The sequence below is a fragment of the Niastella populi genome (genome assembly GCF_002078015.1).
Taxonomy (GTDB): domain Bacteria; phylum Bacteroidota; class Bacteroidia; order Chitinophagales; family Chitinophagaceae; genus Niastella; species Niastella populi.
The window spans coordinates 1-230,686 of record NZ_LWBP01000243.1; the positions used below are offsets into that span (position 1 = coordinate 1).

The 230,686-nt window shown below is 45.6% G+C and carries 188 protein-coding genes, 1 tRNA gene, 1 pseudogene and 1 riboswitch; of the genes and pseudogenes, 107 read left to right on the forward strand and 83 right to left on the reverse strand.

The genetic code is table 11. The features are described 5' to 3' along the window. The first annotated feature begins 232 nt into the window (after nt 1-232). Nucleotides 233-679 (forward strand): hypothetical protein, encoded by a 447-nt coding sequence (locus A4R26_RS31020; RefSeq protein WP_081170500.1) that lies wholly within the window; start codon nt 233-235, stop codon nt 677-679. Between the two features lie 41 nt (nt 680-720). On the opposite strand, the gene A4R26_RS31025 is transcribed toward A4R26_RS31020, so the two are convergent. From A4R26_RS31025 to A4R26_RS35280, 3 genes are all read right to left on the reverse strand, one after another. Next, a complete protein-coding gene (locus tag A4R26_RS31025; protein ID WP_081170502.1) occupies nt 721-1,371 on the reverse strand; it encodes a putative polyvalent protein kinase domain-containing protein in 651 nt (216 codons plus the stop codon). 580 nt (nt 1,372-1,951) lie between these two features. Further along, nucleotides 1,952-3,205: a site-specific integrase gene (locus tag A4R26_RS31030; RefSeq protein ID WP_081170504.1), complete on the reverse strand. Its 1,254-nt coding sequence runs from the start codon at nt 3,203-3,205 to the stop codon at nt 1,952-1,954. 276 nt (nt 3,206-3,481) lie between these two features. Next, a tRNA-Arg gene (locus A4R26_RS35280) sits at nt 3,482-3,553 on the reverse strand. Between A4R26_RS35280 and A4R26_RS34685 the strand changes: the two genes are divergently transcribed. Further along, complete coding sequence (locus A4R26_RS34685; protein ID WP_133054838.1) at nt 3,539-4,135, forward strand: hypothetical protein; 597 nt, start codon at nt 3,539-3,541, stop codon at nt 4,133-4,135. The genes A4R26_RS35280 and A4R26_RS34685 overlap by 15 nt on opposite strands. Before the next feature lie 267 nt (nt 4,136-4,402). Here the strand turns inward: A4R26_RS34685 and cobC are convergent, their stop codons facing one another. From cobC to A4R26_RS31090, 10 genes are all read right to left on the reverse strand, one after another. Beyond that, nucleotides 4,403-5,011: an alpha-ribazole phosphatase gene (cobC, locus tag A4R26_RS31045; protein ID WP_081170506.1), complete on the reverse strand. Its 609-nt coding sequence runs from the start codon at nt 5,009-5,011 to the stop codon at nt 4,403-4,405. 45 nt (nt 5,012-5,056) lie between these two features. Continuing rightward, nucleotides 5,057-5,869, reverse strand: coding sequence for an adenosylcobinamide-GDP ribazoletransferase (locus A4R26_RS31050; RefSeq protein WP_081170509.1), 813 nt, complete (start codon nt 5,867-5,869; stop codon nt 5,057-5,059). A gap of 122 nt (nt 5,870-5,991) precedes the next feature. After that, nucleotides 5,992-7,092 carry a nicotinate-nucleotide--dimethylbenzimidazole phosphoribosyltransferase gene (gene cobT, locus A4R26_RS31055; protein ID WP_081170511.1) on the reverse strand — a complete coding sequence of 367 codons (1,101 nt, stop codon included), beginning with the start codon at nt 7,090-7,092 and terminating at the stop codon, nt 5,992-5,994. Nucleotides 7,093-7,123: 31 nt separating this feature from the next. Next, entirely contained in the window at nt 7,124-7,915 is a 792-nt protein-coding gene (locus A4R26_RS31060) for a Dph6-related ATP pyrophosphatase (RefSeq protein WP_242675064.1), read from the reverse strand. A gap of 93 nt (nt 7,916-8,008) precedes the next feature. Then, complete coding sequence (cobU, locus tag A4R26_RS31065; protein WP_081170513.1) at nt 8,009-8,575, reverse strand: bifunctional adenosylcobinamide kinase/adenosylcobinamide-phosphate guanylyltransferase; 567 nt, start codon at nt 8,573-8,575, stop codon at nt 8,009-8,011. Beyond that, on the reverse strand, nt 8,562-8,786 hold the full coding sequence (locus tag A4R26_RS31070) for a cysteine-rich CWC family protein (protein WP_081170515.1): 225 nt from the start codon (nt 8,784-8,786) through the stop codon (nt 8,562-8,564). The genes cobU and A4R26_RS31070 overlap by 14 nt, the downstream gene beginning before the upstream one ends. Next, nucleotides 8,779-9,717 (reverse strand): ABC transporter substrate-binding protein, encoded by a 939-nt coding sequence (locus tag A4R26_RS31075; RefSeq protein WP_107685927.1) that lies wholly within the window; start codon nt 9,715-9,717, stop codon nt 8,779-8,781. The genes A4R26_RS31070 and A4R26_RS31075 overlap by 8 nt, the downstream gene beginning before the upstream one ends. A gap of 225 nt (nt 9,718-9,942) precedes the next feature. Continuing rightward, nucleotides 9,943-10,518, reverse strand: a complete 576-nt coding sequence (locus A4R26_RS31080) for a DUF6580 family putative transport protein (RefSeq protein ID WP_081170519.1) — start codon at nt 10,516-10,518, stop codon at nt 9,943-9,945. 26 nt (nt 10,519-10,544) lie between these two features. Next, the gene (locus A4R26_RS31085; RefSeq protein ID WP_081170521.1) at nt 10,545-12,434 is read right to left on the reverse strand and encodes a TonB-dependent receptor plug domain-containing protein; all 1,890 of its coding nucleotides are present in this window, start codon (nt 12,432-12,434) and stop codon (nt 10,545-10,547) included. Between the two features lie 113 nt (nt 12,435-12,547). Beyond that, a riboswitch (cobalamin riboswitch) is annotated at nt 12,548-12,840 on the reverse strand. Nucleotides 12,841-12,891: 51 nt separating this feature from the next. After that, nucleotides 12,892-14,973: a TonB-dependent receptor family protein gene (locus tag A4R26_RS31090; protein WP_081170523.1), complete on the reverse strand. Its 2,082-nt coding sequence runs from the start codon at nt 14,971-14,973 to the stop codon at nt 12,892-12,894. Between the two features lie 54 nt (nt 14,974-15,027). Between A4R26_RS31090 and A4R26_RS31095 the strand changes: the two genes are divergently transcribed. The 5 genes from A4R26_RS31095 to A4R26_RS31115 all read left to right on the forward strand — a co-directional run bounded on the left by A4R26_RS31095 (nt 15,028) and on the right by A4R26_RS31115 (nt 22,101). Beyond that, nucleotides 15,028-16,368, forward strand: coding sequence for an APC family permease (locus tag A4R26_RS31095; protein ID WP_081170525.1), 1,341 nt, complete (start codon nt 15,028-15,030; stop codon nt 16,366-16,368). 6 nt (nt 16,369-16,374) lie between these two features. After that, nucleotides 16,375-17,541, forward strand: coding sequence for a trans-sulfuration enzyme family protein (locus A4R26_RS31100; protein ID WP_081170527.1), 1,167 nt, complete (start codon nt 16,375-16,377; stop codon nt 17,539-17,541). 378 nt (nt 17,542-17,919) lie between these two features. Next, a complete protein-coding gene (locus A4R26_RS31105; protein ID WP_081170529.1) occupies nt 17,920-19,380 on the forward strand; it encodes a TolC family protein in 1,461 nt (486 codons plus the stop codon). A 107-nt stretch (nt 19,381-19,487) separates the two neighbouring features. Then, nucleotides 19,488-20,864 (forward strand): efflux RND transporter periplasmic adaptor subunit, encoded by a 1,377-nt coding sequence (locus A4R26_RS31110; protein WP_081170531.1) that lies wholly within the window; start codon nt 19,488-19,490, stop codon nt 20,862-20,864. Nucleotides 20,865-21,063: 199 nt separating this feature from the next. Next, the gene (locus A4R26_RS31115; RefSeq protein ID WP_081170533.1) at nt 21,064-22,101 is read left to right on the forward strand and encodes an NAD(P)H-dependent glycerol-3-phosphate dehydrogenase; all 1,038 of its coding nucleotides are present in this window, start codon (nt 21,064-21,066) and stop codon (nt 22,099-22,101) included. 357 nt (nt 22,102-22,458) lie between these two features. On the opposite strand, the gene hemW is transcribed toward A4R26_RS31115, so the two are convergent. Beyond that, a complete protein-coding gene (hemW, locus tag A4R26_RS31120; protein ID WP_081170535.1) occupies nt 22,459-23,583 on the reverse strand; it encodes a radical SAM family heme chaperone HemW in 1,125 nt (374 codons plus the stop codon). Between the two features lie 49 nt (nt 23,584-23,632). Between hemW and A4R26_RS31125 the strand changes: the two genes are divergently transcribed. From A4R26_RS31125 to porN, 8 genes are all read left to right on the forward strand, one after another. Continuing rightward, nucleotides 23,633-25,504, forward strand: a complete 1,872-nt coding sequence (locus A4R26_RS31125; protein ID WP_081170537.1) for a BamA/TamA family outer membrane protein — start codon at nt 23,633-23,635, stop codon at nt 25,502-25,504. 62 nt (nt 25,505-25,566) lie between these two features. Next, a complete protein-coding gene (locus tag A4R26_RS31130; protein WP_165760480.1) occupies nt 25,567-26,631 on the forward strand; it encodes a DUF4271 domain-containing protein in 1,065 nt (354 codons plus the stop codon). Nucleotides 26,632-26,656: 25 nt separating this feature from the next. Further along, the gene (locus A4R26_RS31135) at nt 26,657-27,457 is read left to right on the forward strand and encodes a uroporphyrinogen-III synthase (protein WP_081170541.1); all 801 of its coding nucleotides are present in this window, start codon (nt 26,657-26,659) and stop codon (nt 27,455-27,457) included. 394 nt (nt 27,458-27,851) lie between these two features. Beyond that, nucleotides 27,852-29,909 (forward strand): thioredoxin domain-containing protein, encoded by a 2,058-nt coding sequence (locus A4R26_RS31140; protein WP_081170543.1) that lies wholly within the window; start codon nt 27,852-27,854, stop codon nt 29,907-29,909. A 154-nt stretch (nt 29,910-30,063) separates the two neighbouring features. Further along, nucleotides 30,064-31,338 (forward strand): T9SS ring complex lipoprotein PorK/GldK, encoded by a 1,275-nt coding sequence (gene porK / locus A4R26_RS31145; protein WP_242675065.1) that lies wholly within the window; start codon nt 30,064-30,066, stop codon nt 31,336-31,338. Nucleotides 31,339-31,472: 134 nt separating this feature from the next. Then, entirely contained in the window at nt 31,473-32,243 is a 771-nt protein-coding gene (gene porL, locus A4R26_RS31150; RefSeq protein WP_081170547.1) for a type IX secretion system motor protein PorL/GldL, read from the forward strand. A gap of 88 nt (nt 32,244-32,331) precedes the next feature. Continuing rightward, nucleotides 32,332-33,876, forward strand: coding sequence for a type IX secretion system motor protein PorM/GldM (gene porM, locus A4R26_RS31155; RefSeq protein WP_081170549.1), 1,545 nt, complete (start codon nt 32,332-32,334; stop codon nt 33,874-33,876). A gap of 25 nt (nt 33,877-33,901) precedes the next feature. Then, on the forward strand, nt 33,902-34,939 hold the full coding sequence (gene porN, locus A4R26_RS31160) for a type IX secretion system ring subunit PorN/GldN (RefSeq protein WP_081170550.1): 1,038 nt from the start codon (nt 33,902-33,904) through the stop codon (nt 34,937-34,939). 462 nt (nt 34,940-35,401) lie between these two features. Here the strand turns inward: porN and uvrC are convergent, their stop codons facing one another. The 4 genes from uvrC to A4R26_RS31180 all read right to left on the reverse strand — a co-directional run bounded on the left by uvrC (nt 35,402) and on the right by A4R26_RS31180 (nt 40,131). Further along, entirely contained in the window at nt 35,402-37,246 is a 1,845-nt protein-coding gene (uvrC, locus tag A4R26_RS31165) for an excinuclease ABC subunit UvrC (protein WP_081170552.1), read from the reverse strand. 6 nt (nt 37,247-37,252) lie between these two features. Next, a complete protein-coding gene (locus A4R26_RS31170; protein ID WP_081170554.1) occupies nt 37,253-37,858 on the reverse strand; it encodes a hypothetical protein in 606 nt (201 codons plus the stop codon). Nucleotides 37,859-37,979: 121 nt separating this feature from the next. Further along, entirely contained in the window at nt 37,980-39,449 is a 1,470-nt protein-coding gene (locus A4R26_RS31175; protein WP_081170556.1) for a hypothetical protein, read from the reverse strand. A 67-nt stretch (nt 39,450-39,516) separates the two neighbouring features. Continuing rightward, on the reverse strand, nt 39,517-40,131 hold the full coding sequence (locus A4R26_RS31180; protein WP_242675066.1) for an RNA polymerase sigma factor: 615 nt from the start codon (nt 40,129-40,131) through the stop codon (nt 39,517-39,519). A gap of 428 nt (nt 40,132-40,559) precedes the next feature. On the opposite strand from A4R26_RS31180, the gene A4R26_RS31190 reads away from it, so the two are divergent. Next, nucleotides 40,560-42,383, forward strand: a complete 1,824-nt coding sequence (locus A4R26_RS31190) for a cytochrome c oxidase subunit I (protein WP_081170559.1) — start codon at nt 40,560-40,562, stop codon at nt 42,381-42,383. A gap of 201 nt (nt 42,384-42,584) precedes the next feature. On the opposite strand, the gene gpmI is transcribed toward A4R26_RS31190, so the two are convergent. Next, a complete protein-coding gene (gpmI, locus tag A4R26_RS31195; protein ID WP_081170561.1) occupies nt 42,585-44,108 on the reverse strand; it encodes a 2,3-bisphosphoglycerate-independent phosphoglycerate mutase in 1,524 nt (507 codons plus the stop codon). A 140-nt stretch (nt 44,109-44,248) separates the two neighbouring features. Here gpmI and A4R26_RS31200 point away from each other — a divergent pair, with 140 nt between their 5' ends. The 4 genes from A4R26_RS31200 (at nt 44,249) to A4R26_RS31215 (ending at nt 46,422) form a co-directional block, all read left to right on the forward strand. Beyond that, on the forward strand, nt 44,249-44,638 hold the full coding sequence (locus A4R26_RS31200) for a DUF4783 domain-containing protein (RefSeq protein ID WP_165760481.1): 390 nt from the start codon (nt 44,249-44,251) through the stop codon (nt 44,636-44,638). Nucleotides 44,639-44,795: 157 nt separating this feature from the next. Beyond that, nucleotides 44,796-45,650, forward strand: a complete 855-nt coding sequence (nadC, locus tag A4R26_RS31205) for a carboxylating nicotinate-nucleotide diphosphorylase (RefSeq protein WP_081170565.1) — start codon at nt 44,796-44,798, stop codon at nt 45,648-45,650. A 49-nt stretch (nt 45,651-45,699) separates the two neighbouring features. Beyond that, nucleotides 45,700-46,044 (forward strand): translation initiation factor, encoded by a 345-nt coding sequence (locus A4R26_RS31210; protein ID WP_081170567.1) that lies wholly within the window; start codon nt 45,700-45,702, stop codon nt 46,042-46,044. Between the two features lie 153 nt (nt 46,045-46,197). Beyond that, entirely contained in the window at nt 46,198-46,422 is a 225-nt protein-coding gene (locus tag A4R26_RS31215; RefSeq protein WP_081170569.1) for a hypothetical protein, read from the forward strand. 58 nt (nt 46,423-46,480) lie between these two features. On the opposite strand, the gene A4R26_RS31220 is transcribed toward A4R26_RS31215, so the two are convergent. After that, nucleotides 46,481-47,932 (reverse strand): isocitrate/isopropylmalate family dehydrogenase, encoded by a 1,452-nt coding sequence (locus A4R26_RS31220; RefSeq protein ID WP_081170571.1) that lies wholly within the window; start codon nt 47,930-47,932, stop codon nt 46,481-46,483. A gap of 247 nt (nt 47,933-48,179) precedes the next feature. On the opposite strand from A4R26_RS31220, the gene apaG reads away from it, so the two are divergent. Continuing rightward, the gene (gene apaG, locus A4R26_RS31225; protein WP_081170573.1) at nt 48,180-48,566 is read left to right on the forward strand and encodes a Co2+/Mg2+ efflux facilitator ApaG/CorD; all 387 of its coding nucleotides are present in this window, start codon (nt 48,180-48,182) and stop codon (nt 48,564-48,566) included. 200 nt (nt 48,567-48,766) lie between these two features. Here apaG and A4R26_RS31230 read toward each other — a convergent pair whose 3' ends face one another. Beyond that, nucleotides 48,767-50,572, reverse strand: a complete 1,806-nt coding sequence (locus A4R26_RS31230; protein WP_081170575.1) for a peptide MFS transporter — start codon at nt 50,570-50,572, stop codon at nt 48,767-48,769. 558 nt (nt 50,573-51,130) lie between these two features. Between A4R26_RS31230 and purD the strand changes: the two genes are divergently transcribed. The 8 genes from purD (at nt 51,131) to A4R26_RS31270 (ending at nt 61,342) form a co-directional block, all read left to right on the forward strand. Further along, nucleotides 51,131-52,414 (forward strand): phosphoribosylamine--glycine ligase, encoded by a 1,284-nt coding sequence (gene purD, locus A4R26_RS31235; protein ID WP_081170577.1) that lies wholly within the window; start codon nt 51,131-51,133, stop codon nt 52,412-52,414. A gap of 131 nt (nt 52,415-52,545) precedes the next feature. Beyond that, on the forward strand, nt 52,546-53,604 hold the full coding sequence (locus A4R26_RS31240; protein ID WP_081170579.1) for a tryptophan 2,3-dioxygenase family protein: 1,059 nt from the start codon (nt 52,546-52,548) through the stop codon (nt 53,602-53,604). 827 nt (nt 53,605-54,431) lie between these two features. Continuing rightward, entirely contained in the window at nt 54,432-55,457 is a 1,026-nt protein-coding gene (locus tag A4R26_RS31245) for a rod shape-determining protein (protein WP_014223005.1), read from the forward strand. A gap of 72 nt (nt 55,458-55,529) precedes the next feature. Beyond that, entirely contained in the window at nt 55,530-56,384 is an 855-nt protein-coding gene (gene mreC / locus A4R26_RS31250; RefSeq protein WP_081170581.1) for a rod shape-determining protein MreC, read from the forward strand. After that, nucleotides 56,381-56,914, forward strand: a complete 534-nt coding sequence (locus tag A4R26_RS31255; RefSeq protein WP_081170583.1) for a rod shape-determining protein MreD — start codon at nt 56,381-56,383, stop codon at nt 56,912-56,914. Before mreC ends, A4R26_RS31255 begins: the two co-directional genes overlap by 4 nt. A gap of 186 nt (nt 56,915-57,100) precedes the next feature. After that, nucleotides 57,101-59,185 carry a penicillin-binding protein 2 gene (gene mrdA, locus A4R26_RS31260; protein WP_081170585.1) on the forward strand — a complete coding sequence of 695 codons (2,085 nt, stop codon included), beginning with the start codon at nt 57,101-57,103 and terminating at the stop codon, nt 59,183-59,185. Then, a complete protein-coding gene (gene rodA / locus A4R26_RS31265; protein ID WP_081170587.1) occupies nt 59,182-60,519 on the forward strand; it encodes a rod shape-determining protein RodA in 1,338 nt (445 codons plus the stop codon). Before mrdA ends, rodA begins: the two co-directional genes overlap by 4 nt. 85 nt (nt 60,520-60,604) lie before the next feature. After that, the gene (locus A4R26_RS31270) at nt 60,605-61,342 is read left to right on the forward strand and encodes an MBL fold metallo-hydrolase (protein WP_081170589.1); all 738 of its coding nucleotides are present in this window, start codon (nt 60,605-60,607) and stop codon (nt 61,340-61,342) included. 142 nt (nt 61,343-61,484) lie between these two features. Here the strand turns inward: A4R26_RS31270 and A4R26_RS31275 are convergent, their stop codons facing one another. The 3 genes from A4R26_RS31275 to A4R26_RS31285 are packed head-to-tail and all read right to left on the reverse strand — an operon-like array spanning nt 61,485 to nt 63,710. After that, nucleotides 61,485-61,913, reverse strand: a complete 429-nt coding sequence (locus tag A4R26_RS31275) for a hypothetical protein (protein ID WP_081170591.1) — start codon at nt 61,911-61,913, stop codon at nt 61,485-61,487. A gap of 8 nt (nt 61,914-61,921) precedes the next feature. After that, complete coding sequence (locus A4R26_RS31280; protein WP_081170593.1) at nt 61,922-63,124, reverse strand: hypothetical protein; 1,203 nt, start codon at nt 63,122-63,124, stop codon at nt 61,922-61,924. A gap of 34 nt (nt 63,125-63,158) precedes the next feature. After that, nucleotides 63,159-63,710: an RNA polymerase sigma factor gene (locus tag A4R26_RS31285; RefSeq protein ID WP_207625864.1), complete on the reverse strand. Its 552-nt coding sequence runs from the start codon at nt 63,708-63,710 to the stop codon at nt 63,159-63,161. A gap of 221 nt (nt 63,711-63,931) precedes the next feature. On the opposite strand from A4R26_RS31285, the gene A4R26_RS31290 reads away from it, so the two are divergent. Next, nucleotides 63,932-64,519 (forward strand): hypothetical protein, encoded by a 588-nt coding sequence (locus A4R26_RS31290; protein WP_081170595.1) that lies wholly within the window; start codon nt 63,932-63,934, stop codon nt 64,517-64,519. An 85-nt stretch (nt 64,520-64,604) separates the two neighbouring features. Here the strand turns inward: A4R26_RS31290 and A4R26_RS31295 are convergent, their stop codons facing one another. The 5 genes from A4R26_RS31295 to A4R26_RS31315 all read right to left on the reverse strand — a co-directional run bounded on the left by A4R26_RS31295 (nt 64,605) and on the right by A4R26_RS31315 (nt 69,766). After that, nucleotides 64,605-65,564 carry a transketolase family protein gene (locus A4R26_RS31295; RefSeq protein WP_207625865.1) on the reverse strand — a complete coding sequence of 320 codons (960 nt, stop codon included), beginning with the start codon at nt 65,562-65,564 and terminating at the stop codon, nt 64,605-64,607. A gap of 140 nt (nt 65,565-65,704) precedes the next feature. Next, nucleotides 65,705-66,760, reverse strand: a complete 1,056-nt coding sequence (gene galE, locus A4R26_RS31300) for a UDP-glucose 4-epimerase GalE (RefSeq protein ID WP_081170597.1) — start codon at nt 66,758-66,760, stop codon at nt 65,705-65,707. Between the two features lie 116 nt (nt 66,761-66,876). Continuing rightward, nucleotides 66,877-67,746, reverse strand: coding sequence for a glucose-1-phosphate thymidylyltransferase RfbA (rfbA, locus tag A4R26_RS31305; protein WP_081170599.1), 870 nt, complete (start codon nt 67,744-67,746; stop codon nt 66,877-66,879). 284 nt (nt 67,747-68,030) lie between these two features. After that, nucleotides 68,031-69,101 (reverse strand): inorganic phosphate transporter, encoded by a 1,071-nt coding sequence (locus A4R26_RS31310; protein WP_081170601.1) that lies wholly within the window; start codon nt 69,099-69,101, stop codon nt 68,031-68,033. 35 nt (nt 69,102-69,136) lie between these two features. Then, nucleotides 69,137-69,766, reverse strand: a complete 630-nt coding sequence (locus A4R26_RS31315; RefSeq protein WP_081170603.1) for a DUF47 domain-containing protein — start codon at nt 69,764-69,766, stop codon at nt 69,137-69,139. A gap of 367 nt (nt 69,767-70,133) precedes the next feature. Between A4R26_RS31315 and A4R26_RS31320 the strand changes: the two genes are divergently transcribed. From A4R26_RS31320 to A4R26_RS31335, 4 genes are all read left to right on the forward strand, one after another. After that, nucleotides 70,134-71,432 carry a putative porin gene (locus tag A4R26_RS31320; protein WP_242675067.1) on the forward strand — a complete coding sequence of 433 codons (1,299 nt, stop codon included), beginning with the start codon at nt 70,134-70,136 and terminating at the stop codon, nt 71,430-71,432. A 241-nt stretch (nt 71,433-71,673) separates the two neighbouring features. Next, on the forward strand, nt 71,674-74,496 hold the full coding sequence (locus tag A4R26_RS31325) for a TonB-dependent receptor (RefSeq protein WP_133054839.1): 2,823 nt from the start codon (nt 71,674-71,676) through the stop codon (nt 74,494-74,496). Between the two features lie 97 nt (nt 74,497-74,593). Continuing rightward, nucleotides 74,594-75,925: a beta-helix domain-containing protein gene (locus A4R26_RS31330; RefSeq protein WP_081170610.1), complete on the forward strand. Its 1,332-nt coding sequence runs from the start codon at nt 74,594-74,596 to the stop codon at nt 75,923-75,925. 82 nt (nt 75,926-76,007) lie between these two features. Continuing rightward, entirely contained in the window at nt 76,008-76,463 is a 456-nt protein-coding gene (locus A4R26_RS31335) for a hypothetical protein (RefSeq protein ID WP_081170611.1), read from the forward strand. 183 nt (nt 76,464-76,646) lie between these two features. Here the strand turns inward: A4R26_RS31335 and A4R26_RS31340 are convergent, their stop codons facing one another. The 3 genes from A4R26_RS31340 to A4R26_RS31350 form a co-directional block, all read right to left on the reverse strand. Continuing rightward, nucleotides 76,647-77,846 carry a hypothetical protein gene (locus A4R26_RS31340; RefSeq protein ID WP_081171014.1) on the reverse strand — a complete coding sequence of 400 codons (1,200 nt, stop codon included), beginning with the start codon at nt 77,844-77,846 and terminating at the stop codon, nt 76,647-76,649. A gap of 581 nt (nt 77,847-78,427) precedes the next feature. After that, nucleotides 78,428-79,462 carry a glycosyltransferase family protein gene (locus tag A4R26_RS31345; protein ID WP_081170613.1) on the reverse strand — a complete coding sequence of 345 codons (1,035 nt, stop codon included), beginning with the start codon at nt 79,460-79,462 and terminating at the stop codon, nt 78,428-78,430. Between the two features lie 24 nt (nt 79,463-79,486). Then, nucleotides 79,487-80,317 carry a UDP-2,3-diacylglucosamine diphosphatase gene (locus A4R26_RS31350; RefSeq protein WP_081170615.1) on the reverse strand — a complete coding sequence of 277 codons (831 nt, stop codon included), beginning with the start codon at nt 80,315-80,317 and terminating at the stop codon, nt 79,487-79,489. Between the two features lie 487 nt (nt 80,318-80,804). On the opposite strand from A4R26_RS31350, the gene A4R26_RS31355 reads away from it, so the two are divergent. Next, a complete protein-coding gene (locus tag A4R26_RS31355) occupies nt 80,805-82,094 on the forward strand; it encodes a DUF5690 family protein (protein WP_081170617.1) in 1,290 nt (429 codons plus the stop codon). A gap of 42 nt (nt 82,095-82,136) precedes the next feature. Here the strand turns inward: A4R26_RS31355 and A4R26_RS31360 are convergent, their stop codons facing one another. The 3 genes from A4R26_RS31360 to A4R26_RS31370 form a co-directional block, all read right to left on the reverse strand. Then, nucleotides 82,137-83,306: a choice-of-anchor E domain-containing protein gene (locus tag A4R26_RS31360; protein WP_081170619.1), complete on the reverse strand. Its 1,170-nt coding sequence runs from the start codon at nt 83,304-83,306 to the stop codon at nt 82,137-82,139. A 196-nt stretch (nt 83,307-83,502) separates the two neighbouring features. Then, nucleotides 83,503-84,549, reverse strand: coding sequence for a sensor histidine kinase (locus tag A4R26_RS31365; RefSeq protein WP_081170621.1), 1,047 nt, complete (start codon nt 84,547-84,549; stop codon nt 83,503-83,505). 92 nt (nt 84,550-84,641) lie between these two features. Continuing rightward, complete coding sequence (locus A4R26_RS31370) at nt 84,642-85,319, reverse strand: response regulator (RefSeq protein WP_081170622.1); 678 nt, start codon at nt 85,317-85,319, stop codon at nt 84,642-84,644. A gap of 696 nt (nt 85,320-86,015) precedes the next feature. Between A4R26_RS31370 and A4R26_RS31375 the strand changes: the two genes are divergently transcribed. From A4R26_RS31375 to atpA, 7 genes are all read left to right on the forward strand, one after another. Next, a complete protein-coding gene (locus A4R26_RS31375; protein ID WP_133054840.1) occupies nt 86,016-88,223 on the forward strand; it encodes a hypothetical protein in 2,208 nt (735 codons plus the stop codon). A 199-nt stretch (nt 88,224-88,422) separates the two neighbouring features. Continuing rightward, a complete protein-coding gene (locus A4R26_RS31380; protein ID WP_081170626.1) occupies nt 88,423-90,249 on the forward strand; it encodes an ABC transporter ATP-binding protein in 1,827 nt (608 codons plus the stop codon). A 509-nt stretch (nt 90,250-90,758) separates the two neighbouring features. Beyond that, on the forward strand, nt 90,759-91,964 hold the full coding sequence (gene atpB / locus A4R26_RS31390; protein ID WP_081170630.1) for a F0F1 ATP synthase subunit A: 1,206 nt from the start codon (nt 90,759-90,761) through the stop codon (nt 91,962-91,964). A gap of 34 nt (nt 91,965-91,998) precedes the next feature. Next, nucleotides 91,999-92,238, forward strand: coding sequence for an ATP synthase F0 subunit C (gene atpE / locus A4R26_RS31395; protein WP_014223036.1), 240 nt, complete (start codon nt 91,999-92,001; stop codon nt 92,236-92,238). Between the two features lie 101 nt (nt 92,239-92,339). Continuing rightward, entirely contained in the window at nt 92,340-92,834 is a 495-nt protein-coding gene (gene atpF, locus A4R26_RS31400; protein WP_081170632.1) for a F0F1 ATP synthase subunit B, read from the forward strand. A gap of 167 nt (nt 92,835-93,001) precedes the next feature. After that, the gene (atpH, locus tag A4R26_RS31405) at nt 93,002-93,565 is read left to right on the forward strand and encodes an ATP synthase F1 subunit delta (RefSeq protein ID WP_081170634.1); all 564 of its coding nucleotides are present in this window, start codon (nt 93,002-93,004) and stop codon (nt 93,563-93,565) included. A 34-nt stretch (nt 93,566-93,599) separates the two neighbouring features. Further along, nucleotides 93,600-95,180, forward strand: coding sequence for a F0F1 ATP synthase subunit alpha (gene atpA, locus A4R26_RS31410; RefSeq protein WP_081170636.1), 1,581 nt, complete (start codon nt 93,600-93,602; stop codon nt 95,178-95,180). A gap of 603 nt (nt 95,181-95,783) precedes the next feature. On the opposite strand, the gene A4R26_RS35940 is transcribed toward atpA, so the two are convergent. Further along, nucleotides 95,784-95,915: a hypothetical protein gene (locus tag A4R26_RS35940; RefSeq protein WP_278248463.1), complete on the reverse strand. Its 132-nt coding sequence runs from the start codon at nt 95,913-95,915 to the stop codon at nt 95,784-95,786. A gap of 1,107 nt (nt 95,916-97,022) precedes the next feature. Here A4R26_RS35940 and A4R26_RS31420 point away from each other — a divergent pair. Continuing rightward, nucleotides 97,023-98,342, forward strand: coding sequence for a T9SS type A sorting domain-containing protein (locus tag A4R26_RS31420; protein WP_081170640.1), 1,320 nt, complete (start codon nt 97,023-97,025; stop codon nt 98,340-98,342). Between the two features lie 242 nt (nt 98,343-98,584). Here A4R26_RS31420 and A4R26_RS31425 read toward each other — a convergent pair whose 3' ends face one another. Further along, a complete protein-coding gene (locus A4R26_RS31425) occupies nt 98,585-100,936 on the reverse strand; it encodes a T9SS type A sorting domain-containing protein (RefSeq protein ID WP_081170643.1) in 2,352 nt (783 codons plus the stop codon). Between the two features lie 197 nt (nt 100,937-101,133). Beyond that, on the reverse strand, nt 101,134-101,388 hold the full coding sequence (locus tag A4R26_RS31430; RefSeq protein WP_133054841.1) for a hypothetical protein: 255 nt from the start codon (nt 101,386-101,388) through the stop codon (nt 101,134-101,136). Between the two features lie 337 nt (nt 101,389-101,725). Between A4R26_RS31430 and A4R26_RS31435 the strand changes: the two genes are divergently transcribed. From A4R26_RS31435 to A4R26_RS31450, 4 genes are all read left to right on the forward strand, one after another. Further along, nucleotides 101,726-103,996: a TonB-dependent receptor gene (locus tag A4R26_RS31435; protein WP_081170647.1), complete on the forward strand. Its 2,271-nt coding sequence runs from the start codon at nt 101,726-101,728 to the stop codon at nt 103,994-103,996. A gap of 54 nt (nt 103,997-104,050) precedes the next feature. After that, entirely contained in the window at nt 104,051-104,689 is a 639-nt protein-coding gene (locus A4R26_RS31440; RefSeq protein ID WP_081170649.1) for a hypothetical protein, read from the forward strand. Nucleotides 104,690-104,797: 108 nt separating this feature from the next. Then, the gene (locus A4R26_RS31445; RefSeq protein ID WP_081170651.1) at nt 104,798-105,394 is read left to right on the forward strand and encodes a hypothetical protein; all 597 of its coding nucleotides are present in this window, start codon (nt 104,798-104,800) and stop codon (nt 105,392-105,394) included. Between the two features lie 54 nt (nt 105,395-105,448). After that, nucleotides 105,449-105,745, forward strand: a complete 297-nt coding sequence (locus A4R26_RS31450) for a winged helix-turn-helix domain-containing protein (RefSeq protein ID WP_081170653.1) — start codon at nt 105,449-105,451, stop codon at nt 105,743-105,745. Nucleotides 105,746-105,793: 48 nt separating this feature from the next. On the opposite strand, the gene A4R26_RS31455 is transcribed toward A4R26_RS31450, so the two are convergent. After that, the gene (locus A4R26_RS31455) at nt 105,794-107,206 is read right to left on the reverse strand and encodes an Ig-like domain-containing protein (RefSeq protein WP_081170655.1); all 1,413 of its coding nucleotides are present in this window, start codon (nt 107,204-107,206) and stop codon (nt 105,794-105,796) included. A gap of 470 nt (nt 107,207-107,676) precedes the next feature. On the opposite strand from A4R26_RS31455, the gene A4R26_RS31460 reads away from it, so the two are divergent. Further along, nucleotides 107,677-108,618 carry an ABC transporter ATP-binding protein gene (locus A4R26_RS31460; RefSeq protein ID WP_081171016.1) on the forward strand — a complete coding sequence of 314 codons (942 nt, stop codon included), beginning with the start codon at nt 107,677-107,679 and terminating at the stop codon, nt 108,616-108,618. Continuing rightward, nucleotides 108,596-109,468 carry an ABC transporter permease gene (locus A4R26_RS31465; RefSeq protein WP_081170657.1) on the forward strand — a complete coding sequence of 291 codons (873 nt, stop codon included), beginning with the start codon at nt 108,596-108,598 and terminating at the stop codon, nt 109,466-109,468. The genes A4R26_RS31460 and A4R26_RS31465 overlap by 23 nt, the downstream gene beginning before the upstream one ends. Nucleotides 109,469-109,507: 39 nt before the next feature. Here A4R26_RS31465 and A4R26_RS31470 read toward each other — a convergent pair whose 3' ends face one another. The 3 genes from A4R26_RS31470 to A4R26_RS31480 form a co-directional block, all read right to left on the reverse strand. Continuing rightward, nucleotides 109,508-111,502 (reverse strand): ATP-binding protein, encoded by a 1,995-nt coding sequence (locus A4R26_RS31470; RefSeq protein ID WP_081170659.1) that lies wholly within the window; start codon nt 111,500-111,502, stop codon nt 109,508-109,510. Nucleotides 111,503-111,786: 284 nt separating this feature from the next. Then, nucleotides 111,787-113,133 (reverse strand): Gfo/Idh/MocA family protein, encoded by a 1,347-nt coding sequence (locus A4R26_RS31475; protein WP_081170661.1) that lies wholly within the window; start codon nt 113,131-113,133, stop codon nt 111,787-111,789. A 63-nt stretch (nt 113,134-113,196) separates the two neighbouring features. Beyond that, nucleotides 113,197-114,159 carry a formylglycine-generating enzyme family protein gene (locus A4R26_RS31480; RefSeq protein WP_081170663.1) on the reverse strand — a complete coding sequence of 321 codons (963 nt, stop codon included), beginning with the start codon at nt 114,157-114,159 and terminating at the stop codon, nt 113,197-113,199. A 363-nt stretch (nt 114,160-114,522) separates the two neighbouring features. Here A4R26_RS31480 and A4R26_RS31485 point away from each other — a divergent pair, with 363 nt between their 5' ends. Both A4R26_RS31485 and A4R26_RS31490 read left to right on the forward strand, forming a co-directional pair. Then, nucleotides 114,523-115,455 carry a hydroxypyruvate isomerase family protein gene (locus A4R26_RS31485; protein WP_081170665.1) on the forward strand — a complete coding sequence of 311 codons (933 nt, stop codon included), beginning with the start codon at nt 114,523-114,525 and terminating at the stop codon, nt 115,453-115,455. A 65-nt stretch (nt 115,456-115,520) separates the two neighbouring features. Next, nucleotides 115,521-116,222 carry a LolA family protein gene (locus tag A4R26_RS31490; protein WP_242675068.1) on the forward strand — a complete coding sequence of 234 codons (702 nt, stop codon included), beginning with the start codon at nt 115,521-115,523 and terminating at the stop codon, nt 116,220-116,222. A 672-nt stretch (nt 116,223-116,894) separates the two neighbouring features. Here the strand turns inward: A4R26_RS31490 and pdxA are convergent. Next, entirely contained in the window at nt 116,895-117,995 is a 1,101-nt protein-coding gene (pdxA, locus tag A4R26_RS31495; RefSeq protein ID WP_081170669.1) for a 4-hydroxythreonine-4-phosphate dehydrogenase PdxA, read from the reverse strand. Between the two features lie 437 nt (nt 117,996-118,432). On the opposite strand from pdxA, the gene A4R26_RS31500 reads away from it, so the two are divergent. The 6 genes from A4R26_RS31500 to A4R26_RS31525 all read left to right on the forward strand — a co-directional run bounded on the left by A4R26_RS31500 (nt 118,433) and on the right by A4R26_RS31525 (nt 124,154). Next, nucleotides 118,433-120,409 carry a T9SS type A sorting domain-containing protein gene (locus A4R26_RS31500; protein WP_081170671.1) on the forward strand — a complete coding sequence of 659 codons (1,977 nt, stop codon included), beginning with the start codon at nt 118,433-118,435 and terminating at the stop codon, nt 120,407-120,409. A gap of 142 nt (nt 120,410-120,551) precedes the next feature. After that, nucleotides 120,552-121,019: a hypothetical protein gene (locus A4R26_RS31505; RefSeq protein ID WP_133054842.1), complete on the forward strand. Its 468-nt coding sequence runs from the start codon at nt 120,552-120,554 to the stop codon at nt 121,017-121,019. Between the two features lie 165 nt (nt 121,020-121,184). Then, nucleotides 121,185-121,964 (forward strand): 16S rRNA (adenine(1518)-N(6)/adenine(1519)-N(6))-dimethyltransferase RsmA, encoded by a 780-nt coding sequence (rsmA, locus tag A4R26_RS31510; RefSeq protein ID WP_242675069.1) that lies wholly within the window; start codon nt 121,185-121,187, stop codon nt 121,962-121,964. Between the two features lie 71 nt (nt 121,965-122,035). After that, nucleotides 122,036-122,959, forward strand: coding sequence for an NAD(P)-dependent oxidoreductase (locus tag A4R26_RS31515; RefSeq protein ID WP_081170675.1), 924 nt, complete (start codon nt 122,036-122,038; stop codon nt 122,957-122,959). Nucleotides 122,960-123,215: 256 nt separating this feature from the next. Beyond that, the gene (greA, locus tag A4R26_RS31520; RefSeq protein ID WP_081170677.1) at nt 123,216-123,689 is read left to right on the forward strand and encodes a transcription elongation factor GreA; all 474 of its coding nucleotides are present in this window, start codon (nt 123,216-123,218) and stop codon (nt 123,687-123,689) included. Between the two features lie 69 nt (nt 123,690-123,758). Beyond that, on the forward strand, nt 123,759-124,154 hold the full coding sequence (locus A4R26_RS31525) for an HIT family protein (RefSeq protein ID WP_081170679.1): 396 nt from the start codon (nt 123,759-123,761) through the stop codon (nt 124,152-124,154). Nucleotides 124,155-124,407: 253 nt separating this feature from the next. Here the strand turns inward: A4R26_RS31525 and ruvC are convergent, their stop codons facing one another. Next, nucleotides 124,408-124,983: a crossover junction endodeoxyribonuclease RuvC gene (ruvC, locus tag A4R26_RS31530; RefSeq protein WP_081170681.1), complete on the reverse strand. Its 576-nt coding sequence runs from the start codon at nt 124,981-124,983 to the stop codon at nt 124,408-124,410. Nucleotides 124,984-125,021: 38 nt separating this feature from the next. On the opposite strand from ruvC, the gene A4R26_RS31535 reads away from it, so the two are divergent. Together A4R26_RS31535 and A4R26_RS31540 are read left to right on the forward strand one after the other, a co-directional pair. Then, nucleotides 125,022-126,017: a lysylphosphatidylglycerol synthase domain-containing protein gene (locus tag A4R26_RS31535; protein WP_165760483.1), complete on the forward strand. Its 996-nt coding sequence runs from the start codon at nt 125,022-125,024 to the stop codon at nt 126,015-126,017. A gap of 50 nt (nt 126,018-126,067) precedes the next feature. After that, the gene (locus A4R26_RS31540) at nt 126,068-126,862 is read left to right on the forward strand and encodes a DUF3108 domain-containing protein (RefSeq protein WP_081170683.1); all 795 of its coding nucleotides are present in this window, start codon (nt 126,068-126,070) and stop codon (nt 126,860-126,862) included. A 3,031-nt stretch (nt 126,863-129,893) separates the two neighbouring features. On the opposite strand, the gene A4R26_RS31550 is transcribed toward A4R26_RS31540, so the two are convergent. The 5 genes from A4R26_RS31550 to A4R26_RS31570 all read right to left on the reverse strand — a co-directional run bounded on the left by A4R26_RS31550 (nt 129,894) and on the right by A4R26_RS31570 (nt 134,621). Then, complete coding sequence (locus A4R26_RS31550; protein WP_081170687.1) at nt 129,894-130,733, reverse strand: MBL fold metallo-hydrolase; 840 nt, start codon at nt 130,731-130,733, stop codon at nt 129,894-129,896. A gap of 188 nt (nt 130,734-130,921) precedes the next feature. Beyond that, entirely contained in the window at nt 130,922-132,277 is a 1,356-nt protein-coding gene (locus tag A4R26_RS31555) for an MFS transporter (protein WP_081170689.1), read from the reverse strand. A 169-nt stretch (nt 132,278-132,446) separates the two neighbouring features. After that, the gene (locus A4R26_RS31560) at nt 132,447-133,241 is read right to left on the reverse strand and encodes an undecaprenyl-diphosphate phosphatase (protein WP_081170691.1); all 795 of its coding nucleotides are present in this window, start codon (nt 133,239-133,241) and stop codon (nt 132,447-132,449) included. A 90-nt stretch (nt 133,242-133,331) separates the two neighbouring features. Continuing rightward, complete coding sequence (locus A4R26_RS31565) at nt 133,332-133,586, reverse strand: DUF3098 domain-containing protein (RefSeq protein ID WP_081170693.1); 255 nt, start codon at nt 133,584-133,586, stop codon at nt 133,332-133,334. A gap of 159 nt (nt 133,587-133,745) precedes the next feature. Continuing rightward, nucleotides 133,746-134,621: a cell division protein FtsX gene (locus A4R26_RS31570; RefSeq protein ID WP_081170695.1), complete on the reverse strand. Its 876-nt coding sequence runs from the start codon at nt 134,619-134,621 to the stop codon at nt 133,746-133,748. Between the two features lie 327 nt (nt 134,622-134,948). Here A4R26_RS31570 and A4R26_RS31580 point away from each other — a divergent pair, with 327 nt between their 5' ends. Further along, nucleotides 134,949-138,062, forward strand: coding sequence for a leucine--tRNA ligase (locus tag A4R26_RS31580; protein WP_081170698.1), 3,114 nt, complete (start codon nt 134,949-134,951; stop codon nt 138,060-138,062). 114 nt (nt 138,063-138,176) lie between these two features. Here the strand turns inward: A4R26_RS31580 and A4R26_RS31585 are convergent, their stop codons facing one another. Continuing rightward, the gene (locus A4R26_RS31585; RefSeq protein WP_081170700.1) at nt 138,177-139,217 is read right to left on the reverse strand and encodes a hypothetical protein; all 1,041 of its coding nucleotides are present in this window, start codon (nt 139,215-139,217) and stop codon (nt 138,177-138,179) included. A gap of 191 nt (nt 139,218-139,408) precedes the next feature. Between A4R26_RS31585 and A4R26_RS31590 the strand changes: the two genes are divergently transcribed. Continuing rightward, on the forward strand, nt 139,409-139,897 hold the full coding sequence (locus A4R26_RS31590; protein WP_081170702.1) for a hypothetical protein: 489 nt from the start codon (nt 139,409-139,411) through the stop codon (nt 139,895-139,897). Nucleotides 139,898-139,901: 4 nt separating this feature from the next. On the opposite strand, the gene A4R26_RS35945 is transcribed toward A4R26_RS31590, so the two are convergent. Further along, complete coding sequence (locus tag A4R26_RS35945; protein WP_278248464.1) at nt 139,902-140,036, reverse strand: hypothetical protein; 135 nt, start codon at nt 140,034-140,036, stop codon at nt 139,902-139,904. 234 nt (nt 140,037-140,270) lie between these two features. On the opposite strand from A4R26_RS35945, the gene A4R26_RS31595 reads away from it, so the two are divergent. Both A4R26_RS31595 and A4R26_RS31600 read left to right on the forward strand, forming a co-directional pair. Beyond that, nucleotides 140,271-140,978: a peptidoglycan DD-metalloendopeptidase family protein gene (locus tag A4R26_RS31595; protein WP_081170704.1), complete on the forward strand. Its 708-nt coding sequence runs from the start codon at nt 140,271-140,273 to the stop codon at nt 140,976-140,978. A gap of 84 nt (nt 140,979-141,062) precedes the next feature. Further along, nucleotides 141,063-141,542 carry a DUF1203 domain-containing protein gene (locus A4R26_RS31600; protein WP_081170706.1) on the forward strand — a complete coding sequence of 160 codons (480 nt, stop codon included), beginning with the start codon at nt 141,063-141,065 and terminating at the stop codon, nt 141,540-141,542. A gap of 52 nt (nt 141,543-141,594) precedes the next feature. Here the strand turns inward: A4R26_RS31600 and A4R26_RS31605 are convergent, their stop codons facing one another. Both A4R26_RS31605 and A4R26_RS31610 read right to left on the reverse strand, forming a co-directional pair. After that, nucleotides 141,595-141,879: a hypothetical protein gene (locus tag A4R26_RS31605; RefSeq protein ID WP_081170708.1), complete on the reverse strand. Its 285-nt coding sequence runs from the start codon at nt 141,877-141,879 to the stop codon at nt 141,595-141,597. Nucleotides 141,880-141,924: 45 nt separating this feature from the next. Then, entirely contained in the window at nt 141,925-142,575 is a 651-nt protein-coding gene (locus tag A4R26_RS31610) for an NADPH-dependent F420 reductase (protein ID WP_081170710.1), read from the reverse strand. A gap of 146 nt (nt 142,576-142,721) precedes the next feature. Here A4R26_RS31610 and ruvB point away from each other — a divergent pair, with 146 nt between their 5' ends. After that, nucleotides 142,722-143,756: a Holliday junction branch migration DNA helicase RuvB gene (ruvB, locus tag A4R26_RS31615; RefSeq protein ID WP_081170712.1), complete on the forward strand. Its 1,035-nt coding sequence runs from the start codon at nt 142,722-142,724 to the stop codon at nt 143,754-143,756. Between the two features lie 310 nt (nt 143,757-144,066). On the opposite strand, the gene A4R26_RS31620 is transcribed toward ruvB, so the two are convergent. Next, nucleotides 144,067-144,768, reverse strand: coding sequence for a response regulator transcription factor (locus A4R26_RS31620; RefSeq protein WP_081170714.1), 702 nt, complete (start codon nt 144,766-144,768; stop codon nt 144,067-144,069). 203 nt (nt 144,769-144,971) lie between these two features. On the opposite strand from A4R26_RS31620, the gene A4R26_RS31625 reads away from it, so the two are divergent. The 3 genes from A4R26_RS31625 to A4R26_RS31635 all read left to right on the forward strand — a co-directional run bounded on the left by A4R26_RS31625 (nt 144,972) and on the right by A4R26_RS31635 (nt 147,899). Then, nucleotides 144,972-145,343 (forward strand): co-chaperone GroES, encoded by a 372-nt coding sequence (locus A4R26_RS31625; RefSeq protein ID WP_081170716.1) that lies wholly within the window; start codon nt 144,972-144,974, stop codon nt 145,341-145,343. Between the two features lie 302 nt (nt 145,344-145,645). Next, the gene (locus tag A4R26_RS31630) at nt 145,646-147,211 is read left to right on the forward strand and encodes a helicase HerA-like domain-containing protein (RefSeq protein WP_081170717.1); all 1,566 of its coding nucleotides are present in this window, start codon (nt 145,646-145,648) and stop codon (nt 147,209-147,211) included. A 139-nt stretch (nt 147,212-147,350) separates the two neighbouring features. Next, the gene (locus tag A4R26_RS31635) at nt 147,351-147,899 is read left to right on the forward strand and encodes an ester cyclase (RefSeq protein WP_081170719.1); all 549 of its coding nucleotides are present in this window, start codon (nt 147,351-147,353) and stop codon (nt 147,897-147,899) included. 91 nt (nt 147,900-147,990) lie between these two features. On the opposite strand, the gene A4R26_RS31640 is transcribed toward A4R26_RS31635, so the two are convergent. The 3 genes from A4R26_RS31640 to A4R26_RS31650 all read right to left on the reverse strand — a co-directional run bounded on the left by A4R26_RS31640 (nt 147,991) and on the right by A4R26_RS31650 (nt 152,671). Next, nucleotides 147,991-149,895, reverse strand: a complete 1,905-nt coding sequence (locus A4R26_RS31640) for a RecQ family ATP-dependent DNA helicase (RefSeq protein ID WP_081170721.1) — start codon at nt 149,893-149,895, stop codon at nt 147,991-147,993. Between the two features lie 198 nt (nt 149,896-150,093). Next, nucleotides 150,094-150,372, reverse strand: coding sequence for a four helix bundle protein (locus A4R26_RS31645; protein WP_081170723.1), 279 nt, complete (start codon nt 150,370-150,372; stop codon nt 150,094-150,096). Between the two features lie 178 nt (nt 150,373-150,550). Beyond that, nucleotides 150,551-152,671, reverse strand: coding sequence for a heavy metal translocating P-type ATPase (locus A4R26_RS31650; protein WP_081171022.1), 2,121 nt, complete (start codon nt 152,669-152,671; stop codon nt 150,551-150,553). A 143-nt stretch (nt 152,672-152,814) separates the two neighbouring features. Here A4R26_RS31650 and tsaE point away from each other — a divergent pair, with 143 nt between their 5' ends. The 4 genes from tsaE to A4R26_RS31670 all read left to right on the forward strand — a co-directional run bounded on the left by tsaE (nt 152,815) and on the right by A4R26_RS31670 (nt 157,664). Continuing rightward, a complete protein-coding gene (gene tsaE, locus A4R26_RS31655; protein ID WP_081170725.1) occupies nt 152,815-153,222 on the forward strand; it encodes a tRNA (adenosine(37)-N6)-threonylcarbamoyltransferase complex ATPase subunit type 1 TsaE in 408 nt (135 codons plus the stop codon). A gap of 162 nt (nt 153,223-153,384) precedes the next feature. Beyond that, nucleotides 153,385-154,599: an alanine dehydrogenase gene (locus tag A4R26_RS31660; RefSeq protein ID WP_081170727.1), complete on the forward strand. Its 1,215-nt coding sequence runs from the start codon at nt 153,385-153,387 to the stop codon at nt 154,597-154,599. Nucleotides 154,600-154,896: 297 nt separating this feature from the next. Beyond that, a complete protein-coding gene (locus A4R26_RS31665) occupies nt 154,897-156,159 on the forward strand; it encodes a hypothetical protein (RefSeq protein ID WP_081170729.1) in 1,263 nt (420 codons plus the stop codon). 242 nt (nt 156,160-156,401) lie between these two features. Then, entirely contained in the window at nt 156,402-157,664 is a 1,263-nt protein-coding gene (locus A4R26_RS31670; RefSeq protein ID WP_081170731.1) for a hypothetical protein, read from the forward strand. 247 nt (nt 157,665-157,911) lie between these two features. On the opposite strand, the gene A4R26_RS31675 is transcribed toward A4R26_RS31670, so the two are convergent. From A4R26_RS31675 to A4R26_RS31695, 5 genes are all read right to left on the reverse strand, one after another. Further along, the gene (locus A4R26_RS31675; protein WP_081170733.1) at nt 157,912-158,646 is read right to left on the reverse strand and encodes an ABC transporter ATP-binding protein; all 735 of its coding nucleotides are present in this window, start codon (nt 158,644-158,646) and stop codon (nt 157,912-157,914) included. Further along, the gene (lpxA, locus tag A4R26_RS31680; RefSeq protein WP_242675071.1) at nt 158,627-159,490 is read right to left on the reverse strand and encodes an acyl-ACP--UDP-N-acetylglucosamine O-acyltransferase; all 864 of its coding nucleotides are present in this window, start codon (nt 159,488-159,490) and stop codon (nt 158,627-158,629) included. Before lpxA ends, A4R26_RS31675 begins: the two co-directional genes overlap by 20 nt. A 170-nt stretch (nt 159,491-159,660) precedes the next feature. Then, nucleotides 159,661-161,064: a bifunctional UDP-3-O-[3-hydroxymyristoyl] N-acetylglucosamine deacetylase/3-hydroxyacyl-ACP dehydratase gene (locus A4R26_RS31685; protein ID WP_081170735.1), complete on the reverse strand. Its 1,404-nt coding sequence runs from the start codon at nt 161,062-161,064 to the stop codon at nt 159,661-159,663. Between the two features lie 345 nt (nt 161,065-161,409). Continuing rightward, nucleotides 161,410-162,465 carry a UDP-3-O-(3-hydroxymyristoyl)glucosamine N-acyltransferase gene (gene lpxD, locus A4R26_RS31690; protein WP_081170737.1) on the reverse strand — a complete coding sequence of 352 codons (1,056 nt, stop codon included), beginning with the start codon at nt 162,463-162,465 and terminating at the stop codon, nt 161,410-161,412. Between the two features lie 149 nt (nt 162,466-162,614). After that, nucleotides 162,615-163,835, reverse strand: coding sequence for an HD domain-containing protein (locus A4R26_RS31695; protein WP_081170739.1), 1,221 nt, complete (start codon nt 163,833-163,835; stop codon nt 162,615-162,617). A 401-nt stretch (nt 163,836-164,236) separates the two neighbouring features. Here A4R26_RS31695 and porX point away from each other — a divergent pair, with 401 nt between their 5' ends. The 3 genes from porX to A4R26_RS31710 all read left to right on the forward strand — a co-directional run bounded on the left by porX (nt 164,237) and on the right by A4R26_RS31710 (nt 167,220). After that, nucleotides 164,237-165,793 (forward strand): T9SS response regulator signal transducer PorX, encoded by a 1,557-nt coding sequence (gene porX, locus A4R26_RS31700; protein WP_081170741.1) that lies wholly within the window; start codon nt 164,237-164,239, stop codon nt 165,791-165,793. 243 nt (nt 165,794-166,036) lie between these two features. Beyond that, nucleotides 166,037-166,324, forward strand: coding sequence for a hypothetical protein (locus A4R26_RS31705; protein ID WP_081170743.1), 288 nt, complete (start codon nt 166,037-166,039; stop codon nt 166,322-166,324). Between the two features lie 119 nt (nt 166,325-166,443). Next, a complete protein-coding gene (locus A4R26_RS31710) occupies nt 166,444-167,220 on the forward strand; it encodes an MBL fold metallo-hydrolase (protein ID WP_081170745.1) in 777 nt (258 codons plus the stop codon). A gap of 169 nt (nt 167,221-167,389) precedes the next feature. Here A4R26_RS31710 and A4R26_RS31715 read toward each other — a convergent pair whose 3' ends face one another. Both A4R26_RS31715 and A4R26_RS31720 read right to left on the reverse strand, forming a co-directional pair. After that, nucleotides 167,390-168,898 carry an ATP-binding protein gene (locus A4R26_RS31715; RefSeq protein WP_081170747.1) on the reverse strand — a complete coding sequence of 503 codons (1,509 nt, stop codon included), beginning with the start codon at nt 168,896-168,898 and terminating at the stop codon, nt 167,390-167,392. An 18-nt stretch (nt 168,899-168,916) separates the two neighbouring features. After that, entirely contained in the window at nt 168,917-169,537 is a 621-nt protein-coding gene (locus tag A4R26_RS31720) for an FIST N-terminal domain-containing protein (RefSeq protein WP_081170749.1), read from the reverse strand. A gap of 198 nt (nt 169,538-169,735) precedes the next feature. Here A4R26_RS31720 and A4R26_RS31725 point away from each other — a divergent pair, with 198 nt between their 5' ends. From A4R26_RS31725 to A4R26_RS31735, 3 genes are all read left to right on the forward strand, one after another. Next, nucleotides 169,736-170,653 (forward strand): ComEA family DNA-binding protein, encoded by a 918-nt coding sequence (locus A4R26_RS31725; protein ID WP_081170751.1) that lies wholly within the window; start codon nt 169,736-169,738, stop codon nt 170,651-170,653. A 171-nt stretch (nt 170,654-170,824) separates the two neighbouring features. Further along, nucleotides 170,825-171,967, forward strand: coding sequence for an acyl-CoA dehydrogenase (locus tag A4R26_RS31730; protein ID WP_081170753.1), 1,143 nt, complete (start codon nt 170,825-170,827; stop codon nt 171,965-171,967). Nucleotides 171,968-172,161: 194 nt separating this feature from the next. Then, a complete protein-coding gene (locus A4R26_RS31735; protein ID WP_081170754.1) occupies nt 172,162-172,635 on the forward strand; it encodes a c-type cytochrome in 474 nt (157 codons plus the stop codon). A 2-nt stretch (nt 172,636-172,637) separates the two neighbouring features. Here the strand turns inward: A4R26_RS31735 and A4R26_RS35285 are convergent, their stop codons facing one another. From A4R26_RS35285 to A4R26_RS31750, 4 genes are all read right to left on the reverse strand, one after another. Further along, a complete protein-coding gene (locus A4R26_RS35285) occupies nt 172,638-172,811 on the reverse strand; it encodes a hypothetical protein (RefSeq protein ID WP_165760484.1) in 174 nt (57 codons plus the stop codon). Between the two features lie 172 nt (nt 172,812-172,983). Continuing rightward, a complete protein-coding gene (gene clpX / locus A4R26_RS31740; protein ID WP_081170756.1) occupies nt 172,984-174,222 on the reverse strand; it encodes an ATP-dependent Clp protease ATP-binding subunit ClpX in 1,239 nt (412 codons plus the stop codon). Between the two features lie 123 nt (nt 174,223-174,345). Next, a complete protein-coding gene (locus A4R26_RS31745) occupies nt 174,346-174,987 on the reverse strand; it encodes a ClpP family protease (protein WP_207625866.1) in 642 nt (213 codons plus the stop codon). Nucleotides 174,988-175,065: 78 nt separating this feature from the next. After that, nucleotides 175,066-175,761, reverse strand: a complete 696-nt coding sequence (locus tag A4R26_RS31750) for a ClpP family protease (protein ID WP_081170760.1) — start codon at nt 175,759-175,761, stop codon at nt 175,066-175,068. A gap of 638 nt (nt 175,762-176,399) precedes the next feature. On the opposite strand from A4R26_RS31750, the gene A4R26_RS31755 reads away from it, so the two are divergent. The 10 genes from A4R26_RS31755 to A4R26_RS31800 all read left to right on the forward strand — a co-directional run bounded on the left by A4R26_RS31755 (nt 176,400) and on the right by A4R26_RS31800 (nt 190,370). After that, nucleotides 176,400-177,092 (forward strand): phosphoadenylyl-sulfate reductase, encoded by a 693-nt coding sequence (locus tag A4R26_RS31755; protein ID WP_242675072.1) that lies wholly within the window; start codon nt 176,400-176,402, stop codon nt 177,090-177,092. 30 nt (nt 177,093-177,122) lie between these two features. Next, nucleotides 177,123-178,031, forward strand: coding sequence for a sulfate adenylyltransferase subunit CysD (gene cysD / locus A4R26_RS31760; protein ID WP_081170762.1), 909 nt, complete (start codon nt 177,123-177,125; stop codon nt 178,029-178,031). A gap of 81 nt (nt 178,032-178,112) precedes the next feature. Next, nucleotides 178,113-179,351, forward strand: coding sequence for a sulfate adenylyltransferase subunit 1 (locus A4R26_RS31765; protein WP_081170764.1), 1,239 nt, complete (start codon nt 178,113-178,115; stop codon nt 179,349-179,351). Between the two features lie 41 nt (nt 179,352-179,392). Beyond that, nucleotides 179,393-180,220 (forward strand): serine O-acetyltransferase EpsC, encoded by an 828-nt coding sequence (gene epsC / locus A4R26_RS31770; RefSeq protein WP_081170766.1) that lies wholly within the window; start codon nt 179,393-179,395, stop codon nt 180,218-180,220. A gap of 13 nt (nt 180,221-180,233) precedes the next feature. Then, the gene (gene cysK, locus A4R26_RS31775; protein WP_207625867.1) at nt 180,234-181,208 is read left to right on the forward strand and encodes a cysteine synthase A; all 975 of its coding nucleotides are present in this window, start codon (nt 180,234-180,236) and stop codon (nt 181,206-181,208) included. 11 nt (nt 181,209-181,219) lie between these two features. Beyond that, a complete protein-coding gene (gene cobA / locus A4R26_RS31780; RefSeq protein WP_081170768.1) occupies nt 181,220-182,083 on the forward strand; it encodes a uroporphyrinogen-III C-methyltransferase in 864 nt (287 codons plus the stop codon). Beyond that, nucleotides 182,067-183,812, forward strand: a complete 1,746-nt coding sequence (locus A4R26_RS31785; protein WP_081170770.1) for a diflavin oxidoreductase — start codon at nt 182,067-182,069, stop codon at nt 183,810-183,812. The genes cobA and A4R26_RS31785 overlap by 17 nt, the downstream gene beginning before the upstream one ends. Before the next feature lie 52 nt (nt 183,813-183,864). Then, nucleotides 183,865-185,553 carry an NADPH-dependent assimilatory sulfite reductase hemoprotein subunit gene (locus A4R26_RS31790; RefSeq protein ID WP_081170772.1) on the forward strand — a complete coding sequence of 563 codons (1,689 nt, stop codon included), beginning with the start codon at nt 183,865-183,867 and terminating at the stop codon, nt 185,551-185,553. A gap of 15 nt (nt 185,554-185,568) precedes the next feature. Continuing rightward, complete coding sequence (locus tag A4R26_RS31795) at nt 185,569-187,101, forward strand: TSUP family transporter (RefSeq protein WP_081170774.1); 1,533 nt, start codon at nt 185,569-185,571, stop codon at nt 187,099-187,101. 233 nt (nt 187,102-187,334) lie between these two features. Continuing rightward, complete coding sequence (locus A4R26_RS31800; protein WP_081170776.1) at nt 187,335-190,370, forward strand: TonB-dependent receptor; 3,036 nt, start codon at nt 187,335-187,337, stop codon at nt 190,368-190,370. Nucleotides 190,371-190,628: 258 nt separating this feature from the next. On the opposite strand, the gene chrA is transcribed toward A4R26_RS31800, so the two are convergent. Both chrA and A4R26_RS31815 read right to left on the reverse strand, forming a co-directional pair. Beyond that, nucleotides 190,629-191,792 (reverse strand): chromate efflux transporter, encoded by a 1,164-nt coding sequence (chrA, locus tag A4R26_RS31810; RefSeq protein WP_081170778.1) that lies wholly within the window; start codon nt 191,790-191,792, stop codon nt 190,629-190,631. Between the two features lie 98 nt (nt 191,793-191,890). Further along, nucleotides 191,891-192,253: a DUF6223 family protein gene (locus tag A4R26_RS31815; RefSeq protein WP_133054843.1), complete on the reverse strand. Its 363-nt coding sequence runs from the start codon at nt 192,251-192,253 to the stop codon at nt 191,891-191,893. A 35-nt stretch (nt 192,254-192,288) separates the two neighbouring features. Here A4R26_RS31815 and A4R26_RS31820 point away from each other — a divergent pair, with 35 nt between their 5' ends. Genes A4R26_RS31820 through A4R26_RS31830 form a run of 3 tightly spaced genes read left to right on the forward strand, consistent with a single transcriptional unit; the run spans nt 192,289 to nt 194,260 of the window. Then, nucleotides 192,289-192,501, forward strand: a complete 213-nt coding sequence (locus A4R26_RS31820) for a hypothetical protein (RefSeq protein WP_081170782.1) — start codon at nt 192,289-192,291, stop codon at nt 192,499-192,501. A gap of 38 nt (nt 192,502-192,539) precedes the next feature. Continuing rightward, complete coding sequence (locus A4R26_RS31825) at nt 192,540-193,556, forward strand: sensor histidine kinase (protein ID WP_081170784.1); 1,017 nt, start codon at nt 192,540-192,542, stop codon at nt 193,554-193,556. A 2-nt stretch (nt 193,557-193,558) separates the two neighbouring features. Continuing rightward, a complete protein-coding gene (locus A4R26_RS31830) occupies nt 193,559-194,260 on the forward strand; it encodes a LytR/AlgR family response regulator transcription factor (protein WP_242675073.1) in 702 nt (233 codons plus the stop codon). A gap of 5 nt (nt 194,261-194,265) precedes the next feature. On the opposite strand, the gene A4R26_RS31835 is transcribed toward A4R26_RS31830, so the two are convergent. The 3 genes from A4R26_RS31835 to A4R26_RS34690 all read right to left on the reverse strand — a co-directional run bounded on the left by A4R26_RS31835 (nt 194,266) and on the right by A4R26_RS34690 (nt 197,170). Then, nucleotides 194,266-194,487, reverse strand: coding sequence for a hypothetical protein (locus tag A4R26_RS31835; RefSeq protein ID WP_081170788.1), 222 nt, complete (start codon nt 194,485-194,487; stop codon nt 194,266-194,268). A gap of 174 nt (nt 194,488-194,661) precedes the next feature. Then, nucleotides 194,662-196,818 (reverse strand): TonB-dependent receptor, encoded by a 2,157-nt coding sequence (locus A4R26_RS31840; protein WP_081170790.1) that lies wholly within the window; start codon nt 196,816-196,818, stop codon nt 194,662-194,664. A gap of 43 nt (nt 196,819-196,861) precedes the next feature. After that, nucleotides 196,862-197,170, reverse strand: a complete 309-nt coding sequence (locus A4R26_RS34690; protein WP_133054844.1) for a hypothetical protein — start codon at nt 197,168-197,170, stop codon at nt 196,862-196,864. Nucleotides 197,171-197,310: 140 nt separating this feature from the next. Here A4R26_RS34690 and A4R26_RS31850 point away from each other — a divergent pair, with 140 nt between their 5' ends. Then, the gene (locus tag A4R26_RS31850; RefSeq protein WP_081170794.1) at nt 197,311-197,802 is read left to right on the forward strand and encodes a GNAT family N-acetyltransferase; all 492 of its coding nucleotides are present in this window, start codon (nt 197,311-197,313) and stop codon (nt 197,800-197,802) included. A 7-nt stretch (nt 197,803-197,809) separates the two neighbouring features. On the opposite strand, the gene metX is transcribed toward A4R26_RS31850, so the two are convergent. Next, on the reverse strand, nt 197,810-198,823 hold the full coding sequence (gene metX / locus A4R26_RS31855; protein WP_081171032.1) for a homoserine O-acetyltransferase MetX: 1,014 nt from the start codon (nt 198,821-198,823) through the stop codon (nt 197,810-197,812). A gap of 70 nt (nt 198,824-198,893) precedes the next feature. On the opposite strand from metX, the gene A4R26_RS31860 reads away from it, so the two are divergent. The 3 genes from A4R26_RS31860 (at nt 198,894) to A4R26_RS31870 (ending at nt 201,821) form a co-directional block, all read left to right on the forward strand. Further along, the gene (locus A4R26_RS31860) at nt 198,894-199,337 is read left to right on the forward strand and encodes an OsmC family protein (RefSeq protein WP_081170796.1); all 444 of its coding nucleotides are present in this window, start codon (nt 198,894-198,896) and stop codon (nt 199,335-199,337) included. Nucleotides 199,338-199,603: 266 nt separating this feature from the next. Beyond that, nucleotides 199,604-200,767, forward strand: coding sequence for an O-succinylhomoserine sulfhydrylase (locus A4R26_RS31865; RefSeq protein WP_081170798.1), 1,164 nt, complete (start codon nt 199,604-199,606; stop codon nt 200,765-200,767). Nucleotides 200,768-201,008: 241 nt separating this feature from the next. Continuing rightward, nucleotides 201,009-201,821 carry a CHAD domain-containing protein gene (locus tag A4R26_RS31870; RefSeq protein ID WP_081170800.1) on the forward strand — a complete coding sequence of 271 codons (813 nt, stop codon included), beginning with the start codon at nt 201,009-201,011 and terminating at the stop codon, nt 201,819-201,821. Nucleotides 201,822-202,772: 951 nt separating this feature from the next. Here the strand turns inward: A4R26_RS31870 and A4R26_RS31875 are convergent. Both A4R26_RS31875 and A4R26_RS31880 read right to left on the reverse strand, forming a co-directional pair. Continuing rightward, a complete protein-coding gene (locus tag A4R26_RS31875) occupies nt 202,773-204,053 on the reverse strand; it encodes a UDP-N-acetylmuramoyl-tripeptide--D-alanyl-D-alanine ligase (protein ID WP_081170802.1) in 1,281 nt (426 codons plus the stop codon). 234 nt (nt 204,054-204,287) lie between these two features. Beyond that, nucleotides 204,288-205,871: an SUMF1/EgtB/PvdO family nonheme iron enzyme gene (locus A4R26_RS31880; protein WP_081170804.1), complete on the reverse strand. Its 1,584-nt coding sequence runs from the start codon at nt 205,869-205,871 to the stop codon at nt 204,288-204,290. 339 nt (nt 205,872-206,210) lie between these two features. Between A4R26_RS31880 and porU the strand changes: the two genes are divergently transcribed. From porU to A4R26_RS31915, 7 genes are all read left to right on the forward strand, one after another. Beyond that, entirely contained in the window at nt 206,211-209,639 is a 3,429-nt protein-coding gene (gene porU, locus A4R26_RS31885; RefSeq protein ID WP_081170806.1) for a type IX secretion system sortase PorU, read from the forward strand. A 181-nt stretch (nt 209,640-209,820) separates the two neighbouring features. Continuing rightward, nucleotides 209,821-210,996, forward strand: a complete 1,176-nt coding sequence (porV, locus tag A4R26_RS31890) for a type IX secretion system outer membrane channel protein PorV (protein ID WP_081170808.1) — start codon at nt 209,821-209,823, stop codon at nt 210,994-210,996. Nucleotides 210,997-211,112: 116 nt separating this feature from the next. Beyond that, nucleotides 211,113-211,589, forward strand: a complete 477-nt coding sequence (gene ispF, locus A4R26_RS31895; RefSeq protein WP_081170810.1) for a 2-C-methyl-D-erythritol 2,4-cyclodiphosphate synthase — start codon at nt 211,113-211,115, stop codon at nt 211,587-211,589. 139 nt (nt 211,590-211,728) lie between these two features. Next, nucleotides 211,729-212,172, forward strand: a complete 444-nt coding sequence (dut, locus tag A4R26_RS31900) for a dUTP diphosphatase (RefSeq protein WP_081170812.1) — start codon at nt 211,729-211,731, stop codon at nt 212,170-212,172. A gap of 3 nt (nt 212,173-212,175) precedes the next feature. Continuing rightward, a complete protein-coding gene (lolB1, locus tag A4R26_RS31905) occupies nt 212,176-212,997 on the forward strand; it encodes a lipoprotein insertase outer membrane protein LolB1 (RefSeq protein WP_081170814.1) in 822 nt (273 codons plus the stop codon). A gap of 95 nt (nt 212,998-213,092) precedes the next feature. Further along, on the forward strand, nt 213,093-214,499 hold the full coding sequence (locus A4R26_RS31910; protein WP_081170816.1) for a murein hydrolase activator EnvC family protein: 1,407 nt from the start codon (nt 213,093-213,095) through the stop codon (nt 214,497-214,499). A 103-nt stretch (nt 214,500-214,602) separates the two neighbouring features. Beyond that, on the forward strand, nt 214,603-215,823 hold the full coding sequence (locus tag A4R26_RS31915) for a murein hydrolase activator EnvC family protein (protein WP_081170818.1): 1,221 nt from the start codon (nt 214,603-214,605) through the stop codon (nt 215,821-215,823). A gap of 78 nt (nt 215,824-215,901) precedes the next feature. Here A4R26_RS31915 and bshA read toward each other — a convergent pair whose 3' ends face one another. Next, on the reverse strand, nt 215,902-217,041 hold the full coding sequence (gene bshA, locus A4R26_RS31920; RefSeq protein WP_081170820.1) for an N-acetyl-alpha-D-glucosaminyl L-malate synthase BshA: 1,140 nt from the start codon (nt 217,039-217,041) through the stop codon (nt 215,902-215,904). Nucleotides 217,042-217,133: 92 nt separating this feature from the next. On the opposite strand from bshA, the gene A4R26_RS31925 reads away from it, so the two are divergent. Then, nucleotides 217,134-218,501 carry a M20/M25/M40 family metallo-hydrolase gene (locus A4R26_RS31925; protein ID WP_081170822.1) on the forward strand — a complete coding sequence of 456 codons (1,368 nt, stop codon included), beginning with the start codon at nt 217,134-217,136 and terminating at the stop codon, nt 218,499-218,501. 130 nt (nt 218,502-218,631) lie between these two features. Further along, the gene (locus A4R26_RS31930) at nt 218,632-219,006 is read left to right on the forward strand and encodes a hypothetical protein (RefSeq protein WP_081170824.1); all 375 of its coding nucleotides are present in this window, start codon (nt 218,632-218,634) and stop codon (nt 219,004-219,006) included. Nucleotides 219,007-219,165: 159 nt separating this feature from the next. On the opposite strand, the gene A4R26_RS31935 is transcribed toward A4R26_RS31930, so the two are convergent. Both A4R26_RS31935 and A4R26_RS31940 read right to left on the reverse strand, forming a co-directional pair. Beyond that, a complete protein-coding gene (locus tag A4R26_RS31935; protein ID WP_081170826.1) occupies nt 219,166-219,876 on the reverse strand; it encodes an SAM-dependent methyltransferase in 711 nt (236 codons plus the stop codon). A 19-nt stretch (nt 219,877-219,895) separates the two neighbouring features. Next, nucleotides 219,896-220,672, reverse strand: a complete 777-nt coding sequence (locus A4R26_RS31940; RefSeq protein WP_081170829.1) for an EI24 domain-containing protein — start codon at nt 220,670-220,672, stop codon at nt 219,896-219,898. A gap of 281 nt (nt 220,673-220,953) precedes the next feature. On the opposite strand from A4R26_RS31940, the gene A4R26_RS31945 reads away from it, so the two are divergent. Next, nucleotides 220,954-221,565 carry a DNA-3-methyladenine glycosylase gene (locus tag A4R26_RS31945; protein WP_081170831.1) on the forward strand — a complete coding sequence of 204 codons (612 nt, stop codon included), beginning with the start codon at nt 220,954-220,956 and terminating at the stop codon, nt 221,563-221,565. Nucleotides 221,566-221,715: 150 nt separating this feature from the next. Then, nucleotides 221,716-223,176 (forward strand): SLC13 family permease, encoded by a 1,461-nt coding sequence (locus A4R26_RS31950; protein WP_165760485.1) that lies wholly within the window; start codon nt 221,716-221,718, stop codon nt 223,174-223,176. A 298-nt stretch (nt 223,177-223,474) separates the two neighbouring features. Here the strand turns inward: A4R26_RS31950 and A4R26_RS31955 are convergent. Together A4R26_RS31955 and upp are read right to left on the reverse strand one after the other, a co-directional pair. Beyond that, nucleotides 223,475-224,443, reverse strand: a pseudogene (locus A4R26_RS31955) (PorP/SprF family type IX secretion system membrane protein); the annotation flags it as partial. Between the two features lie 186 nt (nt 224,444-224,629). Then, nucleotides 224,630-225,280 carry a uracil phosphoribosyltransferase gene (gene upp, locus A4R26_RS31960; protein ID WP_081170837.1) on the reverse strand — a complete coding sequence of 217 codons (651 nt, stop codon included), beginning with the start codon at nt 225,278-225,280 and terminating at the stop codon, nt 224,630-224,632. Nucleotides 225,281-225,377: 97 nt separating this feature from the next. On the opposite strand from upp, the gene A4R26_RS31965 reads away from it, so the two are divergent. Continuing rightward, nucleotides 225,378-226,481 carry an anhydro-N-acetylmuramic acid kinase gene (locus tag A4R26_RS31965; RefSeq protein WP_081170839.1) on the forward strand — a complete coding sequence of 368 codons (1,104 nt, stop codon included), beginning with the start codon at nt 225,378-225,380 and terminating at the stop codon, nt 226,479-226,481. Here the strand turns inward: A4R26_RS31965 and A4R26_RS34695 are convergent. Next, complete coding sequence (locus tag A4R26_RS34695; RefSeq protein WP_133054845.1) at nt 226,423-227,127, reverse strand: hypothetical protein; 705 nt, start codon at nt 227,125-227,127, stop codon at nt 226,423-226,425. The two genes, A4R26_RS31965 and A4R26_RS34695, sit on opposite strands and share 59 nt — an antisense overlap. Nucleotides 227,128-228,286: 1,159 nt before the next feature. On the opposite strand from A4R26_RS34695, the gene A4R26_RS31975 reads away from it, so the two are divergent. Beyond that, the gene (locus tag A4R26_RS31975; protein ID WP_081170843.1) at nt 228,287-230,014 is read left to right on the forward strand and encodes a M28 family peptidase; all 1,728 of its coding nucleotides are present in this window, start codon (nt 228,287-228,289) and stop codon (nt 230,012-230,014) included. A 138-nt stretch (nt 230,015-230,152) separates the two neighbouring features. Here A4R26_RS31975 and A4R26_RS31980 read toward each other — a convergent pair whose 3' ends face one another. Further along, nucleotides 230,153-230,560, reverse strand: coding sequence for a hypothetical protein (locus A4R26_RS31980; protein ID WP_081170845.1), 408 nt, complete (start codon nt 230,558-230,560; stop codon nt 230,153-230,155). Nucleotides 230,561-230,686 lie beyond the last annotated feature (126 nt).

Genomic DNA, 230,686 nt, shown 5'->3' on the forward strand with positions numbered 1-230,686 from the left:
TCTACTTTTAAGCATTTATACCAATACAAAATCAATGATTTATATCGGGTGAATTAGTGGTTCACCTCGATGGTCACCTTGAAAAATGCAGTAAATGGGAGAACTTGAGTGACTCGAAGGTAGAGAATTTTTATTTTTCAGGTAAGGTTTTTCTGTTGTTGTGAACTGTAGAAAGTAGTAAAGCTAGTAATTGATTTAATAGCTAATTTGGGTGAAAATTTGAAATTAGTTTATGGGCTATGATTTGCATATTACCCGAAACGTTTATTGGTTCGAGGGAGAACAAAATTCCAATGATATTTCATTAGACGAATGGTTGTCTTATATTCACATTGATGGATCTGAATTGGAATTGGTAGACACTCATGGAGTAAAGGTGCCCGAAGCAGAAGCAAAGTTACAGGTGCCGCCTGGGTTTTGTGAATGGACTTCACATCCTGAAAATGAACGGCCCTGGTTCGATTATTCTAATGGGAACATTAGTACAAAAAATCCTGATGAACCAACTATAATGAAGATGATTTCGATGGCTAAGGAGTTAAAAGCTAAAGTGCAGGGCGATGATGGTGAAGTGTATGAATTATCTGCAAGCAAGGAGATAATTTCAAGGCATATGGGGCCAGGGTTGGAAGATGAGAATAAAAGTAAAAAAGAAAAACCTTGGTGGAAGTTTTGGTGAGGCAGGTAAAATAGAGTAAAGATGTTATATAACCTCAAGGTTTATGAAGGAACAACTGTATAAAACACAGTGTCAATAAAGAATAAGGTTTCAGCGTTTACCAACACATTTTCATCATGCATGTCCTCAAGGATTAGTCCCAGTTCTTTATGGATGTAATCATTCCTTCGGTTATTTTCAAAGCCATTAAAGGTCAAAAGCTTCTTTATATCATTTAAATCAACCTGCGCATCTGAAGTGATAAACGGCTGTTTTAATACTGCATACAGAGTAGTGCCTTCTTTCACAAAACCTATTAAAGAGTAAGCTGTATTGGAGAAAATAAGATTGTGTAACAGGATGCTATTAAAGAACTCCAGCCACGTTGCATAATAAACACCGTCATTTAATTTAATTACGTGCTTATTGTCAGAATGAAGATATACACGAGCCTCACCGCCTCTGGTTAAATACCGATCTTCCCCGGGAAGATCGGTAACCCATAAATTATTTTGATTACAGAAGTTTTCTAAAAAAGCTACCTGCTTTTCTTTGAGGACTGATTTACCTTCGAAGTCTTCTTTAACCGTTGTACTTGTTGGAAAGCTTGTACAAAGGAGATTTCTGATTGTTGCGCAATGATCTTGGCTCCCTTCAATGACAGTTCCTGTAGTGATATTTTTAATTTTGCTTCGGGTATCATTGGGTAACATTTGATGTAAAATTAATGAAAAATTAGAAAAACAAAAATCACCTCAAATCCAGGGATTTAAACGCGATCTGGGTCGATTTTCGAAATACTTACGTAGCTGGAAGATAGAGAATAATTAGGGTACTTGGTTACAGAATCCGCCAGCTGGCGGATGAAGGAAAAAGGTTTTGGTCCGACCAAAACATAGCTAGCTACTAAAAACTTAAATCAGTCTTATTGATATAAGGCCTTGCCCAGGTATTAAAAAAAAGGGGTTTTTAGTTCATTGAATGGCCGCCGGCAAAACGGATTTTAGGTCCCGCTTTTACTTTCTTTTGGCCAGCAAAAAATTGTGTTATGGCTAGAGAAATGCAATCATTTTGTTAAAGCCATTGTTCGCGGGCCAAAAGAAAAAGATGTTATGTTTTGAATGTCTGGTACAATTCGAAAGGAAGTGCTATTGCAAAATGGGTATGTAGACATATGTTACAAGATTTCAAATGAATGTAATTTATAACTCTGACCAGGAAGGAGCATACAATATTACAGGCCCCTTTTTCAAATCGAAGGAGCCTGTAAACGAGAGATAAACGCGATGTCCATTAATTATTACCTGTCTTTACCTCTCTTTTTACGCTCGCCAACTTCTCCTTCAACACCCTCATATTCTCACTCACCTTCTTCTGACTCACCTTAGCATAAATCTGCGTTGTCTTAATGCTCTTATGGCCTAACAGCATGCTCACCGTTTCAATAGGCACATCATGTTCCAGCGTAATGGTAGTCGCAAAAGTATGGCGGGCCATGTGGGTGGTTAAATGCTTTTTAACGCCGCATATGCGGGCTATTTCTTTCAGATAGCCATTGTAGCATTGATTGCTGTTAACGGGTAATAATCGGTTCTTATCAATGCACCAGGGATGGTTTTTGTATTTCTCCAGTATGTCAAGCGCAATGGGTAGGAGGGGAACCCGTTCCGGCGTACTGGTTTTGGTCCGGTTCTTTACAATCCATTTTTCGCCGTCAATGCCGGTGATAATGTCATCTGCTGTTAAGCTGAATACATCCTGGTAAGCAAAGCCAGTATAACAGGAAAAGATAAATACATCTCTTACCTCAGTTAATCTATCTACATCGAATTCCTTTGTGTATATGGTGACCACTTCTTCCATCGTTAGTCTTTCGCGTGCTGGTTCCTTGTAAGTGCATTTGAAAGTTGCCAGGGGATGGGCAGGAAGCCATTCCTGGTCAACGGCGAACTTCAGTATCCGTTTCAGTATGCGGATATACTTCATGGCGGTATTACTGCATCCTTTTTCATGCGTCATCAGGAAATGTTCAAAATCTCCGGCAAAGGATGACTTAATTTCCTTCAGCTGCATATCTGTGCGCTTAAATTGATGCTTTAAAAACAACTTCACTTTTTCACGGGTGGTGTACACGCATTTTAGGGAGTGCTTCGATTTTTGGCCGCTGGTAACCTTTTCGCCAAAGCGGTCATAATAGAAGTTCATTACTTCCAATAATGATTTCTGGTTTTCGTCTACTCCCAGGTACAGGTTCTTTAAAATTTCTGCGGTAATGGGTTTCCCTAAGGCTTCCAGTTGGAGATGCTTTTTGTTCAACTCTGCTTTAATTTGGGTGAGCCGCTGGTTGATCGCTTTTACTTCTTCCGTTTTCCCTTTTACAAATTGCCCTTCTGCATCCCACACACTGGGGTTAACATGCAGGTTGGTTGACAATTCCGCTCTTTTCTTGTTAATGGTAAGGCGTAAATAAATGGCTGATTTGCCGTTTTTGGCTTTTGTTTTCTTTAGCCAATAGAGAATGAACAGGTTTTGGGTTCCCTTTTTCATACTTCACTCGTTTTGGTAACCGAATATTATTTCCTTCGCTCAAGTCCTTCACATCACTGCTTTAATCCGGTGAAACCCAGTTCCAGCAAGCTTTTCAGGAGTCCGAGGTGACCAAATTTAGAAAATAAGGCTGGTCACCTCGGAGGTCACCTTGAAACACTTGTACGAACAGGTGAATCCATGTCAAACCATGCCACCCAAAAACAAAAAACCCATACAAAACCAAAGTTTTATACGGGCTTTATGCTTTTCGTTACTTTCAAATAAACGTGAGAGTGGTCTCGTCCAGAATCGAACTGGAATATCAAGTTCCGGAGACTTGCGTACTATCCATTGTACTACGAGACCAGTATCTTAATTAAGAACTTACTTTCGCCTTTCGCCTTTCGCCTTTCGCCTTTCGCCTTTCGCCTTTCGCCTTTCGCCTTTCGCCTTTCGCCTTTCGCCTTTCGCCTTTCGCCTTTCGCCTTTCGCCTTTCGCCTTTCGCCTTTCGCCTTTCGCCTTTCGCCTTTCGCCTTTCGCCTTTCGCCTTTCGCCTTTCGCCTTTCGCCTTTCGCCTTTCGCCTTTCGCCTTTCGCCTTTCGCCTTTCGCCTTTCGCCTTTCGCCTTTCGCCTTTCGCCTTTCGCCTTTCGCCTTTCGCCTTTCGCCTTTCGCCTTTCGCCTTTCGCCTTTCGCCTTTCGCCTTTCGCCTTTCGCCTTTCGCCTTTCGCCTTTCGCCTTTCGCCTTTCGCCTTTCGCCTTTCGCCTTTCGCCTTTCGCCTTTCGCCTTTCGCCTTTCGCCTTTCGCCTTTCGCCTTTCGCCTTTCGCCTTTCGCCTTTCGCCTTTCGCCTTTCGCCTTTCGCCTTTCGCCTTTCGCCTTTCGCCTTTCGCCTTTCGCCTTTCGCCTTTCGCCTTTCGCCTTTCGCCTTTCGCCTTTCGGCCTGCTAAGCGGGCGGCAAATTTACATTAAAATTGCCAAATCTCCTTACCATTGACAATTAATGCGATATTAACGAAAAAATGCCTCCAAAAACCCTTTTTTACCGTGTTATGAGCCCTTTCCCGGCTAAACCCCGTCAGCAAATCCGGCTCAGAACGCTGCACTTCTTCCCTTCAGCTACCATTGCCACCCCATAGAAGTCCGAAAAATAACGGATGGAATTTGCATCGCTGTTTCGCCGGCAGCCTGCTACCCGTGAACATGCGATCACTCACCTACCTTTTAAAACTACTTGGTTTGTGCTGCTCCTTTTCCGTTGTTACACTATGCAGTATCGTATGCTGAAGCCCCGCACTGGTTGCCTGTAGCTGCATTACACAACCATAGGTGATCTTGAAAGCCCCAAACGAATCTGCCAGCGGCGTTTTCGTAATATGCGCCAGAATACTCCTGATAACACCGCCATGGGTTACGATGGCCACCGGTGTCGGTCCTTCCGCAATCCGGGTAAAACACTCGGTCACCCGCTTATGCATCTGCACATAACTCTCGCCACCGGGAATGCAAATATTCACAAAATCTTTCATCCATGGGTCTATCACCTCCGATGGAATGGCATCCCAATGGATCCCTTCCCATTCGCCGCAGGCCAGTTCCATCAGGCTTGGCTCCAGCGAAATTTCATGAGCGGGAAATAAATAGCTGGCCAGTTTGTGGCATCGGATGAGCGGACTGCTATACACCTGTTCAATTTCCTCTGGCAGCGCCTTTTTTATCAGTTTCGCTTCTTCATGAAAAGAATCCGTAACATCGATGTCCAACTGCCCGTAGCAAAGCCCTTTTTCAATGAGTGGCGTAGTATGTCGTATAAGATAAATTGACATGCGGCAAATTTCGGAATTTAATTCTCAACATCGCAGAATGAGCAATCAAATAACATACCGCCAGATGATGATCATGCTTAAATAGAAACACAATTCGCTTACCTGCTGAATGGCGCCCAGGCAATCGCCCGTATAGCCGCCGATCCATTTTTTGAAATACCGGGCCAGGCTGAACGCCCCATACACTACAGGGATAACCACAAGTACGAACTGCCAGCTCATAAACACAAACGGCAATAATGCGGTAATGGTGGGAACTATCAAAAACAAGATCGTAGGTTTTCTGCTGGCCACCGGTTTCGATTTGCTGCCATCGGGATCCGTAACATAATCATAATAACGCATTACCCATACCGGCATAAGCCGGCTTACACCATGCGCAGCAACCAGCGTCAATAACAAGTAGCGGTAATTATAGAAGATATTGACAGAAGGCGTTTGCAGATCGGGTGTAAATTTCGGCAGCTCCTTCAGTAAAAGGAACTTACACAACAGCACCGACATCATGCCAATGACACCATACGAACCCAGCCTGCTGTCCTTCATGATCAGCAGGATCTTTTCTTTTGTCCAGCCGCCGCCAAAGCCATCGCACACATCGGCAAACCCATCTTCATGAAACGCGCCTGTTGTTAAAAGACCTGCAATGATCGAAGCTGCAATTGCAATGTCTTCACTAATGTACTTATTGAAGATCAGAAAAGTGAGACCGCTGATGCCTGCAACCATCCAGCCGATCAATGGAAAATACTTTACCGATCGCTCGAGGTAATCAGCTGAATGATCGGTAAATCGCGGTACCGGTAACCGTGTCAGGAACATCATGGCGGTGAAAAATATGCGTAGCTCTTTTTTCATGATCTGAATCTTTTTAGGCGTGCCACGGATAACCTGGCTTTGCAAACGAACCGTTACACGCCTCCTGAGTGGTGAAAAAAACGTAGCAGGTTACTGACAGGGACCGAACCATGCGGTTTGCATTAAGCGTTTGGCGTTTGATGTTCGGCGTTGCTTACGCCGGCACTCTCGAAGCTGGCCATTTCATTCAGAAAGTTTACCGCCGATTGTATCATGGGCATCGCCAGCGCCGCACCGGTTCCTTCGCCCAATCGCATCGATAAACTTAACAATGGCGAAACCCCCAGGTGCTTTAATATTTTTTCATGACCGGCTTCCTGGCTGGTATGCGCAAAGATGCAATGATCTGTGAGGGTCGTCCAGCCCGATACCAGCGTCCTATGTTTTTCGGCAATATAAATGGCATTGGCAATCATCAACGCGGCCGTAGCAATAAAGCCATCTACCAAAACGATCATTTTTAGTTTAACGGCTTCGAGGTAAGCGCCTGCCATCATCGCAATCTCAAAACCGCCCACGCGCGATAACAATTCAATTGGCTGTTCACCCAGTGTATTCAGCGCATGTTTTTCAAACACCTGTTGCAGCGTGTTGATCTTTGTTTCCAGCTGCTCGTTGTTCAATCCTGCCCCCCGGCCGGTAAATTCAGTAACGGGTAACCCGGTTATCGCGCTCATAATAAGCGTAGCCGCCGAGGTATTGCCGATGCCCATTTCGCCAAAGCCTATACAATTGCATCCGGCAGCGGCTATCTGGTTAACGATATTTCTTCCTTTATCGATGGCCTGAATGGCATCATACACGCTCATGGCCGGTTCGGTAAGATAATTCTTTGTGCCATATCCCACCTTGGCGGTGATAAGGTTAGTTGGGTTTGAAGTAAAATCAAAATTTACGCCTGCATCAACCACCCGTAGCGTGAGCTGATGCTGCCGGCAAAATACATTGATAGCTGCTCCGCCATGTATAAAGTTCAATACCATTTGTGCGGTCACTTCCTGCGGATAAGCGTTTACCAGTCCGGTTTTCGCAATGCCATGGTCGCCCGCAAAAACAACAATATGTGGTTGCTGAATAACAGGCCGGGTAGTTTGTTGTATCAGTCCGATCTGCAATGCCAGTTCTTCCAGCCGCCCCAGTGCACCCCGCGGCTTGGTTTTGTTATCGATAATTTGTTGTAGCTGTTGCTGTAGGTTTGAGGACATAAATGCAATATGAGAAATATAATGAGATTAGCAGCCCGGGATTACTTTTTTATTTCTCCTGCGGAAGCAGATCGCAAAAATAGAATCCATATTCAGATGGCTGGTTCATTGGGTTACAGGTGTCCTGCGCCTGTTGCGGCGCCTGGTATGTTCTGTACACGATATCGCCTTTGCTAAATGGCACGGGAAATTTAAAAATGGGACCGTCAAAAACGAAGGAATGGTATTCGCCGTTTTCGCCGCATACATCAACATTCTCCGGCAGATCGCGTACAAACGATTCATCGATCAGGCGGCCGCAAAAGCTTTTATCGAGATATTTTGTATTTACACAAACAATGATGGCTTTAAAACCCAGTTGTAAAAACTCCTGCATAAGCTGTTTGGTAGACATTTTCCATAGCGGAAATACGCATTGGATGTCAACCGTTGCCAGTTTTTCTTCGCGGTAACGTTTCAGGTCTTCCAAAAAAATATCGCCGAATACGGCATTGGTGTAACCGTCGTTTTTTAGTGCCGTCACTTTGCTCATCATAGCCTGTTCATATTCCTGCATCCCCGGCTGTTCGGGCAGTTCAATGGTTTGCAATGGCAAACCGATCGACATAGCCTGGTGCTCGAGCAGTCTGCGCCGCACGCCATGCATCGAGATGCGGTCATGAGCGGCATTTACACTGGTAAGCAAACAATCGACATGATATCGTTTATCCTGTTGTATGTAATGCAAACAAAGCGATGAATCCTTTCCGCCGCTCCAGTTCATATAGGACCTTAACCCTGGCCCTTTCAAAGGGGCGGATGATGATTGTTCTATTGAGATGGGTTGAATATTATTGTTCATTTTGTATTAAGCATTTGTGCGCAAAGGAAAGCTGTCGTTGGTAATGTGTTCGAACTTTGAGCCATTGACCATTCACCATTGACCATCCACTATTCACCCCTTTATTGCCACCGGTATCCCGCTCACCATAAACACCACTTTATCTGCCTGCTTAGCAATGTACTGGTTCATCCAGCCCTGCAGATCGGTAAACTTTCTGCCGATTTCGGTTTCGGCATGCATGCCCATGCCCAGTTCATTGCTGATTATAATAAATGTATTTTCAGCCCTGTTCAGTTTATCTATTTCCTGTTTGCATTGCTGCAGGCAGGCGTCAATATCGTATTTGTTATCAGTAAAAAAATTGGTAAGCCATAAGGTTACACAATCCACAACCACCACGTTGTTTAAAAAAGAAAGGCCGCTGATATTTTTTTCCTCTTCAATGCTCGTCCAGCGTTCATCGCGTTCTGCCTGGTGGCGTTGAATACGTTTTTCAAAATCATCGTCCCAATGACGGGCGGTTGCCAGGTAAACCGGGGTGTTGCTCAATTGCAGCGCCAGTTCCTGTGCATACCGGCTTTTGCCGCTTCGCGCGCCGCCGGTGATAAAAACAAGTCCAGGCCTCCCTCTTACTCCTTCCGGTGTAGGGGAATTGTTGGCCTTTTCATCTGGTACCATTGTTGAAATATTTTTCCTTGAATAAAGTATACCGTTGTTTTAGTTCGAGCAGGCAGTTACGGCAAAGGCAATCGGTATAACGTTCTTCTATAAATGATCTTTCTTCGACAGTGAACGTGAGCCCATAACATTGGCAATGCATTACATCGCCCACTTTGCATTCAAAAGGGGCCTGGCAGCGCGGACAGGTTTTTTGCTCATGTTTACACATAGGCAGGTGATGATTGAAGAAGCGGTTCGTATTTATGTTGCAAATGCGCAGGCACGGTGAACAGGGTAGGGTGAAATAAAGCGGATAATAATTCAATACCGTCTGTTAGCGTACTGGCGCTGGGTTGCGTGAAAAGATCGTAATCGGCCATAAACACCGCGTTGTTGCGCACCGCCGTCAACTGCGCCCATTCTTTTTTCTCAGTTAGTAAATGAATTTCTTCAGCAGTTCTGGAAATGGTAAAACCACAGGGCGCTATCACCAGTACTTCCGGGTCATATTTCACGATCTTTTCCCAAGGGGTAACAATACTGTCGCCGCCGGGATTCGATAACATATCGATACCGCCGGCATAAGCAACCTGGTAGGGGATCCAGTGGCCGCAATTGTAAACCGGCGCCAGCCATTCCATGATCATCACCCGTTTGGGCGGCGCTTTGTGTTTGCGCAGATCATCGGTGATGGCATCGATCCTTTTTTGTAAACCGGCCAGGTAAGTATAAGCCGCTTCTTCATTGCCCATGGCCGACGCAATGGTGATGGCCGTATTGAAAACATCGTGCAGGGTGTTTGGTGTAAGCGCAATAAGTTTAGGTTGTTTTTCGAGTTTGGCTACCGCCGCAGCTGTGCAGGCCGTATCTATCTGGCATACCTCGCAAACATCCTGGGTGAAAATAATACCGGGTGAAATGGCTTGCAGCAGGGGCTCATCTACATAGTACAAACTTTTGCCCTGCGCTTTGGAGGCCGAAAATATTTTATCTATTTCCATGCTGCTGTAGGAATGTCCTTCCAGCACACAGCGAACTACTTTTTGTTTTTCTGCCAGCGCCTGCGGCGGGCACTCGAAGGTAATGCCCTGCAACAGGTGCTGCAGGTTCATATCATAGATCATTTGTGTGGCGGCGGGAAGGAAGGAACTGGTGATCATGGAAATGAGAAATTAGAAATGAATGAAAAATGAGAAAGTAAAGAAGGATTACAGGTTACGGGGTAGCTATTTATTGAACAAACCCTGTAACCTGCAACCGGAACCCGGTAACCAGTAACTAACAGGCTTGAGCTTCAACTTGCGGAAACCCACCTGCAACTTGGAATCTGTAACCTGCAACAGCTTATTTAAAATCGGGAGATTATTGTTTTACAACATTCAATCTTAATAAACCGGCTTCAATGCAGTATACTTCGTTTGCAACCATTCGAACAAACCAAACAGTAAAGCGCTGTAGAAGGCAGTTCCACCGAGGAAACGCAACTCGTACGGAATGGCGGTGATCAAACGTTGTATGTATACTGAGAGGGTTAATTTATTTTCGGCCAGGCAGCCGCCGATATCGCTTACCAGCCAGTGGATCAGTGTTGATACCACCACCGCGATCGCAATATTCTTAACGTTGATATCGCGAATGATGAGTTTACCGGCAATGGCCATCAGGGCAAAGGCGCCGTAGGTCCATACCCAGCCACTGTATAAGATACCGGTACGGTATTCAGAATCGGTAAAAAAAGTGAGCATAACTATTACGTCACTGATGAACAACGTTAGTAAGGGAAATGCAAATGGTTTTACATTGCCATTGAAATATGCGCCGCCAAACAAAGCCATAGCGCCAATGGGAGTAAATACGGTAAGAGGGCCCCAGCCGCTGAACGAGGCTATACGCAGGATCGCCATCGCCACAATGATTAACAGTAACACCGCGTTGCGTGGATTGATCTTCAGAACTGACATAGTGTGTTTTTTTTGTATGAATAAATTTACATGTTTATACGGAAGCCGCCATTGATTGTGAAACCCGGCGTATTATATCCGTATACCTCTGTATATTTTGTATCGGTAATGTTTTTTGCATCGGCAAATAGCCGCAGTTTGCCATCCAGAAGTTTATACTCGGCATAAGCATTCAGCAATGTATAAGCTTTTAGGTCAACGGTACTGCTGGCAAAAGTATTGGGGTCAAAGAAAATGTCATTTCTTCTACCCAGGCTTTGGGCTGTTAACGCAAGATACAGTTGTTTGGTTGCCTGGTAACCCACAGTGCCGGTGATGGTATGTTTGGGCCTGCGCAACAGGTTATAATAGCTGGTATCTTTTCCATTGCGCGTTTGATGAATGTCGCCCGTTACATACATGTACGATGCTTTCACCGTCCATTTATCAGTGGGGGTAAAACCAGCCTCTAGTTCAAAACCTTTGTCTTTTTGTTTGTCTACATTGATGAGGCGGTTGCCTACATAGGCAATCAGGTTTTTGATATCGCGGTAAAAACCGGTAGCTGTTACCTGCAGTTTTTTATCGATGGCTGCAAATTGCACTCCGGCCTCTAGGTTGTTCGATTCTTCGGGTTTCAGCTCAGGATTGCTGCCATAGAACGTAGGGCCGAACAGATCGGTTACGGTAGGCGCCTTGAATCCGCTCGATACATTGGCGAAGAACTTATAGTTGTTGGCTACCAGGTAAGATAAACTCACGTTATAGGTAAAACGGTCGCCGAATTCGGAGTGATGGTTGTAACGGCCACCCAGCTCGAGGCTAAGGCCATCCAGGTCGAGCACACTCATCGACAGGTATGGACTAACAATATTTACCTGCGGGTTCTTCTTTGCAAGCGTGGTATCGAGCAGGCGATAGGTTTGGTAGTTGGCGCCTGCCATTAATTTTACTTTTTCAATGAGGTCGTGCACGAGATATATTTCACCGCTGTTGAATTGTCCCCTGAAGAAAGAAGTGCCCCAGTCGGTTACATACTTTCTTTTGCTGTACGTATAACCATAGTTGGCGGTAATGGTACCGTGGGGAAGCGTATAGGTGGCAATGGCGCCGGTATTGTTCAGCATGGAATTGAATATACTTCCACCATCGGTAAAAGCATCGGCATCGAAATTGCCATCAAAAAAGCTATACCGGTAATAGGGCGAAATTTTCAGGTGTTTGCCTGCCCTTACGGTAAGGTTGCCCTGAATGCTATGCCGGGTAAAACCATCTTTGTCGAAATTCGCCCTGTGCGTAGTGTCAAGCGCTTCCGAAATACCATCTGTATGTTCGTAATTATAATTTATATTATAATCTACAATGTTTGTATGGCCGTTAACGCCCGCACTTCCGTTAAATGAGTTGAAGGAGCCATAAGTGGCGCCGCCGTTGAAGCCGAAAGGCTTTTTGCCCGCTTTACGGCTGATGATATTGATAACACCGGCAATTGCGTCAGAACCGTATAAAGTGCTTTGGCTGCCTTTCAGTATTTCAATATGATCGATCTGGTCAACCGGGAATGACCGCAGGTCAAATGCGCCGCCCGAACCTGATGGGTCGTTCACCGGAATGCCGTCGAGCAGAATGAGCGTATAGTCATTCGATGCGCCGCGCAGATACAGTGATTTGTCTTTGCCGGGGTTGCTGTTGGCGCCGTTAACAAGAATGCCTGTTTGTTCGGTCAGGATCTGCGATAAACTTTTGCCGTGGCTTTTTTCAATTTGTTCATGCGTTACCACGGTAACTACTTTACCTGTCTGGCTTAATTTAACCGGGTACTTGGTAGCAGTGATAACAACTTCATCGAGTTGTTTTGTTTTGGTAGAATCCTGCGCCTGGCTTTGCATGGCGGCGAATAATACCGGGAAGGGGAGTAACTTTTTGATCATGCTCATAGTTGCGTTTTGATTAACTATGAACCTTCGGAATAATGAAATACTAACTGAAATGAAATAATCTTGTAAGGAAAGACTGATTTCATCCCGGCTTTTCACCCGAAAGCTCGTTGATGTAAAAACTGCAACTGGCAGGTCTTCTGGCTCGTTCTCTGTTGTCAGACCTTCCCATTCCGGTATTGGCGGAACAGTGGTGTGGAGTAACAACAGTCGTGAAGTTTGCCTTTTGTCAGGCTGATGAAATGGCGGGTACGTATTTCACGTTTGCCGTTTCATGGCTTGTCCCGACTTTAGTCGGGATTTCACGATAATGAACTTACAGCTACGGGGATAGCACCGGATTTTCACCGGTTTCCCTTTTAACCCCCGACGGTACCGTCGGGAGACCAATTACGGCGCAAAAATAGGGGGAGCGGGTGGGAAAGAAAAATATGTAATTATTTGATTGTAAATCAATTTATTGCTTCTGTGTGAACCGGTACCGGAACGATACCCCGCCAAAATAGTTAACACCGGGAGCCGTATTATAATACCGGCCGCCGGCAGCATTGATATCATTGCCGAGGCTATAGCTAACATCGAACAAATTGTCAACGCCGGCAAACAGGTCCATCATAATAGATTTGCTTAACGGCGTGCGCCAGCCGGTTCTTCCCCCCACCAGGTTATAGGACGCGGCCATTTCGGTATTGGCATCGTTCAATGCGGTAGGGTCGCTGTAAAACCACGTAAGGTTCATATACAGGCCGGGGCGTGTAGTTATGTCGAGGCCGGCGGTTAGTATATGTTCAGCAATGCCGGGCAGGTGCTTCCCCGAAAAATCGGTAGCGATCACTTTAAAGTTTTGGTAACGGAATTTATTCCAGGTATGACTTGCCCACAGGCGTACATTGCTCATAAAGCGATTGCTATTGGGCAGCAATTGGTAGCTGGCCTGCGATTCAATGCCCTGTTGGCGGGTGCTGCCTGCATTTTCAAAATAATCGGCCCCGCTGGCATCGCGCCGCTGTACAATGGCGTTCTTCAACTGGTAATGAAATGCGTTCACTTCAACATACAAACGTTGTTGCAACCAGCTGCTTTTAAAACCGGCTTCATAGTTTACACCATGTTCGGCCTGTAAACTGGTATTGATGATACTGGTAGAAGGTAATATTTCACCGGTACCGGGGGGCGAAAAACCTAACGACACGCTGGCGTACACCAACACCCCGGGCATTAAACTTTTTGAAATGGCCAGCCGCGGCGCCCATTCGCTGTTGAAGTTAGCGGTCAATTTCCCGGTTTGCGCACCGGTGAGCCGGGTAATAGTTACAGATGATTTATTAATGCTTACACCGGCGCTTACCGACCAGTTGCCTGGCAGGTGAATATCGCCCTGTACAAAACCAGAATATATATAGTTATCGATATCGTCATCGGTTTGCACCGTATCGGGGTTGCCGCCTGCATTCGCAAATGTTTTGGTATTGAAGAACCCGCGTTGCCCTTCCCCACCGAACGAGATCTGTAAACTGCTTTCTTCCCATTGTTTGTCGAACGTGAAAACGGTACGGCCGCCGAAATGAGGCTCCGTTCTTCTTTCATAATTACGGAAGGTAGGGTTCTTTATACTGGAGAAAGCGCCATACACTACCGTAGTGTTCTGCAGGTGTTCGGTAAACCGGTACCGGTGGTTGATGCCAGCCAGGAATGTTTTCTGATAGATGGCTGCCTGCGCGCCATCTGCGCTGGGGAAAGCACCTGCCGCCGGCCTTGCCGAACGGGGATTGTTTTGAAACTGGGTGGTCGTGAGCCCGCCCGGGGTCTGGTAGTAAAGGTCGCCATACAACACCGAAGCAGAAAGCTGTTGTTTTTCATTTGCGATGGCCTGCGTTTCCCAGGTGGCCACATCGCGCCGCATACGGGTATGATCGCGATAGCCATCGCTTGTTTGATGCGTATAGCTGAATGTATTATTATGATCGGCATCACCCGTGGTCACCTGCGCGTTGATGTTTTGCAAATTAAAACTGCCGGTGCTGTATTGCAGGTTTATGCCGGGTTCCCTTTTGTTGCTTTGGCTGTTGATAAGCACAGCCCCACCCGTACCGGCGCCGTATAAACTGCTGGCCGGCCCTTTCAGCACTTCAATGTTTCTTACATTGAAATAGCTAAGCTGGTTAAGATAGGTATTGCCACCGGGGTCGGTGAAGGGGATGCCGTTCCAGTACACTTTTACATTGCGTACACCAAACGGCGAGCGCAGGGTACTGCCGCGTATGTTTAACCGGTAGCTGCCGGGTGAACGTTCTTCCATATGCACGCCTGGCGTGGCATTCAGCGCAGGCAGTAAACTGGTATTGTTGTACCGCTCCAACTGGGCGGTGTTTATAACATTTATGGCTGCAGATACTTCCTGTAGCTGCCGGTTTTGCTCATAAGCCTTCACGATCACCGTTTGTAAGGTTGATGCCGAGTCGTGATGGGGACTGTTCTGTGCATGAGCAGTTCCGGTTGCTAAAATTGCTAATGAGATAAGGAGCCAGGTTTTCAGCATTGTTCAATGAATTATCCCTAAAGGTAAATGCAAATATTATTTTAACTTTCATTAATGAAGTCTTCTTCGAGGTTAAATTTATTCGATCTGTCTATGATCGTCGTAAGCCTTGTAATAGGTATGGGTATTTTCCGCACGCCGGTGAATGTGGCTAAACAGGCGGGCTCTGCCGATATGTTCTTCCTGGCCTGGATAGTGGGTGGGCTGATTGCATTATGTGGGGCATTGACCTACGCCGAGATCGGTTCACGTTACCCGGTCACCGGCGGTTATTATAAGATTTTCTCCTATTGTTATCACCCTTCCATAGCATTTGCCATCAATTGTATCATCCTGGTGTCCAATGCCGCTTCGCTCGCCGGCGTGGCATTGATAGGGTCTGAATACCTGGCCAACGTGTTTTTCAAAGGCAGTAGCGGGGACCTGAGCTTTATAAAACGCATCATTTCAACCGCTGCCGTGATCATTTTTTATGGGGTTAACCTGCTGGGCCTTAAAATGAGCTCCCGAACCCAGAACGTACTAACGGTAATAAAGATAGGCCTGGTGTTATTTTTGATAAGCACATTGTTCATCGGCGATTATGCTACCCCGTTGACGCCGGCAGCAGCTGCGGAACCCGGTCTCATGACTACGCTGAAGGCCTTTGGCGCCTGCCTGGTGGCGGTAAGTTTTACATATGGCGGCTATCAACAAACGATAAATTTCGGGGGCGAAGTGAAGAACCCGTCAAAAATTTTACCAAAAGGGATATTTTTTGGCATAGCTATCATAATGTTGCTGTATATTACAATTAATTACACCTATTATAAAGTGATAGGTTTTGAAAACCTGAAAGGGGCGCAATCCATTGCTGCCATCCTTGCCGGTAAATTATTTGGGGAAAAAGGATTTACAATTTTATCGGTGCTGTTATTCCTTTCTGTGCTTGCTTATGTAAATGTATTGCTGATGAGCAATCCCCGTGTTATGTATGCTATGAGCGATGAAGGTGTATTACCGGCTGTTTTCAAAAAAGTGACCTTGAAAAGAAACGTAATTGTGGTGTCGCTCAGTGCATTTGCCGCACTTTGCCTTATTACCTTATGGTATGGCGAAACATTTGATAAAATTCTCGATCACACTATATTTTTAGATTCCATTGGCATGGCCACTTCAACCGCTACGATATTCATTTTGCGAAAAAGGGGCGTTGGAGAGGATGTAAAAGATAGTTATCGGATGAAACTGTTTCCCTTGCTGCCGCTGATATTTATTGCAGCCTATATTTTCCTGGCTACCAGCATTGCAATAAATACCCCAAAAGCAGCGTGGGTAAGTACTTTGGTATTTGCAGTATTTTTCGCTTTGTATTTTGTTTTACGCGCTTTCAGGAAATCTTCTCAACCAAACTAACGTCGCATGATTGACCTGTCGTATATTTTAAATGAATTAGGCGAAGACCGGGAACAGTACTTCCGCGCTATTTCTCCCCCCATTATGCAAACCAGCAATTTTGCATTCAAAAAGGTTGATGAGTTGCGTAAAGTGTTCGAAGATGAGTTCAGCACCTACCTGTATAGCCGCGGTTTAAATCCAACAGTTGATATCCTGCGCCAGAAACTGGCCGCCCTCGATGAAGCGGAAGACTGCCTCGTGTTCAACAGCGGCGCTTCGGCCATCTTTGCTTCGGTATTTTCGAATGTGCAATCGGGTGATCATATCGTTTCGGTTCGTAACCCCTATACCTGGGCGCAGAAAATGTTCGATAACATCCTTCCCCGTTTTGGCATCAGCACTACCTATATAGATGGCACCAACATCGAAAATTTCGAGCGGGCCATTCTTCCCAATACCAGGATCATTTACCTTGAATCGCCCAACAGCTGGGATTTTGTTTTGCAGGACCTGCAGGCCGTTGCTGACCTGGCAAGAGCTGAAAATATTATAACTATTTGCGATAACAGCTACTGCACCCCATTGTATCAACGCCCAATTGCCATGGGTATCGATATGGTATTGCAGTCGGCCACCAAGTTCATAGGCGGCCATAGCGATGTAGTGGCGGGGGTATTATCGGGTACCCGCCAGATGATGAAGAAGATCTTCGACAATGAACTGCTGAACATGGGTAATGGCATAACGCCATTCAATGCCTGGCTGCTGATCCGCGGCCTGCGTACCCTGCCGGTTCGGCTCGAACGCATTTCAGCTACCACTATAAAAGTGGTGGAATATCTCAAAAACCACCCCCAGGTGGAGGAAGTGATCTTTCCATTCGACCCCTCTTTTCCACAATACGACCTGGCCCGCAAACAGATGACCGGGGCCTGCGGCCTGCTTACGATAGTAATGAATGCAGAAAAAATGCAACAAATTGTAACCTTCTGCGAATCTTTGCGACACATTCTTATGGCCGTGAGCTGGGGTGGCCATGAAAGCCTGGCCATTCCGCGTTGTGCTTCCATATTACCGGAAAATTTCGACGCAGGCAACCGGGCTCATAAAATGATCCGTTTTTATGTAGGCCTCGAAGACCCGGATTACCTGATCGCCGATTTTGAACAGGCATTTGCCAAAAGCCGGTAAATTTTACCTTGCCCGCCAGGGCCGGGCCAAAAGCCGGAAAACAGGTGCGAAGGCAAGGGAAAGCATAGTGAAAAAGATAATATTTCGGTTAGGGTAGGTGACCACCAGCTGAACCGCATGTTGAGAGCCATTTTTCAGCAGCGGGCATCGGCATGTATATACCATTCACCTGTGGCTGTTAATTCATTATTTTAACTGACCGTTTATCAAAAACCAGTTCTTTCACCTCTCATTACAATTACTTTTGGACCATGAAACATCCATAAAAAATAATTCATCATCGTCTCCGGGCAATGAAAAATATTTTATAGTGAGTTCCCCGTCCTGACCGTTCATTCGGGCGGGCATCTGGCCATTAATAATAAATTATAAATTTTGATGAAAAACAATAAGGCCCTGATATTAATTACTTTCCTTGTTGGTTGCCTTGTGTTCAATGCATCTGCACAGGACAAATGGGACCTGCGCCGCTGTGTTGAGTATGCGTTGGCCAATAACATCTCCGTTCAGCAAACCGATCTGCAGGCACGGCTGGCCGATGTAAATCAGCAACAGGCAAGATGGTCGCAGTATCCTAATGCCGACTTCAGCACCAATACCGGGTTACAATGGGGACGGTCAATTGACCCCACCACCAACCAGTTCACCAGTAATCAGTTGTTGTACCAGGGCTATAACCTGAGCGCCGGGGTAACCGTATTTAACTGGCATCGCATCCGCAACAATATCGTGGCTGCCGGTTTCAGTTCCGATGCTGCCAAAATGGATGTGGAGAAGATCAAGAATGATATTTCACTCACCGTAGCCACTTATTATTTGCAGGTACTGTTATCGTATCAGCAAATTGCGATAGCCAAAACGCAAATGCGGCAAACATTTAGCCAGTGGGACTTGGTGAAGAAAAGAGTGGATGCAGGCGCTGCGCCCGAACTGGAGGCCACAACGCTGGAAGGACAATACTTTACCGACAGCTCCAATTACATTACCGCCAAAGCAACAGCCGATCAAAACCTGTTGCAACTGAAACAGGTTTTAAACATCGATGCGGGCAAGGCTTTCGATATTGCCGAACCGCCGGTTGAACAAATACCGGTAGAACCTATTCTGCAGTTGCAACCCGAAACTGTTTTCCAGATCGCTATCCATAACCAACCTGCGCAAAAAGCCAATTTGTTAAGACAGCAATCGCTGGAAGCATCTTTACGCGCAAGCCGCGCGGCCATGTACCCTACTATTTCGGTTGGTGGTACATTGGGTACGAACTTTTCAAGCGCCGACAAAAAAGTGACCGGCATAACAGTGAACGGTTTTACACCCAGCGGCGACGTGGTACGTTTATCGGGCGCCGAATACCTTGTGTATACGCCGAATGTATCGGTAAACCAGGGCAAGAAAACATTTAGCGAACGTTGGGATGGATGGGGTACACAGATCAATAATAACTTCAGGCAAAGCCTCGGGCTTAGCATTGCGGTGCCTATCAACAGCGGCGGCAACGCCCGTTTCAACTATCAGCGATCGAAGCTCGATCTTAAAAATGCAGAGCTTACCCGCTCACTCGCCGATCAAACGTTGAAGAACGATATTTATAAAGCATATTATAATGCATCGGCCGCTCTTGAGAAATTCAATGCTGCGAAGAAAACGTATGAGGTAACCCAAAAGGCCTTTGAATTTGCACAGAAAAGATACGACCTTGGCCTGTTAAATTCATACGATTACCTGATAAGCCAGAATAATATGAACCGCGCCCAACTCGATATGACCTCAGCACAGTTCGATTACGTGTTCAAGATGAAAGTGCTGGAGTTCTATAAAGGGCAGGGTATAAAATTATAAAGTGCCGCAGCGTAAGGTGTGCCACACTTACTGCTGGTATATTATAACAAAACGTGGCACATCTGTTAAATTGTTCATGAGATTCTAAACCGCGACAACCATTCAGTATGAAGAAGAAAAAATTATTGTGGATCACGCTGGCTCTTGTGATCCTTGTATTGGCGCTGTTAGGCCTTAAGGGCGCCGGCGTTATCGGAAAAGAGGAAGGCTTAAAGGTGGCCACGGAAAAAGTAGAGCTGCGTACTATTACCGAAACAGTAAATGCCAGCGGTAAGGTTTATCCCGAAATAGAAGTGAAAGTAAGTCCCGACATCTCTGGTGAAATTGTAGACCTGCAGGTAAAAGAAGGCGATAGCGTTCGCAAGGGACAGGTGCTGGCAAAGATCTATGCCGATATTTATTCTACCCAGCGTAACCAGGCCGCTGCGGAAGTAAACCGCCAGCAGGCATTGGTAGATAACAGCAGGGCGCAGCTAAAGAGCCTGGAGAGCGCACTCGAACTGGCCAAAACCACTTTCGAACGCCAAAAGCAATTGCGGGGAGAAAAAGTGATTTCCCAGGCGGAATTTGAGCAGGCGCAAAACTCACTGCAGTCGGCCCAGGCAAATTACAACGCCGCTTTACAAAACATTCGCAGTGGCGAAGCCGGTATTGCCGGTTCGCGTGCCAGCCTCGAAAGAGCCAATAAAGACCTGAGCCGTACGGCCGTGCTGGCGCCGATGAGCGGAGTGGTATCGTTACTGAATGTAAAGGCGGGTGAAAGGGTGGTAGGTAACTCTATGATGGCAGGTACCGAAATGATGCGCATTGCCGATATGAGCATTATTGAAGTACAGGTGGAAGTAGGAGAGAATGATATTCCCAAAGTTAAACTCGGCGATTCAGCCCTGGTAGAAATAGATGCATACAATAACCGTAAATTCAAAGGGGTGGTAACGCAAATTGCCAGCAGCAATACCATGGCCAGCGCTGCCGCTTCTACATCGAACGATGTAACGAATTATAAAGTGCACATCAGGTTATTCCGCGAGTCATATGCCGATCTGTTCGATAAACAACGCCCAAGATATTTTCCTTTCCGCCCCGGTATGAATGCCAGCGCCGATATTCAAACGCGCACAAAGGCCAATGTTCTTTCAACTTCTATCAATTCGGTTACCACCCGCGAAAAAGGAACCGACAACGTAGTGGGTAACGATAAGGACAAGGAAGAAAGGAACAAAGACAAAGGTGCGCAGGAAGAATCCAAATCAACCTCATCGGATCTCGACGAAGTGGTGTTCGTTTTGCAAAAAGACGGAACGGTGAAAAAACATGTGGTTAAAACCGGTATTCAGGATATAAACAATATTGAAGTTACCCAGGGCCTCAAAGCAGGCGATGAAGTAGTGATAGCTCCTTATAATGTCATTAGTAAAACATTAAAAAATGGCACCAAAGTGAAGGTGGTACCGAAAGATAAATTATTTGAAGTGAAGAAGTAAGTTGACGAGTTAACAGGTTAACCGGTTGACATGGTGTCTCAATTTTCAGACTCGCGATAAATAGCTGCTACAAGCCATAAGCTTTAAGCCGTTCGCATTGTGCGGGCGGCTTTTTTTAACTGTTTTCTGTATTTGCTTACAGCTTACCACTTATGGCTTTAAGCTGTATTCCTTACTTTTGGGGCAAACAAATAACTACATGCAACTGGGAATAATAGGGAGTGGCAGCTGGGCTACGGCATTGGCGAAAATTTGTACAGATAATAAACAATCGTTGAACTGGTGTGTACGAAGTGAGGAAATTGTACATCACCTGCAGCATCGGCATCACAATCCCGGTTATTTAAGCTCGGTATATTTCGATACCAATCTTCTCACCCTGGGCACTGATATCGCAGGCACAATAGCCGCCAGCGACTGTGTACTGATAGCTGTTCCTTCTGCCTATGTAACGGCATCACTGGCCGGTTTGCCTGCAAATGCTTTCGAGGGCAAAAAAGTGATCTCCGCGGTAAAAGGTATTCTTCCCGATAATAATTTATTACTGAACGATTACCTGAAAGAGCATTTCAACCTGCCTTTGTCTGATTATTTTACGGTAATGGGGCCCTGCCATGCAGAAGAGGTAGCTTCTGAAAAATTATCGTACCTCACTTTTTCGGGCGTTGATGTGGCCATGGCTGAAAAGATAGCGGCCTGTTTTACTACCGAATACCTCAATACGATCGTAAACAGTGATGTGTACGGTGTGCAATATGCCGCCGTACTGAAAAACATCTATGCATTGGGCGCCGGTATTGCGCACGGGCTTGAATACGGCGATAATTTCCTGAGCGTATTGATCGCCAATTGCGCCGATGAAATGGCCGGCTTCTTAAAGAAAGTAGGTATAAAACATATTGAGGTGGGGGTGCATGAAGGCGAGGATCCCATTACGCACAGGCAAAATCAGAACTATGCGGCTTCGGTTTACCTCGGCGACCTGCTGGTAACCTGTTATTCCCTGTACAGCCGTAACCGCACTTTTGGTAATATGATCGGTAAGGGATACTCGGTAAAGGCCACCCAGCTCGAAATGAACATGGTTGCCGAAGGCTATAATGCCAGCAGGTGTATCTATCTCGTTAATAAACAAATAGGTGCCGAAATGCCCATAGCCGAAACCGTTTACCGCATTTTATGGGAAAATGTTAAACCCCGCAAGGGCTTTAATCTTGTAGAAAAAACACTGGTCTGATAAACAAATACGGGAGGCGGTTGTAATAAATACAGCTTCTTTGCGACGAACAGGAAATGCGCTGATGGAAAATTGCCTGTATTCATTATCTCATTATCACATTATCAAATTATCACATTAGTTTTAAATGCCATTCTCATTAGGACCATATGGAGTTACTGCAATGCTGGTGCTGGCCGGTATTGTGATCATCAATGAGGTTATAAAATACCTGAAAAAAGACCATCACTCGGTCTAAATCAACTATATAGAACTGATTATCAATGATGCGTTCCGCCGGAACGCATTTTTTGTGCGGCATAATTTATTGAGATGCAGGGATTGACTTCCACATTCTTCATTCAACATTTCCCGGGGTCAGGAGGCAAACAGCTCCGCTGCAATTCCATCCGCAAACAGCTTGCCCTCCTTTGTCAGTTGTAAATGGTTATGGCTCCATTGCATTTTTCCGGCGCCGATAAATGGCTGGGCTTCCAGTTTCAATTTCGCGGCTGCCTTTTCGCCAAACCGGCTGGCCACAAATTCAACATGCAAACCTTCCATTGTTCGCAGGGAGGTCATGATGTATTCGTTCAACCGTTGCGTTTCGGTGAGGGTTTCAATTTCAAACGGTACTTTATCTTCTTTCAGCGATTTTATATACAGGGCATTGTTGGCAATATTCCATTGCCGCGATTTCCCGTTGAATGAATGGGCCGATGGGCCCAAACCCAGGTACGATGCCCCCTGCCAGTAAGAACTGTTATGTCGGCTACGCATACCGGGCAGCGCAAAATTCGAGATCTCGTAATGCTCGTAACCGGCAGCCTGCAACCAGTCTATCAGCAACAGGAACTGCCGCGCCTGGTCTTCCGTATTTACGTCAGTAGTCTTGTATTTATTGATCATGGAGGCCAGCGCCGTGCCGGGCTCTACGGTAAGCGCATAACACGAGAGGTGTGGAATACCCAGCGCAATGGCCTGTTGCACGTTGTGCTGCCATTTATCATCGGGCAGGGTAGGTGTACCATAAATAAGATCGATGGTAATATTATCGAAATACTTTTTTGCCAGCTGCAGATTATCTATCGCCTGTTGGGCCGTGTGCGCCCGGTTCATCCAGCGCAGGTCATCTTCAAAGAACGATTGCACGCCGATGCTTAACCGGTTTATGCCGGCCTGCCGCCATTCCTTTAATTTTTCTTCACCCAGGTCATCGGGATTGGCCTCCAGTGTCACTTCGGCATCGTCGGCTATGGTGAATTGTTGCCGCAGGGTTTGCAGAATGCCGGAGAGCTCATCGATGGTAAGCAGGGAAGGGGTGCCGCCGCCGAAATAAATAGTGTTCACCGGTTCGGCGGGCAGATAATTCTGTTGCAGGCTTATTTCCTTCAATAAAGCCTGTACAAATTCGTTCTTTAGCTTCAGTGAAGTGGAGAAATGAAAATTACAGTAATGACAGGCCTGCCTGCAAAACGGGATATGTAAATAAATGCCTGCCATCGTATTCCGTATTTTTGATCGAATATTACAGTTTATTAATAGGGTCAGTATGGCAAAGATAGTGTCATATAACAAGTGTTTTACCGCTTCCGCGTGCAGAAGACGGTTTACATTGCCTATTGCCCGTTGCCATTTGTCAATTGCCTATTGGCTGTTGCCGGTTTTTTGCCTGGTAATTCCTTTTTTGCTGCCTGCGCAATACCCGTTACAAATAAACCCGGTTGACAAGGATTCGGTCTTTATTCATTCAACCCTGCGCCTGCAATCAGATTTCAGGAATGAGGTGCAGGCCCGGGAATATGTAAACAACCTGCCGGTTTTATTGCAATCAAAAGGATATCCCGCCGCCTCGGTAGATACAGCGGTCTATGATTCGGTCGGTGCCCGATGTTCCCTGTACGTAGGTGAAACTTACCAATGGGCCAGGCTGCATATCGATTCGGCCGACAGAAAGCTGCTCGATGCCATCAGCTGGAATGCGCGGGGTGCCAAAAAACAGGCGTTGAGTTTTGACCAGGTGATGGCCGCCCAACAAAAACTGCTCGACTATCTCGAGAACAACGGCTACCCGTTTGCCAGAATAAAACTCGACAGTATTACCCTGGAAAATCAGCAACTGGAAGCGTATCTCCGCATTGATAAAGGCCCATTGTACAAGATCGACAGCATCCGCAATTTCGGAACGGTTAAAATATCTTCTGTCTTTCTACAGCGTTACCTCGGCATAACCAATGGCAGTTATTACAAAAAGGAGCGATTACAGTCCATAAGCAAAAAGCTGAACGACCTGGCGTTTGTACAGGAACAACAGCCCTGGAATATGACCATGCTGGGCACAGGGTCGATTTTGAATGTGTACCTGGCGCCAAAACGCAGCAGCCAGGTGAATGTGCTGGTGGGTTTTCTGCCATCGAGCACCCAAACAGAGAACAATAAGCTGCAAATAACCGGCGAGGCAACCGTTAACCTAAGAAATGCATTGGGCAATGGCGAAAGCATCGGTATCAACTGGCAGCAGTTGCAGGTGAAATCGCCGCGCATCGATCTTTCTTTTTTACAGCCATATCTTTTTGGCTCGCCCTTTGGCGTAGATGCCAGCTTCAACCTGTTTAAAAAAGATTCTTCGTTCGTGAACATCAACATGCAGGTGGGAGCGCAGTATGCTATCTCGGCAAGCCAGGGTGGAAGCGTGTTCATCCAAAGTTTCCAAACCAACTTATTGACGGTAGACACCGTTTTAATGAAGATCAGCCGCACCCTGCCCCAGCAGGCCGATATTCGCACTGTTAACCTCGGGGTGAACTATGAGTGGTTCAATACCGATTACCGGTTCAACCCCCGTAAAGGAAATGAATGGCAGATAAACATTACCGCGGGGCAGAAGAAGATAAAAAAGAATACCGTAATTGTGGGGCTTAAAGATGAAAGCGACCCGGGTTTCGATTTTAACAGCCTGTACGATACGGTGCAACTGAACAGTTACCAGTTCAGGCTGAAGGGCACTGTGGCCCAATATTTAAAATTAAGCCGGTTTTCAACGCTGAAAACCGCTGTGAACGGGGGCTGGATACAGAGCCCGGTCATTTTCAGGAACGAATTATTTCAGATTGGTGGATATAAATTATTGCGTGGTTTTGATGAAGAAAGCATTTTTGCATCGCAATACGCAATTGGTACCATCGAGTACCGGTACCTGATCGGACGAAATTCCTACCTGTTCTACTTTATAGACGGGGGCTGGTCGAAAAATGCAGCTGCTTATAGCCGGGTGAGCAATTACTATTGGGGCACAGGTTTAGGTATGGCATTGGAGACCAGGGCCGGAATTTTCAATTTGTCGTATGCGGTGGGCAAACGTGACGATGCGAAGTTCAACATGCGCCAGTCAAAGATCCATATTGGGTACGTTAATTATTTTTAACCGATAAATTCTTTTCAGCCAATGGCGGCGCTACAATATTTTTGCAAAACCAAATGTTCCCTGTGAAGCAACTGTTACTACTGGCTTTTTGCTGTTGTTCGTTCATAGTATCGCTTGCGCAAGGCGGAAAGGATACTATTCCTGTCAGGGAGCAGCGCCGTGATACGCCTGTTATAAAAAAACACCACGACACGCCAGGCATTAAAAAAGATACAACCATTAAAATAATGGCCGATACGGCGCTGAAAGCCCTGAAGGATTCAGTCGTTGCCGACAGTATTCGCCCGGTTAAACCACCGGTGGTGGTTTCAAAGCCCGATTCGGTGATACCCGTAGCTTCGGTAATGAAAAGTACTGCCCTGCCCGAGCCCAGGCCCACTTTGGAAGGTTTTCACAATGCCATGCGCAATCATCCCTACTTCAATTTTTATGGCAGGGGCGTAAAGATCACCGAGCAGTTGAAAAAGGCCAGCCGCGATGAAAGCATGTTTTATTTCCTGTGCGCCCTGTTGTTCTATTTTGGGTTTATCCGTGTTGCCTTTATAAAATATATCGATAACCTGAAAACCCTGTTTTTACGGGTTACCATGCGCCAGCAACAGATCCGCGACCAGGTGCTGCAGTCGCCGCTGCCATCATTGATGCTGAACATCCTCTTCGTCATCTCCGGCGGTTTGTTCCTGAGCATAGTGGCAGATTATTATAATATAGTGCCGGGCATGAACCGCTGGCTGTTATTATTCTATTGCAGCGTGCTGTTGGCGGTGATATATATGGGTAAGTTCATTATCCTGAAAATGGTGGGGTGGATGTTCAATATCAGGGTTGCTACGGATACTTATATATTCATTGTATTCCTTGTAAACAAGATGATGGGCATATATCTGCTGCCTGCATTGCTGTTAATGGCCTTCGCCAAACCGCCTTTTTTAACGATACTAATTACTTTGACTTACTGCTTTATCATTATATTATTTATTTACCGGTTTATAATAGCATACAGGCCAGTAAGAAATGAGATTAAACTCTCAAGATTCCATTTTTTTATTTACCTTTGCGCCTTCGAAATAGCACCCCTTTTATTGATTTACAAGGTGTTATTGATTTTTGTGGAAAGAAGTTATTAACTTTGCAAATCCATACGTAGCTATTATGGTTAAAAACGGGGCTAAAAATGTAGCAGTAGCTACTCAAACCATTAAAAAAATCCTGATAACGCAACCCAGGCCGGAAACCGATAAATCACCGTACTTCGAACTTGCCAGAAAGTACAGTGTTGAATTGGAGTTCCAGCCATTCATACGTCTTGAAGGTATTCCCGCCAAAGAGTTCCGCAAACAAAAGATTGAGATAGCCAACTTTACCGGCGTAATATTTACCAGCCGCAATGCCATCGATCATTTTTTCCGCATTTGCGAAGAAATGAAGATCAGCATTTCGCAGGATACCAAATATTTCTGTATTACTGAGGCCGTTGCCCTGTACCTGCAGAAATTTATCCTGTACCGCAAGCGTAAAGTGTTTTATGGAGCCGATGGTACCAATAAAAGTATGTTTGATGTGATCAACAAACATAAAGAGAACGAAAAGTTCCTGTACCCCTGTTCTGAGAACCAGCAGGATAATGAGATCGTGAACTGGCTGAAAACAAACAATTGCGAGTTTGCCACGCCATTCATGTACCGCACCATCAGCAATGATGTAAAGGAGCTGCTGACAAGAACCGAATATGATATCATCTGCTTTTTTACTCCCAGCGGCGTAAAAAGCCTTTTCGATAATCTTCCAACATATCAACAGAACGGCACCCGTATTGGCGCTTTCGGAAGCAATACGTCGCGCGCTGTTGAGGAAGCCGGTTTAACACTCGATATAAAAGCCCCACAACCCCAGGCGCCATCGATGGTGGCCGCGCTGGAACAGTACCTGGCAGCCAATACCAAAAAGAAGTAGGTTGTTATTGGCAACACCACAATTCGTTGACCTGAGGCTTGCAGATCGGTAAATAATAACTAATTAGTTACCGGTCATCAGGTTACAGATACAGGGTTCCTGACTGCAGATTTAAAAGCTTTAATTATACTACCTTTTAGCGGGTTTTCCCAGTAACTGGCAGCCGGTACCCGGCAACCGGGAACACTTCTTGCATTTTTGAAGGTCCGATTCTTCCGCCACTCTTTGGATTTTTCTTACCCCTTGATAATCGTTATTGCTTCCGGCTTGTAGCGTGAAGCTGGCAGTCGTGAAGTTGTATTTGCTTTCGGCTTTCAGCCGTATTCTGTAGCGGTTTTACACCATTTTACTATATCAATCAAAACCATATACCTAAACCAATTAACTTTAGGAAATGGCAAAATACACCAACAAACTGGCGGAGGAAACGAGTCCGTACCTGTTGCAGCATGCCCATAATCCCGTTGACTGGCATCCCTGGAGCGATGAAGCGCTCAACAAAGCAAAGGAGGAAGACAAACCCCTGCTGGTAAGTATCGGGTATGCCGCCTGCCATTGGTGCCATGTGATGGAAAAGGAGAGTTTTGAAGATGAGGAAACGGCCGGTATCATGAACGAGTATTTTGTGAATGTGAAGATCGACCGGGAAGAGCGGCCAGATCTTGACCATATATATATGGACGCCGTGCAGGCTATGACGGGCAGCGGCGGCTGGCCCCTGAATGTTTTTCTTACCCCCGACGGGCGGCCGTTTTATGGCGGCACTTATTTTCCGCCAAAGGCCATCTACAACCGGCCTTCATGGAAAGACGTACTGGCCGGCGTTGCCAATGCCTGGGCTGAAAAGCGCACCGATATCGATCAGCAGGCAACCGACTTAACAGGTCATATCGTTCAGTCGAACTCATTCGGCCAACAGGCTGTAGCCGGTAATATTAATATGGAAGCGCTTTTTTCGCAGGAGGTTGCCGATACCATGTTCAAAAACATCATGGGCACGGCCGACCAACAGGAGGGCGGTTTCGGTAATGCCCCTAAATTTCCCCAAACATTTACAATTGGGTATTTACTGCGGTACTATCATCAAACAAATAACGGGCAGGCCCTGCAACAGGCATGTTTAAGTCTCGATAAAATGATACAGGGCGGGTTGTACGATCACCTCGGCGGCGGCTTTGCCCGGTATGCCACCGACAGGGAGTGGCTGGTGCCCCATTTCGAAAAGATGCTTTATGACAATGCTTTGCTGGTAATGGCGCTATGCGATGCATACCAGTTAACGCAAAAACCATTGTACAAACAGGCGGTGGAAGAAACCCTGGCTTTTGTAGAAAGGGAAATGTTGTCGCCGGAAAAAGGCTTTTATTCGGCGCTGGATGCCGACAGTGAAGGGATAGAGGGAAAGTTCTACGTATGGCAAAAAGCGGAAATAGAAGAGGTTTTACGGCAGGATGCAGCCATTTTTTGCGAATTCTACGATGTAACCGCGGCGGGCAACTGGGAACGTACCAACATCCTGAATATACGTAAACCACTGGAAGAGTTTGCGATTGAAAAGAATATCCCCGTCGATATGCTGCAGCAACTGCTGAAACAGGGCCGGGAAAAACTGTTGCAGCACCGGAGCACACGCATAAGGCCGTTGCTCGACGATAAGGTGCTGCTGGGCTGGAATGCTTTGATGAACAGTGCTTACAGCAGGGCGTACAGCGTATTCGGAAATATTCAATATGAGCAGTTGGCCCGGGAGAATATGGAATTTATATGGCAGCGGTTCAGCCAGGATGGGTTGAATTTTTTTCATACATATAAAAAAGAAGTCGCCAGGTACCCAGCCTTTTTGGACGATTATTCGTATTTAATACAGGCGTTGATCCATTTGCAGGAAATTTCGGGTAATGCAGACTATCTGTATAAGGCAAAATCACTCACAGAATGGGTTATTGAGCATTTCAGCGAGGAAGGCACGGGATATTTCTTTTATACACATAAAGGTCAGCACGACGTAATTGTGCGTAAAAAAGAAGTGTACGACGGCGCCGTTCCCTCTGGAAACGCAATAATGGCTTTTAATTTGCAGTATATAGGTGTTGTTTTCGATATTACCGGGTACAGAGAGCGGGCAATTAAGATGTGCGCCGGGTTACAACAGGCCGTGCACCGCTATCCGGGATCTTTTGGCGTATGGGCGACCATGATACTATCCATTTTCGGGGGAATTGCAGAATTAGCCATTATTGGAAAGGACGCAGAAGTAGTAAGGCGGGAGCTTTTGGGGCATTTTATCCCTTTTCGGGTACTGCAATCGGCTCAGGGGCCGGATAATGATTTACCCTTACTCGCCAACAAGCCAACATCCCCGGATACGCAGATTTACTTATGTAAAGACTACCAGTGTAGTGCGCCTGTAAATAATGTGAGCGATTTGATCCGTCTTCTGAAAAATGTGTAAAAATTTAAAATTTTGGCGATACAATAATACAATTTCCGGTATCGTTTACATGAGAGCTTATATCACGTAATTGCAGTTTTAAAAAATAAATTCTATTCTTGTGATGAAGTCGGTAAAACATTATTTTTGCCCAATACCCTTTAATATTATGAAAATGAAGAACCTATCCGCCTTAACAGCACTGGTGGCCATGATAGCTGCCGGATGTGGCAAAGTAGGAAAATCCTCAAAAGGCGCACCGAATGATGGCCAGCTACATGGCGTATCGGCGGCTTCCAAGTACAGTATGACCAGGCCTCCCGGGATGGTATATATACCACCAGGCACCTTTCATATGGGTCCCAGCGATGAGGATGTAAACTACGCTTATACAGCCCGCAACAAACAAATCTCCATTAATGGCTTCTGGATGGACGCTACCGAGATCACAAACAACGAATATCGTCAGTTTGTGTGGTGGGTACGCGATTCAATTGGCGCCACTCAGCTTCAATATGGTAAAGAAGTGGATGGCACTTTCCAGGTTGACTGGAAAAAAGCCAAAACCATTAAATGGGAAGATAAAGCTACTATCGAAAAGATCGACCAGTTGATCCTTACACCCGAGAACCGCGTTTTCGGCAAAAAAGAGATCGATCCTTCCAAATTAATATACCATTCAGAAATATTTGAGCTGAAAGAAGCCTCCAAAAGAGAAAATGCCGGCAGGCCCCGCTCTCAGTTCATTATAAAGAAGAATATACCTGTATATCCTGATACCCTGGTTTGGATCCGTGACTTCAGTTATTCTTATAACGAGCCCATGAGCAAACGGTATTTCGTTCACCCGGCTTTCGGAAACTATCCTGTAGTGGGTGTTAACTGGAAACAGGCTTCCGCATTCTGCGAATGGAGAACTCACTATCTGAACTCCTACAATGAATCAAAGAAAAGACCTTCTGAATCGGATTTCCGTTTACCAACAGAAGCTGAGTGGGAATATGCTGCCCGTGGCGGTCGTTCTCAATCGATGTTCCCCTGGGGTAACTATTATCTGAGAAACAAAAAGGGTTGCTTACTGGCTAACTTCAAACCTGGCCGTGGTAACTACCCCGAAGATGGCGCTTTCTATACTGCCCGTGCAGATGCTTACTGGCCAAACGACTTTGGTTTGTATTGCATGTCCGGAAACGTATCTGAGTGGACCTCTTCACTGTTCTACGAAGGTGCTTACAACTTCCAACACGATATGAATCCTGACATTCGTTTCGATGCCAAAGATGATGATCCTCCACGTATGAAGCGTAAGGTAATCCGCGGTGGCAGCTGGAAAGACGTAGGCTTTTTCCTCCAAACGAGCACCCGTGCTTATGAATATATGGATACGGCTAAGTCTTACATCGGCTTCCGCTGTGTAATTGATTTACCTGCTATGCAGAAGAAACGTTAAAATCTAATTTAGAGTAAAATTTTTTAACGGCTAATCCGTTTTATTGGAGATTGATTTAACAACAAAATCAAACTGGTATTTTATTCTCTCATCCCTATTGAAAACCCGTTTTCTAAAAATTAAAAATTAAAGTTATGGCTGGAGTTTCTAAATCTACTGAAAGACTGGTAAACGTAATCGTATGTATGGGTGCTGCTGTCGTGATCTTCGGTGCCTGGCAAAAAATTACGCACCAGGCCCTCGCTGATTTCTTCTTAACGGCAGGTCTTATTACTGAAGCAGTGATTTTCGTTGTATATGCATTCTTACCCCCTCCCGGATCAGAAATGCATGCAATTGCTGAAGCATTACCCAAATTAGCCGGTGGCGCTGGTTCTTCTGGCAACCCTGCGGTTGAAAAAATGGATCAAATGTTTCAGGAAGCCGACATTACACCTGCTAACCTGAGCCGTTTAAGCGAAGGTTTCAAAAAATTAGGTTCTACTGTAAATAATATAGCTGATGTATCTGATGTAGTTAAAACTACCGCTGATTACACTGCAAAAACAAAAGAAGTTACCGTTGCTCTGGATCAAATGAAGAACGTTTACGAAGGCGCTGCTTCAACTGTTTCCAGCTTTAACTCAGCTGCTGACAGCACTAAACAATTCCACGAGCAGGTACAGGTACTGACCAAAAACTTAGGTTCACTGAATGCAATTTATGAACTGGAGTTACAGGATACCAACAACCACCTGAAAGCTATGAATAGCTTCTACGGCAACCTGGTACAGGCTTCACAAACCATGCAAGGCAGCGTAGATGATGCTAAAAAAGCACACGAACAGATCTCTAAACTGGCAGGTAACCTGAGCCACCTGAATACCATCTATGGTAACATGCTCACTGCCATGCAGGGTCGTTAATTCAGGATGGTAATCCATATCCCTGTTACCCATGTAAATGCAAACAGATTAGTGTAACAAAATTGTTTAAACTAGAAAAACCTAACCCATGGCTTTACCTAAAGAGCCGAGGCAGAAGATGATCAATATGATGTACCTGGTGCTTACAGCCCTGCTGGCACTCAACGTATCATCAGAAATCCTCAATGCCTTCGTAACTGTAAATGGTAGTATTACAAAGTCGAACGACTTAATTACTGAAAAGAATAAAATAACATACGAATCCTTTGCCGAGAAGTTAAAAAGCCAGGAAACGCATGATCAGGCCGCTCCCTGGGCTCCTAAAGCTGAAGAGGCACAAAAACTATCTGCAGCGCTGTTCGAATATATCGAAGGCCTGAAGAAGGGACTTGAAAAAGAAGCTGGTACCCATGAGAGCCATGTAACCGGCAAACCAGAGATCAATGCCGATAACATTGACGCTGCCGTGCGCCTGATGGATCAGCAAGGCAAGGGTAAAGAACTGTATGGCAAACTGGGCGAGTACAAAAAACAAATGCTCGCTTTGTTAGGGCCAGACGCTTCTCATTTCGAAAAATCAATTCCTATTGATTTAACTGTGCCTGCTTCCAAAACCGGTGCTAAATATGGTAATGATGCAAGTGGCTGGACGCAAAGCTATTTCCACATGACCCCTGCTATTGCCGGTTTAACTATCCTGAGCAAATTCCAGAACGACGTTAAGAATACTGAAGCCCAGGTTGTAGACCACTTCCATTCAAAAATTGGTGAAGTAAAACTGGTTTATAACAAATTCCAGGCGATCGCTACCTCTAACACTACTTACGCCATGCCTGGCGATCCGGTGGAGATCACCGCTGGTGTGGGTGCGTTCAGCGAAGCTGCCAAGCCAAAGATCACTATCAATGGCCAGCCGCAAACGTTGACTCCTGAAGGTACTGCCATCATGAAGACAACAGCAAGCGGAACCGGCGAACACTCAGTGAACGTTGTTATCGAGTTCCAAAAGCCTAATGGTGAAACTGAGCGTGTTAACAAAACCATCAAGTATACAGTAGGTGTTCCTTCAGGTGCATCTGTGTTCCTCGAAAAAATGAACGTACTGTACATTGGTGTCGACAACCCGTTGACCATTTCAGGTGGTAGCGTAGGTGCCGAAAAAACCAGGGTCAGCTTTCCCGATGGTTCTATTTCAAGAGCAGGTGGCGACCGCTACATTGCCAAACCAAGCAAACCTGGTATGTCGAAGATCGTTGTAAATGCAAATGGCAAGAACTTCGAGTTCCCCATGCGTTTAAAATATCTGCCTCCGCCAGCAGCCTTCGTTGGTTCTAAGAAAAGCGGAAGCATTTCATCTGCCGAATTAAAAGCGATCGGTGCCGTGATAGCCAAATTGGAGGATAGCGATTTCGAAGCTCCTTTCCGTGTAGTTAGCTACAAAATAGGTGCGGTTGGTGGTCCTATCCAGCTGTATCAGGAGTTCTCTAACGAAGGTAACCGCTGGAACGGTCAGGCTGCAAGCCTTATCTCCCGCTGCGGTCCTGGTTCAAGAGTGTTCTTCGATCAGATCAAGGTGGTAGGTCCCGATGGCCGTAATCGTGAAATACCGGGTATGAATTTTACCCTTAAGTAATATAATTTTTAAAAACAGGGAACAAATGAAGAACCGCATCATAAAATTGTGTTTGTTGCTGACTGTGATGGCCTTTACAGCCACAACAGTAGACGCTCAGGCTAGAAAAAAACCTGTCCGGAAGTCTGCAAAAAGGACTACCACTAAAAAAAGCACTGCAAACCGCAGCAGGAACACGCCTACTGCCGCAGTAGCTGCTCCGCCGGTAGATACCGTAAAACCAGCGCCGCCTGAGGCCAAGTTGGACATTCCACCGATCAAAAAATCGCTGCGTAATGACAATGCCATCGAGCGTAACCTGGTGAAAGACCGGATTCCTTTAGCATACGAACACATTCGGGAAGACGATGCAGCGTATATGCAACGTGTTTGGCGCGAGATCGATATACACGAGAAAATGAACCTGCCTTTTAATTACAAAGCAGAAGGCGACCTGGGTAACCAGCGTTTCATTTACATCCTGCTAAACGCCATCAAAAACGATAGCATTACCGCTTTCTCTCCCCTCGATGACCGGTTCACCACTCCGTTGCCGTTCCAGGAGATCGTAAACGGATTGGTTGGTAAACCAATGGTAATCTCTGTTCCCGATCTTAAAAATGACCCCGATGGTTCTAAAGGGCTCATGCGCGATACTACTATCGTAAATGAATTCGATCCTGAAAAGGTTGAAAGATACTGGATCAAGGAAGACTGGGTATTCGATAAGGAATCTTCGCGTATGCAGGTGCGTATCCTCGGGATAGCCCCGTTGAAGACGATCACCAATGAAGATGGTACTTTCCGCGATGTAACCCCTATCTTCTGGGTTTACTACCCCGATCTCAGACCGATCTTCGCCCGTCACGAGGTGTACAATGGTAAAAACTTTGGCGCCCGTATGAGTTGGGAAGAGCTTTTCGAAAGCCGGATGTTCGCCAGCCGTATTATCAAATCTACGGTGAACAACCCCAACGACGAGTTCATTAAATCGTACGTTAAAGATCCTATCCTTGCGCTGCTCGAAGGCGAGAACATGAAGGAGCGGATATTCAACTACGAGCAGGACCTGTGGTCTTACTAATGAAAAGTTGAGCACATCAATATAACTAAAAAGGGTATCGTAAAATTACGATACCCTTTTTAGTTTAATGCATTATAAGTATTGTAAAGCCTTACACAAGTGGGAGTCGGTGTAATAACATTATATCAGGATTTTTTTTAAAAATACCCACATTTAGGTATTGTTTTATGGTACCGATTCACTATTTTTACAATGGTTTTTCATAGGATATTGGATTTTAAAAACGGGGCTGGATGTCTATCCGGGCCCCTTTTTCTTTTTATACCAGTCACGTATATGTCGGTAAGCCCCGGTTAATTGTTGGCACGACGTCTTAAACGCCATAAGCGTCTTTTACGACGGAGATCGGTATGAATAAATATAAGGCAGGAAGTAAGTTAATTTCGAATCCTGGAACCTGTCGGCTCCCGTTCAATTTAAAGCTGCCAGGCGCAGCATTTCATACTGCTTAATTCATTCTTCCTATATGGGCAAACCGCCTTCTTCAACAGTAGGGGGCAATTGTGAAGTATCGAAATAATTCCTGATCAGCGTAGCCTTGGCATTCCCTACAGCCGCTGTAAGTTCTTCCATACTCAACTCCTTCACCCGTTTCACCGATTTGAATTCTTTCAGTAACTGTTCGGCAGTGTTTTTCCCAATGCCTTTTATTTGCTCCAGTTCATTCTTAAATGTTCCCTGGCTGCGTTTCTTTCGGTGGAAGGTTATACCAAAGCGGTGCACTTCATCGCGTATACTACGTATGAGCTTTAAGCTGTCGCTGTTGTATGGCAGCTTTACCGACTGCTGATCACCGGCGAAAAATATTTCTTCTTCATTCTTTGCAAGGCCAACAAAGGTCATTTGCCCCTGCAGCCCCAGTTCGCGTATGCCTTCCAGTGCGGCGCCCAGTTGTCCTTTACCGCCGTCGATGATCACCAGTTGCGGAAATGGTTGTTCCTCCAGTTGCAGGCGTTTATAACGGCGCGTCACCGCTTCTTTCATGGTAGCGAAATCATTGATGCCCTGTACCGTTTTTACATTGAAGTGGCGGTAATCACCTTTGCTGGGCACGCCGTTCCTGAAACAAACCATGGCCGATACGGGATAGCTTCCCTGGAAGTTGGAGTTATCGAAACATTCTATATGAACGGGTACAGCGGGTAATTGCAGATCGTCTTTTATTTGTTCCAGCACCCTGTGCTTTGTAGATTCATCCTTGCCGTCGAGCTTCAGCATTTTCCGCTGCCTTATTTCTTCCTTGAAATAATTCACGTTCAAAGCTGCCATATCGAGCAGCTTCTTTTTATCACCGGCCTTTGGTACCGTTACTACTATTTCGGGTTCGGCATATTCTATTTCGAACGGAACGATGATCTCGGGCGAAAGGCTGTTGAATGTGGTACGCAGTTGCGCTACGGCAAACGAAAGTATTTCTTCAACGGGCTCATCGAGATGCGTTTCCCATTGCGATGTATGGGTTTGAACGATGGTACCGTTTTGCATCATGAGATAGGTTACATAGGCGGTATCGCCGTCGCGCAGGATAGAAAACACATCGGCATTGCCGAGATGCCTGCTAACGATCACCGAGCGGGCCTGGTATTGCTCCAGATGCTCTATCTTCTTATGCAGGATCTGTGCTTTTTCAAAGGCCAGCTCCTCGGCTGCGGCCCGCATCTCTTTTTTGAAATGTTGTATCACGGGGCTCAGGTTGCCCTTTAGTATGTTACGTAACTGTTGTAACCCTTCGCCATAATCTTCTTCGGTTTGATGGCTTTCGCATGGGCCTTTGCAGTTGCCGAGGTGGTATTCAAGGCACACTTTGAATTTGCCTTTGGCAATATTGGCCGGGCTCAGGTTCAGCTTGCAGGTGCGCAGCTGAATATTGGCTTTTACAAAATCGAGCAGCTCGCGAACTTTGGCCACCGAGGTAAACGGGCCCAGGTATTCGGAGCCGTCGTTGATCCTGCGGCGGGTAAGGAAAACCCGGGGAAAGTTCTCTTTTTTGATAACGATATACGGATACGTTTTATCATCTTTCAGGTTGATGTTAAAACGGGGCTGAAACTGTTTTATCAGCGAGTTCTCGAGCAGGAAGGCATCCTGCTCACTTGGTACAATAGTGAACTCTATACGCTTTATACGCTGAACCAGCTCGTGTGTCTTATACGAGGTGAAGGTTTTGGTAAAATAGGAGCTGATACGCTTGCGCAGGTTTTTCGCTTTACCTACATAAAGCAATGTATCTGCCGAATCGTAATATTTGTAAATACCGGGGTCAACCGGTAATGTAGAAGCAATATGTTGAAATTCCTGTGATGTCATAAACTATTACTCTCCAAAAAACTGGGGGTCCCAGATCACTTTATCCATAGTAGTAACAGCCGGACCGTTCTTTGGTTGCTTCAGGGTTATGATATAGAAAAACTCCCTTAATTTCCAGGTAAAACGTTGCTGAACGGTGGTGTCGCCGCTCATGAATTCTTTTTCCATGTAAATGCGGTTAACCTGATCGTTGGCCAGGCTGGGTTTTAAATAAACCATTACGTTGCGCAACGGCCAGTCGGCTTGTTTCCCGTTATAAATAAAATTGATCATCTGCGTGGTTTCATCCATCAGTGAACTTTCGGTGAAATGCTGGTGGAAGGAGGCCGAGTCCAGCTCGGGCAGCAGGAACTGGCTGGCCAACTGGTGAAATACCGGCAGTTGAATATAGTTGCTGTCCTTTTTGCCATCGATCGTCACTTTTCTGACGATACCGCCTGAAAAGGAATCTACCCTGGTAATATCGTTCCTGATGAAATCGGCTACCGGTAAATAGTTTTTGTTTTCCAGGGAGTCCTGGGCTGTTACAGTGCTTTCGGTTTGTTTGGGTTTGTGTTTACAGGCTATGGCCAGAAATAAAAGGGCCGGTATTAATAGGTTTATCCGCTTCATCACGTAAAATTATTGAAAAGTATCATTTTAATTGATTGTAAAATAAGGGAGAAATAGCACCAAATGCAAAGTGGGCCACCGTTGATGGTGACCCACTTTGCTGAAGTGATAAACTTCTATGCTAGCGGATAGTTTTGGTTACGCCTATCTTGATACCGTATTCAAACAGGTTCTCGCGGATAGGGTATTGCTTAATAAAGCTCGAAAATAACTGATAACGTACTTGCGGGCCCACCTGCCATTTCAGATCGCCGGTCTTATAAGATATAAATGCTTCAGCACTGGTATTCACATTCCATCTTCTCACAAGTGCCGGCTCGGTTGCGTATTTATAATCGGCGGTGAGCAGATAGGGGTTCTTTTTCAATAAATAAGTTGGTTGAACGCTTCCGCCTATGCCCACCTGTAATTTCTTTTTACCCAACAGGTTAATTTCGAGGCCCATTGGCAGGGCCAGCTGGAAGTACTGGTTGGTTAAATTGGTTGGCTGGTCGCCATTGAAATTGCGGTAACGGGTATAGGAATTAAGCTGCCCGGTTACAATACCGCCGTAATTCGTATTCAGGGCAATGATTGCCGGTACTGCGGTATTGGAACTATAAGCCTGGATATCGTAACGGATATAATTGAACTGGATACCTGTTTTCAGTGTAAAGGTTTTGTTTACCGCATACAGGATATTTGAACCAACCTCAAAACCCAGTGCCGGTTTATGATTCAAAAGCTTTAAAGGATCGTCGCCCGGGTTGAAATTCAAAGGCACTGTTTTAACTTCCGAAGGATGATTGCTTCCTTTCAATGTGCGGTAATTCATGGTAGGCACAAAAGACAACTGCCAGCTCAGGCGCCGTTGTTTGGGCACGGCCAGTTCATACACCGCATTGTGCGCCAGCCAGCCAGCCCGTTTGTTATCTTCTTCCGTGTTGTTGGAATTGGCTTCCAGCATCGCTGCGTTGATCGATACCGGGTTGGTTAAAGATGCTGCAGCCGGTACCCGGGCATATGATTGTACTGCCGGTTCATTGCCCATCTCAGCTTCGGCCGGCGCTGTAATAACCAGTTCGGGCTGCCATAATTTTCTGGCCTGCCATTTATTAAGATCGTAAACAGGTGTTTCGTCGTTGAAAGAAAGCGCATCGTAATCAGGAACGGCGGCAAGGACGGTAACCGGAGCGGTTGGCTGTTCCAATGGAGCTATTATGCCGTCGGCAGCTTCATTATTGTTTTCAGGATTGAGAACGAATGTTCTTTGGCCGGAAGCGGTATTGTTGTTTTGTTTGGGAGTGCCAAACGGTACTATAACAGCTTTAGTAGAATTATTCGATTCGTTATTTTCAGTTTTTGAAGCAGGTGAAGGAGTGTTATTACCACTAATAGGTTTGCCGGCGGTTGACGGGGTGATAAATTCCATGAAGGTATAATAGCCAACAGCAGACAGAAAGAGAACAAGGCTTAACCAATACCACTTTCTGTTGGAGTGTAATGAGCGGTGAATGCCCTTCCACACCTTATCAGAAGGATACATCTTATACTGGTCAGCTTTTTCTTTCAGCAGTTCTTCAATATCCTCATTGTAAAAACCTCGCTCCATATCAATTAGTGTTTGTACGGTATGTTTTTCATAGGGTTAAATATATCAGTAAGAGTGATGTTAAGGCTTATCTCCCTGCTGCTACACCTAACCAGTTTGTCTTTTCCCTGGGGCGCATAATGATTTTCTTCTTCACAAGGATGTCCTCAAGCATTTGTTTTGCCCTGGTATATTGCGAACGGCTGGTACTTTCTTCGATATCCAGCATTTCGGCAATTTCCTTGTGCGAGTAACCTTCGATGGCATACAGGTTAAGTACCGTACGGTAACCTATTGGCAGTAAGCGAATGCATTCCACTACCTGCTTTGCCTGTACAATCGAAGGCACTGATTCTTCGCGCACCTGGACGCTGGTTGCATGGATGATGTCGACGCTTTCGTTGAACTTTTTGTTCTTTTTGAGATGGTTGATACAGGTATGAACTATGATTCGCCGTATCCAACCCTCAAATGCTCCTTTGTTCTGGAAGGTATGTATTTGTGAAAATACCTTTATAAACCCTTCCTGTAACATGTCTTCAGCATCTTCCCGGTGGTGGGCGAACCTGTAACAGACAGACAGCATCTTGGGACTGTACCTGTTGTACAATTCCCGTTGGGCAGAAGTGTCGTTACGTAAACAGCCTTGTAAAATGGCGTCGTCGGTCATATTAACCGTTTGGTTGCCCTGTAATTTAGACAATTTTTTGAAGTAATTGCTGCGCTATTTATAAAAAATTACCGGTTGCGGGTATCAATTTTAATACAGCCGGGCCGCCGCTTTTTTGGCGTGGCCCACAGATTTGGACCTATTTCTTATGAATTTCATTTGTTTACACATAATAAACCCGTTATGCCCAGCCCGGAGGGTAAACCGGCAACCGGCGCTGCCCCTGGCATTGCTGCCCGTTTTAAGGCGCCGTCCTATGCACCGGTAGTTTAAACCCTGCTTATTCGATTGTTTGTATGCGTTAGACACAGACAGTATGATATTCTTTGCCTGGTGCCAATTGCCATAGACTCCGCTGGCGTAAATTTTGCTGCCTTTGTTCTAACCGCTTAACTCCTTCATGAAACCGACCTGTTGACCGGGAATAAATTTCTACATGCGATCTAAAACTTACAGTTATCATGAACAACAAGGAGGAACAGCAGCATGCCGGTGCGGCCAGTATCGCTACAATACATAATGGGAACGGGCATGCTGAACACGCGCAGTCTTTCTGGACCAAATACATATTCAGCCAGGACCATAAAATGATTGCCAAACAATTCCTGATCACGGGCATTATCTGGGCTATTTTGGGGGCATTGTTCTCCGTGCTGTTTCGCATACAGCTTGGATATCCGGGTGAACGTTTTGCTTTTCTCGAAACCCTGTTGGGGCATTGGGCCGAAGGCGGTGTATTGAACCCGGAATTTTATTATGCCATGGTTACCATGCATGGCACCATCATGATCTTTTTTGTATTGACGGCGGGGTTGAGCGGCACATTTGCCAACTTCCTGATACCGCTGCAATGCGGCGCCCGCGATATGGCCTCCCCATTGCTGAACATGCTTTCATACTGGTTCTTTTTTGCCGCCAGTATCGTAATGTTCTCCTCGCTTTTTTTACAAACCGGTCCGGCCAGCGGCGGTTGGACAGCCTATCCGCCCCTGAGCGCCCTCGGCGATGCCATGCCCGGTTCGCGCCAGGGAATGGATTACTGGCTGCTGGCCCTAGGGCTTTTTATTGTAAGCACCTTACTGGGCGGCATCAACTATATTACAACGATCATGAACCTGCGTACAAAGGGAATGACCATGACGCGCCTGCCGCTTACCATTTGGGCGTTGTTCTTTACCGCCTGTTTGGGGCTTTTGTCGTTTCCGGTACTGCTGTCGGGTTTTATCCTGTTGCTGTTCGACCGGCATATGGGCACCAGCTTTTATCTCTCAGATATCTTTATTGGCTCTACCGGCCAGGCCCTGGCAAATGAAGGCGGCAATGCCATTTTATACCAGCACCTGTTCTGGTTCCTCGGTCATCCTGAAGTATACATAGTAATACTACCGGCCATGGGTATAGCTTCTGAAGTGATCAGTATCAATGCACGTAAACCGATATTTGGTTATACCGCCATGGTAGCTTCCCTGTTTGCCATTGCCATATTGTCGTTCCTCGTATGGGCGCACCACATGTTCGTGACGGGTTTGAACCCGTTTCTCGGTTCTGTATTCGTACTGCTCACGCTGCTTATTGCCATTCCCTCGGCTATAAAAGTATTTAACTGGCTTACCACCTTATGGCGGGGAAACATCCGCTTCACACCGGCCATGTTGTTTTCCATTGGCTTTGTGAGTGTGTTCATCTCCGGCGGGCTTACCGGCATTTGGCTGGGAAATTCTACAATAGATATTCATGTGCATGATACGTATTTCATAATTGCCCATTTTCATCTGGTAATGGGTGTGGCCGCTATGCTGGGGATGTTCGCCGGAATTTATCACTGGTTCCCTAAAATGTACGGGCGGTTTATGAACACAACGTTGGCTTACATCCATTTCTGGGCAACATTTATAGGTGCATATTGCATCTTCTGGCCCATGCATTATATGGGACTGGCGGGTATGCCGCGTCGTTACCTCGATTTCAGCCAGTGGCAATCGTTCAACCAGTTTCAAAACCTGAACCGGTTTATCACCGTTGCCTCCGTCATTGTGTTTGCGGTGCAGTTGTTATTTATCTTCAACTTCTTTTATTCCATTTTCAAAGGAAGAAAAGTAAAAAGTATAAATCCATGGGAAGCCACTACACTTGAATGGACCACCCCTGTGTTGCCGCCGCATGGCAACTGGGAAGGAGAGATACCCGAAGTGCACCGCTGGGCGTATGACTATAGCAAGGATGAAAGGCCATTCATTCCACAAACGGAGCCGGTGGGAAATTCGGAAGTAGGAGGCGGGAAGTAGGAAGTTTCAATTTTGTTCAGAATCATTAAGCGGCCGCCTGATAAAATTCAGAAATACGGAATACTGGTATAAAATATAAGAGGTAGAACGAAAGAAGAAAACCCCGGGTTATCAGGTATATATTGCTTCTTACATCCTACCTCTAACTTCAAAAGATTATTTCCTCAAAAGATACAATTTCATAAGCTCATTCATAAGCAACTAAACCAGCACATCGCCCGTCATTTCCTGAGGCACCGGTAATTCCATCATAGTAAGGATGGTTGGTGCAATATCGCCCAGTTTGCCCGGCTTTACGGTTCCTTTGAAGTTTTTGTCAATGATGAATAAGGGCACCAGGTTCATGGTATGCGCCGTATTGGGGGTGCCGTCTTCATTGATGAGGTAATCTGCATTGCCATGATCGGCGGTTAAGAAAATAGTATAGCCATGCTCCAGCGCAGCGGTAACCACACGCTCAACACATGTATCAACGGTTTCAACAGCTTTGATGGCAGCGGCAAAAACACCGGTATGCCCCACCATGTCGGCATTGGCATAGTTCAAACAAATAAAATCCGCTGTTTCTTTTTCTATTTCCGGAACGATGGCGTCGGTTAATTCAACGGCGCTCATCTCAGGTTTCAGGTCATAGGTAGCCACTTTGGGTGAAGGGATCATTATACGCGATTCTCCTTCAAATGGCGTTTCGCGGCCGCCGCTGAAAAAGAAAGACACGTGCGGGTACTTTTCAGTTTCGGCTATACGGATCTGTTTCTTGCCGTTATTGGCCAGTATTTCACCAAGTGTATTATTCAGGTTATCGTTCTCGAACACTACGCCTACGTTTTTAAACGTTTTGTCGTATTCGGTCATGGTAGTGTAGTTCAGCGACAGTTTTTTCATGCCGAAATCGGGCATATCGGTTTGTGAAAGCACTTCTGTGATCTCACGGCAACGGTCGGTGCGGAAGTTGAAGCAGATCACTGCATCGCCGTCTTTTATAGTGGCCAGCGGTTTTTGATCGGCATCGACGATAACCGTTGGTTTTATGAATTCGTCGGTAACATTGGCCGCATACGATTGCTCAATCGCTTTCAAGGCATCGGTTGCTTTTTCGCCAATACCGTTTACCAGTGTGTCGTACGCAAATTTAACGCGTTCCCAGCGTTTATCGCGGTCCATAGCATAGTAGCGGCCGCTTACGGAAGCAATTTTACCGGTAGTAGCGCTGAGGTGTTTTTGCAGATCGGTCACGTAACCCAATCCGCTTTTGGGATCGGTATCGCGGCCATCGGTGAACGCATGAACAAAAACGTCGCTTACACCTTCCTGCTTACACAAAGTAACCAGCGCTTTTAAGTGATTGGTATGAGAGTGTACCCCGCCATCACTAACCAGGCCTATCAGGTGCAGCGGTTTTTTGTTCTCCCTGCTGTAGCGGATGGCTTTTAACAGCATTTCATTTTTAAAGAACGAGCCATCACGTATGGCAACATTGATGCGCTGTAGTTCCTGGTAAACGATACGGCCGGCGCCCAGGTTCAGGTGGCCCACTTCACTGTTTCCCATTTGCCCGTCGGGCAGGCCTACCAACTCGCCGCAGGTTGTTAAAGTTGTATTAGGATATTTTGCGTATAAAGAGCTTACAAACGGAGTATGAGCGTTTTGAATAGCATCTGAAGATTTAACCTTTCCGAGGCCCCAACCGTCCATTATGACTAATATAGACTTATTATTTTGCATATAACAAAGTGATTATGTTTGGTTTGGTGTACAAAACTGCAAAGGTAAGGCAATGCGGCGGTAGTAGTAATTTTTGCCGACATTCTTACTTTGGCATATTTTTAGCGAATTTAGCGGTGAAAAGTAAAATTTGCTCAATTATGAAAAAGTATCTGGGATTTGCGATAGCAGCCGTTTCGCTCGTCCTGGTATCCTTTGCACCCCTTTATTCTATTGATGACGTAGTAGCTGCTATGCGCACCGGTAATGCCACACAATTGTCGAAGTATTTTGATAGCCGGGTGGACCTTTCTTTACCGGGTAAAAGCGACAATTACAGCAAAAGCCAGGCTGAAATGATCCTCAAGGATTTTTTCAGCAGTAATATGGTAAAGAACTTCATCATAAAACATAAAGGGGAGCAAAATGGCTCCCAGTTCTGCATCGGTCTGTTGCAAACCAAAAATGGAAATTTCCGCACGAAATTCTTCATGAAGCAAAAGGGCAACCAACAGGTTGTTCAGGAGCTTGGGTTTGAAGTAATGGAATAGTAAAAACCGGAAAAACATATTTGCCGCCGGAATTCGCCGGCAGGCAATGAGGCAGGGAAACAGGCGATTGGAATGGACTAAATTGAAGGCCATTCTAATTGCCTGTTGTTGTTAGCGGTTGGTTTTATTACCTTGCCGATTGATTACCTTTGTGAGTATGCTCACATTCAACGAACAGCTGCATCATTTAATTGAAGCGGGCCTGCAGGAAGACATAGGCGACGGAGATCATTCTACACTATCTGTTATACCGGCCGATGCCAGAGGAAAGGCCGTGTTAAAAATAAAACAGGCCGGTACCGTAGCCGGTATGCAGGTTGCCGAAGCGATCTTCAGGTATAAAGAACCTTCCATACAGTTTACCGCACTTAAGAAAGACGGCGACTCCATGGAGGCCGGTGAACATGCTTTTGAGGTAACTGCAACCGTGCATAGCATTTTACAATGTGAGCGGCTGGTGTTGAATTGTATGCAGCGGATGAGCGGCATCGCCACACTCACCCGTTTATATACCGACCGGTTGAAGGGATATGCCACCCGCCTGCTCGATACCCGTAAAACAACCCCCGGTTTTCGTTTACTTGAAAAAGAAGCGGTGCGCATTGGTGGCGGGCATAATCACCGCATGGGTTTGTACGATATGATCATGCTGAAAGATAATCACATCGATTATTGCGGCGGGTTGGAAAAGGCCATTGAACGGGCCTGGATCTATGTGCAGCAGGTTAAACCCGGGTTAAAAATTGAAGTGGAAACCAGAAGTATCGATGAGGTAAAAAGAGTGATCGCCTTTGGGAAAGTTGATCGCGTTATGCTGGATAATTTTTCCCCGGAGATGCTTTCCCAGGCGTTGAAGCTGATAAACAGAACCATTGAAACCGAAGCCAGCGGCGGCATTACGCTGGATAATATTACCGAATATGCCGCAACTGGTGTAGATTACGTTAGTGTAGGAGCGCTGATACATCAGGCTGCCAGCCTTGACTTAAGTTTAAAAGCTGTGGTGATCTAATTTGATAATGTGATAATTTGATAATGGAATACAACTGCAAAGTATAACAATGAGTAAGAAGAATAAACCCGACAATAAAGGATTCGTATACAGCACCGATCCCAATTTCAGGTTTGAAGAAGAACGGGAAACCGTTCAAACGCCTGCACCCGAACAACAAAAATTACGGGTACGGTTAGATACCAAACAACGCGCCGGTAAAGCCGTAACGCTGATCGTTGGTTTTATTGGTACCGACGACGATCTCGAAGACCTTGGCAAGAAGCTGAAAAACTTTTGCGGTACCGGCGGTTCGGCCAAAGACGGTGAGATCATTATCCAGGGCGACCAGCGCGAGAAAGTGATGCAATGGTTGTTGAAGAACGGATATAAGAACAGTAAGAAAGCTGGATAAAAATCAATTGGCAATTGGCAACTGCCAATCTGAAAATACCCTGAGCGAAACCAAATGGCCGGCTATGATCGTTAAGCGAAGCCGAAAACTGGCTAACCCGGCAAAAGAGTTGAAATTCTATTATAGTTGTATCGTAAACCCTAACCCCTGAACATGGCACTCTTTTTCTTTTATTTACGCGTGCTTTTCACGCTGATCATGCTTGCTTTCTTTGGTTTTATGGTAATGCATTTTGTTATGTCCATAAAATTGATAAGGCTGGGTAATAAAGAGGCAAATCATATGAAAAAGCAAAGTGCGCAAAGATCGATCCTGTGGTCAGTGTCTGGTATGTTGTTGGTGTTCTTTGTGTGGATGGCTATTATGACCTGGCTGTAAGCTTATATAAAAGCAAAAGGATCGCACCGATCCTTTTGCATATTGTGTGCCTTATCGACTATTGACCGGCAGCAGAGCTATATGCTTTCTTTTCTCCCCACATATTCAGTAATTCAAGCGAAGGGATCTTGAAATCGCCGCTTAAGCTTACATACAATCCTATTACATCCTGCTGGTTCAGCGGATACGTATCGATGCTTTCAAACCGAACGTTATACTGGTTCACCAGGTTCGTATAAACAGAGCCGGTAGGCCATACCTGCGTGCCACGGTTGCTGATGTTGATAAGATTGAATTTAACCCCTGCGTGACGCTGGCATTTCTTAGCGATTACATCAGGTTGCTCATTACTTTCAATGAACATATCAACTCCAATGATTTGTTCATTTATCAGTTCCTTCGATTCCAGCATGGTATTTTTTTCCAGTTTCAACGGAGTGGGAGTGCCTGGTTTATTAGCTATTATTGGTTTGGCATTCAATTCAGGTGTTTTGCCAAAGTTGCCGATGATGGCATCGGCAAATTGTGTGGTATTGAGGCTTTGCTTGTTTTTATCGCCAAAGTCGCCTGTGTGCACACCCTGTTCAAGGGTATACAGCAACGCGTTCTCAATAACGGCTGCATTTTCTGTAAGGCCAAGGTGACGCAGCATAGCGAAGCCGCTTAATAATAATGCGGTAGGGTTGGCGATGTTCTTACCGGCAATATCGGGCGCTGTGCCATGCACCGCTTCGAATATACATATGTGATCACCGATGTTGGCGCTTGGTGCAAAACCCAAACCACCCACCAGGCCGGCGCAAAGATCGCTCACGATATCGCCCTGCAGGTTGGTCAGCACCACCACATCAAAAGTATCGGGGCGGGTAACCAGTTTCATACACAGGTCGTCAACGATGATATCATCTGCTTTAAGATCGGGGTATTCTTTTGCTACTTCGTAAAAGCATTCGAGGAATAACCCGTCGGTGATCTTCATGATATTTGCTTTGTGACCGCAGGTAATGCGGCGGGCTTTTTTCTGACGCGCCATTTCAAAAGCATAACGGATCACCTGCAAACTGCCGGGGCGGGTGATAAAGCGGCGGCTCAATGCTACGTCGTGGGTAAGCATGTGCTCTATACCACCGTATGTATCTTCAATATTTTCGCGAACAACTGTAATATCGATGGGAATGCCTGCTTTGGAGAAAACGGTATCCACACCGTGCAGGGTTTGAAAAACCCGTTTGTTGGCATACGTATTCCAGGTTTTGCGGGCGGTTACGTTTACACTTTTAACGCCTTTGCCCTTGGGGGTTTCCATGGGACCTTTAAATAAGATACCCAGGCGTTCGATGGTTTGCTGGGCTTCTGGCGTCATGCCGTTTGAAAATCCTTTATCGAATACCCATTTGCCCATGTCAACCATTTCGTATTCTAGGGGCACTTTGTTGGCTTCAAAAATATTTAAAACGGCACTCATTATCTCAGGTCCAATGCCGTCGCCTTTGGCCACTGCAATTTTCATGTGTATTTTAGTTTTTGTTGTTAATATAAAGCCTCATGTAACTGGTCGCAATACCCATTAGATTATTACATGTTAATAATGAATTGATTATCGCAAAAGTTCCATGTTATGTAATTAAATACTGATCGATGTGAATAAATCCCCGGCAAAATTAGCCATCAACACCAACAATTCATATTAAAACGTGAATAATTGCTATGGCTGGCTTTTATTTTTGATTATCTTTAATTCCCAAATTGTTAGTGCAATGGTTTCAAAGATTTCCGAAGGCATTGAAATAAGTGTCGAAACGTTTTACCAGCCCGATTATTCCAACCCTGTATCGGGAGAGTATATGTTTGCCTATCGGATAACCATTGAAAATCATAATAACTTTCCTGTAAAGCTTCACCGCCGCCACTGGTATATTATTGACAGCAATGGCACCAATCGCGAAGTAGAGGGCGAAGGGGTAGTAGGCGTTCAGCCAACCCTGCAGCCCGGCGAACGGTATCAGTATGTAAGCGGCTGCAACCTGCGGAGTGAAATGGGTAAAATGCATGGCACCTACCTCATGGAGAACCTGCTTAACAAAACTTCTTTCGATGTGAACATCCCGGTATTCGAGATGATCGTTCCGTTTAAGATGAACTAGGTAGCGCAGTGCGCTAAGTTGAAAAGTTGATAAAGGCTTCAAGTTACAGGCCTCGCGACTATTTTCACCACGCCAATAATATAAGATATTAATAAAAACAAAAGGCTTCCGATTACCGGAAGCCTTTTTACATTTATTAGGTTTGTTATTTATTGCGGTCATAAAGTTGAGATACCTCTATCAACATGTCAACTTTTCAACTATCTAACTCCATGCATCATCTTTTTCAACAGCGGCGTCAACGCATATAATAATGCAGCGGCAGCCACGCAAAGCACTACGAAAACCATAAAGAATTCGTAAAGGTTAGTAATAGTGAAGCCGGAAAAAGTGGGATAAGTGATCGGGATCTTCTTCTCTGCTAAAAATGCCAGTTGCTCGGCTGTAGGTTGAACGGTTTTATCGAGAACACTTTGCAGGTTGATCCCTTTTTCAGCAGCTACCTGAAACTTATCACCGGTTGGCGGTAACAGAGCGCCCAGGGTTCCGGTGAGGGCATAGCCTGCCGCATTACCGAGGAACCATACGCCCATCAGTAATGAACCAAAACGTTTGGGGGCCAGTTTGGCTACGAGCGACAAACCAATGGGCGACAAACACAATTCGCCCCAGGTATGTAAAAGATATAATACAATAAGCCAGATGATACCTATTTTATCATGGATCTGTAATCCCTTTACCTGGGTGGCAATGATAAAATAACCCAATCCGATGAGGGCAAGGCCAATAGCCTGCTTAACGGTAGAGATCGGTTCAAGGTTCCTTTTCTGCAACTTCAACCACATAACACTGAAAGGCAGGGCAAAGATCACTACAAACAAGCCGTTGAAGATCTGTACCATACTGGGGGGCATATGCCAGCCTAAAATACGGGTATCGGTTTGTTTGGCGGCAATGAAAGTGAGTGAGGAACCCGATTGCTCAAATGCCGCCCAGAAGAAGATCACAAAGAAAGCCACTACGTATAAAACCAGTATGCGCTGGGTTTCAACGCGGGTAAGCGATTTATCGGTGAGGATGAAGATGGCCAGACTTATACCGGCTGCGTATATAAAAGGATAAACGTAAGTTTTGATGGGCGACAGTGCAAGCGCGCCAAAATATGAGGCGAGTCCTGTTTTGCTTTCCAGTAAAGGATATTTAATTGAATCCCACGAAATGTATTGAATGCCGAAATAAAAGATCACCAGCAGGCTGAATAACAGAACTACCGACTGGGTAGTGAATTTGGCATGGGCGGCCTCACCTTCATGAACCGCATTTTTATCAGGTTTGGCGCCAATGGGCTGGCCGGTAGGTGTAACTACAAACTTGTTTTTCAAAAGGAAAAAAATGATCGTTCCCAGCATCATGGCGATACCGGCTGCCAGAAAGCCCCATTTGAAAGCAGTAAGGTCTCGTACTATTTTCTCTGTTCCGTCAGCCTGTTTAATAATATGCTGCACATCACCCACTAACGGACAAATAAACTGTCCCAAAATGGCGCCGAGGTTAATACCCATATAAAATATGGTGAAAGCTGAATCGAGCTTGCTTTTTTCTTCTTTGGGGTACAGTTGACCCACCATTGAAGAAATATTGGGTTTGAAGAACCCGTTCCCGAAAATTTGCAATCCCAGCGATATCCACATAAGGGTTTTGGCCGTTTGCAAATTGGTGCCGAAGGTGCTGGCGCTGGAAAAAAGCACCAGTTGACCAATGGCGAGAATAGCGCCGCCTAACAAGATACAGTTCCGGTTGCCCAGGTATTTGTCGGAAATATAACCGCCCAGCATGGGGGTGAGGTAGCAGAGGCCCAGATACCCCCCATATATAATGGAAGCGTTTTCATCACCCATCATAAGGGCCTGCGAAAGAAAGAGGGCGAGCACGGTACGCATTCCATAAAAGTTGAACCGTTCCCACATTTCGGTAGCGAATAGTACGCCAAGGCCTTTGGGGTGCCCTTTGGAAGAGGTTTTTTCAGTTGAGATCACTTCGGGGGTTATTGTTCCAGTTTGAGCCATACAGTCATGTAATTTTTGTTTTAGAAATCAAGCAATTCGTTAGCGCAGTATTTTAACGGCCCAAAATAATGATTAATTCAATACTGCTAAAAAGAGAATGTCTTAGCGCTTAGCTAATATTCGGCTGCTTATTTCTGTTCAGGTTCGTACTTGCGCTCTTCCTGCGCTACACATTTCATTACCGGTAAAAAGGAATTGCATAGGTAGTATGGGGTTTAATAAAGGGTTAACCAGGGGTAGCCCCGGGGTAGTTAAAAGGGTAGTGGTTAGGTAGCCATGTGGTAGTGAAAATTCAGGAGCGGCATATTTTGTTGTTTAATAATCAAATAGTTAGGGAGTACTGAAATGGTTCGTGGGTAGGGCAGGGGTAGAAAATGCGTTTTTACCCGGCTGCTTGTCATGGTGTTATGCTTCTTTGGGGTAGCCAGGGGTAGTAAATGGCGGTTTACCTGTTAACATTAAACGGGTTTAAGGGTTGTGGCGGGCAGGAGAATTAAAATTCATTAATCCCCCCACAATACCGAAATTCGCGGCGGCAAAACTACTCCACTATTTATCATGAATATTTTACTCTTAGGCTCCGGCGGCCGCGAACACGCACTGGCCTGGAAAATTGCACAAAGTAAACAATGCGACCAGTTATTTATTGCGCCCGGCAACGCCGGTACCTCGCAATATGGCGTCAATGCAGATCTTTCAATCACCGATTTTGAGGCCATCAAACAATTCGTTCTTGAAAAAAACATTTCGCTGCTGGTGGTTGGGCCCGAAGAACCGCTGGTAAAAGGCGTTACCGATTTCTTTAAGAAAGACGATCAGTTGAAGCAGCAGTTGGTTGTTATCGGCCCTTCTCAATATGGCGCCCAGCTCGAAGGCAGCAAGGCCTTTGCAAAAAAATTCATGATGCGCCACGGCATTCCCACCGCGGCATACCGCGAGTTCGATGAGTCGAATTACGAAGAAGGCATTCCATATTTGCAACAGCATGCCCTGCCCATTGTATTAAAAGCCGATGGACTGGCCGCAGGGAAAGGGGTGCTTATTTGCCAGTCGCACGTAGAAGCCATTGCCGAGTACGAACTCATGCTGCAGCACAGCAAGTTTGGCGAAGCCGGTAAAAAAGTAGTAATAGAAGCGTTCCTCGATGGCATTGAGCTGAGCGTTTTTGCACTTACCGATGGAAAAGATTATGTGTTGTTGCCTGAGGCTAAAGATTATAAAAGAATTGGAATGGGCGATACCGGATTGAATACCGGTGGTATGGGCGCTGTTAGCCCGGTACCTTTTGCAGATGCCGCCTTCATGAAAAAGGTAGAAGAGAAAGTTATAAAACCAACCATACGCGGCCTTGAGAAGGAAGCCATCGACTATAAAGGTTTTGTGTTCTTTGGGCTGATAAAAGTAGGCGATGAACCATTTGTTATCGAATACAACTGCCGCATGGGCGATCCCGAAACCGAAGTGGTGATGCCAAGGTTAAAGACCGACCTCATTGAATTGTTCATTGCGGCCGATAAGGGCCAGCTCAACAACATTAAAATTGAACAGGACAGCCGGTATGCCTGTACCGTAATGGCTGTAAGCGGCGGTTACCCGGGTTCTTACGAAAAAGGATTTGTGATCGAAGGTTTGAACAGCCCGCTACCGGCCGATAGCCTGGTATTTCATGCCGGTACAGGGCAAAAGGATGGTAAAGTGGTAACCAGCGGCGGCCGGGTGCTAACAGTTACCTCTTATGGCAGTACTGTAAGTTCGGCGGTGGTTAAATCGAGAGAAGTTCTGCAGTACATCTCATTCGAGGGTATGTACTTCCGTCAGGACATCGGGTTCGAATTTGAATAAATACGGAATGCAATACGCGGAGCGCTTAACTCATTTCCCGTAGTGGGCGCTCCCGAACAAACTCAGTGTGCCCGAAATTCGGGCTGGCGTTCCGCCATAAGCGTTCAGCATTAAGCTTAAAATTAATTTTGATGACAAAACAAGTCCACTACAGCGATTATCTGCAATTAGACAAAATACTGAATGCTCAAGCCCTCGAAAGCGATCTGCTGCAACAGCACGCTCATGATGAAATGTTGTTCATTGTCATTCACCAGGCATATGAACTTTGGTTCAAACAACTGCTTTTTGAGATCGACTCCATAGCGGGCATAATGCAAAACCCCGTTAACGACAATTCGCCCGAACTGCAAACCGTTGTTCACCGGTTGAACCGCATGGTAACCATTCTGAAAGTACTGGTGCACCAGATTGATATTATGGAAACCATGACGCCGATGGACTTTCTCGATTTCAGGGATATGCTTCGCCCCGCCTCGGGTTTTCAAAGCTGGCAGTTCAAACTGGTGGAAGCCAAACTGGGACTAAAATATCAGCACCGCCACGGCCAGGAGTATTATGTTTCGCAACTGCGGCAGGAACAGATAGATGTCATTCGCAAGGTGGAAAGTGAGAAGTCGTTCATTGAGCTGCTCAATGCCTGGCTCGAGCGGATGCCGTTTTTTGAAGAAACGGATAACTGGATAAATTTCAGGGCAACGACAACAACGCCAGCGCTGGCAGAATGGGACGGTGGGCATTCGCCGTTCTGGACCGATTACCGCAACATTTATTCAACCGGCCTGGCCGAAGCGGAACAAAACAACCTGCAGTTCTTTGATTCGGTTTTTTCCGACGCTGCCGGGACTGAAGGGCGTCATTTATCGCCCAGAGCTTCGCGTGCAGCCCTGTTCATCATGTTATACCGCGGCTACCCTATTCTGCAATTGCCTTTCCAGTTGCTGAACAGCCTGCTCGAAATTGATGAACAGCTAAGCACCTGGCGTTACCGCCATATGAACATGGTGCACCGCATGATAGGAACCCGAATAGGAACCGGTGGCAGCACCGGCCGCGATTACCTGAAAGGAGCGTTAGACAAACACTATATTTTTGTTGAAATAGCCCGGTTGACCAGTTTTCTCATTGAAAGAAGAAAGCTGCCGGTATTGAGTCCTGAGATGGAAAAGAGACTGGGTTTTGTGTCATAAGCCATTGCCGGTTACCAGTTTTTTCGGTTTCGGGGAAACTGGTAACCGGCCTCCACAAAAAAGTTAAACCGTTCTGCCTTCGGTCGCTCACTGAACCGTTCCGCAAAGAAATACCGCCGTTTTATTCAACTCCTCACCCAGGCGTGCAATACATTTTCAAACCGCCCTGTATCGTATTGTTGTCAGGCTATTAAATGGGTTTAAGATCTGTGCCCTATTTTGTTCGATTGTTAAATAGTTAATATGTTTCAATTGAAACAAGGCCTGTCATTTACACAGTTAATGAGAAATCGTTTGTTGGGTAGCGTGGCCGCAGCAGCTCGAAATGCAGGCGCAGCGCGCGTTGCAGCGGTTTGTATGCAACATGGGCGGGCGGTTTAGCTATGATAAAGTTCGCGCCGGGCGGGTAATAATACGCGTAAAGTGGGGATGTAAATAATACGGCGGCAGCAGGAAAGAAAGTAAGAACAGGTGGATAACTGCGGTGGTTTTACACGCATGTGCAAACGTTCAACCGGCGCAGGCTGCAGGTTCTCAAACAATTTAAACAACAGGCAACAATTAACGTTTCAGTATAACGTTAGGTTAATAACTTTTCCAGCGTTTTTGATTGACCAGAAAGCCATTTGATTCGCAGGATAAGATATAATTCAGAATAACAATGCACGGCCTTCCGCACGGGTTTGGTAGCGGTAAGCAGCAACAACACAAGCGAATTTTGTACCAGAAAAAAAATACTTGATCCTGTATAGGTTGTGCTTTGTTAATTCGAATTATTTGCTTCAATTTTGCATGCATTACATTCAATCCAAAATCTGACCTTCTAAATGGGCTTATTCAACTTTTTCACCCAGGAGATTGCCATCGATCTGGGCACTGCCAATACCCTAATCATACATAATGACGAAGTAGTGGTGAATGAACCGAGTATTGTTGCGCTGGACCGGAACAACCCCAAAACGGTACTGGCGGTAGGGAAACGGGCGTTGATGATGCATGAAAAGACCCATGAAAGCATCCGCACTGTTCGTCCGTTGAAAGACGGAGTGATTGCCGACTTTAACGCGGCTGAACTGATGATCCGGGAAATGATCAAAATGATCTACCCCAAAAAGCCGTTGTTCCCCCCAAGCTGGCGAATGATGATCTGTATACCTTCAAGTATTACGGAAGTAGAAAAAAGAGCGGTGCGCGACAGTGCCGAGCAGGCAGGCGCCAAAGAAGTTTACCTGCTGCACGAACCTATGGCTGCCGCCCTGGGTATTGGTATTGATGTAGAAGAGCCTGTTGGTAATATGATCATCGATATTGGTGGTGGTACAACTGGTATAACAGTGATTGCCCTGGCGGGTATCGTTTGTGATCAGAGTATCCGTATTGCCGGGGATGAATTCACAGCCGATATCATGGAGGCCCTGCGCCGCTATCATAGCTTACTGATCGGTGAACGCACAGCCGAACAAATAAAAATAAACATCGGTGCGGCGATGAAAGACCTCGATAACCCACCAGATGATATCCCCGTAAACGGTCGCGACCTTGTAACCGGTATCCCCAAACAGATCATGGTTAGCTACCAGGAGATTGCCGAAGCACTCGATAAAAGCATCTTCAAAATTGAAGAGGCCATTTTGAAAGCGCTGGAAATGACCCCGCCCGAGCTGGCTGCCGATATTTACAGACGCGGTTTATACCTCACCGGCGGCGGAGCCCTGCTGCGCGGACTGGATAAACGCTTAAGCCAGAAAATTAAATTACCTGTGCATGTGGCTGACGACCCGTTAAAGAGCGTAGTACGCGGAACCGGCCTGGCGCTGAAGAATTATGACCGCTATCCGTTTGTGATGCGTTAATAATACGATAATGATCGTACTGGCCAACAGGCAGGTAAGCCGGAATTTGTAATTTTTCAAAAATTTCTGCAGGTGCGTAATATTTTTCTCTTCATCAGAAGGTACTTCAATTTTGTATTCTTCGTGGTGCTGCAGGTTGTGGCCCTGTACATCTTATTTCATTACAATAAGTTCCATGAAGCTGTTTTCTCGGGCGTAGCCAATGAATTAACAGGAAACGTTGGCGGCAAGTATACCAACATTGCCAATTACTTTAAACTGAAATCTGCCAACGACCAGTTGGCCAAAGAAAACGTAGAGCTGCGGAACCTCGTATTTTCCAACTTCACCCGCCCCGATACATCTCAAAAACTGGTGCAGGATTCTGTGCCGTACGATACCCTCGGACATTTTCGCAAATATTTATGGCGCGGCGCCCGGGTGGTCAATAACTCGGTTAGCCTGCCCAACAATACCCTTACCATTGCCCGTGGCGAAAACCAGGGTGTACACCGGAATATGGGCGTTATCAGCGCCAATGGCGTAGTGGGGGTGGTGATCAATACCAGCAGCAATTATGCGGTGGTAATGAGCCTGTTACATCGTCAGAGCAAGATCAGCGCCAGCCTTAAAAAAACAGGGGAGACCGGCCAGGTATCCTGGGATGGCAGCAGCCCCTTATATATTACCCTGCGGCACATACCTAAAAGCGCCCCGATAGCCAAAGGCGACTCGGTAGTAACCAGCGCCTACGCCTCTTATTTTCCACCCGGCATATTGATTGGTACAATAATAGATGTAGTTGACGACGAATCGAGCAGCTTTTACACGTTGCGGTTAAAGCCGGCTACCAATTTTTTTAATGTGCAGTACGTTTCTGTGGTTGAGAACCTCCTGAAAGACGAACAGGCCAGGCTGGAAGAAGAAACAAATAAAATAAACCAATGAGTGATCTGGTTCGTAATACGATTCGGTTTGTATTGTTTATCCTGGTACAGTATTATGTATTGTTCCAGATACGTCCGCTGCATCAGTTTGTAGTGCCGTATATATATTATCTGTACGTGCTTTGGCTTCCTTTCAGCATGGGCCGCATGAGCCTGATGCTGGTGAGCTTTTTGTTTGGTCTTTCCCTGGATTATTTCACCCAAACGCCCGGCCTGCATGCCGCCGCCTGCGTTATGATCGCTTATTTGCGGAGTTTTGTGGTGAACATTCTCATTCCACAGGAAGGCGCCGAACAAAACTATAAATCACCATCCCCCGTAAGTATGGGATGGGCCCCCTATGCAATATATGTGCTGGTTTTAACCCTGCTGCACCATATCTATCTCGTGTTGCTCGAATGGCTGCAATTCGGATCATTCCTGTTCTTTCTTGGAAAAGTACTGGCCACCACGGGTATCAGCCTGATGCTTGTGCTTATCACCGAGCTGTTGTTCTTCAGAAAAGAGAAATTCAGAACGAATACGGCGTAGGCAGTCAGAATTGGGAGAGAAGGGGAAATATGAGAAAGAAAACTATGAAAGAACCGGGCAAACGGTAAAAGCGCCGCTGGCCGGGGCCGGCAATGACCGAAGGTCAAAAAGATTTAACTTCGCTTACAATAAATTAATCAATTTTTCTTTGGTAACTATAGTGCTGTATAATGTACTTTAAGTCCTATGTCTGTATTTAACCAGTCAAGAAGTAATATAATTCGCCTGATTTTCCTTGGCCTCTTCCTCATTATCATAGTTCAGTTATTTAACCTTCAGGTTATTCAGGGCAAATACAAACAACTGGCCATGGATAACGCGGTGTTTCCCAAGGTAAAATATCCCGACCGGGGTATCATTTACGACCGGAAGAACCGGCCTATTCTCAATAACACTATCATGTACGACCTGGTGGTGGTGCCTAATGAGGCAAAAAAGACCGACACTTTTGGCCTTTGTGGAATATTGGGCATCGATACGGCCGAATATAGAAAACGCATGCTCGAGGCGCGCTATAAAAACGGTCCATACCGGCCTTCTATCTTTGAGGATCTGCTGGAGCCGCAACTGCAGGCCCGGCTCGATGAAAACCTTTGGAAGTTTCCCGGTTTTGCGTTGGTTGAACGACCGGTTCGCGTATACCCCTTTAACGCCGCCGCGCATATAATGGGTTACATCGGTGAGGCCGACTCGAACATTATCAGGCGCTCAGGCGGGTACTATCACATGGGCGACTATGTGGGCCGTAACGGACTGGAAGCGTATTATGAAAGAGTGCTGATGGGACAACGCGGTGTTGAGTTTTTGCTGAAGGATAATAAGAATCGCCTGGTTGGTAATTATGAAAAAGGCCGCTACGATACACCCGCTGTGCGTGGCCGTAACCTGAATACCTTTATTGACATTGAACTGCAGCAACTGGCTGAAAAATTAATATCCGGTAAACTGGGCGCCGTGGTAGCGCTCGATCCCAAAACCGGTGGTATTCTGGCCATGGCTTCAGGGCCTAATTATGACCCCAACTCGTTAACTGGGCCCAATAAACAAAAGAACTATGCCCACATGGTGCTCGATGTTAAAGCACCGCTTTTAAATCGGGCAATACAGGGCTTCTACCCGCCCGGTTCTACTTACAAGCCATTGGGCGCTATGATCGCGCTCGACGAAGGCGTAATTAAGCCGCAGAGCGGTATCGGTTGTACCGGCGCCTATTACGGTTGTAACAGAGTGGTGCGTTGTACCGAACACTGGCAGGGCCACTCGGCTAACCTGCGTTTGTCGATAGCCTGGTCGTGCAACTCTTTCTTTTCAGATGTGTTCAGAAAAACGCTCGACAATCCGGCCTACTCAGGTTCCCGTGCGGGCCTGGTAAAATGGAATGAATATATGCATGCGTTTGGTTTTGGCCGTCGCATAGGGGTTGATCTGCCCAGCGAAATTACCGCCAACGTGCCCGACACCACCCAATACGATAAAGAGTACCGCCGCTCATGGAATTCCTGTACAATGGTAACCATTGGTATAGGCCAGGATAAATTAACGGCCACGCCTTTGCAAATGGCCAACGCCATGGCAATAGTTGCCAACAAAGGATATTATTATATTCCACATTTTGTAAAAAGTATTGAGAACGAAAACGAAAAGGATACGGTGTTGAGAAGATACCGCCAAAAGCATGAGGTGCTCACCCACATACCAGATGATGTATATGATATAGTACAGCAGGGTATGCAGGATGTGGTTGAGCATGGTACGGCACGGGTGGCTCAAATACCAGGGATCAACATTTGCGGTAAAACCGGAACGGCCGAAAATAAAACAGTGCTCGATGGCAAGGTGATACAGTTGAAAGATAATTCGATGTTCGTTTGTTTTGCGCCGCGCGAAGATCCGAAGATCTGCGTGGCCGTAGTAGTTCAAAACGCCGGCTATGGTGCTACCTGGGCGGCGCCGATAGGATCACTGATAGTTGAAAAATACCTCACCGATTCGCTCAGAACAGAAAGAGTGGCTGAAGTAAAACGCATTTCAGAGGCGAATATCATTCCGGAATACTTTGAAAGGTTACAATATAAAACGGATTCTGTTCGTGCTTTCAAATGGTTCAACCTTACAAAGGACAGTAGCTATATCAAAAAATATTTGCCAAAACATGGCAGCAGAAAAGTTCCTTCGGTTCCGGCGCCTGTAGCAAAAAAAGTGGAAAAGGAACAGATGATAAACAAGAATTTATATGCAAAACGAACAACGACCGATAAAAGAAATCCATGAACAACCAGCGTAATCCTACCATTTCCAAAGGGGTTGATTCAACCCTTATCTGGCTATACTTACTCCTGGTTGCGATCGGGTTGCTGAGCATTTTTTCAGTTACCTATCACGAGGGAGATGATGTGCTGCGCAGTTTTCTGAACTTCAAAACAGATTACAGCAAGCAGCTGATCTATTTTTTCGTGTCGATCCTGATCGGCTTGTTCATATTACTTACCGATAGTAAATTCTTTACGGCTACTGCAAACATCTGGTATGCAGTGGGCATATTGCTCCTGTTACTGGTGTTCCCATTTCATACGGAGGTAAAGGGAACGGAATCCATTATACGTTTTGGGGGCTTTCAGTTGCAGCCGGCAGAACTGTGTAAAGTGTTCGTGTGCCTTGCGCTGGCAAAATACCTTTCCCGGGTTGAAACCGATTTCAGTAAAACCAGCTCGCACCTGATGGCAGCGGGTATTATATTCTTGCCTGCGCTTATAACCGTAGCACAAAAGGAAACAGGTTTGGCCCTGGTGTTCCTGGCATTTTTCCTGGTAATGTTCCGCGAGGGTTTACCCGCCGGTTACCTGATCATTGGCTTTTCGCTGGCCGTGCTGGTGGTTGCCACCCTTTTGTTAGATAAGAACGTACTGGCCATAACGCTTACCGCTATTGCCTTGCTCGCATTATACTTCGGCTGGCGTTTTACCCGGCAGCGCCGCGAACTGGTGATCATCATTGCTGTGGTTTGGGCTTGTTGCGTAGGTGTACAGCGTTTTGCGGTTCCCTTTATATTTACAAAGGTGTTACAGAAGCACCAGGTAGAACGTATATTCTCATTGATTGGCCGGGAAAACCCATATGCCAAATTGAATACGGTAGAAGGCGATGAACCGGTAGTTGTAAAAAAGGATACCGATTACAACGTACGTCAAAGTAAGATCGCAATTGGTTCGGGTGGCTTTTTTGGCCGTGGCTTTTTGAAGGGAACGCAAACGCGGTTCGACTTCGTGCCGGAGCAACGTACCGATTTTATTTTCTGTACCATCGGAGAAGGTTTTGGCTTTTTGGGTTGTGTGGTTGTATTGGGCATTTATGCCTTTTTATTATTACGTATGGTGAATATTGCTGAGCGGCAGCGAAGCGTGTTCAGCCGGTGTTATGCATACGGAGTGGCATCTGTGTTCTTTTTCCATATAGCCATCAATATTTGTATGACCATTGGTTTGGCGCCGGTGATAGGTATTCCGCTGCCGTTTATAAGTTATGGGGGTACCTCGCTGATCTCGTTCACCACCATGCTGTTTATATTGGTCAGGCTCGATGCCGACCGGCAGATGGTACTTCGATAATGTGATAATTTGATAATGTGATAATTGGGCAATGTGATAATGTGACAATGAATGCATGTGCCATAGAACTATTAAAAGAATTAAAATGAAAGTTATTCCGCTGAGTGAAGGCACGTTTACGATAGATAAAACAAAACAGTTTGTTCCTTTCGATACAGATAAAGACGATCTGCAGGAGCGGCCGGCTGGAAGTTTGCTGGTAGAGATCCAGCCTTTTGTAGTCGTTACGTCAGAAGATGTGTTACTGCTCGATACCGGTTTGGGTTTTACCAATGAGCACGGCCGGTTACAGTTACATCAGAATTTGATGGACAATGGCATTAATCCCGGCGAGGTCACGAAAGTGTTAATGACGCATTTGCATAAAGACCATGCCGGCGGCGTAGCCATGGGAACCGGCGCCAGCCGCGAATTAAGCTTTCCCCAGGCGCGCTATTATATACAGAAACAGGAAATGGAATATGTATATGAAAAAGGATTTCCCTCATATACAACCGAAGAACTGGATGTGTTAAAGAACGCTTCTCAGGTAACCTGGCTCGATGGCGATGGCGTAATTGACGGTTATATTAAATACGAGATCACCCATGCTCATAGCAAGTATCACCAGGTATACTGGATCGTAGATAGTGGTGAAACCGTATTTTTCGGCGGCGATGATGCGCCGCAGCTTCAGCAAATGCGCAGCCGCTTTGTGGCAAAATATGATTACGATGGTAAGAAATGCATGGAGCTTCGGCAGGAGTGGTGGGAGAAAGGGGAGCGGGAAAAGTGGAAGTTCCTGTTCTATCATGATGTGAAGAACCCTACTTATGAATTTTGAATGTCGAATAGCGAATGATGAATGTCGAAACTGTTTTTTCCTTTAGCCTTCGAAATTCAATATTCATTATTCGATATTAACAAAAAAGGCCTGCCCTGGAAAGAGCCGGCCATTGCTAACCTATGAAAAACACCTAGTTTAATCAATTATTCCTGAAAGATTGTTTCCGGTTCTCCATGCGCTGCATCCGGCGTTCCATTAACTCCTTTTGCAGCACGGTGCCGAATTCCTTCTCGGCTTTGAAAAATGAATTTACCTTTTCAGAAGACAATGCTTTATTGAACTCGCCATTATACTTCTTTCGTATATTTAATAGTTTCTCTTCAGTAGGAATTTCACCTTCTTTATTCTGACGCGCATCGATCCTGGTTTTTCTGATTTCTCCCATATACTGGTTATATATGGGCCAGAATTTCTGGGCTTCATCGGTGCTCAGGTTCAGTTTTTTAGTGAGATACGCGATCTTCAACGCTTCAATGCGGCTGCCATTGCCTTTTTCATCACCGTCCTGTGCAACGGAAACAACCGATACACCAAGCGCAAACACCAGTATGAGTAGAATTTTTTTCATGACGTTGATTAGTTCGTGTTAACTTGTTTTAAAGTGCTGTACTTTTCGAGATACTGCTGCAGGTCTTCATCTGTTACATCGGCCAGCATATCTTTCATGTCACTGGCATCGAATTCATCAACAGCCGCGGTGGCTGCAATTGGGTTTTCAGCCGGTGTGGGCGCCTGGTTCTCCAAATACTTCTGCAACATTTCATCGCTGATGCTATCGAGCTGGGCCATCGGCGGCTGACCGCCTTTAGTTCCGGTACCTCTGTTGCTATAGAACCAGCCTGCGGTAATAATAAGACCGGCTGCAACTGCGGCTGCAGCATACCGTAACACCCGGCGGGTAACGCTTATGGATACCACTTTGGCAGGTTGTTGCGCTTTAATGGCTTTCATTACCCGGCCCGGTAACTGATCAAAGTAACCGGCTGGAACCTTGTATACCATTATTCTTTTAAGCCCCTGCATCAATGGCGACAGGTTCTCCAATTCTATATTCACAAAATCGATTGCCTGCGCGCCTGCAATGGCATTCTCGCCAACTTCATTAAAATAACCGGCTGGTGTGCTGAAAGGCATTTTTTTACCTATCTGGCTCAGCAGCGGCGATAATATTTCCAGTTCGTCAATAGCGCTATCCGCATCTGTGGCCTTAACCCTGTTCAGGATGGTTTCGGGTAAATTATCGAAGTACCCTTGCGGAACAGTGTAAGGGTTTGTATTTGCCGGTTGTAAAACGGATGAAAGATCTGCTTTCTCAGCCTTTACCCGTTGCAATATATTACCAGCAAGGCCTTCAAAGTATCCCTTAGGAACTTCATAAGGATTGTTGTTTGCCTGCTGTAAAGCCCTTGAAAGAATTACTTCCTCAGTTTTTACCCGTTGCAGCATATTATTCGCCAGTCCTTCAAAGTATCCCTGAGGAACTTCATAGGGATTGTTGTTAGCCTGCTGCAAAGCCCTTGAAAGACTTACTTCCTCAGCCTTTACCCGTTGCAGTATATTATCAGCCAACCCTTCAAAGTAACCTTGTGGAACCTCATAAGGGTTGTTTGCTTTTGGTAAAACAGAAGCGGCGCTATCGGCTTTAACCAGTTGCAATAACCGGTCAGCCAGCCCTTCAAAATACCCGGTAGGTACTGAATAAGGCGCCTGGTGACTGATTTCAGCTACAGCCGGGCTGATCTCCCTCAATTCTTTTAATATGTTTTTCCTGTTTTCCATTGCACCCAATGAGACCTGATTTGTTAATTAAAGTTTAATGATTCAGGATATAATCCTCTATTTTTTTCACCGCATGGTGGTAGGAGGCCTTTAAAGCTCCCTCCGATGTTTCCAATACCTGGCTCATTTCCTCGTAGGGCATTTCGTCGTAATACCGTAATGAAAATACAATTCGTTGCTTTTCAGGCAATTGCTGAATGGCCAATTGTAATTTCCATTCCAGTTTATTGGGATCGAAATGTTTGTCTGCCTTGATCTTGTTTTCCAGTCCACTTTCTACATCGCTAAGCGAAACCGAGGTCCTTTTTTTCTGTTGTTCGAGGTACGTAAGGCATTCATTGGTGGCTATACGGTACAGCCAGGTATATAATTGTGAATCCTCGCGAAAGTTCTCCAGTCCATTCCAAACCCTGATAAAAACATTTTGTAATACATCATTCGCGTCTTCGTGTTCAACCACCATACGACGAATGTGCCAATACAGTCTTTCCTGGTATTTTCGGATTATAGCCGTATAGGCTTTTTCTTTAGTGGCCGGATCGCGGAATTGCGTCAACAATTCGCTGTCTTGCATGGTCACCGACATAGGTTAGCTAGTTTTCTGTGATAAATATTGGAACCTGTCAAAGGGGTTTAGTTTAAACGCCTCAACAAATATATTATGATAAGGTATAAATCAGTCTTTTAGGGCTGATATTAAAAAGTTTGTAATGTTAAATTCATAAAGCCTTCTTTCTTAATAGTTAAACTTCATCTGTGTAGGAAAAATCATTCTGAATATGTAGCATTGTGTGGTAAACCTATTTTATGAAGAACCCGCAACCAACTCCCGGAGAAGATAAAAAAGAACCGTTTCTCCATGCAAAGGACGCCGAAACGGCATTTATACAGTTTATAAGGCAACTTAATCAAAAACAGGCAAAAGGTTTTATCAGTGAAAGCGGGCAGGGAAAGATATTTTCCTTTGAGTCGTGGCTGCGCGAAAATGGCCATATGGCTGATGTAATTGCCGGGTATTGTGAATATGCAAAAACTGTTAATATGTTGGAGATGCTGGTACGAAAAAGACGGAAATTTTCCATCTTTAATAAGGAGTTTTTAAAAGTATTACTGTTTTTTACCGGGGTGCTGGTAGTGCCGGCTTTACTTATTTATTTACTGGCAGCAATGCTGTTGCCGATATTTGGTGTATCGTTGTGGAATGGCAAAGCTTTTCTTTCGTTTACAGGTATAGGAGTGGTAGTGATGTTTGTATTTTTTCAACTGAAACCCCGAAAGAAACAGGCGCAAAAAGGGCAAACGGATGCTGCGCCGCGACCACTGTTTATAATAAAATATTTCGATAACGAAGAGCTCGTATTTGCCAAAGCGAAGAGCAGGTTGTTTGTAGGATAACGCTAAAATCAGAACGCTAAACGCCTAACACAATGCAGCTTTGCATTTAGCGTTAGGCGTTTAGCGTTAAGCATCGGGCTTTTTATTATCCTTTTCTTGCAATTACCTTACGAACTGATTCTACGATATTCTGTGTATCGAGACCATATTTTTTCAGCAATTGGGTAGGTGTACCACTTTCGCCAAATGTATCGTTGGTACCTATGTATTCGATGGGAATAGGGAAGCTTTTAGCCGCGGTTTGTGCTATTGCATCGCCTAATCCGCCAATGATATTATGTTCTTCAACAGTTACTGCGCAACGGGTTTTGCGAATCGATTTCAGAATGGCTTCGGTATCGAGCGGTTTAATGGTGTGAATGTTCACCACTTCAACGCTGAGACCCTGTTCTTCCAGAATGCGGCCGGCTTCTATAGCTTTCCATACCATGTGGCCACAGGCGAAGATAGAAACGTCTGTTCCTTCACTGAAGAACTGGGCTTTACCTATTTCAAATTTTTGATCGGCAGCGGTAAAAATTGGCCATGACGGACGGCCGAAACGCAGGTAAACAGGGCCTACATATTCAGCAACGGCAATGGTAGCGGCTTTGGTCTGGTTGTAATCGCAGGGAACGATCACGGTCATACCGGGCAGCATTTTCATTAAACCTATATCTTCCAGTATCTGGTGCGTAGCGCCGTCTTCACCGAGTGTTAAACCTGCATGGGAAGCACAGATCTTTACATTTTTGCCTGAATAGGCAACTGACTGACGGATCTGGTCATAAACGCGACCGGTAGAGAAATTGGCAAAGGTGGTAGTGTAAGGAATTTTTCCTCCAATCGTTAAGCCGGCTGCGATACCAATCATATTGGCTTCGGCAATACCCACCTGAACATAGCGCTCGGGAAACTCCTTCATGAACTGGTTCAGTTTCATAGAACCAGCCAGGTCGGCTGTTAATGCTACTATATTCGGATTTTTACGGGCAGCTTCCACAATTCCATCGCCAAAACCACTGCGGGTATCTTTTTGTCCGGTTACCTGTATTTCTTTCAGCATGTTAAAAATTTGGTGGTGCAAAGTAAAGCCAAAATCATAAGTTGGAAAAGTGTGAAGCGCAGAAAACGGAGAAAGTCTGAAAGAATTTTGCCATAATCCGGCATTCTTTCAGACTTTCCGCTTTAGCGGCTGTTTGGCCATTAATTCAGGTCGGCCGGCCTGCTCTGGTAAAAGTTGGCATCGGCTTTCAACCGCTGCTCCCATTTCCAGGCGGTGGCCATCATATCGTCGAGCGTATATTTTGTTTCCCAGCCGAGGGTATTACGGGCATGGTCGTTATTGGCGTAAATGGCGATAACGTCGCCGGGCCGGCGGGGGCCTATGACGTAGTTGAGCTTTACATTGCTCACTTTTTCAAAGGTTTTTATGGCTTCCAGTACCGAAACGCCATTGCCTGACCCCAGGTTAAATACTTCGCAGCGCTGGGTGCCTTTGCCTTCCTGTAAATATTTAATGGCAAGGGTGTGGGCGTGGGCAATATCGCTTACGTGAATATAATCGCGAATGCAGGAACCATCGCGGGTCGGATAATCGTCGCCATGCACATTCATTACCGGTATTTTGCCAATAGCTGTTTGGGTAATGGCCGGAACCAGGTTAGCCGGTTTGCCAATTGGCAGCTCGCCGATGAGGATGGAAGGATGCGCGCCTACCGGGTTGAAATAGCGTAACAGGATACATTTCGATGGATTCGCTTTTGAGAATTCGTTGATGATCTGTTCACCCATTTGTTTGGTATACCCATAAGGCGATTCAGCCGGTTTGGGTGGTGTTGCTTCCGTTACAGGAATTTGATCGGGATTGCCGTAAACCGTACAGGAAGAAGAGAAAACAAAATGGGGAATATTGAACTCAGCCACGCATTTCAAAAGATTTATAAGCGAAAACATATTGTTTTCAAAATACATTAGTGGTTGTTCAACCGATTCACCCACGGCTTTATACGCTGCAAAATGAATGATGCCGGTGATATCTGTGTTCTCCTGAAAGATGGCAAACGTGTCATCAAAATCGCAGAGGTCAACCTTATAATTCTTTATTTTTTTGCCGGTAATTTTTTCAATGCCTTCTAAGATGCGGGGCGTTGACCGGGAATTGTCATCGACAGAAATTACTTCAAAGCCGTTTTCTATCAGGTCAACTATGGTATGAGATCCTATGTAACCACATCCGCCTGTAACCAGAATTTTGCTCATTGTATCGTTTTATTTTTAGATCGTGAATGTTTGGAGGTCAATGGTGAATGGTCAATAGTGAATGCTATTCCGTGCATGCCACCCGATGCCATTTGCCGATTGTCAATTGCCAATGTCTATTGGTTATCCTTCAGCACATTCATAAGATATTGTCCGTAACCGCTTTTCAACAGTGGTTGTGCAACGGTTATCAATTGCTCTTTTGTGATAAAACCTTTCCGGTAAGCAATTTCCTCAATACAAGCGATTTTTATGCCTTGCCTTTGTTCAATAACCTGAACGAATTGGGAGGCCTGCATCAGGGAATCGAAAGTGCCGGTATCTAACCAGGCCGTACCTCTGTCGAGAATGGAAACTTTCAGTTTTCCCCTGCGAAGATATTCTTTATTTACATCGGTAATTTCATATTCACCTCTTGAACTGGGTTTCAGGCCCCGCGCTATGGCTACCACTTCATTATCATAAAAATACAAACCCGGTACTGCATAGCTGCTTTTCGGCTCGGCCGGTTTTTCTTCTATGGAAATCACCTTGTTGCTTTTATCGAATTCAACCACTCCATATCGTTCGGGATCGCTTACATGGTAAGCATAAACTATACCGCCATCGGGTTTATTATTCTTTGCGAGGTGCTCGCCCAGGCCAACACCATAAAATATATTATCGCCCAGTACAAGGGCTACATTGTCTTTACCAATAAAATCGGCGCCAATTACAAATGCCTGTGCCAGTCCGTTCGGTACTGCCTGCTCTGCATATGTAAAGCGCAAGCCCAGTTGTAAGCCATCGCCAAGCAATCTTTTGAACTGGGGAAGATCGTGCGGTGTGGATATAATAAGTATGTCCTGAATACCTGCCAGCATTAAAGTCGACAGTGGATAATAGATCATTGGCTTATCATAAACGGGCATGATCTGTTTGCTGATAGCATAGGTTATTGGGTGCAATCGCGTTCCTGAGCCTCCGGCCAAAATAATTCCTTTCATTTCAACTATAGTTTAATAGAAATCTGGTTACAACAAAGTTGTAAGATTGCGTATATTATGCCAAAGTAGTAAGAAACGTTTGGAATTCAAAAACCAATGTAGAAAGTGATGCACCGCAATCGGATGTTTTGTGGTGAATTCTTTTTTGAACTGTATGTTGAAAATGAAATGATAAAGAAAAAGAATGGAACTGAGGAGAGGAGCGTTGATGGGAATAGAAGGGAGAAGCAGGAAATCGAAAACAGGGTTGGTCCTATATCATAGTTCCTGCTTCTCTCATTGTATTAAGCTGCGGGATCAATAAATTTCAGAATAAAATATATTAATGCGGCAAGTAGGCCACTTACAGGTATGGTCAATATCCATGCCCAAAGCAGGTTGATTGAAACGCCCCAACGTACGGCTGATAAGCGTTTGGTCATACCCACACCCATAATTGAACCGGCAATGGTATGGGTTGTACTTACCGGTACGCCCAGTCCCTGCGATACACCATACAGGGTTACGGCGCCTGCTGTTTCTGCAGCCACGCCTTCCAGCGGAGTTACCTTGGTGATTTTGGTTCCCATTGTTTTTACAATACGCCAGCCACCCATCATGGTACCCATGGCTATACACACATAACAGGTAATAGGTATCCATTGTGGTACATGGCCGAAGGTGGTTTTACCATGTTTGTCAACCAGTACTTCAACCTGTGCCCAGGAAGGAATGGGCATTCCGGTTTGGGAAGCATACACGCTGAATACAACCATGGCTGCGGTAATGATACCGATTACTTTTTGCGAATCGCTACCCCCATGCCCCAAACTAAAAGCGGCAGATGAAACCAGCTGCATACGCCTGAACCATTTGTCGGCCCGGTAGGGGTTGGCCCTTCGGCACAGGTTCACTATAAGCACCGTAATAAGAAATGCAATGAACATTCCTATAAACGGGGCCAGTACAATGAATAAAACGGTGTCTAAGATCACCCTTTGGTTAATTACACTAAAGCTGCCGGCATGCGCAACGGCTGCGCCGGCAAAACCACCAATAAGGGTATGCGACGAACTGGAAGGGATTCCAAACCACCAGGTGAGCAGGTTCCAGCAAATGGCAGCTATTAATCCGGCAAATATTACGTATAAATTAATGGCGTCGTTGTTTACCGATTTGGCAACGGTATTGGCCACCTTAAGGTCAAATATCCAATAGGCAAGAAAGTTGAACAGGGCGGCCCATACAACTGCCTGAAAAGGTGTTAGTACTTTTGTTGAAACAACTGTGGCTATGGAGTTGGCAGCGTCGTGAAAACCATTGATCAAATCGAAAGCCAGTCCGAGTATGATAATAATAACTAATAATGTAAGCATTGCGCAGCGGTTAGGTAAAAAACAGGGCCTGTCTGTTACGCGTATTTAATAATGATGGATTCAATAACGTTACCGGCATCCTCACATTTATCGGTTACAATTTCCATTACCTGATAAATTTCCCGCTTTTTTATCACCTCTTTGGCGTCGGGTTCGGTTTCGAACAGGCGATCGATGCTTAAATCGAATATATCGTCGGCCTGGTTTTCGATGCTGTTCACTTTAACCAGGGCATCGGTGATCTGGCGCATGTCGCGCATATCGCGCAATTGCAGTACGGCATTTTTAATTTGCTCGCAACTCTGATCGATAAGATCGGCCATTTTCTGAATGCCCTGATCGTTGGGATTTACCTTATAGAAATTGATTTTTTTAGCCGAAGCGAAAATGTAATCGGCAATGTCATCCAGTGCGCTGGCGAGGTAGTGGATGTCTTCACGGTCGAAGGGGGTAATGAAATTTCTGCCGAGCTCGGTAAAGATCTTGTGGGTGTAATCGTCATTTACATGCTCCAGGTCTTCGATCTGGGAAATCAATGCCGCCCTTTTGTCGAAGTCAGGTTCGGTAACTACTTCCTTCATCACTTTACCCATTTTAGCCACAGTATGGGCAACCTGTTCAAATAAGGAATAGAATATCCTATCCTTCGGCATGAAAATCTTCATTATAGAGTTTAAACCCATTTACCTAAAAATTTGTCGCAAAAATAGAACTAATACCATAGGATAAAAAAAAGGGCACCTCGGTAATAATTACTTAACACAAAGATAATATTGGATGCGGTTAGGCGTGTGAATTACTTAAATACCTGATTGTCAATATGTAAATAATTTACTGATTTGCTAATGAGTACAATGGATATAACTATGGCCCATTAATACTCAATTTCTTAATAAAAATATTATACCAGTGTTGGGCAATTGGCCTGTAATGCGCTGGCCCTGGTTTTGAAGAAATAATCTTAAAATAATAATTACATAATAATGCTGCCCCAAAAAAACTGCTATGCCTGGTACTGATCATTCCGAATTCATGGCTAAGGTTATTAAAACTGCCGTTTTATTGCTGTTGTGTGGTACATCGGATTTGCAGGCGCAATTCCTTACTCAAATGATGGATACCAGCACCAGCGTAGGCAGAGGGATTTTACAGATGTACTGGAAATTCAACCGTATTTATTTTACCGGTTATTTGCAGCCCCAGTTTCAGTTTGCACAGGAAAAAGGCGCCCAAAGCTGGAATGGAGGCAATTTTGCTCCGGAGGTAAACAACCGGTTCATGCTGAGGAGAGGCCGCGTTCGCCTCGATTATGTGCATATGAATAATAATGACGAGATCTCCATATATTTTGTTTTCCAGTTCAATGGTACGGAGCGTGGAGTCGTTATCCGCGATTTCTGGGGGCGGGTATTTGAGAACGAATGGCAGGTTTTTAACCTTACCACCGGTATGTTCGCCCGCCCTTTTGGCTATGAAGTGAATTTGAGCTCGGGCGACCGGGAATCACCCGAGCGGGGCCGGATGTCGCAAATATTAATGAGAAATGAACGTGATCTGGGCGCCATGGTTTCTTTTGAACCCCGGCGCAAGGACCATCCACTGCGCAATCTGAAGGTAGATGCGGGCTTTTTCAACGGCCAGGGTTTAACTGCACCGGGTGAATACGACTCATATAAAGATTTTATTACCCGGGTGGCCTGGCGACCTTACCCTATAAGTAAACATCTTTTAATTTCGGGCGGCCTCTCATATCTAAACGGTGGATTGTTTCAAAATACAAAATATACTTACAGGATGGCCAATGGCGCCAATGGAAAACAGTTTACCATTGATTCTGCGGATGATAATATTGGCCGTAAAGCGCCTCGCTATTATTATGGCGCCGATATGCAGTTAAAATTGAAATATAAGAACGGGGGGGCGACAGAATTGCGACTTGAGTACTGGCGGGGAACCCAAACGGCTTCAGCCGGTACCAGTGAAACACCCACCGCTTTATTAAATGAACCTTACTTTGTTCGTAAGTTTGACGGTGCCTTTATATATCTGCTGCAGCGCTTTAACACCCATCACCAGGCGGGTATCAAGTATGACTGGTACGATCCGAATACCGACGTAAAAGGAAGCGAGATCGGGGAAAACAACAACAATTTAAACGCCACGGATATTAAATACTCAACTGTTGCTGTCGGATATAATTATATAATCAATGAAAATGTACGTCTTATGTTATGGTACGACCTGATAAAGAACGAATCAACGTCATTGACCGACTATACCGGCGACTTAAAGGATAATATCTTCACAGCAAGGCTGCAATTCAAGTTTTAATTCCCGATAAACCCCACACCTGCAACACCTTACAATCATTATTGTGCCAATTTTCTTAGAATGTTCTGAGAGTCAGTGATTTAATATTTGGGTAACATTGACGAAACACTGGCGTAACCTTCCGTTAACATTAGGGCCATTTTTTACCGTTACCCACAGGCTAGTTAATAATTCCTTAACATACGGGTAACATAGCGATAACAGGCCGTGGATACTTTTGCCGCAAATAAACCCACTATTTGTGCGTAAAATTTTTGTTCTTGTAATTGCAACATTGATAACTGCTACGTTTTCGTATGCCCAAACCGGTAAGATAGCCGGTAAAGTGCTTAATGAGAAAAACGAACCACTTAGTGGAGTTTCCATTAAGATCGATGAGAGTGCTGCTGGCGGTGGCGTTGCCACAGATGTGGAAGGCAGGTTCCTTATAAAACTGAAACCGGGCAAATACACGCTTAACTTATCGTCGGTAGGCTATAATAGTAAAACCATTACAGACATTCAGGTTGATAATAATGGTTTACAGGAGCTCACCATTGTAATGCAGGCTAAAACCAAGGAGCTGAGCGCGGTGGTTGTAAGTGTTTCGGCACGCCGTGAAACCGATTTTGCCCTGCTGAACATGCAAAAGAACAATGCCAGCATTTCTGATGGCATTTCTGCTGAAACAATAAAAAGATCGCCCGATAAAAATACCGGTGAGGTTTTGAAAAGGGTGAGCGGTACTTCAATCCAGGACAACAAGTTCGTTGTTGTTCGTGGTTTGATTGACCGGTATAACGTGGCAACCATCAATAACGCCATGCTGCCAAGTACCGAGCCCGACAGAAGAGCTTTTTCTTTCGACATCATTCCTTCGAGCCTTATAGATAATATCATGATCTATAAAACGGCCAATCCCGATCTGCCCGGTGACTTCGCGGGCGGCGTGGTGCAGGTGTCGACAAAAGACGTTCCCAGTAAAAATTTCTTCAACATTGGCGCAGGCGTAAGCTATAACACCATTTCAACAGGTAAAGATTTCAATCCCGGTTATTTATCAAAAACCGATTACCTGGGTTTTGACGATGGCAGCCGTGAATTGCCTAATGGTTTCCCTTCAAGAAAAGGATTTCAGGGGCAGGACTTCGATGCCCGCGCTGAATACTCTAAGTTGATGAAGAATACCTATGGCGATCGTTACAAAGGCAATGCACTGCCCAATCAGAGCTACAACCTGAGCTGGGGTAAACGTTTCGACCTGAAAAATTCCGGCGTAATTGGTTCCATTCTCGCACTTACTTATCGCAATAGCCAGGCATTGGTAGAAGGTGTAAGATCTGAGTTTGATAACTCGAATGCCGCTGTGAATGGCGCTGCTTATTTATACAGTGACTCTACTTATAAATTCACTACCAGCATAGGCGCTTTATATAATATCTCTTACAAAAAAGGCAAAACCAAAATTGCATTCAAGAACCTGTTCAACCGGTTGTTTGAAACTTCCAACCTGGTAAGAACCGGTCCGCAGTATTACAGCAGCAATGCGGCTGTGTATGCACAGGGTAGTGAAACGGTGGTAAAAACATTGTACAGTACCCAGTTGGAAGGTGATCATTCAATGAAGAATAAATCGAAGCTTACCTGGAATTTGAATTACGCGCTCACGCTTCGCGATAATCCCGATTATAAATTCGCCCCTTTCATTAAATCAGAAGAGGATGCGGATAAAGCAGAGGTGCCTTATGAAGTGGTGCTGAGGGATACGTACCGGTTTTTTGCCAACCTGGAAGAACATGCTGTAGGTGGTAATGCCAATTACTCGCAACCGGTAAAATTATTTGGCGATAAAGCAAGCTCTATTAAGCTGGGTGTAATGTCGCAATACAAGTATCGCGAATTTTCTGCCCGTATTTTTCGTTACAACAAGTCACCGTACTCATCTTTCAATAATGATTTGTTGACAATGCCTGTTAAGACCATTTTTCAGGATGCAAACATGTACAGAGATGGTTTTGCTTTGGAAGAGATCACCAACCTTACCGATAAATATGATGCCAACTCCCTGTTGAACGCAGGTTATGTTATGTTAGACGCACACCTGACCGAAAAACTCAGGTTTGCAGGTGGAGTGCGCGTTGAAAGTTTCGGGTTTGAGGTAAATACTTCTGACTTTTCGGGTCTGAAAGTAAAAGCCAAAAAAGATTACGTTGACGTGCTGCCTTCAGTAAACTTTACTTATTCCCTGAACGCGCGCAGTAACCTGCGTCTTTCGGCCAGCCGTACGGTAAGCCGTCCTGAGTTCCGCGAAGTTGCCAACTTCTCGTTCTATGATTTCGTACGCAACGTACAGGTGCGTGGTAATACAAAACTTGAAAGGAGCCAGAACACCAACGTGGATCTTCGTTATGAAATATATCCTACTAACGGTGAAGTGATCTCTGCTTCAGTATTTGTGAAGCATTTCAACAAGCCCATTGAGCAATATGTTGACCCGGGCTCCAATCCGTTGAACATGATGTTTTCTTACTTCAACGCCAAATATGCGCTGAACTACGGTATCGAGGCCGAGGTTAAAAAGCGTTTGAGCTTTCTCGGAAAACAGGAATGGCTGGAAGACCTGTTTGTTTTTGCCAATGCAGCCCTCATTAGATCAACTGTAAATGTCGATGGCCTCGATGTGGCTGTTGCCGATAAAGACCGGCCTATGCAGGGACAGTCGCCGTATGTTATCAACGCGGGGTTGACATATGCAGGTAGCGGCAATACTTCTGCCAGCTTACTGGTGAACAGGGTTGGCCAGCGTATTGAAGCCGTAGGTAACGATCCTAAAGGCATACCCGATATATATGAGAATGGAAGAACCATTCTTGATTTTCAGATAAGCCAGAAAGTTTTACGGAAGAAAGGTGAAGTAAAACTCAACATCTCTGATCTGTTGAACCAGAAATCGATTTTTTATCAGAACTACAGAATGGATACCGATAAGATCTCAAAACGCTCTTATAAAGCCGGTGAAGACCGTGTTTGGGCCAGCTATCGTTATGGCAGCAGCATTGGCCTGAGCTTCACCTATAACTTTTAATAGTCGCATCAAACATAATATTGGCTTAACCGGCTGTTAATATTCTCTTAACGAACGTAATAGAATTTTGCTAAAAATTAAACAAGAAATAATTTCTATGACCATTCAAAAGAAATTCCTGAGTATGTTAGCGATAGCGGCAGTTGTTGTTGCTACAGGTTGCTCCAAATCAGATGATGAAGACGAGGGAACAACGCCTACTAACTCTGTACTTCAGGGAAACATTTCAGAGAGCAGAACACTTACAGCTGATAAGAAGTGGACACTGAAAGGATATGTATATGTAACTAACGGTGCAACTCTCACCATCGAGCCTGGAACGGTAATCGTTGGCGATGTTGATGTTAAAGCTGCCCTTTGTGTTGAAAGAGGTGGTAAACTGATCGCTGAAGGTACTGCTGCAAAACCAATCGTTTTCACTTCTGGCAAACCAGCTGGTTCACGCGCACCCGGCGATTGGGGCGGTATTGTATTGTTGGGTAAAGCAAAAACCAACCGTTCTGCCACACCGGTAATTGAAGGTGGTCTCGATCGTCCTTACGGTGGTTCTGATGATGCAGACAACTCTGGTTCATTAAAATATGTAAGAATTGAGTTTGCAGGTATTGCGGCTTTTGCCGGTAGCGAGATCAACGGCCTGACCCTCGGCGGCGTTGGTAGCGGTACCACACTGGAAAACATCCAGGTTTCTTATGGTAACGACGATGGATACGAGTTCTTCGGCGGTACTGTAAGCGGCAAACGCCTGGTGACTTATGCCTGCTCAGATGATGATTTCGATTTCGATTATGGGTTTACCGGTAAGATCCAATACGGTGTTGTATTGAAAGATCCTAACACGGTTGATAACGGTGACGATAACAACGGTATAGAGTGTGATAACGACGGCAGCGCAACTACTGCTACTCCGTTCACGCGTCCTAACCTGTCGAACTTCACTTTTGTTGGGCCCAACAATGCATCAAACAACGTTCGTCATAAATACGGTAACCGTTTCAGAAGAGCAAGCCGCTTCTCACTGCGTAACTCCATCATCATGGGTTACAATGCTGGTGGGTTCGTAATGGAATCTGATGCAACTGCACAGGCATACGTAGACGGTAATTCTTTGTTCAAAAACAACCTGGTGCATGCCGTTGTTAAGCCTTACGTTGGTGTATCTGCTGTCATTTCCGATGCTGATGTGAAAACCAAAGCTGAATCGGAAGGCTGCATTACCTATACAGATGCTGCTGATATCAAATTAACTGCACCGTTCGCTATCAGTGCTCCGGATATCACGCCTGCAACAGGTTCTCCTGCTTTGGCCGGTGCCGATTTCGGCGGAATGGATTCATTCTTTGAAACTACCACTTTCAGAGGCGCTGTAGGTACTACAAACTGGATGAAGGACTGGACAAGCTTTACTCCAAAAACAAACAACTATTAATAAAATAGCGGTTTCAATTTTCTGCAAAAGCCCGTTCTTCAAAGAGCGGGTTTTTGTATTTTTCAGCCTAAATGTTATTTCTATGCATAAAGCATACATCCTGTTTTTTTCGGTTACCCTTTTAATGATCACTGCCTGTGATTCCGGTGCTGCCGGTGAAGCTGCAAAAGCACCCGATTCAACTGCTGTTACTGCGAATACCGTGGCTGAGAAGCCCGGGCTTTCAAAAACCGATAGTATCGAACTATTACATTTTCCCGATCCCACCAATCAAAAAGTGTATCAGAATGTAATTATAAAAGATACTGCTTTTATCAGTCAGCTCACCAGCTCGGCATTAGCTGCACCCGTTACAAAAAATCCCTGTGCCCATGATTATAAGTTGTACCTTTTCAGGAATGGCGATGTGTACAAAACAATCTATGCGGCAACCAGCGATTCATGCCGGTACCTGGCTTACGTGATCAATGGGGTTACCCACTTTACCGGTTTGAACGATTCAACATTAGCTTTATTAAAAAAGCATACGAAGCGGTAAGTGTGAATACGATAGCGGAATTAATCGTTCCTTAACTATTGGGTAAACGTTTCATCATGTTGGCAAAATATCTTGCAGCGGTTCCGTCCATCACTAAGATAACCGTCCATACCCTTTAATCAAAAATGTCCCTGACTATAAGCCGTCCGGTGCCCGCCAGGCGGCTTTGTTTATGCAAAGCTTTTAATTCTTCTGGGGATTATATACATACATTACTTCGAAAGGCGTTTTCTTTAATTCAGGAAGCAATTGACCAACCAGCAGGTCTTCTTTTTGTGGAGTAGGTTCACAAACGGTGTATTTGTTACCATTGTAAATGATCGGTTTGCCAACGGGTTTGTTGAACTGTACCGCTATTGTAACATGTTTGGGATATGATAGCACGATCATCGGCAGGTTATAGATCTCCTTTACCAGGCAGTAGAACAGGGCAACGCGGTCTTCGCAGTCGCTTTGATCGTATAATAAAGTTTGTTCGGGCGACAGGCGTTTTTCACTGCCGAACACCTGGGTATCGGGTTCGAACAGAAATGCGTACCGGGTAAACCGCATCAGGTAATCGACCCCGTTCTTCACACTTAGCCCTTTTACGCTTTTCTTCAATAAGGGAATGAGTGAATAGTAGGTTTCCCGGCTCAGTGGAATATTGAGATATAATGAATAGTCAACTACAGGATAGTTGATAAAAAGCGTTTGGATCTGGTTGTTGAGCTTTACCTTATACTGATACTCGTTATCATTATAGTTAAATCGCAGTTCCTTCACTTTATAATCGGTTGACCTGAATTCGGGCAGGTGGGTGATCTTGTAGGAGAAGCTGTTCTTTGCATCGGGAACCACTAATTCTACTACTGAAAACCTGTTCTTCTGAAAGTCGATATTATTGCCATAGTCGTGGTAATTCAAACACACATATTGTTTGCCATTTACAACCCGGTTGGGGATGTTGTAGGTATTTTCCTCGCAATGGATGTAAAAAAGGATATAATCGCCCGATACGGCAAGGAGGGCATCGTAACCCGTGCGGGAAAGGAAATACCATTTATACAGGGTATACCGGTGATAATCGTCGGTTTTGGGGCTTATCTGCTGGGCCGTTTTCCTTATAAGCTGGTAAAACAGCCAGTCATTCGGTTTAAACTTTTCTTTATAAGCCTGCAGGGCGTTTATAACCACATCGTAATCGGCACCGTTCAGGTTCCGGTAAAACGCCTTTACCGATGTTTCGGTCGACAGAACTGGTTCCGCAGGAACCAGGTTTTTGTTGAAATCAAAGCTGATGGGTTCGCCGCAAAAATCAAATTGAATACGGTTGGCCCGGGTGTCGATCGGGTAGATGGCGCAACATGCGATGATCAGTAATATGGTTGTAATCCTGTTCACGGTTAATTTCCACAATTAAAATACGAAAATTAACAATAAGGTAATATTAAGTTTTGCTGATTTGGGCGGTTATACTTATGAACAACTGGGTTCATGATCATAAATTGCTAACACTGCTATAACACCCCGCTAATAGTGGCCCGCTACCTTGCAGCTCCATGTATTTGTACCAGTGAGCCGGTTGCCAGGGGGCCGGGTTGCCGGGAGTTGTCTTATTAAGAAAATCCTGAATGAATATTTGTAAATAAAACAGTGCAATTGGTGTAAGAAATTAAATGAAGTCGGGTGATTTTTTGAAAATTGTAAGAAGAAAGTAAAATTCTATAAATAATAATGAAATTTCACGTTTACGGAAGTATCTTTAATCATCTTATCCTCGCCAAAGGCAAATTTCAGAATATCCCGCTCTGAACTTATTAATCAATACTATCAAGATTCTCTATAAAGTGAGAGTTTTATTTCTCTCATGTGACTGACGCCGTTCGATTTCTATCGTGACGGCTCTTTTTTTTATACGATACATAAAAAAGTGCCACAACTAATAAAAGCAGTGGCACACCTGGTAAAACGGAAGAACGCTCTTAATTGAAGATAAGGTCGGGGTAGGGTATGTCTAATGGTGATTTGAGGTCTGTACAGCGGTACATCAGAATATTGATAATAGCTTCGGTAGAATAGCGGTACTGAACCGTAGGCGTATTGGGGTCGCTCACCCAGTTATTGAAGGTATCGGTAAAATCATCATCCAGTTTATCGAGGGTGGTAACGCCGATCTTCTTCAGGGCAGCGGCATTACATTGTTGCTCATACTGTCCCTGAATAGGAATGGCGATCATCTTTTTCTTCAGGTACAATGCTTCGGCAGGCGTTTCAAAACCGGCCCCGCACACAATGCCATGGCAACTGATAAGGCTGCGGTTGAAATCTTTTGCATCAACCGGGCGAAAGTTCATATGATCTACAGTATAAGGCGTAACCGCCTGGCGGGAAAAAACTTCAAAACGATGGTCTTTGAAGGGTTTCAGCAAATCGATCAACTGTTTATCGCAATAAGAAGGCAGGTAAACGGTAATGTGCCCATCGTTGGTGGCTTCAGCTTTTAATATCTCTTCTTTGATAACCGGTGAAAAGATAAAATCATCATAGTTCTCGAAGTGCAGCCCGATATAATTGGTTGCGCGGGCATAGTTCTGCAGGATCCACTCCCCGGTTTTGTTTGGCTTTGCTGGTCGCGGCGTTTTATCTGATAAAAAACTGGCCTGGTGACCAAAATTTACGCTGGGTACTTTTTTGCGGGCGCAGGCGAGGGCGGTGATACATTCAAAATCGTTGATCACCAGGTCGTATTTCTCAACCGGCAGATCGCGCATTTCTTTCATTACCCTGAAGGGGGAAATGCCGCCAATGATCTTTTTGTAGTTTAGCTTGCCGTCGCAGGTATAAAAAAGGCTTAACCCTTTGCTGCGGTATTTGACAGGCGCATTTAACGGCAGGGTGCTGTTGGCGCCGCTTAGGAAAATATCAACCGTGCCGAACTTCTGTAAGTAGGGGAGCAGCTCCATGGCGCGACTGATATGTCCGTTGCCTGTAGCCTGAATTGCATAAAATATCTTCATATCGAATAAATAAAACCTGGGGTTTTAAATTGCCAGTGAATTAATGTAGAAACTGATCTCATCTGTTAACACATTCACCTTGGCTGGTATGTCTATTGCCGTTTGCGGGAAATCTTTTTCGTTGTATTCAAAAATGTTCCATTCGTTCTGGCGGTATTCGAGCGCGGTAAGGTGTTCAACCCAGTCGCCTGAATTAAGATAAGTGACCTTGCCTTTTTCATTTTCTATCACTCTTTTCTGCGGCTGGTGTATATGACCGCAGATCACATAGTCATAATTCTTCTCAATTGCCAGCTCTGCTGCTATCTGTTCAAAGTTGTCGATCTTGGCCATTTTGTTAACCCCGGCCATTACATTCTTTGAGATCGACAGTTTTTCGCGGCCAAATGCTTTCAGTACAAAATTTACAAACCTGTTAAACAGGATCAGCGCCCCGTAACCATTGCTTCCCAGTTTGGCCAGGATTTTTGCTCCACCCCTGGTAGTGTTGTCGAAAACATCGCCGTGAAAGATCCAGGTCATTTTATTATCGATCTCAAGCACCAGTTTATCGGTAAGGGTAAAATGGCTTAACTGAAAATCGCTGTAGCGGCGCAGCAACTCGTCATGGTTGCCTGTAATGTAAAACACGCGGGTGCCCTTTGTGATCAGGTTCAGTACCTCTTTTATTACGGCCATATGCGATGCCGGAAAGTATCGCCTCGAGAACTGCCAGCCGTCGATTATGTCGCCATTGAGGATAAGAATGTTTGGCAGGATGCTTTTAAGGTAGGCAACCAGTTCTTTTGCACGACATCCGTATGTACCTAAGTGTACATCAGATATAACAACCACATCTACTGCGCGTTTTTCCATTGACTTTGGGTTTATCAAAATTCAGGTATATATATGACCCCAGTGTTACAGCATTATTAAGCCCCCGTTAGCCTTGTGTAAAGGAATTGTTACGAACCGGTGTTTGGTAACTAAAACCGGCTGGGCGTAGACGTAATCATTTGTTCACACTGTAGTAAGAATACGGTAATATTGACCCTGTACCTTAGTGTCCGTTTTATTGCTGTGTGTTATACATAAATAACAATCGTAGCAGTTTCTTAATGTTGACCGGCGGAGCTTTTTTAAGTTTCGCCCTTTTTATTTAATACGCTAAAGGCTCAATGCTGAACGCATAAGGCTTACTCGCGAAGTTTGATCAGTTCATACTGTAGCGCTTTCGCGAAGGCGTACTAATAGGGATGGCTCGAAATTGGTGAGCAGGCCTTCAGCGTTCGGCATTTAGCGTTTATTTCCTTATTTTACGAGAGAAACGTTTTCACACAGCCATCATTAAAACTGCTTCCGTTTGTCGACAACCACGCCTGCTGCACCTGCCTTTTCAAAAAAGCAGATAACAGTTGCCTTATATACTGCCGCTGTTGCCTTTTTAACCTATGCATGCATCTTCGCTTACCGAAAAGCCTTTACTGTTGCCACTTTCGAAGGACAATCATTCTGGGGTGTCAGGTATCAGACCCTGCTTATCATCAGCCAGGGGCTGGGTTATATGGCCAGTAAATTTTACGGCATCAAATTTATTTCCGAGCTCAAACGGCTGGGGCGCTGGAAAACCAGTTCGGTGCTAATAGGCCTTGCCTGGTTGTGTTTGCTGTTTTTTGCATGGGTGCCGGCTCCCTGGGGCATGCTTTTCCTGTTTGGGAATGGTTTTATGCTTGGTTTTATGTGGGGAATTATTTTCAGTTATGCCGAAGGGCGCCGGGCTACCGATTTTATAGGGGCGGCTATGGCGGTGAGTTTCGTATTTGCGGGTGGGTTTAGCCGGTCGGTGGCAGTGTGGCTGCGCGATAGCTGGCAGGTAGGGGAGCAATGGCTGGGTTTTACAACAGGGCTGGTATTTGCAGTGCCTTTGATCGTTTTTATGTTCCTGTTAGAGCGGGTTCCCCAACCCGATGCGGATGATGTAAAGGAAAGAAGTATGCGGTTGCCCATGACCCGGGAAGACAGAAAGAACTTTTTGCGGTTGTTTGGCGGTGGTGTGGTGGCCGTTGTTATTACGTACCTCTTCCTTACCATAATGCGCGATGTGCGCGACAATTTTATGGCCAATATGTGGAATGAGCTGGGCTATGGGCAAAAGCCCGCGATCTTTACAAAAACAGAAACCATTACATCGGTGGTGGTACTGGTGGTAATGAGTTTGCTGGTGATCATCAGAAAGAACATAAAAGCGCTTCGTTTGATCCATTGGGTAATTGTGGCGGGTTTTTTAATAGCAGGCATTTCATCGGCCCTCTTCCTTACCGGCTACATGCCGGGCGTATTATGGATGCAGCTGGCGGGGTTGGGTTTGTATATGGGATATATTCCTTTTAACTGTATTTATTTCGAACGGCTGATCGCTGCATTCAAAATAACGGGCAATGTGGGGTTCCTGATCTATATAGCCGATGCGTGGGGATATTTGGGCAGCATGTCGGTAATGCTTACAAAAGAAATAGTGGGTTTGCAGTTGACCTGGATCGAGTTTTACCCGGCCAGCGTAGTGATATTTTCTGTAATAGGGGTACTGGCCACCCTGTTTTCCCTGTTTTATTTCAGCGGCAGGTATAAACGAATGATGCCCGAAAAGGAATAAAAGTAAAATGCGCCCGTTTTACCAGGCGCACCTTAATATGATCTACTGAACTATGAGTTGTTGAACAAATTGTTCCCGGGTGGTCTTGTTTACCGATTTCACCATGTAAACACCTTTTTCAAGCTCCTGTGCGGTATTTATTTTTCCGGTGAGTGCGTTTATAAAATTATAGCGCTTCAACAGTCGACCGCTTATGGTGTATACGCTCACTTCCCAATTGCTTCGCTTTGTATTGCTGAATAAAAGGTTGGTAGCACCTTTGGCGGGATTCGGATAAATTCCGGGTGGCGTTCCTTTTTTACTGCCCAGCCTCACTGCATTTATTATCGAAAATTTTGCAGCGCCGTTCTCTTCTACCTGTTTGATCCTGAAAAGAACGGTTTTACCGTTGTCGGTTGGTTGAACCGCGTACGAATAACTATAGGAGCCGGCCTGGGTTGTCTTTCCAGCAAACTGAGCAACGCCTCTAAAAGTTTTCCCGTCAGTACTTTTTTGTAATTCATATTTGCGATTGTTTTTTTCGTTTTGAGTGATCCATTTGATGTCAATAACAGCGTCATTAACTTTGCTGGCTTTGAATGAAGTTATATCGGCTGCGAGAATAATCTGCGGACAATAAGTATATGTTATGTTAAAGTTTACCTCATCCTGTGCCGAGCCGTTGAGATTGTTGTTGATACTGCCCTGCGCCGCGGAATAGGTTGAAGTGGCATAATCGAACATAACTGTACCAGAACCAAAGAAATCGGCGGTATTTGATAATGTATAATTGATGTCATTCTTATTTAAAACGTACAAAGGGCCCTGTTGCGTATAATCTGGGCCAGAATCAGGAACGCCATCTGAACCGCCAAGGGTAAAATACCCATATTGCTTCTGAAAGGAGTTCGTGAGGGGCGACATCAGCGCATTACTGCTGATCTCATCATCACGGAACACCCGTACGCGATAATTGTTCACCGGGTTGGATTCCCCGTTTTCAAGACTGAAATTGTACACCAGCGTTACTTTAGTGTTGATCTTTACCTCGGTAAGGGTGCCGAGCGTAGGGTCAAATTGCGGGAAAGTAAAGCTGTAAAGTGAATTACCCAATGCATTTACCGTAGTATCGTACGAAAGCGTACTTACATTGCCCGCGTCGCATTGTGCCTGGCTTTTAAATGCCAAAAGTAAGATCAGGGGTATTAAAACCGTCCGGTTCAGCATTTTCATAGAAATTGGATTGCCAAAGTAACGGTGGGAATTATTACACAGTGATAGCGCCGGATCGGTATTCAGAACAATTAAATAGTTCTATTTAGCAAGGACGGGGGAAGTGTAGTAAGTTGGTCCCGTTCTCAACCTGTATTTCATTATCACTCTCTTCCTGTATTTCATTATCCCATTATCAAATTATCACATTAGCTAATTAATCCCTTTTCGCCTCTACCGTAAAACCAATGGTAGTGCCAACATCGGGGGTGCTGCGTACGTGAATGCTTTGTCCGTGCGCTTCAATAATATGTTTACAAATGGCGAGGCCGAGGCCGGTGCCGCCTTTATCGCGGCTGCGGGCGGTATCGGTACGGTAAAAGCGTTCGAAAATGCGGGGCAGGTGCTCTTCTTCGATACCAATTCCATCATCGCTGATTTCAACCAGCACATGCTGATCGTCGGTGTCGTAAATACTGGCGACTATATTCCCGTTTTGTTTGCCGTATTTGGTGGCATTTTCAACCAGGTTGATAAGTACCTGCTTAATTTTTTCCTTGTCGGCAAAAACCGTGATGGGCGCTTCGCAGCCTTTTTTGATAATGGTGCGAATGTTCTTACCCTGCGTTTTTATCGATAAGGAGTCGTAAACTTCGCGAATAAGGTCCTGGATGATGAAATTCTGTTTGGCCAGTAGTTGTTCGCCCCGTTCGAGCTTTGAGATCTCATCGAGGTCGTTCATCAGGTTCACCAGCCGGTCGACGTTCTTGGCGGTATTTTCGAGAAATCTTTTCCTGATCGCTTCCTCATTTACCCCGTCGAGCAGGGTATCTACATAACCCTGAATGGCAAATATGGGCGTTTTGAACTCGTGGGCAAGGTTCTGCAGGAATTCTTTGCGGTAAGCTTCATTCTGCTGAAGCATTTCAATTTCGCGGTTGCGGCGTTCGCCCCATTCCTCCACATCGGCCCGCACCTCATCGATGCTTTTTTGGGGAAGAATGTACTTGAAATACATCTCTTCCTTTTTGGTGGCCTTGGTTTGATAAATGAGTTTGTAGATCAGTTTTATTTTGCGGTAAATAAACCTTTCCATGGTTACCAGAATAAGCCAGTACCCGCCGGCAAAAATGGCCACCAGCGAACCCAGGCCGGCTTTCCAGTTAAGCGTAAGGGCGAATATCCCTAAAGCTATAGGAACAGCTAATATGCCGGCTGTAAAAGCGGCTAACTGTCGTGGTGAGAGGTTTTTTGCTGAAGACATAGAAAACCAATGTGATAATTTGCTAATGTGCTGATGTGCTAATGGAAAACCAGGCTCTTTGTAAATTAGCAAATTAGCTAATTATCTCATTATCACATTGTGAATTTGTATCCAACTCCTTTAACGGTGGTGATACAATCTATGCCGAGCTTTTGGCGGATCTTCCTGATATGTACATCGATGGTACGGTCGCCTACGATCACGTCGTTGCCCCAGATCTGGTTAAGGATCTCGTTTCGCAGGAAAACACGGCCGGGTTTAGATGCCAGGAGGTAAAGTAATTCAAATTCTTTTTTAGCGAGTACCACCGCTTTACTATCGACCTTGGCTTCAAACTTAACGGGGTCAATTTCGAGGTTATCGATCTTGATCACTTTTTCTTCCGGTTCTTTGTTGATACGGCGGAAGATGGCATGTATGCGGCTTACGAGTATTTTGGGACTAACCGGTTTGCTGATGTAATCGTCGGCGCCGGTTTCGAGGCCCTTGACGTGCGAGCTTTCATCGCTGAGGGCGGTGAGGAAAACGATAACGGTATCTTTAAATGCCGGTTGGGCACGTAATATTTCGCAAACCTCCACCCCGTTCTTGCGGGGCATCATGATATCCAGGATGATTAGGTCGGGCTGACTTAACTTGGCTTTTTGAATGGCATCGTCCCCATTATTAGCCGTTACGATCTCGTATCCCTCCTTGTTAAGATTATACCGGATAATCTCAACTATATCAGGCTCGTCATCTGCAATCAGGATCTTGCCTTTAGCATTCATTAAATTAAAAATTTTGGCAAACCTACTTGAAATGGTGCTTTCCTGTAAATGATAATATTGAGTTCACAATTTGTTAATATGAAGAAAGGTAAAAATAAGACAGAAAAAGCGGGAAATAAAATGGGGCAAAATGGCCACACAATGATGTACTGTATTGAATTTCAGCAGCGTAATGAAGCAGTTTGAATTGCTTTGCCGGCAACAGGTTCGAAAAGCTGCAACAGGCCGCAAGGTTCAGGCCAATGTCATTAATTGCAAATGATCAATAAGCTATCAATTGCCTCGTGTTCATTCTATGCATCAACCCCGTAACAGGTTCACACGGGAAGCTCAGGTCATGGAACCCGTTACTTAATCAGCCGCCTGACCCCGGGAAACCGGTGCCCTGAAATTTCTTAATTCCGGACCCTGGCTGTCAACTTGTTAACATCTCTTTATAGGGGCAGGCACTGCCAACCTTTCAACTTTCTTTACTACCTTACGCCTGAAATCACTGTTTTTTTAATGTAGCAGCATGCTGACCTGGCCGGTAATGAACGGAAAAAAGGAAAAACAGACCGGCCGGTGTTTCATATAACCCCCGAACCAGGACAAAATGGCGTATATGGGTCCTGGTCGCATATCGGTTGAAAATGAAACCGGCCTGTACAACCCTTTGGTCATATTTTTGCTCTACCCCTTATAGATGTGCAGCATATGAGGATACCTATACACTTTATTATACCTTTTTTACTTCTTGGGCAGATCGGTCTTGCGCAAACGGCAGTTTCATTGAAAGTGCCCATGGAACGCGAAATATGGCACGGCAATATCGATAAACAGCAAAAAAGAGTTATCCAGCTAAATAACCAGGGCAAGATCTCGGCCGATACCACCATCAGCCTGCAAATTCTCGATGCGCTGCAACGCGGTGTTGACGAGCTGCAGGCACAGGTTGAAATGGATTCCACCCTAAAAAGTAATGATAAGGTCAGGTACCTGCGCAGTATCGAGATCCTGCTGCGCGGATATACGGGTAGCCTGAACCGCCGCGATTTTCCCGCTTCGCTGGCGCCTGCCCTTATCAAAGCGTTCTCCCAATGCATCGAGCTCGACAAACAAAATAAAAGTTTTGCAACTGTCATCGAAAACAATGATTACGGCGTAGCCAAATTGTTGCTCGATTGTTTTAAACAGTACCTCGATTCAAACCCGGGCATGGTTGCCTCGCGTACCATGCTGATGCGCAAATACCTTACCCTGCATCCCGAAATGATAATGCCCGAGCTGGCTAAAAATCCCAATGCTCCTTTTGCCGACAGCCTGATAAAAGTGGCGTTGAGCACGGATATTCGCAAGGTATATGATTATGCCCAGGCCAAGAACGCCCTGAGCGAACGCATCCGCAATCACAGCGACTCTGCAGTACAACTGGTTGCCCGTATAGCTGCCAGTAAAAGCGGCCAGTTATACTTTCCCTTTCTCGATAACCTGTTGCGCGGCAATATCACCCTCGGCGCTATCGATAGCGTAAAAGATAATGAGCTGAGCTATTTCCGCCTTATGGTAAAAACGAGGATTGAATACGTACAACGCTCGTTACCGCCGTATAACGAAACCGCCAATCAAATGCAGGCCCTGGTAGAAATGATGTCGCGCAAGGCGCGGGATTATTTCATCAGGGAGATCAATGCGCTGCACAGTGTTTCAAACGAAAACGTACGGTTCAAACGCCTTGAAGGATTGACCGCCCAGGAATTGTACTACCTGGCGGTATTGGGAGAAAATGAAATTTATACTTCCAGTTATACCCGCGGTGTATATCCCCGCATCTGGCAACGCATGGCCCACCCACGCGGCGATAGTTTGATCATGAGCGTGAATGGCGATTACTTCAGGAAGTTCATTAAGATGGCCGCCGGTTATAATGAACTGAACGACTTTTTGGGCAGAATGGATAAGCAGAATGCCGAAACGATGATGAAGGCCTTTGTGATCGGTTTGGAAAAGCCACGAAAAATGAATGACCTTGAAGATGCGGTTGACGTTGCCGATTCGTACAGCAGCATCATGGACAAGAATAAGGAACTGGCAGCATTTATTTTGAATGAAGTGAATGTGAGCCATATCAAAAATGTACAGGATAATAATAAACGAGGTATGGTTATCTATAACCTCCTGCGCATTTTATTCGAGTCGGCCGATACAACAAAGAAAGTTGATCTGAGCACCCTACTGGGCATACCTTCCATTTATGGTAAAGATTACAGCAATCTTACCGATGATAGCGGCCGGGTTGTGCAACAGGTATTCTTTTACGGCGACGAAGATAAAGATGGTCAACATTCTTATGTCAGCTTTATGAGCCTGTTCCGCGGTAAACCGGGCTGGCGGGTCGACGAAAGAAAACCCGAGTGGACCACCATTACTTCTACCAAAGGCAAACCCGTTTTGATCTTTGCCAATAAGCCATTGTATGGCGAAGATGACCCCGATGATAAAGCGCAGAATAAATTAATAGAGTATATGCAGGGCCGTGACCTCACCCCTACCATGGTGGTGCACCGGGGGCACAGTTATCACCTGCCAACCACATTGCGCAAGCTGCCCGAAAGCGCACGCATTGTGGTGCTGGGATCGTGCGGTGGTTATAATAACCTGAATGAAGTGCTGACGGCTTGTCCCGATGCGCACATCATTTCTTCAAAACAGGTGGGCACCATGAACGTTAACGATCCCATTTTGCAGGCTATCAATGAAAGGTTGCTGACAGGCAGGAATATTGACTGGATAAATATGTGGCGTGAGCTGAGCAGAAAGTTTGCAACCGGAGCTGCCAAAGAAAAGTTCGACGATTATATTCCTCCATATAAAAACCTCGGTGCTATTTTCATTAAAGCTTATCGTAAAGCGATGGGCGAGTAAATGGTTTGTGGTTTATGGTTTGTTGTTTGTGGTTGTCACTACCGGCAAGTTGTTGCCATTACCTGAAGTTCGCGAATTAAAGAACTGCAAACCCGCTTTAACAGCCTGTTAAATATTTTGCAGACTGCAAAATTCAGGGGATAACAACAAACTACAAACAACAAACCCCAAACTAAAATCCTATTTTTGCAAACTCGTTATGGCAGGAAAAAGTAAGGGGAAGATCATATTCGATTTGAGTTTACTGAAGCGGGTATTTCAGTATGCAAAGCCCTATAAAACGAAATTCATATTTTCGGTAGTAATGGCTATCCTGCTGGCCGTTATATCTCCCGTACGGCCCTGGCTTATTCAGGTAACCATCAACGATTATGTTCAACAGGGCGTAACCGCCGGCGCAAAAACAACAAAACTATCTATTGAAGAAGTGATCATCTGGATCACCGTTCTGCAAATAGGGTTACTGTTGCTTGAAACCGCTTTCCGTTTTTATTTCTCCTATTTAACGGCGTGGCTGGGTCAAACCGTGGTAAAAGACCTGCGGGTTAATGTATACCGGAAAATTTTGAAGCTTAACCTGTCGCAGTTCGATACCACCCCCATAGGTACTTTAACTACCCGCACCATCAATGATATTGAAGCCATCAACGATATTTTTTCCGACGGGCTTATACCCATTATCGCCGACCTGTTATCGATCATAGCAGTGCTCATTTTTATGTTCTGGGTCGACTGGCGGTTGACGCTTATCAGCCTGGCCTCATTTCCCTTTTTATTGATAGCCACCTATTTCTTCAAGGAAAGCGTAAACAAGTCATTCATAAGAGTACGCAACGCGGTAGCCAACCTCAATGCATTTGTGCAGGAACATATTACCGGTATGGCTATTGTGCAGGCATTTGCTGCGGAAGACAAAGAGTTCAAAAAGTTCAACGCAATTAATAAAGAGCACCGCAATGCCAACATCAATGCCATCTTCGCCTATTCGGTGTTTTTTCCCGTTGTGGAAATAGTGCTGGCGGTGGGCACCGGTTTAATGGTATGGTGGGCGGCAACGCATGCATTGGATATTTATAAAGACGATCCGGCGGCCGGCCAGGTGCTCATAGGTAAAATGTTCTCCTTTTTCCTTTGCCTTAACCTGCTGTTCAGGCCATTGCGGGTAATTGCCGATAAGTTCAATGTGTTGCAAATGGGTATGGTGGCCAGTGAGCGTGTATTCAAGGTGCTGGATAATAAGGATGTGATAAAGACTGAAGGCACCTTCGAGCCAAACATGGTAAAAGGTAAGATCACCTTTGAGAATGTATCATTTGCATATGTTGAAGACCGCTATGTATTGAAGAATCTGTCTTTCGAGGTAAAACCCGGCGATACGGTGGCTTTAGTGGGCCATACCGGCAGCGGTAAAACCTCTATAATCAGCCTGTTGAACCGGCTGTACCATATACAACAGGGTGCTATAAAGATCGATGATGTAAAAGTGGAGGACTACAAATTGGAGGCCCTGCGCAGGCAAATAGGCGTAGTGCTGCAGGATGTATTCCTGTTCTCGGGTTCGGTGCTGGATAATATTACCCTGCGTAACCCCGCCATTTCGCGGGAACAGGTGATAGCAGCCGCCAAAATGATTGATATGCACGATTTTATAATGCAGTTGCCGGGCGGGTACGATTATAATGTAATGGAGCGGGGCGGAAGCCTTTCGCTCGGTCAGCGCCAGTTACTGTCATTTATCAGGGCTTTATTATATAATCCATCCATACTGATCCTCGACGAAGCCACTTCGTCGGTAGACACTGAGAGCGAGTTGTTGATACAGCGGGCTATCGATAAACTGATCGCCGGCCGTACCTCGATCGTCATTGCCCACCGCCTGTCGACCATTCGCAAGGCAAGCAAAATAATCGTGCTCGACAAGGGCGAGATCAAAGAAATGGGCACCCACGACGAACTGATCGCCCACCAGGGCTTTTATTTCAAACTTCACCAGATGCAGTTCGAAAAACACATTCCGGTTCCGTAACAGGGAGCCATGCTTTTAAAACCTGTTAGTGATGGCATCAGCTATTCATATGTTTATTTATTTCATATGAATGACTGTATGAATTTGTACAGGCCTTTTCCGGCCCTGAACAATAACTCGTTTTATTCAAACACAGACAAAGTGCACACCAAACGCAGACCAAGCCCAGACCAAATGCAGGCAAAATCAGGGGTATACACGGGTTTGGTTTGGGTTTGGCAACTGTTTAATATAAGTTTAAGTGAGATCAGATATTGACCTGGTATGGCTAAGGGTAAGAGACAGGAGGCGGTAAATGGTAAAACACACCCCTGATTTTTAAGCAGAATTGTTATTTTCTGATATATGTGGTAAATAATAATATGATGTTTTTGAAGATATAAGGATTCAAAGGGGCTAAAATCCACCAAACACAGGACAGTACTGGACAGGTGTTGAATAAATTACTTTGATTATTGGTGCGTTTTTGACTTTCCGCTACTTATCTTTGCGCAAAATTTAAAACAGGTATGCTGGTCAGAAGCGTCAAATCCTTATTGGTAGCGGTTTTCAGCCTGAGTTTATTGGTTTCGCCACTTTTGCTGGTTGCACAGCCTGAAGGTGATAATCATCAGGGTGGTGCGCATCACGAAGCGGGAGCCGAAGAAGAAGAAAAGCTCGATCCTGCCAAAACGATCATTGAACACGTTTCTGATGGTCATGAGTTTCATTTCTTTGAAGTAAGCAAGCATTCTTTTTCTATTCCGTTACCTATTATTTTGTACTCTCCTGAGAAGGGGTGGACGTCGTTCATGTCTTCCAAATTTCACCATGGTACAGAAGCACACCAGGGGTATGTATGGATCACTGATCATTGGAGAGCACACAATCCGGAGATTGGCAAATTAAAAAGCGCAGATGGTAAATTCATTTACCCAAATGAGAAGATCTATGCGTTAGGTGCAGATGGTAAACCGGATCTCAATGCCAAAGTATACGACTTTTCGTTAACGCGTAACGCTACACAGGTGATCATCTCAGTTATTCTGCTGATATTGATGATGACCAGTATTGCGAAAAAATATAAAAAAGGGATCGGGCATACGAGCGCTCCCAAAGGTTTTCAAAATGCGGTTGAGCCGGTAATCACTTTCGTAAGAGACGATGTGGCCAAAGCCAACCTCGGCCATAGCTACGAAAGGTACATGCCCCTGTTGCTGACCATTTTCTTCTTTATTCTTATCAATAACCTGATTGCGTTGGTGCCCGGAACGGCGAACGTGCCTGGTAATATTGCCTTTACCGCGATATTGGGTATTATTTCATTTATCGTTATCCTGTTCAGCAGCAACAAACATTTCTGGGGGCATATTTTCAACCCGCCTGTGCCCATCGGTGTAAAACCAATTTTGATCCCTGTAGAGATCATGGGTATATTCACCAAGCCTTTCGCGCTGATCATTCGTCTTTTCGCCAACATGATCTCGGGTCACGTTATCATTTTGGCCTTCATATGTTTGATTTTCATTTTTGGCGCCATGAATAAAGCCCTGGCTTTTGGAACTTCACCATTCTTTATAGCAATGGCCGTGTTCATTTATGTAATAGAGGTGCTGGTTGCCTTTTTACAGGCGTATATTTTCTGTAACCTGACAGCGGTATTTATCGGTCAGGCGTTTGAGGGTGGTCACGATCATGATGATGTTCCCGGACATGGAGATCCGGTAGTAGTGTAAACCAAGCTCTTTTTTAATTATAAACACAAGTATCATGAATTTGATGACTATTCTGTTGGAAGTTCAACCTGGTTATGGTGCAATCGGCGCTAGCCTGGCTGCGATTGGTGCCGGTATCGGTATCGGTCAGATCGGTAAAGGCGCTGTAGAATCAATTGCCCGTCAACCAGAAGCAACTAACGACATTCGTGCTACCATGATCCTGGCTGCGGCCCTCGTAGAAGGTGTTGCCCTTCTGGCTGCTGTTGCTGGTCTGCTGGCTGTATTCCGCTAGTAGGTGGTCACGTAAAAACAGTACTGCATTCAATGCAAAGGGCGGCGAATGCAGTATTTTTCTCTAAAAAGCTATAACTATACCATAAATATCAATTTAATATGGAATTACTTACCCCCGGATTAGGCTTATTAGTGTGGAATTTAATCGCGTTTTTGATCCTTTTGATCATTCTGGGAAAATTCGCCTGGAAGCCTATTTTGAAGTCACTGAAAGAGCGTGAAACCGGTATTGCCGATTCACTGGCAACCGCTGAAAGGGTAAAAGCTGAAATGGCTCAACTGAAAAGTGAGAACGAGGCCCTGCTTGCCAAAGCCCGTGAAGAAAGAGCGCAACTGCTGAAAGAGGCCCGTGATACAAAAGACAGGATCATTGCAGAGGCAAAAGAGCAGGCGAAGGTAGAAGCCGGCAAGATCATCGCTGATGCCAATGTGGCTATTCAACAGCAAAAGATGGCTGCCATCACCGATGTAAAGAACCAGGTTGGTGCGTTGGTAATTGACGTGGCTGAGAAAGTGCTGCGTCGCGAGCTTACCGACAAAGGACAACAGGAAAAATACATTAAAGAACTGGCTGAAGAAGTAAAGCTTAATTAATTAGCTGATGTGATAATTCGATAATGTGATAATGAATACAAACTCATTGCACATACCGAATTACGCAAGGGCTGAAAAAATAGTTGTAAAAAGTGAGGTGTGGTAATAGTTAGCGGTCTCGAAAATTGGGTCATTATCGAATTATCACATTATCAAATTATCACATTATGCCAAACCCTCGTTTAGCGGCGCGTTATGCAAAAAGTTTGATTGACCTGGCCAACGAAAGGAACCAGGTTGAAACGGTGTATCAGGATATGCAGTTCCTGCAGGCGCTTTGCAAAGATAGTCGCGATTTTTTGGTGCTGCTGCGCAGCCCCATTGTAAAGGCTGATAAAAAAAGCGTAATTGTCGAAGCAGTTACCAAAGGAAGGATCAGCGACATTACCGCTGCTTTCAACCGGCTGCTTATTACCAAAGGCCGCGAATCGAACCTGCCTGAGATCATTGTTGCATTTATAGACCAGTACAAAAAGCAAAAAGGTATTCACACTATAAAGCTTACGACTGCCGTACCTGTTACCGAAGAGGTAAAAAAGCAGCTTATAAGCCAGATTCAGAAGCAAACCAACCTGAGCAATATCGACCTGAAGGCTACCGTAAATGCGGATATCATCGGCGGATTTGTGCTTGAGATTGGCGATACGCTGGTTGATGCCAGCATTGTGTACGATCTGAACAAGATCAAGGCGCAATTCATGAATAATGATTTTATTTATAAGATAAGATAGTTAACACACACTCAAAAACTATAAACGGTTATATATGGTAGAGATAAAACCCGATGAGATATCTGCGATATTGCGTCAGCAATTGAGCAACTTTAACGCTGCGGCCGACCTGGAGGAAGTGGGTACTGTATTGCAGGTGGGTGATGGTATCGCCCGCGTATACGGTTTAAATAATGTACGTTCCGGTGAACTGGTTGAGTTTGAGAACGGGGTACGTGCCATTGCCCTTAACCTTGAAGAAGACAACGTGGGTGTGGTATTGATGGGTGAAAGCGGTGATATTAAAGAAGGTGCTAAAGTACGCCGCACCGGCAAGATCGCGTCTATTAACGTAGGCGAGGGCATGCTGGGCCGCGTGGTAAATACATTGGGTGAGCCCATCGATGGTAAAGGACCCATCACCGGCGACAGATACGAAATGCCCCTGGAGCGTAAAGCGCCTGGTGTAATTTACCGTGAGCCGGTAAAGGAGCCACTGCAAACTGGTTTGAAAGCCATTGACGCCATGATCCCCATCGGCCGCGGACAACGTGAGCTGATCATCGGTGACCGTCAAACCGGTAAAACCGCCATCGCGGTTGACACCATCATCAACCAGAAAGAATTTTTCGCTGCCGGAAAACCGGTGTTCTGTATATATGTTGCCATCGGTCAGAAAGCATCAACCATTGCCGGTGTGATGAAGACCCTGGAAGACAACGGTGCAATGGCCTTTACAACAATCGTAGCGGCTTCAGCCTCTGATCCTGCTCCGTTACAGTTCTACGCGCCATTTGCCGGTGCCGCTATCGGTGAGTTCTTCCGCGATACCGGCCGCCCGGCCCTGATCATTTATGATGATCTGTCAAAACAGGCCGTAGCTTACCGCGAGGTGTCGCTGTTGCTGCGCCGTCCCCCTGGCCGTGAAGCTTATCCCGGTGACGTATTCTACCTGCACAGCCGTTTGCTCGAGCGCGCTGCGAAAGTGATCAACGACGATTCTGTGGCAAAGAACATGAACGATTTGCCTGAATCGATAAAACACCTGGTAAAAGGTGGTGGTTCACTCACCGCATTGCCTATCATCGAAACACAGGCCGGTGACGTGTCGGCCTACATTCCTACAAACGTGATCTCGATCACCGATGGACAGATCTTCCTTGAGTCGAACCTGTTCAACGCAGGTATTCGTCCGGCCATCAACGTAGGTATCTCTGTAAGCCGTGTGGGTGGTAACGCGCAGATCAAATCGATGAAGAAAGTGGCTGGTACACTGAAGCTCGACCAGGCCCTGTACCGCGAAATGGAGGCCTTCTCCAAATTCGGTGGTGATCTCGATGCCGCTACCAAACTGGTACTTGATAAAGGTGCCCGTAACGTGGAGATCCTGAAACAACACCAATACTCGCCTTTCGCCGTAGAAAAGCAGGTGGCTATCATTTACCTGGGTACGCAAGGTTTGTTGCGTGAAGTACCTGTTAAGAAAATGAAAGAGTTTGAAGAACACTTCCTGATGGAAATGGAAAACAAACTGCCAGATGTACTGGTTGAGTTCAAAAAAGGTAACTTACCTGATGATGGTATTAAGAAAATGGTTAATCTGGCCAACACCCTGATACCCCAGTACAAAGCATAACAAGTATTGTTATACGATATATTTGAAAGGGCCGCTCCGAATAGGGGTGGCTTTTTTACTTAAGGCTGAACGCTGAACGCTTAAGGCTTAACGCGGAAAGCAGTTGATAAGTTGAAAGAGGTGATAAAGGCGAGTGGCAAGTAGTTAGTGGCAAGTAGGGAATTACAGGGTGCGGCGGAAAATCGCGAGTCACGATAAGCGGGTCATTGCCGATTCACATCCTGCCCCGATGAAGTCGGGGATTACCGGAAAGAAACGGAGGTTCGAAATTAGGACACCCTTTCACGTTTCACGTTTGCCGTTTCACGGATTAGTACCAGCGTAAAAAAAAATGTAAAAAAGTAATATTACTATTGCATAATCGAATTGCAGTTTCGATATTTGTGCATCGATCAGCGTTGCTGATATGATTCTCTCCCAATCTCCTGTTCAGAACCGTACCTGTATCTTCCGTTTCTATTATTACCCCAATGTTCCGTGAAAACTATTGTTCCGGTTACCCGATTTACCTGTGAATTACTTTGTTCCGGTCCCTTTTAAACGTATCTGTGCAAGCATGTACCTTTTGAAACACATAAGTATAAGAGTTTATTCAGTATTCGATCAACTGATTGTTACACTGGTTCTTACTACGTCTGCATGTTTGTTCTCATATACTACTTCTGCCGGTAGTGCTACACAATCGCCGGTAATGCCGGGGGCCGAAATAAACGCCAGTAACGGCCATGTAAACACTAATTTGTTTTATCGTAATTAAAATATATATCAATGGCCGGTTGAAACAGTTCAACCAAAAGGCTTACTTTATTGTAATGTATAAGTTGAAGAATGATCTGAGCAAACCGGTAAATGCCGTTGTATTACCACCCAACCGAAACTGAACTGGTTACGTATTATAATACCGGTGAGGTTGTGCCGAAGTGACTGAAGGTTTTGAATATGTGAAATTGTTAAATGAGTGACGATGGATGCAACGGATCATAATGAAATTGTGTAATAAGTGATATGTATGTATAAAAGTACCCGATGGATAATTGTGCTACCTTAAGCAGTGCGCAAAAAGAAAAGAGATTAAAGAGTTTATTTTAAAGGGTACGATCAACAACGCCGTCCCGTTTCTACGGGATGGTTCTTTTAAACGTTCCATTCCTATCTGAATACCTCAGCCGAAATTCAAGTATCTGAAGCCCTGCTTACAGGCGCTGTAGTTTAACCACCGTCGCTATTTTATTTACGGGAAAATCAAAAATTACATTTACTGCTCCGGCGTAAGCCATGGGCAGTTGATATAAAGAGTTTATTTTAAAGGGTACGATCAACAACACCGTCCCGTTTCTACGGGATGGTTCTTTTTAAAATCGTAACCCTGGTATAACACACCAAATGATTATTACGGACCAGGAGGTAAGAACCGGGATCTTTTGCAGGCGCAAAAGGTCCTGCTCCCGGAACATTATATAAAGGAACATAAGAGTTTATTTTAAAGGGTACGATCAACAACGCCGTCCCGTTTCTACGGGATGGTTTTTTTAAAAAGATCCAAAGAATGACTGCCCGCTCCCAGGGAAAAAGTTCATTGCCCATTGCATTAATATCCGCTGTTAGTGAATTACTAAAATTCCATTTCCTTTTACTGCTCCGATATCGACACTGATTGGGTAACTGTTTGTTTCTTGTTGCTCATCAGAAAAGCCTGTTTACTGCATTGTTTTACCTGATATGTGTTTAAAATAACGTAACAGCATGCTGTTATGGCAGGCGGCTGTTTGTATGCCGCCCCTCCGGGAATTCCGCGTGCTTTCCTATGCGCACGCCATACTGTAACTATTTAAATTTTATCAGATGGTCAACCTTTACCTCAAACCCAATCAACAATTGAATTTTCTGTTTGGCGCTATGCTGGCAATGACATGTATGCTGGTTTCACCTGTTTCATTACAGGCGCAGGGCCTTGAATTTAAAAATGCTTCATTGAAAGAAGGCGATGACGGCAGGGATGGCGCGGTATACCTGTTTCCCAATGTAGCCGATAACGTAAATGGCTATATAAAGATCATTGGCCGTTCACATGCTGCGGTTAAATTATCGTCCATCGATTTAACCAGTACCGGTTTCAGCAAGGCTTTTCAGCCTCATATCGCTTATAAGAACAGATCGGCAGGTAAAAGCGAGCGTGACTGGTGGATGGAATTCGAGATCTCTTTTCTTTCTGCTATCGACAATACGCCGGTAACCATTTCAACTATGGACCTTACAGCGCTTGATATAGACGGTGATGAAAATTATATTAACGAATGGGTGGCGCTGTATGGTTTTCAATCGTACACAACTGAATATCGTACATCATTACAGGTAGATGATCTGCTGGAAAGCATTTTGAACGTCTTGACGCTTACCGGTAAAAAGTTTTCCGGCCCGCTTAAAGATTATTCAGGCATAGATACCAATGCTACCAGGTTGATGACTACCGCTAAATATGTCAATAAGAATAAGTTCAGGGTGCGCGCCGGCGGCCATAGCGACGGCCGCGACATCGATACTGAACGCATGTATGCCTTCTGGTTCAAATCATTTGCCTACCAGGCGCCTGTGAACAGCCCGTTACCGGTAAAACTGACCGCCTTCACAGCAAAGAAGAACGGCAATCAGGCATTGTTGAACTGGAGCACAGAAGTTGAGAAAGACGTAAGTCATTTTGTGATCGAGAGAAGCCTGAACGGGAAAGACTTTACCGATGCCGGTGTTATATTTACTGATGGCAACAACACCGTGAAGAAAGATTATAGCTTTAAAGACGATATAAAGGCCATCACTTCGGGACTTGTGTATTACCGCCTGAAGATGGTTGATATGGATGGAAAGTACGAGCAATCGTCGGTACGTATTATCAGGATCGATGATGGTAATCCGGAACAAAGCATAACCGTTTATCCCAACCCGGTAGCAAATGAAATAAGGGTAACACTGGCAAACAGCTGGCAGAATAGAACGGTGAACATTCAGATCATAAACGCCGGTGGGCAAAACATAAAAAGAATAAGCAATAGCGTACCCGGACAAACAGCTACCGTGAACGTGAGCGCGTTGCCGCCGGGATTGTACCTGGTGCAGGTGTCGGATGGCAGGGAAACGGCCATTCAGCGATTTGTTAAGGTGAAGTAAGCAGTAAGTTGACAAGTAACAGGTTAACAAGCTGACAAGGGGCCTCAAAAGGTCAGTAGCACCTGATTTATAACTTGAAAAGCTATTGATTATCGCTGGTTGTTTTTCAAGTTACATAAAGAACGGGACTTCCCCGGATTGTAAAAGCGCTTTAAAACGATTTAAAAGAAGAAGTCCGAAAGCGGCGTTCGGTTAAGAGCGCCACTTTCGGACTTTTATATTCTTCAGCCTTCCGGCCTGAATTATTTCTTCAACAGTTTTTTCTGATAAACCTGTTCAGAACCTGCTTTCACGTCCAGCACATACATGCCTTTTGCGAGGCCTGCAGGAACGCGAATAAGAACTGAATGGCTACCAACACTTAATTGTTCGGTAGTTGTATACACCTCTTTACCGAGGATATTGATCAGTCTGATGCGAACCTGTTCAGAAGTTTTTAATCTGATCTGAACGTTGATATCGCGCTCGAACGGATTTGGAGTAGCTTCAACAGTGAGGTCGTTGGCATTGAGCCTGATGATACCTGAATAATTGAAGCTGCCGCCTTTTTGATAAACCTTCAGGCGATAGTAGCGAACGGGAGCGAAGGTATGCTCGAGGTCAACGAACTGGTAGCTGTTGGCCGTAACGAGGTTAGTGCCTTTGCCGGCTACTTTGCCACTTGCTTTGAATGCGGTGCCGTTATCAGAGTATTCAACTTCATAATAAGCTACGCTTTCATCGCCGTTCATTGTCCAGTTCAATACAGATTTATTATCGTTCAGGCTGCCTTTAAATTTCAGGTTGTTCAAAGGCAGTACGCCATCAGAGTAGAAGCAGGTAGGTGTTTGGCCGATATTCGTGGGATCGCTTGAGTTTACGAACATTACGTTACCGTCAGCATCGAGCAGGGTAATACGGCTTTGGTTACATACCTGTACGTTAGGCTGGGTTGCAACCCGGAAGGTCACCACAGCAGCATTAACTGCACCGGGTTTAACGATACCGCCGTCTTCGCCGAGGGTATTTACCAGGCGGCCGCCCGAAACAGCATATGGCATTACACCACCGGCAGCATCGGCAACCGGTATATTGTTCAATCTGGTTGTACCTGGCAGGTAAGTGGTGCTTGGTGGAATGTAATCGTACATGTACACACCGGCAGCGTTGATGTTACCGATATTGGTAACTGTAATTACATATTCAACCGTATCGCCACCATTTACTGTTGGGCTGCCATTTATGTTGTGGTAAGTTTTGTCGGCAATGATAGAACTGGCCAGTACCGGGAAACCGCAGGAGCTATAGTCACCGGCATGATAAACGTTTGTAGTAGATGCGTTAACCTTTGTGGCTTGCATTGCTCCAAGGTCAATCCGGTATACGTCGTTATACACCCCGCCGATGTACACCTGGCCTGCAGCATTGATGGCCAGGGCGGCGGTATTTCCCGGCGCGTAAGAACCAACCGTACCCATAAAGGTGGCTACCTTGGTGGTTGGGTTGATCTTATACATGTTACCGCTGTTGGCGATCATATATAACTTACCTGAGCCATCGGCAAAAAGGTCGCCGCCGCCATCATTCAGTACGTCCCTGCTTCCATTGGTAGCAGCGTTGATGAGCGGCCCCATGCGGGTAATATGCGGCACATTGGAAGCGTCAACATAGAACTTAATAAAGTCCTGGCAATTTGATGTAAGCGCGTAGCAAAAGCCATCAGAACCAAAGCCCATACGGTTTACGTTCCAGTCGTTACCGGTAGTTGTTTCCAGCGGGTAACCGGTAAATCTGTATACCCTGCCAGCGCTAAAGTTTAGGTCAACGTAACAAAGTGTTGCGGCGCTGCTGCTGGTATTATTTACGAAATAGATTCTATTGGTATTTACATCATAAGCGATGGCTGCACTGTTACTAAGCAGATCAACCCCCGAACCGCCGAAGTGGCTAATGGTGGCATCTGTGAACGCGTCACGCTGAGGCATGGAGGTACCATTATAAACGGTGCCTGTTCCCTGCCCGTTACTGGTATTTACACTTCTTATGTAATTGAAACTGCCGGATGAAGTGTTAGATGGCGTTACCTGGTAAATAATGTTACAGGCCGACTCCTGGCTCAGGTTGGTTACAACGGTATTGGTAGCCTGAATGGTGGCAACACCGTTTTGGGTGGCATCGATGGTAGCGTTGTTAAAGACGCTTCCGCCGTTAGCCGTAACGAGAACACGAAATACGACGGTACAGGATACACCAGGCGCAAGAATACCAACGCCAAAAGTTGGAGATCTTACATAACTGCCACTGGCCGCAAACGGCATTCTGCCGCTAACGTCAGCAAAAGGCGCACCGTTCATTGTTGTTGAGTTGGGTATATACGATACACCCGCAGGGATGTTATCGTACATCCTGCAGGCAACAAAGTTTTGAGCGGTCATGTTGGTGATATTGATGCGATAAATTAACTCGTCACCAACACCTGCTGTTGTACCGTCGCCACCAGTTGTGAAGTTTTCCACTGTTTTGGAAAAGATAATGTCCTGTGCCTGCATAACCTCAAAGCCAAATAGCAATAAGGTAAAAAGCAGGGCTCTCAAAGGGTAGAATTTAAAATTCATAGGTTCCGGATTTACACATGAAAGTTTTCTAATTTAATTCAGTCATCATAATTAAGAAACAGGCCTCGCACTGCTTCATAAATTATAACCTATATGTTTTCTATTTAATTTTCGATACTTATTCGTTTTGTTTCATTTGTTCGCGGTTTTTAAATGTTATCTATAGTAATTGTATCAGTTGTTCAGTTTCAGGTCAGTCAATATTTATTATTCAAAGTTTTTATGAACGTTGATTGCTTATGGGTACACATGTGCTGTACCAGAGAATTATAACCGGGTAAACTTGTAGCAATGATGAAAGGATTATGCGTTGCAGGGGTTTGGGTTAATAAGAAAAAAATTTCCTTTAACCTTTGGGGTTTTTGCAGGGCAGGGCAGCCTGCTGGGGTCATGCGGCGGCTAAATACACCTAAATGAATAGATGCTATTGAAGGAGTTTTGATCCTTTTCATAGTTTACGGTACGGATATAATCAATTAAAGACGAAAGTTGGCACCTTTTCGCCAATCGTACAACGCAAAAGCACGATGGATATTTTACGGGTAAATATGTACCCAATTTTGAGTGGATGCATTAATATTTATTCAATAGTGAAACAGTTTTTAAATCAACAAGTAACAAATAATGTATTGATTACATTTTATGCAAAAGCGAATTAACTTGTTGATAAACAATAAGATAATTAATTATAAGCACAAATTCCATTCCTGGGAGAATTGGGGATAAGTTCTGGAAATAATTTGGTTTATACTGTAAACTACTTTATGTTTGAAGTACAAATTACAACCAATGCTTCCGATACTTCCACTGCTTGTGTTACTCTTATCCTTCCTGGCAGGTTCGGCCCAAACTGCAGTTTCAGGAAAAATAAAAGATGGAAAAGGCCGCCCCATACAGGGGGCCAGTATAACCATAAAAGATACCTATGACGGCGCTACCAGCGACTCACTGGGCGCTTTTCAATTCAAAACAACCGAAAAGGGCGAACAAACCTTACTGGTAACATCTATAGGTTTCAAACTTCATGAACAAAAGATCATCATCGCCGGTACCGCCCTGCGATTTGATGTAGTACTGAAGCAGGAACCCAATGAGTTGACCGCCGTTACAATTACCGCCGGTTCTTTTGAAGCCAGCGATACCAAACGTACCACCGTGTTGAGCCCGATCGATATTGTTACCACCGCCAGCGCTAATGCCGATGTTACCGGCGCCCTTAAAACGTTACCGGGTGCACAGCAGGTAGGGGAGAGTGAAGGATTGTTTGTTCGCGGCGGTACCGCCCAGGAAACCAAAGTATTTATCGACGGTACCCTGGTGAACAATTTCTTTTTCAGCAGTGTGCCCGATATAGCCCAGCGGGGCCGGTTTTCTCCTTTTATTTTCAAAGGTACCGTATTCAGCGCGGGCGGTTATTCGGCATTGTATGGCCAGGCGCTTTCTTCCGCCCTTATCCTCGAGTCGGTCGACCTGCCCGATCAATCCTCTGCCAGCGTAGGCGTATCAACCGTTGCATTAAATGCCGGTTTTCAAAAGCTATCGAAGAAAAAGAACGCCAGTTGGGGTGTTAATTACAATTATGTGAACCTGATAGCGTCCTTTGCATTGATAAAACAACGTCCCGATAACTTTAAGATCCCTGAGTTTCATAACGCCGACTTTAATTTTCGCGTTAAGACTTCCAAAACAGGAATACTGAAGTTTTATGGCTATTTCAATTATAACCGGCTTGGCGTACGCCGTCCCGATATTGATTCAACCATTCTGAAAAATGCTTTTGATCTTACCAACTTCAACCTGTACGGTAATTTGTCGTGGAAAGAAAAGCTGGGTAAAAAATGGCATTTGTACCTCGGCGCGTCTTATAGCACCAATACCGACAAGATTGGGAACGAACTGCAGGACCAGCATAACCAGGTGGTAACGGCCGCCAGTGAACCGTACGATACCAAAAGCTTTCAGGTAAAGCAATACGGCGACCTGGCTACGATAAAAACAGTACTCGAGCGAAGATTGTATGGTTTAAGCGCCATTCGCTTTGGCGGCGAGTATATGTACTTTACCGATAAAAATGACTTTACCAATAAGTATACTACCAGTTTTATAAATGAGGCCGACGATCACTTTAAAGCTGCGTTTGCCGAAGCGGATGTTTACATAACCAACGACCTGGCAGCTAAAATTGGCGGCCGCTTCGAGCACAGTTCCATAATGGAAAAAACGAACATTGTGCCCCGGGTGTCACTGGCGTATAAAGTAGGCAGTAAATCACAGGCTTCGCTGGCCTATGGCATCTTTTATCAGAAACCAGAGAAAGATTATTTCCTGCGCGGTTATGCCTTTAATGATCTTTTATATACAAAAGCCACCCATTACATAGCCAACTACCAGAAGGTAAGCAAAGATTACACATTGCGCATAGAAGGCTTTTATAAAAAGTACGAGCATCTGATAAAAACGTATGGCAACAATAACAGTGGTATAATAGACAGTATCGGCAATGACGGTTTTGGCGATGCCAAAGGTATTGAACTGTTCTGGCGCGATCGTAAGACCCTGAAGAATGTCGATTACTGGATCTCGTATTCTTACCTCGATACAAAAAGAGATTACTTGAATTACCCGTATGCCATTCAACCTAATTTTGCCGCTACCCATACTGCCAGCCTGGTAGTGAAAAAGTTCGTTACCAAGTTAAAGACGCAGTTCAACGGTTCATATACTTTTGCTACGGGCAGGCCTTATTATAATATACGATATAACAACAGCGCCGGTAAGTTCCTGATTGCCGATCAGGGAAAAACCATCGCCTACAACAGCCTTAGCTTTAGCGTTAATTATTTACCTAACATCGGCAATCCAAAAGCAAAAAGATTTGCGGTATGGGTGTTTTCTGTTAACAATGTTTTAGGCAGCGATCAGATATTTGGTTATAACTATTCTTACAACGGCTTGCGAAAAGATCCCATTCTGCCAACTTCCCGGCGGTTCTTCTTTCTGGGATGTTTTCTGAGTTTTGGGGTCGACAGAAGTGATGACGTTATCAACAGCAATTTGTAATAACAGAACGATAATCACAAATGAAAAAAACGATAAAAACAAAAATCAATCATCATGAAGAAAATGTTTATTGCGGTTCTTTCGGTTGCCATAGCTGCACAGGGATTTGGGCAAAGCGAAAAGTTTACAAAGGCAATGACCGCCGCCATCGCTAAATGGGATTCGGCAAAAACCGCTGACGACATGCAGTCGATCTCAGCTACTTTTGAGCGTATTGCCGATGCTGAAAAAACACAATGGCTGCCCTATTATTATGCTTCGCTCAGCCAGGTAATATATGGTTTTATGAAAAACGATATGGCAAACAACGATGCATTTGCCAGTAAAGCGGAAGCCCTGCTTACAAAGGCCGACGGGTTGCAACCGGATAATTCCGAGATCAGTTGTGTAAAGTCAATGATAGCAACAATGCGCATGCTGGTAAACCCGCAGGCGCGCTGGCAGCAATACGGCGCCACCATTCAAACAGAGCTGGAGAATGCAAAAAAGCAGGACCCTGCCAATCCAAGACCTTATTATTTGCAGGGGCAGAACCTGCGCAATACACCCGAGCAGTTCGGCGGCGGCTGCAACAGCGCCAAACCTTTGCTTGAGGAAGCGGTGAAAAAATTTGAAGCATTTAAACCTGCTTCTGCCATAGCGCCCAGTTGGGGGAAAGCCGAGGCTGAAAAAGTGCTGGCTACCTGTAAATAAGCAAAATGGTTCACACATCGATGCAACGGTGTGTGAACCATTTTCTTCTATATAAACGCAGCGGCAACAGTTTTCGCCGCGCGAACATTTAACCAAGGTTCCTGTTATATGGAAAAAGAAACAAGTTTTTCGCACGCTGAAAGTTTAGCTCTTATTGAGTCTATGATCAACCGGGCTACCAACCGTTTTAATGAGGACGGTTTTTTGTATTTATTATGGGGCTGGGTGGTATTTCTTTGCAGCGTAAGCGAGTTTATTTTACTACAGGTACATTTCAAACAGCATTATCTGGTATGGTCGCTTACGTGGGTGGCGGTTATCTTTCAGATCTTCTTTCTGCGTAAAAAGCGGCGAAAACAAACCGTGCGAACCTATACCGATGATATTGTGAAATATGTATGGTTAACCTTTGTCATCATCATGTTCCTGATGGCGGTGGTCATTGGCTACATTCAGGGAAAGGAGTATTATAAGCTCATCGATCCGTTGTTCCTGGCTATATATGGTATGCCCACATTTTTGTCGGGCGTAATTTTGCGTTTTAAACCGTTGATGGCAGGCGGCATAGGTTGCTGGTTCCTGAGTGTTCTATGTACTATAATACCACTGGAATACCAGTTGTTGCTGGTGTCGGCGGCTATGATAATCGCATGGATCATTCCCGGATATTTATTACGGATGAAATTCAGAAAAGCGAACAATTAGCGGCACTGACCGTGTTAATATAAAGGCATCAATTAAAGGTTGAAAGGGATTGCAATGGAGTTTAAAGATCTGGATCCGATATTACATTCCCAACTGCGGCTGGCGGTTGTTTCGCTTCTCATTAGTGTGAAGGAGGCAGAGTTTACTTTTATTCGTGAAAAGACCAATGCAACGGCCGGTAATTTAAGCGTGCAGATAAACAAACTGAAAGAGGTTGGATATATTGAGGTTGTGAAACAGTTTAAAGATAATTATCCGCAAACCATGTGTAAAATAACCCCGGCGGGTGTTGCCGCGTTTGATGAGTATGTAAAGAATTTACAAACCTACCTCGGGGTAAAAATAAAATAACCCCCACCTTTTTGCAAAAGCAGGGGTTGCTTACCTGTGAAACCAAATTTATTCTTTGATCAGTTTAACCATCATGCGTTCCTTGCTGTTGACCGTAACATCGAGCGTGTAAGCGCCGGGTTGCAGGTTGCTGCTTCCCTCCATTATAAAATTGTTGGCTCCTGCATCGGCTTTGGACGTTTTATTCATCACAATAGCGCCATCGGCATTTAATATCTTAAGGGCAACATAGCTGCTTGAATTCAACTGCGCGGTTACCGAAATATCATTCTTTGCCGGGTTGGGTGTAACACTCACCATTTTCACCGCAAGCGTATTGTACACACGCACTACCAATAGCCGGCTTGTTGCTACTTTACCATTAATATCAACCTGCTTCAACCTGTAGTACAGATCTTTTTTCAGTGCCGTATTCTTACCAACTTCGTCGTTGAACGAATATATTTTTCTTTTGGTTGAAACACCTTCCGATTTAATTGTTCCGGCGGTATGCCATTTGCGGCCATCGAGGCTTCTTTCCACCTCGAAGCGGTCGTTATTGAATTCGTAGGCGGTGGCCCATTTCAGCATTACATTACCGCCATCGTTATACAGCCCCGCGAAATCGTTAAGGCTTACCGATTCATCGGGAAAACTGAGCTTCACTTTTGCATCCTGTGAGCAAAGGCGGCCGTAACCGTTGTCGCAAACTTTATATGTAAAAGTGGTTGAGTTACCGCTAAAGCCCGGGTTGGGCGTGAATATAAAACTGCCATCGCCGCGCAACTGCACTTTCCCATCGGGTGAATTGCTGATGAGGTAAGCGTTGAAATAATCACGGTCTGCATCGCGGTCATTTATGGTAACCTGTCCGGTTGCAGTACGATCGGGGAAACCGGTAAGCTCATCATTCACTGCAACAGGTGATGTATTGCAGCCTTCGCTATAGTGTAACCCGGCAGAAACAACCAGTTGATCGATGGCAATGCGGGTATTGCCGCCGGTACCCTGGTAGTTCAGGAACACTTTATATACACCCGGTTGTAAGTGCATAAATGTTTTGTTGTAATTGTACATCGATCTGGCAATGTTGGGGCATTCAAAGCTATCGAGCCGGTTTACGATGATATTGTTGGGATCGGTTAAATAAACCTTTATCCACCGGCGGGCGCCTTTTTCAAAAGGCTGATCGAATTGCCAGTTGAACGAAACGTTTACCTGATCGGTTACATCCAGTACCGGCGTATAAATACCGGTGCGTGCATTGGGCGAAATTACCGGCCCCGGCACCAGCCAGCCATCGTTTTCCGCAGTGGCGCGGGTGATGTCGACGTCAGACAGTGACCAGCAATGATTTTGTAAGTATCCTTTCACTTGCGTGAGAGCAACACCGTTCCTGGTGTCGAAGTTTTCGGTAACCTGGGCCCTGGTTCCGGAAACCAGCAGACCGGTTACTATCAGTAGGCATGAGATGCGCTTCATTATTGAAAGTTTCAGCGTTAAATAATAGATACGCCAATGCGGTTTGTAAATGAGCCGGCATGGGTATTCAAAGGCAATGCGTTGTTTAAAGGATACAAACGATCACGGGAGGGTAATACGAACACGAGGAAATTACGTAGGAATTGGAAAGTATTTATACGATAAAATGCAGTTCAAAGAAGATTAAGACCGTCGACTGTTTCATCTGAACTCTGCTATCATTCAAATAGTCAGCGGCTTATGTAGGTCTTTGGAATTTTTTGCAGGCAGAATTTTAATGATCTGCGGGCTACGGAATTGTCAGAGGATGTATAGGGACCTTACAAATGTAACTAACGGTTTTGTCTTTTGCAAGCAGGACCACATAAAAAAATATTTTGGTTAAATCGGTCTTAATAATAGCCGGTGCCAACTATATTTTTCAGGCCCGAACCAATTCGGGTTGTAATTTGTACAACTTATTAATACGTATGTCTGCGATCATAAATGTCAGTAATTTAAGCAAGCAGTATCGTGAGTTGAAGGCGGTGAATAATATCTCGTTCACTGTGAATGCAGGCGATATATATGGTTTTCTGGGGCAGAATGGCGCCGGTAAATCCACCACTATACGCATGTTGCTAACACTCATTGAGCCAACAGCGGGGAACATAGAATTGTTTGGTAAAAATCTATATTCCCACCGGAAGGAAATATTGCGTCAGATAGGCGCTGTAATTGAAAAACCCGATCTGTATAAATATCTTACCGCATATGAGAACCTTTCGTTGTTTGCGAAAATGAGTGGCGCAACGGTCACTGAAAAAAAACTGAATGATCAGCTTGAGCAGGTAGGGCTTTCGAAACGGGCGCACAGCAAGGTGAAAACCTTTTCGCAGGGGATGAAACAACGCCTTGGAATTGCGATTGCCCTCATACACGATCCGCAGTTGATAATACTCGATGAGCCAACCAATGGCCTCGATCCGCAGGGTATTGCAGATATTCGTAATTTGATCCTGCACCTGAGCAGGCACCAGGGAAAAACCATTCTGGTATCATCGCATCTGTTACATGAAATAGAATTGATAGCCAACCGCATGCTCATTATAGACAAGGGTGAAAAGGTAATGGAGGGAACTGTTGCCGAACTGGTTGACCCGGCCAACACCATCGTGCATCTTGAAGTTACCAATGCACGGGAAATGATGGCCTGGCTGCAAAACAGCCGGTGGAAGGCAGGCCTGCAGGCACAGGAACAGAATAAAAATGTTATTCTGCTGCGTATGAATAAAGCGCAGGTGCCTGAGTTAACAACCGAACTGGTAAATGCCGGCGCAAATATCATGTCGCTACAACCGCAGAACTCCCTGGAATCTTATTTTCTGTCATTAACAACCGAAAACCGGCATGTGGACACTTTTACAAATTGAGCTTTTCAAAATATTCAAACGGCCGCGTACTTATATTGCTTTTATTGCCATTGCCGCTATCGTTACGTTAATTCAGCTGGCCCTGTACCTCGATGGTAAAACCTATGTGGGTTTTATGCTTCAAAGCATAGAGCGCTTCAATGTGGAAGGCAAGATCCTCAATGGGTATTTTGTATGTTATTTTATTCTGCAAACGCTGCTTATTCATGTGCCGTTGCTGATAGCGCTGGTTGGTGGTGATATGATAGCCGGTGAGGCGAATATGGGCACCTTGCGCTTATTGATAAGCAAACCCATCAGCCGCTCCGCTTTGCTGGTAAGTAAATTCCTTGCCGCTTCCATCTATACTTTATTGCTGCTGATATGGATGGCCATTCTGTCGTTATTCCTTTCGCTGCTGATCTTTGGTTCAGGCGACCTCATGGTGTTCCAAAGCCAGGTGATCATTCAGATACCTGCTTCGGATGTATTCTGGCGTTATATAGCCGCCTTCGGTTTTGCCGCCATTGCCATGACAACGGTAGCGGCCCTGTCGTTCTTTTTATCGCTGTTTGCCGAGAATTCAATTGGCCCCATTGTGGCAGCTATGAGCATCGTAATTGTTTGTACCATTCTTACCACAATGGACCTGCCATTGTTTTTAACAATGAAACCATACCTGTTCACATCGCATATGCTGGGGTGGAAGGGATTCTTCGATATTCAGGCAACCACCGGCAACAGTGCCGTGCCGGGCAGCATCCAGAACCTGCCGGGGATACTTCGATCGGCATCTATACTGGTAGTGCATATCATACTTTTTGTAACCGCAGCTGTTGTCATATTCAGAAAGAAGGATGTGCTTTCGTGAACGACGTGTGCCACACTTTCAAAGTGTGGCACACGTGTATTATGTATTTTCGGCAATCGTAAAATGGAAAGTACTGCCTTTGCCGGCTTCCGATTCTACCCATATTGTGCCGCCGTGCAGTTCAACTATCTTTTTACAATGCGCCAGCCCGATACCCGAGCCTTCATACACCGAGCGATTGTGTAACCGTTGAAAGATGATGAATATGCGTTGCTGGTATTGTTTTTCTATTCCAATACCATTGTCGCGGAACCTGAAATGCCAGTGACTGTTTTCTTTCGATGTTGAGATGTCGATATGAGGGGCAACACCTGGTTGCTGAAATTTGATCGAATTGCTGATGAGGTTTTGAAATAATAGTTTCAACTCTGTTGGGAATGCGTTTACCACCGGCAGTTTCTCTGCGGTGATAACGGCTTTGTTTTCCTTTATTACTTTGGCCAGATCGGCCGTAACTTCAGCGAATGCGGTATTGCAGTCGACCGGTTCAAATTGTTTTTCGCGGCCAATGCGCGAGTAATCGAGCAGGTCTTTGATCAGCGTTTTCATTCTATCCGAAGCCTGTATCACGTAATCGATATACCTGTTGGCGTTTTCGTCGATCTTACCGTAGTATTGTTTGCGAAGCAGCTCTACAAAGCTGGAGGTAGTACGCAAAGGTTCCTGCAGGTCATGCGAGGCTACATAAGCGAATTGTTCCAGCTCCTTATTCTTGATCTCCAGTTCGGCGGTTCGTTGTTTTACTTTTTTCTCCAGTGAAAGGTTAACGTCCCTGATCTCTTTTTCAAGGCGTTTCTTCTCCGAAATATCCCGAATGGCGGCCGTTACCAGTAAACCCTCTTCGGTTTCGAGCGGGCTTAAACTTATTTCCACCGGAAATTCTTGCCCGTTCTGGCGGCGGCCCAATAATTCAAGCCCAACCTCCGTTGAACGAACGCCGGGAATATCATAAAACAATTTTCGTTGTTCGTTTGGCGCAGAGCGAAACCGTTCGGGTAACAATAACTCTACATTATAACCGATAAGCTCATTCTTTTTATACCCGAAAATAAGTTCGCATTTATTATTTACCAGTTGAATGGTGCCTTTTTCACCAACGATAAGAATAGCGTCGGGGGCGCTTTCAAGCAGGCCTTTGAATTTTTGCTGGGCCTGTTCAATTTCCCTGATGCTGCGTTCCAGTTCTTCGGCCATACTGTTGAAGTTATGAGCCAGGATGCCTATCTCATCTTTTGAGAATGCCTTTGCTTTGCGATTGAATTCTTTTTTTGCAACCGCCTTGGCCGATTGCAGAATTTCGTTCAATCCTTTCTGTATGTTACGGCTTACTATAATAGCCAGTGTCAACCCTGTTACTTCAACCGAAAGGGCTATGGCAAATAGTAATTTCAGAACCAGGTTTTCGAGCCAGCGCGATCCTTCGCCCAGGGTATAGGAAAAGTCATCTTCAAGTTTTGTAAGGCGGGCGTTCAACGGATCGATGGCCGCAATAATGGCGTTGATCTTTTCGGGCGAAGGGTTGGGCGAGTTGATCTCTGCATGCAGTTGTTCACCAATGGGAACAAATTCGGCCACCAGCGGATCGGCCTTCGACCAGATCTCGATGGCTTTATTGATATACGATATACGGTTGAAGCGGGTGAAAAGCGTTATCATACCGTCTACATCTTCAGGATGGTTGCGGCCTTCTATAAAACCCTGGCGGGCAATATTCATGTCGGGGTTTGCTTTGGCAAGTTCAACCAGCGTTTTATGATCGCCGCCGGGCACCTTCATAAACTCCTTGAACTTCTCGTAATCGGCTTCATTATGCGTGCGGCTGTATGTTAACAGCTGGTACATGGCATCTTTTTGCGCTTTTGACCAAAGGCCTTCCCCGCTTACATATGCGCGTACAGATGAGAGCGTATGAATTGAAAATACAAGCGCACCTAACTCAAGGGCGATAAGGGTGGCCATCAGGCCCACCGTTAAGTATAATTTTTTGGCAATGGATATATCCTTAAACCACTTGAAAAGCGATCCCCCTTTCATTGTAATATCTTGTTTTTGTTACCCGTATATGGGTAGATCAATGGCAACAACGGAAAGAACACGCATTCTGTGCGTTCAATTTGCCTTTTTTGATTGGTTGAATGTTTGCCTGGGAATACAGTTCTGCTACTAAACGGAGCCCTGGCAGCGAAGCTGGCTGCCTGTTTGGGGAAGGTAAGAAAATTTTTTAGGACTGGAAGTCGATCGGGATTAAAAAAGCCCGGAAGCGTGTTCCTGAATAGGGAACTTCTTCCGGGCCGGAATGAAAAGCCTGCGTGTAATATTTAGAACCCGTATTTGGTTACGCCGGGTATGGGAACCGGGTAGTAACCTTCGTCGTTGGGTAATATAGGTGGTGCTGCATTGAAATCATATGTCTGCGGTTGCAGATTAAGGGGTGAGTTCAATGCTTTTTCCCATTCAACTACCTGGCCCGTATATGTTGCCATACGGCCAAGTATAGAGGTCATGGTGCTTTTGGCACCCCATTCGGCATCGTCAAATTTGTATTCACCTTTGGCAATAGCCGCAAACAATTCATCGTGTTCTGTCTGGTACGGGTTGTTTTCGGTTTGCTGGTCGAACTGGTATAATACTTTACCCTTATAATCGGTGATCTTGCCTGCGCCGCATTCTATTTTTCCTTTGGTGCCAACGATCAGTTCGTCAACTTTACTCATAGTGCCCGGAATATGGCGGCACTGGCTGTTGAGCACGGAACCATCGGCATAGGTAAATTCAACATAATGGTGATCGAATATTTCGCCGTGTTCTTTGCCTTTGCGAACCTGCCGGCCGCCCATGCCCTGCGCTTTAACAGGCGTACCTTCCTTGAACCAGTTCACTACATCGATGTTATGAATATGCTGTTCGCAGATATGATCGCCGCACAACCACACAAAATAGTACCAATTGCGCATCTGGTATTCCATTTCGGTTTGATCGTACTGACGTTTGCGAACCCAAACGCCGTCATTGTTCCACCAGGCCTGGGCCGAGGTGATATCGCCAATAAGTTTTTTACGTTTGAACAGTTCGCGGTATGAGTTCTGATAATGGCGTTGCAGGCCAACTACCACGTTCAGTTTCTTTTGTTTGGCTGCTTCTGCCGCTTCCAGCACTTTACGTACACCGGTGGGGTCGGTAGCCACTGGTTTCTCCATAAAAACATGTTTGTTTTGTTTTATGGCCTCTTCAAAATGAAGGGGGCGGAAACCGGGCGGCGTTGCCAGAATTACCACGTCGGCCAGGGGAATGGCTTTCTGGTAAGCATCGAAGCCGGCGAATTTTCTTTCTTCGGGAACGTCGATGCGTTCTGCCAGGTTGATGCCGCTGTTTTTTGAAGTTTCGGGTGCGGTTAAACGTTTATAACTTCTGTCTAAATTATCACGAAAGGCATCGGCCATGGCAACCAGCTTTACATTTTGCTTGCTTAGCAGGGCTTGCATGGCAGCTCCGGTACCCCGTCCGCCGCAGCCGATCAGCGCAACTTTTATGGTATCATCGGCACCGGAAAAATAGTTAGCTCTCGAGAGAAGTGGAGCGGCAAGTAATCCTCCGGCCAGCCAGGTAGTTTGTTTTACAAACCGGCGGCGAGAAGCGGCAAGGTTGTTAGATTGTTCAGTGCTCATTTGCATCAGTTTTAGTATAACAAAATCAGGATCCCTATAATATGACGAGCTAACGCATGGGTGTTACTCGTGGCAATATTTCTTATAAAAGGCTTCTGCTTCTGCAGCAGTAGGAGCCTGTAACGGGCGAACGACGCGGAAACCTACGGCCATGCCATCAGTAAGCCACCATTTGCTTTTGGGCATCTGCGGGTCGCGTTTGTTCCATGACGGATCGGAGGCCCGCCGGGTTGCACATCGCAGCGCATCGGCCTTATCTAAATAGCCGCCGCCGCGAACTGCGCGGGGATACGTTTCCGTAGGCATTACCGTGGGGTTGAGCGCGGCATCTCCGATCGTAGAAAAATAATCTTCCCTGTACTGATCGAGTGTCCATTCGCCCACGTTGCCCAGCATATCATATAACCCCCAGGCATTTGGTTTTTTCTGTCCGGTTTTCTGGTACTTCCTGTTGCTGTTATCGGCGTACCAGGCGTACTCTTTCAATTGTTTGACATCGTTACCAAAAAAATAAGCGCTGGTGCTGCCGGCCCTGCAGGCATATTCCCATTCAGCCTCTGTGGGCAACCGGTAGAACACACCTGTTTTTTTATACAGCCAGCGGCAATACATCATAGCGGTATACTGCGACATACTGTTTACCGGGAAACCGCCCTGTTTACCCATACCCCAACTGAGGTCGATATATTGCGGGGTTGGGCGGGTAACTGCATCAACTTCCGAATCGCGCGGTGTATTTTCATCGTTGAAGAACAACAAAAATTCATCATAGGTAACTTCTTTGGCGCCCATCCAGAAGGCGTCGAGCTTAACTTGTTTAGCAGGGCCCTCTGCTGGTTTACGCCCCGCTTCCGAAGCCGGACTGCCCATGGTAAAACTGCCTGCCTGTACAGGCACCATATTAAATGATACCGAACTACCGGGGATCGACTGGTCATAGGGCGAAAAAGCATTTGAATTACTGGTTTGGGCAACGGCGCCGGCGCTACCCAACAACAAAGACATTACAATTTGTATTGATTTCACAAGGCGATCTTTTGATGAAAGAAATGGAAATTAGGAAATTAAAGCATTCCATTTACAGGTTGTACCCTGATTAGTTTTGGAAAACGTTTGCGAAAAGCGCTAAACATTTAAGCTGAATGGGAAACCCCAACGCAAAATGCCGAAGGTTTGTCATTGCCGCAGGCGCATTGCCCATTGGCTATCGTCACTTGTCCATTGCCTTTTGCTTATTGCTCCCTGCCAATTGATACGCCCTTCTTATAAGTCGTTTAGACGGGCATGCACCCCTAAACCGTTACGCGGTGTTTATTTTTTTGTTTTATCAGGGCATTGCGCGCTGCTAAATATTATTATCTATAAATTTAAACACTAAATGCGCTGATAATGAAAAGACGATCCTTTTTGCAACAAACTGCTTTCACCGGTGCCTCATTGATCACTGCTACCGGATTTAGCGCTGCTGCTGCACCGGTATATAAACAACCTGTTCCCGCTGCGGATAAACCTTTTAATTTGAACTATGCTTTTCATGATGGTATGTTTAAGAGCCATGCCGGTAATGACATCATCGATCAGATAAAATTCGGGTACGACCATGGTTTCCGTTCTATTGAAGACAATGGGATGATGGGCCGCACTCCCGAAATGCAAAAGAAAATAGGCGATACCCTGCAAAAGCTGGGTATGAATATGGGTGTATTTGTGATCACTTCAGACAATTGGCACTGGAAAACCACCCTCACCACCGGCAAGCAGGAATGGATCGATAAAATGATCAGTGACTGTAAAAAGGCTGTTGAAGTTGCCAAACGGTGCGGCGCCAAATGGATGACCGTTGTGCCGGGTAATTTCGACAGATCGCTTTCCCTGGATTATCAAACCGCAAACGTAATAACCGCCCTGCGTAAAGGCGCTGCCATTCTTGAACCGCACGGCCTGGTAATGGTGCTTGAAATGCTGAGCGACAATTCCGACCTGTTCCTTCGTCATTCCGACCAGGCGTATATGATCTGCAAAGCTGTGAATAGTTCTGCCTGCAAAATGTTGTTCGATATGTACCATATGCAGCGTAACGAAGGCGATATCATCAACAACCTTAATAAATCCTGGGATGAGATCGGTTATCTGCAAATAGGCGATAACCCCGGAAGGTATGAACCCGGTACCGGCGAAATGAATTACCTGAATATCTTCAGGCACATTCATAGCAAAGGGTTTAAGGGCATCCTGGGCATGGAGCACGGGAATTTTCAGCAAGGAAAGGAGGGGGAGATTGCTCTCATAAAAGCCTACCGCGATGCCGACAGTTTTCTGTAAGGCTTCGTTAAATTCATTTGGGGCCGGGGGGCGAGTAGTAAATTTGCAGAATGAAAATATTGGGTATGATACCAGCCTTTCCCGCCTGTTTATTGGTGCTGTTCCTGTTGCCTGCTTTTGCAAGCCGGGCACAGGACGCCAATGCCCTGATAACTAAAGTAAAAGAGAAGCTGGCGATTGTTACCGACTACCAGGCCGAAGGAGTAATGAAAACTGATGTTTCGTTTATGAAAGTGCCTGAGTCAAAGGTGACCATATATTATAAAAAGCCCGATAAATTCAAGATCAAAAAACAGGACGGTATTTCCATTGTTCCAAAGGGTGGGGGTAATATAAACCTGGCGGCTTTATTTGAAGGGAATAATTATACCGCCGTACCGGCCGGCAAAGGAACAGTGAACGGCGCAGCGGTGACCATCATTAAATTATTACCGCTCGATGAAAAAAGCGATGTTGTGGTTTCTACCCTGTATATAGATGAGAAAGACGCGCTGGTGAAAAAGGCTATCATTACAACCCGTGAGAACGGCACCTACGAAATGGAAATGCAATACGGTAAGTATACCAGCCGCGGCCTGCCCGATACCATCACCTTCCTGTTTGCCACCAAAGATTATAAACTACCCAAAGGCCTTGCCTTCGATTACGATGCAGGCGAACAAAAACCAAAAGCCAATACAGCGAACGGCAGTCAAAAAGGTAAAATTCAGATCTCCTATACCAGCTATAGCATCAACAAAGGATTGTCGAACGATCTCTTCAAATAAGGTTTATAATAACATTCAACATGGATGTTTTAAAGTGCTATTGATTTATATCAAATAGTTTTTTGTTGATAAAATTCATATTGGTGATTATCAGCCAGTTGATGGGTAAGTGCTATTCTTTATTATTTTTTAAGAGAAATAATATATTCAACACATGCGTTATATAAGCGCATTTTTAAATGTGAATAGTACACCTGAAAACTGAAAACATGTCTTTATTCCTGCGGCTCTTTCAATTACCCTCCGGTAATTATCATTCATTAAGTACCTGTGCTGTTGTTTCGGGAAGAACAGTTAAAGACTACAGATAGCGGGTTAAGTACCAGCATTCCAACTAAAAATATTCTCTTTCTATTGGCCCCGGATTAGATACCTGTATTTGGCATGATATCGTTGCTCTGATGCGTGAACTTACCGTTTAAACCTTAGCTTATGCGTTGCATAGATGGTTAACTAACCATTTAACTTATCAGCGAACCTTGACCTATGTTTTTGCATGAAGAAATAGTTGCAATGACTGGCATCTTATTTCTTAAACCTTAGCTTATGGCAGAGATAGTTGCTCTTACCGGCAATCGTATTTCTTAAACCTTAGCCTACTTGTCCTATCAAAATAAAAATCCCTCCTGACTTTGGTCGGGAGGGTATTTTGTTTATTCGTTGTTCTTCATATTATTCGTTGTTCGTATCTTCTTCTATCTTCTCATCTTCCACATTTGCCAGGATAGCGGGGGTAACTTTCTTCACCGGGTTGCGATGGCTTTCGAAGTAACCCTGACGGCGATTGATGATATCAATACATTCGAAAATAGCGGTCAGGAATGAACTGTGATCTGCTTTGTTCTTTCCGGCAATATCAAAGGCTGTTCCATGATCGGGTGAAGTGCGTACAGCCGGTAAACCCGCGGTATAATTAACGCCTTCGCCAATAGCCAGTGATTTGAAAGGGATCAATCCCTGGTCGTGGTACATAGCCAGCACCGCATCGAATTTTTCATAGTGCCTGCGGGCGAAGAAACCATCGGCGCTATATGGTCCCATAGCCAGCATAAAATGACGTGCGTCTTTTATAGCAGGTTTGATTATCTCCTCTTCTTCACGGCCAATCAATCCTTCATCGCCGGCGTGCGGGTTCAAACCCAGTACGGCTACTTTGGGTTTATCAATACCAAAATCTTTAATAAGTGAATTATTGATGATGCTGAGCTTCGACAGAATATTATCGCGGGTAACATATTTGGCGGCTTCGCTTACGGGAACATGCTCGCTTAATAAACCTACTCTGAAATTACCGGCAACCATCAGCATCGCTACATCCTGTACGCCAAAAATATGTTTCAGGTAGGGCGTATGGCCTGTATAGTTAAATTCATTGCTGTGGGTATTCTTTTTATGAATAGGGGCGGTAACCAGCCCATGGATCTTGTTTTCCTTCAGCGCCTGAACCGCGGTGGTAAGCGATTTAATGGCATATTTACCGCCAATATCGGAAAGCTGGCCGGGCGTAATGCCAACCTCTTCTTCCCAGCAATTGAAGATATTGATCTGTTTAATGTTCACGCGATTCAGTTCCTTAATGCTTTGATAGCTGAAATTGATATCGGGTACTGATTTGCGGTAAAAATTGATGACCTTGTTAGATGCGAAAATAACGGGAGTACAAAGTTCGAGCAGGCGATGGTCGTTGAGGGTCTTAATGACAAGTTCAGTACCAATACCGTTCAAATCGCCTATCGAAATGCCTATTATGGGTTTTTGTTGTTGTGCGTTCATTGTGAGTTTACTATTGAAGCGGCTAATTTACGATATAATGTTCAAGGAAAACCGGAAGCTTACTGCTTCTGCCTTCAGCAGGGCAGCCGGTAAGCTACAAATAAAGGCATATCGTGCGTGCGCCAAAGTAATACATGCCACCCCGGTTCTGCGCAAAAGTGTTCAGGCCACATAGCTCCATATCTCTTTTTAACCCCTGTTTTTAGGTATTAATACCTACAATCCATGGGAAACCAATTATCAATACATGCCATTATATATTTATTCTATATGATTGTAATATAATGTTTTATACATTTGTTGTGATCAATCGACCCTACTACAGAAACACTAAAAATTATGTATACCTTTTCCTTCTGAGCTGGCCAGTATGCGGATACCCGCACAGGGATTTTTGAGTAGTGTTGAATTGAGATTGAAGAATAAAATCCGATTGTATGAAAGTCCGTATTGGTGAAAACATTCCCTTGCTGCTGCTCCTCCTGAGCACTACCTGGGCACAGGCGCAGATAACCTCGCCGATCATCAGGGGAAAATTTGGTGTAGATGCCGATGTGCAGAACAACTGGTTCAATAATGGTGTGCTCACTGGCAATGACGACTGGTATTTCAGGAACGGCTCCTCCGGCAGCAGTGTTTTTGTGATAGATACTACCGGCGCTGCCGCCATTACAGCGAAATATGCCGCCGGCATAGAGCTTACCACTCCTTTCTTTCGCAAAATGAATTATCCGGTACATTCCCAACTCGATGGTTCAAAGACATTGATAGACGCTATGTTTGTGCGCGACTATCATAATATTGATTCAACCGTGTTTGCATCGGGTTCCAATAAGAACGGCATGAGCCCGGCAAGCTGGTCGTGCCCCCAATATCAGGGTATACCAAATAAGAACGATATTCTCGATGCCTATGTACATATACGACGCGAAGGCCCAACCTTATCAATAGCCGATACGCTCTGGATGTTTGGCGGTGTTGCCCTGGAATCAAACAATGGTAACCGCTATTTTGATTTTGAGTTATACCAGACCGATATTTTATACACCCGCGGTACGCAGGCTTTTACCGGTTATGGCCCCGATGCCGGGCATACTTCATGGAAATTCGACGCTTCAGGTAAATTAACCCATGCCGGGGATATCATATTCTCGGCAGATTTTGGCGGTTCTACCCTCAGCTCGATCGAAGCGCGCATCTGGATCGACAGGGCCTCCCTGTCAATTACACCTTCCTCTTTCGACTGGACGGGCACTTTCGATGGCGCTCATTCCGGTTCGCAATTCGGTTATGCAGGAATACAACCCAAAACCGGCGATCCTTTTTATTTTGGAACCGCCAATGCAAATACTACCTGGGCCGGCGCATTTAAACTGGTTAGAGCTGATAACAGCGTTGTAACGAGTTTTGAAACAAACCAGTTCATGGAGTTTGGCGTTAACCTTACCGTATTAGGGTTAAACCCGGCCACACTCATTGGAGTTAACAGTTGCAGTTTGCCCTTTAGTAAGATATTGGTTAAAACGCGTTCCTCCACTTCATTCAGCGCCGAGTTAAAAGATTTTGTCGGTCCGCTCGATCTGTTTCTGCCGCCGCCGGCAACCGCCGCCGCGGATATACCCATGTATTGCGGCGCCATTGGTATTAGTCAGCTTGATGTGGTAAATCCTTACTCAACGTCTGTTTATACCTGGACCACCAGCAACGGCCATATTGTAGGTTCACATACCGGTCCGTCAATTGTCGTTGATCATCCGGGAACATATGTCGTTACCCAAACACTTGAAAACGGTTGCCCAATCTATGCAACCGATACGGTAGTGATCACCCACGACCCGCATTGCACCGCTCTTGCCAATAATGAAATGACTTTTAACGGAACGGCTGCAAACGGCAATGTACAGTTGAACTGGTCGGTTACAAAGAACCACGAGATACAACATTTCACCGTTGAAAGAAGTATCGATGATGTTCATTTTACATTGATCGATACCGTTAACAGCCATCCATCCACTTCGCGGTATGCTGCCTACAGGCTCGTCGATGATGTGCAGGGGCTGCGAACCTCGTATGCGTATTATCGTATAAAAATATCTGCACGCAATGGCGAAGTGCAATATAGCAAAGTGATAAAAGTAGCGCTAAGCACTGGCGCCGTTACGGGTGTTACTTTGCAGCCGAACCCTGTACGCGACCGCGTACAGATCATTATACATTCAATGGCCGATAGAGATGTTCGGGTGAAGATCTATGATGTAACGGGTCAGCTATTGAAGACGTTGAATACACAGGTGCAGCAAGGGTATTCTTCCGTTAGTATAAATGATTTTCGCAGTTGGGCAAAGGGAGTGTATACAGTAAAAGTACTTGCAGGCAATGACGTGTTTATTGATAGAATGATACTGGTAAAATAACGATGTGTTGTTTGTGGCGTATGCAACAGGCGATTAATTCATCGATCTTATAGAATTATACATACATAAATGTTTATTTTATCTTCCTGTTACCAATAATTTTTTGAATGGTACGTTTATAGGTTCCGTAGATCCGTATTTTATGAAGAACACCCTATTGGCTGTGTTGATCATAACTGTATGTTGTGAACATACACAGGCACAAAATAACCCACAGCGTTCGCCCGGTTATATCAAATACCAGGGTACTCAGCCGGCACAACCTGCCGGTAAGAGATCTTCAGCAAAATATACTACAAATGATGGCGCGGTAACAACCGATAAACTTGCCAACGATATTTTTATTTCAAACATAACTGCCGATGGCACGGTAACGACCGATAAACTGGCCGGTGATATCCTTAATGTAATGAAAGGCGGTAACAGGGGCGTAAATGCCAATGCAGCCATTGAAAAGCTACCGGCTTCGGTTCCGTTATACAGTGCCGATGTAAGCAAAAGGCATTCCTATGCAGGGTATATGCAGCGGGTGATGTTGCAGAGCCGGTATGCTCAAAGCATTTCTTCAATTTCTAAAAGAACAGGATGGTTACAATATAAGGTTGACTAAGGTTTAAGTTTCATGCGGATCAAGAAGAGGTACGGTTGTCTTTCATTCCTGAATGCAAACCCTGCCTCTTATTTTTTCCCCTCCCTCAAAAGGGAAGGCCTCGGGAATTTGATCGGAAATCGCAAAATTCGGGTTCCCCCTTATCAACTTGTAAACCCCGTCAACTTGTCAACTTCTTCGTACTTTTGCCCTGTGTATACACTCAAAAAATCATTGGGGCAGCATTTTCTGGTCGACGAAAATATCTGCCGTAAAATCGTGCAGGCCCTGCAACAACATCCGTTTCAACGGTTACTGGAGGTAGGCCCGGGCGGCGGCGCATTGACCAAATATTTACTCGGTTTGCCCGGTATCGACTTTAAATGCGTTGAGCTCGACGAAGAGAAAGTGAACTGGTTAAAGCAGCAGTACCCGGCTTTGCAAACAAAGATCATTCACCACGATTTCCTGACGGTTGACCAGCCTTTTAGTGATCCATTTACACTGGTTGGCAACTTCCCTTACAATATTTCTTCCCAGATCTTATTCAGGGTGCTGGAATGGAAGGGCAGTGTAGAGGTGGTGATAGGCATGTTCCAGAAAGAAGTAGCACAGCGGGTGGTTGCGCGTGAGGGCAATAAAGTGTACGGTATTTTAAGTGTGCTGGTACAGGCGTTTTTCGATGTAGAATATTTGTTTGAAGTGCATGAGAATGCGTTCAACCCGCCCCCAAAAGTTAAAAGCGCGGTTATACGGCTAACGCCGAGGCAGGCCATACCCGAAATGAGTAGTGAAAGAAGGTTCTTTGTGCTGGTAAAAACTGCTTTCAACCAACGGCGCAAGACCTTGCGTAATGCGGTAAAAAGTTTATATACTCCCGAAGCATTGAAAGACCCCATATTCGATAAAAGGGCCGAACAATTGACGGTAAATGATTTTGCCCGGCTTACATTTACAATGAAATAATTAAAGCTAATGGGTAGGTTACTGGCCGGCAGGCGCGTAGCTTACCCTGTGATATATTGAACTCCATTAAGATGAAAAAAGTTATTATTACGGCCAAAGTACACGATTGGCTTTTAGAACAGTTACAGAAAAAAGGGTTTACCATACAACATGTTCCGGCTATCACTTATGAAGAACTGCTGGAAATTATTCATGAAGCGGAAGGGTTGATCGTTACCACCCGTATAAAGATCGATAAAGCCCTGCTCGACCGGGCAACGAATTTGAAATGGATCGGCCGCCTTGGCAGCGGTATGGAATTGATCGATGTTACCTATGCTGAAAGCAAAGGGATAAAATGCGTAAGCAGTCCCGAAGGCAATCGCAATGCAGTTGCCGAACATTCACTGGGAATGTTGTTAAGCCTTATGAACCGCATGAACAGCAGTATGCAGGAGATCAGGGAAGGCAAATGGATGCGTGATGCCAACCGGGGTATCGAGCTTACCGGCAAAACGGTGGGTATAATCGGCTATGGCAATACCGGCAGCGCCTTTGCCCGTTTACTGGCCCCGTTCGATGTTACGGTGCTGGCCTGCGATAAATATAAATTTGATTTCGCAAAAGGCTATGTACGTGAAGCCAACCTGGAACAGATAACCCGTTATGCCGATGTGGTTAGTTTACATCTTCCATTGACCGATGAAACTTTTCATTTTGCCAATGATGCTTTTTTCAATGCCCTTCAACGTAAACCGTTTTTTTTGAATGCGTCGCGCGGCAAGGTGCAGGAAACCGGAGCTATTATAAGGGCATTGCAGAATAATAAAATTGCCGGCGCCGGCCTCGATGTACTGGAAAATGAGAAGATCGAAACCTGGACCGGGGTTGAGAAGCAGGAGCTTGACTGGCTTTTGCAACAGCCCAATGTGTTGATTACGCCCCATATTGCCGGGTATAGTCATGAGGCATATCATAAAATGGCCAGTGTGGTATTGGAAAAGCTGGGAATATAGAACTTTATTGTCAGGCCCGAACCGTGCCCTGAAGTTTTGTATATGAATAGCCTGGAATCTAATGAGTTTTTAATGCCGGTACCATTTTTAACGGTTAGCCGGTTAAAAAATAAACCCCGGGATCTTAATCATTCTGAAAAAAACTTTATTTTTGTTTTATAACAGTAGTGCAACGCTTCAGCCCAGAGGCGTTGTTCTTTTTTTCTGTTTATAGCCGAACACCAAATTATATCTGGTTTAAAATAAGGAGGTTTTTATGAGTAGTGTTTTATACGTTACAAAAGAAACGCTTGAGCAAATGAAAGAGGAGTTGTTGCGTATGCGTACGATTGATCGTCCGGCGGCTGCCCGGGCTATCGCAGAAGCGCGTGAGAAAGGAGATTTGAAAGAAAACGCTGAATACGATGCTGCCAAGGAAGCCCAGGGCATTCTGGAGGCTAAATTAAAAAAGCTGGAAAACGATATTGCCAGTGTTCGTATATTAGATACTGAGAATGTAGATACCAGCAAGGTGTCTATTCTCACAAAAGTTACCATCACCAATCTTGCCAATAAGAAAAAGATCACCTATACCATCGTTTCTGAAAAAGAGGCCGATCTGAAACTGGGAAAGATCTCTATTACTTCACCTATTGGCCAGGGCCTTCTTGGCAAAGTTGTAGGCGACGTGGCGGAGGTTCAGGTGCCTGCCGGTACGCTCAAATTTAAAATTGAAGATATCTCTGTTTAAGTACAGCGAACCATTCTCCCATTGGTTGCAATCTGCATTCAATCATATTAAATAAGAATAACCGGACGTATGACCATTTTTTCAAAGATCATAGCCGGTGAAATACCGGCTTATAAGATTGCTGAAGATGATCAGTTCTTCGCATTCCTCGATATTTTTCCGTTAGTGGAAGGGCATGTACTGGTGATACCGAAACTGGAGATCGATAAGTTTTTCGATGTGCCCGACGACTACCTGAGCCGGATGCTGGTATTTTCGAAACCCATAGCAAAAGCAATTGAAAAGGCGTTTCCCTGTAACCGGGTAGGCCTGGCGGTTGTTGGGCTTGAGGTGCCGCATGCGCATTTACATTTGGTACCTATAAATGGCATCGATGATCTCAATTTTACCCGTGGCAAATTAAAACTGTCGCCCGAACAACTGAAGTCAGCGCAGGAGAAGATAGTTAGGGAGTTGACGAGTTAGCATGTTGACAAGTTAACCGGGAGTTGAAAAGCTGATAAAGATGATAGCGTTAACAGAGGAAAGGCAGGGAGGTTGACAGGTTGACAAGGAATGCGAGCTTCGCGGGCGGGTTTTGTTAGGTATCATGATGGCCGGCAAAATGTGAACCTCGCATTTGAACGACCCTTTCACGATTGCCGATTCACGCTTGCCAATTAATGCGCGGCTCGAGTTTGAACGACCCTTTCACGATTCACGTTTGCCCTTTCACGATTCACGGCTTCAACTTTATTCTGCCCGGATTTTTTGCAATAAAATCTTCCCAGCCCTTTAATTTTTTGCCTGCGCTTTTAAGCAGGGCGTTATCCTGAAAGTGATGACAAACCGCCACTGCAAGGGCGTCAGAAGCATCGAGGTGCTTTAAATTCGTATTGTTCTGAATGCTCAAAATGCGTTGCAGCATTTGCCACACCTGTTCTTTATCGGCATTACCGTTTCCGGTGATGGATTGTTTTACTTTCTTGGGCGAATATTCAACTACTTCCAGTCCGGCGCTCATGGCCGCAGCAATGGCCACCCCCTGCGCCCGGCCCAGTTTAAGCATACTTTGTACGTTCTTGCCAAAAAAAGGCGCCTCGATGGCAAAGCTTGCGGGTTTGTATTGTGTAATAAGGTCGCTTACTTTTTGATGAATAAGCTGCAGGCGTTCGTAGTTGTCTTTACGGGCGTTAAGCTTCAGCGTGCTCATCTCAAGCAGTTTTATTTTTTGAGAAGAAACGCCAATGAGGCTATAGCCCATGAACAAGGTGCCGGGATCTATACCAAGAATTATTTTTAAAGGTGTTTGCAAGGAGCGTTGGGATTGGATTACTTTGTGAACTTATTTTGGTGACAACAAACAAAAATATCAAAATTCTGCTCAACTATGTGATTGGTCCGCTGGTGTTTTGCCTGCTGGCCTGGTCAATATACCGGCAATTGTTGCGGCAGAATAACTGGCAGGCTTCCCTGAAGCACGCCTGGGAGGCAATGATGGGGGCCGAAGCCTGGAAAATGGTGCTTGCCGTGGTGCTGATGTTTGCCAATTGGGGGCTTGAGGCCCGTAAATGGCAGGTGATAATAAAACGGGTACAGCATTTGTCATTCATTCAGTCATGTAAAGCCGTTTTTACGGGAACTACGCTGGCGTTTTTTACTCCCAACCGGATAGGGGAGTACATGGGACGAATATTATATCTTGATGAAGGCGCCCGAATAAAAGCAATTTCTCTTACTATTGTATGCAGTATGGGGCAGTTGCTCATTACATGGTGGGCAGGAATTGGCGGAATTTTATATTTAAAGGCCTATGGGAATACAGAATTGCTTCATACGTTTGCAGGGCTTTGGTTGAACCTAGTGCTGTATTTTGCTGTGGGAGCTGCCGTGGTTTTAACATTATTTTATTTTCGTTTGGCAGGCCTGGTAAGATGGATTGAAAAGATCCCTAAACTGCAAAAACCCGTTTCATATATACGGGTTTTAGATAATCTTAACGCAACCATCTTATTCCGGATATTGTCTTTATCAATACTAAGGTACAGCGTATTTATAGGGCAGTATTTTCTGCTGTTTGATGTATTTGATGTGCATGTGACTGCCGCACAGGTTGCGGGTTCTGTAAGCGTTATTTTCCTGGTTTTATCGATAGTACCAACTATAGCTGTTATCACCGAATTGGGGGTGCGATGGAAGATCGGTATAGAAGTGGTACAACTTTTTGATAGCAATATTACCGGTATACTGGCAACGTCACTGGCCATCTGGATCATAAACCTGGTAATACCGGCATTGATAGGAAGTTTGCTAATTTTAGGTATAAAAGTATTTAATAATAGAAAGTAGCATACCGGCATGGACATTAACCTTATTAATTGGAATTAAGACAGCGTTACATGAAAGTAAACCGACCACTCGCATTCCTTTTGTTTATAATTATAAGTTTTCCGTTGAGAGCTGGCGACGGCTTTTGCGATATACGTAATTCGGCTTTTTCGAACGGCGAGGTAATAACCCTGAAGGTATTTTATACCGTGGTAGGGGCTTATTTCGGGGCCGGGGAAGCTACGTTTACCACCACACTTGAAAAAATGGCCGGTAAACCGGTTTATCATATCGTTGGGGATGGAAAAACGTATAGCTTTTACGATAAATTCTTCAAGGTCCGCGATAAATATGAAACGTATATAGATACGGCTACCCTGCAGCCCTACCGTTTTATTCGCAATGTGTACGAGGGCGGCTATAAAAAGTTTGAGAACGTTACGTTCAACAAAGCCACCAATTCGGCGGTTACCAACCAGGGCGTGTATAAGGTGCCCGAATGTGTGCAGGATGTATTAAGTGCAGTGTATTATTCCCGCAATATTGATTTCAATAAGTATAAGGTAGGCGACAGGATCAGTTTCTCTATGTTCCTCGATAACGAGGTGTACGAAATGTACATCCGTTACCTGGGTAAAGAAACCATCAAAACGAAATACGGCAAGTTCAGGGCGGTGAAGTTTAAACCACTGCTCATTAAAGGAACCATTTTTGAGGGAGGAGAAAAGATGACGGTTTGGGTGAGTGACGATAAGAACCATATTCCGATTCGGATCGAAAGCCCTATTTCGGTGGGCAGTGTGAAGATCGATATGATCAGCTACCGTAACCTGCGTTACCCGCTTACCTCGCTGGTTAGTTTGTAGGCTGGTTTTTATGAGGAATTAATTGATTTTCAATATATAAAGGATGGTCATTCTCAATGAATGGCCATCCTTTTTTTGGGGGCCGGTGGGCGTTATAGGCGGCGCTGCCTTTCACCGCGGGCCAGCTTTTTAGGTATTGGCAGGGCGTTCCGCGGAGGTATTTGGTGAAAGTGTTTGTGTGACAGTGATTTATGAAGGCGCACTTTTGGGCCGGCCGTCTTTTAACACGGTTGATTATTGGCCAGAACCAGTGGCGGGAGCACTTCGTACAGGCTCCCTTTCGGGCGCAGGCTGCTCCCATGACTGCAATTATTTGGCTGGAACCGGTTGGCGGCGGCGCTTTATGACGGCTCCCTTTCCGGCGAGCGTATGCGCGCATTAATTGGCTGGAACCCGGTTGCGGGCCGGAAAGATCACAGTTATTAAATCTCGAAAAACGGCACTTTTTTGATTGAAAGCGGGAATTCAGGTTTGATCAAAACCGCCGCCCGCATTGTCGCCGGTATATAATATACAGAAGATATTATCGCAGTTGGGAATTGCCGGCACACCCAATAGAAACGCAGTAAAATGAAAATTTGAAACCAGGGAACAAAATCGTGTAATAAGTACAATTGTCAAATTCGGGAAATGCGATTTTCAGTCAACGGATCGGCTCCGGTGGAAACTGATAAAACGCCGGTCAACGCGTTGCCCGATTTTTAAAAAGCGCGATTTTCTTCAATTGTGGACTTAGCATTCTTCGAAACTGCAAATAGGTGAAAATGATCTAAATCGACAGAAGCCGATTGCGATGATCTACAGATCTGTTTCGGCGATGCCTCACCAATCTGCCAATCGAAAAAATCCATTCCGATCAACGCGCGATGGCCAATTGTCAAAAAACGATATTTTCATCAGTCGCGAATGTAGAAATTGTCAAAAACGCAAATTGGTCAAATTTGACAAAAAGTGATTTTTGACGATCACAGATCGGCTCGCCGCTGAGCCGTTTCCTGCATATAGACTCACAACCGCTCCGTCGAGAAAATTGATCAGCTCAAATTAACGCAGACCTCTTATTTTCAAAAAGCGATATTTTCATCAATCGCGAACATAAAAATCTTCAAAACCGCTAATTGATCAAAAAGGTCAAAATCGACAGAAATTGATTTCAATGATCACGCCCGGTCGGTTTGCCGCCGATCCGCCAATCAAAATTGATCAGCTCAAATCAACGCAGACCTCTGTTCTTAAAAAAACCGATTTTAACTAATCGCGAACACAGAAATTGTCACAACAGCAAATTGATCAAAATTGACAAAAAGTGAATTCTGACGATCAACAGATCAGTCAGCCGTTCGAAATGATGAATTCAAATCGACACTGAGATCGATTTTTAAAAATTGCGAATTTCGACAAACACGAACGTCAAAATCTTCAGGAACCGGGAAATTCATTTTTCATCAAAAAATGCAAAACCGGTGTCGAAAATCTAAATCTCCCGACAAATTACGGCAAAATAATATGTAAAAATTAATCAATGCAATTTTTGGTGGTCCAAATCGCTGATTCGGTAAACGACAAAAGCGCATAAAACGCAAAAAGCGAAAGATGGTATTTCTACTAATGGCAGGAAAAATTGAAGGTTTTTGTCTTTTTAGACACTAACGCTAACCATTATGTACAACCTGATTATTTAAGTGTGGGCAAGCTTATTATGCGCCAGGTAACGCGATTGATTTTCAGTAAAAAAGCCATATACGAAAATGTCGTTTTATGCCGCTTTTTACTTTTTTGTTTTTTTTAAAGATTGAAGGGTTGGCGGTTATCGTTCAGTCACATTGTACACATTGATCAAAGCAAGGGAGCGGAGTAATATGAAAGTGAAAATATGATTTATACCGCAAAATGCAGGCCAGAAGCTTATTTACAGCGATAAATATTTTAATCATCAATCAGCGCTAAAAGTATTTGAAATGAAGACTAAAGGATCGAAAAAATTTAAATGTACCGGTCGTAGGGTGTTTGTATTTTAAATAATGGATTAACGTTATTAAAATTAATAACGGTGGTTCGTTAACGTTGTAACCATTTTTATAATAAAAAAAGCAATCGTTTATCGGGTTCGAATAAAAATAAATGTAATGCGCAATCGAAAATATAATATTTCAATTTGGATGGGAAGTAAAATAAATTTTGAAATAAAATCAATAATAAAATTACAAAAACACAAAATTGAAAATTATCAAATTCAATCCCTGATTTGCGCTCAAATTGAATGAAACGTGCAGGGGAAAATTTTCATTAATACACACATGGATCCGCCGGCTGGCGGACTCAATAAATATTTGCAATGAAAAATGGTAACTGTGTAGCAGAAACGACTGCAAATACCGGCAAACAAACGCAGGAACCAGCCCTGAAAAAAAGTGGGAATAACCCGAGGTATGTGTCTCGTCACCATTGTTGAGCGGTTGTCACTTCATTTTACTCAAACCGTCAAATAAAACGGTAGTTCCGGGGTAAAATTACCATTCGTCACACCGTTGTCCTTAGTTCATCGCACCATGCCCGTCAGTTCGTCACTTCAATATGCATACTCCCGGGGAAAAAATGCAGTTCGTAACGGCCATTTCCGAAGACCGTAACATGTTTTGGAGGAGGCCGTCACATTTATGAAAGCATGCGTGCCGTTCAAACATACATTTGTGCTATCACTCACTGATGAACGGGAAAACGCTTTTAGCTTCGGGTATAAGCGTACTGAGAAACCTGCTCCCCGTCAGCGATTGATGAAATGGTTCTTTGACAGGTTGATTTATTTTTGTTAATGCAGGCGCGGGTGAATAGATGCATGAACAACAACAGTGTAAGTACGTTTACACCGTGATGGGAATATATGATCTGAAGCTAGATACCGGTACATGGGCTTTATCAGCTTTCACATACGAAAGCCATGGTCATTGTATCGGGTAATTGGTTGCAGGCCCGGGTTGTAACGGGCCTGCTCTTTACCTTACAATGTATATAACTTAGAACCTGTAATCGTTTACAGTTCTTCAAGTTTGAACAGATCCTTATGCCGTACGCCGCGTTCAGTTAATTGCAGTGAGCAGCATTCATGCACCGGGTCATGTTCAAAAAATAAAATGTAGTTGTTCTCCACCGCTTCTGTAAGGAATTGCTTCTTTTCGAGCAGTGTTGTAAGCGGGAACATATCATACGCCATTACGTAAGGAATAGGCAGGTGAGCTACAGCAGGCAACAGGTCAGCCGCAAATACAACGGTGTGCCCCTTATAACTGATCTGCGGTAACATCATCGCTTCTGTATGGCCATAGGCAAACCGCACTTTCATGGTATCGCTGAAATCAATACCATCGGTGGGCTCAACAAATTTTAGTTGCCCGCTTTCCTGTATAGGTAAAATATTCTCTTTTAAGAAGGATGCTTTCTCGCGGTCATTTGGCACCGTTGCGGCTTCCCAATGACGTAAGTTGCTCCAGTAAGTAGCATTTTTAAATGCGGGCAACAATTTGTCGCCCGAACGGGTAATACTGCCGCCGCAATGATCGAAATGCAAATGGGTAAGAAAAACATCGGTGATATCATCGGGCTGAAAACCGTATTTCGCCAGGGATTTGTTGAGTGAATCATCGCCATTGAGATAGTAATGGCTCATGAATTTGGCATCCTGTTTATCGCCCATACCGTTATCGATCAGGATCAGCCTGTCTGCTTCCTGTATAAGCATACTGCGCATAGCCCAGTTGCAAAGATTATTTTCATCGGCAGGGTTCAGCTTGTTCCAGATCGACTTGGGCACTACGCCAAACATAGCGCCGCCATCGAGTTTGAAATAGCCTGTATTTATTGAATAGAGCTTCATTTTGTTAATTGTTGTTTGAGTGTTGAATGTTCAGTTTGTGGTTTATGGTTATTCTTGTTGAGAGCCACTAAATCGTTTGCAAAAATACTACCATTTTTTTTCAGGTCTTTGAGGCCTGTATTTTAAACCTGCTGTTATGTGAATAGGCGTTTTGCAATTCCAAACTGTATTTGCCAATTGCCTTTTGTCTATTGCCTATTGGCCTTATTCAACGCTCTCATGGTCATGCCCAGCCATACAAAACCCAGCATAAAGAACACGATCAGTGCAAGCACTGAATTGCGCATGCCGCCAAAATGAATGGTTTGCTCTTCTATATAAGCAAAAGTGAACATGCCTATTACCAGCGCTATCTTCTCCGTAACATCATAAAAGCTGAAGAACGAAGCGGTGTCTTTTGTTTCGGGCATCAGGTTACTGTAGGTTGACCGGCTTAGCGACTGAAGACCGCCCATTACGAGGCCAACGATTCCCCCCAGTATATAAAACTGAATATCGGTATAGGTGAAATAAGCGCCAACGCAGGCAGCTATCCAAACCAATACCACCACCATCAGGGTTTTAATATTGCCAAACCGCTCGGAAGCGCGCGAAATAAAAATAGCGCCGGGAATGGCCACCAACTGAATGATCATGATGGTGATTATTAATTTTGCCGTGGGCAGGTGTAATTCTTTCGCCCCAAATTGTGTGGCTGCCAGGAAAACAGTTTGTATACCTGCACTATACCAGAAGAACGATACCAGGAATAATTTAAGCACCCGCATATGTTTCAGTTGCATCCACACTTTCTTTAGCTCCAGAAAGCCGTTGCTGAAGACGTTCTTCCGTTCGTGTCTTTCTTTAACGGTGCTGATGGGCAGATTGCGGAAAGGGATCTGCGCAAAACCGATCCACCACAAGGCAACCAATACGAACGAAACACGAGCCGGCATATAATCTCTTTCATAAGGCGTATCGAAACCAAATGCCCCGGGCAAAAAGACAACGATAAAACATAAGATCTGCAGAATTACGCTGCCTATATACCCCCAGGTATAACCGCGCGCGCTGATGCGGTCGCGCAGGCGGTGCGGTACCAGATCGGGTAAGAAAGAGTTATAAAATACAAGACTTGCCCAAAAACCTATGCACGAGAGCACCATGCAAAAGATACCGATGTTGAGGCTCGTGTTTGAAAGAGCGATCCTGCCATCGGCCAGTTGTTGCGGGGCAAAGAAGTATAGCAGCGAACAAAAGATGGCCCCCATGGTACAAAAAAAGCGCATGAAGTTGCGCTTGTTACCACGATAGTCGGCGATAGATGTAAGGATGGGTGAAATAAATGCCACCACAATAAAGGCGGCGCCCAGCGCGTAATTGTACAGCGCGGTGTTTACGAATTTTCTGCCCAGAAATTCAACTTCATTATCGGGCGTTTGGCCCCTGGTGATGGCCTCGAAATAAGCCGGGAAAATGGTAGAGGTTATTACCAGGTTGTATGCTGAGTTGGCCCAGTCGTACATACACCAGGAGTTGATCACTTTTCGGGGTGCTATTTGCATAAGGATAGCTTTGGAAGGTTAGGGGGAGGTTTGAGCAATCGGCAATTGACAATCGTGAAACGGCAAACTTCAGCGCGGCCTTCTTCGGCAATCGGCTCGAATTTCGGGCGGTGCGAGGTCGTAAATAGATCACAAATTTCGCGAGCGAGCCCTTTCACGTTTCACGACATTATCCAATAACCTTAAAATAGAACAGGATCAGCAACACCAGTCCTACAATTATTCTATACCAGCCAAATAACCTGAAACCGTATTTCTGCAAAAATCCAATAAAGAATTTGATCGCCAGCAGGGCAACAACAAAGGCAATACCACAACCCAGCAGCAGGGTGCTCATGTTATCGGTATTCAGCACTTCGGGTTGTTCCTGGTACATATCCCACAAGCTCTTAACGGTAGCAGCCAGCATAGTAGGCACCGCCAGAAAAAATGAGAATTCTGCTGCCAGCCTGCGGCTTAAATTCTGTTGCATACCGCCGATGATAGTGGCTGCGCTTCTGCTTAAGCCAGGGAACAACACAGAAAGTACCTGGTAGCAGCCAACAATAAACGCTTTTTTATTGGTGATATCTTCTTCTTTATCGGTAGCCGGCTTTTGAAACCATTTATCAACAAACAGCAATACCACACCGCCCAGCAACAAGATCAGGGCAATGATCATGGGCTTTTCAAGCATTTCGTCGATATGGCTTTTGAATGCCGCACCGAAGGCTAGTGACGGAATTACAGCAATAACAAGTTTTATGTAAAAGGAGATCTTTTTAAAGTCGAAGAATTTGCGCCAGTACAATACCACTACCGATAAAATGGCGCCAAGCTGTATCACGATCTCAAACAACTTCGAAAAATCGCCATGAACACCCATGATGGCCGATGCAATGGCCATGTGGCCGGTAGAAGAAATGGGTAAAAATTCAGTTAAACCTTCAATGATAGCAATAATAATAGCGTGAAGCGTGCTCATTAGTGTTATGTTGAACAGTTGATCTATAAAATAAATAAAGCGATACTTTCAACGAGCATCGCCTTAATAATATATAAACTTATTAATTTTTTAACTTGCCTTCGGCTTTTTGAAGATGGCATACACCTCGATACCCAGGCCCAGCAAGATCATTATCGGGGCAATGGTAATGCGGCGAAAACTATACACCTCATTCTCTCTGAACACATTGGGATCGTCGCTTTTTCCACCCGACATTAAAATGATGCCAATACCTACCAGAATAATTCCTGCGATCATCCACATATAATTATCTTTTGTGAACAGGCTGGGAGCAGGAGTGGTTGTTTTTTTAGTTTCCTTCATTTGAAGCCAGTTATTAGGTGCGCAATATAGGTATTTTTAAGGCTCAACGCTTAACGCTTAAGGCTTAACGCCGATTTTCGAAATTTGAGCTTCCCGAATAAATTTCAACAGTTCGAAATCCGGGTGTTAGCCTTCGGCCTTCGGCGTTTGCGTTTAGCCTTAATAAAGTTCGTCGAGTTTCATTTTCAGGTATTTTACCACGCTGCGGTAGGTGCTGAACAGCGTAATGCTGATGCCCAGTGCAATAAGGAAGCCGAAAAGGATAAGTACTTTGCTGTTATCCCGAAGGTCGCGCAGGTAGGGGAGAAAATACTCCGACAGCAACATCAATCCGTAAATAAGACCAATGGCCACCAGGGCGGCAATGGCGCCATTCAATACAGCCCGCATATTCAGCGGTTTGGCAATGAACCCACGGGTGGCGCCCACCATTTGCATGGTCTTTATCAGAAACCGGTTGCTGTACATGGCGAGACGGATGGTATTATCAATAAGTATAATGGAAAGAACACAGAACAGGGCGGCGAGGGCGGCAAAAACGATCAGTCCGGCCTGCACCGATGAACCCATTTTTTCCACCACAAAAGCAGGGTATTTTACGCTTTCTATCACCATTTGCCGGTTTTCGAGGTCGGTTTTTATAGCGGCAATGGTGTCCTTTTGTACATATGCGCTTTTCAGGTTAAAATCGATGGAAGCGGGCAGTGGGTTCTCTTCCAGCAGTTCCTGGAAATCGGTTTCCCCTTTCTCCATCCATTGCTTTTTGGCGGTCTCCTTGTCGATATACTCAACGGTTTGTGTGTAGGGGCGCGATTTAATGTATTGCATCAGGGAGTCTACATCAGCCTGGGTAGCGCTTCTGCGCAGGTATACCTGGATCTTGATGTCTTCCTTTAGTTCTTCGGTATATCGGCTGGCGTTTAACAACAACCATCCGAAAACGCCTACAAAAAACAGTACAATGGTAACCCCTAAAATGGCCATGAAGTAAGAGGGTTTGGAACGCTTGGCCGATGCTTTTCCGAATTGCGCCATGTATTTTTAGTTTTTGAAGGGATGATAATGCCTCTAAAAGAGCGGCAAAAATAACGGTTTTATCCCGGTAAAATGGTTATTATCCGTATTTTTGACATCCTTCTAAACGATAGAAATGACATAAAAATTTCAGGTGTGAATGACTTTTTAACGTTTCCTCAACGTATGATTGTCAGTTCAATGCAGAATGAAGCAAAAAAAATGCCGCCTATTTACGGGGGTACAGCCGGCAGGGCAATGTGGGAAAGAAGGTGACAAAAAGTACCTCAAACACAACCGGGAACCAAAAACTCAAAAAACAAGAACAACCAGAATCAAGAAAAAGTTATGGAATACAACTTCAGGGATATTGAAAAAAAATGGCAGGAACAGTGGAAGGCAGCAGGCGCCTACAAAGTGAGCAATGATTCCCCGAAACCCAAATTTTATGTACTGGACATGTTTCCCTACCCGAGCGGGGCGGGCCTGCATGTGGGCCATCCGCTGGGCTATATAGCCAGTGATATTTACAGTCGCTTCAAACGGTTAAAAGGATTCAACGTACTGCATCCCATGGGGTATGATGCGTTTGGCCTTCCCGCCGAACAATATGCCATCGATCATGGCGTACACCCTGCTGTAAGTACCGACAAGAATATTACCACATTCCGCCGTCAGCTCGATAATATAGGTTTTTGCTTCGACTGGGACCGCGAGATCCGCACCAGCGACCCCGGTTATTACAAATGGACACAGTGGATCTTCCTGCAATTGTTCAATAGCTGGTATAACCGAAAATCGAAAAAGGCCGAGCACATCGATGCGCTGGTTGCCATCTTCGAAAAGGAAGGAAACGCCGGCTATGAAATTCCGCACGACAAATACCAGATAGCCAAAACCGGCAAACGGGTATTTACCGCTGCCGAATGGGCCGGTTTTACCGAAAAAGAACAACAGGACATTTTAATGGAATACCGCCTTGCCTATTGCGGTTATGGCGAAGTGAACTGGTGCGAAGCGCTGGGAACGGTGCTGGCCAATGACGAAGTGATCAATGGTGTAAGTGAAAGAGGCGGCCATCCCGTGGTAAAGAAAAAATTACGGCAGTGGTACCTGCGCATTACCGAATACGCCGATCGTTTGCTCGAAGGCCTCGACCGGATCGAGTTCAGCGAATCGATGAAGGAAATGCAAACCAACTGGATCGGAAAAAGCTATGGCGCCGAGATCACCTTTAACGTGAAAGGTTCGAACGAAACGCTTACTGTTTATACTACTCGTCCCGATACCATCTTCGGGGTCGACTTTATGGTTATTGCTCCCGAGCACGATCTTATTGAATCGATTACCACGCCCGGGCAAAAACAGCAGGTGGAAGATTATATCACCTATGTAAAAAGCCGCAGCGAACGCGAGCGCATGGCCGAGAAAAAGATCACCGGCACGTTTACCGGCGCTTATGCATTGAACCCGTTCAACGGGCAGGAAATACCGGTTTGGATCAGCGAATACGTACTGGCTGGTTATGGAACCGGCGCCATTATGGCCGTGCCCTGTGGCGATGAACGCGATCATAAATTCGCACAACATTTCAATATACCCATTACCAATATCATCGGTGAGCATTACAATGGGCAGGAAGCCAACCCTACCAAGGATGCAAAACTCGAGAACTCAGATTTTCTGAATGGGATGGTAATGCGCAATGCCATGGAAGTGGTGATAAAAAAGATTGAAGAAATGGGCATTGGCGTGCGCAAGGTGAATTTTAAAATGCGCGATGCCGCTTTCAGCAGGCAAAGATATTGGGGTGAACCATTCCCGATCGTTTGGAAGAACGGGATCGCTTATCCATTACCGGAAAGCGAACTGCCGCTTGAATTACCGCATGTTGATAGTTATAAACCCGGTCCGGAAGGCGAGGGGCCGCTGGCGAACATAGGTGAGTGGACGAACCGCTATTTTGAAACGAATACCATGCCCGGTTATGCCGGCAGCAGTTGGTATTTCCTGCGTTATATGGACCCCAACAATAACACGGAATTCTGCAGTCGCAAGGCCAGCGATTACTGGGGCCAGGTTGACTTGTATATCGGTGGCACCGAACATGCCGTTGGGCACCTGTTGTACAGCCGTATGTGGACGAAGGCCCTGTTCGATTTAGGTTATATCGGTCATGACGAACCCTATAAAAAACTCGTTAACCAGGGAATGATCCAGGGCAGCAGCCGGTTTGTGTACAGGATCAATGAGCGTGGTTGTGAGCATTTGTGCGCAAAGGTCCTGGGTGAGATACAACTGGAATCGTTCGATCTCAAAAAAGATCATAATGGCGGAATTGATTTTACTTTTTTCAGCAAGGAACTGAATAAGACAATTGCGGTGGAACTGACCTCTCAAAGCACCATTGCTAAAAAATTCGAGAGCAGGAAAGAGCATTTAAAAGCAGACACGCATAATACCACATTGATATTTATTAGTAATGAAGAGTTACTGGCAAAATATGTACAGGGCTGGGATGTGCTGAATAGCTGGATTAAGAGCCTGTTGAATTCGGAGAAACATTATTGCTCAGATACGCTTAACCGGCAATATTTTGCATCAGAATCTAAATTAAAAGATTTCGGTGCAGAAGGGTTCGACAAATTGCATGTAGATGTAAATATCGTCGATGGCGTAGAGCTGAATATAGAAGCGTTAAAGAAATGGCGCAGTGAATACGAAAGCGCGGAATTTATATTGGAAGACGGGAAATACATTTGCGGTACCGAGGTAGAGAAAATGAGTAAGCGCCTGTATAATACGGTGAACCCCGATGATGTGGTGAATAAATACGGCGCCGATACATTCCGCATGTATGAAATGTTCCTTGGGCCTGTAGAGCAAAGCAAACCCTGGGAAACAAAAGGTATTGAAGGGGTGCATCGCTTTCTGAAAAAGCTGTGGCGGTTGTTCTATGATGAAACAAAAGGCAGGATGTGGAATGAAGAAAAAGCCAATGCCGCCGAGCTGAAGGTATTGCATAAGACCATCAAAAAGATAGAAGAAGATACCGAACGGTTTTCATTCAATACCGGCGTAAGCGCCTTCATGGTATGCGTTAATGAACTGATAGAGCTTAAGTGTAATAAAAAAGAGATCCTTGAGTCGTTGCTGATCCTGCTTACGCCGTATGCGCCGCATATCAGTGAAGAGTTATGGCATTTGCTGGGTAACGAAAGCTGCATTCTTGATGCGGAGTATCCGAAACTCAATCAAAGCTATCTGGTTGAAAGCAGCAAGGAGTACCCTATATCAGTGAATGGTAAATTACGTACCACCATCGAAATAGCACTCGATGCGCAGCAGGATGATGTTGAAAAGATAGTGCTGGGCAATGACGTTATTCAAAAATGGATGGAAGGCAAAACGCATAAAAAGATCATTTACGTGAAAGGTAAAATGGTGAATGTGGTGGTGTAATTAATATGCAATTGACAATAGACAATTGGCAAGAAATACAGTAAAGGATATTAAATAAAAGTAGCCGCATCGTTTTTATGGTGCGGCTTCTTGTTGCCTGTTGCAAATTGCTTATTACCTATTGTTTTTCTTCTTCTGCTTAATAAACCTGATCAACGCACTGCTGTTCTCGGTGCTTTCGAGGCGGGCCTCGAAACGTTTGCCGTCGACAATGGCCACCATCAGCGAGGTATTGGGCGGAATAGTACCGAGGTTCTCGGCCACCATCACCATTTCATTGTCATCGGGCAGATCATCGACTGCGAGTGTAAGCGTATAGGGCTTGTTGTTAAGCCTTACATGTTCAAACACCATCCTGTCGTTCAGGAAAACGGCAATGGAATCGCCATCCACCACGGCATTATCATAAAAGCGCAGTTCGATACTATCGCCGGTAACCGGTATAACAGTAACAAGTTTTTTGTCGCGCGAAGTATATTTCTGTTGCGCTGAAGTGCTGCCCGCAGGCACCGGCTTTTTCTTTTCAACGATCGGCGGCGCCGTAACGGCAATAGAAGGAATTGTTTCAGGTACCGGCTTCACCGTTGTGCTGGCCAGTTCGCTCTCTTTTTCTTCCGATACCACAATGGGCACACCGTGCAGGCGGGCAACGCTGTCTATGATCCCGGGGTCATTGGCCCCGTAGATATAATTCTCCAGTACAAAGTCCCATTCATCATGAAAGCCCGATGATGGGATCTTCTGAAGAGCAACCGTGCCTTTGGTTTTGTCCTTGTCATCGCGGCCGGTGCTTTCACCATCGAGCCGCATGGTATTTTCACCCGGACAATTAAAATCGGCTACTGACAGCAGGGCTTCTTTGCCGCCATAGATCCTGCCCGAAAGACGGTCTTCGAGCATGGCTTCATCCCACCAGATAACACTGTTGTTATTGGGATCGAAATAGCCTTTGACGGCGAAACGAATGTAATTGCTGCGGGAAGTGTAGTAATAGGAAGTGCCGAGGAGGCTGTCTCCCTTTTTTATGAGTTTCAGTTCGGTATGGGCCGAACCGATCATGCCTTTCCAGGCGCCCGTAATAGTTTGAGCCTGTATAGAATTTGAAAGAAAGCTACAAAACACCAGGCCCGGGAGCAGTGCGATATATGTTTTCAAGGCGATTGATTTTGGCGGTTATTGTTTACAACGCCCTATACAGGGTAATATTTTGCTTTGATCTTCATTTAACGTTTATACTGGAATACCGGTTTTGCGCTGATCCTGAACCACTTTACTTTCATTTTACAACTTTGGCCGGTATGTAAACTAATCTTTTCCCTTATCTGTTTTATTAGGAAATTAGCAATATGGCACATCCAAATACAGCGTTGATAGAAGGACTGCGTAAAGCTGCCGGCAGCCTGGTGAAGGGCAATTATTATGCCTGGGGGCATCATGGCGCCTGTAATTGCGGACATTTATTGCAGGCCACTACCGAATTGACAAAGGAGGAGATCCTTACCTGGGCACATACCGGTACCGGTGAATGGACGGAACTGGCGCAGGAGCGTTGCGCGGTTACCGATGCACCGATCAATTTGCTATTGAAAAAGCTGGCGGAACTGGGACTAACGCCTACGGATATTCATAATATTGAATACCTCGAAGACAGGGAAGTGCTGAACCGGTTACCCAATGGCTTTAGATGGTTGAAAAAAAATGTGCGTGAGCATGTGGTCATGTATTTTGAAACCATGGCCGGTATGCTGGAAGAAAAGATGATCAACCAAGTCGAAGTGAATTACAGCGAATTGTTGCCATTGGAGAAGTTGGTAGCAGCCAACGAACCGGAGTAAAAGATCATTGTCTTTTTTGTGTTTCCTCCTGGTCTCCCGTCTCAAGCTCATTCCGATCTTTTTTGTAGTTCATCAGAATGGCATATGATACGATCGTTGCGGCCAGTATCATGTAAAATATAATCATCCACGTATCCATACCCTACAATTTATAGATAGGTAGTCAGAAATTATGCCATTTTATTATTTGATCACCTTTAATAAGTCAAAAACAGTTTTTTGTTGAAAATGTCTGCTGCTTGATGGCCGCACTTAGGTTGCTATTAATTGATTATTAGGGAGATGATTGTATATTAGCAAAGCGGCGTCGCCTGATTAAAATTTGGTTTATACAGGGAGCCTGATTATTAGCGTATTATAATTTTTATCACTCTTGGAGCCAGCAACATTCGAAAATATCATCCGCAAATACCAGTTTACGTTTGGCCGGGTAGTAGATTTTGATCCGGCAAAAGATAAATTTTTGCGGCTCGATTTTACTAAAGCAAATAAGGAGCTTACCCTTGAAATACTGGGCAATGAACAGGCTTTCAGCGATCACATTCAGCAAAAGCTAAAAGCCAACAACTCCCGGTATGGCATAGGCGGTTATGCCGAACACAGAACCATTTACAGTATCAGTACTGTATTTGATGCTCAACAACCCGGCGAAGAACCGCGCAGATTGCACTTAGGCGTTGATATCTGGGGGCCGGCCGGCACACCGGTGTACGCCTTTATGGGCGGCATGGTACATAGCTTTGCCTTCAACGATCGATATGGGGATTATGGTGCAACGTTAATACTGCTGCATCAACTCGATGGGTTACCATTTTATACACTTTACGGCCATTTGAGCTTAGGCGATATAGAATCGCTTTCTGCAGGTCAGTATGTGAACATCGGGCAAACCATTGGGCATTTTGGCCAACCGCACGAAAATGGCCACTGGCCGCCGCATTTGCACTTTCAGCTCATTCTCGATATGGAGTTGAAAGAAGGCGATTATCCCGGCGTTTGTAAATATTCTGAAAAAGAAAAATACCTCGCCAATTGTCCCGATCCCAATCTTATTTTACAACTCAACCGGTATATAAAATAGGTTGCTTCTTTTATCATCTTTAGCAATAATCGGGTTGAAGCATGCTGCGGCACGATGCAATTTTGCATTATAAAATTGCATTCAATGAAGAAGTTTAAAATTGTTCCGTTATCAAAAGAACATGCTGCTAAAATACGATCAACGGGTAAAGATGAATTTGGCCACCCCGTTATTGAACAAATAGCCACAGGTTCAGGCTCCTGCAGGGTATCGTTAAAACCCTTTGAGAAAGGAATAGATAAACGGCTGCTGATAAGCCATAGCCCATTCGATATTGATAACGCCTATAATCAACCGGGCCCTGTTTTTATCAACAAAGAAGAAGTGGAAGAATATGCCGACATTCATCGCTTTCCGCCCGGTATAAAAGCCAATAAGAAAAGTTTTCCCTTATCGCTGGTAGGGTACAACAAAGATCAGATGATGGTATTTACCCAACTTGTAGGCGATGATGATGTTGATGAATTGATACCGCACATCTTTGAGAACAATGCCGGCATCGCTTATCTGCATGCACGCAATGCACAGGCTTGTTGTTACATCTGTAAAATTGAACGGGTGTGAAAAGCATCTTACCTGCTGCTCAAAGCCCCATGCTTAGCAAATCAATTGCTACTTATAACATAGCTTTCACCAATTCTTCCCATTCCTGCCCGAGCGAATAACCGGGCATACGTTTGCCGGCTTTCGTGTACCAGTAATTGGCGTTGAAAACGTCGCCTTCGCGGCGGTGCAGGTAGGCATGGATCCAGGCGGCGGTTTTATCGGTCAGGTCCTGGATAAGGGTGTGGGCTTGGTCCCAATTGCCCTTTGCATCGAACCATAACGATTGAAGATATACGCTGCTGCCGGCGGGTGGATGACCGGTATCGAGGCTTTGTTGAAAGGTTTCGAAGTTCATATGATAAAGATAAAGGCTAAATAGCTTTAAGCGGGCATTGAATCTTTAACTTACTTTCAATAATTTAAACGCATGCGTCCATTGATTTTGCAGGAAACCGGGAATGCACCACAGGATGCATAACGGCTCGATGGCCCGGGCGGCGGTGGCTTTGCCCATATCGGCAATTTCCCAGCCAAAGGATGTGAGTATATCAGCGACGGTCTTTTTGGCATTGTCATCGTTTCCGCAAATAAACATCGTAGGCGGTCCGCCCTTTACCGTTGGCTTATACATTTGTGCATTACCTACACTATTAAACGCTTTTACCAACCGGGCCTGTGGAAGCTGGCGTTGTAATCGTTCCATCAACGACTCGTTCAGATCGGTAAAAAACGACAGCACGCCATCTGTAGGCGGCCCTGATTTAATTGGGTTGGTGGCATCTATCAGGATCTTGTTATTGAAGTGGGAAGTGCCGCAGAGCTTAATGGCCGATTCGGCCACAGCGCCGGCCACCGCCAGTACCAGTATATCGCCAAACTGGGCGGTTACGCCAAAGGTGCCGCATTGGCCCTTGGGATTTACTTTTTTCCAGATTTTTATTTCATCCTTGCCGGGGTTACGGGTGCCCAACATGACCTCATGCCCCTCAGCTAAAAAGGCGGTGCCTAACTTCTGGCCAACTGCACCGGAGCCAATGATGCCGATTTTCATAAACCTGGTTTTAAGTGCTGTAGAACAATTGATCTTTCCGTCCCAAACCTCAAATAGCGCTCTATTAAGTTAGCGATTTTTATGTTTGTGTGGATGTTGGAATTACTCGCTTACATTTGCTTAGTTTTATAAAGAAGCCCAAACAAATGGCCAATCCCAACTTAAATAACAATAAGGAAACGCTTACTGCGGCAGATAAGGAGTTTGAAAATAATATCAGGCCCCGGGAAATAAACGATTTTTCGGGTCAGGGACAGATCATCGAGAACCTGACCATTTTTATAAAGGCCGCAAAAATGCGGGGCGAAGCGCTGGATCATATCCTGTTCCATGGCCCCCCGGGCTTAGGAAAAACCACGCTTAGCCGTATTGTGGCCAATGAACTGGGCGTTAATATCAAGGAAACCAGCGGACCTGTTATTGAAAAACCCGGCGACCTGGCCGGGCTCCTCACCAACCTGGAACCGCGCGATGTATTGTTCATTGATGAAATCCACCGGCTGAGCACGGTGGTGGAAGAATACCTGTATGCTGCGATGGAAGATTATCGCATCGATATCATGATCGATAGCGGTCCCAATGCGCGCAGTATACAACTTACGCTGAACCCGTTTACCCTGGTGGGCGCTACTACCCGCAGCGGTTTGCTTACCGCGCCGTTATTGTCGCGGTTTGCCATTAAATCGCGGCTGGAATACTATACTGCAGAAACGCTGACGAAGATCGTACACCGTTCGGCCGAGATCCTTGGTTCTAAAATAACTTCCGATGCGGCCGGGGAAATAGCACGGCGCAGTCGCGGTACGCCGCGTATTGCCAATGGGCTACTGCGCCGAATGCGTGATTTTGCCATGGTATTAGGCAATGGCGTTATCGACCTCGGCATTACCCAGCATGGCTTGCGGGCGCTGAATGTAGATGAACATGGCCTCGATGAAATGGATAACCGTATTCTGCTTACGATCGTAGATAAGTTCAAGGGCGGTCCGGTGGGTATTACAACCATTGCAACCGCGGTGGGTGAAGAAACCGGAACGCTGGAAGAGGTATATGAGCCATTTTTAATACAGGAAGGTTTTCTTAAACGTACGCCACGTGGCCGTGAGGCAACGCATAAAGCATACGCGCATTTGGGCAGGGTGCAGCCGGGAAGCGGCGGCGCGGGTTTGTTGTTTGAATAGGGGCGTTTGGTTCGGCAATCGGCAAACCTTAGCGCGGCGTACGTCGGCAAACGTGAATCGGCAAACGGCAAACCTCAGCGCGGCGTACGTCGGCAAACGTGAAACGGCAAACGGCAAACCTTAGCGCGGCCATCCCCGGCAGGCGGCTCGAAATTCAAGCGGCGCATGGGTTTACAAACATCCCAAATGTCGCGAGCCCTTCACGTTTCACGAGGCGATTCACGCATAACAAAAAATACGTCCCGAAAAATCGGGACGTATGTCATAAAACGGTATAATGTAAACTGTAAATCCGAAACGTAGGGCGTACTTACGCAACCGGAACTACCAGGCGGAAACCGTTGCCATGGATGTTCACGATCTCGATGCTGTCATCGTCTTTCAGGTACTTGCGCAATTTGGCAATATACACATCCATACTACGGCCATTGAAATAGGTATCGCTACCCCAGATTTTTTTGAGCGCCTGCTCGCGTGGCAGCAGATCGTTCATATGCTCGCAAAGCATTTTCAGCAACTCATTTTCCTTAGGCGATAAAGTCTGCGTTTTACCGCTATGGCTCAGTTCGCGTAATTTGGGATTGAAGTGATAATCGCCGAGGTCGTATTCCTTATTCTCCTGTTCTTTATTCGTTTCCTCATTTCTTTTCAGGATAGCCTTTATTTTCAGCAACAATACTTCGCTGTCGAAAGGCTTGGTGATATAATCATCGGCACCGAGCTTGTACCCCTGAATGATGTCTTCCTTCATGGTCTTTGCGCTCAGGAAAAACAATGGAATGTCGGGATCCACATCGCGAATTTCTTCCGCCAGTGTGAAGCCATCCATATGAGGCATCATTATATCAAGTAGGCAAAGATCAAATCTTTCGCGTTGAAATGCGGCAAGGCCGAGGCGACCGTCACGTTCCAGCGTCACATCAAAATCATTCAGCTCCAGGTAATTCTTCAACACCATTCCAAGGTTCTGGTCGTCCTCGCATAATAAAATTTTAGGTTTCTTTCCTTCCATTGTGATGTAAATTTAGTTCGATAGTGTAAATAAAGTTAAATCATTTGCTATAACTGGCAATAGCCGTGTAATTATTTGTTAATAATGCCTGCATAAAGAAGGTGTGCCACGGTTCGCTTTCGACGCCGGGGTAACCATGGCACACCTGGCGCATTAGGTATGAACAGTTAATTGGTTAATTTTACAACTTTAATTAAGGTGATATGCGATTGACTACTGATAACAGATTTAAGAAACTTATTGTCATCGGCGACAGGGTATTGATCCGCCCGGCCAAACCCAATGAACGTACCGAAACCGGTTTGTACCTGCCGCCCGGGGTAGGGGAACGCGAAAAGGTGCAACAGGGGTATATTATTAAGACCGGACCCGGCTATGCAATTCCCTTACCGGTGGAAGAAGAAAGCTGGAAAAGCAGCGAAGAACAGGTAAAATACGTTCCCCTGCAGGCAAGGGAGGGCGACCTCGCCATCTTTTTATTAAGCGGCGCTACCGAAGTATTATATGAGAATGATAAGTACTATATCGTTCCGCAGAGCGCTATACTGATGTTGGAAAGAGAGGAGGATATCTAAAGCAAATGTGCTAATATGCTAATTTGCTAATGTGATAGTGCTTTGCTTGCTGACAGCCTGATTGGATGGCTGGCCTCAGGATCAGCAATGAGTTATTCGTACAAATTATCCCGGGCCGTGCTTACGCGCGGCTCTTTTCATTGATCCGGAATAAACCCGGAAGCGGTTTAATGAATTTATTATCAGCTTATTGCAGCACCTCTTTTTCTGTTCAGACACTTCCGTAAAAATTGTAATCTGAACCCCGCCCGGGGCTTGCCGATTCCACTGAAACATGTATCTTTCTGCCATAAAAAATTGATATGTCCGCTAAAGATGCATTTGTTCAGTTGGTAAAGGATAACTATACTTTTAAAGGAGAATCTTTTCGCATAGGTACGGCTGTATTGGACGGGGAAGTACTGGCAGGCACAGATGCATATATTCCGTTAAAGACCATGAACCGCCATGGCCTTATTGCCGGGGCAACCGGTACCGGTAAAACCAAAACCCTGCAGCTGATCGCCGAAGCCCTGAGCGATGCCAGCGTGCCCGTGCTGCTGATGGATATCAAGGGCGACCTGAGCGGTATTGCCGTCGCCGGCGCCGAGAATAATAATATAAAGGACCGCGTTGCCAAAATAGGCGGCGAATATAAACCAACCGCTTTCCCGGTTGAGCTGATGACCCTGAGCAATGAAAAAGGCGTACGCCTGCGTGCTACGGTAAGCGAGTTCGGTCCCATCTTACTCTCGAAGATCCTCGACCTCAACAATACCCAGGAAGGCATTGTTTCACTCATTTTCAAGTATTGCGATGATCACAAAATGCCGCTGCTCGATCTGAAAGATTTCATAAAGGTGATCCAGTTCATCAGCAACGAAGGCAAAAAAGAAATTGAACAGGCTTACGGAAAGATAGCGACTACAAGCACCGGCACCATTCTGCGTAAAGTAATTGAGCTGCAGCAACAGGGCGCCGACCAGTTCTTTGGCGAACCTTCTTTTGAGATCGACGACCTGATGCGTATTGCTGACGATGGCCGTGGTATCATCAATGTGCTGCGGGTAACTGATATGCAAAACCGCCCGAAGCTGTTCTCCACGTTCATGCTGCAAATGCTGGCCGAACTATATGCCACCCTGCCTGAGGCCGGTGATATGGATAAGCCCAAACTGGTAATGTTCATCGATGAAGCGCACCTGGTTTTCCAGGAAGCCACCGATGCCCTGTTACAGCAAATAGAAACGGTTATAAAACTCATACGTTCAAAAGGTGTAGGTATTTTCTTCTGTACGCAAAACCCGCAGGATGTTCCGGCTGCTATTTTAAGTCAGCTGGGTTTGAAAGTACAGCATGCATTGCGTGCCTTCACCGCCGCCGATAGAAAGACCATTAAGCAGGCCGCTGAGAATTACCCCGAAACCGAATTTTATAAAACATCCGAACTGCTTACTCAATTAGGTATAGGGGAAGCGTTGGTAACTGCATTGAATGAGAAGGGTATTCCCACTCCGTTGGTGCATACTATGCTTGTTCCGCCCCGTTCGAGGATGGACATCCTTTCCGACCAGGAAATAGACACCCTGGTGAATCAATCGAAGCTGGTGAAAAAATATGCCCATGATGAAGACCGCGAAAGCGCCTGCGAGATCCTGACCGCAAAACTCGAAGAAGCTGCGCAGAAAACGGAAGAAGCAAAAGCGGCGGAAAAGCCCGCAAAAGCTTCCAAAAGAGAAGAGAAGTCAACATTGGAAAAAGTATTGGAGAGCCCGGTAACCAAACAAATAGGCCGTACCGCAGCTAGTGTTATAACCCGCAGTTTGCTGGGTGCACTGGGTTTGGGCGGAAAAAGCACTTCACGCAGGAAAAGCAGCAGTTGGTTTTAGCTCTATTATGACGTACAAATTCCTTAAGGCTTATTGTAGCAATTAGATCCTTACTTCTATTGTTGGTTTTTTAAATGTTCCCAACCACACGCCATGGGTTATGCCCGTGAATAGCATTTATTAACCTAAAATAACAATTATGAAGAAAATGATTGCATTGCTGGCTGTTGCTACAGCCTTATTTACAGCCTGTGAAACCAACACCGATAAAACGGAAGGTGGTACCGGTGAAGGCAACATGGCCGATACGGCAACGGCCGAAAGTAAATCCGAGCGCAACAAAAAAGTAGTTATGGCCAGCATGGAAGCCATGATGGCAAACAATGTCGATGAAGCATTTAAAAACGTTGCTCCCGATGCGGTTGATTATAACGATGGCAGTATGCCGGCGGTAAAGGGGAAAGACAGTATCATGAATATGGTAAAGGGCTGGATGAATGCTTTCCCCGATAATAAAGGCACTGATCTTAAATATGTGGCCGATGGCGATTGGGTAATGGTTTGGGGTGAGTGGAGCGGTACCTGGAAGAATGATTTCATGGGAGCCAGGGCAACCAATAAGACGTATAAGATGAAGGATGTTGATATCTTCAAACTAAATGATGCCGGACAAATCGTGGAGCATCATAATGTACAATCTCCGAATACGATGGCAACGCAGGTAGGCATGGCGCCGCCGAAGAAGTGATCAAAGAGTGAGGCCTTCGCCAACTTGCGGGGGCTGATATAAAATAAAAAAGGTGAGCCGTTCCGATAGTAGCCGGGGCGACCCACCTTTTTTACTTTGCCGGCCGTACATACCCTTCTTTATCTACAAACAGTTTGTTTTCCGATTGCAGAAAATCGAGCACCTTGTACAGTTTCTCCTGTTTAATACCGGGAAGCTGTTGTTGCAATAGCTCACCGGGTAAAGGGTGCTGATTGATTACGGTAAATATAGATTGGGCAATATTCTCAAATTCAGCACTGGACAAGCCATGGTTCTTTTGCTGCAGGCAATTGTCGCAAATACCACAGGGTCTTGTGTTCGGGTCGCCGAAGTAACCGGCAATAAACTGACTGCGGCATTGTTTTTCAACACGCACATATGTTATCATTGTTTCAATACGCTCTATGAACTGCTGTTTTCTTTTCTTATAACCGGTCATGTCGATCCGCAGCGTTTCTGCTCTTACGCGGTTCAGCATAACATATAACTGCGGCGTGTCTTTTCGTGGAATATATTCAATGATGGCATGTGCATGCAGTCTTTTAAGTTCCTGTATAATGGCCGCTTCTTCCCTGTGCAATAACCCGGCAACGCTTTTTTCATGCACGTTCACCGGTATGTCAAAGATGCCTTCGTACGTTCGAAGTAATGTTTTTATCAGCGGTTCCAGTTGCGGGTTATCTTTTTCAAACTGGTACAACCAGCTTTTGCCGGTAATGAACTGAATGCGTGCCGGTAAAAAGATCTGTTCGTGATAACTTACCCAGCCTTCCTGCTCCAGCGCTTTAATGGCATAGATGGCCTGGTGCACATCGAGGTGGAATTTTTTTATAAAGTCGGTGAAATCGAAGTTATAGTAATTGCCTTCGCCTGAGCCCGCGGCGATTTGCAGGTAATTCATCAATGCTTCATATACCTGCCTGATGACGGGCAGGTCGGGGAAGCGAATGTCAGGAAGCTTTTTCAGTTCTTCCAGTTCCCTGTTATCGAATAACAATACGGCGTATGATTTCTTTTCGTCACGTCCGGCGCGGCCCGCTTCCTGGTAATAGTTCTCGAGGCAGTCGGGCACATCGGCATGAACTACCACGCGTACATCGGGTTTATCTATACCCATGCCAAACGCATTGGTGCAAACGATGGTGCGAATGCTGTTATTGATCCAGGCCGCCTGTTTGCGCGTACGTTCTACCTGTTGTAAACCGGCGTGGTAGAAGTCGGCGGTAATGCCGTGCATGTTCAGCAGGTCGCTTATCTCTTTGGTGCGTTTGCGGCTTTTACAATAAACGATGCTGCTGCCTTTTACTTTCTGCAGTATGTCGGTTATCTTATTGGTTTTTGAATCAACTGTAAAAACGCTGTACGATAAATTCGGCCGTTCGAATGACCGGCTGAATACCGCATGGTTTTTAAAATGCAGTTTATCACAAATATCTTTTTGTACTATGGGGGTAGCAGACGCCGTAAGCGCCAGAATGGGAATGCCGGGCAATTCATCACGCAGGGCAGCTATGCGCAGGTAGGGTGGTCTGAAATCATATCCCCATTGTGAAATACAATGCGCCTCATCAACGGCAATTAAATTGATATCGATGGCCGGCAGGTATTCAAGGAACAAATTGGTTTCTAAACGTTCGGGTGAAACATACAGGAATTTACAATTGCTGCTGGTGCATAATTTCAGGATGTTGATCACTTCTTTACGGCTCATGCCTGAATAAATGGCAAACGCCGTAATGCCTTTTTTGCGCAGGTTATCTACCTGGTCTTTCATCAATGCTATCAGCGGGCTCACTACCAGGCACAAGCCATTCTGCGCCATTGCCGGTACCTGAAAGCAAAGGGATTTACCCCCGCCTGTAGGCATCAATGCCAGCGTATCTTTGCCTGCCAATACGGAGTGGATTATGTCTTCCTGCATTGGGCGGAAGGTTTTATGACCCCAGTATTGTTTAAGTATGTGATGGATGTCCATTTGTAATAATCGTTAATCATGGGGCTTTGTCGTGAAACGGCAAATCCCGACGAATCGGGACAGGCTGAGAAACGTGAAAAGATTCCCGATTTTTCAGGACTAATCACAGATAGCGAATTTCCTGAATCAGCCTATCATGTTACAAAGCATGCTAAAACAGCGATTTAAGAGCATTCCAAGAGGTTGTAAATTTTCTACTTAAACATATTTAAGATCAACAACCGCTTCCTTTGCTGAATCTATTTCTACAACAGAACTCCTTGTTACCCCATAAAAGCGTTTTCTTTCCGCTATTGATTTTCTTGAGGCTCCTTCCGCAATATTTGGTTTAACCAATATCGAAGCTCTTCTTATTTGTGATACAAGAACATATTTTTCTTCCGGGGGTAATTGCCCTGTGATTTTATAACATTCTAAAAGTATTAGGTGTGATACTTTGTATACATCCAGGTTTTTGTGGTTTAATGGGATGAACATGTTTTATTCAAAAGTATCATATTCTTACAATTGTATAATAATGCTAATCAATATCATGAATTCATCACATGGAAGCTTTAGCGAAGGCGCCAGCCGCAGCGTATTCAATCCTGAAAAAATCTGTCGCCTTCTATTTGCCGTTTCACGTCTGCCGTTTGCCGGCAGTTTCCTAACACAACTAAGTTACCTTCTTAACAAACAGCCTAACCGAATTGCCTGCCAGCACCACATCACTCAATCCCATTACCAACGCGCCAAAGGTGGGCGTAAGCAAACCGAATGCGGCTACCGGTATGGCAACTATATTGTAAATAAACGCCCAGAAGAGGTTTTGTTTAATGGTGAGGAAGGTATGACGGCCCAGCCCAAGCGCTAATGGCAGGTTCCTGATGCCGCTGTTCATCAGCACCACATCGGCCGTTTGTACGGCAATATGAGAAGCTTCACTCAGTGAAATGCCAATAGTGGCCTTTGCCAGCGCCGGCGCATCATTGATGCCATCGCCTACCATCGCCGTTGGGCCCTGCAGGGTGAGATCTTCAATAACCGCCAGTTTTTCCTCGGGCTTTTTCTCGGCAATTACTTCATCGATACCCAGCAGGTTGGCGAGCTGGCGGCATTTGTTCAGCCGGTCGCCGCTTAGCAAAATAGTGCGGATACCCCGGTGCCGCAGGTATTGAACAATGGAAATGGCTTCGGGGCGTATTTCGTCTTTTACATCTATCCAGCCCAGCAATTGCCCGTTCCTGGTGATATATACGTTATGCGAGTCTTCCGGAGTTAACGACATGGCGGTTTCGAACGAACCGGCAATATACTGATCGCCGGTTGCTGTGATGGCCATCATGCCAATGCCTTTTTTCTCTTCCACCTTTGTAAAGCGGATCGGGTCTTTTCGTTTCCAGCTAAGCGTTATACATTGGGCAATAGGATGGTTCGAATACTTCTCCAGCGAAAATGCAATGTGTTTGAATTCTTCGGCAGAAAGATTATCGGCCACCACCTGGTAATTCGCCAGCTCGAACCGGCCGGTAGTAAGCGTTCCGGTTTTATCGAACACCACCTGTTTGATTGTCCTGAATAGTTCAAGGCTCCTGGCATTGCGGAACAGTACCCCGTTTTTGGCGGCGCGGCCCAAACCAACGGCAATGGCTGCCGGTGTGGCAAGACCCATGGCGCATGGACAGGCAATTACAAGGATAGCGATGCTGCGCATCAATGCAAGGGTAAAATCTTGCAGCACCAGATAGTTTATGATAAAGGCTACCACGGCAATGGCCAGTACTACGGGAACAAAGATGGCGCTGATCTTATCGGCCATTTGCTGTACCGGCGGTTTTTCGCTTTGCGCCTGTTTTACGAGGTTGATGATATTTGAAAGCACCGAATCTTTTGCTTCGGCAGTGACCTGGGCTTTTATGATGCCGTCTGCAACAAGACTACCGCCAATGAGGGTATCCTTTGCTTGTTTGGTAATGGGCAAACTTTCACCGGTGATGATTGATTCGTTAACCGTAGCATCGCCGGTCAGAATCTTACAATCGGCAGGAACCTGTTCACCGCTTTTGATGAGTATAAGATCGCCGCTGCGAAGTTGGGTATTTTCTATGGGAAAGATGAGCTCCTGGTGGTTTTCATCAAAGGCGATCATATTGGCCATCACCTTTTGCGATCTGGCCAAACTGTTCAATGCCCGCTGGGTCGATTCTATTGAAGCATCTTCGAGATAATTACCCAGGAATACCAGGGTAATTATTGATGCGGCGGTTTCGAAAAACAGATATTGAGGCCCCAGGTTCAACAGTGCACCCGTTAAACTGTATACAAATGCCGCTGTGGCGCCAATGGCTACCAGCACATTCATATTGGGCATGCGGTTGCGAATGCTTTTGATGGCACTGCGGCCGAAGAAATCCATACCCACCATGTAAACAGGTAAACAAAGGCCCAGTTGTACCCAGGGATTCATAAGCCAGTGAATATGCACCCATCTATCGAACATGTGCAACATCAGCGGTAAGGTAAATACCAGGCAGAAGAGAAAGCGTTGCTTATGGTTCCTAAATAACCTTTTGCTCTTTTGAGGTGCGGCCGGCCCATCGCCCTGCACGCTATAACCAAGCGATTCAATGCCTTTGAGGATCTGCTGCTCGTTTTTGCCATTGATATCGAAACTCACTTCACCCCCTATCAGGTTTACCTTCACATTGGCCAGGCCTTCATTGTTGAGGTATTGCTGAACGGTCAGTGCACAATTCGAGCAGGTCATGCCATCTACTTTCCAATTCACTTTTTTCATATCCATCCATGGGGTGTTGAGTGTTTGCAAATTTACCGCTCAACGGGTAAATGTGCGGGGCCTGAAAGCAATAATATGTACACTGGGTTGCAATTTTAACTTAAATCTGTCTTTCCACCTCATGGTCTTATCTTTGTGGCCTTATGCAATTGCAATGTACACTGGATACTATCCGGCAAACGGCACGCCGGTTTTGGGAACTTGTTGATGGGCGTAAGGTAATTGCTTTTTATGGCAATATGGGCGCAGGTAAAACAACGCTTATTCACGCCTTATGCGATGAAAAGGGAGTAACAAGTACGGTGGGAAGCCCCACTTTTTCCATTATTAATGAATATGCCTACCCGGGCGGCAGGCTGTTCCATATTGACCTGTACCGGTTGAAAGACGAGGAGGAAGCCGTACGGGCCGGGGTAGAGGACTGCCTGTATTCGGGGGATATTTGCCTGGTTGAATGGCCGGGCCGGGCTGAAGGTATCTTTCCAGAGGATACCGCCAGGGTGGAGGTGCAGGTGGTAGACCAGGCTACCCGCAGCATTTCCATCTTATAAATTTTTCTATTTGTAATAATTCCGGCCAACTTGTCGGCTTTTTTGGGGGTAAATTAACCAAAAAAGCTTTTGGCAGGGGTTTGTATAATTGACTTTCATTGCAATAGGTTAAAAGTTGTAACTTGTGGCCCCGATAATGGGGGTAAAATCATTTACTGCTACATGTCCCAGCAAAAGCCGATTATCAGCACTTCTTTTAGTTACGAAACACTTCAGGAAACTCTGGATATAAAGCCCAAAGGGGCACAGTTACATATTGGTATTCCAAAGGAGACCGCCTTCCAGGAAAACCGTATTGCGCTTACGCCTGAAGCGGTGGGTGTGCTGGTAAGCAACGGGCATAATGTAGTGATTGAACATAATGCCGGCGAGGCGGCGCATTTCCGCGACCGCGATTACAGCGAGGCCGGCGCCAGGATAGTTTACGACAAAGCAGCCGTATACAAGGCTCCCATACTGGTAAAAAGCGCTCCGGTGGTAGAGGATGATCTGCCACATCTGCAGTTCAACCAGGTGATCATTTCGCCTATTCATTTATCGGCCATGAAGGCCGAGTTCCTGCAGAAGATGATGGAGAAGCGCATTACCGCCATCTCGTTCGAAAATCTCAAAGACGATAGCGACAGTTTACCCATTGTACGAAGCATGAGTGAAATTGCCGGTAGTGCGGTGATGCTCATCGCGGCGCAATACCTCAGTTCGGCCAACCATGGCAAGGGCGTATTGCTGGGTGGAATTTCGGGCATACCGCCAACCAAGGTCATTATCCTTGGCGCGGGTATCGTTGGCGAATTTGCCGCCCGCGCTGCATTGGCATTGGGCGCTTCCGTTAAAGTATTCGACAACAGCGTATACCGGTTGAAACGGTTGCAGAACAATATCGGTCAGCGTATGTGGACCTCGGTAATGGAACCGCGCATTCTGGCCAAACAATTAAAGACCTGTGAGGTAGCCGTTGGCGCACTCGGTTCGCAAAGCGGCCGTACACCGGTGGTGGTTACCGAAGAGATGATCAGCAATATGCGACCCGGCAGTGTGATCATCGATGTTAGTATCGACCGCGGCGGTTGTTTTGAAACTTCCGAGATCACCAGCCATGAACAACCGATCTTCATGAAGTACGGCGTCATTCACTATTGTGTTCCCAATATTCCATCAGGATTTGCACGCACCGCTTCGCAGGCAATCAGTAACGTATTGATGCCTTTGTTACTTGAAGCCGGTGAAGAAGGCGGTTTCGAAAACCTGGTATGGCATAAAGTACACCTGCGCAGTGGTATTTATCTTTTCAAAGGCGCACTCACCAATTTTCATTTAAGTCAACGCTTCGATCTGAAATACACCGATCTAAACCTGCTGATAGCGAGCCAGCGTTAACAAAAAAGGTTGCATGGGTTGAAAAATATTTTTAATGATAATGCAACAATAATATTGTTTTATAAACGATAAAGCCCAGTTGGAACATGTTAAGTGTTATCTTAACACTAAATAGGATTTAATTCCGTTATAATGCGGTAGACATTTGACTTTAACAAGTTTCCTATTATTTTTGTGTATTCCCCCAATTAACAATTGCCGCCTTTAATAAGAAGAAAACGTGGATTTTCGTAATAAAAGAACGTTTTTCACGTTTTCTATGGCCCAAAAGTTGCTAATTGGATTCAAATACCTGTTATGAAGACAAGGCCCTATTTTCTGATAGCACTCGCTATCCTGGTTTGTAAAATCCCTTCTTTTGCCCAATCCGTTCCTGCTATTTCAGGTTGGGACATGGATGAGAAAGGCGGCAGTTATATATTGAAGCCGATTACAAAAACAACTCCAACAGAATCAAAAGAATTCGTATATGAAATTATGCCCTTTGTAAAAAGTGAAGGGCAGTCGATAGAAGACTGGTTTAGCAGCGCTATTGATAAAGATGTAAAAGAATCTGGTTTTACATTACCACCAGCTTCTTCATCAAAGAAGAACATTACCACCAACCAAACGATCATTTCATTTTCAACCGAGCTTACCGATAAAAAAGGCAAAGCATGGTATGTGACGTATGTTGCCTATCAGGCAGGAAACGGTGAAAATCGTATGGCGCGTATTACAAGTTCACCCGATGTGAAATATTATGCCAATTATATGCGCCCTGTTGCCGATCATATCGGTCAGCTCGCAAAGGCAGATGCTTCCATGTCGTCTTCCGCCAGGAATACAAGGTCAAATAATCATTCAAGACAGGATGCAAGGTCTGGTAATAATACGAATGCCCAGGCTGAAAATTTACCAGAGAAAGGCCTGAAAACACAGGAGATCAACGGTATCCTGATCCACCTCGAGTATAACACAACTCCCGATGGTAAAATGGTACGTATTTACAAACCCTTCCTGGTATTGAACGATGGTTCTATTTACAGCGAACCGGTTGTTAGCCCCTATAGCCTCGATGTTGCCCAAAGCAAATTAAAGGAGCCTAAGAAATGGGGTACCTGGAAGCTGAAGAACAATACTTTCGCTGTTGAGTGGACCGCTACCGGTGAAACAGAAAAATGGTTCAAGAACTGGTTCTGGGCAACTCCTTCTCAAAGAGAAGAAAAACTCGACGGTGCGTACATAACGGTGAACGGTTTGGAAAATGAAGCCGTGAAAGGCGCCGATAAAGGATTTACTTCAAAATATATTGCTTTCAATAATAATGGTCAGTTCACGCTGACGAACGGCCCAAGCAATAACCCTAACACGCCCATACCTGCTGCAGAGTTCAATAAAAGGAATGAAGCCGGTACGTATACCCTCAACGATTATTCAGTTGAGCTGCGATTCAATAACGGCACTGTTATTCGCCGCATTTTTTACTTCTACCTGCCTGGTAAAACCCATTTTGGCGTAGGCAACTCAGTATATGTGCCTAAACAATTTGGTGAGAACGCTACCGCCAGCGGCAATTAAGATATTATCCCAACCCCGCATAAGCGGGGGAACTTTCTAAAATACGGTTGACCGGCCAGGTTATCAGGAGCGAATAACCATCCTTTCCGGCGACCCTGCTTTACAATTATTTACAGGTGCATACACATGTTTAAAACTTTTCTTCGGAAAAGTTTTAAACATGTGAGAAAGTTTTAGGCCGCATAAACGGCCTTTCTTTTTCTATGGCCCGAAAATTGACCATTGCCTGTAAATAGCCTACTATGAAAAATGCGCTCCTGGTAATAGTCCTGATCGTGGGTTTGGGTATGCCTTCCGTACTGGCTCAATCGCCTGTTCAGCCAATGCTGGGCTGGAAGATGGAAGAATTCAGAGGACGCTATATATTTAGACCAACTGCTGTTTTCAGTGATGAAAATAAAGAATTCTCATATGAGGTAATGCCGCTTGAAAAGAGTGATGGAAAGACCTTCGATGAATGGTTTACCGGAACCATCGACAAAAATCTGCGCGGAGCGGGCTTTTCTCTCCCAAAACAAAAAGATAAAAAGAATATCAGTTATAATACCCTCTCTTCTTATTCGGGTAAAGTGAGCGATAAGAGTGGCAAGGTGTGGTATGTTGCCTATATGGCCTACCGTACCAACAACCAGCAGTACAGGATGGCGAAGTTGTTCAGCTCACCTGATATCACTTATTACACCAATTGTATGAAAACGGCCGCCATGCACTTTGGCAAACTGGCCAAACAGGAAGGTGCATTTGAAACATCGGGTCTGGTTGAAGTTGCCAAAAACAACCCACCGCCACCCGCTATGCTTCCCCCGGTAATAGAAAAAACACCTGCTCCCCGTAACCCAATTGCCAGTAATGATAATGTAACCACTCCCGTAAAAGGATTAAAACCTACCGAAATAAAAGGCATCATCATAAACCTTGAGCATAGTTATGGGGCCGGGGGATCCGTTGTAAGCGAGTACATGCCCTATCTGTTACTGAACGATGGCTCTATTTACAGCAATCCGGTGGTTAGTCCGTACGAGTTCAACGTAGGGCTTTCAAAACAACGAGAACCCAAAAAATGGGGTACCTGGAAAATAAGCGGCGGCACCATTACGGTTAACTGGCCCGGCAGAAACAAATCGGAGAAATGGGAGAAGAACTGGTTCTGGGCCCGTCCGGCAGCCGGAAATGAAAAGATCGAGGGCGCCTTCACCAGCATGATCGGCGCCGGTAACAGCGCAATAGGAGGTAACGTGGTTACGGTGTCTTCAAAGAACATTCTTTTCAATACGCTGGGCCGATTTGCACTTACCGGTGTGGGTGTGGGCACCAATTATACCGATTATAGTATAGCCACTTCGGCTTATTCAAAAAAGGATGAGGCCGGTTCCTATAAACTGAACGGCTATTCCATCGAACTGCGGTTCAATAACGGAACCACCATGCGCCGCGCGTTTTATTTCTATCCTAAAGACAAAGCGCATTTTGGGATAGGCAATCATGTGTATGTGCAGAAGAGGTGAGTTGAAAGGTTGATAGAGGTGATGGAGTTGATATTGATGATAAAGGTAAAAGTAGAAGTAAGTTGACGGGTTAACGAGGTTTCCTATGTGCTACAGGTTTACTAATGGTTGAAATGTTGATAGAGGTGAAAGAGTTGATAAAGGGTTTATGTGCGGCAGGCTAATTATAATTAAATTAGTTGCCGGAAAAAAACGAGTCCCAAAGTCCGGTAAACCATTCCACGTTTGCCGTTTCACGATTGCCGATTTACGGCTGCTTCTTTTTATAATCCAGGATACTTATTACTTCGGTACAGAACTTATACTCCTGCTCATCATTGGAGCTTACAATAACCAGCCGTTTGTTACAATACGATTTCACGAGGTGGTGATATAATTCAATTCCAGCCGCATCGAGGTTGGTGCAGGGCTCATCGAGCAGAACGCAGGGAACATTGCTGAAAATAGCCTGTGCCAGCTTTACCCGCTGTTTCATTCCGCTTGAATAGAAACGGATCTGTTTATGGGTAGCGGTTTTTAAACCAATTTCATCGATGATCTGCGGAATGCCGAAGCCGGGCATAAATGGTTTGAACTGGCTATGGAACTGCAGAAATTCCTGCAGGGTCATTTCTTCTATTAGTTCAAGATAGGGGGCAGCTATGGAAATATACCTGAAAGCCTGGTCAACATGAATTTCCTTGTCCGCCGAAGCCCTGGCGAAGGCGGATTGCTGATTATGAGCATCGGGAATAGAACTTTCACGTTTCTCAGCCTGTCCCGATTCGTCGGGATTTGCCGTTTCACAATTGCCAATTGTATATTTCGCGCTTCCTTCACTCATGATCATGGCGCCGCCGATCACCTGTAATAAAGTAGATTTACCCGACCCGTTAGGACCGGTTATGGCATAGGCTATGCCTGCACTAAATTCCTGCTGAAAATTTCGGAAGATCCAGTCGCGGTTAAAACGTTTGCCGGCATTAATCAGCGATATCTTCATCCACACTATTTTTTGAATAGCGTTTAATGATACCGCGGCCGCTTTCGCGAATAAAGGTTACGATCTCATCGCGTTCATCGGTTGCAGAGAACTCTTCTTCCAGGTATTCGAGCGCCTGGCTGGTGTTGAACCCTTTGTTATAGATGACACGGTAAATATCGAGGATGTGATTGATCTTATCAACCGTAAAACCGCGACGTTTTAAACCAACTGAATTCACACCGGCATAGCTTAATGGCTGACGGCCGGCTTTAATATAGGGGGGAATATCTTTTCCTACTAACGAACCTCCGCTTACAAAGGCATGCTGACCTACCTTGGTGAACTGGTGCACAGCGCACATACCGCCCAGAATAGCCCAGTCGCCAAGAATTACGTGGCCTGCTACCTGTGAGTTGTTGCTGAGGATAACGTTGTTGCCAATGATACAGTCATGGGCAACGTGGCTGTAAGCCATGATCATACAATTTTTACCAACTTTGGTCTTCCACCTGTCCTTGGTACCACGGTGAATGGTTACGAACTCACGAATGGTGGTATTATCGCCTATTTCTGTAAGCGTTTCTTCCCCTTCAAACTTGAGGTCTTGCGGCATGGCGGAAATTACAGCACCCGGGAAGATACGGCAGTTCTTACCGATGCGGGCGCCTTCCATGATGGTTACATTACTTCCTACCCAGGTACCTTCGCCTATTTCCACGTTTTGATGGATCACCGTAAACGGGTCAATTTTTACATTGGTGGCAATCTTGGCGTTAGGATGTATATATGTATGCGGATGAATCATTTTATTTACATTCTTAAGGGTTGTAGCAGGATATTCATTCATAGGCGTAACGGACATCCCATCCCCGGTGGGATTTTGCTGGTGATCGTCACCTAAACTCTGTTTATGGATGGATTGACGTTTGATGTTAATTAATCTGCTAAAATAGACAAAACTAAATCATTAAACCCCTACGACGTGATAAATTTTACTGTTCACTAACCTTTTGCGTGGTAATAACCAATTATTTACCTTTTTACCAGTTGCGCCATGAGGTCGGCTTCAGTAGCAATCTTGTTGCCCACATACACCGTTCCCCGCATTTCGCAAATACCGCGCCGTATAGGAGCCATTAACTCCATTTTGAGGATCATAGTATCCCCGGGAACAACTTTTTGCTTGAATTTACAATTATCGATCTTCAAAAAGTAGGTATCGTACTCTCCGGCGGGCATGGCGTTGATACAAAGGATACCGCCGGTTTGCGCCAGCGCCTCTACCTGCAATACGCCGGGCATTACGGGGTTACCGGGAAAATGACCCTGAAAGAACGGCTCGTTATAGGTCACATTCTTTATTCCAACAATATGTTTGTCGCTCAACTCAATGATCTTATCAACCAGCAGGAAAGGAAAACGGTGCGGCAGGGTTTTTTCGATCTTCTGCAGGGAATATACCGGCGGCAGATTGGGATCATATACCGGAACATCCTTTACATGTTTGTTCTTCTTGATGTACTGTTTGATCTTGCGGGCAAAATCAACGTTTGTGCTATGACCGGGACGGTTGGCAATGATATGGGCTTTGATGGGATAACCGATCAGCGCCAGGTCGCCAACTATATCCAGCGTTTTATGCCGGGCCGGTTCGTTGGGGAAACGTAATTCGAGGTTATTGAGGTACCCTTCGTTTTTCACTTCTATCTTCTTGCGGCCAAAAACCTTGGCCAGCCTTTCCATTTCTTCCTGGGTAACCGGTTTATCAACCACTACAATGGCATTGTTGATGTCGCCGCCTTTTATCAGGTTATGCTGCAACAACATTTCCAGCTCGTGCAAAAAGCAGAAGGTACGGCAGGGAGCTATTTCATCCTTAAACTCACGCATGGTTTTTAAACCTGCATGCTGGGTGCCCAATACCGGACTATTAAAATCAATAAGGGTTGTTATTTTATAATCTGTAGCAGGAAGGGCCGTCATTTCAACCCTTTTCTGTTCATCGTAAAGGGTAATGTTGGTATCGATGCTGTACCAGATCTTGGCAGCATCCTGCTCAAGCACGCCGGCTTCTTCAATGATCTCAACAAACGGGGCTGAGCTACCGTCGGCAATAGGAATTTCAGGGCCATTCAGCTCTATAAGGCAATTATCCACGCCCATACCCACCAGCGCCGCCAGAATATGTTCAACTGTAGACACCCGGGTATCGCCATCCTGCAGGGTTGTACCCCGGGATGTATCGGTAACCAGATCGCAATCAGCCTTCATCACAGGTTGGCCGGGCAGGTCAATGCGTTGAAACTGAAAACCAAAACCGGGGTTGGCTGGCTTCAGGGTCATATCCACATTAATTCCTGTATGTAAACCGGTACCGGAGATACTTACAGCCGACTGCAGGGTATGTTGTTTATCGGGATTAAAATTGTTGTTCATTCCTGTTTTTTAATAAGAATGCGCAAAGATAGGGATTCCGTAAAGACGAAAAGGCGCTGAAAATGACGTACATATAAAACGGTAGTAAAATAGCGGTTCGCCCTCGGTATTTTGCATATAAATCCCGGTCGATTTTATGCCTGCCGGGAATGTTCTTACCTGGTTATCATGGTTTTAATAAGGGCCTTTCCTGCGCCTGCCGGGAATGTTCTTACCTGGTTATCATGGTTTTAATAAGGGCCTTTCCTGCGCCTGCCGGGAAGGAACAACTACAAATTAAAAAAGGTGAGCGTCCCATTGGTTGCAGGACTACCCACCTTTGGATCTTGTTTCAATAAAATGCTATTATAAACCGGAAATTTTTTCGGTAAGCAGCTGCTTTACCAGGCTTTCCAGCTCTTTAATTCTTTTTTCCAGATCGGGCAGTTTACGGCTAACCGCCTGGCTGCGTAAAGCGCTTGTATATTCAAATGCCGGGCTGCCGGTAACTGCGGCATTGGGCGTTTTTATCGATTTGCTTACACCGCTTTGCGCATTGATCTTACTGCCATCGGCAATTTGAATATGGCCAACGATGCCGGCCTGTCCGCCGATCATTACATTGTTACCGATCTTTGTGCTGCCGCTTACGCCAGCCTGTGCCGCGATCACTGTATTGTTCCCTACTTCAACATTATGCGCAACCTGTATAAGGTTATCGAGTTTGGCGCCCGATTTAATTACGGTTGAACCGATGGTTGCACGGTCGATGGTTGCATTGGCGCCGATCTCCACAAAATCTTCAACCACTACATTGCCAATTTGCGGAACTTTTTTGAAGCTGCCATCGGCCTGGGGGGCAAAGCCAAATCCATCGCTGCCGATAACGGTGCCTGCATGTATGGTTACATTTTTACCAATAACGCAGCCGTGGTAAATTTTTGCGCCGGGATGCACGATGGTATTGTCGCTGATCTTTACATCATCGCCAAGGAAAACGTTAGGGAATATTTTTACATTATTGCCCAGCACAACGTTTTCGCCGAGGTAAGAAAATGCGCCGATATATACCTGCTGGCCCACTTTGGCCGATTTGCTGATATATGCCGGTTCCTGGATACCCGTCAGTTTCTGGGTAGCCATTTCCTGGTACTTGGTAAGTAATGTGGCAAAGGCTGAATAAGCATCGGGCACCCGTATCAATGTTGCCTGCACCGGCTCTTTCAATTCCTGGGCGGCGTTGATGATAACCAGCGTTGCTTTGGTAGTGTACAGGTATTCCTCGTATTTGGGATTGGCAAGAAAAGAAAGCTGACCGGGCTGCGCTTCTTCAATTTTTCCAAATGAATGCACTGATGCCTCGGGGTTTCCTTCAACTGTGCCATTGATGATCATAGCTATTTGTGCGGCGGTAAATTGCATAGAATAGTCGTTAGGTCAAGTAAGTCAATTATATCAAATCGGTTATATAAACAATGTAATAGAACGTGTCAAAGCTACTGCATATTGAAAAATGTAATGTGTTTTGCGCGCTATGATTATGGTGTTAACATACCGGCTGTTTTAACTGTTCAACAATTGTAGTAACAAATGTAATATTTTTTCACAGGGCTTGCTAATGCCTGATGTATCAAAGCATTATCAACTTTTGATATATCAGTCACCGTTCCGTTCTTAAATAAAATATTGATGCTTTCTACGGTGGGATTGTACGTGGTATTTTCCGCTTCCCCCATAAAGATCAAATAGTCGCAATCAGCATCATTTATCTTCAAATGCCGGCAAATGTTATTCCGTAGTGTTTTAATCCAGTCCTGATCAAAGGGTTCGGCCTGCAATTTAACTTTTAGTAAACGGCGATCTATCAAACAACGGCATAATGTGCTCAATACTGCGTCGGGATGAAATATCCAGTTTTTTATGGTAGCCAAAACGTCAAAATCGTCGAGCTGGCAAAATTTATCGAGCTGTTGTTCAATAAACGCCGTATTGGTGGCGCTTTTCAAAAAGAAATCGAAGATGGGCGAACCTGCCTGTACATCGTGCCCCTTTTGTATGAGGTCCTTTGCGCGTTGAACGATCTTTACCAGCGTTTTTTCGGCTCCCAATACGGTTTTGTGCAAATACACCTGCCAGTACATCAGCCGCCGGGCCACCAGGAATTTTTCAATGCTGTAAATGCCTTTTTCTTCCACCATCAGGTCGCCATTGTGTACCGTAAGCATTTTCAGGATACGGTCGTAACCGATAACCCCTTCCGAAACACCGGTAAAAAAGCTGTCGCGGGAAAGGTAGTCCATCCGGTCAACATCGAGCTGACCGCTAATGAGTTGATGTAAAAATGGCTTGGTATAATTATTGGTAAAAATGTCGATGGCTTTATGGAGCTGTCCCTTCATTTGCCCGTTGAGCACGCGCATGATGAGGATGCTGATCGTTTCGTGATGGGTATTGCTGATCAGTATATTTTCAAGGGCATGGGAAAAAGGCCCATGGCCGATATCGTGTAAAAGAATGGCTATTTTGGCAGCCGTTTCCTCTTCGGGGGTAACCTCCACTCCTTTACTTTTCAGTTCGGTTAGTGCATTGCACATAAGATGATAGGCGCCCAGTGAGTGATGCAAACGGGTATGCACGGCGCCCGGGTAAACCAGGTGCGCAAATGCCATTTGGTGAATGCGTCGCAAACGCTGGTACCAGGGATGCGCAATTACCTGAAAAACGAGCGGATCATCGATGGTGATAAAACCATATACGGGGTCATTGATGATCTTTCTGATGCGGTTTGTCATTCGCTGCCTGCTGTTTTGTTAAAATTGCTGCCAAAAGCAGCGGGCAAAAGTACAAAGCCCCGGGGGATAAATTAAATTTGGTTAGATTGGGGTTTGAAGTTGACAGGTTGGCAAGTTAACAGGTTAACATGTAAGGTTGATAGAAGTGATAAACGAAAGGCAGAAGCAGGTAGGAGGTAAGAAGTTGACGAGTTAACAGCGCCCGCCTCTATACAGCAAGGGTCGACAAATTGGTTGCGAGTTTCACGAGCAGGTTTTATTTGCAATTCACGATTAACCGCTCCCGCCTTCGCTGAAGGCAGCGCTGAGGTTTGCCGTTTCACGTTTGCTGTTTCACAATTGCCAGTTTGCCAACTTAATGTGTCACTTTAAAAAGCTAATCATTATAAAAACAACTATACATGCCATTAGGAAAGATACTCTGGGTTGATGATGAAATTGAAAGTTTACAATCTCAAATACTTTTTTTACAGAATAAAGGCTACGAAGTAACGGCGCTTACCAACGGGTTCGATGCGGTTGATTTTGTAAGGGAAAATCCGCTCGACGTGGTGCTGCTCGATGAAACCATGCCCGGCATAACCGGACTGGAAACCCTTTCGAAAATAAAAGAGATCAATTCGCAGATCCCGGTGGTGATGATCACCAAAAATGAAACGGAGAACCTGATGGACGATGCCATCGGCAGCCAGATCACCGATTACCTCATAAAACCGGTAAATCCCAACCAGGTGCTGCTGAGCCTTAAAAAGATCATTGATAACAAACGCCTGGTGGGTGAAAAAACCACAATGGCCTATCAGCAGCAGTTCCGCAATTTGTTCATGGCGCTGAACAGCAGTCCCGATTACAACGAGTGGATGGATATTTACAAAAAACTGGTGTACTGGGAACTTGAAATGGAGAAAAGCGACAGCCCTGAAATGCAGGAGGTTTTTCAAACGCAGAAGAATGAGGCCAACACCGAATTCTTTAAGTTCATTTCAAAAAATTACGCTCGCTGGGTAAATCCCAAAAGCGACGACGGCCCGGTAATGTCGCACAACCTCATTAAGTTTAAAGTGCTGCCCCATGTAGAAAAGGGAACGCCTACTTTTTTCATACTGATCGATAACCTGCGCTTTGATCAATGGCGGGCTATTCAACCCATCTTTGCTGAAAGTTTTCGCATACTGGAAGAAGACAGTTTTTACAGCATTCTGCCCACGGCCACGCAATACGCGCGGAATGCCATTTTCAGCGGTTTGCTGCCTATAGATATTGAAAAAATGTTTCCGCAGCAATGGAAGAATGACGATGAGGAAGGCGGAAAGAATTTGCATGAGGAAGAATTTTTCCGTGCCTTTTTAAAACGGCAGCGGCGCGACGATATCAAAGCTTCTTATACAAAGATCCTGAACAACCAGGCCGGTCAGGACCTCGTGAACAATATTCACAACCTGCTGGGGAACGATCTCAACGTCATCGTTTACAATTTTGTCGATATGCTAAGCCATGCCCGTACTGAAATGGAAGTACTGAAAGAGCTGGCCGGCGATGAAACCAGCTATCGTAGCGTTACCCGCAGTTGGTTTGAACATTCACCATTGCACCAGGCATTGAAAAAAATCGCCGATAAAAAGATAAATATCATCCTGGCCACCGATCATGGCACGGTGCGGGTGAAAACCCCGGCCAAAGTGATCGGCGACAAACAAACTACCACCAATCTTCGATATAAACACGGCCGCAATCTCAACTACGAACCCAAAGATGTGCTGGCTTTCCGCGATCCCAAAGAAGTGGGATTGCCTGTTCCAACAGTGAATTCATCCTACATTTTCGCCCGCGAAGACATGTACCTGTGTTACCCCAATAATTACAATTATTATGTGAATTATTATCGCAACACTTTCCAGCATGGCGGCGTTAGTTTAGAGGAGATGATTGTGCCGATAATAAAAATGACGAATAAATAAGTCGTTTCAGGTGAACAACCTGCGGCGTTTGAATGGCGCGTGTGCCCGGAATCCCGTGATACGGGACTGGAAATTGAAGAGAAAGCATGTTTTTATGGCCCTAAAAGGCATTTTTAACGCTTTTTTGGGCTATAAGGCATCGTTCTCAATGTTTTGTGTGGATAAGTTGTGTCTTTGATTTCCAGCACTAAAATTGTGAATAGTAACTTTGCCAATCATAAAAAGTCATCTACCATCCAGACTATGAAATTTACGCAGGCAACATTAGATAAAATTGAAGCGATTCTCGATGAGGCGGAATATGTGCTACGCTATGAACGGGGTAATTTTCAAAGTGGATATTGCATTTTGGAACAAAAGAAAGTAGTAGTATTAAATAAATTTCTCCAGCTCGAGGGCCGCATAAGCACCCTGATCGATCTTATTCCCCAATTGAATGTAGATCCGGAATCGTTCTCGCCCGAAGTACGTAAAACGTATAACGATGTGCTGGAACGGCATGCGATTGTACAGGCCGAAAACCAGAAGTAGGCAGGCTATTTCTGATTTTGAGATGTAGAGATTTTGAGATCTCATTAGCTTTAGCCTTCTGATAAATCTCAAAATTCCTAAATCCCTGAATCGCTAAAATTCTTCCGTATTTTTACCGCGTGAGCTATCCTTCATTAACCATTACATTTTTAGGTACCGGTACCAGTGCCGGTGTACCCATGATCGCGTGTGAATGCGCAGTTTGTACCTCAACCGATAAAAAAGACAACAGGCTTCGTTCCAGTATTATGGTGCAATCGGAAAAAACGACACTGGTTGTCGATTCCGGTCCCGATTTCAGGTACCAGATGCTGCGCGCCAAAGTAAAACACCTCGATGCCATTATCTATACCCATGCGCATAAAGATCATGTAGCTGGTCTCGATGATGTGCGGGCGTTTAATTTCTTTACCCAGGAACCCATGCAGGTGTATGCCAGCGATATGACACAGGAAGTGATCATTCGCGAATTTCCCTATGCTTTCTACGAATCGAAATACCCCGGCGTTCCCGATATACAATTGAACACCATTGCGCTGGAGCCTTTTGTGGCTGGCGATATACCCGTTACGCCCATAATGGTGTGGCATTTGAAAATGCCGGTGCTGGGTTTTCGCTTTGGCCGGTTCACCTATATTACCGATGCCAACCGTATAGAGGACAGCGAGCTGGAAAAAATCAGAGGCAGCGAAGTGCTGGTATTGAATTCGCTGCGGAAAGAAAAACACATTTCGCATTACTCCCTTAGCGAAAGCATCGAGGTGGTGAAATCGTTACAAATTCCCCAATGTTATTTTACCCACCTCAGCCATCAGATGGGTTTGCATGCCGAAGTAGAGGCGGAGTTACCCAATGGAATTAATCTGGCTTATGACGGGTTGGTGATAAATGTGTAAGTTCGGCAAAACGTGAAACGGCAGACGGCAAGCCTCGTCGCGGCCAACTTCGGCAATCAGCTCGAATTTCGGGTGGCGCAAAATTGAATATTAATTTCAAGATGTGCGAGCATTTCACGTTTCACATCTGCCGTTTCACGACCAGTCAACTCATCAACCAGTCAACTCATCAACTAGTCAACTTACGACTATACTTATAGATCATCTCATACAACTCGCCCGGTTTAAATGGTTTGGCTAGGTAATCGGTCATACCGAATTCGCGGGTGCGTTGCAGAATATCTGAAGAGGCGGAAGCCGTTAAAGCAATGATAGGAATACTGCCGTCGAAACTCCTGATGTGTTGTGTGGCGTTATAACCATCCATAACCGGCATTTGAAGGTCCATCAGCACAATATCATACGTGGTTTCCCGCACCTTGTTAATGGCTATGGCGCCGTTCTCGGCAATATCAATTGCCCCGTTCCAGTTGGTGATCATTTTCTTTGCCACCATAATATTGAACTCTACATCTTCAACCAGCAGCACTTTTATGCCCGACAGGTCGTTTTTGCCATTGGTGGTTTTTTGCGGTGGAACTTCCTGTTTGCCTTTTTTGAAAGTGATGGTAAAAAAGAACGCAGCACCGCGGCCAGGTTCGCTGTTCAGGTAGATATCACTGTTATATAACGCCGCCAGCCGTTTTACGATGGCAAGGCCAAGGCCGGAACCGCCAAACTCGCGGGCGATATCAACGCTGGCCTGGGTAAACCGGTCGAAGATCAGCACCTGTTTTTCTTTTTCAATACCCACGCCGGTATCTGTCACCGAGAAATAAACAGTCGCTTCTTCGTCCTGGATCTTTTGCAACGAGATCTGTAAGGTAATGGTGCCGTTGCGGGTGAACTTAACCGCATTCGACATAAGGTTATGCAGTATTTGTCCCAGCCTCACTTCATCGGCCAGTATATATTGAGGCAGGGCGTCGTCAATGACCATGTTGATGGTATTGCCTCTTTCCGCTGCGCGGATCTGATGCGCCGTTTTTATGTTTTCAGCAAGCTGGTGTAAGCAAATGTTCTTTTCAGCCAGCACAATTTTCCCTTCTTCAATTTTCCCAAAGTCGAGTATATCGTTTATCAGCCGCAGCAGGTTTTCGGCAGAAATGTTAAGGGCTTTCAGGTTTTCCAGTTGGGTTGGTAACAACTGGTCCTGCGATAACAAATGCGCAATGCCAATGATGGCGTTCAGCGGCGTGCGAATTTCATGGCTCATTACCGAAAGGAAATCGCTTTTGGCGCGGGCGCCGTCTTCGGCCTGTTCCTTGGCCCTTGTCAACTCCGCTTCTGTTTCTTTTCGTTTTTGTATCTGCTTTTCGAGCCAGGCAATGCTGTTGACGAGCACATTGTCTTCCCTTTCTATAATGGCAGCCGCCCTGGGATCGTGTGCAAGGATGGTGTCTTTTAATTTCTTGACCGACTGGCTGTAAATGTTATTCTGAAGCTGCAGGTTATTCAAAATATCCTGGTACTCCTTTTCACATCCCTGAAAAGCATGCTCGGTGAGCTTTTGTTCGCTATCGTAGTTTTTATAGGCCTGATCAACCAGCTTCAAAAGCTGCTGAACTGCGGGGTCGAATTTTTGCGCGCCTGACAAGGTTTTGGCGATCTGCTTTTCAAGTAACTGATGATACTGCATAAGGGGTTCGGGTTGAGCTTAAATTTCTGTAAATGCTGAAACGGTCATGGTTTGATCATATAGCCTGCCAAGGCTGCCCAGGTCTATTGGCGGCCCATAAAACCCAATAGCTGTGATCACACCTGCAGCGGGCAACTGGTTTACCCCAACACAGGTTCGGGGAAATTGCGAACTATCGCCGGCAAGGCCGCTCAGTACCGGAATATTTTGGGTATTGTTCTTATTAAAGCCTGACAGCAGTTCACTGTTATCGCTGCAGGTGCTGTCAGAAACGATAAAGGCAGCGCTCAGGTCGCTTTGCTGCAATTGCTGCAGCAGGTAATAACCGGCCGAAAAATAGTTCTGGTGCCGGTATATATAGGTTTCGGCACAATGGATGGTGATGTTATCGAATTGAATGGCTGTAACAACGACACTGTTGTTGGGCGAAGTGCAATTTATAATGCTGCCCGGGGAAGAAGATAAGATGATATGCGCCTCGGGATAACTTCTTTCCAAATAATTGAAGACCGCGGTATCGGTGATCAGCGATGCTTCGCCAAAGACCAATACCAATTGACATTGCATGCGGTCGAAATCCTCAGCGTGCAGATGAATTTTCCAGCTTTTACCGGCGTACTGGAGTTGTTGAATTTTCATACGGGTTTGTTTAAGGGTGCAGGCTAAGGTTATATGTGTAACGTTTATAAGTATCAAATACTTATATTTAGGCAGAAAAAAGTAAGTGTTTTTTATCCACCTTTTGAAATCTTCTAAAAGAATAGAGATAATCTATTAGTGAAAGGCAATAATAGTAGTAGCGGTAACCGAAAAATTGACAAAGCTCAACATTCGTTTATGGAAGGCAACTGGAAAGATTATTTCACTTTCACAAAGAAAGAACGCATCGGCATTTATACATTGCTGATACTCATTGCAGCCGGCGCCATCGTGCCCCGCTTTTTTTCTACCCCGGCGTTGCACAGTGAACTGGTTGCGGAAGCCATCGATCTTGCAAAGGCGCCGCCGGCACAACCCGGCAAAGAAAAACGTTTAACCTACGATCAACGGCCATCGCCTTATGATGAGGTGGGTGATGAACCTGCTAAAACGCAACAGGCGGTGTCGCATTTTCCTTTCGATCCCAATACACTCGATGCCGAAGGCTGGCGGCGACTGGGCATTCCCGATCGCACTGTTCGCACCATTATAAATTACAGGGCTAAAGGCGGACGGTTCAGAAATGCCAGTGATGTAAAGAAAATGTATGGACTGAAAGCCGCAGACTTTGAACGCCTGGCGCCATTCATCAGGATAACCCAGCCCGCATATGTTAATTCGGCCAGGCCGTTGGTGAAATATGTAAAGGCGCCGCCGGCGGTCATCGATATCAACCAGGCTGATACAGGCGCTTTTATTTCCCTGCCCGGCATTGGTAGTAAACTGGCCAGCCGCATCATTAATTTCAGGAATAAACTGGGTGGTTTTTATTCGGTAAACCAGGTAGGGGAGACGTTCGGACTGCCCGACTCCACCTTTCAACTGATAAAACCCCGTTTGCAATGCGAACCGGCAGCGGTGCAAAAGATAAATGTCAATACGGCTGATGTAAACACCCTGAAACAGCACCCCTATATCCGGTGGAATATAGCCAATGCCATTGTGCAGTACCGACAGCAGCACGGTGAGTTTCGTTCCTGCGGCCAGCTGCGGCAGATCGCATTGATAACCCCCGAGATCTTTCAGAAAATTGAAGGTTATATTACGGTTGAGTAAGAACGTGACAATGTTTGTTATGTACTGAAAATAAGGCAGGTAGAGTGGTTGGTGTTAGGGGTTTATTAATATTTTCAAAAAGATTACTAACATTTGTTAGTGTGTCGAAAAAACTGCTATCTTGCAACAGCCTTTAACGATACTTGCCAGTTAATTCAGGTAATTTTAAGTATGAATTTTCAAACTTCAGAACTTACTGACCAGGTGGCACAATCGACCCGCGATTTTGCCTTGCAGCACATAAAGCCTTATGTTATGGAGTGGGATGAATCCCAGGAGTTTCCCATGCACGTTTTTAAAGAAATGGGCAAATTGGGACTAATGGGCGTACTGGTTCCTGAAAAGTATGGTGGTGCCGGCCTCACCTATTATGAATATGTTGCCGTTATACAGGAAATTGCCAAAGTATGCGGCTCCATCGGGTTGAGCCTGGCTGCACACAACTCGCTGTGCACCGGCCATATGCTGAGCTTCGGCAATGAAGAGCAGCGGATGAAATACCTGCCTAAGCTCGCCACCGGCGAATGGCTGGGCGCCTGGGGACTAACGGAGCCCAATACGGGAAGCGATGCTGCCAATATGAAAACAACGGCCGTTAAGGATGGCGACCATTGGGTGTTGAACGGCACCAAATGCTGGATCACCCATGGTAAAAGCGCCGATGTGGCTGTTGTAATAGCCCGTACCGGCGAACCAAGAGCAAAGAACAACGCTACGGCCTTTATAGTTGAAAGAGGCATACCGGGCTTCAGCGGTGGTAAGAAAGAAAATAAACTGGGAATGCGCGCCAGTGAAACGGCCGAAATGATCTTCGATAATTGCCGTATACCCGATAGCAACCGCCTCGGTAATTATGGCGATGGGTTCAAACAATCACTGAAAGTGCTTGATGGTGGACGTATTTCCATAGCAGCGCTGGCGTTGGGTATCGCAAAAGGAGCATATGAAGCTTCTATACAGTATGCAAAAGAGCGCCACCAGTTCGATCAGGCAATTGCCAGCTTTCAGGGCATATCTTTTAAACTGGCCGATATGGCCACTGAAATTGCCGCCGCCGAATTGCTTACGCTGCAGGCCTGCGATCTGAAAATGCGGGGAGAGCCCATGAGCAAGGAATCGGCCATGGCAAAATATTTTGCCAGCGAAGTGGCGGTGAAAGTATCAACCGATGCCGTGCAGATCTTTGGCGGGTACGGTTATACGAAAGATTTCCCGGTAGAAAAATATTATCGCGATAGTAAACTATGCACCATAGGCGAAGGCACATCTGAAATACAAAAGATTGTCATAGCCAGAGAAGTGTTAAGAGCTTAAATCAGGAGTACTGCTCAACGGTTGCTTGTCATGACAGATTCCCCCGGCTATAATCGGGGGATTTTTTTTGCCTTCCTCCGCCCCTCCAGAGACGGGGGGGTGGATATTTGCTCATATCTCAGCTTATTAAATAGTACAAAAACAGGCATGATTAAAGATTATGCATCGTGCGGTTCCTGTAGTAAATTTATGGCATGAATAAAGAAGTCAATTATGTGTTGCAGGGCTTCTTACTAACGCTGGTGGTTATAGGAGCCTTTAAATTCAGCGGCTTATTATTTTCAATTCCTGCGCCTGCCCAATCTGAAGAAACAGCAGGCTATTGTGGAACAATTGCGGAAGCAGCGCCCTCGTTAAACCCAACTGCTGAAATTGGTAAAAATATCTTTCGCGAAAATTGTGCTTCGTGCCATTCGCTGCGAAAGGACCTCACTGGACCTGCATTGACAGGAGCGCTGAGCAGAGTGACCGATAGAAAACTGTTGTATAAATGGATCAGGAATCCTTCTGCTGTATTGAAATCGGGCAATACTTATTTTAACGGTCTTGTAAAGAAGTATGACGGCTTAATGATGACGGGTTTTCCCGGTTTAACCGACGGGGAAATAGACGCCGTTCTTGAATTTATAAGCGCATATTCAACGCCGCCGCCAATAACTGCAGAATAAGGTTACGGCATAAAATCATCAGCATCCTTCGGGCCATACTTATCGAACAGCTTATCGATAGCGCCGCCGAAAATGGGGAATTTATCTTTTGCAAAGTTCTTGACGATCTCAACGGCCTTATAAGCCTGCTGCTCGGTTAAACCTTCAGCCATTAACTTCTTAATTAACTCTTCCATACAAATATTTTGTAAAGATAATTTAGTAAGAAAAAAACGTCAGTTGCCGGCTGACGTTTTTGTATTTGAAATACTACTTTATGAAATTGTATATGCAGGCGTTTTGCGTTAAGCTTTCCGCGTTATGCGTTTTGCGTTCTGCATTTTGTGTTTGCGTTCTGCATTAAACGTTTTACGCCACTTTAAGCAAACTCATTTTGCTCTTGTCGAAATTCTTCTTCGCATACTCCAGGTTCAAATGGAATACGGTTTGTTTTGAAGAAGGCAGTTCAAACATGGCATCGGTTAAGATGCTTTCGCAAATGCTGCGTAAACCACGCGCACCGAGTTTGAACTCAACGGCTTTATCAACCATAAAGTCGAGCACATCATTGTCGATGGTCAGTGCAATACCTTCCAGATCGAACAATTTTTTATATTGTTTAACCAGCGCATTCTTAGGTTCGGTTAAAATAGAACGGAGCGTTGATTTATCGAGCGGGTTCAGATGAGTAACAACGGGTAAACGACCCAGTAACTCAGGTATGAGGCCAAACGATTTCAGATCGGTAGCATTAATGTATTGCAACAGGTTCTTTTTCATATGCTCCTGCAGCTCTTTGTTTACATTAAAGCCAATGGCGTTGGTATTCACCCGGCGGGCGATCACTTTATCGATACCGTCGAACGCGCCACCGCAAATAAAGAGAATGTTTTGCGTATTGATCTTGATCAGTTTTTGCTCGGGGTGTTTACGTCCGCCTTGTGGTGGAACCAGTACATCGGTGCCCTCCAGCAGTTTCAGTAAACCCTGTTGCACGCCTTCGCCGCTCACATCGCGGGTGATTGACGGATTATCGCCTTTGCGGGCGATTTTATCAATTTCATCTATATAAACGATGCCTCTTTCGGCAGCGGCTACGTCATAATTGCACACCTGTAACAGGCGGGTTAAAATGCTTTCCACGTCTTCGCCCACATAACCGGCTTCGGTGAATACGGTTGCATCAACGATAGCGAACGGCACGTTCAGCAAACGGGCAATGGTTTTGGCCAGCAGCGTTTTACCGGTACCGGTTTCACCTACCATTACGATATTGCTTTTTTCAATATCAACCTCGTTGTCAGCTGGTTTCTGTTGCAGGCGTTTATAGTGGTTGTATACCGCTACTGCTAATACTTTTTTAGCTTCGTCCTGACCAATCACGTATTCATCCAGAAAGCGTTTAACCTCAATGGGTTTCTTAACGTTCAGTTTGAAGGAAGTGCTCGGTGGGGTACTTTCATGGCGGATCATCAGCTCCTGTTCAATGATCTCACGCGCATGCTCTACGCAATTTTCACAAATGTGTCCTTCCTGCCCGGCAATAAGAATCTTTACTTCATCGCGGCTGCGTCCGCAAAAAGAACAATGTAGTGTTGTTTTAGCCATGTTTAGTATAAAATCGCTTACAAAGGTATCTAAATGGAAGTCCAAATCCCAATTAAAAATCCCAAACTCCTGTTACAGAAAATTAGTATGCGGAATTTGGGATTTTTAATTGATTATATGTACCTATAACTTCTCAACTACCTGATCTACAATGCCATATTCAATGGCCTCTTTTGCATCCATCCAGTAGTCGCGATCGAAATCCTTCATGATCTGCTCAAATTTCTTTCCACAGTTCTCGGCAAGGATGCGGGCGCCCATTTCCTTGGTTTTGCGGGTTTGCTTCGCCTGGATCTCCAGATCGGCACTTACCCCCTGCATATAACCGCCCAAACTGGGTTGGTGAATCATTACTTCGCCATGGGGGTAGATCATACGTTTACCCTTTGTGCCGGCGCTCAGCAGAATAGAGCCCATTGAAGCGGCGAGGCCCATACAAATGGTACTAACCGGGCTTTTCAACATGCGCATGGTATCGTACATGACCATACCGCTGGTTACTACGCCACCAGGGCTGTTTATAAAGAATTTTATCTCTTCACCCGGTTTGTCGGCATCGAGCAGCAACAAACGGGTTACAATTTCTCTTGCCGATTTATCATCCACTACGCCCCACAGATACACAGCTCTTTTTTCAAAAAAGAACTTTTCCATCTTCTTCGCTAATACGCCGAAATCCTGCTTTTCTTCTTTGCCGTTTTCTTTTGGTTCTTCTTCATCATCCATTCGAAATGGCTGAAATAAATGGTTTGAATATATCTGCATGATATTTTTATTTGTAGTTCGTATAATTATATGGTCACTGAACAGGCTTCGCCTGCTCAAAAGTGTAGTTACAAACAATTAGTCTTCTTTCTTCTCTTTGCGTGGATTGATCAGCAACACTTCGTCAACCAGGCCATATTCTTTGGCTTCTTCAGAAGTTAACCAGTAATCGCGGTCGCAATCTTTTTCAACCTGTTTTACTGTTTTTCCGGTGTGGAATGAAATAGCGTCGTACAGGTTCTTTTTGATCTTTTTGATCTCCTGAACGGTGATCTCGATATCGCTGGCCTGGCCGCCGATAGCGCCACTTGGCTGGTGCATCATCACCCGGCTGTGTTTAAGGGCGGTACGTTTTCCTTTTGTACCGGCGCACAGCAACACGGCTGCCATCGATGCCGCCATACCAATACAAATGGTAGACACGTCGGGCGTAATGTAATTCATGGTGTCGTACATACCCAAACCTGAGTATACATTACCACCGGGTGAGTTGATATACATCTGGATGTCGCGCGTACGATCGGTGCTTTCGAGGAACAACATTTGCGCGGTTACGATATTGGCCACCTCGTCATTGATAGGATAACCAAGGAAGATAATGCGGTCCATCATCAACCGGCTATACACGTCCATGACTGCAATATTCATCGGACGTTCTTCAATAATATTGGGAGTGAGGTTCGTAACCTGGTGTTTTTGGTAACCGTACAGGGTATTGCTTGATATACCTCTGTGATGTACCGCGTATTTTTCAAATTCTTTTCCAAGATTCATAGTACTTTTCTATTATTTGAGTGGGCAATTTAAGTCTTTGTGGAATATCAAATACCGTGCAACACAAAAAAACAGTCATTTTGACCTAAGATATTCATAAACAGCGCTTTTAGGTCTGCTATACAGGCAGTCGGGCCGGCATAAAACGCCCTAATTTACCATTCTCGTCAGCCTAACTGGTATTGCTATGTAAAAACGTCGTGCCGGGACAAAGTTCAATAGGGTCTGATTTGAAACCCATAGTAGTACAAAGCTTAACCGAACAACCATTAGTATTATTTGTCATTAATAATAATTGAGCAATCAACAATTAAAAAGTCAAAACGGTTCAATACGTAATTACACCTACATACGAACAATTGTTTGTAGGTTAATTTGTTAATTGAGGGGCTTAGTCCACCCGTTTGGTAGAAAAAATTTTTGAATACCGTCTTCTTGTTTTATCTTTGACCTACAAATTGAGTAGACTTATTATGTTTCGCTCCTCCACTATAAAAATAATGTACATCTCCACTTGCAACAAATACTGTTGTTGCTGTTAATACTCAATAATAATTCGCTTGCACCTTGTTTCCCTGTTTCCGATTAATGAATGAAATGAATGTTTAATGCATATGAGCTCAACACTACAGTCAAACTTGTCAAATTTAACCCACCAATCAGATAGACTAAACATCCGTGATTTTATAAAACTGCTTACAGAACAGTTCCCTGGTAAGGTTACTTTCTCAACCAGCTTCAGTTATGAAGACCAGGTAATAGCTCATGAAATCCTGAGCAACCAACTGCCTGTAAACATTTTTACGTTGGATACGGGAAGGCTGTTTGCAGAAACCTATTCCGTTTGGAACAATACCAACGAAAAATATCACGCCAACATCACCGCTTACTATCCCGATTACCGGTTGCTGGAAGAATTCGTTACCGACAAAGGGCCCAATGCATTTTATGAGTCGTTGGAGAACCGGAAACAATGCTGCTATATACGTAAAGTAGAACCGCTGAAAAGAGCGCTGGCCGGCAACGCTATCTGGATAACCGGGTTGCGTGCCGAACATTCTCCCGATCGCCAGGACCTCAGCATAATCGAGTGGGACGAAACCAACCAGATCATCAAATATAATCCCATCCTTCACTGGACAACCGAACAGGTAAAAAAATACATCGACGATAATAACGTTCCCTATAACATTTTACACGACCGCGGGTTTGTTAGTATCGGTTGCGCACCATGTACCCGCGCTATCCGCCCCGGCGAAGATTTCAGGGCCGGCCGCTGGTGGTGGGAAGACGCGTCAAAAAAAGAATGTGGTCTGCATATACATAAATAATTATTTAACTGAATTCCTGAAAAAAAGAATATGAGTAAGTATAGTTTAGATTATCTGGATCATTTGGAATCGGAAGCTATTCATATCTTCCGTGAAGTAGCAGGGCAATTTGAAAGACCGGCTTTATTGTTCTCCGGTGGTAAAGACTCCATCACGCTGGTACAACTGGCGCTGAAGGCATTTCGCCCCGGTAAATTCCCCTTCCCGCTGGTGCATATCGATACCGGCCACAACTTCCCCGAAGCATTGAAATACCGCGATGAACTGGCTGAGAAGATTGGCGAAAAATTAATTGTACGTAACGTAGAAGATACTATAAAATCAAAAAATCTTACCGAGCCAAAAGGAAAATTTGCCAGCCGTAACGCTTTGCAAACGTTTACCCTGCTCGATACCATAGAGGAATTCGGGTTCGACGCCTGTATCGGCGGCGCCCGTCGAGATGAAGAAAAGGCAAGAGCGAAAGAACGCATCTTCTCTGTTCGGGATGAGTTCGGACAATGGGATCCCAAACTGCAACGCCCCGAACTGTGGAATACCTATAATGGCAGAATAACAAAAGGCGAGAACGTTCGCGTGTTCCCCATCAGCAACTGGACCGAACTGGACGTATGGAATTATATCCGCCGCGAAAAGATCGAACTGCCTTCCATCTACTTCTCGCACGAGCGCGAAGTGATAGATCATGAAGGACAACTGGTAGCTGTAAGTGATTTCATCAAACTCGATGCTGCCGATAAAGTGCTGAAGAAAAATGTGCGCTATCGCACCGTGGGTGATATGACCTGTACCGCAGCTGTGGAATCACATGCATCGAATATCGATGATATCATCAGCGAGATCACCGCTACCAAAACAAGTGAACGCGGTGAAACCCGTATCGATGATAAAGTGTCTGAAGCAGCGATGGAAGACAGAAAGAAAAACGGATATTTCTAATTTCTGATTTATTGATTTCGGGATGTAGAGATTTAATTGAATCCCCAAATCGCGAAATCCCAAAATCTCAAAATTTCTACGATGGATTTATTAAGATTTATAACAGCAGGAAGTGTTGACGATGGCAAAAGCACATTGATCGGGCGTTTATTATACGATAGCAAAAGTATAATGATCGATCAGTTGGAAGCGATAGAAAAACAAAGTAAAAATAAAGAGCAGGGTGAAATTGACCTTGCCTTGTTAACCGATGGGCTTCGTGCAGAACGCGAGCAGGGTATCACCATCGACGTGGCCTATAAATATTTCTCTACGCCAAAACGCAAGTTCATAATCGCTGATGCGCCCGGGCATATTCAATATACCCGTAACATGGTTACCGGTGCATCCACTGCCGACCTCGCCATTATCCTGGTCGATGCCCGTAACGGCGTTGTGGAGCAAACCCGCAGGCACTCGATCATAGCATCCTTATTGAACATTCCTCACGTGGTAGTGGCCATCAACAAAATGGACCTGGTCAACTACTCGCAGGATATTTACAACAATATCGTGATCGATTACGCCGATGTGGCAAAATCGCTGGGACTGAAAGATGTTACCTATATTCCTATCAGTGCTGTATTCGGTGATAACATTGTTGAAAAATCGCCCAAACTGGCCTGGTATGAAGGGCCTTCATTACTGCATTTGCTCGAAAGCGTGGAAGTGGATAAAGATACCAATCTTACCGACCCCCGGTTCCCTGTGCAGTACGTGATCCGTCCGCAAACTGACGATCTGCACGATTATCGCGGTTATGCCGGCAAAGTGATCAGTGGTATTTATCGTAAAGGCGATGCTGTTACGGTACTTCCTTCAGGCAGAACAAGCAAAATTCAAAAGATCGAGCATAACGGTATAGAAGTAGACGAAGTTTTTGCACCGCAAAGCGCCATCCTTCACCTCGAAGATGATATCGATATCAGCCGCGGCGATGTTATCGCAAAAAGCGATAACCTGCCTAAAACCACTCAGGAGCTGGATGTGGTATTGTGCTGGATGGATAACAAACCATTGACAACAGGCAGTAAATATTTATTACAGATCAACAGCCGGGTAGTTAAAAGCGTGATAAAGGAAATCGAATACAAGCTGGATGTAAATACCCTGCAAAAAATGGATGCCACAGCAGCCTCATTGAACGATGTAATAAAAGTGAAAATAAAAACTGCATCACCCATTCCGTACGATTCATATAACGACCTGCGGGAGAATGGCGGTGCTATTCTGATAGACGAAACAAGCCATGTAACGGTAGGCGCCTGTATGATTCAATAGCAGATCCGAAACAAGTGTTTTCAACCTGGAAAAATGAACATATGAGCAGTAAGGAATTTATACAACAGTTATTTGCACAACATAAAAAGGTGAACAGAACATTTCCCGATAAGGAACTGGCTGAGCAGTTCATTGATCAGTTGTTCAACCTGTTATTCCTTCCCAATAAAAAGCATAACCAGGTTGAAGATGTGGAAAGAGAGCTCGATCTGCTAAAGAGTCATTTGTTAAGCCTGGCCTACGATGTAGTGCAAAAAGAAGAGAAAGCGGTACATATTGCCGAAACCTTCTTTGAAGCCATTCCTTCATTGTATGCAAAACTCATGAAAGACGCGCAGGCTTTACTGGAGTTCGATCCTGCTGCGCGTTCGGTAGAAGAAGTGCTGGTAGCTTATCCCGGGTTTTATGCAACGGCAATATATCGCCTGTCGCACCAATTATGGGAGCAGGGCGTAGAAGTGTTGCCAAGGTTGTTCACAGAATATGCGCACAGCAAAACAGGTGTTGATATTCACCCCGGCGCGCGCATAGGTGAAGCGTTCTGCATCGATCACGGAACGGGAATTGTGATAGGAGAAACTACCGAAATAGGCAATCATGTAAAAATATACCAGGGCGTAACATTGGGCGCGCTGAACGTATCGAAAGATAATGTAGCGAAACGCCACCCGACAATTGAAGATAATGTGACAATTTATTCCGGCGCAACCATTTTGGGCGGAACAACGGTGATAGGCAAGGATAGTATCATTGGCGGTAATGTTTGGCTTACATACAGCGTACCCGCTTTTTCGGTGGTATATCATAAGAGCGAAGTGAAAGTGAGAGACAAGAACCCGTTTCCGGAACCATTGAACTTTGTCATATAAAAAATTAAACGTTATGATCACAGAACAACCTAACAAGACAAATAATATAACTGACAACCAAAACAACCAGCGAATGAGAGCCGGCAACATTTTAGAAACGATTGGTCAAACACCGCATGTTAAAATAAACAGGCTGTTTGGCAACGGACATGAAGTATGGATAAAACTGGAGCGTAACAACCCCGGCAATAGCATCAAAGACCGCATTGCATTATCTATGATCGAAGATGCGGAAAAGAAAGGGATCCTCAACAAGAACAGCGTGATCATAGAACCTACATCGGGTAACACCGGCATTGGTTTGGCTATGGTTGCCGCCGTAAAAGGATACAAATTGATTTTGGTTATGCCCGAATCGATGAGTGTTGAAAGAAGACAACTGATGGAATTGTATGGCGCTTCATTTGAACTCACGCCCCGTGAAAAGGGTATGAAAGGCGCTATCGAAAAAGCAAAGGAACTGGTTGCAGCAACGCCCAATTCATGGATGCCGCAACAGTTCGATAATGCAGCCAATGTAAAAGTGCACCGCGAAACTACTGCACAGGAGATCCTGGCAAGTTTTCCCGATGGTATCGATTACCTGATCACCGGTGTGGGAACCGGCGGCCACATTACCGGTGTTGCAGAAGTGCTGAAAGCAAAATTCCCTAACCTGAAAGTGTTCGCTGTTGAGCCGGAATTATCTGCCGTTATCAGTGGTGGCGCTCCCGGACCGCATCCTTTACAGGGCCTCGGTGCAGGTTTCATTCCTTCTATCCTTGATACAAAGTTGTTGGATGGCACCATACAGGTAGGTAAAGACGAATCATTCGTTTACGCACAACGCCTGGCTAAAGAAGAAGGGATTCTGGCAGGTATTTCTACCGGCGCCGCACTGGCAGCCGTTGCGAAAAAATTGGCCGAAATACCCAATGGCGCTCGCGTACTTACATTTAATTACGATACCGGCGAGCGGTATTTATCAATAGACGGTTTATATAAATAATTAGCCCGCACATGCAAACGAATCCTACATATGGTAAAGTGATACTGGCTGCTGCCGGTCCCGGCGATCCGGAACTGGTAACGGTAAAAACAGTACGCTACCTGCAGCAGGCCGAAGTGGTGCTGGCCGATCGCCTCGTAAGCGAAGTGATCCTGCAGGAATATGTGAACCGCAAGGCGGAGATCGTTTATGTAGGAAAGCAATGCAGTCGCGGTTCATCGACGCCGCAGTATACCATCAATGAACTGATGGTGCACTATGCATTGCAGGGCAAACTGGTAGTACGGTTAAAAGGCGGCGATGCATCGATGTTCTCGAACATCCTCGATGAATTGAAAGCCCTTGTACAACACAAGATACCATATGAAATTGTGCCCGGCGTAACTGCCGCACTTGGTGCCGCAGCGTATGCCGGAATGCCTTTGACGGCCAGGGGATATACCACTTCCGTTCGTTTCCTCACCAGTTATAAACTGGATGTTGTAACGGAAACCTACTGGAAGGAACTGGCCCAAACCAATGATACGCTGGTGTTTTATATGTCGTCCGAAACATTGGACCATGTGGTTGATAACCTCGTAAAGCATAACATAGGAGAGGAGAAGTTGCTGGCGGTTATTGAACAGGCTACCACGCCATTGCAAAACGTGCATGTAACCAATTTATATAAATACAATGAACGGCTTCGGGGAAGAACTTTCGTTTCGCCGTCGCTGGTCATCATAGGCAAAGTGGTGGCTTTGCATGAGCAGTTCAGGTGGATAGAGAACAGCAACAGCGCCGAACATTATTTTAAACCACTTGCAAAACTGATTACGACAACACCCGATTCTGAAAATGCGGAAAAAGTAAATAAACATGTTAGCAGAGCATAAACTGAAATTGTTACAGGATTTAGTAAAGTCTTCTACAAAAGAAGAGCTGGTTTGGATGAATGGATTCCTCGCAGGCGTGCTGATGAATTGCCACGATCAACCGGCACTGGCTTCTACCGCGGCGCCTGCAACCGCAGTAGCGCCGGTAGCCGCGCCCGCTTCCGATAAACCAGCCGTATCAAAGATCACCATCGCATATGGTACTGAAACCGGTAACTCAAAAAAGCTGGCGACCGACCTGGCTACAAAAGCAAAAAAGAGCGGTATCCAGGCTAAAGTGGTGAGCCTCGACCAATACAGGCTGAACGACCTGGCCAAAGAAGAATACTTCTTTACCATCATCAGCACCCAGGGCGAAGGCGAACCGCCTGCTACGGCCAAGAAATTTTACGACCATATTCATCAGAATGGTTTCAAACTGCCGCAAATGAAGTTCGGCGTGCTGGCGCTGGGCGATACGTCGTATCCCCTGTTCTGCAAGGCCGGCGAAGATGTTTATCAACAGCTGCATAAACTGGGCGGACAACCGGTTGCTCCGTTAACTAAATGCGATACCGATTACCAGGGCGATGCCGAAGGCTGGTTCTCGCAGGTATTGCATTCCCTCACAACAACTACCAGCAGCAATGGCACCGCATCGGTAGGCGCCGTTGTGGCCAAAAAGCCGGCCGGTAAAAAAACGTATGCAGGTACTATCATAACCAACGTAAACCTGAACGACAGAGGTTCAAGCAAAGCAACCCATCATATTGAAATAACAGCAGATGAACTGGAATACCAGCCCGGTGATTCAATCGGTATTATTCCCGAGAATTCAACTGCCGTAGTAGACGCTATCCTTGCCATCGCCGGTGTTGATGGCAGGAAATCAGTTGCTTTCCGTAACGAAACACATACTGTTGTGGAGTTGTTGAAAAAGAAACTGAACATCGCTTATTTACCCGAGCGCGTTGTAAAACAATACGCTTCCATCGTAAAACAGGATATTCCTGAAACGAAGATCAGCCTGCTCGATCTGTTGAAGATTTACCCGGTAAGCAACGCAGCGCAGTTTGAAGATGTGATTGGCATTCTTGAGCCTATCACTCCACGACTGTATTCGATCTCATCATCGCCCCAGGCGCATAGCGGAGAAGTGCATGTAACCATCGCCCGCGATAATTTCAAAGTGAATGACGAACTGAAGCAGGGCTTATGCTCAAACTACCTGGCTGAACTGGCCGTGGATAGTTCACTGGAATTTTATGTGCACAAGAACAACCAGTTTCGCTTACCCGCGCCTGAGAAAGATGTTATTATGATTGGGCCCGGTACCGGTATCGCTCCATTCAGGTCGTTTCTGGCTGAGCGCGATGCCACAGGCGCCGAAGGCCGTAACTGGCTTTTCTTTGGCGACCAGCACTTCGTTACCGACTTCCTGTATCAAACCGAACTGCAGAACTGGATGCAGACAGGCGTACTCACAAAAATGAACGTAGCCTTTTCGAGAGACCAGGCAACTAAAATATATGTTCAGCACAAAATGCTGCAGCACAGCAAAGAGTTGTACGAGTGGTTGCAAAATGGCGCTTACGTTTACATATGCGGCGCCAAGGAACCAATGAGCGTAGATGTGGAGAACACCCTGCTGCAGATCATAGAGCGTTTTGGCAGCAAATCGACTGCACAGGCTCTTGAGTATCTGAACAACCTGAAAGAAGAAGGCCGGTTCCTGAAAGACGTGTATTAATAACGAAGTGTGCCACGTTTCCAAAACGCGGCACACCTGAAACATTTAGAAAATGAGCACAAACGACAATAAGAATTTATCTTCTACTGAGAGAATAAAAATGGCCAGCGATGGCTTGCGTGGTACTTTAAAGGAAAGCCTGCACGACGAGTTGACGGGTGCTATACGTGAAGATGATCAGGCGCTGGTTAAGTTTCATGGCATGTACCAGCAGGATGACCGCGATCGCCGGGAAGAGCGCAGCGCCAAAAAACTGGAATGGTTATATTCCTATATGCTCCGTTTACGTTTACCCGGTGGCTTTATGACCGGTGAACAATACGTTGGCCTGCATAATATCGCCGGCGAGCACTCAACCGGTGTGATAAAGATCACCACGCGCCAAACCATTCAGCTGCATGGTATTCTTAAATCGCATGTAAAGCCAACTATTCAGGCTTTCAACACCATACTCATCGATTCTATTTCAGCTTGTGGCGATGTAAACCGTAATGTAGCGTGCGCTGCACACCCCAAGTTTTCGCCAATACATGAAGAAATATTCTCCTATGCGGGAAAAATAAGCAAGCTCGGCCTGCCAAAAACAAAAGCCTACTATGAAATATGGCTCGATGAAAAGCCCCTGCTTGACCCTAAGGAGAAAGAAGAAGTGGAAAAAGATCCATTGTACCAGGATCGCTATCTGCCCCGTAAGTTCAAAATAGGCATAGCTATTCCGCCAAACAACGATGTGGATGTATTTACGAACGACCTGGGCCTTATTGCCATTATAGAAAATGACAAACTGGTAGGTTTCAATATCGCAGCCGGTGGCGGCTTGGGTACTACGCATGGTAACGCGGCCACTTATCCGCGACTGGCTTCTATGCTGGGTTTTGTACGCGGCGAAGAACAAACGCTGAAAGCGGTGCTGGAAGTAATTACCATTCAGCGCGACCATGGTAACCGTAGCGATCGCAAACTGAGCCGCCTGAAATACACCATCGATAAAATGGGTGTGGAGGCGTTCAAGGCAGAACTCGAAAAACGTTGTGGTTTCAAACTGGAAGAGCCAAAGCCATATACCTTCACCAGCAGAAAGGACGATTACGGCTGGCATAAGAACCACGAAGGGAAATGGTATTATACTGTATTTATTGAAAATGGCCGTATAGCCGATGAAAAGGTTGCTTTAAAAACAGCCTTGCTTGAAGTGGCGAAAACCGGGAAGGTAAATTTCAGGTTTACCAGTAACCAGGGCTTGATCCTAAGCGATATTGCACAAAAAGATAAGAAGGCGGTAGAAAAGATCCTGAACGATTTTGGCATTATTGAGCATACCGAAAATGCAGGCGCCATGCGTAAAAGCGCCATCGCCTGCGTAGCCTTCAATACCTGTTCGCTGGCGCTGGCCGAAGCACAACGCTACCTGCCATCGCTCATCACTAAAGTTGAGCCTATCTTAGCAAAATATGGCCTGCAGAATGATGATATTTCAATGCGTATGACCGGTTGCCCGAATGGTTGCGGAAGGTCGTATGCAGCGGAGATCGGTTTTGTAGGTACTGCCTATGGCCGGTATAACTTACATTTGGGGGGCGACCGTGAGGGATTCCGTTTAAATAAAAAGTATAAAGAGAATATCGACGAGCCTGCAATTTTGAAGGAGCTGGATGAACTGTTTGAGAAATACAGCAAAAACAGAAGAGCAGGCGAAACATTCGGCGATTTCGCAGTTCGGGAGAAGTTGGTAACGTTTTAAAAATTGCTGACACGAATGTCAACAGAACAAAAGATACCGGTTAAACAAACAATTGGCGCCCCGGGCGATCAGGGCGGTAACCTTTTATTTCCTGTTTTCTTAAAGCTGGAAGAATTAAAGGTATTACTGGTAGGCGGAGGGAAGGTAGGCGCGGAAAAACTGTCGGCCCTGCTGGGAAATTCTCCTGCTGCCCCGGTTACTGTTGTCGCAATCAGCATTTCCGACGAAGTTCGTAAACTGGCAAAACATCACCCGAATGTTACTCTTCATGAACGCGCTTTTGTTGAAGCCGATCTGGAGAATAAAGACCTGGTGGTGATTGCGGTGAACGAAAAGGAGTCGAGCCTCGCCATCAGGGCGGCGGCCAAGGAAAAAAAGATCCTGGTGAACGTGGCCGATACGCCGGAGCAATGTGATTTTTACCTGAGTTCCATTGTACAGAAAGGCAATTTGAAGATCGCCATTTCTACCAATGGCAAATCGCCCACCGCCGCCAAACGTATAAAAGAAGTATTGAACAATGCCTTACCGGCCGAGCTCGACGATATGATCAATAACCTGCATGCGGTAAGGAATAAGCTGAATGGCAATTTCGACTACAAGGTAAAAAGGCTGAACGAGCTCACCCGCATCCTTGTTGAAAAGGATAACGTGGAAAGGGAACGGCGCTGGCGCAAAATTGCTACGTATTCGTTGATCGCGTTCGGTCTGATGCTTATCGGTCACTTCATATTCTCTTATTTGCCGTTTCAGCGAATTGCCGATGATACGGTAAGATGGTATCAGCAACTCGATCCAAATTTCCATTGGATGTTGCTGGGTGGTTTCCTTGCTCAGTTGGTCGATGGCGCCCTTGGTATGGGCTATGGCGTTACCAGCGCTACCATACTGCTATCGGCCGGGGTTAACCCCGTGGCCATGAGTGGTAGTATTCACACCGCTGAAATGTTTGCAAGCGGTGCATCGGGTTATAGCCACTATAAATTCGGTAACGTAAATAAAAAGCTGTTCAAAGCATTGGTGATACCAGGAGTACTGGGCGCCGTGTTAGGCGCTTACCTGTTGGCCGAGTTAACGAAACTTGGCGCATCGACAGCAGGTGATTATATCAGACCTGTTATAGCATGTTATACCATGCTGCTGGGAATTCGTATAATTTGGAATGCTTTTAAAAAGGAAAACCGGAAAAAGAAATTCAAACATTATGGCTGGCTGGCCGGTTTCGGCGGTTTCTTCGATTCATTCGGCGGCGGCGGCTGGGGCCCCATCGTAACAACGACCCTCATCACCAAAGGCAGAAGCCCACGTTTTGTGATCGGTTCTGTAAGCCTTACCGAATTCTTCGTAACGCTGGCGAGCGCCTTCACATTCTTTACGCTGCTGGGGGTACAACACTGGCAGGTAATAGTAGCCCTGGTTGTTGGCGGTTTACTGGCAGCGCCGCTGGCGGCAAAACTGGCCGGTAAATTACCCCGTAAAACCTCCCTCGTATTATTAGGAATTCTCGTTGTGATCTGGAGCGTACGAATTATCGTAAAGATCTTATAGTTTCAAGTCCCGGTAGAAAAATGCCGGGATTTAAAATATTTTATAAGTCTACTAAATAAATAGACTATATTCGCTTAAGTTTATCCCGTTAGCTTTTATTGGCGGGATTTTTAAATCCCTTTACGTCTGTTAATCGCAGCACCGATCTCCCGGTATTTTATGTGACCGGGATTTATTATAAACTAATAGTCTATTAAAATGATAGGCTTTATTTCAGGCAAAAATCACGATCAATGAAACAGATTAACCAACCGGGCTGGAAAAAGGTTTTGCAGAACCTGAACATCCCACTCTTCACACAGGTGAAAAAGGCTAAAAAACTAAAGTATGGTATCCTTTCCTCTGTAGCCGTTTTACTGTGTTCAACCTCCTTCACGCAGGCTGTAGCGCTTATCGAGATCTCCGGTACGGTTATTAACCAGGAGAAGAATGAACCGTTGCCCGATGTAAGCGTTCAGATAAAAGGGTCGGTAACGGGAACGGTAACTGACAATACGGGCAGCTTTGTAATTCGCACAAAACAAAAATTTCCCTTCACGCTGGTTTTTAGTTCGGTTGGTTATAAACCGCAGGAGTTGGAAATAAAAAGCCTGGGTTCCAGATTACAGGTGGCTATGGTTACCCAAACCGTATTGGGTAATGAGGTGGTGGTAACGGCTTCCCGTGTGCCTGAAAGTATTTTGAGATCACCGGTGGCCATTGAAAAGCTCGACATCAGGGCAATTCGCGAAACACCTGCACCCAATTTTTACGATGCGTTGGAAAATGTAAAGGGTGTGCAAATGACCACTTCCAGTTTGACATTTAAAGTGCCCAATACCCGTGGCTTCAATATCCCCAACAACTTCCGTTTTATGCAACTGGTAGATGGGGTTGATATGCAGGCGGCCACACTTGGTGTGCCCCTGGGTAATGCCATTGGCCCCACGGAACTTGATATTCAAAGTGTTGAAATAACGCCGGGCGCCGCTTCCGCTTTATATGGCATGAACGCCATAAACGGCATGGCTAACCTCTTAACGAAGAACCCGTTCAACAACCAGGGTTTGAGCGTATATCATAAAACTGGCGTTAACCATGTCGATGGCAAAGATCATGATGCGGCTATTTTAACCGAATCGGCCATTCGGTATGCCAAAGCATTCAACAACAGGTTCGCCTTTAAAGTGAACTTCGGGTATATGCAGGGGATCGACTGGCGTAGCAATACCCGGCTCGATCAAAATCCGAATAATCTCAAAAGCGCCAATCCCAATTTCCCTTCGCTGAATGGCGAAAACAATATCGCCTTCGATGGCTGGAACCGCTATGGCGATGATGCGCTGGCAGGAAGTAATACTTCTTCTATAAGCGGGTTAACGATCGATGGAAGGGCTAACCAAACCCTGCGGGTAGTACGCACCGGTTATTGGGAAACTGAACTGGTTAGTCCGAAGGTAAGCAACCTGAAATTCGATGCGGCTGTACATTACCGCCTCAATGAAAATGCAGCGTTGTCTTATTCCTACCGTATTGGTCAAGTGGATGGGGTGTTCCAGCGCGGAAATAAGATCCGCCTCGAAGATGTAAAAGTACAGAACCATCACCTCGAGTTGAAGGGAAGCAATTTCGTGGTGCGCAGTTATGTTTCGCTCGAGAACACCGGTAACTCTTATAACGTAAAACCATTGGCCGATAACCTCGATCTGGCCAGTGGCGGTTCGGGCAATGCATGGGCTAACAAATACAAAAATGCGTTGCTTGAATATGCAAATAACCATGGCGGTTTAACTGCTGATAACCTCGCGGCTGCTACACTGGAGGCCCGCCGCCAGGCCGATGCCAGCCGGGTAACACCAGGAACGCCGGCGTTTGATGAATTGAAAAATACCATTATAAAGATCAATAACTGGGATATCAGGTCTGCCGCCATACCCGACGCACCGGCAACCGGCGGCGCGGCCTTACGTCAGAAAAGCCGCATGTACCATACCGAGGCACAATGGGACCTGTCGAAATACGTAAAGTTCATCGACCTGCTGGCAGGTGGCGATGCCCGTATATATGAGATCATTCCCGATGGAAATAATTTCGTTGATTTCGGCCGGCCTGTCGCAGAAAGGAATCAACCTGTTGTGGTTGATGGCAAAGTGCCCGATAGCAGTGATTTTGGGGCCAATGTTTACTATAAAAAATTCGGCGGTTTTACACAGGTTACCAAAACCTTCTTCAACGACAAACTGAAATTGTTCGGCTCATTACGGTTTGATTATAATCCCGAGTTCGATCCCAAATTCACCCCCCGTTTGGCTGCGGTGTATACCGCCAACCAACGGCATAACTTCCGTGTTACCTGGCAGCAGGGATATCGTTATCCTGCATTGTTCGAAGCCTTGTCATATGTAAACAACGGCCGCGTAAAACGTGTAGGCAGTTTATCGTATATCAACGAAGGGTTGGGTTACCTCGAAAACAGTTATACCCAGGCGTCAGTAGTGAACTTCAACGCAGCAGTAGCCGCCGCCGGTAATACAGATGCAGCAGCCCTCGCCAGTCGCGAGCTGTTACTGGTAGCGAATTTGCCAAAAGCCCGTCCCGAGCAGATCACTTCATTTGAGATCGGATATAAAAGCGTATTGCTGAACAACACGCTCATTGTGGATGTGGATGCCTATACAAATAAATACGACGGCTTTCTGGGACAGGTGCAGGTGTATGTGCCTATTGGAGAAACAGTGGGTTCAGATGCGGCAGTGATCTCGATGATCGACCGTAACCGTGACGCAACTGCAGCCAGCGGCGGTAACGGCGCCAGCAAAGGGCAGGAACGCTACCGCGTTTATACCAATGCAAAGAACACTTATTATAATTACGGTTCGGCATTGGGTGTTACCTGGAATTTTTATAAGAAATACACCGTTGCCGGTAACGTGAATTTCAATAAAATGAAAGCCAACAAAACCGACGACATTTTTGTAACGGGTTTCAATACGCCGCAATGGTCAACCAACTTATCGTTCGGCAACCGCGAAGTGGTGAAGCACGTCGGGTTCAACATTGTGTGGCGGTGGCAGGATGCGTTCCTGTGGGAAAGCCCTCTGGTGACCGGTACTATTGCAGCCTACAGTACGCTCGATGCACAGGTTACCTACCGTGTACCGAAAGCGAATGCAAGCGTGAAACTGGGCGGCGCCAATTTGTTGAACAACCGGTATATACAATATGCCGGCGGACCAACCATCGGCGGTTTATATTACCTCGCGTTTACGATTGATGGGTTGTTGAAATAGGCTGGCGATGAAAACAAAAAGGGTGGGTTGCCTTCTGCAGCTCACCTTTTTTGTGCCGACAGATGGTTATCCTTCCCAGCGTTGTAAACCTTCTCCGGCTGGGTATCAATTTTTCAAAGCACCATGCAGTTTTCCAATAGTGAAATAGAATTAATCTGCATGCGCATGTATCAGATGCAATAACTATGGCTCTTAAATATAAAGCTCCTATTTATATAATGAGTGAAATTTTAAAAATGCCGGCCTGTTACTGAAGCGTTAAAAATACTTCAACAGATACCCCACCACAGCCCCACCCAAAATAACGAAGGCCGAGTTTACCTTTTTTATGAATAACAACAACAGGCTAGCTACGGCAATCAATATCGTTCGCCAGTCAGTTATGGCATCTTTACCCAATGCATAACATACCGCTATAATTACAGCAACAGAGGCAATATTTACGCCGTCGAGAAAAGCGGCAAGAGCCGTTGAATTACGCATTTTCTTTACCAGCGGGTTCAGCAGTGCAACAAATAAAAAAGCAGGAAGAAAAATAGCAATGGTTGAAACAGTGGCGCCGGTAAGCCCATTGATCTGGTAACCAATAAAGGTAACCGATGAAAATACCGGTCCGGGTGTGAATTGCCCCACCGCAATGGCATCTGTAAGTTGCTGGTGGGTGAGCATTCCCCTCGTCACCAGTTCGCTTTCTGCATAAGCAAACAGAACATACCCGCTGCCATACAGGATGGCGCCTATCTTTAAAAAAATAAAGAATAATTTCCAGTTTACTGCGGATGTAAACAGCAAAGCAGACCCGGGCACCTGAAGCAGGAACGGAAAAATTCCTTTTGTGCTGTGTTTCCCGGCGGTCAATAGCATTGCCACCAGGCCTGCACCGAAAATGACAAAGATCTCATCGATGTTCATCAATGATAACACCAGCGCCGTAACTCCTATGATGCCCAGTTGTATGGTTTTTAACGATTGTTTCGCCAATGGAAAGATAGCGCTGAGTATAACCGCAATGATAGCGGGTTTTATTCCATAAATAAATGGCTGCACGTGGGGCAATTGTCCATACTGTTTATACAACCACGCAAACATACCGGTAATGATAACGGCAGGCAGTATAAAACAGGCGCCGGCCATCACTAAACCTTTTCCCCCGGCTCTTTCGCGCCCGATATGCATGGCCATTTCCGTACTGTTGGGCCCGGGGATAAGATTGGTAGCGCCTACCAGGTCTAAAAAATATTGCGATGTCATCCATTGCCGCTTCGTTACCACTTCTTCCCGCATTAGCGCAACATGTGCTGCCGGTCCGCCAAACCCGATAATGCCCAGCTTCAGAAATAGTTTTGCTATTTCAGCCAGGCCCGGCCGCTTGTTGATGGCCGGGGTTGTACCGGTAGTATTATTCCTTTCAGTCACTTGCATGGATGTTAAGTCTTATTGCAAAATAACAATAAGATCAGCATTAAATGCAGCAGACTGGTATTAAGACGTTTCTATTTTCAAATCCTGCATTATGTATGTTATTTTCGAGTGTTGGCCGCTGCTGTATTGGCGATCCGCTTTGAACGGTTCAGCGCCAGCCAACCGAAGCATGAGCCGGTGAGCCCTATAGCCATGGCCACGATAGCGCCCAGTTTTCCGGAACCGGTGCCAAAACCGCCGTTTGAAAGAATTAACTGAAGCGCGCCTGCCAACACACCGAGCAAACCCATCACCAGGGCGAATATTGCTTTGGGACGCGAACTTACAGGGTGCGAAGAACGGATCAGTGCCTGCCGCCCAATGATAACGCTGGTTAGGCTTATGAGGCCGGTTACAATCGATGTCAGTCGCCCGATGGTAATAATTTGCAGGAGCAAACCGATAAAAAGCAAACTGTGCATATTCATTTTTGTTTTTTAGATTGTGAAAAATTGAAATGGTTCTCAAAACTAGCCGCGATGAGCGTTGCTTTTACGGCAAAAAGACAACAGCTGAAAATGTTGCGATAATGGCGGAACATCTGGCGGTTTTAATTCCATGGAAGCCGGCACCGGGGCTTGCAGGTATTGACAAGCAGAATTATGTCTCGCGAATTACCCTTTTTATAGCTCAAATTAGCTGCGTGGTATCTTCAGTAAATTTTATTTAACTATATTTCTTTTCATTGCAGAAAGCAAAGCAGGTTCAATGATGCGGATCGTAAAATACCGGTACTTTAGTTTCCTGGTGCATGCAGTGCTCTGGAGCATCGTGCTTTTTTTCCCTTATTTTATTTCCAGTGCCGATGATCGTTATAAGATCGGCCCGCTCCCCGGCGGGTATTTTACCTTATCGCAAATTGTTCATCTGGTCATTTTTTATGGCAACAGTTTTTTGTTGTATCCAAAACTGCTGAACCGGGCCTACTGGTGGTTGTATATCATTGCCGTTATTTTGCTTATTGCTTTATCTGTTGGCGTAAAGTTGTATATACTTTCCATATGGTTCCCGAACGATATGGCCGATGCAAGAACCCATGTACTCTTTCCTTCAGTGATAGTTTTTATTGTAAGTGTTTTCTACAGTATAACGGTTGAGAAGGTGCGCGCTGAAAAACGGCAAAAAGAAAACGAAGCGGTGAAACTATCAATGGAGCTGCAATTGTTGCGCTCGCAGATCAGTCCGCATTTCCTGTTCAATATTTTAACCAGCCTGGTTTCGCTTGCCAGAAAAAGATCGGGCGATCTTGAGGCATCGCTCCTGATGTTGTCGGGTTTAATGCGTTATATGTTGTATGAAGCCGGTAAAAGAATTTCGCTGCAGGCGGAGGTTGAATATCTTGAAAGTTATGTATCTCTGCAGCAAATGAGGTTTGGCCGGGAAGTGAAGATTGTTTTCAATATAGCCATATCACAGGAAGATACGAGTTATAATATTGAGCCCATGTTGCTGATCCCTTTTATTGAGAATGCATTCAAGCATGGTACAGGTTATGCCCATGAGCCTTTTATCGATATTGACCTAAGTGTAAAAAACGGCATCCTGGTTTTTCATGTAATGAATAAATATGAGGAAGGAACGGCGGCAGGCAAAGATGAAACTTCTGGCATAGGGTTGAATAATGTACGCTCGCGGTTGACGCTGCTTTATCCGCAGCGACATGAGTTGGTAATTCAAACGGGTAACAACCTGTTCAATGTAAATTTAACACTGCAACTATTATGACGATGCGTTGTATAATTGTCGATGACGAACCCCTGGTTCGGGAATTACTTGAAGATAATATCAGGCAGGTGCCGTTTCTTGAATTGGTAAGTTCGTGTAAAAGCGCCACGGAAGCCCTGGCGATCTTGCAAAACGAACAGGTGGATCTTGTTTTTCTTGATATTCAAATGCCCCGCTTGAGCGGCTTGCAGTTGTTGCAATCATTAACTCATCCGCCGGTTGTTATCATCATATCGGCCTATGAAAAATATGCGGTGGAAGGGTTTAACCTGCAGGTGGCGGATTATATTTTAAAACCATTCAGTTTCGACCGTTTCCTGAAAGCGTGTAACCGCGCTGCGGAATTGTTCCGCTTAAAGAAACCGGCAATGCCGGAGGAAACTGCAAAGAACTATGATTTCTTTGTAAACGTTGAATACTCGCATGTAAAGATCATAGCTGCAGATATCCTTTATATAGAAAGTGACAGGGATTACATAAAGATCTATCTTTCTTCGGCTGCCAAACCCGTTATTACCCGCATGTCGTTAAAGAGTATTGAAGCAAAATTGCCGGAGGGCGCTTTTATCCGTACACACAAATCCTTTCTGGTAGCAGTTTCAAAGATCACCACCATCAAACGCGACACGGTATGCATCGGTTCAACAGAAATACCGGTAAGCGAAACCTTCAGGGAAAATATTAACCGGGTGCTAAAGTACTAAGGCAATTACTGTTTAACCCGCGGGGTATCATTGGGAAGTTTTATAGAATCTGTCTTAACTGGTACATTGTTGTTTTTTGCAGGCAGTTGGTTCGTCATCTTTGCCGAACCTGCCGTACCGCTGGCATTGGTGTGGTCGTCGGGATTGAATGTTACCGGCATGGGGCCTTTACAGTTGGCCATACACAGCAAAACAAGTGCGAACAGATATGAAGATGTCTGTTTCATATGATTGGTATTTAGGAAGGCGCCTTACCGATCATATGAAAATTCTGTTCCAGCATAATGTACTGACCCGGAAATTTAACGAATGTATAGTGTGGAAGGATGGCAACAGATCTTAAAAAAAAGCTCCCTGTTACAGGAGCTTTTCGTTATCAGCGTTTTGTATAATTGCGTTTGTTACAATCTGATCTTAAAACCGCCATTTACGATGAAGCCTTCTACCGGCGCATAAATGTCTCTGAATACCGGGTTATCGATAGTTCCGGTATAGATAGTATCGAACCTCGATTGCCGCGTGTCGGTAAAATTTTCAAAGTTGATGTAAAGCGAGAGCTTTTCCCAAACCCTTTCAACCATAAATCCGGTTATCCAGTACGGTTTTCCGTTGCTGCCGTCATTCAGCATCTGTTTACTGAAGTAATATGCTTCCAGTCCCACTTTCCATTTTTCATCTTTTTCATACATCAGTACATTGTTCAGGCGGTGGCGGGCAGTTAACGGCAACCATTTTTTATTATCGAAATGCGTATTGGCATCGGTAAAGGTATAACCAATAAACAATTTGAAATCGCCATATAACAGGCGCAAATTGGTTTCCATGCCCTTTGTATCGAAGTGACCGGCTGCGTTTATAAACTGTGCAGTGCCCGATGGGGTAACCGCCAACACCAGCGGATGGTTCAACCGCGTATAAAAGAAGAGGTGATTCAGGCTAACGCCAACATCGCCAATATGGGTGCGGTAGTTGATATCCCAGTTGCCGCCGATAGAACGTTCATTCTTCGATTGATCGATGTCGATCGGCAACAGGTTCCTGAAATACATCCGTTCTGCATCTTCTGTAAAAATGGTTGGCGTTTTGTAGCCATAACCGCCGCCAATACGGGTGGTAAGGTTGGGCAACAGTTTGATCATTGCTGAAGCCCTTGGCAGCAGTTCGAAACCATAGTCATTTACATAGTCGCCCCGTAAGCCGGTTTCCAGAACAAAGTTTTTTGTAACCGTCCAGGCGTTTTGTACAAATACGCCAAAGGTATTGTAGTGATAATCACGCGAGGGGGCTGAGTTATGCTCAACTTCATTCAGGTCATCGGTCAATACATTGGCGCCAACAACCCAGTCGGCTTTTTCTCCTTTTCTATTCCATGTAAGTTCTGAAAAAGAAGATTGTTGCAACGCATCGAACGTATAACCGGGAATGGTGATCACCCGGTCGAAACGGCTGTAGCTGTTCTTTAACTGGAGGGTAGTGGTTGCGTTTATTTTATGCGCAATGCCCAGCTGGGAAATGATACGATCGGTATTGTTCTTCTCATAAAAACCGCTTTCACCATGTTTGATATAATTCATACTGCCACCGGTACGGTCTTCGGTAATGTAGGTTATACCAACATTGGCGGTTGTTTTTTTGCCATACAGGAACAGGCGCGGGTTTACCGTGTAACGTTCATACTTCGGAATGGCGGTGAGGCCGATGTCGGCCGGGTCATAGGCTTTATTGCTGTTGCGCGAGGCAAAAAGGGTAAGGCCTGCTTTTCCATACCGCTCGCTGTAAAAACCGCTTAGGTCGAGACCGCCGGCGGAAGTTCCGTTGGCCAGAAAACTCAGCTCTCTGTTTTCACCCGGTGTTTTAGATACCAGGTTAACGAGGCCGGCAATGGCGCCGCCACCGTATAGTGTAGATGCGGAACCTTTGATAACTTCCACCTGTTTCAGATCGAGCGGGGCTATTTGTAAAATGGAAAGTCCGCCGGAGAAACCTGCATATAACGGGTAGCCATCCCTGAGCATTTGAGTATACCGGCCATCGAGGCCCTGAATACGAATGCCTGCGTTAAATGAAGTGGCTGAGGTTTGCTGCGTTTGAATGCCGGTGCTTTCTGTTAGCAGCATCCTGATATCTCCGGGTTTCATATTGGCTTTTTCACCCAGTTCCTCACCTGTGATCACCTCAACGCGGGTGGGTATATTGGAAATTGTTCTGCTGATACGGGTGGCCGTTACCACAACTTCCTCTTCTTCATCTTCTTCCTCTTTTTCGAGTTCAATGTCAACGGTTGCCGCTTCAGTCAAAGGAAAAGTATAGGAAACTGTTTTTTCCCCGTAGCCGATAAATGTAATAATAAAGGTTTGCTGTCCGGCTGGTATGCCGGTAATAACCACCAGGCCGGTACTATCGGCAAAAGCCGGTTTGTTTTGTTCTTTCCAGATAATGGTGGCGCCGGGCAGGGGTGTTTTATCATCACTGCTCCTGATCGTTGCTTTAAAGATATGCTGCGCCTGTGCCGCAATAGTAAGGCAGCACAGGACAATGCCTGTCAATAGGTATTTCATCTTCGTTTACTGATAAGATTAATAAAAGGTGAATCGATATGTATCAGCAAAAACGGGGAGGCTGAAAACGGGAAGGATGATAGGTAGCTAATTCCGATAAAAAGAAGGGACAATAATTTGTTTGAACAGTAGGTTCCTGTATGGTGATGCTGACCGGTGCTATGCTTTCGATGGCATGGGCACAGGCGCCGCAGGCAAAAAACGGGGAGCAATTGCCTTTATCTTCATTATCCTGCGGATGCCGGCCGTTCAATGCGCTGGTTTCATTACTACAATCATCGCCCGGGCAACAGGGAACAATGGTGCCCGTAATGTTTACGATCAGTAATAATATGACCAACAGCGTCTTCACTTTTCAAAGATAACATATCCAGGGGTTAATGAAAGACTTTGCCGGGTGTATTTGGTTGCGTGTTGACGGTTTACCAAAACAGAGGGCCTTGAAAATCAATAGAACCAGCTAAATTGTGTTTTAATAAAAACGAATAAGGCATGATAGTTCCTGTACATCCGCACGACTTTACGATCGTTTATGAGATCATTAATGACGGCGCCTCGGCATACAAAGGAGTTATTCCGGCCGATAGATGGCATGAACCGTATATGTCTGCAAAAGAATTGCAGGCGCAGGTTGAAGATGGAGTAAAATTCTGGTGTTATATGGAAGGTGAAAAAATGATTGGTGTAATGGGCGTCCAGGATAAGGGCGATGTTACCTTGATCAGGCATGCATATGTTCGTACCGAAGCAAGAAATAAAGGTATCGGCAGCAAGCTGCTGCAGCACCTCACAACTTTGGTATCAACACCCGTTTTAATTGGCACCTGGGCCGATGCAACCTGGGCCATCGGCTTTTATGAAAAGCATGGTTTCCGGCAGGTTTCGTTCAATGAAAAAGAGCAATTGCTCAGGAAATACTGGAACATTCCGCTGAGGCAGATCGATACTTCGGTTGTGCTTGCAAGCGGGGATTGGGTGGGTTAAATACACATTATTCCCCCAACCACCCTTTCAACACTTCACCGATCTTCGCCACCTCAACCATAAACCCATCGTGCCCATACATTGAATCTATTTCAACAAGCGTGCTATTGGGCAGGTGTTGTTGCATATGGCGTTGCTCTTCGAGCGGGCAAAGAATATCGCTGCTGATACCTATCAGTAACGTTCTTTGTTTTACGCTTTTCAGCATGGCCTCTGTGTCACCGCCGCGGCCGCGGGCGATGTTATGGGTGTCGAGCGCTTTGGTCAGCATCCAGTAGCTATACGCATTGAAACGTTTCACCAGTTTCTCGCCCTGGTAATTGATATAAGAGGCGGCTTTGTAGTCATCCAGCTTTTCGGTGTCGGTATCGGTTTGCTTTTGCACCATGATGCCATAGTTGCGGTAGGTGAGCATCCCAATGGCCCGGGCGGCTTTTAGACCTTTTTGTCCGGCCTCGGGCGTATTGTGTTGCCAGGTGCAATCGGCTTCTATGGCCAGTCGCTGGGTGGCATGTACAGCTATACCCCAGGCGCTTTCGGTAGGGGAGGTAGCCAGTAAGAACAGGTTTTTGATCACTGCCGCTTCCATAATGCTCCATTCAAGGGCCTGGTAACCGCCCATGCTGCCGCCCATCAACAGGTGAATGTTGTCGATACCGAGATGCCGGCGTAAGAGAATGTGGGCATTTACCATATCGCGAATGGTGAACAGCGGAAACTGGTGGGTATACGGTTTTCCCGTTTTGGGATTGATACTCAATGGTCCGGTAGTGCCGTAGCACGAACCGAGAATGTTGGCGCAAACAATAAAGTACCTTTCGGGGTTAATTACACAGCCGGTTCCCACCACCCCATGCCACCAGTCGGCGGCGTCGGAATTGGCGGTTAGGGCATGACATACCCATATGACGTTGTCTTTTTTGGCATTTAACGTTCCATAAGTATGATATGCAATGGTTAATGAAGGCAGTTGCGCCCCGTTTTCGAGATTGAAAGGTAGATTATATTCAAAACGCTTCATTGGCCCCTGGCTAATAATTAAGGGTGCAAAGTAAATGCTTGCATGAATTACATTTGCAAAAATCTTTACCATGATAAAAATTGAATTGGAAAGGGTCGAAGGTGATTTTGGATTTGAAGCGAAAGATGCCAACGGGCATACCGTACGGTTGGATACCAGCCCTGAAGGCGGCGGCACCAATTTCGGCGTTCGCCCCATGCAAATGCTCCTGATGGGCCTTGGCGGGTGCAGCGGTATCGATATCGTGAACATTCTCAAAAAACAGCGGCAGACTATAGACGGGTTCAATATGAAAATAGAAGGGGAGCGCGAAGCGGGCAAAGAGCCCTCCATCTGGAAAAACGTGACCATCGTGTTCGAGCTTACCGGCAATATCGACCCCGATAAAGCCAGAAGGGCATGCGAGCTGTCGATGGACAAATACTGCTCCGTTGCCGAAACCCTGCGCCGTGCGGGTGGAGAGCTGAAATGGGAGGTGCGGGTGAATCAATTGGCAATAGACAATAAGCAATAAGCAAGCAGAAATGCAGGCCGCAGGCTGCAAGCCCATAGCTGCAAGCAATAAGCCGAAAGCCCAAAGCTGAATGCCGCCTGAATCAGGTTGCAAACCGAACGTTTAAAGCTGAAATTATTTTCCCGGCGACGGTGCTGGTATCGACGCCTGTTGCGTCGCACACTTGTACGCCAGGATCGCTATTCAGCTGCCAGCAATTGTACGCGAGCCCTGAAGGCGGCCATTATCCAACAATCAACTATAAACAAGAAACCATAAACTACAGCATGCATCCAATAAGCAAAGCAATACGCATTCATACCGACCGTACCAACGAAATGGAGCATTCTTCACCTATGTTCCTTACCAGCAGCTTCTGCTTCGATAACTCCGAAGATATGCGGGCTGCCTTTGCCGACGAAACCGACGACAATATTTACAGCCGTTTCAGCAATCCTTCCGTTCAGGAGTTTGTCGACAGAATGGTGGCCCTCGAAGGCGCCGAAGCCGGTTATGCTACGTCATCGGGTATGAGCGCCATCTTTGCTTCGTTTATGGCATTGCTTAAAAAAGGCGATCACCTCCTTTCTTGCAACGCCATCTTTGGCAGCACCCACACGGTGATCACCAAATACCTGCCTAAATTCGGTATCGAGTATACGTACGTGCCGGCCGATAAACCTGAGGAATGGGAAAAGGCCATTAAGCCCAATACCAAAATGATCTATGTAGAAACGCCTACCAATCCCGGTCTGGAGATCGTTGACCTCGAAGCCGTTTCTACCATTGCCAAAAAACATAATCTTATTTTAAATGTCGATAACTGCTTTGCCACACCGGTGAATCAACGGCCCATTGACTTTGGGGCCGACCTGGTGGTGCATTCCGCCACCAAATGGATCGATGGTCAGGGACGTGTGCTCGGTGGCGTTATCGTTGGTAAAAAAGCGCTCATACAGGATATTTATTTATTCTGCCGCAGTACTGGTCCGGCATTATCAGCCTTCAATGCCTGGGTGTTGAGCAAAAGCCTCGAAACCCTCGATGTTCGTATGGAGCGTCATGGCAACAATGCCCTGCAACTGGCCAAAGCGCTGGAAGGCCATCCAAAGATCAAATGGCTTAAATATCCTTTTCTCGTCAGTCACCCCCAGCACCGGATTGCGCTGAAACAAATGAGGAATGGCGGCGGTATCGTTTGTTTTGAACTGGCGGGCGGGCTCCAGAGCGGTCGCAAGTTTCTCGATAACCTGAAAATGTTGTCGCTCACCGCCAATCTCGGCGATACCAAAAGCATCGCCTCGCACCCGGCAAGCACCACCCACGCCAAACTCACCGATCAGGAGCGGCTGGCTGTGAATATAACCCCCGGTTTAATACGTATTTCCGTGGGGCTCGAGCATGTTGATGATATCATCAGCGACATTCGCCAGGCGCTTGAAACCTGTTAAGAGCACAGGTATGCCACACTTCATACTGTGGCATACCTACAGTGGTACACCCTGAAGTGACGGGAATCATCAATTTGAATGCCTGTCATCATAGCATAGGCGGTAAGGGAACATTAACTTTATGACAGATTCTTTTTCATAATAAAAAGTTTTAAAAATTGAGCTGGTAAACGGGTTGGTTCTCCAACCCGTTTGTTTTTTCCCGGCACCTCCAAAAATCGTATCTTTTAGTAAAAAGGATATGAAACGGCAGGCGCTGAAAGAAGTGATTGACAAGCATCTCGGCAGTATAAAGAAGTGCTGTGACCGCATGCCCGGCTGTTTTGACCAGGATGATATCCACGACCTCCGCGTTGACTATAAAAAAACAAGGGCCTTTCTCAGATTGCTGCAGTTGGAAAAAGATTCCGGCGATCTGCAACTCCCCGATAAACTGAAAGCGGTTTATCAAACTGGTGGTAAGGTAAGGGATTTGCAATTGTTCCTGGCTCAACTACATACCCTGCCTGTAGTGAATGAAATTCCCGCCTGTATCGCCCGATGGAAAAAGCAGTTGTTTGCCTACAAAGAGCAGGCGGTTGTTGCTATTGAAGAGATGAACTTCAAAAAGATCTGGCAAGACATCATAAATGAGCTGCCCGGTGAACTGAAGGACGATACCGTAAAGAAGTTCCTTCACCGTAAAGTGGCAGCTATTCATATCATACTACTCGCCGCCGATGATGAAGATGACCTTCATTCTGTTCGTAAACAACTCAAGGATATTATTTATGTCATTCGCATTTACGAAAACGATTGGGGCATACCGTTCCCCATTAGTGACTGGAATGAAAAAGAGTTAAGCGAACTGGCTTCGCAACTCGGCGATTTCAATGATCGCTGCATTTCCATTTCGCTGTTGCAGTCTGGTTATATCGAAGAGATCGGTGAGATCGGTGAGAACGAAAGAACTAATTTGCTGGCGCTGCGTAACCAATGGCTGAAGGAAAAGAATGGGCAGGAACAACAGTTGCTGAAACTGATTAGGGAACTGAAAATGGGACATGCGTTTTGAGAGTGAAAACAGCTGAATGATGAAGACCAAAGCCTAAAGCGAATACAAGCTTCAAGCTGCAAGCTGCAAGCTTCAAGCAAATACAAATACAGCTACATACTGCAAGCCTCAAGCTGCAAGCTTCAAGCAAATACAAATACAAATACAGCTACAAGCTTCAAGCTGCAAGCCTCAAGCCTCAAGCCTCAAGCTGCAAGCTTCAAGCAAATACAAATACAAATACAGCTACAAGCTTCAAGCTGCAAGCCTCAAGCCTCAAGCCTCAAGCTGCAAGCTTCAAGCAAATACAAATACAAATACAGCTACAAGCTTCAAGCTGCAAGCCTCAAGCCTCAAGCCTCAAGCTGCAAGCTTCAAGCAAATACAAATACAAATACAGCTACAAGCTTCAAGCTGCAAGCCTCAAGCCTCAAGCCTCAAGCTGCAAGCTTCAAGCAAATACAAATACAAATACAGCTACAAGCTTCAAGCTGCAAGCCTCAAGCCTCAAGCCTCAAGCTGCAAGCTTCAAGCAAATACAAATACAAATACAGCTACAAGCTTCAAGCTGCAAGCCTCAAGCCTCAAGCCTCAAGCTGCAAGCTTCAAGCAAATACAAATACAAATACAGCTACAAGCTTCAAGCTGCAAGCCTCAAGCCTCAAGCCTCAAGCAGCAAGCTTCAAGCAAATACAAATACAAATACAGCTACAAGCTTCAAGCTGCAAGCCTCAAGCCTCAAGCCTCAAGCAAATACAGCCTAAAGCTTAAAGCGAATACAAATACAGCTCATTTCCCGCCTTCATTCCTCCCTTCACTTCTGAATTCGATTTTGATTATTCTACACTCAATATTCTGTATTCCCTCTATCACCATTATCAACTTCTATCAACCTTTCAACTATCTCATTTCCCTGTATTCAACTTCGACATTCAACATTCAACATTCGATATTCAGCATTCTATACCCTCCTCAACCTAACACCCGCTCCATGGCCATGCTCCTCGATCCTTTAATGAGAAAATAAGTATCTGTGAACGCCTGTTGCTTAAACCAATCAGCCGCCTCTGTTGCATTAGCCAGTTTTACAAACGGATGATCGATCTTCAGGAAATCACCACCAACGAGTACAACCGCTTTCCATGAATGCTGTTTGATCAGTTCAATAATAGCTTCATGCTCCTGCTGGCTTTCCTGTCCCAACTCGGCCATACCGCCCAGCATCAATACTTTACCGGCGGCCTGTATACCGGCAAAATTCTCAATGGCGGCCTTCATGCTGGTAGGGTTGGCATTATAGGCGTCGAGAATGAATTTATTGCCATTCTTTTCAATAAGCTGTGAGCGGCTGTTCGATGGGGTATATTGCTCAATAGCGGTTTTTATCTTTTCATCGGGCACATTGAAGAACTTACCTGCGGTTACGGCTACCAGCACATTGGGCAGGTTATAAGCGCCTACCAGTTGTGTTTGTATCGCCGGCAGAGTGGCGCCTTTCGATATGGAAACCGTTAAGAAGGGCTCGCTTTGTTTAACTGTTCCCTGTATTTCTGTTGAGCTGGTAGTGCCGTATTTGATCACTTTTGGAATGCCGGCACTCATCGTTTGCAGGTACTCATAATCCCACATAACGAATGCGGTACCATTATGGGCGCGTAAATAATCATACAGTTCGCCCTTTCCTTTGCGTACGCCCTCTATGCTGCCAAATCCTTCGAGGTGGGCTTTGCCGCAATTGGTAATAATGCCATGGGTAGGCAGGGTATATTCGCAATAGCTGGCAATTTCGCGCAGGTGATTGGCGCCCATTTCTATTACGGCCATTTCTGCATCTTCCCTCACCGATAATATGGTAAGCGGAATGCCGATATGATTGTTCAGGTTACCCTGCGTAGTGTATGTTTTAAATCCGGCCGACAGAACGGCATGCACCAGCTCTTTGGTAGTGGTTTTCCCGTTGCTTCCGGTAATGGCTATAAATGGAATGTCGAACTGCTGGCGATGGTATTTGGCCAACTGCTGCAGGGTGGTGAGTACATCGTCAACAACAATGATACGATCGTTGGGTGTTCCAGGCGCTTCGTCAACCACGGCATAGGCCGAACCTGCCTCCAGCGCCGCTGCGGCAAATTGATTACCGTTGAAATTGGGCCCTTTCAATGCAAAAAAGAGATCGCCCGTTTTCAGTTTGCGGGTATCGGTTTGTACCGAAGGATATTTCCTGTATATATCGTAAAGTTTTTCAATCGTCATAAAGCAAATTTAAGTTACAACGCTTGCCCCACAAACAGGGAGTGTATGGTTCTTTTATTGCAGAAGGCGCTGCATCATTCGGCATCCTGAATGCGCAAGCGAGTTGCAAAGCGCGGTAGCAACAACAAACCAAAAACCATAAAAAACAAACTCGATAGCGCGGCCGCAACAATAAACCACAAACAAAAGCCCCGACGGGGACCGTCGGGGCTCTATAAGAATTTGAAAAGTCATTTATCGTTTTCTTGTGTTCTGGCGACGTGTTGGGTAACTGATACCGGTTTTACGGCCGTTACCTTCAGGGCTACCAAGGCGATCCATTGCGCAACGGAAACCTACAGTAGAGCTACCCTGATCTTCTTCCAGGAAGCGGCGTGTACCGGGGCTTAACCAGTATGGACGGTCGTTCCAGCTACCACCTTTGATCACTCTCGATTTATCGCTGATCAATGTGCTTACACCATAACCACGGCCTATTTTCAGGTTCTCTTCAGCATCCATGGTACCATAAGCAACACCAGTGATCATAGAGTCACCATCGAGGTAGTTGATAACGTTACCTTTTTGATAGTTACGGCGGTTTTTGCTTTCTTCATCAGTTACGTAGGTAGTTTTAACGCGACCGAGGCTGTCTTTTTCAAACTCACCATCTTTATTCTTGTACACGTTCTGATAGCGGTTACCACGATAAGGCGATACGTCATCAGCATCGGTAGGAGACAAAGGACGGTAAACATCACCTGTCCACTCGCTCACGTTACCCGACATGTTATATAAACCGAATGAGTTAGGATAGAAAGAAGTTACAGGTGCGGTGTAAACTGCGCGGTCGTTCAAACCACCGGCCACACCCATGTTATCACCGTTACCGCGTTTGAAGTTGGCGAGGAAGGTACCCTGCCATGCGCCACGGCGGCTGTCACGTAAACCGTTCACGTTTTGCGTCCAGGCGAAAACCTGTTTGTTGGTGATCAACTCCTCACCGCGTTTTCCTTCTTTGCGGCTGGGGTTGGGGTTCTGGCCAACCAGACCCATTGCAGCGTATTCCCACTCAGCTTCTGTAGGCAGACGATAGTTCGGTAACAAAATACCGTCTTCGAAAGTTACTGTAGTTCTGGGCGTACCGTTCGGGTTCTTTAAAGGGTTCTTTTTAGAACGAACCTGGTTACCGGGAGTAGGAGTAGTTAAACCAAGCAAATAGGCTTTGGTATTGAACGACTCGCTTCCCTGACCCTGAATATTTTTAAGGCTTGTTTTGTTGATAAAGCCTTTGTCTAACAATGCTTTTTCGTTAACGCGGTCACTGCGCCATAAACAGAAGTCGTGAGCCTGTCTCCAGGTTACACCTACCACAGGGTAGTAGTTATAAGACGGGTGACGCAGGTAGTATTCAACCAAAGGCTCGTTGTAAGCCAGCTCACTGCGCCATACCAGGGTATCGGGCAATGCACCTGCACGTACATCTTTATATTCATCGCCATCGAACACGTTGTTTATCCAGTACAAATACTCACGATAGTGAATATTGGCAACCTCGGTACGGTCGATGTAAAAAGAGTTTACTGTTTTACGGGTGGGAATGTTATTCCACTCGCCCATAACATCTTCTTCAGTGGCGCCCATGGTGAAGGTACCGCCCTGAACAAATACCAGTCCCGGACCGGTACGTTGTTCTTTTTCACGGGAAACCTGGTAACCGCCCATGTTTTTGTCATTGTAATTCCAACCGGTAACGTCCGACTTTTCTTTCTTGTTGGACTTACAGCTGGTCACGGCGGCTGCGCAGGATAGTACGATAAATAGGTTTTTCAAATTCATTTTGATGACTTTTGCCTTTAGTTCAATTTGGTTAAACGCTATTACTAATCAAATATTGTACGGCTTTTCCAATTGCTTTTTCCACAAAAACTGCGGGGAAGGCGAATATACCGGTTTTTAGTAAAACAACCTGTGTTACAGGACCTTTTACCCTCGTTTTGTTGGTAAAACCAACACCGGGCTAATACAATTTCTGTAATTCAGCAACGACACGTTGATTTGAAAGCAATGCACAACTCTATTCAAATTTTGAGCCGGGCATATTGGGGACGGATTATTTTTTTTCGCTGCCCAGATCCTTTAAAGGATTGTGGTGTAAAATAAATTATTTTTGGCCAGATGTCCTGTAGACCTGTTATCCTCCTTATGATGGCCGGCATCCTTACCTTCATCGGTTTGCCGGCATTGTCTCAACGTACATATACGGGCAATTCCGTGTTGGCGCTGGGTAACTGGTATAAAATAAGTACTGCTGCTCCCGGAATTTATAAGATCGACCTCCCTTTTCTCGCTTCCCTCGGTATCAATACTGCTTCACTTTCATCGTCTTCCGTCAGGTTGTTTGGCAACGGCTGCCAGCTGCTGCCCGAAAAGCCGCTTGGCTCAAAACCCGACGACCTTATTGAAAACGCTTTATGGGTGGAAGATGGGGGGGATGGACAGCTCACCGGTTCAGATTATATTCTTTTTTATGCAGCCGGCCCGCACGCCTGGCTCAGGGATTCTGTCAACAAAACCTTTAAACATCAACGGAATATATATACCGATTCTGCTTATTATTATCTGAACATAGGGGCAGGTGGCAAAAGGATTACCACCACAAATATAACCGCCACGCCCAATACCATCATTACTTCGGCCACCCGCAGCTGGTTCTATGAACTGGATACCGTAAACTTTCTCAGCAGCGGCCGGCAATGGTATGGCGAAGAATTTTCGAACAACGGCGGAAAACCCCTTACCCGCTCGTACAGCGTGAGCATGCCCCATATTTTGGCCGAACCGGCTTCCATTTCGGCAGCCTGTGTGGCCCGCTCTTTCGGCATAGCCAGCCGTTTTTCGGTAAGCATTAACAATCAGCAGGCAATGCAATTAAATGTGCCCGCTACCGGAAATGGTTCCTATGATGCCTTTGCCGTGGCGGCGCAGGCTTCGGCAACTTTCAGCACCACCCAGTCGCCGCTCACCGTGCGTGTAGATTATACGCCCGGCAGCACGGGCAGCCAGGGCTGGCTCGACTGGCTGGAAGTGCAGGCCCGCGTAGAGCTTTCAATGAACGGCATCGATCAACTGCTTTTTCGCGACTGGAACAGCGTTGGCCCGGGTAAAATGGGTAGCTTTATTATAAAGAACGCCACTGCCGCCACCCAGGTGTGGAATGTTACCGACCCGTTGCAACCCGTTCGAATGCAAGGTATTATGAGCGGCAGCGAGCTGCGTTTCACAAATGATTGCAGCCGCCTGCACGAATACATGGTATTCAATAATTCCGGGTTTTTAACCCCGAAAGGGGAAGGGATGGTGCCCAATCAAAACCTGCATGGAAGCGCAATACCTCAATATATAATCATAACCCACCCGTCGCTGATGGGGCAGGCGCAGCGGCTGGTTCAATACCATCAGCAACGCGATAACCTGCCGGGCGTAGCGGTAACGGTAAACCAGGTGTACAATGAGTTTTCATCCGGTTCGCCCGACCCTGCGGCCCTGCGCGATTATGTAAAAATGTTTTACGACCGCGCCGGCGGCGATTCTGCCAAAGCCCCCAAATACCTGCTGCTGTTGGGCGACGCCTCTTTCGATTACCGCACCCGCATCAGCAACAATACCAACATGGTGCCCTGCTGGGAAAGCCCGGTTTCGCTCGATCCGCTGGCAACCTATACTTCCGACGATTTCTTTGGCCTGCTGAACGATAATGACGATATCAATGGCACTGGCACCTACCTGCTCGATATTGGCATAGGCCGCATTCCCGCAAAAAATGAACGTGAGGCCCAGGCCATCGTTGACAAGATCGTTGCCTATAATGATCCCAAAAGCCTCGGCCCTTGGCGCAACGAATGCACATTTGTGGCCGATGATGAAGACAATAACCTGCACCTGCAGGATGCCGAAATAATGGCAACGGCCGTTGCTGAGGCCGCGCCGCAGGAAAACGCCGATAAAATATACCTCGATGCTTTTCAGCAGGAGAGCAATTCGGCCGGCAGCCGTTACCCGGCAGTGAACCTGGCCATAAATAATAAAATTTACAACGGTACCCTGGTTTGGAACTATACCGGGCATGGCGGGTACCGCCGCCTGGCCGAAGAAGTGGTGCTCGACCAGGACATTATCAATACATTCAACAACCCCAATAAACTGCCCCTGTTCGTAACCGCTACCTGCGATGTGGCGCCATACGATAACCCGCTAATAAATTCCATAGGGGAGAACTTGCTGTTGCGCGAAAGAACCGGCGCCATCGCCCTTATGACCACCACCCGGCTGGTATTTGCGTTCAGCAACCGGGTAATGAACGAAAATTACCTGAGAACGGCTTTTCAGAAAAAGCCCGATAGCAGCTATCGCAGCCTCGGCGAAGCGGTTCGCCAGGCCAAGAACGTAACCTATAGTTTTTTAGGCGATGTGGTAAATAACCGCAAGTTCACCCTGCTGGGCGACCCGGCGCTTACCATCGCTTTCCCCGCTTACCAGGTAACCACCACGGCCATCAACGGCCGGGCGGTGAGCAGCACCCCCGATACATTAAAAGCATTGACGGAATATACAATCAGCGGGGCGGTGCAGGATAATATGGGGAATGTGCTGAATGATTTTAACGGTACCATCTATCCCACCATTTTCGATAAGGTGCAAACGGTAAATACCCTCGGCAATGACCCCGGCAGCCAGGTAACGCCGGTTCAAGTGCAAAAAAATATCCTGTTCAAAGGCAGGGCATCGGTGAACAGTGGCCGCTTTTCTTTTAGTTTTATGGTGCCGAAAGACATTAGTTATCAATACGGTAACGGAAAGATCAGCTATTATGCCGATAATGGCAGCAGGGACGGCAACGGGGTTTTAAAAAATATTATCATCGGCGGCTCAGGAAATGGCGTGGCCGACCCCCTCGGTCCAACCATTAAAGCGTATTTAAATGACGAGCAGTTCGTGAATGGCAGTATTACCAACGACCGGCCGGTGTTGCTGGTTAAGCTGGCCGATTCATCGGGCATCAATATCCTGGGTACGGGCATCGGGCACGACCTGGTGGCTACACTTGATAATGATCAAAAAACAGCATATGTGCTGAATGAGTTTTATGAGAGCGATCTGAATAATTATCGGCAGGGAACAGTGCGGTTTCAAATGCCGGCGCTGGCGCCCGGTGTGCATACCCTAACCATAAAGGCATGGGATGCCGCCAATAATTCGGGCGAGGCAACCATCGATTTCAGGGTAGTGGCCGATGAGCATTTTGCGCTTGACCATGTATTGAATTATCCCAATCCGTTTACCACCCGAACCACCTTCTGGTTCGAGCATAACCGGCCTGGGGAAGAATTACTTATACGAATTCAGGTATATACGATTACAGGGAAGCTGGTAAAAACGATCAACAGGACAATATTTTCTACCGGAAACCGTTCGAGTGACGTGGAATGGAATGCCCGGGATGAATATGGTGATAAAATCGGAAGAGGTGTGTATATTTACCGCCTGAGGGTACAAACCGCTGATGGCAAAGCAGCGGAGAAGCTTGAAAAGTTGTTTATACTGTAGTTCAGTTTTAGAAATTACTTATTTTAGCCAATCTATATCTATCGACAGGAAAATTTACCCAAAATTCTTATTGTTCCGCATCAACACGCTTTAATACAAAAGCATGGGTAATTTTATTGATACCAAACTGCTATTGAGGAAAATGTTGAACGCGGTATGATCCTTAAAGACAACTCAAAAAATGAAACGAAAATTCTTTAAACTAACTGTAGGTATGTTCCTGTTGGCGGGTGTTACGGCTGTAAATGCCCAAACCACACAAACCGATCCTATCAACGTAGTTACTACAGCTGTACCCTTTTTACGCATTTCACCTGACGCCCGTGCCGGTGCCATGGGTGATTTAGGCGTTGCAACTTCACCCGATGCCAGCGCTCCGTTCTGGAACCTGGCAAAAGTGCCGTTTGCACAAAAGAACTTCAGTGTGGGTTTAACCTACACACCCTGGTTGAAAGACCTTGGTCTCAATGATGTGTACCTGCTGGCATTAGCCGGTTATTACAAACTCGATGAAGAATCGGCATTGGGTGGTTCTATTCGCTATTTCAGCCTTGGTAACATTCAGTTCACCGACGGAAGCGGTAACGATTTTGGCAATGGCCGTCCCCGCGAGTTTGGTGTTGACTTCGGTTATACCCGTAAACTGAGTGATAAGATCGGTTTAGGTGTAGCTTTGCGTTATATTCGCTCAAACCTCGCCGGTAACCTGGCCCAAACCGGTACTGCTTACAAACCCGGTACTTCAGTGGCCGGTGACCTGTCGTTCTTCTATACCGGCCAAAATGAAATTGGCGAAGGCTGGAACTTCGGCGCCACATTAACCAACCTCGGTGGTAAGATCGGTTATACGAACGATGCAACACAAAGAGATTATATTCCTGCCAACCTGAGCTTTGGTACTACATATACCAAAGCTTTTGATGAAGCCAATAAAATAACCTTCGGTCTGGATGTGCATAAACTGCTGGTGCCAACACCACCCGTTTGGACCGATGATCCATCTGCCGATTCTGCGCTCACAGCCGATTACCGCAATAAATCGGTTGTAAGCAGCTGGTTCAGCTCATTCAATGATGCGCCCGGCGGTTTCAAAGAAGAACTGAAAGAGTTTCAGATCTCAGCGGGTGCTGAATATGGTTACAACGACCAGTTCTTTTTCCGCGCAGGTTATTTTTATGAGAACAAAGACAAAGGCAACCGTAAATATTTCACCGTTGGTTTAGGTGTTAAATACAATGTATTTGGTTTGAACTTCTCTTACCTGGTTCCTTCAGGTTCAGGGGTGAACCGCAATCCATTGTCGAATACCCTGCGTTTCGGTCTTATATTCGACCTCGACGACATAGGTGCTGAATAATTAGCTAATTTGCTAATTAGCTAGTGTGCTAATTAGAATTCAATATATTTGAAGCGTTCTGCGAAGCAGAACGCTTTTTTTATTAGCATATTAGCACATTAGCAAATTAGCACATTATGCGTATAGGGTTCGGGATCGATTTTCACCAGTTAACGGAAGGCAGGGACCTATGGATCGGCGGCGTAAAGATTCCCCATCATAAAGGCGCCCTCGGGCACAGTGACGCCGATGTTTTATTACATGCCATTTGCGATGCATTGCTGGGCGCCCTTGCATTGGGCGATATTGGCGTGCATTTCCCCAATACCGACGCCACCTATAAAGATATAGACAGTAAAATATTACTGCAGAAAAGCTACGATCTTATAAAAGCCCGCAATTACCGGGTGGTAAATATCGATTCCTCCATTTGCCTCGAGGCCCCCAAGATCAAAAAATATTCAGATCAGATGCGGCAGGTGATCGCCGGTATTCTCGAAGTTACCATAGACGATGTTTCCATAAAAGCCACCACCACCGAGAAGATGGGTTTCGTTGGAAGGGAGGAAGGGCTGGTGGCGTATGCGACAGTGCTCATAAAACCAATTAGCTAATATGATAATTAGCTAATGTGATAATTCCATTGGTGCGGTATTTCCTGTGATTTTCAAAGCTAACGCCAAAGCACTCACAAAACCCTGTATTCCATTATCACATTATCGAATTATCACATTATCACATTATTTTTGCCCCATGTCAAAAGTAAAAGTCAGGATCATTAACCAGTCGAACAATCCGCTGCCCGAATATGCAACGGAGGAAGCAGCCGGTATGGATATACGCGCTTTTATAGATGCGCCCATCGTTCTCAACCCCCTGGAACGGTTTTTAGTACCAACCGGTTTGTTTATAGAATTGCCAAAAGGCTACGAAGCGCAGATCCGCCCACGCAGCGGGTTGGCCATAAAACAGGGGCTAACCTGTTTAAATACCCCGGGCACCATCGATGCCGATTACCGGGGTGAAATAAAGGTCATTCTCATCAACTTATCGCAGGAAGCACAAACCATACACCCCGGTGATCGTATTGCTCAAATGGTGGTACACGATGTAGAACGTGTAAAATGGAAACCCGTTAAATCAATTTCGGTAACAAAACGCCACGACGGCGGTTTTGGCCATACCGGTAAATCATAATGAATGAAGTATTTTTCAGCCATATGCCTTGTAGCATTGGTGACGATGGTATTCACTAGTTGCAGGTCAACAAAAACAATTCAAACGGCTATTGCCAAAAAAGATACAGCCCAGGTGATACCAGTGGTAGATCACCGTGCCGATTCAATGCGGTACATAAAAAAGGTTTGGGATACCATTCAAACCAATTACATAGATAATTTTCAAACCTTTTCAGCCAAGATCAAAGTAGATTTCGAGGGCGGCGATGGCAAGAAAATGTCCTTTACCGCTTTTGTGCGGTTAAAAAAAGACAGCCTGATATGGGTAAACATCACTGCGCTGTTGAATATTGAATTTTTCAGGGTGCTGATAACGCCCGATAGCGTTAAGGTGCTTGATAAAAATAACAAGACCGCCCAGTTGCGGTCGGTTGAGTATTTGCAGGAGGTTACGAAGATCCCGATGAAGTTCACCGATCTGCAAAACCTGCTTATTGGCAATCCGATTTTTCTCGATAGTAATATAAATTCGTATAAGAAGGATGATAAATCAATTTCACTGATGAGCCTCGGCCTGCTGTTCAAGCACCTGCTTACGGTGAATAAAGACGATTACACCCTGCAATACAGCAAACTCGATGATGTGGATGCCATCAGGGCCCGTACTGCATACCTGAGCTATGGCGATTATCAGGTAAAGAACGGCCGGCGGTTTTCGACCCACCGCAAAATTACGGTATCGGAAAAGTCGAAACTCGACATAGAGATGGAATTCAAACAGTTTGATTTTAACGTTGATTTAAACTTTCCGTTCAATATTCCGAAAAATTATAAGCGGAAATAAGCGTTATTGCATTACCGGCGTCCAACCCTATAGAATTGGCCCATAAGTTGATCATAACCCTGCCCAAAACCGTTAACACTTAAAAATCGTTCAGTATGCTGAAAATGATATTTACCTGTTTTTTGGCCATGGCAGTTCCTGTTGCCATGCTTGCGCAACAAGGCAGTGACGAACTGAAAAGAAGACAGGCGGAAATTCAGCGTGAGATAGATGATTTGAGAAGTACTTTGCGGGCTACCAAGAAGAATACCAAGGCAGGGTTGTTACAATTGTCGATGGTGCAAAGGAAGCTGCGCCTTCGCGAGCAGGCCATCAACAACATAAACCAGCAGATCAACGTTATAGAAGGCACCATTGAGAAGTCGAAAAGTGAGATCAGCCGCCTTAAGGGTGAGCTCGATACCCTGAAGATGCAATATGCCAGAAGTATCGTGTATGCTTACAAGAATCGTAGCAACTACGATTTTTTGAATTTCATTTTTTCCGCTTCGAGTTTCAACGATGCGTTGCGCCGGGTGCAATACCTGCGGGCGTACCGGTTGTACCGGGAAGAACAGGCTGCCAACTTAAAAAATACACAGGTAGTATACCTCGATAAAATTGCAAGCCTTGAATCGTCACGTAAGGAAAAAGATGCCGTTCTGCAAAAACAGGAGAAGCAAAAGACCGAACTGGTAGAAGAGAAGAAAGAGAAGAATGAGATCCTGAGCCAGTTGAAAGCCCGGGAAAAAGAGATCTCGAAAGAGCTTACCTCAAAACAGAGGGCCGACCAGAAATTGAAGAACGCCATCAAGGCTGCCATCACCAAGGAAATAAATGCAGCCCGCGAAAAAGCGGCGGCAGAAGCAAAAGCCAGGGAACTGGCCGAAGCGGCGAAAGCGGCAGAAGCGGCAAAGGCAAGAGAACGGGAGCGTGAGCGCGAAAGGGAAAGAGAGGCGGCAGAAGCGAAAGCCAGAAAAGCGGCAGAACCTGAAAAAACCACAGCCACTCCTCCGCCCATAGCAAAAGTTGAAAAACCTGAACCGAAGAAAGAAGTGGTGGCGGTGAAGAAACCCGAGAGTGTGCTGGAGGCAACACCGGAAGGCTTCCGTATCAGCGGCAGCTTTGAAGGCAATAAAGGCCGGCTACCCTGGCCCGTTGAAAAAGGTAATGTGAAGATCCATTTCGGAACATATTCTATCGAAGGCACAAGACTGCGTGGTAACAACCCCGGTATAACCCTGGCAACCGATGCAGGGGCGGTGGTAAGAGCGGTGTTCGAAGGTGAGGTGTCGCGTATATTCGATATAGATGGTAACTGGAGCGTGCTTGTACGGCATGGTAAATATTTTACAGTGTACAGTAACCTGTCTTCGGTAAGTGTATCAAAAGACCAAAAAGTGACCGGAGGCCAGATGCTGGGCCGTGCCGCTGTTAACGACGACGGCAACGGTGAAATTGAATTCCTGCTGATGCAGGAGAACAGGAACCTTGACCCCGAAAAATGGATACGAGGGAAATAAGTTGACAAGTGCAAACGTTGATAAGTCCGGAAGAGTTATAATGGAAAGCACCTCTTCCGGGCTTTTTCTTTTTTGATCAGGTTCAATTTTAAAATCTACCCCTATGTTAAAGTGGATGGCCACCAGTTTTTTGACACTGGTAATTACTGTAACCCTGCATGCCCAACAACCCGCTGGCGAAGACCTGAAACAACAACAGATCGCACTTCAGCGTGAGATAGATGAACTTAATAATTCGCTCAAAGACCAGAAGAAACATACCCGTGTAAGTATACGGCAACTGGAACTGGTAAAACAGAAATTACGGCTTCGCGAGCAGGCCATCAAAAATATCAACAGGCAGGTAAACATCCTCGAGGGTAATATTGGTAAGTCGAAAAACGGCATCGACAGTTTAAAAGACCGGCTCGATACCATGAAGGCCCAGTATGCCCGCAACATCGTTTACGCTTACAAACTCCGCAACAATTACGGGTTCCTCAACTTTATCTTCTCTGCCACATCTTTTACCGATGCGTACCGCCGCGCGCAGTATTTTCGCGCCTATCACCAGTATTGCGAAGACCAGGTGGAAGCCATAAAGAATACGCAAAAACTGCTGGCCGGAAAGATCACCGGCTTTGAACTGGCGCGCCGGGAAAAAGATGCCGTGATACAAAAACAGGAAAAGCAACTGGAAGTGCTGGAAGAAGAGAAAAAAGTAAAGCATGCCATTGTAAAAGATCTGAAAACAAGGGAAAAAGAAATAGCCAGGGAGCTCAACGCAAAAAAGAGCGCTTACAAAAAAGTGATGTCGGCCATTACGAATACCATCGGTGATATGTATGCCGCCGACGCGAAACTGAGCGGATCTGCCGCCAGCGGTACCCGGGCAAAAAAAGAGGTAAAGAAGCTGGAGCTTACCCCCGAAGGGAAACGGATCAGCGGAAGTTTTGAAGACAATAAAGGCCAGTTGCCCTGGCCGGTTGAAAAAGCATCTATTAAAACCCGCTTCGGCCGCAGCCAGCAGGGGCCGGTTATTATCAACAATCCCGGTTTAACGATAGAAACGGAACCTAACGCTACCGTTAAGGCCATCTTTGAAGGCGAAGTGGTACGCATCTTTGATATTGAAGGCGCGTGGAGCGTGATCGTTCGCCATGGTAAATACTTTAGCGTATACAGCAACCTGCAATCGGTAAGCGTTTCAAGAACTCAAAAAATCGTTGCCGGCCAAACGGTAGGTGTAGCGGTTAGAAATGGTGAAGGCAATGGAGAAATTGATTTTATCATTACGCAGGAAACCAAAAACCTTGACCCCGAAAAATGGCTTAAGAAGAAATAGATGATGTGCCACACTTTGAAAGGTGTGTACTACGAAAGATAACAGATGTGCCACACTTTAAAAGTGTGGCACTCCTTTTTACACCCTGCTGTTAATATCCTGTAAGAACCGGTTGTACAATGCTTCGTACCGCGGCACTATGGTATCTATATCGTATAAACGCGCATGAGCAGCTGCTTTTGTTTTGAACTTTTGCAGTTTGCTTTCATCAGATAACAGCTCAACCGCCCGGCGGCCCATGGTTTCCACATCGCCCACATCGGCCAGGTAGCCTGTTTCACCATCTACATTTACTTCGGGTAAACCACCCGCGTTACTCGAAATAACCGGTACACCGGCAGCCATGGCTTCCAGTGCCGCCAAACCGAAACTTTCATAATCTGATGGCAGTAAGAAAAGATCGGAGATCGCCAGCACTTCTTCAATTTGTTCCTGGCGGCCTACAAAACGGGTTTCATCGTATATACCAAGGTCGCGTGCTAAACTTTCAGCTGCGGGGCGCTCGGGTCCATCACCTACAAACAACAGTTTGCTGGGCACATTCTTATTGATTTCGGCAAAAATGCGCACCACATCGGTAACCCTTTTCAGTTTACGGAAATTCGACGCATGCAGCACCACTTTTTCATTATGCGGCGCAATTACGCGGCGAAAGGCATCGATGGGTTTTTTACGAAAGCGCTTTACATCAACGAAGTTCTGAATAACCTTAATTTCTTTTTCGATCTTGAAATTGCGATAGGTTTCAGCGGCGAGATTTTGCGATACCGCGGTAATGGCATCGCTTTCATTGATTGAAAAGGCAACAACCGGAGCAAATGTTTTATCACGGCCTACGAGGGTGATATCCGTACCGTGCAGGGTAGTGATCACCGGAATGATCTTGCCCTGTTTTTCGAGGATCTTTTTGGCCATGTATGCTGCCGACGCATGTGGGATAGCATAATGTACGTGCAACAGGTCGATATTGTTATTTACAATAACGTCAACCATGGTGCTCGATAGGGCCGTTTCATAAGGTGGATAATCGAACAGGGGATAGGTAGGCACCCGTACCTCATGATAAAATATGTTGGCATTGAACTCACTCAACCTTACCGGTTGCTGGTACGTAATAAAATGTACCTGGTGTCCCTTATCAGCCAGTGCCTTTCCCAATTCCGTTGCTAATACGCCACTACCACCAAACGTTGGATAGCAAACAATTCCAATACGCATACTGCGATCTATATTAAGAGTGTGAAGGTAACTTAAAACAGGCAATTATGTCCAGGGGATCATTTTGCCTATTTTAGCGTAAAATAACGCACATGAGATTGAAATTGTTTACGCTATTGTTAACAATTGTTCCACTTATTGGCCTTGCGCGGCAGGAAGATTCGTTAAAAATACGCGCAATTGCCAACGAAATACTGCTTCACGGCCAGGCATACGAAAATTTACGCATTCTTACCAAACAGGTAGGCGCCAGGCTTACCGGTTCGCCACAAACCTATAAAGCCGAGGCCTGGGGCCAACAAGCCCTTCAACAGGCCGGGGCCGACCGGGTTATTTCCCAGTCATGTCTTGTTCCGCACTGGATACGCGGCGGAAAAGATGAAGCATGGATAGCTGCTCCCGGAAAAAAAAATCAACCGCTCGATATTCTGGCGTTGGGCAACACCGTGGGTACCGGGCCTAAAGGCATTCAGGCCCCGGTTGTACTGGTGAATTCATTTGAAGAGCTGGAGCAAAAGAAAGCCGGCCTCAAAGGAAAGATCGTTTTCTATAATTATAAGTTCAACGCCACCTATGTAAGAACTTTTGAAGCTTACCGCGATGCGGTAGGTTACCGCGGTTCAGGCCCCAGCCAGGCCGCCCGTTATGGCGCGGTGGCTGTGCTGATCCGTTCCATGAGCCATGCGGCCGACAACCATCCGCATACCGGTAGTACCCGTTACAACGATTCTTTTCCAAAAATACCTGCCGCCGCCATGGGCCTGCAGGATGCCGACCGGCTGGCGGCATTACTTGAAAAGGAACCGGTAAACGTATTTTTGAAAACGCATGGAAAAATGCTGCCCGATACCGTTGCTCATAATATTATCGGTGAAATAACCGGCAGTGAATTTCCCGATGAGATCATCACCGTTGGCGGCCACCTCGATTCGTGGGACGCGGCCGAAGGCGCGCATGATGATGGGAGTGGATGCGTTCAATCGATAGAAATATTACGTGCTTTTAAAGCCATTGGGTATAAACCGAAACGCACCATCAGGGTGGTATTGTTTGCCAATGAGGAGAACGGGTTGCGTGGCGGCAGCCGCTATGCAGAGGAAGCCCGTACAAAAAAGGAAAAACACATCTTTGCCCTTGAAAGCGATGCCGGTGGCTTTACCCCGCGCGGTTTTGGGTTTACCATTTCACCCGAACTGTTGAAAAAAGTACAGGGCTGGCTGCCATTGTTAAAACCTTACGGTATCTGTGAACTGGAACAGGGCGGCGGCGGTTCCGATATCGGCCCGCTGTACCGCGAACTGGGAACGCCCCTGGCAGGTTTGCTTCCCGATTCACAACGGTATTTCGATATTCATCATGCCCGCAGTGATGTGTTTGAAGCGGTAAATAAACGCGAACTGGAACTGGGTGCTGTTTCTATGGCGGCATTAATATATCTTGTGGATAAATACGGGTTATAAAACGCTTAAGGCTTAACGCTAAACGTGGAACGCCTGTGAATGAATATCGGGCTGCCTGATTATAGTCAGACAACTCGAAGCTCTGATATGCGTTAAGCGTTCTGCGCTCTGCGTTCAGCAAATTCTTTTTATGCGAAAGATTTTTTTGATAGTTCTTGTGGTCGTTCTGTCTGCCGTAGGCATCTTCCTCTACTGGAGATATTTTTATGTTTTTGGCGAAGGGGTGAAGTCGGGCCATTTGAATTATGTAGTACTGAAGGGCGACATCTTCAAAACCTATGAAGGCAAGCTGATACAGGAAGGCATAAGGTCAAGAACGGCCGGCAGCATACAATCATATGAATTTGAATTCTCCGTTGTAAATAAAAGCATTGCCGAAAAGCTGATGGCCAACAGCGGCAAGTGGTTCGATCTGCATTACCGCGAATTCCATAACGTAGTGCCCTGGCGCGGTAATACCACTTATATAGTTGATAGTATTCTTTCGATGCGGGAAACCAGATAGTTAGTTTGTTGTTTGTTGTTTGTAGTTTGTTGTTGAACCCGAATTTTCTACAGGTTCACTATTGCATGCACTCCGGGTTTCGCAATTGAATTAGTTTGAGAATAAGCGAAGTTAAAAATTATAGCGCGTTTCGAAGTTAAACAACCACAAACAGTTTAATTATACCGCCAGCAAACAAAATATAGTAGGTCGCTTGTGCAGGTCCGGTAGCTTTTTTCTCCAGTCGGCCAGTGTTTTCGTATGAATGAATTCGGTAGGCGCGGTAAGATCAGTGGCAATGCAGAGCCTGGTAGTGGGTCTGCCGGTCTTCACAAGCGTTTCGAGTAACTGATTGTTCCGGTAAGGCGTTTCAATAAATAGCTGCGTACAGTTCTTTTTTGCCGATTCTGCTTCGAGGTCTTTTATGGTTTTGCTGCGTTCTGCAGTGTCGATGGGCAAATAACCAACAAATTGAAATTGTTGTCCGTTCATGCCGCTGGCCATCAATGCCAGCAGGATACTGCTGGGGCCAACCAGGGGTTTTATAGTGGCGCCGGCGGCATGCGCCGCATCGGTCAGCATCTGGCCGGGGTCGGCAACGCCCGGGCACCCCGCTTCGCTAATAATACCAATGGTTTTATTCTCCTTTACATGTTTATTGAAGGCGTTGAGCGTAGCCATGTTATTGGTCTTGTCGATAAGCACCCAGGTATAGTTATCGATCACCATTTCTTTCCAGATGCTTTTTAAGTAACGCCGGGCCGTACGTTCATTCTCTACAAAAAATACCTGGCACTGGCCAACCGCATCGCGTACATAGGCGGGTATGGTTGCCGCAGACCCTTCAGATAAAACGGAAGGAATGAGATATATTATACTTGTTGAGGACATTGTAATTGTTTGTATATGATCAGGCCTGCTCAATTCCCACTTTATCGTCACGATGATACAGGCTGATAGTAGCTGCCACTACCGCATACGCGGGCGCCAGCACCCAGCCTGCAAATGGAATAACATGCATCAGGTAAAACACCATGCCGTTCCCGATGGCCAGTCCTTTGTGTTTGCCTATGAACTGGATACTTTCCGAAGGCGACAATTTGTGCCGTTCGCAACTGTAATCGAGCATCGAAAAGCCATAGTAATAACATTCAACCAGCAGCGTGGTTACGGGCACTACCCAGCCAACGATGGGAATAAATGAAAGGATCAGCAGCGAAATAGTGTATACCGATTGCCAGAGCGTATTGCGCAGGGCCAGTTTTATGCCGCGCAGAATATCGGCCATCAGTTGTTTGAAGCTGAATGGAAAATCTTTTCCCTCCATAATAGCTTCTGTTTTTTCGCTGAGGTAAGCGAAAACAGGTGAACCTATAATAAGGAAGATATATTTGAACAGGGAAAAATAGAACAACATCATGATGAGCCGCACCATAATTTCACCCATCAGGAATAAAAAGCTGAGAATAGGGCTGCGTTGCTGGTGAAGCCAGCGATCGATACCCAGCCAATGGTTAAAAGACGAAACGAACTGGTTCGAGGAGATCCAGAAAAAATACATGCCCGCCAGGAACAGGAGGGTATAAATGATACCCGGCACTATGATCCATTTCCAAAGCCGGTGCTCCCTGATAAAACGATGCGCCCTGGCATATGACTGAATGGCTGTAACGATTTCTTTCAGCAAGTTTTATAAATTTGATTTTTCAGTTTACTGTTATCGGGCGGGGTCAAACTTAGTAAAGTTTTTTCATTAGGGCATGATAATCACTAAATTTTGGGTATAATACAGGCCCATTTTGTTTCATAAAAAATAGTTAAAGCGCTTACAGGAGAACATTTGTCAATGAAACGTCCATGGCAAAATTTTCATTAAGGCGCACTGGAAAATAAAATTTTTGCCATAGCAAGTGCCCTGCCCGTCCGGTAAAGGCGGGCAGCTGGCCAAAACTCAATGATCATTTTCAAATGAAAAAATTAGATACCGGTTTCTATAATCGTGCCGATGTGGTGAAGATAGCGAAAGAATTGTTGGGCAAAGTGCTGGTAACTCAATTCGGTGATATTACAACTTCGGGCCGTATTGTGGAAACAGAAGCCTATGCAGGCCATATTGACCGGGCTTCACATGCTTTTGGGGGCAGAAGAACGAACAGGACAGAAGTGATGTTCCAAACCGGCGGTACCGCTTATGTTTACCTGTGTTATGGTATTCATCATTTGTTTAATGTTGTTACCAACCAGAAAGACGTACCACACGCCGTTCTGATAAGGGCCGTAGATCCCATACAGGGCATCAATACCATGCTGGCCAGAACGGGCAAAAAAAGGGCCGACTATACCCTTACCAAAGGTCCCGGCAATGTTTCCAAAGCGCTGGGTATTAATACCGGCCACACCGGCCGAAGTTTACTTGACAATGACATATATATAGCAGCAGATGAATTTGTGGTAAATAAAAAAGATATTATTGCCACCCCGCGCATCGGAGTCGATTATGCCGGTGAAGATGCGAAATTACCCTACCGTTTTATTTTGAAGGACAATCCGTATGTTAGCGGCAAAAAGCTGAACGCCTAACGCAAAAAGCTTAACGCTAAATACCGTACCTTAAGCCTGTATTTATTGTTTAAAACCGCGGGCGTGCGGCAGAGAGAGGCGCATCTGAATTCGGGATGCGGGAGTTCAGCGTTCAGCCTTCTGCGTTCAGCATTTAAAATAAACTACCATTTGAAACCGATCAATACTAACCTGCGCAACCGGCTTGCCCTCGCGGGCGGTGTAGCCCTGTTCCTTTTTGCCTTGTTTGTAAACCCTTTTCACTTTGATGCAAAGGCCGCTAAAGTACTGGCCGTTGCCGCGCTTATGATCACCTGGTGGATCGCCGAAGCACTGCCTATGCCCGTAGTGGCATTGATTCCATTGGTGCTGTTCCCTTTAATGAACATCATGACCATAAAAGAAGTGTCGGCCGGTTATGCCGACAGCAATATCTTTTTGTTCATGGGCGGGTTTATGATCGGCCTTGCCATTGAAAAATGGAACCTGCATAAACGCATAGCGCTTTCCATTGTAAATATTACCGGTACCAGCGGCGATCGCATAGTGCTGGGTTTTATACTTGCCTCCGGGTTGTTGAGTATGTGGCTGAGCAATACCGCCACTACCATGATGATGTACCCGATAGCCGCATCGGTAATTCATGTTATAAGAGAAAACCATAAAGGCAGTGCCCGGCTCGATAACCTGGCTGTTGGCATTATGCTGGCTATTGCCTATGCCAGTAATTTCGGCGGTATTGCAACTATTGTGGGCACCCCGCCCAATGTGGCTTTTGTGGGTTTTATAAGAGATAAATACAATTATACCGTTCAGTTTGCCGACTGGATGCTGATCTGTACGCCTATTTCCCTGATGCTGTTGTTTTCGTTATACATTGTAATGACGAAGTGGTTATACCCGAACAAACTGGGCGCCGATGCCGCTACCCGCGACCTTATAAAGTTTGAATTAAAACAACTGGGGCCGCTTTCGAAAGCCGAAAAAAGGGTATTGTTCATTTTCGTTGCTACGGCCATGTTATGGATCACCAAAGACCTTATCAATGCGCTTAAGATCGTAAAGCTCGATGATACCATGATCGCCATGGCCGGCGCACTGGCTTTGTTTATTTGTCCGGCCGGTACAGGCGACAAAAAAGAAAGCAGCGGAAAGATCCTGGTATGGGCCGATACCACCAAAATGGCCTGGGGTATTTTGTTATTGTTTGGGGGCGGTATTGCACTGGCCGGCGCATTGGAGAAAGCCGGATTGATAAAACAACTGGGCGCATGGATTGCCGGTTTTTCAGGAAGCGGCGGTTTGATGCTGATATTCGTCATTGCGCTGGTTTCGTTGTTCATCAGCGAAGTAATGAGCAATATTGCGCAGGTAATTGTATTTTCCCCGGTCATTGGCGGTATTGCCGATGCCATGCATATAAACCCTCTCTTACTGGGATTGCCCATGTGCCTTGGCGCCAGTTGCGCCAGTATGATGCCGATGGGTACGCCGCCCAACGCCATCGTATTCGCCAGCGGTCATATTAAATTCAACCAGATGGTAAGGGCGGGGTTGGTGATGAATGTGATTGCGATCATATTGATCACTTTATTCTGCTGGTACCTGGTACCTTTATTAATGGGTTTGTAGTTTGTTGTTTGTGGTTTGTGGTTTGTTGTTGCTGGCGCGCTTTGGGAAATCACCAAAACAGTTTATAGTTTATGGTTTGTAGTTTATTGTTGCTGCCGCGCGGGTTCTCGCGAAGCCTGCGCTTTGCAGGAGATTTCGAATAAAAGAACCATAAACCACAAACTGATACTAAGGAAGTAATTCGCTTAAGGAAAGGAAATAATAGGTTTATAGTAGTAGTGCCGTTATCATTCCGCCATTAGAAATGCGGACAGGGAATGCCTTTATTGCCCGGCGGACGTTTGATAAAGATGAGCGAGATTTCGATTCCACCCCGGCTTTGTGAAGCCGCTTTCAAACTGGAAATATTTACATCGTACGATGCACCCAGCCTGAAGCCGCCGAACTCGAGCCCAAGGTAGGGGATCAGCGCATCGTTCACGTTGTTGAAACGTGTCCAGAGGCCTGCATAAAAGTTGGTGGGGTTTTCTTCGTCTTCGTTCATATTGAAGCCAACCGCACCACCGGCTACCATGTTGGTAGCGCCGGCCTGCCGGCTGAACAAAGTGCTTACGTAAATGGTGCGGGTATTTTCCGCTAAAGGAATGGCGCCACCTGCGTGCACGGTTAAACGGGGATTCAATGTGTAGAAGATATCGCCGGTAAACGATTCTTTTGGTTTGTTGAGGTGATAACCGGCCACACCGAGATAGTAGTTGTTATACCCATCGGTAGAACCGTTGAACAGGGCACCTACCGAAAGATCGAAATAACTGAGATTGATCTGCCTGTCGTTCACCATTTCACCACTTGGGTTGGTCCAGCCGCCGAACTGATCCAGTTCATCTTCAAAGTTCAGCTTGGTGCCATCGAGCCGTTTTGTATTGTAGGTTCCCTGGAAGCCCAAACCGATCGAGTTCAGTCCATCTTCGTCGATGCCTTTATGATAGGAAGTAGAAACCGATAACAAGTTAGTGGATAGGATACCGTTAGCAGTTTTATCCGTCATTGCCAGCACCCCTACGCCCCACGTATCTATTTCGCTGATCTTGCTGCGCAGGATAGGAGCGTCAAAAGAAACGGTGCTTGTAACAAATGCCTTACTGATCGCCGGCCATTGATCGCGGTAATTGCCGGCTATGCGGAAATCGCCATTGAATTTACCGGTTAAAGCAGGGTTAAGTGTAAGGGGTGAAACGAAAAATTGTGAAAAATTGGGGTCTTGAGCCGAGGCCGTCTTCACCAGGGTGCAAGTTAGAATTGCAATATAAAATTTCCTCATCCGCATAGGTTTCGAGTCTAGTAACAAAATACGAAAAAAAACGACAAGTCTGAAATTAAACGGTTAATCGGGTATTAAATTTTCGCGATCGCACAGAATGCACAAAAAAAGAAATATCTAATTTATAGTTTGTTTCTACTTAAAAGGTTGATACAGGAAAAGAATGCCTGAAAATAGTGGTAAAGCACTATGCTACATCTGTACTTTGGTGCCGAATGCAAGATCGCCGGCGTCTCCCAATCCGGGAACGATGTAACCTTTGGCCGTTAGTTCTTCGTCGATGGCGCCGCACCAGATCTTCACCTGCGGCTCGCTTCGTTGAACGTATTCGATACCAACGGTGCAGGCGATGGCAACAACAACATGGATCTCGCGCGGGTGTCCTTCATCGCGCAGGTATTGAATGGTTTTAACGAGGGAAGAACCGGTTGCCAGCATGGGATCAGAAATGATCACCACCCGGTTTTCGAGTTCGGGGCAGGAAATATAATCGAGGCTGATCTCGAAACTGCCGTCATGCTGGTGTTTGCGGTATGCGGAAATGAACGCGTTGTCGGCTTTGTCGAAGTAGTTGAGCAATCCCTGGTGCAGCGGCAGCCCGGCCCGCAGGATGGTGGCCAGTACCGGTTGTTCCTTTAATACCTTGCATTGAGAGATGCCCAGTGGCGTTTGTACTTCTTTTTCTTCATATACCAGTTGCCGGCTTATTTCATAGGCGGCTATTTCACCAATACGTTCCAGGTTTCGCCGGAAACGCATGCGGTCCGACTGAATTTGAACATCCCTGATCTCGCTGATCCAGTCGCAAACAAGGGAACATTCGGTACTAAGGTTGATAACCATTTAGAACAGTTTTGGATTTTGAGTGGCGATATATGAAATTTGACGGGCAAATCTATTCTAAATATCTTTTTTAATACCAGAAAATCTACCAACTGTTATGATATATCGGGCAATCGGCATTATGAGCGGAAGTTCACTCGACGGACTGGACATTGCTTTTGTTGAATTTCACGAAAGTGCGGGTAAATGGACGTATGAGATCATGGCGGCCGATTGTCAGCCATATTCCGAAGAATGGGTGAAGCGGCTGCGCGGCGCCATTCAGCTTAATGCGTTGGATTATCAACTGTTACACACAGAATACGGCCATTATATCGGCGAACAGGTGAATACTTTCATTGCCCGTCATAACCTGCATTACAAGGTGCAGCTCATTGCCTCTCACGGTCACACCACCTTTCATGCACCGGCTAAAAAAATGACCGGCCAGCTGGGTGATGGCGCAGCCATTGCCGCCGTTACCGGTATTAATGTGGTGAGCGACCTGCGCGCCATGGATATTGCCCTCGGCGGTCAGGGTGCCCCTATAGTGCCAATTGGCGAGAAACTGTTGCTGGGCGATTACACCTTTTTCCTGAACCTGGGCGGAATAGCCAATGTTTCTTACAACAACCCCGACAAATACATCGCTTTTGACGTTTGCCCGGCCAACCGGGTTATGAATATGCTGGCTCACGAAGCCGGCAAACCTTATGACGAGGGCGGACAAATTGCCGCTTCCGGTAAGGTGAATGAGAAGCTGCTGAAAATGCTGAATGAACTGGAATATTACCAGCTGCCGCATCCAAAATCGCTGGCCAATGATTTCGGCACCGATGTACTGTACCCGTTAGTGAAAAGCAGCAGCGTAACGGTACCTGATGCCATGCGCACCATGGTAGAACATATTGCCACCCAGATAAGCGAACCTATCGTAAAACTGCTTGAAACCGATCCCCCGGCGAAAAGCGATCTGAAACTACTGGCCACCGGCGGCGGCGCCCATAACCATTTTTTGATGGAACGTTTGCAGGCGGCTTTACAGCCGGCCGGAGTTGAAGTAGTGACGCCGGATAAAAACATTATCGATTTCAAGGAAGCCGTAATAATGGCGCTTATAGGCGTTTTACGCTGGCGCGAAGAGAACAATGTGCTGGCTTCGGTTACCGGCGCCTCGCGCAGCAGTATCGGCGGTGCGGTTTGGATAGGGCTGGAAGCCTAGGGAAGGAGTTGATAAGTTGATAGGGGTGATAATGGTGATAGAGGGAATACAGAATGTTGAATGTAGAATATTCCATATCGAATGTAGAAGTGAAGGCGGGAAATGATGCGGAAGGGAAGGAGTTGATAAGTTGATAGGGGTGATAATGGTGATAGAGGGAATTCAGAATGTTGAATGTAGAATATTCCATATCGAATGTAGAAGTGAAGGCGGGAAATGATGCGGAAGGGAAGGAGTTGATAAGTTGATAGGGGTGATAATGGTGATAGAGGGAATTCAGAATGTTGAATGTAGAATATTCCATATCGAATGTAGAAGTGAAGGCGGGAAATGATGCGGAAGGGAAGGAGTTGATAAGTTGATAGGGGTGATAATGGTGATAGAGGGAATTCAGAATGTTGAATGTAGAATATTCCATATCGAATGTAGAAGTGAAGGCGGGAAATGATGCGGAAGGGAAGGAGTTGATAAGTTGATAGGGGTGATAATGGTGATAGAGGGAATTCAGAATGTTGAATGTAGAATATTCCATATCGAATGTAGAAGTGAAGGCGGGAAATGATGCGGAAGGGAAGGAGTTGATAAGTTGATAGGGGTGATAATGGTGATAGAGGGAATTCAGAATGTTGAATGTAGAATATTCCATATCGAATGTAGAAGTGAAGGCGGGAAATGATGCGGAAGGGAAGGAGTTGATAAGTTGATAGGGGTGATAATGGTGATAGAGGGAATTCAGAATGTTGAATGTAGAATATTCAATATCGAATGTAGAAGTGAAGGCGGGAAATGATGCGGAAGGGAAGGAGTTGATAAGTTGATAGGGGTGATAATGGTGATAGAGGGAATACAGAATGTTGAATGTAGAATATTCAATATCGAATGTAGAAGAGAAAGCAGGGAAAGAGCAGCTGTATTTGTATTTGCTTTTGGACTGTATTTGCTTGCAGCTTGCAGCTTGAAGCTTGAGGCTTGAAGCTTGAGGCTGTATTTGCTTTCAGGATTAATGCTTCGGCTAATCGGTATTCCACGACACCAACTCAATTTTGGACCTTTCCAAAGGAGGAGAAGACTTTTCCAATTCGGGCAATTAGTCTTCCAATCTGGTTGAACCGCTTCCCAATCAGGTTAATGCTTCGGCCAGTTGGTTGTATACTTTTCCCAATCAGGTCTATGCCTTTACAGATCGGTAAAGGGTTCTTGCCATTCCGGTTTATGCCTTCTCCTTTCTGGTTAGTGCTTTCTCCAGTCGGTTTAATGCCATCACCGGTCAGGTGAAGGCAATAACCAATCGGGTTTTTCACGCAACAACCCAGTTGTTGACACTTCCCCAAAAAGTAAAAGCCTTCTCCGATCGGGGGAAATGGTATTCCCTGTCAGGTAAAGGCGTTTATCAATCCAAATACAGGTGCCGCCGGAAAGAACAAAGGATAAACTAAACTATTCATCGCCTCATTTTGATCGGTCATGAGCACAAACTGAACAGGTAAGGTCAAAAATTGATTTGTTATGTCATAAAAACGGGTAGAAATAAGGCAATATCAAACTATGTTAGTCAAAAAACCGATGGGAGAGGTCAAAAACTGACCGGGAAAGTCAGTTATTTGGCCAGCCCTTTGAAAAACTGAGTCGATCACGGGGCATTCCGCACCCACCTTTCAAATTCCGGGCTGGAAGCGTGAAAAACTGAACGGTCTTTTTAAAAAACCAGTTGAAAGGGTGATGATGTTTCGGTTGCACGATCCTCATTGACATCGGAAATCGGTATATTTAACTTTACATTGTTACTAACGGTATAAAACCTTACCATGACCAGATTCATGACCTTGTCCTTTTCGGTGATCTTACTCCATTTTGCCATGCCGGTGTGGGCGCAACCTGCGGCCCGCGAAAAAAAATACTTCAAATTACTGGAAAAAACATTCGACGAACAACAGGCATACAAAACCGTATGGTTTGTTGAGCAGCGCTGGCGTTTAGCCGGTAACAGCGGTTTCAATGAAAGCATTTATGAGGTGGAAAAAATACTGCAACAGGCCGGCTATGTAAAAGAAACCAATGGCGAAGCGGCGGCAACACTTACCTATCGCATTGAACGAAGACCCATGAAACACGCTACCTGGGAACCCGTTGATGCCAGCCTGTATATCGTTGGTGAAAAGGAACCGGTGCTGCAGTTCAAAACCAACCGGAATATGATCGCCATGTATTCGGCATCAACACCGGCCGAAGGCATTACGGCCGAACTGGTTTATATAGGGAAAGGAACCGCCAAAGAACTGGAGGGCAAAGACCTTTCCGGAAAAATTGTAATGGCGGAAGGCGGTATTGGCGGCGCATACAACAACGCCATCAAAAACGGCGCGCTGGGCGCACTGGCCTATTCGATGCCGAAATATAACCAGCCTGAAAAAAATATTCACTCCATCCAGTTCCAGGGAATCGGGTATACCGATTCGCTGCGTCAGAAATGGGGCATTTTGTTATCGTACGCTGCCAAAGAAAGGTTGAAAACCGCCCTTGCAAAGGGAACGGTAACGGTAAAAGTGGTGGTGAACACAAAGATCTATACTTCGGAAGAACTAACGCTGGTGGCCAATGTACGCGGAAAAAAACGGCCCGATGAACGGTTTGTGTTCAGCGCCCATGTACAGGAACCCGGGGCCAATGATAATGCCTCCGGGGTAGGGGCCCTGGCTGAAATGGCGCGTACAACCGCCCTGCTGGTAAAAAAGAAAAAGGTGGTTCCACAACGCACCCTTACTTTTCTATGGGGCGATGAAATTGTTTCAACCCGCCGGTACATCCGGGATGATTCCATCAGGGCCAAAGGCATAAAATGGGGATTGAGCCTCGATATGGTGGGAGAAGATATTCAAAAAACAGGCGGCACTTTCCTCATTGAAAAAATGCCCGATCCTTCGGCTATCTGGACACGCGGCAATGAAAAACACAGCGAATGGGGCGGAAGTCCGCTCAGTGAAGCGGAAATGTTCCCGCATTATTTCAACGACCTGCTCCTGAACCGCTGTTTGTTCGAAGCTGCCAATACCGGTTGGGTGGTACGCACCAACCCGTTCGAGGGAGGTAGTGACCATACGCCCTTTCTGGCGGCAAAGATCCCCGGTTTGCTGATGTGGCATTTTACCGATGTGTATTACCATACCGATGCCGACCGGCTCGAGATGGTTTCACCGGCCGAAATGAAACATGTTGCCAAAAGCGCCCTGGCAACGGCCTTTCTGCTGGCCACTGCCGATGACAGAACAGCGGTTGCGCTCATAAAAGAACTAACCCGTAACGCATTACAGCGCCTGCAAACGGAATTTGAATTGAGCAAAAAGGCAGTACAGGCCGGAGAGGATAAAGCGAAAGAACAGCATATCCTGGAAGTGTGGGGAAACTGGTATGTAAAAGCCGTCAATGCTGCCATTGATATTCCTGCCAGGGAAGCCGGTAAAACGGTACAACAGGCCATTGAAAAAGCCAAACAACAAATTCAACAACAGACAACCACTTATATTTCACAGTTGTAATCAGTTCAAAACAGGACGCGGCACTGCCATGCGGCGCCACATTTTCTGCATACATCCTGCCCATAAAACAAAAAGCACCCCGGTTACCCGGAGTGCCTCGTGAAAATCTATAATTGTTGAATGACTGGACGCTGTTGATTACTTCAGCTTGTTTACCACAGTTTCTTCCACGTAAGTGTGGCTTCTGTTGATGGTGTATACTTCGGTAGTGTTATATTTCTTTGATTTAACTACTACGTTCAAAGCTGAATCATTGAACTCATCAGATTTCAACATGAACTTTTTGGTGATACCTGCACCTTTAAATTTATCTGTGTACAACACGTTACCGGCATCATCGCGGAATGTAACGATGAACTCATCATCTTCAGTGTTGTTCAGGTTCAGCTGGAAAACCGGTTGGTTCTCCATGTTGCCGATAAACTTCAGTTCTGTTATATTTTTAGTTTTTCCTTCGTCGTTAGCGAGTGAAATAGTGGAGAATCCTACAGTCAATGTGATTAATGTGATGATCATTAAGCTGTAATTCTTCATTGCCTTTTTCATAGATGTAATGTTTATATGTTTATTTTCTATTTACTACTTACTGTATGGAGACAATCGCGGAGGCAGGCAATGCGTAAGTTTGTGGAGTGTGCAACGTATTTTTACGAGAAGTACACCCTTTGGTGT

What these genes read in the sequence shown, in the direction of transcription:
- A4R26_RS31020 (WP_081170500.1), top strand. Translation starts at nt 233, where the DNA reads ATGGGCTATGATTTGCATATTACCCGAAACGTTTATTGGTTCGAGGGA.
- A4R26_RS31025 (WP_081170502.1), bottom strand. Translation starts at nt 1,371, where the DNA reads ATGTTACCCAATGATACCCGAAGCAAAATTAAAAATATCACTACAGGA.
- A4R26_RS31030 (WP_081170504.1), bottom strand. Translation starts at nt 3,205, where the DNA reads ATGAAAAAGGGAACCCAAAACCTGTTCATTCTCTATTGGCTAAAGAAA.
- cobC (WP_081170506.1), bottom strand. Translation starts at nt 5,011, where the DNA reads ATGTCAATTTATCTTATACGACATACTACGCCACTCATTGAAAAAGGG.
- A4R26_RS31050 (WP_081170509.1), bottom strand. Translation starts at nt 5,869, where the DNA reads ATGAAAAAAGAGCTACGCATATTTTTCACCGCCATGATGTTCCTGACA.
- A4R26_RS31060 (WP_242675064.1), bottom strand. Translation starts at nt 7,915, where the DNA reads ATGAACAATAATATTCAACCCATCTCAATAGAACAATCATCATCCGCC.
- cobU (WP_081170513.1), bottom strand. Translation starts at nt 8,575, where the DNA reads ATGGTACCAGATGAAAAGGCCAACAATTCCCCTACACCGGAAGGAGTA.
- A4R26_RS31070 (WP_081170515.1), bottom strand. Translation starts at nt 8,786, where the DNA reads ATGTGTAAACATGAGCAAAAAACCTGTCCGCGCTGCCAGGCCCCTTTT.
- A4R26_RS31075 (WP_107685927.1), bottom strand. Translation starts at nt 9,717, where the DNA reads ATGATCACCAGTTCCTTCCTTCCCGCCGCCACACAAATGATCTATGAT.
- A4R26_RS31080 (WP_081170519.1), bottom strand. Translation starts at nt 10,518, where the DNA reads ATGTCAGTTCTGAAGATCAATCCACGCAACGCGGTGTTACTGTTAATC.
- A4R26_RS31085 (WP_081170521.1), bottom strand. Translation starts at nt 12,434, where the DNA reads ATGAGCATGATCAAAAAGTTACTCCCCTTCCCGGTATTATTCGCCGCC.
- A4R26_RS31090 (WP_081170523.1), bottom strand. Translation starts at nt 14,973, where the DNA reads ATGCTGAAAACCTGGCTCCTTATCTCATTAGCAATTTTAGCAACCGGA.
- A4R26_RS31095 (WP_081170525.1), top strand. Translation starts at nt 15,028, where the DNA reads ATGAAGTCTTCTTCGAGGTTAAATTTATTCGATCTGTCTATGATCGTC.
- A4R26_RS31100 (WP_081170527.1), top strand. Translation starts at nt 16,375, where the DNA reads ATGATTGACCTGTCGTATATTTTAAATGAATTAGGCGAAGACCGGGAA.
- A4R26_RS31105 (WP_081170529.1), top strand. Translation starts at nt 17,920, where the DNA reads ATGAAAAACAATAAGGCCCTGATATTAATTACTTTCCTTGTTGGTTGC.
- A4R26_RS31110 (WP_081170531.1), top strand. Translation starts at nt 19,488, where the DNA reads ATGAAGAAGAAAAAATTATTGTGGATCACGCTGGCTCTTGTGATCCTT.
- A4R26_RS31115 (WP_081170533.1), top strand. Translation starts at nt 21,064, where the DNA reads ATGCAACTGGGAATAATAGGGAGTGGCAGCTGGGCTACGGCATTGGCG.
- hemW (WP_081170535.1), bottom strand. Translation starts at nt 23,583, where the DNA reads ATGGCAGGCATTTATTTACATATCCCGTTTTGCAGGCAGGCCTGTCAT.
- A4R26_RS31125 (WP_081170537.1), top strand. Translation starts at nt 23,633, where the DNA reads ATGGCAAAGATAGTGTCATATAACAAGTGTTTTACCGCTTCCGCGTGC.
- A4R26_RS31135 (WP_081170541.1), top strand. Translation starts at nt 26,657, where the DNA reads ATGGTTAAAAACGGGGCTAAAAATGTAGCAGTAGCTACTCAAACCATT.
- A4R26_RS31140 (WP_081170543.1), top strand. Translation starts at nt 27,852, where the DNA reads ATGGCAAAATACACCAACAAACTGGCGGAGGAAACGAGTCCGTACCTG.
- porK (WP_242675065.1), top strand. Translation starts at nt 30,064, where the DNA reads ATGAAGAACCTATCCGCCTTAACAGCACTGGTGGCCATGATAGCTGCC.
- porL (WP_081170547.1), top strand. Translation starts at nt 31,473, where the DNA reads ATGGCTGGAGTTTCTAAATCTACTGAAAGACTGGTAAACGTAATCGTA.
- porM (WP_081170549.1), top strand. Translation starts at nt 32,332, where the DNA reads ATGGCTTTACCTAAAGAGCCGAGGCAGAAGATGATCAATATGATGTAC.
- porN (WP_081170550.1), top strand. Translation starts at nt 33,902, where the DNA reads ATGAAGAACCGCATCATAAAATTGTGTTTGTTGCTGACTGTGATGGCC.
- uvrC (WP_081170552.1), bottom strand. Translation starts at nt 37,246, where the DNA reads ATGACATCACAGGAATTTCAACATATTGCTTCTACATTACCGGTTGAC.
- A4R26_RS31170 (WP_081170554.1), bottom strand. Translation starts at nt 37,858, where the DNA reads ATGAAGCGGATAAACCTATTAATACCGGCCCTTTTATTTCTGGCCATA.
- A4R26_RS31175 (WP_081170556.1), bottom strand. Translation starts at nt 39,449, where the DNA reads ATGGAGCGAGGTTTTTACAATGAGGATATTGAAGAACTGCTGAAAGAA.
- A4R26_RS31190 (WP_081170559.1), top strand. Translation starts at nt 40,560, where the DNA reads ATGAACAACAAGGAGGAACAGCAGCATGCCGGTGCGGCCAGTATCGCT.
- gpmI (WP_081170561.1), bottom strand. Translation starts at nt 44,108, where the DNA reads ATGCAAAATAATAAGTCTATATTAGTCATAATGGACGGTTGGGGCCTC.
- A4R26_RS31200 (WP_165760481.1), top strand. Translation starts at nt 44,249, where the DNA reads ATGAAAAAGTATCTGGGATTTGCGATAGCAGCCGTTTCGCTCGTCCTG.
- nadC (WP_081170565.1), top strand. Translation starts at nt 44,796, where the DNA reads ATGCTCACATTCAACGAACAGCTGCATCATTTAATTGAAGCGGGCCTG.
- A4R26_RS31210 (WP_081170567.1), top strand. Translation starts at nt 45,700, where the DNA reads ATGAGTAAGAAGAATAAACCCGACAATAAAGGATTCGTATACAGCACC.
- A4R26_RS31215 (WP_081170569.1), top strand. Translation starts at nt 46,198, where the DNA reads ATGGCACTCTTTTTCTTTTATTTACGCGTGCTTTTCACGCTGATCATG.
- A4R26_RS31220 (WP_081170571.1), bottom strand. Translation starts at nt 47,932, where the DNA reads ATGAAAATTGCAGTGGCCAAAGGCGACGGCATTGGACCTGAGATAATG.
- apaG (WP_081170573.1), top strand. Translation starts at nt 48,180, where the DNA reads ATGGTTTCAAAGATTTCCGAAGGCATTGAAATAAGTGTCGAAACGTTT.
- A4R26_RS31230 (WP_081170575.1), bottom strand. Translation starts at nt 50,572, where the DNA reads ATGGCTCAAACTGGAACAATAACCCCCGAAGTGATCTCAACTGAAAAA.
- purD (WP_081170577.1), top strand. Translation starts at nt 51,131, where the DNA reads ATGAATATTTTACTCTTAGGCTCCGGCGGCCGCGAACACGCACTGGCC.
- A4R26_RS31240 (WP_081170579.1), top strand. Translation starts at nt 52,546, where the DNA reads ATGACAAAACAAGTCCACTACAGCGATTATCTGCAATTAGACAAAATA.
- A4R26_RS31245 (WP_014223005.1), top strand. Translation starts at nt 54,432, where the DNA reads ATGGGCTTATTCAACTTTTTCACCCAGGAGATTGCCATCGATCTGGGC.
- A4R26_RS31255 (WP_081170583.1), top strand. Translation starts at nt 56,381, where the DNA reads ATGAGTGATCTGGTTCGTAATACGATTCGGTTTGTATTGTTTATCCTG.
- mrdA (WP_081170585.1), top strand. Translation starts at nt 57,101, where the DNA reads ATGTCTGTATTTAACCAGTCAAGAAGTAATATAATTCGCCTGATTTTC.
- rodA (WP_081170587.1), top strand. Translation starts at nt 59,182, where the DNA reads ATGAACAACCAGCGTAATCCTACCATTTCCAAAGGGGTTGATTCAACC.
- A4R26_RS31270 (WP_081170589.1), top strand. Translation starts at nt 60,605, where the DNA reads ATGAAAGTTATTCCGCTGAGTGAAGGCACGTTTACGATAGATAAAACA.
- A4R26_RS31275 (WP_081170591.1), bottom strand. Translation starts at nt 61,913, where the DNA reads ATGAAAAAAATTCTACTCATACTGGTGTTTGCGCTTGGTGTATCGGTT.
- A4R26_RS31280 (WP_081170593.1), bottom strand. Translation starts at nt 63,124, where the DNA reads ATGGAAAACAGGAAAAACATATTAAAAGAATTGAGGGAGATCAGCCCG.
- A4R26_RS31285 (WP_207625864.1), bottom strand. Translation starts at nt 63,710, where the DNA reads ATGTCGGTGACCATGCAAGACAGCGAATTGTTGACGCAATTCCGCGAT.
- A4R26_RS31290 (WP_081170595.1), top strand. Translation starts at nt 63,932, where the DNA reads ATGAAGAACCCGCAACCAACTCCCGGAGAAGATAAAAAAGAACCGTTT.
- A4R26_RS31295 (WP_207625865.1), bottom strand. Translation starts at nt 65,564, where the DNA reads ATGCTGAAAGAAATACAGGTAACCGGACAAAAAGATACCCGCAGTGGT.
- galE (WP_081170597.1), bottom strand. Translation starts at nt 66,760, where the DNA reads ATGAGCAAAATTCTGGTTACAGGCGGATGTGGTTACATAGGATCTCAT.
- rfbA (WP_081170599.1), bottom strand. Translation starts at nt 67,746, where the DNA reads ATGAAAGGAATTATTTTGGCCGGAGGCTCAGGAACGCGATTGCACCCA.
- A4R26_RS31310 (WP_081170601.1), bottom strand. Translation starts at nt 69,101, where the DNA reads ATGCTTACATTATTAGTTATTATTATCATACTCGGACTGGCTTTCGAT.
- A4R26_RS31315 (WP_081170603.1), bottom strand. Translation starts at nt 69,766, where the DNA reads ATGAAGATTTTCATGCCGAAGGATAGGATATTCTATTCCTTATTTGAA.
- A4R26_RS31320 (WP_242675067.1), top strand. Translation starts at nt 70,134, where the DNA reads ATGGCTAAGGTTATTAAAACTGCCGTTTTATTGCTGTTGTGTGGTACA.
- A4R26_RS31330 (WP_081170610.1), top strand. Translation starts at nt 74,594, where the DNA reads ATGACCATTCAAAAGAAATTCCTGAGTATGTTAGCGATAGCGGCAGTT.
- A4R26_RS31335 (WP_081170611.1), top strand. Translation starts at nt 76,008, where the DNA reads ATGCATAAAGCATACATCCTGTTTTTTTCGGTTACCCTTTTAATGATC.
- A4R26_RS31345 (WP_081170613.1), bottom strand. Translation starts at nt 79,462, where the DNA reads ATGAAGATATTTTATGCAATTCAGGCTACAGGCAACGGACATATCAGT.
- A4R26_RS31350 (WP_081170615.1), bottom strand. Translation starts at nt 80,317, where the DNA reads ATGGAAAAACGCGCAGTAGATGTGGTTGTTATATCTGATGTACACTTA.
- A4R26_RS31360 (WP_081170619.1), bottom strand. Translation starts at nt 83,306, where the DNA reads ATGAAAATGCTGAACCGGACGGTTTTAATACCCCTGATCTTACTTTTG.
- A4R26_RS31365 (WP_081170621.1), bottom strand. Translation starts at nt 84,549, where the DNA reads ATGTCTTCAGCAAAAAACCTCTCACCACGACAGTTAGCCGCTTTTACA.
- A4R26_RS31370 (WP_081170622.1), bottom strand. Translation starts at nt 85,319, where the DNA reads ATGAATGCTAAAGGCAAGATCCTGATTGCAGATGACGAGCCTGATATA.
- A4R26_RS31375 (WP_133054840.1), top strand. Translation starts at nt 86,016, where the DNA reads ATGAGGATACCTATACACTTTATTATACCTTTTTTACTTCTTGGGCAG.
- A4R26_RS31380 (WP_081170626.1), top strand. Translation starts at nt 88,423, where the DNA reads ATGGCAGGAAAAAGTAAGGGGAAGATCATATTCGATTTGAGTTTACTG.
- atpB (WP_081170630.1), top strand. Translation starts at nt 90,759, where the DNA reads ATGCTGGTCAGAAGCGTCAAATCCTTATTGGTAGCGGTTTTCAGCCTG.
- atpE (WP_014223036.1), top strand. Translation starts at nt 91,999, where the DNA reads ATGAATTTGATGACTATTCTGTTGGAAGTTCAACCTGGTTATGGTGCA.
- atpF (WP_081170632.1), top strand. Translation starts at nt 92,340, where the DNA reads ATGGAATTACTTACCCCCGGATTAGGCTTATTAGTGTGGAATTTAATC.
- atpH (WP_081170634.1), top strand. Translation starts at nt 93,002, where the DNA reads ATGCCAAACCCTCGTTTAGCGGCGCGTTATGCAAAAAGTTTGATTGAC.
- atpA (WP_081170636.1), top strand. Translation starts at nt 93,600, where the DNA reads ATGGTAGAGATAAAACCCGATGAGATATCTGCGATATTGCGTCAGCAA.
- A4R26_RS31420 (WP_081170640.1), top strand. Translation starts at nt 97,023, where the DNA reads ATGGTCAACCTTTACCTCAAACCCAATCAACAATTGAATTTTCTGTTT.
- A4R26_RS31425 (WP_081170643.1), bottom strand. Translation starts at nt 100,936, where the DNA reads ATGAATTTTAAATTCTACCCTTTGAGAGCCCTGCTTTTTACCTTATTG.
- A4R26_RS31430 (WP_133054841.1), bottom strand. Translation starts at nt 101,388, where the DNA reads ATGAAAAGGATCAAAACTCCTTCAATAGCATCTATTCATTTAGGTGTA.
- A4R26_RS31435 (WP_081170647.1), top strand. Translation starts at nt 101,726, where the DNA reads ATGCTTCCGATACTTCCACTGCTTGTGTTACTCTTATCCTTCCTGGCA.
- A4R26_RS31440 (WP_081170649.1), top strand. Translation starts at nt 104,051, where the DNA reads ATGAAGAAAATGTTTATTGCGGTTCTTTCGGTTGCCATAGCTGCACAG.
- A4R26_RS31445 (WP_081170651.1), top strand. Translation starts at nt 104,798, where the DNA reads ATGGAAAAAGAAACAAGTTTTTCGCACGCTGAAAGTTTAGCTCTTATT.
- A4R26_RS31450 (WP_081170653.1), top strand. Translation starts at nt 105,449, where the DNA reads ATGGAGTTTAAAGATCTGGATCCGATATTACATTCCCAACTGCGGCTG.
- A4R26_RS31455 (WP_081170655.1), bottom strand. Translation starts at nt 107,206, where the DNA reads ATGAAGCGCATCTCATGCCTACTGATAGTAACCGGTCTGCTGGTTTCC.
- A4R26_RS31460 (WP_081171016.1), top strand. Translation starts at nt 107,677, where the DNA reads ATGTCTGCGATCATAAATGTCAGTAATTTAAGCAAGCAGTATCGTGAG.
- A4R26_RS31465 (WP_081170657.1), top strand. Translation starts at nt 108,596, where the DNA reads ATGTGGACACTTTTACAAATTGAGCTTTTCAAAATATTCAAACGGCCG.
- A4R26_RS31470 (WP_081170659.1), bottom strand. Translation starts at nt 111,502, where the DNA reads ATGAAAGGGGGATCGCTTTTCAAGTGGTTTAAGGATATATCCATTGCC.
- A4R26_RS31475 (WP_081170661.1), bottom strand. Translation starts at nt 113,133, where the DNA reads ATGAGCACTGAACAATCTAACAACCTTGCCGCTTCTCGCCGCCGGTTT.
- A4R26_RS31485 (WP_081170665.1), top strand. Translation starts at nt 114,523, where the DNA reads ATGAAAAGACGATCCTTTTTGCAACAAACTGCTTTCACCGGTGCCTCA.
- A4R26_RS31490 (WP_242675068.1), top strand. Translation starts at nt 115,521, where the DNA reads ATGATACCAGCCTTTCCCGCCTGTTTATTGGTGCTGTTCCTGTTGCCT.
- pdxA (WP_081170669.1), bottom strand. Translation starts at nt 117,995, where the DNA reads ATGAACGCACAACAACAAAAACCCATAATAGGCATTTCGATAGGCGAT.
- A4R26_RS31500 (WP_081170671.1), top strand. Translation starts at nt 118,433, where the DNA reads ATGAAAGTCCGTATTGGTGAAAACATTCCCTTGCTGCTGCTCCTCCTG.
- A4R26_RS31505 (WP_133054842.1), top strand. Translation starts at nt 120,552, where the DNA reads ATGAAGAACACCCTATTGGCTGTGTTGATCATAACTGTATGTTGTGAA.
- A4R26_RS31515 (WP_081170675.1), top strand. Translation starts at nt 122,036, where the DNA reads ATGAAAAAAGTTATTATTACGGCCAAAGTACACGATTGGCTTTTAGAA.
- greA (WP_081170677.1), top strand. Translation starts at nt 123,216, where the DNA reads ATGAGTAGTGTTTTATACGTTACAAAAGAAACGCTTGAGCAAATGAAA.
- A4R26_RS31525 (WP_081170679.1), top strand. Translation starts at nt 123,759, where the DNA reads ATGACCATTTTTTCAAAGATCATAGCCGGTGAAATACCGGCTTATAAG.
- A4R26_RS31540 (WP_081170683.1), top strand. Translation starts at nt 126,068, where the DNA reads ATGAAAGTAAACCGACCACTCGCATTCCTTTTGTTTATAATTATAAGT.
- A4R26_RS31550 (WP_081170687.1), bottom strand. Translation starts at nt 130,733, where the DNA reads ATGAAGCTCTATTCAATAAATACAGGCTATTTCAAACTCGATGGCGGC.
- A4R26_RS31555 (WP_081170689.1), bottom strand. Translation starts at nt 132,277, where the DNA reads ATGCAAATAGCACCCCGAAAAGTGATCAACTCCTGGTGTATGTACGAC.
- A4R26_RS31560 (WP_081170691.1), bottom strand. Translation starts at nt 133,241, where the DNA reads ATGAGCACGCTTCACGCTATTATTATTGCTATCATTGAAGGTTTAACT.
- A4R26_RS31565 (WP_081170693.1), bottom strand. Translation starts at nt 133,586, where the DNA reads ATGAAGGAAACTAAAAAAACAACCACTCCTGCTCCCAGCCTGTTCACA.
- A4R26_RS31570 (WP_081170695.1), bottom strand. Translation starts at nt 134,621, where the DNA reads ATGGCGCAATTCGGAAAAGCATCGGCCAAGCGTTCCAAACCCTCTTAC.
- A4R26_RS31580 (WP_081170698.1), top strand. Translation starts at nt 134,949, where the DNA reads ATGGAATACAACTTCAGGGATATTGAAAAAAAATGGCAGGAACAGTGG.
- A4R26_RS31590 (WP_081170702.1), top strand. Translation starts at nt 139,409, where the DNA reads ATGGCACATCCAAATACAGCGTTGATAGAAGGACTGCGTAAAGCTGCC.
- A4R26_RS35945 (WP_278248464.1), bottom strand. Translation starts at nt 140,036, where the DNA reads ATGGATACGTGGATGATTATATTTTACATGATACTGGCCGCAACGATC.
- A4R26_RS31600 (WP_081170706.1), top strand. Translation starts at nt 141,063, where the DNA reads ATGAAGAAGTTTAAAATTGTTCCGTTATCAAAAGAACATGCTGCTAAA.
- A4R26_RS31605 (WP_081170708.1), bottom strand. Translation starts at nt 141,879, where the DNA reads ATGAACTTCGAAACCTTTCAACAAAGCCTCGATACCGGTCATCCACCC.
- A4R26_RS31610 (WP_081170710.1), bottom strand. Translation starts at nt 142,575, where the DNA reads ATGAAAATCGGCATCATTGGCTCCGGTGCAGTTGGCCAGAAGTTAGGC.
- ruvB (WP_081170712.1), top strand. Translation starts at nt 142,722, where the DNA reads ATGGCCAATCCCAACTTAAATAACAATAAGGAAACGCTTACTGCGGCA.
- A4R26_RS31620 (WP_081170714.1), bottom strand. Translation starts at nt 144,768, where the DNA reads ATGGAAGGAAAGAAACCTAAAATTTTATTATGCGAGGACGACCAGAAC.
- A4R26_RS31625 (WP_081170716.1), top strand. Translation starts at nt 144,972, where the DNA reads ATGCGATTGACTACTGATAACAGATTTAAGAAACTTATTGTCATCGGC.
- A4R26_RS31630 (WP_081170717.1), top strand. Translation starts at nt 145,646, where the DNA reads ATGTCCGCTAAAGATGCATTTGTTCAGTTGGTAAAGGATAACTATACT.
- A4R26_RS31635 (WP_081170719.1), top strand. Translation starts at nt 147,351, where the DNA reads ATGAAGAAAATGATTGCATTGCTGGCTGTTGCTACAGCCTTATTTACA.
- A4R26_RS31640 (WP_081170721.1), bottom strand. Translation starts at nt 149,895, where the DNA reads ATGGACATCCATCACATACTTAAACAATACTGGGGTCATAAAACCTTC.
- A4R26_RS31645 (WP_081170723.1), bottom strand. Translation starts at nt 150,372, where the DNA reads ATGTTCATCCCATTAAACCACAAAAACCTGGATGTATACAAAGTATCA.
- A4R26_RS31650 (WP_081171022.1), bottom strand. Translation starts at nt 152,671, where the DNA reads ATGAAAAAAGTGAATTGGAAAGTAGATGGCATGACCTGCTCGAATTGT.
- tsaE (WP_081170725.1), top strand. Translation starts at nt 152,815, where the DNA reads ATGCAATTGCAATGTACACTGGATACTATCCGGCAAACGGCACGCCGG.
- A4R26_RS31660 (WP_081170727.1), top strand. Translation starts at nt 153,385, where the DNA reads ATGTCCCAGCAAAAGCCGATTATCAGCACTTCTTTTAGTTACGAAACA.
- A4R26_RS31665 (WP_081170729.1), top strand. Translation starts at nt 154,897, where the DNA reads ATGAAGACAAGGCCCTATTTTCTGATAGCACTCGCTATCCTGGTTTGT.
- A4R26_RS31670 (WP_081170731.1), top strand. Translation starts at nt 156,402, where the DNA reads ATGAAAAATGCGCTCCTGGTAATAGTCCTGATCGTGGGTTTGGGTATG.
- A4R26_RS31675 (WP_081170733.1), bottom strand. Translation starts at nt 158,646, where the DNA reads ATGAAGATATCGCTGATTAATGCCGGCAAACGTTTTAACCGCGACTGG.
- lpxA (WP_242675071.1), bottom strand. Translation starts at nt 159,490, where the DNA reads ATGTCCGTTACGCCTATGAATGAATATCCTGCTACAACCCTTAAGAAT.
- A4R26_RS31685 (WP_081170735.1), bottom strand. Translation starts at nt 161,064, where the DNA reads ATGAACAACAATTTTAATCCCGATAAACAACATACCCTGCAGTCGGCT.
- lpxD (WP_081170737.1), bottom strand. Translation starts at nt 162,465, where the DNA reads ATGCAATTTACCGCCGCACAAATAGCTATGATCATCAATGGCACAGTT.
- A4R26_RS31695 (WP_081170739.1), bottom strand. Translation starts at nt 163,835, where the DNA reads ATGACAAACCGCATCAGAAAGATCATCAATGACCCCGTATATGGTTTT.
- porX (WP_081170741.1), top strand. Translation starts at nt 164,237, where the DNA reads ATGCCATTAGGAAAGATACTCTGGGTTGATGATGAAATTGAAAGTTTA.
- A4R26_RS31705 (WP_081170743.1), top strand. Translation starts at nt 166,037, where the DNA reads ATGAAATTTACGCAGGCAACATTAGATAAAATTGAAGCGATTCTCGAT.
- A4R26_RS31715 (WP_081170747.1), bottom strand. Translation starts at nt 168,898, where the DNA reads ATGCAGTATCATCAGTTACTTGAAAAGCAGATCGCCAAAACCTTGTCA.
- A4R26_RS31720 (WP_081170749.1), bottom strand. Translation starts at nt 169,537, where the DNA reads ATGAAAATTCAACAACTCCAGTACGCCGGTAAAAGCTGGAAAATTCAT.
- A4R26_RS31725 (WP_081170751.1), top strand. Translation starts at nt 169,736, where the DNA reads ATGGAAGGCAACTGGAAAGATTATTTCACTTTCACAAAGAAAGAACGC.
- A4R26_RS31730 (WP_081170753.1), top strand. Translation starts at nt 170,825, where the DNA reads ATGAATTTTCAAACTTCAGAACTTACTGACCAGGTGGCACAATCGACC.
- A4R26_RS31735 (WP_081170754.1), top strand. Translation starts at nt 172,162, where the DNA reads ATGAATAAAGAAGTCAATTATGTGTTGCAGGGCTTCTTACTAACGCTG.
- A4R26_RS35285 (WP_165760484.1), bottom strand. Translation starts at nt 172,811, where the DNA reads ATGGAAGAGTTAATTAAGAAGTTAATGGCTGAAGGTTTAACCGAGCAG.
- clpX (WP_081170756.1), bottom strand. Translation starts at nt 174,222, where the DNA reads ATGGCTAAAACAACACTACATTGTTCTTTTTGCGGACGCAGCCGCGAT.
- A4R26_RS31745 (WP_207625866.1), bottom strand. Translation starts at nt 174,987, where the DNA reads ATGCAGATATATTCAAACCATTTATTTCAGCCATTTCGAATGGATGAT.
- A4R26_RS31750 (WP_081170760.1), bottom strand. Translation starts at nt 175,761, where the DNA reads ATGAATCTTGGAAAAGAATTTGAAAAATACGCGGTACATCACAGAGGT.
- cysD (WP_081170762.1), top strand. Translation starts at nt 177,123, where the DNA reads ATGAGTAAGTATAGTTTAGATTATCTGGATCATTTGGAATCGGAAGCT.
- A4R26_RS31765 (WP_081170764.1), top strand. Translation starts at nt 178,113, where the DNA reads ATGGATTTATTAAGATTTATAACAGCAGGAAGTGTTGACGATGGCAAA.
- epsC (WP_081170766.1), top strand. Translation starts at nt 179,393, where the DNA reads ATGAGCAGTAAGGAATTTATACAACAGTTATTTGCACAACATAAAAAG.
- cysK (WP_207625867.1), top strand. Translation starts at nt 180,234, where the DNA reads ATGATCACAGAACAACCTAACAAGACAAATAATATAACTGACAACCAA.
- cobA (WP_081170768.1), top strand. Translation starts at nt 181,220, where the DNA reads ATGCAAACGAATCCTACATATGGTAAAGTGATACTGGCTGCTGCCGGT.
- A4R26_RS31785 (WP_081170770.1), top strand. Translation starts at nt 182,067, where the DNA reads ATGTTAGCAGAGCATAAACTGAAATTGTTACAGGATTTAGTAAAGTCT.
- A4R26_RS31790 (WP_081170772.1), top strand. Translation starts at nt 183,865, where the DNA reads ATGAGCACAAACGACAATAAGAATTTATCTTCTACTGAGAGAATAAAA.
- A4R26_RS31795 (WP_081170774.1), top strand. Translation starts at nt 185,569, where the DNA reads ATGTCAACAGAACAAAAGATACCGGTTAAACAAACAATTGGCGCCCCG.
- A4R26_RS31800 (WP_081170776.1), top strand. Translation starts at nt 187,335, where the DNA reads ATGAAACAGATTAACCAACCGGGCTGGAAAAAGGTTTTGCAGAACCTG.
- chrA (WP_081170778.1), bottom strand. Translation starts at nt 191,792, where the DNA reads ATGCAAGTGACTGAAAGGAATAATACTACCGGTACAACCCCGGCCATC.
- A4R26_RS31815 (WP_133054843.1), bottom strand. Translation starts at nt 192,253, where the DNA reads ATGCACAGTTTGCTTTTTATCGGTTTGCTCCTGCAAATTATTACCATC.
- A4R26_RS31820 (WP_081170782.1), top strand. Translation starts at nt 192,289, where the DNA reads ATGGTTCTCAAAACTAGCCGCGATGAGCGTTGCTTTTACGGCAAAAAG.
- A4R26_RS31825 (WP_081170784.1), top strand. Translation starts at nt 192,540, where the DNA reads ATGATGCGGATCGTAAAATACCGGTACTTTAGTTTCCTGGTGCATGCA.
- A4R26_RS31830 (WP_242675073.1), top strand. Translation starts at nt 193,559, where the DNA reads ATGCGTTGTATAATTGTCGATGACGAACCCCTGGTTCGGGAATTACTT.
- A4R26_RS31835 (WP_081170788.1), bottom strand. Translation starts at nt 194,487, where the DNA reads ATGAAACAGACATCTTCATATCTGTTCGCACTTGTTTTGCTGTGTATG.
- A4R26_RS31840 (WP_081170790.1), bottom strand. Translation starts at nt 196,818, where the DNA reads ATGAAATACCTATTGACAGGCATTGTCCTGTGCTGCCTTACTATTGCG.
- A4R26_RS31850 (WP_081170794.1), top strand. Translation starts at nt 197,311, where the DNA reads ATGATAGTTCCTGTACATCCGCACGACTTTACGATCGTTTATGAGATC.
- metX (WP_081171032.1), bottom strand. Translation starts at nt 198,823, where the DNA reads ATGAAGCGTTTTGAATATAATCTACCTTTCAATCTCGAAAACGGGGCG.
- A4R26_RS31860 (WP_081170796.1), top strand. Translation starts at nt 198,894, where the DNA reads ATGATAAAAATTGAATTGGAAAGGGTCGAAGGTGATTTTGGATTTGAA.
- A4R26_RS31865 (WP_081170798.1), top strand. Translation starts at nt 199,604, where the DNA reads ATGCATCCAATAAGCAAAGCAATACGCATTCATACCGACCGTACCAAC.
- A4R26_RS31870 (WP_081170800.1), top strand. Translation starts at nt 201,009, where the DNA reads ATGAAACGGCAGGCGCTGAAAGAAGTGATTGACAAGCATCTCGGCAGT.
- A4R26_RS31875 (WP_081170802.1), bottom strand. Translation starts at nt 204,053, where the DNA reads ATGACGATTGAAAAACTTTACGATATATACAGGAAATATCCTTCGGTA.
- A4R26_RS31880 (WP_081170804.1), bottom strand. Translation starts at nt 205,871, where the DNA reads ATGAATTTGAAAAACCTATTTATCGTACTATCCTGCGCAGCCGCCGTG.
- porU (WP_081170806.1), top strand. Translation starts at nt 206,211, where the DNA reads ATGTCCTGTAGACCTGTTATCCTCCTTATGATGGCCGGCATCCTTACC.
- porV (WP_081170808.1), top strand. Translation starts at nt 209,821, where the DNA reads ATGAAACGAAAATTCTTTAAACTAACTGTAGGTATGTTCCTGTTGGCG.
- ispF (WP_081170810.1), top strand. Translation starts at nt 211,113, where the DNA reads ATGCGTATAGGGTTCGGGATCGATTTTCACCAGTTAACGGAAGGCAGG.
- dut (WP_081170812.1), top strand. Translation starts at nt 211,729, where the DNA reads ATGTCAAAAGTAAAAGTCAGGATCATTAACCAGTCGAACAATCCGCTG.
- lolB1 (WP_081170814.1), top strand. Translation starts at nt 212,176, where the DNA reads ATGAAGTATTTTTCAGCCATATGCCTTGTAGCATTGGTGACGATGGTA.
- A4R26_RS31910 (WP_081170816.1), top strand. Translation starts at nt 213,093, where the DNA reads ATGCTGAAAATGATATTTACCTGTTTTTTGGCCATGGCAGTTCCTGTT.
- A4R26_RS31915 (WP_081170818.1), top strand. Translation starts at nt 214,603, where the DNA reads ATGTTAAAGTGGATGGCCACCAGTTTTTTGACACTGGTAATTACTGTA.
- bshA (WP_081170820.1), bottom strand. Translation starts at nt 217,041, where the DNA reads ATGCGTATTGGAATTGTTTGCTATCCAACGTTTGGTGGTAGTGGCGTA.
- A4R26_RS31925 (WP_081170822.1), top strand. Translation starts at nt 217,134, where the DNA reads ATGAGATTGAAATTGTTTACGCTATTGTTAACAATTGTTCCACTTATT.
- A4R26_RS31930 (WP_081170824.1), top strand. Translation starts at nt 218,632, where the DNA reads ATGCGAAAGATTTTTTTGATAGTTCTTGTGGTCGTTCTGTCTGCCGTA.
- A4R26_RS31935 (WP_081170826.1), bottom strand. Translation starts at nt 219,876, where the DNA reads ATGTCCTCAACAAGTATAATATATCTCATTCCTTCCGTTTTATCTGAA.
- A4R26_RS31945 (WP_081170831.1), top strand. Translation starts at nt 220,954, where the DNA reads ATGAAAAAATTAGATACCGGTTTCTATAATCGTGCCGATGTGGTGAAG.
- upp (WP_081170837.1), bottom strand. Translation starts at nt 225,280, where the DNA reads ATGGTTATCAACCTTAGTACCGAATGTTCCCTTGTTTGCGACTGGATC.
- A4R26_RS31965 (WP_081170839.1), top strand. Translation starts at nt 225,378, where the DNA reads ATGATATATCGGGCAATCGGCATTATGAGCGGAAGTTCACTCGACGGA.
- A4R26_RS34695 (WP_133054845.1), bottom strand. Translation starts at nt 227,127, where the DNA reads ATGGAATATTCTACATTCAACATTCTGAATTCCCTCTATCACCATTAT.
- A4R26_RS31975 (WP_081170843.1), top strand. Translation starts at nt 228,287, where the DNA reads ATGACCAGATTCATGACCTTGTCCTTTTCGGTGATCTTACTCCATTTT.
- A4R26_RS31980 (WP_081170845.1), bottom strand. Translation starts at nt 230,560, where the DNA reads ATGAAAAAGGCAATGAAGAATTACAGCTTAATGATCATCACATTAATC.